The sequence below is a fragment of the Caballeronia sp. HLA56 genome (assembly GCF_054655155.1).
This window is the reverse complement of the sequence record NZ_BAAHOB010000001.1, coordinates 167,801-395,530: the sequence shown is the minus strand read 5'-3', so window position 1 is coordinate 395,530 and position 227,730 is coordinate 167,801. Positions and strand designations below refer to the sequence as shown.

Below are 227,730 nucleotides of genomic sequence, written 5' to 3'. Positions count from 1 at the left end.
TGATTGTTCTGCGCGATCTGCGCGTTGAGCGCCCCAAGCTCGGCGCGGCGGCTTACTGCTGTCAGGCGCGCCGATTCGCGCTGCGCATTCAACTGGATGCGGCGCTCGTTGTACTGCGCGTCGATGGAGCGAATCTGGTCATCGCGCATTTGCTCGTCGAATACTTGTCGGCGACGTCCGTCTGTCGTCAGCGAGAAATCCCGCTGCAGCCGAAAGAGCGGCGTGCCGGGCTGCACCTTTTCGTCCGTGCGCGCGTAGATGCCCGACACCAGTCCACTCAAGCCTTGAATCTTGACCTCGGACGGGGACATGACTTCGCCACTGACATCCTGCTTCAGTTCGACCTGATGGAAGAACGCGAAAGCGACGGCGGCGACAGTAAAAATGGACGTCGCGTAGGCTATCCATCGCCACGGGACGTCTTTGAATTCGGGAAGATCGGTCGGCTGCATGAGAATGAAGGCTGGCTTCGCTGCGTGGTCTGACCCGGTCTGCACCGGGTGCGTGACGCGCAGATTCGGTTGCGCTGATTAGCGATTGGGAGCGAACGAATACATGGCGGGATGCCCGCCCGGAGTCCACTGCTGATAGTTATCGGTCAGCGCGCTTTCGATGTAATTTGCGAGCCGCTGGGGCGCGTCGGGCGCGGCGAGCGGAATGTGGTCGAAGATATGCGCCTCGAAATGTCCGCGCTCGAAGCGCAAATAAAACGGCAGCAACAGCGCATTGAAACTCTCGCCCATGCGGAACACGCCGTTATGAACACGCGCGCTGCGTCCGAACATTCTGACCTCGGCGGTCTCCATGGGATAACGATGCATGGTGAATGGCGGCACGTCGGAGAACAGCACGACGACGCCATCGCGTTTCAGCGAACGCGCCACGCGCACGCCAAGACCATTGCGATTCGCATCACCATAGGTGTAAAGCACTTTAATGCCGGGAATGAGCTTATGATCGTCGCCATATTGATTCCTTGGCACGCCCGAAACCACCGAAAGCGACTTCAGGTCGAGCAAGGCGACAAGCCGCTCGACGATATAAATATTCGCGTATTGCGAGACATAGTGAAAGGGCGAGACAAACACGGGCTGATTCGGCACATCGCGTTTGAGTTGCCTGATTCGCGCCGCCAACTTCTCCGCGATTGCGTCTAACTCGGGCAGGGCTTCGTGCTTGCGAATATCGCGGCCGAAATAAATGCGCTGGTCGATCAATTTTTCCAGTTGCGCTGCCGCGCGTGAACGCTTTATTTGCAAGGCTGGCAAATGCAGGATATCGCGCGCGATCTCTGCGCGAATGTTTCCGTGCGCGCGGCAGACGGCATTGAATAAACCGTTGACGCGGAGCATGATATTCGCGAGCTGTTCCGCTTTGGTCATCGGAATACGTCCGATAACCGCGCGCTTTACGCGATGTCGACACACCGCGAGCCACTTTCTCAGCATTGGGCGCAACGATGCCATGGTATTTTCTGTCAGATATTGAGAAAGCGGATCTCGCACTCTTAGGCGAGATTGGATACAGCGCGGATTATCCGTTCTTTACCCTTGCGATGACCTCTCGCGGAGAGCAAACCAGGAGAGGTCAAAAGCCAAGCAATCAACCGCCAGCACTACCCTGTTGGCCACCACTTACCGCCGCCCGGGAAGTGCTAAGCGGATATTCGATTTAGCCCGTGATGTAGATGTTGATCACGGTTTGCGACTTAGCCGACGAACCCTTGTTGCAGCCGCCTGCGATGTCAGCGTGTTGGAGTGCGTTACGTTCGATTTTTTGCATGATTGCCTTGAAACTATTTTTAGATTGACGATACGCGCAAGAATTCAAGTATGAGGTTCTTGCGAATTACATTGCCTTCGATATCCGAATCTTGCTGAATATCAAAGGAAGGCGAATGATACGGCATCCCGAAACGAATTTAAACTTCGATAATTCCGAAAAATAAACAAGTCAACGGTTTAGTTATATGTCTATAGGCAATCAAATGTAGTTGTAATTGCCGAGAAGCCAGTGTTGATTGCTCCCGCTCAACTTTCATAGATATCGTGGAACGTTTTCAAGGGAGAACGACAACGGGGCCACTGGCCCCGTCGTTCAATCGCTTCTTTGGACAGACTGAAACCGTCAGCTGACCGCTACAGAGATTCTTGCCTTGTCGTTAAAGTTACCAGACGTAATGGAGATGGAAACGTTAGTATTTGAACTGGAATTGCTCGACGCCTTGGCTTCACCACCGGCGATATAGCATTCGCCCAGCGCATCTCGATCGATCTTGTGCATAAATATGGTCCTGTTTGTTGCTAAGTAGGAAGGTTTGCTTGAGCCAGTTTTAACAGGCAATCAGAGACTACATACCGACTCCGTGGAATCAAATAAGTAGTTTTGCCAGCTATGTTTAACGATGCGATTGAAACCTTAGTTATATGTGAAGTTCACCGTAGCCGATGCCGTGACCGTGCCGCCGGTCATCGTGCCGAGCCTATAGTATTGGGCGACCATCGGAACGGTCATCGAACCCGAAGCGTCCGCTGCGCCCAGCGTGAGCGCGCTATTCAACGCGAGAGGCGAACCCGTACTGTCACCCACATTCGTGGCCTTGAGCAATTGCACGCCCACTTGCGCAGCAGTACCCGTGTTTTTCAGGACGCTTGCCACCGTGTCGATGGTTCCATTGACGGTCATTCCTATATTCGTGCCGGCCGCGCAACTGACCAGCTTGACATTGAACGCCTGCGCGGAGTTGGTTGCGCCAACGGCTGCAAAGTCGGTCGTTTTAGCCTGTTGAAGCGTGATTGTCTGATTAACGGAATCCGTATCCACCGTGCATGTCGGCAAGATGATCGTTCCGGTGAAATTGAGCGTGGCATCGGCGGCAAATGACGAATGCGCGGCAACGAGTGCAAGCGCGGCCACGCCGGTTTTCAAAAGCTTCATTCGAGTTTCTCCTTTGTGTTGATGAGCGGTCAGACAGTGCGCGGCGATATCTCAGGCAAATTCGCCGCGCGTTGTCACAGATAAAGCACGGTCAAAGTCATCGTGGCGTTGGCGGGTCCCGCACTCAGCGCGCCGGTGCGGTAATAACGGGCCGTCATGGGAAGCGTGTAACTGCTATTGCGCGTGCCGTCGAATCCGCTCAACGTGCGGTTGACGCCAAAGCCGAATACCGAGCCCGTGCTGTCATACAGCTGGATGCCCACGCCGCCCGCACTCGGACTGCCATTCAGCGCGGCCACGTCGGTGAAGCCGGCAATGGTTCCGTTAGTCGGATCGATCCGGTACTGCACGCTGTGGATCAATCCAGCCGACGTATTCGGCACCGCCGCACCGGCCGGGCAATTGTTGAAGCTCAGATTGAAGCCGATGACCTTGCTAGGCGCGGCTCCGACGGATGGCAGGTCGGCTGGTCCCTGCGTTCCCATTGGCACGGTCACGTCCGGTGTCTCGCAGGTCAGAACGGTGATCACGACCGGCGTGATGTTGAAGTCGATCACCCCGGCGGACAGCACGTTGCCAGCGGGCGGTGGTGTCAAGGTCTGCCAGGAGAAAGCCTGGGCGATCGTTCCCGAGAGTGTGCCGGGTGTCACGTCTCCGATCTTCACCAAAGCCACGATCAATTGCCCGCCGTTGTAGATCGTGCCGGGGTAGTTCCATTGCGAACCCATCTTTTCGAACGAGCGAAGGTTCGTCTGTCTGCCATCGGGGACGACGTAACCGCCCATCGCGATGCCTATACCCGGCACAGTGGTCGGGTACACAGCGAACGCGACGCCGTTGTAGGTCACGGTATATGTGGTTCGACTGTCCGTCGTCACTCCCGCGGTCTCGAAGTCGGTCCCCGTGTACACGGAGCCAACCACGGTGCACGTGTAATAGTCGCTCTTCAATGGCGACAGTGACCATGCGGTCAAGATCGACCCATTTGGCAGATCGCGCGCCACGGCCACAGCGGCGGGCATCGCAAGCGTGAACGCACTGTAGTTGGACCGGCAAGTAGCGGAATCCGCATATGCATTCGCCGGTAGCAGCGCCCACGCGACGAGCCAGCACAGCAGAGCGCGCACCAGCGCCGAGGCGACCTTGTCGATCGTACCCATGTGGTTTTCTTGTTTAATCATCGCGTCTTCTCCTCACTGACACACGCCATCGCCGATGGAGATCGAATTGGGTTTGGTTGCGTCGACGGACTGCGGCAGCTGATAGCGCACCACGCAACGCTGGCTGGCTCCGTCGCCCCACTTCACGTTCAACGCGCCCGCGTCCGCCTTCAACCCGGTAGCGATGATGCGGCTGCCTTGCGCCACGGTACCGACGGTGTGGGCGTCGCCGTCGAACACCTCGGCGCCGAATGGCAGCGGCGTGCCATCGGCCTGCGTCACGCGCATGCCGGAGAAATACATATCTCCGCCGATCATGCCGCCGTAGAGCGTCACGAGATTGTTGACGCCGTGCTGCACCGTTGCCTGCGAGACGAACGGATGAATATCGATACTCGGATCGCGGTACTGACCGATGGTCGCGCTATAGCGCGTGACGCCGGGTCGCAACGCGTTCACCGCCGCCGCGTAAGGCACGGTGGAAATGTGCTGCGAGCCGTCGGCTTCCGTGACGATGACATCAAGATTGCCGCCGTAACCCGTCGGATAAAGATCGTTGATCTCGAATGCGCCGGGCGCGACGGTCGTCTCGTAGATGATGTTGCCGTTCTGCCTGACCTGCACCCGCGCGTTGCTGTTTGCAATGCCGTGCACCACGGGCGCATAGCCGCGCTGCGACTCGGGATACATGCGGTCGTCGGTGCCGAGCGTGACGCCGCGCACTCCGTAGCTGTCGAACAGCGCGCCGTCCGTGAAGGTATCGCCGGCGGTAAGCTGGCTCTTGATGTCCCTGAACGAACGCTGCACGTAAGTCTGCACGCTCTGATAGTGCTGACCGCCGATGGTGTTGTGCGTCAGGTTGCCCTGATAGCGAAAGCGCCACGGTCCCGCATTGATGCCGCCGATCAGCCCGAGATACTGCGAGTCGTTGTTGTATCCGCCGGACGAGCTGTGATAAACGTTCGCGTTGTACTGCAGCGTGCCCGCGTTGATGCCGTCGTCCCAGTACTTCGGATCGACGTAGCCGCGTGCGCGGGAATTCATCGCGATTTGCGGAACGGAGACGTCGAGACGCTGCTCGCCGTTGTCGAACGACGCGGTTGCTCCAGCAATGAGATCGGGCAACGTAAGGCAGGCATCGCCCGCGTTATCGAGCTTCGCCGATGCCTCCGGCGAGAGCTTGCGCAGATCGACACCCATGCGATCGAGCAGGTCCGCATTCACGCAAGGCTGCATGGCGACAACACCCGTGCCTGCGCCCGCCTCGCGGATATCGATATCGAACTTGCCTTTCCAGACGGCGTTCACGTAGGTATCCGCGCGATACGTGCCGGGCAGAATCTCTTGTCCCTTGTTGAAGCGCGATATGTCCAGCTTTTCGCCGCTGCCGTTTTCGAGGAATTGTTCGTTGAATTCGACTGCCGCGATCTGCTGGGTAGAATCGGCCCATGCGTGAGCACTCACGCCCATTGCGGCCAATGCCTGAAGCGTGAACAGGCTGATGGGTCTCAGGCGCATGCCGGACACATGAGCGCTTCGGTATTGCATATTCATTTAGTCTTCCGAAATTACGGCAACAGCGTGACTCGGCACGCTATGCGGCATGCTCCGAGTTCATCCTTAACGAGTGATGGCGACGTTCAGCGCAACGCTGCGCTATCGCGGGGAATCGGCCTGCTGGGCAGGCCCGCCGAAAAGCCTGCGAATGACTCAGGGCGCCAGATTGGCATCGCCGTCCTGCGGGCCGCCGTAGTCGTTGATCGCGGTATAGCGAATCTTCGTGCTGTTCGCGGGCACCTCGCCCTTGAGCGGAAAAGCCCTGCTTTCGCCCGGGCCTACCATGCCGCCGTCAGTGAACTCCGATGCACTCGCGCCGTTGCTAACCTGCACGCGGTCGAACGACACGTGATACTGCGTGGGGTTACTCGCCTCGATCGAGTTCTTGCCGCCATCGTGTTTGAGATGCCACACGATCTGTCCTGGCGCGTCCGTTGCCTGGCCTTTGAGGCCGCTCGGGCGATAGAAAAACTTGATGCGCGTGCGAAATGCAAGCTGCAGCTGGTTCGCGCTCGCTTCGTCGCCCGTGGGTTTCGGCGGCACTTCGAGCACGTTCAAATAGAAGATGCTTTCCTTGTCCGCAGGCAAAGGCTCGCCCGTCGACATGATCCGCAAGGTCTGCGATTTACTCGGATCGATACGCATGATCGGTGGCGTGATGGTGAACGGCACGTCGATGGCGTCCGGCTTGATGTTCGGATCGCCCTTGTCCATCCACACCTTGGTCAGGCCGGGAAGCTTGCCGTTGTTGGTCAGCTTCACCGTGACTTCGGAATCGCTTTGATTGAAGACGACGCGCGTGCCGGCAATCACCACCGACGCATTCGCGGAAGGAATGAACCCTTGCATCGCGACGATAAATGCCGCGGTCGTTATGAGTCTCTTTGCCACTTTCATGTTGACGTAATGCCCGAAACGGAGCGCGAGTGTAAAGATAAAGCGGGCTCGCGCCCGCATATGTACGGGTCTTCAACCGATGATCGCGCCGAAGACCCCGTTCCACTACCGCAAGATCACATGTAGTCGATGCTGTAGATCACGGACGAGTTGGCTGCGCCAGCGGTCGTCGCGCCCGTCGCGTAATACTGAACTTGATAGCTGAGCGATGCCGCGCCGCTGGAGATGTCGGCCGACTTCACGTTCTGCAGCTCACGCGAGTAGCCTGCCTTGATCATCGAACCATCGGAGTTCAGGAGTTGCAGCTTGACGTTGCCCGCGCCGCCCGTGGCCACGATCAGGCGACCATCGTTCGCATCGACCGTTGCACCGGCTTCATAGAACACGCCCGCTTCGCTCGTTGCCGTAACCGGCGCGCAACCCGTCAACGCGATGTTGTACGAAGTCGTGCCGGCCGTCTGGCCCGATGCCGTCAGGGTCGACGTGGAAACGGTCGGCAGCGTGACCGTGAAGTCCTTGCTGCTGGTGCCGTTGCCGTTGATCGTGCAGGTCGTGGCCGTCAGCGCGCCATTGAACGTGATGGTGCCGTCCGACGCGAACGCGGCGCTTGCTACGAGGCCCAGTGCTGCGGCGACCATCGCCGAGATCAAGGATTTTTTCATTTGGATGTGCTTATTAAAATTGACAGGGATGGGTCGTCAGATCAAGCTGAACGTTCGGCCGCGAAAGGCGGTCGCCCACTCCTCGAACTTGACGCCCAAATGCCGCATCTCGGCTTCCAGGTTTGCTACAGATAGACATCCGCTTGCGCGTTACGTTTATCTCGTCTGGTTGAAATGCGAAGCGCAACGATAATCGAGACCGTCGAGAAACGGCACTCGATTTTTCCTAATTTGTCAGGGAATAGTTAGTGATGCGATAAATGCTGCCTGACGCAAGCAGCAGCTATCTTCGACGTGACTTTAGTCAGCGAACATCCGACGGCATGCAAGGCGCTCGCCTGCTTCGATTGCGCTTCAGCAGTTATCTTGACCGCCCCGCCGCGGTAACGGGCGCAATGGTGCCAACGAGCCGTCATCACACCTGCATCGCCGGCGAGAGCGCCATCTCGATCGATTCGGCGAGCTTCGCAAACGCGGGCGCGATCTCATCGTTCGGCACGCACGCGTAACCGAGCATGAGACCGGGACGCGCGGCATCCGTGTTCATGTAGTAATTGGCAAGCGGACGCGTCACCACGCCCGCCGTCATTGCGTGACGCGTGATTTCGCGGTCGTCGACGTGTTCCGGCATGCCCAGGACGAAGTGCAGTCCGGCCTGATCGCCGTGCACCGCGAGCGTATTGCCGAACCGCGCGCGAATGGCGTTGATGAGCAATTCCCTTCGTTCGCCGTATAGCCCGCGCATGCGCCGCACGTGCGAGGTGAGATGCCCGTCGAGAATGAATTCGGTGAGCACGGCCTGCTGCATCAGTTGCCCTTCGCGATACAGCTCCGCGACGCCCGTGCGAAACGTATCGACGAGATTTTCCGGCACCACCATATAGCCCATGCGCAAACCGGGGAACAGCATCTTGCCGAGACTGCCGACATAGATCACCTGTCCGGCGTCGTCGAGTCCCTGCAGCGACGAAAGCGGCCGGCTGCCATAGCGAAACTCGCTGTCGTAATCGTCCTCGATGATCCACGTGCCATGTTGCCGCGCGAACTCGAGCAAAGCGCGACGCCGCGCGAGACTCATTACCATGCCGAGCGGATACTGATGCGAAGGCGTAACCAGCGCGATACGCGGCGGCGTGGCCATGTCACGCGCGTTCGGATTCAAGCCTTCGTCATCGACGGGCACGGGCACGAGCAACAGCCCGGACGACTGCAGGACGCTTCGCACGCCCCAGTAACACGGTTCTTCGACCCACGCGCGGTCGCCGAAATCGGTGAGCAGACGCACGGTCAGATCGATCGACTGATGGATGCCCGTCGTGATGATGATCTGATCGGGCGAGCACTTGACCGAGCGCGCGACACGCAAATAGTCCGACAACGCGCGCCGCAGCGGCCGATAACCGCCGCCGGGCGCATAGGTCAGCAAATCGGGATTCGCGCGCTTCCAGAGCCGCGCTTGCAAGCGGCTCCAAGTTTGCGCGGGAAACTCGCGTACATCGGGCACGCCGGGCATGAACGCGCCCCACTGTTTCGGCGATACCCCCGCCTGCGAGATCAAGCGCGCGCCGCGTTGCGAAATCGCGCAGGGCTTCTGAGCGGCGTCGGCGCTCGACTTGGCGCCCGGCTTCGCAGCGGCGCGTTCGCGCGGCGCCGTATCGGCCACATAGGTGCCGCTGCCGGTCGTCGACGTGACATAGCCTTCGGCCGTCAACTGGTCGTACACGTGCAGCACGGTATTGCGCGCGATGCCGAGATCGCTTGCCAGCATGCGCGAACTCGGCAGCTTGGTGCCGGGCGCAAGTTGACCGGTCAGGATGGCCTGCTGCATGAGTTCCAGCATCTGCCGGTACATCGGCTCCGCCTGCGAGCGTTCGACGAGTCGCGTACTCAGCCAGTCCGCGAGGATGATGGTATCCATGAATTTCCCCGAGCCCTCAGGAACCTCGCCAGAAGGCAAAGTGGTTCCAAGTTGAATATTGAAATGGCTCCACATTGTAGAACCGTCACGGGCTATAGTTATCGCAGGCAGTGGAAAAATTTCCGAGCGCCGCAAAGGCGCCGGTCAGGCGCCGTAGAGGCTTGATACAGGCCGCTCCCAGCTACAACGCATCGATTTCCGAAGGAGACACGGAAGATGAAATCCGATCAGGTGATCGTCAGTTTTCGCGGCGTTAGAAAGACTTATGACGGGGAAACCCTAGTCGTCAAATCGCTCGACCTCGACATCTATCAGGGCGAATTCCTCACGCTGCTCGGGCCATCGGGTTCGGGCAAGACCACTTGCCTGATGATGCTCGCGGGCTTCGAATTCCCTACTGGCGGCGAGATCTGGCTAGACGGCAAGTTGCTCAACAAGGTGCCGCCGCATAAGCGCGACATCGGCATGGTGTTTCAGAACTACGCCTTGTTTCCGCATCTTTCCGTGCAGCAGAACGTGGAATATCCGCTGACGGTTCGCAAGATGTCCGCCGAGGAACGCGCGCATCGCGTCGACAACGCACTCAGGATGGTGCGCATGGAGAGCTTCGCGAAACGTTACCCGGCGCAATTGTCGGGCGGTCAGCAGCAGCGCATCGCGCTCGCGCGCGCGCTCGTATTCGAGCCCAAGCTCGTGCTGATGGACGAACCGCTCGGCGCGCTCGACAAGCAACTGCGCGAGCACATGCAGTACGAACTGAAGTCGTTGCACGAGAAGCTCGGCGTGACCTTCGTATATGTCACGCACGATCAGGGCGAAGCGCTCACCATGTCGGACCGCGTCGCGGTATTCGACAAAGGCATCGTGCAGCAACTCGATACCGTGGACCATCTCTACGAAGCGCCGTGCAACGAGTTCGTCGCCAACTTCATCGGCGATAGCAACCGCTTGCGCGGCACCATCGAGCAAACACAAGGCGAGTTCTGCGATATCCGCCTGGTCGACGGCACGCGGCTTTCCGGGCTGAATGTCGCGAAGGCGAAGGCGGGTGCGTCGGCTATTGCCTGCATCCGGCCCGAGCGCATGAAGCTCGCGGCCATCCGCGAACAGAACCATGCGACACATAACGCGCTCGCTGGCGAGGCCAAGAGCCTCATCTATTTCGGCGATCACGTACGCATGCGCTGCGGCGTACGCGAACAGGACGAATGCTTCGTGAAAGTGCCACTCGGCAATGCGTTGCTCGATACCTTCACGCCCGGCGCGCCCGTCGCGCTTGAATTCGCTCCCGAGCATTTGCGCGTATTTGCCTAAAGCGGCGCGCGCTTCATCGCTTTTGCTTTGCCTACTCGCAAGTCCACTGCTAACACCAAGCCAAAAAGGAAGAGAGGAAACCACCATGAAGAAGTTCGCACTGTGCTCCATGGCGTCGGCGGCGCTCGTGTGCATGTCGGGCGCATCCGCATTCGCGGCGGAACTGACCGTCGTCAATTTCGGCGGCGCGAACGGCGATGCGCAAAAGGCCGCATTCAATCAGCCTTACGAAAAATCATCGAGTAACAAGGTCACGGCCGTCGAATACAACGGCGAGCAGGCCAAGGTCAAAGCGATGGTCGAAGCGAAGCACGTCAACTGGGATGTCGTCGAAGTCGAATCGGGCGATCTGGGACGCGGCTGCGACGAAGGTCTCTACGAAAAGCTGGACTGGTCGAAGATCGCTAAGAAGTCGGAACTCGTCACCGAATCGCCGCAAACTTGCGGAGCCGGCTTCTTCGTCTGGTCGACGGCGCTCGCCTATAACGCCGACAAGCTCAAGGGCGCGCCGGCCGGCTGGGCAGACTTCTGGGACACGAAGAAATTCCCCGGCAAACGCGGCATGCGCAAGGGTGCGCGCTACAACCTCGAATTCGCGCTGATGGCCGACGGCGTCCCGCCGAAGGATGTCTACAAGGTGCTCGGCACGAAAGCCGGCGCCGATCGTGCGTTCAAGAAGCTCGAAGAACTGAAGCCGAATATCCAGTGGTGGGAAGCGGGCGCGCAGCCGCCGCAATTCCTCGTCGCGGGCGATGTCGTGATGTCGACGGCCTATAACGGACGTATCGATGCCGCGCGCAAGGAAGGCAAGAATCTGAAGGTCGTCTGGAACGGCAGCATTTATGACCTCGATTACTGGGCCATTCCGAAGGGGTCGCCGAACAAGGATGTCGCGACGCAGTACATCGCATATTCGGTGTCGCAGCAGCCGCAGGAAACGTACGCGAAGAACATCGCCTATGGTCCGGTGAACAAGGCGGCTATCGCGGCGCTCGATCCGAAAATCCAGGCCGACATGCCGAATTCGCCCGCCAACGCGAAGAATGCCGTGCTGCAGGACATGGCGTTCTGGACCGATCACGGCGACGAGCTCGAACAGCGCTTCACGGCGTGGTCGTCGAAGTAAGCGTTTTTTGGTGAAAGCACGGCTGCGTTTCGTGCAATGCGAACCGCAGCCAACGCCAAGCCTTTGCATGGATAGGAGACAGAAAGCGTGAACACCATGACGATCGCCGCGGACGACACGCGCGAATCGAGCGCGCGACTCAAGCGCGAACTGAAGCTCGTCGATGCGAAAAAGCGCGCAATGGCGCTCGCGCTGATTGCGCCGCTCGCCATTTTTCTGTTCCTGATCTTCGTGGTGCCAATCGGTGCGCTGCTCACGCGCGCCGTGCAGAATCCCGAAGTCGCGAACGCGCTGCCGCACACGGGCGCGGCGCTCGCAAACTGGGATCGCAAAACCGCGCCGCCCGATGCCGCTTATGCCGCGCTCGCGCAAGATCTCACCGCGATACAGGACGGCGAATCGATGGGGGCGCTCGCTCGCCGACTCAACACCGAGATTCCGGGCTATCGCTCGCTGGTTGCAAAAACTGCCCGCGCGATGCCGCTCGCCGCGGACGACGGCAAGCCGCTCGCCGCGCCGCAGATTCGCGCGAAGATCGTCGAACTGGACGAGCGCTGGAACGATCCCGCGTATTGGCAGGCAATCGCGAAAAACGCCGGTCGATATTCGCCGTTTTATCTGCTCGCTTCGCTGGATCACCGGCAGGACGGTTTCGGCGACATCGAGCATGCAGGTCCGGATCAATCCATCTATTTGAATGTCTTTGGACGCACGTTCGTGATCGGCGTCGCGGTGACGTTTTTCGCGCTGCTGCTCGGTTATCCGCTCGCGTACTGGATTTCCACGCTGCCCGCGCGCCGTGCCAATCTCGTGATGGTGCTCGTGCTGATTCCGTTCTGGACCTCCGTGCTGGTGCGTGTCGCCGCGTGGATCGTGCTGTTGCAGAGCGAAGGGCTCGTCAATAAGGCGCTGCTCGCGAGCGGGCTGATTGGTTCGCCGCTCGCGCTGCTGTTCAATCGCGTGGGCGTTTATATCTCGATGACGCACATTCTTCTGCCCTTCATGATTTTGCCGCTCTATAGCGTGATGAAGTCCGTGCCGCCGACTTATCAGCGCGCGGCTGTTTCGCTCGGCAGTCATCCGTTCGCGGCGTTCTGGCGCGTGTATGTGCCGCAGACTTATCCGGGCATCGGGGCCGGTGTGCTGCTGGTGTTTATCTTGGCGATTGGTTACTACATCACGCCGGCGCTGCTCGGCGGGCCGAACGACCAGATGGTCAGCTACTACATCGCGTATTTCACGAACGTAACGATCAACTGGGGCATGGCTTGCGCGCTCGGTGCGCTGCTGCTTGCCGCGACGCTCGTGCTTTACGTCGTCTACGGTCGATTCACGCGCTCGAACGTAAGCCTGGGGTAAGACAATGAAACTCGCCAAACCGATGTTCGCGCCGCATACATCCGCTATCGAGCGCGTCTGGTATTTCGCATTGCGCGTCATTTGCGTGCTGACGTTGCTCTATTTGATTCTGCCGGTACTTGCCATCGTGCCGCTTTCGTTTTCGTCGAGCACGTTTCTCGTCTATCCCATTCCGGGCTATTCGATGCGCTGGTATCACAATCTCGTCATGTCGGACGAGTGGCGCATGGCGGCAAAGAACAGCTTTATCGTCGCGCCCTCGGCAACGCTCGTCGCGACTATTCTTGGAACGCTCGCGGCGGTTGGATTGACGAAGGCGAATTTCGTCGGCAAGAGCGTGCTCATGGCCGTGCTCATTTCGCCGATGATCGTGCCGGTGATCGTCGTCGGCGTCGGCATGTATTTGTTCTTTGCGCCGCTCGGCATCGCCAACACATATTTTGGGTTAATTCTGGCGCACGCGGCGTTGGGCGTGCCGTTCGTCGTGACCACGGTTGCGGCGACCTTGCAGAACTTCAACATGAATCTCGTGCGGGCGAGTCAGTCGCTTGGCGCAAGTCCGCTGCGGACGTTTTTTCGCGTGACGCTGCCGGTCATTGCGCCGGGCGTGATTTCGGGTGCGTTGTTCGCGTTCGCGACATCGTTCGATGAAGTGGTCGTCACGCTGTTTCTCGCGGGCGCCGATCAGACGACGCTACCGCGTCAGATGTTCACGGGCATCCGCGAGAACATCAGCCCGACGATCGCCGCGTTGGCCACGATTCTGATCGTGTTCTCGACGAGCCTATTGCTGGCGCTGGAGTGGTTGCGGGGTCGTGCGGCGGCGCGTGCGGTTGCGGAGTGATGATCTGCAAGCGGTCCGAGATGGCTCGCCAGATCGAGGCAAAGCATTACCGGCTGAGGCTTCGAGTGGGGCGTCGGCCGCGAAAAGCACGGCAATGCGATGTCGCCGAACTCCGTATTTTCAGGTTTCGGTCGGCGATAAGCGAGAGTTCGGTGTGCTTCTTTGAATGTCGACGCTTTATCCGCAATGTTTTCGCTGCTACGCCAGTCCGCAAGCGTGCCCACGGTTGGCGTGAGGCGCTTGCTGGCTGCGCCTTCGATTGGGCCCGCGACCGCCGAACGACATGCAGTTTGCTAACGCTGAAGTCGCCTTTCCACCGAGGCGCCGCTTGTAGATACTTCATTCATCGCGCGGCAACTGACGCACAGCGCGCGTGAAAATGTGACGCGATGGTCGTGCGACAGCGACAACGGCAACGTGAGACGCGGCACGCACTGCTTGCGTCCCACACCGGCTTCATTGCGCCACGCGACAGACCCAAGGATGGCCAGTTCTTGCGCGTTGACGCTTCGCCGGCCGTCAGATAAAGCCGTCGCTTTCCGGCAGATTCGCATTTAGCGTAACGCGTGGAAGCGCGTGCCCGGCGCATCGGCGCTTCCGGGTCGAAGGACGCGTAAAGCGCCCGCTTACCCGCTTGCCTCATTGCTATGTCGGCCAATTAAGCCGCCAAGGCCGCCACTTTGGAGAACGGTCGTACAATACAGGCGGTCCGCGATCACAAGCGTCCGGCGCTCAAACCCTTATCCAGCAAGCATTCGCTTCGCCTGCGCGCGATTATTCGCGGCAACGGGACAGTGTTTTCACCGATGCACTATTTATCGGAATATGCTTAATAGCGTACGTTCTAGGTCGAGTCAAAGCCTGGAACAATGCCATGACAGCTTTTTCGAAAATTGCAGACCCGTGGTCACAGACGGTTCACCTGCTCGAGGCCGCGCCGCATGACGCCGCCCACACCAGCCCCTCGCAAAAAACCGCGCGTATCGAAGATAGTTTCCTCGACCGCCTGACGCGCGACTGGAACCGCGCGCACCCGCATCCGCGCCCGTCGGATGACCGCCTGCCTTTCCCACAGGCAGTCGTGCGCGTGATCGAGCGGCCGTCCAGCGCGACGGCGCTCGTCTACTGGTCGGACCCAGGTACCTGCCACTATGGTTATCAAGGTTGGCGCGCGACGACGGCGAGCGCCGAAGGCATCTGCTCGCTCTCGGGGATGCCGATTCATCGCGGCGATCAGGTGTATCGCCCGTCACAGCGCGATCCGAAACCGCAGAATGCCTCCGCGATGATTCTCGCCGCAGCCATGCCGGCCAACAGCGAGGAAGTCGAATGCGACGTGCACGACTAAGCTGACCGCTCGGTCGCGCAGCGACGACGGCGACGAGTTCCGGCATCCGTGGGTGTCGGGATCGTCGCCGCCTTGCGTCTATTGGTTGCTGTCAGTAACCGACGGTGAAACGCTGCTTGATATGCGCTCCGCTCTCGAATTCATCGAGAAACGCGATGGCAAAGTCAGCGAAAGAGATCCAGCTTCGGCCATTGTTATCGACGAGCAATTCGTCCACGCCGATACGGAATTTGCGCGTGCGCGGACCGTCGACGAATTCCGCCGACGGCGAAACGAACGTCCATTCGAGTTCGCGCTCGCGACGCAGCGCGTCGAGAAATGCCGCGCCCGCGGCCGCTTCTGAACGGTACATTTCCGGAAAATCGGGCAGATCCAACACGCGCTGGCCCGGCCCAACATAAAGACTCGCCGCGCCGCCCACCACGAGCAAGCGCCTGACGCCCGCGCGTCGAAGCGGCTCGGTGATCGCACTCTCCGACAATGAAGCGAATAGCGCGGCGCTGAAGACGGCATCGTGACCGGCGACGGCTTCGCTTAGCGCGGCCGCATCCGATGCGTCTACATTCTTCGCGGTGACTTCAGGACGCTGGGCGATCTCCGACGTGTTGCGTGCAAGCGCCGTCACCGTGTGTCCGCGCCGCAACGCTTCCTCCAGCAACTTGCTGCCGGCATGTCCGGTTGCGCCAATGATCGCTATTTTGCTCATTGTTGGTTCTCCTTTGTGACACCGCTTTCGCCGGCGATCGAGCCTGCATTTAACTTACCCCACTTCGCAATAAATCGCTCATTCACAAGGCGTTTCGCAACGATTCTTCATCATAGTCGCGTCATACGGCGATCTCGTTTTTCGCCGCGTGTTTAGCTACATTTTTCTCGCTAAAAAGGACGCAAGTTTCGAGCCGAAAAACAGATTTGCAAGACAATTCAGAACATGCTTCGTCATAATCAGAACGCACATTCACACGAGCGCGTCGCCCTTACACTGTAGGGCCCCGTGCTCTTGGGAACATGCAACTGCAGCGGTCATCGGCGCACCGCGCGAAGCACGCTCATCGAGAGCTTCCATCGATTCGTCAATTTGTCATGTCATTGGTTTATATTGCATTTCCTCGCCGCTCCATTACCGGAAGGAGTTAATCGTGAAGAATCCGCAATTACAGGGTGCCATCGAAGGACGCGACAATCCGTCTGGCGAAACCGCCTACGAGTCGCTTCCGGTCAGTGCCGCGCCCGAAGAGTCCGCCGACGAAAACGGTTATTCCGATGCGCTAGACATTCCGCTCGACTACGGCATCGTCATGGATGCAGTTCGAGACGCAGTGCGCGCAAATCCGTGATCGTTGATTGGCCAAGAAAAAAACGCCCCGCTCGGGGCGTTTTTTTTCGCCTGTTGCGCTTTAGAGGCTTGCGTTGAGCCGCGTCGTAAACGGTCACATTGACCGAAATCAATTCAATCTACAGACATTTTTAATTGCCTCGAAACACTAATGTCAGACAAAAAGATGCATTTTGTCTCAACGCAATTAATAAGAGGATTAACCACTTCCTGTGATTGTCAATCCGTATGAATCAGGCCTGACTTTTGTCGTTTGATAATATTAACAAGATGGTACACTCTCGCGTCTGCGACCGCAGAGCCATAGCGGACGGGCCTCCGCCCGAGCTTGTCTAAATTTTGTCGATAAGGGCAGGTTTATTCGAATGCTCGAACTGAGCCGCAATCGCATGTCTATTCGCTCAATGCGATAAAAAAATGCGCTGATAGTCTTTCCACTGGCGAAAAAAAACCCAGTGGGATACCTTCAGACGTGTTTTATCGACTGGACAAACCACCGGATCGGTGCTCTCTCGCGCGGTTAGACAGTCGCAGCGTTCCAGGTAAAAAGAACCGACGAAATTGCAAGAATTCTTGCAGACTCCCTTAGGCCATTCTGAACGGCAACCATGTCAGCTACTTTCGATTACCTCTTCGACCACACGATTTCCAGGCAATGGCGTGGATTTCTTGGCGCGCTTGCGGAGGAGTTCGAAGCGCAGATCGGTCGTGCGGAACTTCGACAGTTGATGCATCGAGTCGGCAGCCGATTCGCCGATGCCCGGCCGCTTCCTCAATGCGATTCGACCGCCGAGCTCGCACACGCGCTGAATGTTTTGTGGCGCGATTCGGAATGGGGCTTCGTCGAATTAGCCGACGAGCGCGAGTATCTGAGCATCGTTCACTACTGCGCGCCGCTGCCGGCGTTCGGAGAAAGCGCGCTTGCATGGACACCGGCTTTTCTTGAAGGCGCTTATCAGCACTGGTTGAGCGGTTTGGGCGCGCAAGGGCTTGCTATTTCCCAGGCAAGCGAATTGAGCAGTGATGGTGCAGTCGAGTTCCGGCTCGCGCGCGCCGCAACGAGATAAGCGACGCAACTGAAGCGGCGCTGCAAGGATTCAATCAATTTCAACGACCGCCGTTATATATGAAGGCAACGGCGATATCGACTGTCCATGCACCGGACAGCGCCAAAAATATTGCATCAGGCCAGTTCGACGCAAGGCACGACGAGGATGCGGCAACATGAATACATCACGCGACATCGAAAAGCTGTTCGATCATTTCGGCGGCAATGCAGGCGACTACCAGGAAATCGGCCGCGAAAACGAGGCCAGGAATGCCCGCACGCGCTGGCCGCTCCTGGCCACGCTCGATTTCGCGCAACCGGCCATCCCGGAAATCGCGCCGCGTCGTGATGTGCAGGCGAGTCCGGTGCACAAGCGCGAGTTTGCGGCACAAGCGGATACCGACCGTGCCACGGCCGCGCCCACGCCAATGCCGATCAATCGCGCCAAGCCGCCGCTTTTCGCGCGTGCGCATCGCCGCACGATTCCGCCCGTCACGCCGCCCGCCGCGCTCGATTCGCTGAGCGCCTTGCGCTTTTCGGCGCTCGCCGACGCCGCGCCGGTTGCCGTCGAGGCGAAGCCTGAGAGCGCGGCACCGATTCCCGATTCCGCTCCAGCGCCTGTCTTTGCGCGTCCGAGCGCGCCGGCGCGGTTTTCGGCGTCGCCCTTCGCGTCTGAACAGGGGAACGCTGGTGCCGTGACACCTCCGGCCATTCTTGCGGCGGAAGCGAGCGGCAGCATCAAAACCGCTTCAAACTCCCTCGCTCGGGAAGGCGCCTCGACCTTCCGCGCTCGCGAAATACCCGCCGCGCTCGACCCGGCTGTGCAAACCCGCACCGGCCCGCGCGAACTGGAAAGCAACGCGCCTTCCATTCTCGGCAAGCTCTTCAAGCCACAAGAGCCACAAGCACCGCAAGCCCCCGAAGGCTCGCTCACCGCGATGTTCGACCGCCTGCGCCAACCGAGCCCGTCATCCGGCGCAACCGATTCCGCGCAGCCGAACCGCGCCCTCTTCGCTGCCCGCGTCACACGCTCATGAAAGTCATCACAGTAGTTTCCGCGAAAGGCGGCGTCGGCAAGACCACGCTCGCCGCGAATCTCGCCTCGGTGCTCGCCGCGCGCCATCGTCGCGTGATCGTCGTCGATCTCGATCCGCAAAACGCGCTGCGCTTGCACTTCGGCATTCCGCTCGACAGCATCGACGGCATTTCGCGTGCAACGCTCGCGGGCGACCCGTGGCAGACCGTGATGTTCGATGGCGTCGACGGCGTCACCGTGCTGCCCTACGGCGCGGTGCTGGAAGACGATCGCCGCCGCTTCGAGGCGCTCGTCGACCAGGACCCCGCGTGGCTCGCGCGCTCGCTCGAATCGCTTGCGCTCGATCTCAACGACATCGTTATCGTCGATACCCCTCCGGGCTCGTCGGTTTATACGCGCACCGCGTTGTGCGCCGCGAACTTCGCGCTCAACGTCGTGCTCGCGGATGCCGCCTCCTACGCCGCGATTCCCGGCATGGAGCGCATGATCGACGCCTACGCCGCGCCGCGTCAGGACTTCGGCGGACAGGGCTACGTGGTGAATCAGGTAGACCAATCGCGCCAGTTGAGCAAGGACGTGCTCAAGGTCTTGCGCAACATGCTCGGCACGAAGCTCTTTCCGGGCGTGATCCATCAGGACGAAGGCGTCTCCGAGTCGCTTGCGTGCGACACGACACTCATCCACTACGACCCGCTCTCGCAAGCCGCCGCCGATTTGCGCGCGTGCGGCGACTGGCTTCTCGCCACCGTCGATTCCATGGCCGCTTCGAGGAACGTCGCATGAGCTCCGCCAAGATTCCCTCGCAGGAAATGGAAGTCAGCGTCGCCACGTCGCGGCTGGAACGTTTCGTCGATGCGCGCATCTGGGGCAGCCGCATCCTCACGGTGTTGCTCACGCTGTTCGCGCTGTTCTCGCTCTACTTCGTGGTGACGGTGCCGCTCGCGTTCGGTCAGCAGCTCGCTTTCGCAACCGTTTGCTTTGCCTGCGCGCTCGGCTTCCGGCGTCTGCAAGGCCAGTACGCGACGCTCGTCATGATCATGTTGTCGGTCGTATCGTCGGGACGCTACATGTTCTGGCGTCTGACCGAGACGACCTACTGGGAGCGTCCGCTCGACGCCGCGTGGGGCCTGTTGCTCGTCGCAGCCGAGGTCTACGCCACGCTCGTGCTGCTGCTCGGCTACTTCCAGACCGCGTGGCCGCTCAAGCGCAAGCCGCTGCCGCTGCCCGCCGATCGCAACGACTGGCCGACCGTCGACGTCTTCATTCCGACTTATAACGAACCGCTTTCGGTGGTGAAGCCGACCATCTACGCGGCGCTCGCGCTCGACTATCCGACCGACAAGATCGCGATCCACGTGCTCGACGACGGCCGCCGTCCCGAGTTCAAGGCGTTCTGCGAGGAGGTGGGCGTCAACTGGACGATCCGCACGCATAACCGCCACGCGAAGGCCGGCAACATCAACGAAGCGCTCAAGATCACGAAGGGCGAATACCTCGCCATCTTCGATTGCGATCACATTCCGACACGCTCGTTCCTGCAAATCTGCCTCGGCTGGTTTTTGCGCGACAAGCTCATGTCGATGCTGCAGACGCCGCACCATTTCTTCTCGCCCGATCCGTTCGAGCGCAATCTCGGCACGTTCCGAAAGGTGCCGAACGAAGGCGAACTGTTCTACGGTCTCGTGCAGGACGGCAACGATCTGTGGAACGCGACGTTCTTCTGCGGCTCGTGCGCCGTGCTGCGCCGCTCGATGGTCGAAGAGATCGGCGGCATTGCGGTCGAGACCGTGACGGAAGACGCGCATACCGCGCTCAAGCTGCATCGGCTGGGCTATACCACGGCGTATCTCGCGATTCCGCAGGCAGCCGGACTCGCCACGGAAAGTCTCTCGGGCCACATCGGTCAGCGCATTCGCTGGGCGCGCGGCATGACGCAGATTTTCCGGATCGACAATCCGCTCACCGGCAAGGGCCTGAAGCTCGGCCAGCGGCTGTGTTATCTCAATGGCATGCTGCACTTTTTCTATGGCGTGCCGCGTCTCGTGTTCCTTACCGCGCCGCTCTCGTATCTGTTCTTCGGCGCGCACGTGATCGAGGCGGCGGCGGGCACCATCGCCATCTTCGCGCTGCCGCACATGATGCACGCGAGCATCACCAATTCGCGCATGCAGCGTTCTTTCCGCCATTCGTTCTGGGCCGAAGTGTATGAGTCGGTGCTGGCGTCGTACATCACGGCGCCGACGCTGCTGGCCGTCATCAACCCGAAGCTCGGCAAGTTCAACGTCACGGCCAAGGGCGGCCAGATCGCGAAGGATTACTTCGACTGGGGCATCTCGCGTCCTTATCTGTTCTTGTTGCTGCTGAACCTGCTCGGCTTTATAGCGGGCGTGGTGCATATCGTCATCAACTGGCATATCCGCAGCGAAGTGCAGACCACCGTGCTGAATCTCTGCTGGACCGTCTACAACATGCTGATTCTCGGCGCCAGCGTGGCGGCGGCTAGCGAGCGGCGTCAGGTGCGCAGCACGCATCGCGTGACGATGAAGATGCCCGTCATGCTCAAGTTCTCGACGGGGCGCACGCTGGCTTGCGAGACGATCGACTATTCGGAAGGCGGCGTCGGCGTGAAGCTGCCGAACGACATCGAAGTGCCGATGCACGAACGCGTCACCGTCTCGCTCTTTCGAGGCGACGAGGAATATGCGTTCCCGGCCACGGTCGGCTTCACGGCGAAGGGCCGCGTCGGCCTGCGCTTCTCGCAGCTCACGCGCGAGCAGGAATACGACTTCGTCAAAACCACTTTTGCGCGCGCGGACGCGTGGACCGGCTGGTCCGAAGGACGCCGCCCCGATACGCCGCTGCGCGGCCTTTCGCACGTGCTGCTGGTAGGCACGCGCGGTATCGCGGGGCTTTTCGAGCATCTCTACAGCGACCTTCGGACCTGGACGAGCAAGCGTTCAGTCGACATGAAGAAGCTGAACACCAAAGACCAATAAAGGCACCGGCATGGCGAAGTTGCGTGTTGATCACGATGCGGGCGAGCGCGCGCCGCGTTTTTGCGAACGCCCGCTGGTGCGGGCGCTGGCGTTCCTCGCGGCACTGCAGACCGCGCTTGCCGGCCCGCTCGCGTCCATCGCGGCAGCGGCGGATGCCGTCGCGGCCAACGGCGCGCCGACGCAGCAGGCCACCGGCGTCGGCAGCGTGCCCGCGCCAAGCCCGGCCGTGATCTACAACTCCGCGACGATCGTCCAGCCCGCGCTCGCCATGCCGGTTCCCGCGTTCTCCGGCAAGCCGTCCTCGCCGCTCGCCGCGCGTCTTCCGACTACCGCCGATCCGGGCACGCTCGTTCCCGGCGGCCGTCGTCAGACGCTTACTTTCGTGGACCTCGGCGCGCAGGACCCGCTGCAAATGCGCGGCACCGATGGCCAGAACGGCGTGGCGTTTTCCGTGCGCGGCGACGAAGTCGTGACGGCCGCGGTCCTGCATCTGATCTATAGCTATTCGCCGTCGCTGTTGCCGTCCATCTCGCAATTGAAGGTGCTCGTCAACGGCGAAGTCGCGGCGACCCTGCCCGTGCCGCGCGATCAGGCCGGCACGCTCGTGGCGCGCGATATCGCCATCGATCCGCGCTTCATCACCGAGTTCAATCACCTCAACGTTCAGCTGATCGGCCATTACACGCAGCAGTGCGAGGACCCGTCGAATTCGACGCTGTGGGCGACGGTCAGCAACGCGAGTTCGCTCGATCTCACCTATGCGTCGCTTGCCAGCAAGCCCGATCTCGCCGCGTTGCCCGCGCCGTTCTTCGACCGGCGCGACGTGCGCCGCCTGGAACTGCCGTTCGTCTTCGCGGGCAAGCCGAGCCTGCCCGCGCTCGAAGCTGCGGGCACCGTGGCGTCGTACTTCGGCTCGCTCGCGGGGTATCGCGGCGCGATCTTCCCGGCACAATCCGATAACGTCCCGCTCGCGGGCAACGCCGTCGTGTTCGCCACCGGCGATACGAAAATCGCGGGCGTCGATCTGCCGCCGGTTTCCGGCCCGACCATCGCGGTCGTCGAACGCGATGCCGCCGCGCGCGGGCGCTTGCTGCTCGTGATGGGCCGCGACGACAACGAGTTGAAGACCGCCGCGAAAGCGCTGGGTGTCGGTCGCAACGCGTTCTCCGGCACGAGCGCGACGATCACGCAATTCGCCGATCTGCAACCGCGCCGCCCCTACGATGCGCCGAACTGGCTGCCGTCCGACCGCGCCGTGCGTTTCGGTGAATTGGCCGAAGCGCAGGATCTGACCGCGCGCGGTTACGACGCCGACGCCGTGCGCGTGAACCTGCGTGTGCCGCCTGATCTCTTCATGTGGCAGACCAAGGGCGTGCCGGTCGATCTGAGCTATCGCTACACCGTGCGTCCGGCGCCGGACCGTTCGTCGCTCAATATCAGCGTGAACAATGGCTTCGTGCAGTCGCTGCGCATCCCGGCGGTATCGACTTCGACGTTCGATCTCGGCCAGTACTTCAGCCGCGTGATGCCGGACAAGACCGTGGCCGCGCGCCGCGAGGTTTATCTGCCGCCACTTCTGATCTCGCCGCGCGCGCAGTTGCGCATGCACTTTTACTACGACATTCCGAAGACCGGCGAATGCACCGGCCGTCTGCTCGATAACGTCGTCGGCGCCATCGACCCGAATTCGACCATCGATCTTTCGAGCTTCCCGCATTACATGGCGCTGCCCGATCTGGCCGCGTTCGCCAACGGCGGTTTCCCGTTCACGCGCATGGCCGACCTGTCGCAGACGGCGGTCGTGCTGCCGAACGATCCGAACTCGGCGGACTACAGTCTCTTTCTGCTGGAGATGGGCCGCATGGGGGCGTCGACGGGTTATCCGGTCACGGGCGTCACAGTGACGAGCGCGAACGATGTCGACCGCTTCGCCGACAAGGACTTGCTGGTCCTCGGCTCGCCGGGCCGCCAGCCGCTTCTGCAACGCTGGGCGAAGAACATGCCCTTTTCCGGCGACGGCGACGCGCGCACCTTCCAGCTGAGCGATGTCGCGTTCAAGCTGGTCGACTGGTGGCATGGCGAGCATGGCCCGGAACGTTCTCCGGCGCGCGCCGATCTGTCGCTCGTGAGCTCCAACGGCGACGCGCTTCTCACCGGCTTCGAGTCGCCGTTGAAGAGCGGGCGCAGCGCGGTGGCGCTCATCAGCGCGGCGGGACAGTCGGATGCGGATTTGTCCGCCGCCCTGCTCGACAACGACTTGTTGCCATCCATTCAAGGCGCGATGGCGGTGATCCACGGCCGCACGGTCGCGGTCACGTCCAACGGCGAAGCCTATTACGTCGGCCAGCTTTCGCCCATGCACTACATGCGCTGGGCCTTGTCCGCGCATCCGGTGCTGCTGGTGTTTTCCGCCGTGATCGCCGCGCTCATCATCGCTGCCGTCTTTTATCGTGCGCTGCGCTCGCTCGCCGCACGGCGTCTGAGGGACTGACATGCGGGGTTCAATTTCGAAGGCCGCCGTCGCGGGTGTTCTTGCCGGCGCGGCGTTGAGTTCACAAGCTGCACAGCAATGCGAATGGCCGGCGTATCGGTTGTTCGTCGAGCGCGTCGTGCAGGCTGATGGCAGAGTCGTCGACCATTCCACCGACGCGCAGCAGACCACCTCAGAAGGCCAGTCCTACGCTCTCTTCTTCGCGCTGGTCGCCAACGACCGCGCGACTTTCGACCGTCTGCTCGACTGGACGCGCGCCAATCTGGCCGGCAATCAGTTCGATGCGAACAACGTGCGTCTGCCTTCGTGGCAATGGGGCAAGAAGCCGGACGGCAGCTATGGCGTGATGGACCCGAACTCGGCATCGGATTCGGACTTGTGGATTGCATACGACTTGCTGCAAGCCGGACGGCTGTGGAAGGAGCCGGCTTATACGAAGCTCGGCCAGGCGCTCGCGGCGCAGATCGCCAAGCAGGAAGTGGTCGATCTGCCGGGCCTCGGGCCGATGCTGCTGCCCGGTCCGCAAGGCTTTCGCACGGGCGATGTCACGCGTCTGAACCCGAGCTATCTGCCGCTGCCGCTCCTGCGCGCATTGGCTCGCGACATGCCCGACGGCCCGTGGGCGAAGCTCGCGCAAAGCGCCGCGCGCATGATCAAGATCACCGCGCCGCGCGGCTATGCGCCCGACTGGGCGGCGTATCAAACGAGTCAGAACGGCCAGTTCGTGGTCGATCCAAAAAGCGGCGATACCGGCAGCTACGACGCGATCCGCGTCTATCTTTGGGCCGGCATGACGGCAGCGGGCGATCCGCTCGCGAAGCCCTGGCTCGACGCGCTCGGCGGCATGCGCCAGAGCGTGGCGCAGACGGGATTTCCGCCGGAGAAGGTTTCTTCGACGACCGGTACGGCCAGCGGCGAAGGCCCGCTCTCGTATTGGGGCGCGCTCGCGCCATACTTCAAGGCGCTGAACGACCAGCACGGCCTGGGCCTCGCGCGCACGCATCTCGAAGCACTCGTCGCGCCGCCGGGCGCGGGCCGCGAACCGGTGTATTACGACCGCGTGCTCGGTCTCTTCGGTGGCGGCTTTGTCGAAGGCCGCTATCGCTTCGACGAATCCGGCCGTCTCGTGCCGAACTGGAGAAGCGCATGCTGATGCGGGCCAGACAACGTACCTTGGCCATCCGCATCGCGGCATTGTTCGCGGCGGCGGCGCCGGCCATCGCCATCGCGCAGACGAGTGCCGATCCGCTCAACGTGTTGATCGACCAGGGCAAATACTGGCAGTCGCACAGGCGCGGCGACCTCGCGGAGCAGGCGTGGCAGAAGGTGCTGCGCCTCGACCCGAAGCAGCCCGATGCGCTCTTCGGCATGGGCATGGTGCTCGCCGATCGCAAGGACGGCAGCGGCGCGCAGCAGTATCTCGCGCAACTGCGTCAGGTCGCGCCGAACTATCCGAACATCGACGATCTGGGGCGGCGGCTCGGCGAAACCAGCGCGCGCGATCAGACCGTCAACGACGCGCGCCGTCTCGCGCAGAGCGGACAGAGCGCGTCGGCGGTGCAGGAATACAAGCGTGCCATCGGAGGCAAGCCCGCGACGCCCGAACTTCAGCTCGAGTATTACCAGGCGCTCGCCGCGACGCCGCAAGGCTGGGACGAAGCGCGACGCGGCCTCGAACAGCTCGCGCGCCAGAACGCCGACGATCCGCGCTACACCCTCGCCTATGCGCAGCATCTGACGTATCGCGATTCGACGCGGCGCGATGGCATCGCCCGGCTGGCGGCGTTGTCGAACGACAGCACGGTCGGCGCGCAGGCGAAGAAGAGCTGGCGGCAGGCGCTGCTGTGGCTCGGCGCGCGCGCATCGGACGCACCGCTGTTTCAGGCGTATCTGCAAGGTTCGCCCGACGATGCCGCCGTCAAGGCGCGTTTCGATTCGATGGTGCTGCAGGACAAGGAAGCACGCGAACGCGCGCAGGCGGGCGCAGTCGTCGATGCGCGCGGTCGCACTGTCGCAGAAGGATTCGCTGCCGTGGATCGCGGCGATCTGGTCGCGGCGCAGGCGCGTTTCTCGTCGGTGCTCGCAAGCGATCAGAACGATGCCGACGCGCTAGGCGGCCTCGGCGTCATCGCGCTGAAACAGGAGCGTTTCGCGGAAGCGCGCAGCTATCTCGAACGCGCGTCGCGGGCCGGCAATCCGGTGCGCTGGAAGGACGCGCTGACGAGCGCGACGTACTGGACCTATACGAGCGATGCCATCGGCGCACGCAGCAACGGCGAGATCGCGAAGGCCAAGGCGCTTTTCGAACGCGCCATCGCGACGAGTCCCGCCGATGTCACCGCGCAGACGCTGCTCGGCGAAATGCTGCTCGCGAATGGCGATCCGAAGGGCGCGGAAGCGGCGTACCGCATGGCGTTGCGGCGTCAGGCGGACAATCCCGATGCCATTCGCGGACTCGTCGGCGCGCTCGCGGCGCAGGGGCGCGGCGATGAAGCGCTCGAATTCGCCAACAAGCTGAACTCGGAGCAACAGGCGAAAGCCGGCGGCATCAACAAGCTGCGTGGCGATGCGCAAGCCGCGCAGGCACGCGCCGCCGAAGCACGCGGCGATCTGGGTACGGCGCGCAGTCTCTTCGAGGACGCGCTGCTCAATAGCCCCGACGATCCGTGGCTACGGCTCGACCTCGCGCGCATTTACGTGCGTCAGGGCGCGGTCGGCAATGCGCGCAGCATGATGGACGGCTTGCTCGCGGCGCACCCCGACATGACCGACGCGCTCTACGCGAGCGCCCTTCTGTCCGCCGAAACACAGGACTGGTCGACGGGTCTATCGCAACTGGACCGGATTACCGCCGCGCAGCGCACGCCGGCGATGGGCGCGTTGCAACATCGTCTGTGGGTGCATCAGCAGACCGAACTCGCGACGCGCGCCGCCGCGGCCGGTCAGCGCCAGCAGGCCTATGCCATTCTGCGTCGCGCCGAGCCGCTTGCTGCCGGCAACGCGGAACTGACGGGCGCGGTGGCGTCGGCGTATCTGAAAGCGGGCGATGCATCGCGCGCACTCTCGCTCACGCGCGGCGCGATCGCCAATTCGCCGAACGATCCCGGTCTCTTGCTGCAATACGCGGGCATTCTCTCGCAGACCCAGCAGGACGCCGAACTCGGTTCCGTGATGCGCCGACTGCAGTCGATGCCGCTCACCGCGCAGCAACGCGCCGACTTCAACAATCTGAACGTCGGAATCGTGATCGCGCGGGCGGACAACGTGCGCCAGAGCGGCAATCTCGCGGCGGCTTACGACGTGATCGCACCTTGGCTCGCCGCGATGCCCGACAACGCCGACTTGCAGGCCGCGCTCGGCCGCATGTACACCTCGGCGGGCGACGACCGCAGCGCGCTCAACTGCTATCGAACTGCGCTCGCGCGCCGTCCGGACGACGTGAATCTGCAAGCCGCCGCGATGTCGGCCGCCACCGGCGTGCGCGATTTCAAGCTGGCGGAGACGCTTGCCAAACAGGCGTACGACACCGCGCCGAACGATCCGGGCGTGCTTGCATCGATCGGGCGGATGTATCGGGCAGAAGGCAAGCTCGATCTCGCCGCGCAGTTCCTGCAGCGCTCGCTGCTTGCGGCCAATACGCCGCTCGCGCCTGCTCCCGGTCAGCCAGCGAGCAACCTGCCGCGCGACTGGCAGACCGCGATGAGCCGTATCGGCACGATGCCGTTGCCGGGCACCAATCCATTCGAAGGCAAGACCGCCGTCGATACGGCGCCGTCCGCGCTTGCCGCCGGATCGAATGCGTTTCCGGGGTATCGCCAGAACATCACACCGACTTATTCGCAGCCCGTGCCGAACTATTTGCCGCCTCCTCAGACCGTGCCTTATTCCGCGCCTTATGTGAGTCCTTATAACGGCGCGCCGGGGGCGCCTGCCAATGTGCCTCGTCCGGTTGCGGGCGGTGGGTATGGCGGTGCGGCGGATGGGTCGGGGGAGTCGGGTGGCGGGGTCGTCCCTGTCAGTGTGCCGCGTCGGGTCGAGGGCGGCTATGGTCCCGACAGTTATGGCTCGGGGCAATCCGGTGCGCCGTTGCAGCCGTACCCGGGACAGGATCAGGGCGCGGGTGGCGCGCAGCAGGCTTATTCGGGTCAGCAGACTCAGTATGCGCAGCCGGCTTCGTATCCTCAGCAAGCGCAGTACGCGCAACCCGCTTCATTTCCGCAACAAGGTCAATACGCGCAGCCCGCGCCGTATCCGCAGCAAGCGCCGATGTATCAAGGCGCGCCGTCTGCCGCTCAGGACGCGTATAACAGTTCGCCCTGGCCGATGTCGCCCGCGGCGCAAGCCGCGCAGTCGGAAGCTTATGCGCCGCAAAGCGCGAGCACTCGGGCGGGTACATCGACGGCGAAGCGCTCGGCATCGCGTAAAGCCGCCAACGCGCCGCAGCAGCAGTACGCGCAGGCGTCGTATGGTCAGCAGGCTTATGCGCAGCAGCAATATCAGCAGGCGTATCAGCAAGCTTATCCGCAGCAGGCTTATGCGCAGCAAGCTTATGCGCAGCAGCAATATCAGCAGCCCTACCCGCAGCAACAGTATCCGCAACAGCAATATCAACAACCCTATCCACCGCAATACGCCCAGCAACAGTACGTGCCGCAACCACCCGCCGGTTACGCGCAGCCGTATTATCCGCAAGCCGCGCAAACCGGGCAGCGCGCCGCGTCCGCCGCCACGATGAACACAGGCGGCATGCCCGCGCCCGTCGCGAATCCGCAGACGGCAGGCGTCGCCGATGAACTCGCGCAGATCGAGCGGGAACAGGCCAGCACGGTGTCGGGCGGGATCATCTTCCGCAATCGAAACGGCGAAGACGGTCTCTCGAACCTCACCGATATCGAAGCGCCCATCGAAGGCCGCATCAAGGCCGGCAACGGCCACGTGATCGTGCGCGCGACGCCCGTCACGCTCGACGCCGGCACCGCCAGCAGCGAGCAGAACACGCTCGCGCGCTTCGGCTCCGGCATCAACGCGATCGCTCCGGCCGCCGGCAACCAGTACGGCTCTCAGACGGCGACCGGCGTGGGACTCGCGGTCGGTTACGAGAACCGCAACTTCAAGGGCGACGTCGGCACGACGCCGCTCGGCTTTCGCGAGACCAACGTCGTCGGCGGTTTGCAGTATCAGAACGCCATCACCGATAAAGTCTCGTACTCGCTCGCCGTCGCACGACGCGCGGTCACGGACAGCCTGCTGTCCTATGCCGGCGCGCGCGATCAGCTTGCGGGCGCGACCTGGGGTGGCGTGACATCGATCGGTGCGCGCGGCGACCTCGCCTGGGACGACGGCACGAGCGGTGTCTATGTCAACGCGATGTACCAGTTCCTCGACGGCAAGAACGTCGCCACGAACAACGCGGTCAAGGGCGGCGGCGGTGTGTACACGCGAATCATCAAGGACGCGGATCAGGCGCTGACCATCGGCGCGAATACCACCTTGATGCACTACGACAAAAACCTTTCGTACTTCACCTACGGACAAGGCGGCTACTTCAGTCCGCAGCAGTACGTCATTCTCAACTTTCCGGTCGAATACATGGGCCGCACCGGGCTTTTCACATACGACCTGAAGGGCTCGATCGGCGTGCAGCATTATCGGCAGGACGCGTCGAACTACTTCCCGACGGAGCCGAATTATCAGGCGGCGTTCGCGGCGGCCAACCTTGCACCGGATGCCGGCGCGGTCTATCCGAGTCAGAGCAAGACGGGCGTGTCCTACTCGCTCAACGCGACGGGCGAATACCAGCTTGCGCCGCAACTCGCCATCGGCGCGACGGCTTCGTTCGGCAACGCGTATCAGTATCGCGAATGGCTCGCTGCCGTGTACGTTCGATACAGCTTCACGCGGCAAACCAGCGTGCAGCCGCTCTTCCCGCCGCAGGCTTTCAGCTCGCCGTATTTGTCGTTCGCGAATTGATGCGGACTCGACGCCATGCGCCTACGTTGCGGTGCATGGCGCATCGAAATTGCATGACGCTGCCTCACATCGTTGCTCCTCCTGGAACCCGCCGCGCGCTTTGCTGCACTGCGTGACAGACATGTCTGACGACGCGCGAGAGAAAGCGCACAATGTCGGGACTTCGCGCTCAAGGCCGCGAGGAGGAGGAGCAACATGACCGCCATCACCTGGGTTCTGGCCGCCGATGACAGCCGTGCCCGGATCTTCGAAACCAGAGGGCTTAAGCTTGACCTCAGGCAAATCGAGGAGCTTCGTAACCCGGCGCCCCGCGCCCCGCAGTCCAATGAACGCGACCGGCAATTCGCCCGAACCGTTGCCGAAATGCTCGAACGCAGCCGTGTGAATCATCGCTTCGATCGCTTGCGGCTGGCAGTGGAACCGCGTTTTCTCGGCACCTTGCGTGAGTATCTGAGCATCGAGATTCAAAAGCTCGTCCATGAAGATGCCAGCGAAGACTCAGCCGGCATGAGCGCGCGCCGCCCCTTCTGACGGCGCGCGCTCATGCCGACATCTGTGAACAAATGTTGAAAGTCCTTACAACGGCATACTAAGGGTCAACGAAAGACCCAAGCGCACGTTGATTCCGCATCGCGAGCCATCCGGCTTGCGGTCATGGAATCAGGAGCGCTTTAAATGAAGAAGATTTTCGCCGCGATCGTCATGGCTTCGCTGTCGCTGAGCGCGTTCGCCGCGCACGACAAGCACGACAAGCATGAAAAGCACGAGTACCGTCACGAAGAGCGTCGCGACGAACGCCGCGTCGATTCGCGTCGTCACGACGAACGCCGTCCGGACGCACGCCGTCGGGACGAGCTTCACGCCGACAACCGCGGCATGGAACAGAATCGCGACCACGAGCACGCGCCGATGCAAGCACCGGAACACGGCGCTTTCCCGCACTAAGCCGTAACGGCAAGAAGTCGCGCCTGAGTTTCCGGCGCGGCTCAATGAACCTCTGCATTGCCGGCGCCACGCTCGCCACGATCACGGCTCGCGTACCCCGCGCGTGCGCCGACCGAAGTGAAGATGCCCGCCTTGTCGGACAGACGCACCAGTTCCGCGAGCGAATGCGCTTCCATCTTTTCCATCACACGTGCGCGATGCACCTTCACGGTCTTTTCGACGGTGCCGAGTTCACTCGCCACCTGCTTGTTGAGCCAGCCGTTCACCACGAGTATCAGCACTTCGCGTTCGCGCGGCGTGAGTCGTTCGATACGGCGTTGAATTCCGGCCATTTCATCGCGGCTGGCTAGCGCCGCGGCCGAACGAAGCAGCGCGGCATCGATTGCATTGAGCAAGGCCGTATCGCCAACGGGCTTTGACAGAAAATCCGTCGCGCCCGCTTTCATGGCGCTCACCGTCATCGGAATATCGCCGTGACCGGTGATGAAGATGATCGGCAAGGTCTCGCTCGTGTTGCATAACGCGCGTTGCAAGTCGAGTCCGCTCACGCCCGGCAACTGAACATCGAGCACGAGACACGCGGGGTCCGCGCGCTTGCGCGCATGATCGAGAAACGCTTGTGCCGATGCAAACGCCTCCACGCGATAACCCGCCGCGCCCACTAGACGCTCGAGCGCGCGGCGCACGGAAGCATCGTCGTCGACGATAAAGACTTCGCTCATGGCGCGGTCCTTACGTGATCCCGAATCGGCAACCTGAAATGAAACGCCGCGCCATGTCCGCTGTTGCTCTCCGCCCAGATGCGCCCGCCGTGCATCTCCACGATAGTGCGGCTGATGGAAAGCCCAAGCCCGAGACCATCGCGCTTCGACGTATGAAACGGCTTGAAGAGTTCGTCCGTGAAAGCAGCGGGCAAGCCCTCGCCTTCATCACGCACGGTGACTTGCAGCCACGCATTGCCATCACGCGCAGCCGATACGGTCACGACGCGCTTGCCGGTGCAATCGTTCATCGCGTCGAAGGCGTTCAGCAGCAGGTTCAGCACGACCTGTTGCAGCTGAATCTTGTCGCCGTGGATCTGCGGCAAGTCGGGCGCCAATTCGAGCACGACGCGAATGCCGCGCACGATGGCGTCGCTATGCACGAGCAACGCGACATCGCCGATCACGCCAGCCATCGACAAGGGCGCGACTTCCAGCTCGCCCTTTTTCACGAGCGCGCGAATGCGTCGCAAAATCTCGCTCGCACGATTGTTGTCGGCGACGAGATCGCGCAGAATCTCGCGCATTTCGTCGAGGTCGATCGGCTCGCGGCTCATGAAGCGCTGCGCCGCCTGCGCGTTGCTGAGTATGGCTGTGAGCGGCTGATTCAATTCATGCGCGAGCGATGCTGCAAGTTCGCCGAGCATCGACACGCGCGTCATATGCGCGAGTTCCTGGCGATTGCGCTGCAGCTCGTAACGGTCCGTGCGGTCGATGACCACCGCAAGCGTGAGGCAGGCGTCGCTGCCGTGCATCGCGTTGAGGGCGACATCGGCCAGAAACTGCGTGCCGTCCTTGCGGCGTGCGAAGAGTTGCGCGACGGTCGTGCCGATATCGCCAGGCTGCTGCGGGCTCGCCATCTGCAAGCCGGGCACGACGAGCTCCGCGAGTTCGCCGATCAGCTCGCAGCGCGCATAACCGAGCAGCTTTTCGGCGCTGCCGTTCACGAACTCGATACGGCCATCGGCTTGCAGAATCAGGATCGCGAGCGGAAGGCATTCGAGCGTATCGCGCAAGGACGAATTGGGTTCGATGCTCGCGGGCACTGCAATGGCTTGCGATGCGGCACCATGCGCATGCCGCTTGAACGGCGGCACGGAGAACAGCGAGCTGAAACGAAGCGAGAGCGACGCGCGCGCCACCCGAATGTCCCGCGCCGGCGCGCGCTTGCCGAAGGGCGCGAGCGTCAGTCCCATCAACGCGGCCGCGAAGGCCGCTGTGGCGTGCACGATAGCCATGACCCCGTGCTCCTGTCAGTCCGTCGCCCGTTACAAACGCGGCGGCGTGAAATGGCATGCAGGACGTAGGCGATGCCCCGGCATTTGCCAAGCGCGTCGCTACTTTCTTCTCTTGCCGATCAAGGTCGCAGCGCCAACCCGCCATCTGCAAGGCGCAGCGCGAATGTTGCGTTCACCGAAAACCTCGATCGTCAAGGCTTCGTCCAAGCAATACCACAACCGCACCGCGCGGGCACGTCCCGTGCGTTCGAGATGCGTTAAAAACGAATCAACGAACGCAACCATCAGGCAAACGCCATGAAGAACCCTTTTCTGAGCATGTGGTTGTCCGGCGCCAATGCCGTCGCCGGATCGGTGCGCGGCCACGCAACGGCGGCCGCCAGGCGACAGACGAAAACGGCGACGCGCCGCAGCCAGAAGCAAGTAGCCGACTTCTGGACCGCCGCGCTCACGCCACCGAAAGCCACCAGGAAAAAGCGCCGCTGATTCAGGCGCGTTCGAGCACCGCCATTTCGCGCACCACGACGAGCAGCATCGACAGACTCGTGCCGCCGCTCGCGCGAAGCTCGGTGAGCAAGCGCGTGTAGCGGTCGAGCGCCGCCTCGCGTTTGGCGCGCCAACTCTCCACGATCACATCCGGATTATCGATGCCTCTCGACTGTTCGAGCGCACTCACCGTCAGCGCACGCTTGAGCCGGCCGAGCTCTTCGAGCGCGGCGGCGCGGGCCAACAAGTCCCAGTGCGTGGTGATGGGCAAAGCCATCGCGCGCTCGGCGATACCGCGATAATCCAGCAACGTGCCGATGCTGAAGTAGACGCTCGCCACGATCTCGAGACCACGCTCCGAGCAGGCGGCCACTTCCGCGCTATCGAGCACCGCCGTGGCAATCTCGCCACTCGCGACACGTGCGGCGAGACTGCTTTCCACGCCGGCGTCTTCGAGTTCACGACGGCGCGCGTACCAGGCATCGAGTTGCGTGGCCGGCAAGAGCGCGGGCAGTTGCGGCGCGAGCCGATGCGCGGCTTCACGGCAACGCGCGAGCACGCCCGCCGCATCGCTCGGACTTTGTTCGAGCGTTCGCAGAAACCAGAGTGCGGTGTCGTCGAGCAGACGCACGACATCGACGAACATGCGTGCCTGCACTTCATCCGCGACGAGATTGTCCAGTCCGTCGATATTGCGCCACAAGTCATCGAGGCTGAAGACGTCGCGCGCCATCAATGCGGCGCGCACGATATCGCTCGGCCGCGCATCGGTTTCCTCCATCAGCCGATGCACGAACGTGCAACCCGTGCGATTCACGAGCACGTTGGTCAGATGCGTGGCGAGAATTTCGCGCTTGAGCGGATGATGCTGCATGGTCGCGCTAAAACGGCGCTGCAGCGGCTTCGGAAAATACGCGGGCAGCAGATCGGCGACGAGCGGATCTTCCGGCACGTCGGATTCGAGCAATTCGTCGTAGAGCCACATCTTGCCGTAGGCAAGCAGCACGGCGCGCTCGGGCGATGTCAGTCCTGACCTTGCAGCGGCGCGCTCGGCGATTTCGTCGTCGGATGGCAGGAACTCGATCTTGCGCTTGAGCCGGCCCGCGCGTTCGAGATAACGCATCATGCGCGCCTCGGCATCGAGCGTTTCAGCGACGTGACGGTTAGCAATCGACAACGCCTGCGTCTGCGCGTAGTTGTCTTTCAACACGAGCAGGCCCACTTCGTCCGTCATTTCCGCGAGCAGCACGTTGCGCTGCTTCTCGGTCATCTCGCCGTCCGCGACCACGAGGCCGAGCAAAATCTTGATGTTGACTTCGTGATCCGAGCAGTCGACACCCGCCGAATTGTCGATGGCATCCGTATTGATGCGTCCGCCCCGCTGCGCGAACTCGATGCGCCCCAGTTGCGTGAAGCCCAAATTGCCGCCTTCGGCGACGACCTTGCAGCGCAGTTCCGCACCGTTCACGCGCACGGCGTCGTTGGTGCGATCGCCGACTTGCGCGTTGGTCTCGATACTCGATTTCACGTACGTACCGACGCCGCCGTTATAGAGCAGATCGGCTTCGGCGAGCAGAATCGCGCGGATCAGCTCGACGGGCGCAAGACTCGATGCCGTGATGCCCAGCACCTTCTGCACTTGCGGCGACACGGGAATGGTCTTCGCCGTGCGCGCATGGATGCCGCCGCCCGCCGAAATCAACGCGGTGTCGTAATCGGCCCAGCTCGAACGGGGCAACGCAAAGAGACGCCGACGTTCCTCGAAGCTCGTGGCCGCATCCGGATTAGGATCGAGGAACACATGCCGATGATCGAACGCCGCGATCAGGCGGATATGCCGCGACAGCAACATGCCGTTGCCAAACACATCGCCCGACATGTCGCCGACGCCGACCACGGTGAAGTCGGTGGTCTGCGTATCGAAGTTCATCTCGCGGAAATGCCGCTTGACCGACTCCCACGCGCCACGCGCCGTAATGCCCATCTTCTTGTGATCGTAGCCAACCGAGCCGCCCGAGGCGAAGGCATCGTCGAGCCAGAAGCCGTATTCATGCGCAATGGCGTTCGCATAATCGGAGAAGGTGGCCGTGCCTTTGTCCGCCGCGACGACGAGATAGGGATCGTCGGGATCGTGGCGCACGACATCGGGCGGCGGCACGATGCCATCGGGCTTGCGGTTGTCGGTGACATCGAGCAGGCCGCGCAGGAACATCTGATAGCACGCGACGCCTTCCGCGAGAAACGCTTCGCGGTCGGTGAGCGGCGGCGGATTCTTCACGACGAAACCGCCCTTTGAACCGACCGGCACGATCACCACGTTCTTCACCATTTGCGCCTTCATAAGGCCAAGCACCTCGGTGCGGAAGTCTTCGCGCCGGTCCGACCAGCGCAAGCCGCCGCGCGCCACGCGGCCGCCGCGCAGATGCACGCCTTCCACGCGCGGCGCGTAGACCCATATCTCGAACATCGGCTTGGGTTCGGGCAGACCCGGCACTTTCGAAGGATCGAGCTTGAACGACAGATACGGACGCGGTTCTCCGTTCGGCTCGCGGCGGAAATGATTCGTGCGCACGGTCGCCGTGATGACGCCGAGGAACTGCCGCAGAATGCGGTCTTCATCGAGATTCGGCACCTTGTCGAGGGCCGCCTCGATATCGGCGAGCACGCGCTCGACGTGCGGTTCGCGCTCTTCGGCCGAACCGCCGCGTGCGGGATCGAAACGCACCATGAAAAGTTCGAGCAGCTTCGTCGCGATCTTCGGATTGCCGGTGAGCGCGCGTTCGATATACGCGTCGCTGAAATTCGAGCCGACCTGCCGCAGATACTTCGCATACGCGCGCATGATGGTCACGTCGCGTGCGCCGAACTGCGCGCGCAGCACGAGGCGATTGAAGTCGTCGCTCTCGGTTTCGCCGGTCCAGACGCTCGCGAACGCGTTTTCGAAGAGCGGCTTCACGCGGTCGATATCGAACTCCACGTCGTCCTGCAATTCGAGACCGAAATCGTGAATCCACGCGGTAGGCGCGCCGTTCGGCTCGATCAGATACGGCCGCTCCTCGTCCACGCGCACGCCGAGATGTTCGAGCATCGGCAAGCTTGCGGACAGCGCGATCGGCTCGCCCACGCGATACACCTTGAAGCGAAACGCGCGCCGTCCCGGTTCTATGGCCGCTTCGATCGGCCGATAAAGACTCATTGCGAGACCGCCGGGGCGCGAATGCGTCGCCTCGATCAGTTCGATGTCGCGCACCGCCGTGCGTGCCGGATAATCCTCGCGATAACCGGCGGGAAACGAATCCGCATAACGGCGCAACAGCCGGTTGCCCTCTTCCTCGCCGTGACTGTCGATGAGCGCATCGGCGAGATCGTCCTGCCAGCGGCGCGCGACTTGCACGACGCGCGCTTCGAGTTCGCGCGTATCGACTTCGGGCATTGCGCCACGATCCGCGCGCACGACGATATGAATCCGCGCCAGCGGCGACTCCGACAACAGCGGCGTGAACTCGATGCTCTTGCCGTTGAACGCCTCCATCAGCACTTTGGATATGCGGCGGCGCAGGTCGGTGTTGAACTTGTCGCGCGGCACGAACACGAGACACGACACGAAGCGGTCGAAGCGATCGCGCCGAACGAACAGACGCGTGCGCTGATGTTCCTGCAGACGCAGCACGCCGAGCGCGATGTCGAAGAGCACGTCTTCATCGGCCTGGAAAAGTTCGTCGCGCGGATATTGTTCGAGCACGGAGATGAGCGACTTCGCGAGATGCCCTTTTTCGAGGAAGCCCGCGCGCCGCACGATGTTCGCGCACTTGCGCCTCACGATAGGAATCTCGGAGGTCGGCACGAGATAAGCCGTCGATGTGTAAAGCCCGAGAAAGCGCCGTTCGCCCGTGACCTTGCCGTCGGGCGAGATGCGCTTCACGCCGACGTAATCCAGATAGCCCGGCCGATGCACCGTGGCACGCGAATTCGCCTTGGTCAGAAAGATCGGCGCCGCGCCTTCGACGATCGCGGCCGCGCCCGGTGGCAGCGGCGTGAGATCGCCGCCCGCCGGCTCGCGCAGAATGCCCGCGCCCGAACCCGGCACGCCGCGCAGCGCGAGACCGTCTTCGTGCTCGACGAGGTCGTAATCGCGGCAGCCGAGGAACGTGAAGTGGTCGGCCACCATCCATTCGAGAAAGGCGCGCGCTTCGAGACCGTCGGGAGACGTATCGCGCGCTTTCAGATCGGCGATGGACGCGCGCGCCGCATCGACCACTTTCGGCCAGTCCTCGACCGCCTCGCGCACGTCCCCGAGCACCCGCGCAATGCTCTCGCGCACTTCTTCGAGCCGCTCGCCTTCGCTGCAGCGGTCCACTTCGAAATGAATGAACGATTCGAGCGACGAGCGGCCATCGCCTGCATCGGCGTGACCTTGTCCTATACGCACGATGTCGCCGGCGTGCGGCCCGGCATCCGCGCGCCACACGCGAAACACCGGATGAATGGCCGAATGCAGCGCAAGACCGAGACGGTTCAGCTCCATGGTCACGGAATCGACGAGGAAAGGCATGTCGTCGTTGACGATCTCGACCACCGTATGGTCGGAATGCCAGCCGTGCTGTTCGAGATTGGGGTTGTAGACGCGCAGGACTTCGCGCCCGCCCGCGAACTGCTGCGCCGTTTGCCAGTGCGCCATGGCCGCGCCGTAGAGATCGGCGATATCGCGGCTCGCGATGTCCTCGATATCCACCTGGTCGTAGTAATGACGCAGGAAAGGCTCGATGAGCTGGAAGGCGGCGTCAGGCAGACGCCCGTGTGCGAATTCGAGCAGATCCTTGATGAGATGTTCGACCTGCGCTTCGTTCCTGACCAGCATGGTGCCCTCCTCAGTCTTTTCGAGTCTGTCGGATGCTCTGCAGGATTATGCGCCCCGTCGTGCGGAAGCCTTGGATGGACCATGTGCGGATGCACAATGCGCGAGCGCTCGTCAGGGCACCTTATTCCGTCACGATGACGAACGCGCGACAGCCCGAAGACGGGCTGCTCAGTAACCCAACGCGCCGTTGCCGCCGGGAAAGTCGATGGTGCCGGAGTCGGAGAAACGCGTGCCGCCGAATGGACCGCCCGCGAGCTTGCCGCGCGCGACGTAGGAGACCTTGCTGACCGAGTCGCCGGATGCATAGCCGAGCGCCTGACGCGCCACCGATACCGCCGACACCGTCACCGGCACCGACACCACGACTTCGCCGAAGCGCGGCACCGTGCCGCTTTGCGGACTGACGCCGCTTGCGAAGGAACGGCCGTTGACGTCGAGATCGAGCGCGACGCCGTCGAAGTTCACGGCGGTATCGTTCGGATTCTGCACGCGCAGCTTCACGGCGAAGCGCATTTCGAGCCCCTGCCCTTCGAGCGGTTCGATGCCCGCGACGCTCACGCGCATGCTGTCGCGGTTGAGCAGACTCGCGCACCCGGAGAAGGCGAACAGCATCACGAGAGCGGTGATCAGGAAAAGGAAACGGCTTCGCGCGTGATTCGGTTGCATCGGCAAGGGCTCCTGTTGCGAGAGATTAGGCAACGGACATTCTAACGGGGTGATGCCTTCATGCCGGACCGGTCAGCACATGCACCGCGTTCAGCAGCATGCGAACATGCGCGTGATGGAACCAGAGATCGTCCACGACATAGAACGCGGCAACCCATGACAAGCCGACCACGATCAGGTCGCAGGTTCCGCTCGTCCAGAGATTGAGCGAATGACGCGGACCGATCCAGGGCACGCCGAGCGGGTTGGGCCAGTCCGCGAGCAGATGCATGATGCCGCCGCACGCGAACCCGAAGCCGACCGCCGCGGCGGGATGTTGTCTCAACAGATGCCACGAAAGCGCAAGCAAGGCGCCCCAGCCGATGCCCCAATGCGTCAGCGTGCGATGCGTGATCCAGAGCTTGCGCCTCTTGCTCCACCAGGCGACTTCGAGCCAGTCCGGCGCGGTTGCACCGGCTACCCCAGCAAGTAACGCCAGCGCAAGGTAAAGGTAATACATGCCGCCGCTGGTCTTGTCGATGCCTTGCGCGCTGCCGATGTTGCCCATATGGCCAACGATTGCCGCCGCGATGATTCCCGCAGCCCACCCGGTCGCGTGATGGGCCTTGCTCGATGCCATGACTGCCTTGTCCTGCTTGCAATGAAGAGCGCAGATGTTCGCATGGCGCGCGTCTGCCGGAGCGGGCGGATACAGAAACTTACGTAAATGCGGGACCTGCAACACCGCTCATGGTTCTTTCGGCGGCGAGATGGCGCAGCGTTGACTAGAATGAATAAAACAACGCTGCGCGTGCGCGCCTTCGTGCATCTTTATCTATCGACTTTTATCGTCATGCAACAGCTGAAATACCTGAGCGCTTATCCGAATACGCTACAGGACAAAGTGCGCCGATTGATTGCCCAGCAACAGCTCGGCAGCTATCTCGAAGCGCGTTATCCGCAGAAGCACGCGGTGCAGTCCGACCGCGCGCTCTATCAATACTGTGCGGAGCTCAAGAGCGAGTTTCTGCGCGTGGCGCCTTCCATCGACAAGGTTATCTACGACAGCAAGCTCGATGTGCTGCGTCATGCGCTCGGTCTTCATACGGCGATTTCACGTGTGCAGGGCGGCAAGCTCAAGGCGAAGAAAGAGATACGGATCGCATCGCTCTTCAAGGATACGGCTCCCGAGTTTCTTCGGATGATTGTCGTGCATGAACTCGCGCACCTGAAAGAGAACGATCACAACAAGGCGTTTTACCGGCTTTGCGAATTGATGCAGCCGGGGTATCACCAAATCGAGTTCGATCTACGGCTTTATTTGACGCATCGGGATTTGGTGCGGGGAGGATGATCAGAAAGAAGGCTAAGGGTGCGACGCCTGCTCGCTCAGTGCCCGAGCGAGGGGTCGTACTTTCAAGTACGCCCCTTCGCGATGACTCAGAGTTGGGCCGTCATCTGGAATCCAACCGTTACGCGTGAGGTTGGAAACCCTGACGGCTTGTAGATTGGCGTGCCGGCAAAAAGGTCGTAACTCAAGCCCGCATATTTCGTTGGGACGCCGCCGCGAATGCCGATCACCGCGCCCACGAGCTGCGTTCCCGCGAGGAACGCCGTGTTCGGGCCAAACACGCGTCCATAGTCGTTGCCGGCATAAAGCGCTTGCCCTGTCTTTCCGATCGGCGCTTGCAACTCGTTGCGCCAGTAGAAACCGCGCTCGGCCGCGAGCATCTGTTCACCGTCGAAGCCACGCACCGTATAGCGGCTGCCGATGGTCAGATCGTCGATGTAGTTGAGCGTGTCGTTCGTGTACTGGCCGTGGATCGTCGTCACGTAGCGAAGCGCTTGATTTGCGATGGCGAACGGCACCGAGAGGTTCGCATCGAGCACGGCCATGTGGAAGCGGTAAGTCGGGCCGCTCGGCTTGGTCGCCGGCGTCGGTGCGATATTCGGGTCGGGCGGCAAGGATGGATCGGGCGTCGCGCCAAATGCGCCGATGCCCTGGCGAAACGCGAGCGTGCCGTCGAACTGCGCGCCACCCAGGTAATGCCGATCCGTCAGACCAAGTTCCAGGAACGTGTTGTTGCGGTGCTGGAGTTCGATCTCGGTGTCGTCGATGAAGCTCGCGCCGAAGCGCTTCGACAGTTGCACGTAGGTGCCGAACACGTCGCTTTGTCCGCGATGTAAGACGCGCGCGAGTTTGACGCCGGCGGTCTGTGAGTTGCCACTCGACACGAAGGTCTGGTTGGCGCCCGCGATCTGTTGATAGTACGTGTTGGTGTTGCCGAAGACGGTCGCGGTCCAATAGCCCCATGGCATCGAATACGATCCGTTGAAGCCATGCGAGCCCAAGCCCTTGTCGCCGAACTCGAGGTCCTGATTTGCGCCGACAGTGAGGATGTCATTCAGGCCAAGGAGGTTGTCGATGCCGAGACTGAGGTTGCCTTGGAGCTTGCCCGTCGCGCGGCTGCCCGAGTTATCGACCGATGCGACGAACGAATAAGGCTTGCCGCGCTTGACCGTGAGCACGACATCGCTCTCGCCGGGGATGTCGGTCGGCTCGATCTTCATGTCCGCATCTTGACTGGCGACGCGCTTCATCTGTTCGATGCCTTGTTCAAGATCGCGCAAGTCGAGGACGTCGCCGGGTCTTGTGGGGAAAGCGGTTTTCCACGAGCCCCGTGACAAGGGTTCGGTGAACCGTATGTCACGAATGACGCCCGGGACTAGCGCGAACTTGAGCGTGCCGCTCGACAGATTGACCTGCCCCGGTAACTTGAGACCGAATTGATCTAGGATAACGGCGCATCCATACGGAGCGCGTCATGAAGAAGAGTCGATACAGCGATGAGCAGATTGTTCGGATCTTGCGGGAGGCGGACAGTGCGCCGATTGCCGAGGTGGCAAAGCGACACGGTGTCAGCGACGCGTCGATTTACGCGTGGCGCAAGCGATTTGGCGAAATGGTCAGTTACGACGTCAAGCGATTGAAGGCGTTAGAGCTCGAGAACAATCGACTGAAGAAGCTCGTGGCGGAGCGTGACCTGGAAATCGAGGTCATGAGGGAGATTTCCGCAAAAAAATGGTAAGCGCACAGGCACGCCGCGAGCAAGCCCGCTATGCCATTTCGCGCGGGCTGAGCCAACGACGTGCGTGTGCGCTGATTCACGTCAGTCGCGCCAATCTCGGTTACATCAGCCTCATGCCGGGCAAGAACGGCCCGATCGTGGAGATGATGCGACGCCTCTCGGGTGATTATCCCCGCTTCGGCTCGCGGCGCATCCGCATCATGCTGGGCCGCGAAGGGATCGTCATCGGCAAGGAGCGGTGCAGCCGGTTGTGGGCGCAAGCCGGTCTTCAAGTGCCTCGCAAACGACGCCGACGCCGCGTTGCCGGTTCGCGTCCTCGACCGCTTGCTCCGAGCGCTCGCAACGCCGTATGGAGTTACGATTTCGTCTTTGACGCGTGTGCCAACGGCCAGCAACTGAAGTGTCTGACGGTCGTCGACGAGTACACGCGTGAATGTTTGGCCATAGATGTGTCTGGCTCGATCCGATCGGCCAGAGTCATTGAGGTGCTGAGCAAGCTAATCAGCGTTCACGGCGCGCCACGCTATATGCGAAGCGACAACGGCCCCGAATTCGTCAGCGCAGCGTTGCTCAAGTGGGTGGTATCGGAGAAGATCGAATCGGCGTTAATCGATCCCGGCAAGCCATGGCAGAACGGCACGAACGAAAGCTTCAACGGTAAATTCCGTGACGAATGTCTTGCTATGGAATGGTTTCGCAATCGGATTGAAGCCAAGATCGTGATTGACGACTGGCGACGGCATTACAACGAGGTTCGACCGCATTCGAGCTTGAACTACGACACGCCGCTGGCGTATCGCCAGCGCTTAGAAACCAATTCAACCCAAGCCGTTATTGCTAGAACGCAGTGGTCTTAGAAAAACGGGCAGGTCAAGATCCTGTTCGGGCAACAACACGCGCGTGGTGATGTAGCCGCGACTCAGGATCGCTTGCTGCAGGCCCTTGGTCAGCAGGTTCACGCCTTCCTTGCCGATGCATTGCCCGATGTAGTGGCCGAGCCATTCACGCGCGAACGCAAACGGATCGAGCGGTAAGGCCGATGCGCCTTTGGCGCGTATCGCGTCGGGCAGGCTTGGTGGAACGTCGAGCGTGAACGTGTTGATGCGGAAGCACGGCGATTCGGTTGGTAGGGTTGAAAAGTCCTGAGCACCGGGAACACTTGAGCGCACGGCGGGCGTTTGAACTGACGTCTCACGTTGCTGCGCTTCGCGTTGCTGCTGGACCTGTTGTTCTTGCTGGGCGTTGGCGCGCGCTGCTGCCGCTTCATTTGCGGAGTTTGGTGCTTGCTGTGCGTGTATCCCTAGTGATGCGAAGGCTGTAAGCGGCAAAGCCGTCAGCCACTTTCTGATTCTCATAATGCTCAAATACTCACTTTTACTTCGCATGCCTTCGTCTTCGCAAGCCTTCTTCGCTCATCATTTAAGCTCGAAATCACTTCGTCGGACGATGGCTCTCGTATGTTGTGTCTTGGAGGTGGCGATCTAGCGCGCTCTAGGTTCCCGAAGACGACGCGTCTTGCTTAGGCCAAACTCAGTTAAATCGCCATGATCAAAAAAGTCGCGAAACATCCCGATGACCACATCAACATCGCGGCAAACTGTTTGGTCATTCGACTGACCACCGTTGAGTTATTCGTTCACTGGAGTGCTACCAACACTTGCGGCCCGCTGACCACCACCAACTCGACCAAGGAGTTGATATGGTTGATGCCAATCTTAAAGCAACAAACACGTTTTCCGTGCGCTCGATCAATTGCGACGCCAACGAGCATCACATGCCACGTATCCCGCTTATGGGCCGATGGCTTGAACAAGCCGGATTCAAACCCGATTCCCGTGTCTGCGTGCTTGTGCAGCACGGGCAGCTAATCATTACGCCACTGCCTGCCATGCCTTAAAACAACAAAGCCGGCTGCGGCCGGGTTTGTTGTGGGTGCCTACATCGATGCTTCTTCGTCCGCTATTGCTTTGGGCAAGAATTCGCGGCCCCGCTTCACGATTTCCTCCCACTGCTCAATAGTCAATGCAACGTTTTTATCATTTGCATAAAACGTAAATGCAAGCTGCTTTTCATCGGTAACACCTATTTCCATAAAAGCATTTCCTTCTCCCTCTACATATACACAAATGTATGGGTATAGACTATTAACGTCACCAACCTTCTCGAATATCAAACCGTAGTTCATTTCTGCAATCCTCTAAATCCGATGAACTCACCCGATGTTGTCCAGCTAGCCGCTCGACCATCAGGAAGTGTGTACGTAATCCAACCATTCGGATACCGACCTCCGGCACCTTTCGTCTGTGTGCCATTTTGCAAGATATCTTGGACCGCTTGCGATGCAAGTTCATTCAACTGAGCACCGCTTCGATAGGTCTGCCGCATATCCTGTGTAGAGTCGAAACCAAAGTACTCGGGATGCTTGGTAGCAGCACGACCAGCATTGGTTATCGCTTGCCCATCTTTAAATGGTTCATTTGCTGCATTTTCAAGGTCGCTGACATTTCCACTGTTTGCGGACGCCTGGCTATCGCTGCCGCTATTCAGTATGGCATTACTAGGCACATACCCCGATGCGGAATCTATTCGAAGACCATGGCAAAGCCGTCTCCTGATAAGTTCATACCTACGTACTGAGTGAGCAATCCTTCTATGAGGCTGGAAGCCACAGCTACCGAGCGACTGACGTCAACCCCATCAAGATGAAGCGAGAAAACACTCTGATTACCGTCTTCATTCCACGATACAAACATATCTTCACTGCGTGAAATCCAAAACTGCACGTTTTTGAGCGCCCTTGACTTAATTTCGTGTAAAAGGTTTTCCGTGGCGGTCACGATCTGCTCACCTTCATCAGACCAAGAGGTTACTCTTCCAGTCTCTGGATTTTCGATCACCAAGCCCGCCGAATTGAGGCAAGCTGCGATAAAAGTGAATGCCAAAACTAGGCGTCCTGGAATCGAAACACGCAAGATACGAGTTGCCATCATTTGGTCCCTGAGATGATTTTTACGTTCCCTTCGCCAAGAATTTTGGTCGCAAGGTTGATTGCCGATTGCGGGGTTCCTTCGGCGAAGTAGACCTGTGCCGACACGCCACGTTGATCAGCAATCGTTTGATAGATTCGAAGCTCCTGCCCCAACTTGCCAAGGTTGTTTGCCTTCGCGGGACCACCTACCGCAATAAGGTCACCGTTTGGCGCAACCACGTCGATGTCCGTCGATCCCATCGTCTCCGTGCTTGGTCGAATGGCCATAGGCATTTTCGACTGGCGTTTTATCCTTAGTGGAGGACCAGAACGAACTCTTATCGTTATCCCCACCGTCCGCACCGCTATCTCCATTTCCGCTATTCAGTATGGCAATACTCGGCACACCGCCCGAAGGAGGCCAGCGGGTGAGAATCTAGGTCGAGCGCAGCAGGCTCGTCATCACACCGGATTGAACGACTCTACAAACGACAAGCCCGGCGGCGGCCGGCGGCGGCCGAGTTTGTCGTCATCAGCGAGTAGCTTTATCCAAACTCATGAGTCGATGGGCAACAGTTCTGGTATGTAATTCATCTCCATCGAGACCAATATGCTCGACCTCAATCCACCTGAGGTGAGAGTACAGTTCGTCGACTGTCTTTTCCTCTCGAAGCATACGGCTAATATCCTGGACATATGAGTCGTATTCATCGTCCGCCTCAGGTGAAGCGCCAACACCAATTGGATCCCATTCCTTGAGCAAGATTTCTTTTACATCCAGATCCAGACCAATAAACGTTCTCTTCATTTTAAGGTGCTCCAGGGATAACCGTGACGACAAGCCCGGTTTTTGAATTCGTGACGACCCGAACGTTGTTCACCGGATCATAGTATCCCGTTGTTCCAGGACGCGTAGGGTAGTTAACGCCATTATCAATGGTGTTTTTCACCACTGAGGGTGGCACACCCCGACCCTGCATTTGGTCTATAGCATGAGCTGAGTAATCAACTCCTCCAATGGTCGCCGGGGCATTAGTACCCCGTGGCACATCCATTGGACTACCGCTGACCCCCACCGGCGTACTTGCATCCTGCGACCCAGAATTGTCGCCACTATTAAACGTCGCATTACTCGTCGTGGCGATGACATTGCCTTGCGCGTAAGTCGTGCCACTGTTCGAAATGCCATCGCGCGCCGATGCGTTGATCGAGCCGCTGGCATTGGTTGTTCCGGCAAGCACGAGTTGACCATTCGACTGCAGCGTCAGATCGCCGGCTTGCGCGGCCAGCACACCCTTGGTCGATACACCGACGCCATATTCGTTGCTCGTGAGAAAGATCCGGTTGGCGTACATGCCACCCAGCGCGCTCACGTCGATCGCAACTGCCGGTGCTGTACCATTGCCAGCGATGGGCGTCGCGGCAAGCGTGTCGTGATCAACCTGATTTGAACCTGCGATGGCGTTCAAATTGTTGGCGTACACCGCCGCATTGATTTGAATCGCGCGAGCCAGAAGATCAACTTGATCGATGTTCGTCGCATTCAGCCCCGCGCCTTGCACGGTGATGTTGCCGCCCGTGACATTGAAGCCCGCGAGACTGCCGTTCGGGCCATAATTCGGCGTGCCGGTGGTGAGAACGACGCGCGAGGTGTTGATGAAGCCCGCGCCGTCGATTACCAAGCCATTCGGATTGGCGACGACCACCTCTGCTTTAGGCCCCGCAACTTCCAAATACCCATGCAGTTGCGAAGGCGCATTGCTCATCACCTGATTGACGATGATCTTCGCTGAATTGCCGGGTGTCAGATTCCCATTACCCGAGATATATCCCGCTAGCTGGCTTTGGATATTGACTGGCGAGTTATTGAGAATCGCGCCCTTCGCAGGTACGTCGAATTGTGAAAAATTATTGACGGAAACACCGCTGCCGGACGGTCTTGCGATGTTGACCTGATTCAAACCATTCTGAGTTTGAATGACCTGCGCGCCGGAACCGGGTGCGGCGACGATCTGTGCAAACGTCAGCCCGGAAGCCGAACCGAGCAGCAGCATGGCCGCCCAGGCCATTGCGCTAAAAGCTGATTGAAACATCGAGGCGACGGGCGCGCGCCGTGCAACGCCTTCTCCCTTCGCAGTTCCGCTGCTGTGCGCCAATGCAAATTCAGCGACCGCGATCAGCATGTGTCGCACGCGACTGAAAACCAGCCGGTAGGAATGCTTATTCATTTTCTTATAGTTTTATAAAGATTTCAAAACGCAGGTAACGCCCGAAGCGGAAGGCCGCTATTTACTCGCGGATTAACCGTTCGTAACAATCAGAATGTTCCTACTTTGATGGGGCGCCGGACATTCGACAAAAGGACTTGTCGCGAACGAAAAGCAGAACAAAGTCACACGCTTGCAAGACGCGGATTGCAAACGCGGTATCGGGTCCGAAGCGTTCGGTAGCGTTCCGAAATCAGTCGAGCTAAGGGCATGCAGACATCGTCGACGAAGGTGTCGAAAACTGTCTACGTTTGTCGCGCGTGCCACGCATTACTTGCAATGGCGTTGCGTGGCTTATGGACGATCACGTTAGCAACTGGCGCGTGCACATAGCACCACCTGTTCGAATCATGCGACGCGGTCAGTCAGAAAACCCAGTGATGGAGAATCAACGGCGAATACCGATATCAACGATAAACCGGATGCCACAGCAAACAAGGCAGACCTGCAGCATCGACATAAACCACGGCGTTCTGCTCGAACTTTTGCATAAGCGCATCGGCGAATTGGCGCGTCGTGCCGAGGACGAAAAGACTTGCTTCGGCGATCCACTTTCCCTTCGGATCGATGCCGGCTCCGGGCAGCGCATGCAAGCCCGCTCGTTCGACATGGTCGATCAGCAAGCACTGCCGCTTTGCGTTATGCGCCGGTTTAAGCACGTGTCCGAATGGATTGAAGGCCGTCACGAACACCGCGCTAAAGACATGATGCCTTGAAAGAAGTGAAGCAACATCGGCATTATGCTCGCCGATTTTCATCTCCACGACCGGCTCGATATCGATGCGATAAATCGCCTCGCGGTAACTATCTCGCGTCGCGTCCGAAAGGCTCGGGCGGGGATGAAACCGTTGGTGCTCGTCGTGGTTCATGTAGGTAATCCGCGAATCGGCGGCTGAGAAAGCATGCGCTGAAGACGCACGTTGCATCTTGAACTTTACCGCGCTCGACTTGGCGGATCGATGAAACGCAGACTACCGCACGGCGAAGCGAATTCATGAAAGGCATCGCGAAGCGGAGTGCATCGAGAGAGAGAAGCAGAGAGACATCGACCCATGCGATTTGTGTCGATAACGACGCGCAGCGTGTCACGCATAACGCGGCCGAAGATAAAACGCAGAGAAGCTAGAAGACAGAGAAGCAACGAGGCCCGACGATCGTCCGTTATGTGCAACCCTGCTGCCGCTCACCGCGGCTGAAGATTTGACGCGAACGCCAGTCGTCGGAGCGAAGCACTTGCTCGCCGTCTTCGCGCGCTTCCTCTTCCGTATCGAAACCTTCGTCGCTATAAGCGGCGATTTTCATGCCGACACCCGCGGCCCGTTCGACGGTGATGGCCCAGTGCCAGCCACCTTCCTGATAAAAAACATGCAGCGTCGGCAGAGACGATAAGGTCAAGTCCATGTTTGCGGCTCCTTCAAGCTGACGTTCGTAAGGCTAACCTGCCTCCTCGACGAACGCCCTCGAAAACGGGCGCTTTGTTATTGCGTCGATGTCTGTTGATATTCTTGAGCGGCTGTGAGCCGCCCCGCTCAGAACAGCATACGCAATGGGATGCTGCATTGCAACACGGGGTTTCCCGAGGCGTGGTACCGATCCGACGAGGCCGATCATTGCGGAACCTTTTACACGAGATAGACGGAAGATCGACAGAGAAGCACCCGTATTGACTCAAGGCTATCTCACCAAAAACACCTCTATTCGATGTGGATAGGTGGCGCTTCTAACGTGTCCGCCGTGTGTCCGTCGCCTAGAATGGGAATAACCGCTCGACGCGATGCGAGGTGATCGCCATGGCATCTAAATTTCGTCTTTCCCATCTGATACTTTTTGCGACCGTCGTCTCATGTGCCGCGAGCGCGCTCGCCCAGCCGGTCGCGCCGATCGGCGACCCTTCCGCGCCGAAGACACGCGCTCAGGTCAAGCAGGAGTTTCTCGCCTGGCGCGCGGCCGGCTACGATCCGAACGACTGGCTGAACTATCCCGACAATGCCATGCGCGCGGGACAGATCGTCTCCCAGCAACGGCAAGCGCAACGCGCGACCGGTGCGAACTAGGTAGCGTTTCTGCTGCCTGAGCACGGTACTCTCGCGTTACTCCGCGCGCGGCCGCTGACCGCGCAAGATACGCCGCGCGATGCTCCAGCGATGCACTTCGGACGGACCGTCGTAAATGCGAAATGCGCGCATGTCGCTGAAAATGCGCGCGACGACCGTTTCGTGCGTGACGCCTTGTCCGCCGAGCACTTGCACCGAACGATCCACGACACGCCATAACGCCTCGGACGACACCACTTTCGCGACGCTCGATTCGTGTTTGCCGAGCACGCCCTGGTCGAGCACCCACGCGCAATGCCAGATGGCAAGGCGCGTGATGTGCAGATCCATTTCGTTATCGGCGAGCATGAAGCCGACGCCCTCGTGTTCGCCGAGCGACTTGCCGAACGCCTGACGCTGACGCGCATACGCCGTGGCGACATCGTGCGCACGCCGGGCCGCGCCGAGCCAGCGCATGCAATGCGTGAGACGCGCGGGCGACAGGCGCACTTGCGCATATCGGAACCCCTCGCCCGCTTCGCCAAGGACGTTTTGCGCGGGCACGCGCAAGCCTTCGAAACGCACCACGCCGTGGCCGCCGGGAAAGCATGTATCGAGCGAATCCATTGCGCGCTCGATCACGATGCCGGGGCTCCTCATATCGGCGAGGAACATGGTCGCGGGGCCATCCTCGAAACGCGCCATGATGATCGCGACCGACGCGCCATGTGCGCCCGTGATGAACCACTTGCCGCCGTCGATCACGTAGCCGTCGCCATCGCGCGCGGCAAGCGTTTGCAGCATGGAAGGATCGGCGCCCGCGCCCGGCGGCGGTTCGGTCATGCAAAAGCACGAACGAATCTCGCCCGCGGCGAGCGGACGCAGCCAGCGCTCCTTCTGCTCGGGCGTCGCGACGGCTTCGAGCAAATGCATGTTGCCTTCGTCCGGTGCGGCGATATTGAGCGCGACCGGACCGAGCGGCGAATAACCCGCTTCCTCGAAAAGGATCGCCTTGGCGACATGATTGAGCCCAAGGCCGCCGAATTCCGGCGATACGTGACTCGACAGAAGTCCCGCACGACGGCCCTTGGCGATCAGTTCCGCGCGCAGCGACTCGTCCGGGCCATGCGGCGTGCAGCGCGCATCGCTCTCCAGCGGCACGATCTCTTCCGCGATGAAGGCACGCGCGCGCGCCTGCAATTCGGTCAACTCGGGCGTGAGGGAGAAGTCCATCGGCAAATCCTTTGAAGGCGGTGATCCACAAGCTTAACCGCGCGCGAAACGGCGCGTCATCAGGCTTTGTACCCGGCCGCTTTGTTTTCATCCGCTTTGTTTTTATCCGCTTTGTTATCTGCGGCTTTGTACTCGGAGTATTTGCGGGCATCGCCGCGAACCATGTCCGCCGGATACTTCGCGCGATTCAACGCCATCTTCTCGATGAGCGCGCGATGCAGATCCACGTCGAGCGAATCGGCGAGCATCACGAGATACGCGAGCACGTCGGCCATTTCGTGGCGAATCGCCACGAGCTTCGTCTCGTCCAGCTCGCTCTTGTCGCCGCTGGCCAGCCATGTGAACGGTTCGAGCAATTCGCTCGCTTCGACTGAAAGCGCGCTCGCCAGATTCTTCGGTGAGTGAAAGCGGCTCCAGTCCCGCTCGCGCACGAACTCGCGCAGCATGTCGCGCATTTCCGTGAGTTCGCTTCGGCCTTCTGGCGCGTTGTGCTGATCCATCGCCATCCTTTGACGTGTCGTCATGCCGTTATGCCGTTGTGTCGTTATGCGGGATAAAGGCCCAGCGTGCGGGCATGCAGACGCGCGAGGCCGAGCAAGGCGTCGGTGAAAGGCGTGGCGACGCCGGTCATGGCGCCCAGTTCGCGTACCGACGCCACGAGCGCATCCAGTTCGACGGCCTTGCGCGCTTCCACGTCTTGCAGCATGGAGGTTTTCATTGCACCGAGCTTGAGTGTCACGGCATGTCGATCCGCCGGATTCTGCTCGATCGGAATGCCGAAGCGCGCGCCGATTTCCTTCGCTTCCAGCATGATGTTCGTGACGAAGCCGCGCACGAGATCGTCGCTCAGGATGCGGTCGGTGGTCGCGCCGGTGATCGCACTGATCGGGTTCATCGTCATGTTGCCCCAGAGCTTGAACCACACGTCACGCTGAATCTGCGGCGAGAGCGTCGCGTCGAAACCGGCCTTCGTGAAGAGCGAAACGAGCGCTTCGGCACGCGTGCCCGACTGCCCCGCCGCCTCGCCGAGAATGAGACCCTTGCCTTGATGATGCCGGATCACGCCCGGCGCTTCGACCAAGCAACTCGCGTGGACCACGCAGCCCACCGTTTGCGCGGCCGGAATGGCGGCGGCGATGGCGCCGTGCGGATCGATCGAGCTCAGCCGCTTGCCCGCGAAATCGGCGCCCAGGCCTTCGCAGAACCACCACGGCACTCCGTTCATCGCGCTCAGAACCATGGTCTTTTCGCTCAAAAGCGGCGCGATCTGCGCGGCCACGGCTTCCATCGCGGGCGCTTTCACCGCCACCACGACGAGATCCTGCGCACCGAGTTCTTCGGGCGATGCGCTTGCCGCGACCTTCACGGCATGCGTCGCATCTTTCTCGACGAGTTGCAGACCGTGCGCGCGAATGGCATTTAGTGTCGCGCCGCGTGCGACTACGCTGACATCGCAACCCGCCTGCGCGAGCTTCACGCCGATCCAGCCGCCGATCGCGCCTGCGCCATAAATGCACACCTTCATGTCTCGTCTCCTCGTCTGAACTGTCGGACTTCATTGTAAGAGCTTGGCGCATGCCGAAACGGTTCAATCTAGGCGCGCCGACGCGCATTTCAAGAGCACGAAAACGAATAAATATTCCCGTCCAAAATACGCTTTTCGATATTGAAACGATAGCCGTCGCACCTACTTTGCATGCAGAGGCAGCGAACCAGCGCGCTGTCATGGTGACATATCTCAACTTCCTGCTGCCGGCTTGACGGCCGTAACATCGGAGACCGAATCATGAGTGACTTTTATTTTGGCGGCGACTTCCTGAGCGATCTGAACCGCGTGCAACGGCAGATGTCTTCGCTTCTCGGCAATCTGCCTTCCAGCATTCGCGCCAGCCGCGCGGATGCGTTTCCCTCGCTGAACGTCGGCAGCACCGACGAAGCCATCGAAGTCGTGGCATTCGTGCCGGGCGTCGAGCCGGCATCGCTCGACGTGACGGTCGACAAAGGCCTGCTCACCATCAGCGGCGAACGGCGCGCCGAAGCATTGACCGAAGGCTCGCGCACCTACGCGAGGGAACGCTTCACGGGCGCGTTTCGCCGCGTGATCGAACTGCCGCAAAACGCGGATGCCGACAAGGTCGAAGCGCGTTATGAAAACGGCACTTTGTTTATCGTCATCGGCAAGCGCGAAGCATCCAAGCCGCGCGCCATCACCATTCAGTAAGGCACAGGGAGAAAATGATGAACGACACCACGCAAATCACCGAGCGTCAGGCAAACGAAGTTGCACGCAAGAAGGAAGACCCCGTGCGCCGCACGACGGTCACGCCTGCGGTCGATATCGTCGAGGATAGTCAGGGCATCACGCTGTGGGCCGACCTGCCCGGCGTGCCCCGCGAGAAACTCGATGTGAAAGTACATGACTCGCGTCTCACCATCGAAGCCGAGGCAATCGTCCCTGTCACGGCGTCGCTGCGTGTGCATCACGCCGAATTGCGCGTGCCGCGCTTTGCACGCGCATTCACGATAAGCGACGACTTCGACACCGCGAAGATCGATGCCAACCTGCAGAACGGCGTGCTGAAGCTGACCATTCCGCGTCGTGAAGAAGCGCGTCCGCGTCGCGTGGAAGTGCGCGCGAGTTGAGCGCTTCGATGTCTCAGCAATAACGAACGGCCGCTATCACGCGGCCGTTTTTTTGCCTGCACGAGCCTCTATAATCCCAGGGCGGTCACAAGCAATCAAACTCAAACAAGGGACTTAATCGTGAAGAAGCTGTTGACGGCGTTGCTGGGCTCCATGCTGACTGTAGCCGTCAGCGCGCATGCGAAAGACTGGTCGACCATTCGCTTCGGCACGGACGCGAGCTATCCGCCGTTCGAATCGAAAGCGCCCGATGGAACGCTCGTCGGCTTCGATATCGATGTCGGCAACGAACTCTGCCGGCGGCTCGAAGCAAAATGCGTGTGGGTCGAAAACGCCTTCGACGGCATGATTCCCGGCCTCAAGTCGCGCAAGTTCGACGGCGTGCTCTCCACCATGTCGATGACGCCCGCGCGCGTCAAGCAGATCGCCTTCTCGAGCAAGCTCTTCCACGTTCCCACGCGTCTCGTCTCGAAGCGCGATGCGAACATCCAGCCTACGGCCGAATCGCTCGCGGGTAAGTCCGTGGGCGTCGAACAAGGGTCGATGCAAGAGACATACGCAAAGGCGCATTGGGGCGCGAAGGGCGTGACCATCGTGTCGTATGCGGATCAGGATCAGGTCTATGCGGATCTGCTCACGGGCCGGCTCGACGCGTCGCTGCAAAACGCGGTGCAAGCGGAACGCGGCTTTCTCGATACCCCGCGCGGCAAGCCCTACGCATTCGCAGGCGGCGCGCTCGAAGACCCCGCGATCTTCGGACCGGGCACGGCTATCGGCTTGCGTCGCGAAGACACCGACTTGAAGGAGAAGCTCGATGGCGCCATCGCCGCGATGATCAAGGACGGCACGTACAAGCGCATCGAGCAAAAGTATTTCGATTTCGATATCTATGGCGAATGAAGGAGCTGCCATGACCAACGTTCATCAGGCCGCAAGCGTCGGCTACACGGCGAACGCGGATAGCTACGTGCGCGGACGGCCCGACTATCCGCCCGAACTCGCGGGCTGGCTCGCCGAGACGCTCGGCTTGCGGCCGGGCGCGAGCGTTGTCGACCTGGGCGCGGGTACGGGCAAGTTCACGCCGCGCCTCGTTGCAACCGGCGCGCGCGTGATTGCCGTCGAACCCGTCGCTTCGATGCGCGCGAAGCTCGCCGCCGCCCAGCCGAGTGTGGAAGTGCTCGAAGGCGCCGCGCAAGCCATTCCGCTTGACGATGCATCGGTGGATGCCGTCGTGTGCGCACAGTCGTTCCACTGGTTTGCGAACGGCGAAGCGTTAAGCGAGATTCATCGCGTGTTGAAGCCGGGCGGAAAGCTCGGCCTCGTCTGGAATCTGCGCGACTTTCGTGTGCCGTGGGTGGCGAAGCTCGACGCCATCGTGAACCGCTACGAGGGCGACGCGCCGCGCTTTTATACAGGCGAATGGCGCCACGCATTTCCGCATAAAGGTTTCGACGCGCTCGCCGAAACCCATTTTTCGATCGGCCACACCGGTTCCCCCGACGATGTGATCGTGCATCGCGTGCGCTCGACCAGTTTTATCGCGGCGTTGCCGGAAGCGGAACGCGTGCTCATCGACGATGAAGTACGCGCGTTGATCGAAGCCGAACCGGAGTTGCGCGGCAAGGATGTCGTCACCGTGCCCTACACGACTGCGGCCTTCGTTGCGGTCAGGAAATGACGCGTGCACGAAGACGGGGCGCGTACTTTGAAGCGCGCATTGTCCTTTTTGCACGCGGGCGAATGCGCCTCGAAACGCGCTCGACCATCCGACGTGCTTTGCGCATCTCGGCATGGTGCTTGCATTGCTCTCGCTCACCCAGCCGGCTAATGTCGAGGACACCATGCATCAGGCGATCGAACCGCATGAATTGACCAAGATCGATCTTGCACGTTTTCAGGTCGTGCAGGTTTCCGATGGCACGCACACCGTCGTGCTGTGGGAGGCGCCCGAGCCCGCCACCAATCGTCTCAAGCATATCGACGCTTGCACGCTCACCATTCGTCTGTGCGATCCGCTCAATCCCGTACGCAGAAAAGACGTGTGTGAGCGGCTACAGGCGCATCTGGCCGCGTCGCGCGAGACACGGCATGGTCTGCGCAATCCTTCCGACGTAAGCGCAGCGGTGACGCCGCCACGCAACGCGAACATCGCGAGGCAGCGCACGCATGAGTCCAGCGGAAGTGCTTGAGGCTGCATCGCGGTTGCCTACGTAATCGCGCCCTCCAGGAACGACCACAGCGAATCGTCCATCGAATACGGGACGTTGAAGCGGAACGACGCGCTCTCGGCGTCGCCCGGGCGAAAGTACGAGCCAGGCGCGAGCCAGATTCCATGCGATAACGCGCGCGTTGCGATGTCGCCTGCATCGGCGGGATCGATCGGCAATTCGCCCCATACGAACAGCCCCGCGCGCGGCCGGCGGAACAGCGCTATGCCGAGCGCATCCATGCGCTCCTCCACGAGCGCGTGCGCGTCCTTCAGTTTTTCCACGACGAATTCGACATGCCGCGCGTAGCGGCCTTCGGTCAGCACTTTCTCGACGATTCGTTCAGTCGTCTCCGACGATGTCAGTCCCACCGCCATCTTCGTGCGCGCGAGTTCGCGCAGCACTTCGCGCTCGGCGACGACATAACCGCATCGCAACGAAGGCGTGATGGTCTTCGCGAAACCGCCGACATACAGCACGCGATGCAACCCTTCCATCGCCGCGAGCAAGGGCGCGCCCGGCGGCGCAAGTTCACGATTGACATCGTCCTCGACGACCCACATGCCGTGGCGCTCCGCAATCTGCATCAAACGAAACGCCGACGCCATGCTGAACGTCGCGCCCATCGGGTTCTGCAGAGTCGTATTGAGAAAAACCGCTTTCGGCCGATGCTCGATTGCAATCCGCTCGAACGCTTCCGTATCGATGCCCGCCACGGTGCGCGGCACGCCATGCACGTCGAGACCCGCGAGCCGCAGAATCTGCAGCAGATTGCAGTAGCCGGGATCTTCGACGACGACCGCATCGCCCGGGCGCAGCAGCGTGCGCACGATCAGATCGAGCGCCTGCGTGGCGCCGGCCGTCAACAGTACGTTCGACGCGGCATCGACGGGCAAACCGTGCCGGTCGAGCTGCTCCGCAATGCGTTCGCGCAGAGGCGCAAAACCATAGGGCCGCCCGTAATCGGCAATGCGCGCCGCCGGCACGCGGCTCACCGCGCGCAACGCGTGCTGCAAACCGCTTTCGTTGACCCATTCGTTCGGCAGCCAGCCGCAGCCGGATTTGATCGGCACGGAATGATCCGCGAAGACATCCGAGAGCAGCCAGGTCGCCGTGAGACTAGGCGGCTGCCATTCGACAGCCCGCACGCGCTCGCTTTTCTGGCGCACCGCCACGCGATACCCCGAACCGCGCCGCGCGATGACAAGACCCATCGACACGAGCCTGCCATACGCTTCGGTCACCGTGAACGTGCTGAGCGCGTGCGACTCGGCGAGCCGGCGCACCGAGGGCAAAAGCGCGCCCGCGCGCAGCGTCTCGGCCTCGATAGCGCCCGAAAAAGCCTGCACGAGTTGTTCGACGAGCGTCGGCGCATGACGCGAGCCGCGTTCGAGCCTGAGTTCTATCATGTATATGGATAGTCGAAACACGCGGGAGTGGATGAATATGCGCCGCGCTCGCCACTACAGTTTGCATCATTTTGCCAGCACAGTTGGCAATGCAGTGAACCAACTGTCTATGCCTCGCCATTTTGTCGAGGAATAGAGTGACCGTTCCTTGAGGAGACTTGATATGAATGCCCGCCCCGTCATCGAAGACCTTTCGTCGTTCTGGATGCCCTTCACCGCCAACCGCCAGTTCAAGGCCGCACCGCGCCTGCTCGAAAGCGCGAAAGGCATGTACTACCGCTCGACGGACGGCCGCGAAATTCTCGATGGATGCGCGGGCCTTTGGTGCGTGAACGCAGGCCATTGCCGCGACGAGATCGTCGAAGCGGTGCAGAAGGCGCTCTCGACGCTCGACTTCGCGCCGACCTTCCAGATGGGCCATCCGCTTGCCTTCGAGGCGGCCAACAAGGTCGCGGGCCTGATGCCCGAAGGACTGGATCGCATCTTCTTCACGAACTCCGGTTCCGAATCCGTCGATACGGCGTTGAAGATCGCGATTGCCTACCATCGCGCGCGCGGCGAAGGTCAGCGCACGCGTCTCATCGGCCGCGAGCGCGGTTATCACGGCGTCGGCTTCGGCGGCATCTCGGTGGGCGGCATCGCGCCGAATCGCAAAACGTTCTCGGGCGCGCTGTTGCCGTCGATCGATCACTTGCCGCATACGCACGACCTCGCGCACAACGCGTTTTCCAAGGGTCAGCCCGCGTGGGGTGAGCATCTCGCGGAAGAACTGGAACGTATCGTCGCGCTGCACGATGCATCGACGATTGCCGCGGTCATCGTCGAGCCGCTCGCGGGTTCGACTGGCGTTCTGGTGCCGCCGAAGGGCTACTTGCAGAAGCTGCGCGAAATTTGCACGAAACACGGCATTCTTCTGATCTTCGACGAAGTCATCACCGGCTTCGGGCGTCTAGGCAAGGCCACGGCGAGCGAGTATTTCGGTGTGACGCCGGACCTCATCACCATGGCGAAAGCCATCAACAACGCCACCATTCCCATGGGCGCGGTCGCGGCGCATCGCAAGGTGCACGACGCAATCGTCGATGCAGGCGCGGCGAACGCGATCGAACTGTTCCACGGCTATACTTATTCGGCACACCCTGTTGCAACCGCGGCGGCTGTCGCGACACTCGATCTGTACGCGCGTGACAAGTTGTTCGAGCGCGCGGCGTCGAAGGCGGAGAAGTTCGAAAGCGCCGTGCACGCGTTGCGCGATGCGCCATATGTGAAGGACATCCGCAATCTCGGACTCGTCGCGGGCGTGGAGTTGGAATCGCGTGAAGGCGCGCCGGGTGCGCGTGCTTATGAAGTGTTCGTGAAGTGCTTCGAGGCAGGCGTGCTCGTGCGCTACACCGGCGATATCCTCGCGTTCTCGCCGCCGCTGATCGTCGAGGACGATCAGATCGATCATATCTTCGGCACGGTGCGCAAGGTATTGCAGAGCGTGAAGTAAGCGCCACTGCCCGGCATCCCGATTCGAGGATGCCGGGCCTTCTCACCGTTCGATGACCAGCAGCGTCGATGTCGCCGAAGCCAACAACCTCCCGCTCGCGTCCTTGAGCGTCGCTTCGGCAAACGCCGCGCGCCGCCCCATCGTCAGCACGCGTCCTTCGGCGCGCACCACACCGGAATCGCGCGTCACGGCCTTGTGATAGGCCACTTTCAACTCGAGCGTCGTATAGGCCTGTGTCGCGGTCAGACACGAATGCACCGCGCATCCACATGCCGAATCGAGCAAGGTGGCCGCATAGCCCCCATGCACCGTGCCGATCGGGTTATACGCATGATCGCCCGGTATGCCTTCGAACACGGCCCTGCCCGCTTCCACTTCCACGAAGTCGAGCCTGAGCGACTCGAATATGCCGGGCTTGCCGCCGCTAGCGATCAGCCGGCGCAATTGAGCGAGGCCGTCGAGGCCGGGTGCGGTTTCGTCGATCAAGCTCATTTCCTGTTCTCCTTGAGACTCGCTGTCTTGATGGGATCGTCATCGTTAGTCACGCTCCAGCCGCCGCCGAGCGACCGATACAGCGCCACCGCCGCGAGCGCGTGCTCGCGCTTCGCCTGGTTCAGCGCATCGGCGTCGCGCAGATAGGACTGTTGGGCATCGAGCACATCCAGAAAGCTTGCCGCGCCTCCCTTGTAGAGCTGCGTCGAAAGCGTGAGCGACTGTCCCGATGCACCGAGCGCGTCGGTCAATCTCGCGCTCTGCTCGGTCGTGCTGATGAGGTCGCTGCGCGTATCTTCCACGTCCTTGAGCGCTTCGAGCAGGGTCTGCCGCAAATGCAGTTCCGACTCGCGCATCCTGCTCTCGTTCTGTTCGATCTCGGCCGTGATACGCCCCGCGTTGAAAATCGGACTCGTGGCGTTGAGCGCGGCCGAAAACAGGTTGTCGGTGAGCGTCGGCAAGCCGAGATACGACGATGCAAGCAAGCCATCCGACAAGCGCAGAGAGAACTTCGGATAGCGCTCCGCGCGCGCCACGCCCACTTCCGCCGCGCGTTGCTGAAGCGTCGCGTAGGCCACCAGCACATCGGGTCGACGCAGCAGCGCTTCGGAAGGCAGCAATTGCGGCGCGCCATCGGCAGGGACGGGAATTACGGGCGATGCGCCGGGATTGGCGAGCATCAGTTGGTCGATGGACTCCGGCGTGCGGCCCGAATACACGGCAATAAGGCTCAACTGATGCTGAATGGTCGACTGCGTGCGCGGCATGCGCGATTGCAGATCACTGAGCTGATTCTGCGCGCGCGCCACGTCGAGTTTCGTCGACAAGCCGAATTGCAGGCGGCGTTGCGTGAGCTTCAGCGCGCGTTCGCGGATCGCCTCGTTGTCTTGCAGAATCTTGAGTTCGGCCTGCGCCCAACGTAAATCGACGTAAGCAGCGGCCGTATCGGCAGCGAGTGCAAGACGCAGTTGATCCGACGCGTGTTCGCGGCCGACCAGTTGCGCCTGCGCCGCCAGCAATTCGAGCCGCTCGCCGCCGAACACATCCGGCGTCCAACTCAGTGCGAGACCGACGCCCGCCTGACGCACGTAGCCAAGCGGCGGCGGCGTGTTCTGGCGCGTATCGGACGCCGTGGCGTTCGCGTCGAGTTGCGGCAGCAAGGCAGCGCGGCGTTGCGTGGTGAGCGCCTCGGCCTGCTTCACGCGCTCCACTGCGGCCTGGAGGTCGAGATTGCCGTTCAGCACCGACGCGACGAGTTCATGCATCACCGGGTCGTTGAACTGATTCCACCATGCGGCCGGATCGGCGGTATTGGCAGGCACGTCCACGTTCCAATCGACAGGAGCCGTCGTCTGAACCGTCGCCGGAAGATCGGCGTGCGTCGCGGGTTGCACGGCGCAAGCACTCAACGCGCTGAACGCGCTCAAGGCCAGTAATTCGATGAGGAGCTTCTTCATGGTCGTATTCACTCAATGCGCATCGGACGAAGGCGGCGCGCTTGCAATCGGCTTCGAAAAAATCACGCTGACGATACCGACGAGAAAGCACAGCGCGAGCAGATAGAAGCAGTCGGCGAAGGTCAGAACGAGTGCTTCGCGAAACACGAGCGCATGCAGCGAAGCGAGCCCGGCTTGCGATGCATCGAGCGCATCGCCGGCGGCGGCGGCGAGATGTGCGGAACTGCGCGAGAGCATCTGCTCGATGACGGGCCGGCCAACGGTCACGCTCTCGCTCAGCCGCAGATAGTGCAGGTTCAGCCTGTCGTTGAGCATGGTCGCACTCACTGCAATGCCGATCGCGCCGCCCAGATTACGCATCAGATTGAACAGTCCGCTCGCCGATTTGAGCCGCGACTGTGGCAACGACCCGAGCGCCATCGTCACGATGGGCGGCACCGCGAACTGTTGCCCGATGCCGCGCAACGCCTGCGGTAGAAGCAGTTCCTGCCAGCCCCAGTCATGCGTGAGCGGCGTATAGAGAAAGCATCCCGCGCCGAAGCAGATGAGCCCGAAAACCAGCAAGATGCGCATGTCGAAGAAGCGCGTGGCGAACGCGTAAGCCCCGAGCGCGATCAACTGAAAGCAGCCGACGGAAAGCAGCGCGAGACCCGTCTGCAACGAGTCGAAGCCGCGCACGCGGCTCAGGAACACGGGCGTCAGAAACACTGACACGAAGATGCCGATGCCCGTCACGAACGAGAGCAGACTGCCGATTGCGAAGTTGCGAACCGCGAGCGCGCGCAGATCGACGATCGGTTCTTTCGCGGTGAACGCATGCACGAGGAACAGGAAACCGCAGATCGCCGAAATCCAGGTGCAGGCCACGATTACGTTGTCGCCGAACCAGTTCTTGCGCGGCCCTTCTTCGAGCACGTATTCCAGACAGCCGAGGAAGCCGGACATCAGCGCGATGCCGACGTAATCGCCCTTCTTGAGCAGCGAAAGATCGGGCGAATCGATATGCACGTATTTCGGCACCAGCACCGCGACCACGATTCCCGGCACGACGTTCAGATAGAAGAGCCAGTGCCATGACCATTGATCGGTGATCCACCCGCCGATCACCGGTCCGATTGCAGGCGCGAGCGAGGCCAGCGCGCCAATAGTTGTCGATGCAATCAGTCGCTGTTTGCCGGGGAACAGCACGAAGGCGGTCGTGAACACGGTTGGGATCATCGCGGCGCCGAGCGCGCCCTGCATGCCGCGAAAGAGGATCATCGAATCGATGTCCCACGCCATGCCGCACAACATGCTCGTGATGGTGAAGCCCACCGCGGATGCCACGAACAGCCAGCGCGTGGAGAACACTTTCGAGAGCCAGCCCGACATCGGAATGACGAGAATCTCCGCGATCAGATACGACGTCTGCACCCACGAAAGCTCGTCCTGACTCGCCGATAAACCGCCGCCGATATCCTTGAGCGATGACGCGACGATCTGAATATCGAGCGTCGCCATGAAAAAACCGAGGCACATCAGCGCGAACGCGAGCACGCGCTGACGCGTGGGCTGACTTGCCGGGTCCAAGGGAGCGGTCTGTGTCATCGTCTTATCCGCGCGATTTGTCGAGATGAACCTTCACCGTCGCGGAAAGGCCGGGCCGCAACACGTGCTCCATGCCTTTCGGTACGTCCAGACGAATGCGCACCGGCACACGCTGAACGATCTTGGTGAAGTTGCCGGTGGCGTTTTCGGCGGGAAGCACGCTGAAGGTCGCGCCCGTGGCCGGCGCGAGACTTTCGATGTGACCCGTCAGCGGCACGCTCGATGCGTCGAGGTCCACATCGGCTTCATCGCCGGCGCGCATTTTCTTGAGCTGGTCTTCCTTGAAGTTGGCGTCGACCCAGAGGCCCGTGGCGGGCACCACGGTCAACAACGATGTCCCGACGTTCGCGAGCACGCCGACGCGCGCCGTGCGATTTCCCACGTAGCCATCGACGGGCGAACGGATCGTCGTGTATTCGACGTTGAGTTCGGCCACGCGCCGCGCGGCTTCGGCGGTCTGCACGCGCGCTTGCGCGTCCGCAATCTGCGCTTCGATCACCGTCAACTGGCGTTTTGCCGCGACGAGCGATGCGCCGCTGCGATCCATCGCCGCTTGCGCCTTGAGATAGTCGGCATCGGCGCGTTCGACGATCTGGTTCGACACCGCGTCGTCCTTGACGAGTTCCCGATAACGCGAACGGTCGGACGTGCTGCGCGACAATTCCGCCGACGAAGCACGCACTTCCGCCTGCTGCTGGTTGATGACCGCCGCCTGCAACGCGTCCTTGGCGCGCAGTTCATCGACCGCGGCCCGCGCGCTCGACACTTCCGCGTTCGCTTGCGCCAGGCGGGCGTCGTAGTCGCGCGCATCGAGGCGAATCAGCACCTGGCCTGCCTTCACCGGCTGATTGTCCGTGACGAGCACATTCGTCACGAAGCCGTTGACCTTCGGGGCGAGCACGGTGACATCGCCGCCGACGTAAGCGTCGTCGGTGGTCTGCACGAAGCGCAGCACGAGCGCCCAGTACGCCGCAGCCGCAATCACGATGATCGCGACAAGCCCTAGCGAGAGCAGCATCCACGGTATCCGGCGCGGCTTCGCGGCCGCTGCGGGCGAAGTGGCCGAAGGAAGATTGGTCGATGGAGTCGTCATTTGCGAGTCGTTGTGCATATGCACGAAAGTGAACGGAATAGCGCGCGTTTCGAGCCGCGCATGATGACTCGAAAGACTATATGTGCATATGCACCCGGTCAACCTGCGCGGCCGACATGAGTGAATAACGCGGAGAGAAAGAATCGGGGATCAGGCGTGCGGGCGGGCTGTTGCGCTTTGGTCCGAGCAGAAACGCACCGCATGTTCGACGAAGGCGCGCACCTTGGCGGGCAAAAGCGTACGCGTGCTGAAGGCAAGCTTGAATTCGATGGCGCCATCGACGAGTTCGTAGGCATCGAGTAACGTCACGAGCCGGCCGGCTTGCACTTCCTCGTGCACGAGCGCGACAGGCAACATGCCGATGCCGAAGCCTTCCAGCACCATCGCGCGATTGAAGACGGCGCTGTTCGACGAGGTATCGTAACGCAGCGGCACGATCACGTCCTCGCCGCCGATTCTAAACGTCAGCGCCGGTTTGCGGATGGACGCGGACATCGGCACGAAGTCGTGATCGATGAGTTCGGATGGATGACGCGGCGCCGGATGAGCCGCAAGATACGTGGGACTGGCGACGAGCGCAAGCGGAATGGTTTCGAGCAGACGCGTGACCACGGTATCGCTCGACAACATGAACGGCATGACGATACCCAGATCGTAGCCTTCGCCGACGAGATCGACGGGACGCTCGGTCAGCGTCACATCGAGCCGCACTTGCGGATGCTCGCGTCTGAAGCTCGCGATCAGCGGGACATAGCGGCTCATCATCACCGTGGTGTGCGCGACGAGCCGCAAGAGGCCTGTCGCCTCGCTCGCGCGATTGGACGCGCGTTCCTCCATTGCCTGAAGCTCGTCGAGAAGCCGCGAGCAGTCGGTGAAGAAGCGCTCGGCGGTTTCGGTCAGCGATATCTGCCGCGTCGTGCGATTGAAAAGCCTGCTGCCCAGGCGCTGCTCCAGGCCCGCGATCGCGCGCGAAACGACCGGCGGCGACAAGCCGAGAATATCCGCCGCGCGCGCGAAGCTGCGCGCCTCCACTACCGTGCGAAAGATCTTCAGGCTTGTCAGGTAGTCCATTTTTAATGTCGATGCGTCAGTCGGCGGGCCGCAGTTTCTTCACTTCGTCGTCGGATGGCTGCACGCTCGCGCCGTCGATATAACGATACGACGTCATCACGCCCTTGCCGTCCTTGAGCGCGGTGACGCCGACATACGCGCCCATCGTCGATTGATTGTCCTGCTTGCGGTAGGTGATCGGTCCGAACGGCGAATCGACGCCAAGGCCCTTGAAGGCGGCCGCGAGCTTGTCGGGATCGGCGGAACCGGCTTTCTTCAGGCCGTTGGCAAGCGACATCATCGCGGTATAACCGACCACGGAACCGAGCCGCGGATAGTCGTGATACTTCGCCTCGTAGTCCGCGACGAACTTCTTGTTGGCGGGGGTATCGATTGAATACCACGGGTAGCCCGTCACCACCCAACCGACCGGGGCTTCAGCGCCCAACGGATCGAGATAATCAGGCTCGCCCGTCAGCAACGACACCACCGCGCGATCCTTGAACAAGCCACGCGTATTGCCTTCGCGCACGAACTTGCCGAGGTCGGCGCTAAAGAGCACGTTGAAGATGGCGTCGGGCCTGGCGTCGGCGAGCGCTTGCGTCACCGCGCCCGCATCCACCTTGCCGAGCGGCGTCGCTTGTTCGGCGACGAACTCCACATCCGGCTGCGCGGCCTTGAGCAGACGCTTGAAGGTCGCCACGGCCGATTGTCCGTACTCGTAATTCGGATACACCAGCGCCCAGCGCTTTTTCTTGAGCTTCGCGGCTTCGGGCACGAGCATCGCCACTTGCATATAGGTCGATGGCCGCAGCCGATACGTGTACTTGTTGCCATCTTGCCAGACGATCTTGTCCGTCAAGGGCTCGGCGGCGAGGAAGAAAATGCGCCGCTGCTTGGCGAAGTCCGAGAGCGCGAGGCCAGTGTTGGACAAGTAGCCGCCGAAGAGCAGTTGCACCTGTTCGCGCGCGATGAGTTCCTGCGCGACGCGCACCGTATCGCCCGGATTACCGTTGTCGTCGCGCGAGACGACTTCGAGCTTGTTGCCGTTGATGCCGCCCGCCGCGTTGATCTCGTCGAGCGCCAGATTCCAGCCGTTCTTGTAAGGCATGAGGAACGCAGGCTGCGCCTTGTAGCTATTGATCTCGCCGATGCGAATGGTGTCGGCGTGCGCGCCGAGGGTCACGCTCACGGCGGCGGAAGTCAGGGTCAGGCGAATCAGCGTGCCTGCTCGGGTAATCATCAAGCGTTCTCCTTTGGTCGATTCATTCCGTCAGACGCCGAGCAAGTCGCGTCGCGCGGTGCCGTCGCGCACGAAATCGCGCATCGCGCCCGCATAGCGCACTTGCCCTTTCTCCAGCACATACGCGCGGTCGCAGACGCGTTCCGCGAAGTTCAGATTCTGCTCGGACAGCAGGATCGACAAGCCCTCGCGCTTCAGTTCGAGGATCATGTCGGCCATTTGCCGCACGATCACCGGCGCAACGCCTTCCGATGGCTCGTCGAGCAACACGAGGCGCGGATTGCCCATCAGTGTGCGCGAAACCGTGAGCATCTGCTGCTCGCCGCCGCTCATGCGGCTGCCGCGCCGCTCGCGCATCTCGCCGAGGTTCGGAAATACGCGAAAGAGCTTGTCCGGCGTCCACTGCGGCGCACCTTCGCGCGGCGGCTGGCGTCCCGTGTCGAGATTTTCCATCACCGTGAGATCGCCGAACACGCGCCGGTCTTCCGGCACGTAGCCAAGCCCCATGCGCGCGATACGGTAAGGCGCCATGCCCGCAATGTCCTCGCCCATGAAGCGAATGGTGCCCGATGTCCGCGCGAGCATGCCCATGACCGCTTTCATCGTCGTGGATTTGCCCGCGCCGTTACGGCCCATCAACGCGACGACTTCGCCGCGCCCCACTTCGAAGCCGACATCGAACAGAATCTGCGCGCGGCCATAGTATGCGTTCAAGGCCTCGACCTTGAGGAGCGCGTTCGATCGACTCATTCGCTGCCCTCCCCGAGATAGACTTCGCGCACGCGCGGATCGTCGCGTACGGTGCGCGCGTCGCCTGCCGCGATCAGCTTGCCGCGCGCCAGCACGATCAACCGGTCCGCATATTCGAACACCACGTCCATGCTGTGCTCCGTGAACAGCACGCCGATATCGCGCTCCCTTGCAAGCCGCGCCGTCAACGCCATTAGCGCGTGACGCTCTTGCGGCGCCATGCCTGCGGTGGGCTCATCCATCAACAGCAGCTTCGGTCGATTCGCAAGCGCGATCGCCAGTTCGACGCGTTTCACATCGCCATACGCCAAGACCGCGCAACTACGGTTCGCGTGCGACGTCATGCCGACGAGTTCGAGCAGTGCGAGCGCTTCATCCTCGCGCCACGCGGCCACGCGCGCAAACGGATTGAACACGCGACGCTCACGCGATAACAACGCCATTTGCACGTTTTCGAGCACCGTCATCGAATTGAACGTGGCGGCAATCTGAAACGTGCGCCCGACGCCCAGCCGCCAGATATCGCGCGGACGCTTGCCCGCGATCTCGTGACCGTCGAAACGGATCGATCCCGACGAAGGCTTCAACTGCCCGTTGATCATGTTGAAGCACGTCGACTTGCCCGCGCCATTCGGCCCGATGAGCGCAAGCAACTGGCCCGCCGCGAGATCGAACGACACGCTATCGACAGCCTTGACGCCGTCGAACGATTTCGAAAGATGCTCGATGCGCAAGAGCGTCATTGCGCCTTCCCGAAACGTTCGCGCGCAAAGCCTACGATGCCCTGCGGAAACGCGATCACGAGCAGCAGGATCACGCCGCCGAGCAGCGCCTGCCAGTAGTCGGTCTGACGCGCGACGGTGTCCTGCAGCCACGTGAAGAGCGCGGCGCCGACGACAGGCCCCGATAGCGTCTGTATGCCGCCGAGCAGGACCATGACGAGACCATCGACGGATCGGGAGACGCTGATCGCATCCGGCGAGATATTGCCTTTGGAAAAGGCATAGAGCGATCCGGCGAGACCGCATACGAGCGCCGCGACGACGAACGCCATCCATTGAACGCGCATGACGTCGATGCCGATTGCTTCCGCACGCAACGGCGAATCGCGGCCGGCGCGCATGGCGAGGCCGAGCGGCGCGAACAGCATGCGCCTCAACAGCCATACGCCGATGATCGCGAACCCGAGCGTCAAATAGTAAAACGCAACCGGCGACGCCAGCCACGCCGCTGGCCAGATACCGAGCACACCATTGCTGCCGCCGGTGACTTCATCCCATTGGTACACGACGGACCACACGATCTGCGCGAACGCGAGCGTGAGCATGGCGAGATAGACGCCAGACAAGCGCACGCAGAACCAGCCGAACACGAGCGCGCCGACGCCTGCCATGAGCGGGCCGAGCACGAGCGACACTTCCATCGGCCACGAAAAGAGCTTCAGGAAAAGCGCCGCGCCATAGGCGCCTAAGCCGAAATAAGCCGCGTGCCCGAACGAATGCATGCCGCCCGGTCCCATGATGAAATGCAGGCTCGCGGCGAACAACACGGCGATAAAGATTTCGACGAGCAACACGGGCATGTAGGGAAACGCGCCAGCGGCGAGCGGCGCAAGCGCCAGCAAGACGATGACGCCCGCTGCTGCGATTTTCAGGCGGCGCGTGGCGGGACGAAGCGGCGTATCGGCGGGCGCGGCAGTGCGCGCGATGGCTTGCGGACGGCCGAAGAGTCCCCACGGACGCAACACGAGCACCACGGCCATCACGACGAACTCCGCGACGAGCGTGAACTTCGACAGGGAAAAGTCGATACCGCCGAGCGACACATGCCCAATGCCAATGCATAGCGCCTTGATCTCCGCAATCAGCAAGGCAGCGACGAACGCGCCGGGTATCGAACCCATGCCGCCCACGACCACCACGACGAACGCGTTGCCGATAGTCTCCAGATCGAGCGAGAGATTCGCCGACATGCGCGGCACTTGCAGCGCGCCGCCCAGCCCCGCGAGAAACGCGCCCGCGAAAAAGACACCGGTGAAAAGCCACGCCTGATTCACGCCGAGCGCGCCGAGCATCTCGCGGTCGGCGCTTGCTGCGCGCACGAGCGTGCCCCAGCGCGTGCGCGTCAGCGCCCACCACAATACCGCGAGCACGAGCGGGCCGATGCACATCAGCGCGATGTCATACGAAGGCAACGCGTGACCGAGCAATTGCACGGCGCCCGCGAGATGCGGCGCGCGCGGACCGAACAGGTCTTCCGGGCCCCATAGATAGAGCGCGGCATCGCGAAAGATCAAAACCAGCGCAAAGGTTGCGAGCAGGTGGAACAACTCGGGCGCGCGATAGATGCGCCTCAACACGCCGACTTCGACCAGCGCGCCAAGCACGCCGATGACGAGCGCCGCCGCCAGCACCGACATCCAGAAGCCCGCGACGCTCTGTCCGAAGCGGCTCGTCAGGCTGTACGCGACGTACACGCCGAGCATGTAGAGCGAGCCGTGTGCGAAGTTGACGATGCGCGTCACCCCGAATATCAGCGATAAACCCGAGGCGACGAGAAAGAGCGCGGAGGCATCGGCGAGACCGTTGACGAGTTGGACGAGCAAGTTGGCGAGCATCGGGCGCGGTCGGGAGTCGGCTTGAATCGGGCTGAGTCGTGCGTTGGGCGAGCGAGCCGTCATTATCGATGAAATGCACGCTTCGGCCTTATTGCATCAAAAAGCGGCGCGCGGGAAACCGGTTCGAGCGCTGCTTTTGAAGCTCGCATGGGCGCTCGGGGCGCAAGCGTCGATCAGTCCTGCACCCGGCTCGCGAAGTGATCCGCAGACATGAGTCTGAAGGCCGTCACAGCGGGATTATCCTGATCCACGCGCCATGCCATGCTCATTTCCGCCTGCACGTGATTGTTGGCGATATGCCTGAACTCGACGTTGTCGTAATGAAAGCGCTGCGCCGACGCCGGCAGGATGCTAAGACCAAGCCCCGCGCGCACGAGCGAGAGAATGGTGGGCGTCTGGTCGATATATTGCGTGAAATGCGGGTTCACTTCTTCCCTCGCGAGCATGCCCATGATGCGGTCGCAGAAGTATTTGCCGTGCACCGGCGAGTGCATGATGAACGGCTCTTGATCGAGTTGCGGCAGGGCGATCTCGTCGTAAGCGCATAGCTCGTGACCGGCGGGCAGCGCGACGATCAGCGGCTCTTTGTCGATGAGCAGAAATTCGAGCTGTTGCCGCGAAGGCAAGGGCCGCAGAAAGCCGAGGTCGATGGTATTGGCCGCGAAGGCCTCGATCTGCGCGACGGAAACGAGTTCGAGCAGGACGACATCGATATCGGGCAGCGCGTGCTTGGCCGCGACGAGCAGTTGCGGAATCAACTCGTAGCCGGCTGCGCCCGTGAAGCCGAGCCGCACGCGTCCCGTCTTGCCCTTGCTCGCGCGCCGCACCGTGCTTTCCGCTTGCTCGGAGAGATTGAGCAGACGCGCGGCATCGGCAAGGAAGACACGCCCTTCCGGCGTCAGCTTGACCGTGCGGCCAACGCGTTCGAACAACAGGACGCCGAGATTCTCTTCAAGCAGATGAATCTGCCTGGAAAGCGGCGGCTGCGTCATGTTGAGCAGCGCAGCCGCACGCCTGAAGTTCAGTTCCGTCGCGGCGGCGACGAAGCAACGCACTTGTCCGAGATCGAGCATGCGGAATCGACTTTGACGAAATAGCCGATCATTATAGGTCGAGGCTCGCGAGTGGCTCCTGCGTTGCTTTACGGCCGTGCATGCATCAGGTCGTCAGGCTGCCTTCGGGACGCTGCCCGGCAAGCGCCTGCGCGATGCTCGACAGCACCATCTCGCCCATGGCCGTGCGCGATTCCACCGTCGCGCTCGCGCGATGCGCCTGCAACACCACGCGGTCCATGCGTAAGAGTTCGGCGGGCACGTTGGGTTCATCGACGAATACGTCGAGACCCGCGCCCGCGATCACGCCGCCCTGCAACGCTTGCACGAGATCGCTTTCCACCACGAGCTTGCCGCGCGCGATGTTGATGAGATAGCCGTCGCGGCCCAGGGCGTCCAACACGGCTGCATCGACGATGCCTTGCGCTTTATCGGCGGCTGCGGCAAGCACGAGGATGTCGCTGTCGCGCGCGAGTTGGAGCAGGTCGGGCACAAAGCGATGCGCAATGTCGTCCATGGCGCGTACATCGGTATAGGCGACAGGACAGCCGAACGCCGCGGCGCGCACGGCGATGGCGCGCCCGACCTTGCCCATGCCGACGATACCCACGCGCTTGCCGCTGAAACGGCGTGACAGCGGAATCGCAGCGGGGCTCGGGTTTTCAGGCCACTTGCCGGCCTTCACGAAGTCGTTGCCCGGACAGATTTCACGCAACACCGTGAGAATCAGGCCAATGGCGAGATCCGCGACGTCCTCGGTCAAGGCGCCGAAGGTGGCCGTGACCGGAATGCCGCGCGAACGGGCGTACGCGAGATCGACGGCATCGGTGCCAACGCCATTGACCGCGATCACCTTGAGCGCGGGCAGTTTGTCGACGAGATCGTTGGAGATGCCCGTATGGCCGCCCGTGATGACGCCTTCGATCGCAGCGCCATGCTCGCGGGTATACGCGTCCTTATCGTCCACCTGAAAGAGACGATGCATGATGTAGAGCGACTCCAGCGTCTCGTTGATCGCGGGAACGAGGATGGGGTTCAGTTGCAGAATGCTCGGCTTCGTCGGCTTCAATTGGGTGGCTCCTTTGGGTCGTGTCTCGCCTGCCATGCGCCAGGCCGCGATGTCGACGGATCATGTCGCCTTTTGCATGGCGCGTCCAATCCCAAAGCGCTATCAACTGATACCGTTATTGGCGTGCTCTCAGAGGTATCGCTCGATCGATTCAATCCGGGAATCAGGTAATAGCAATAAAAGATTGGACGCCCAAAATCACCACCCCGACAATGGGTTCACCGGCAGGAACACCATAAAAAAGCCTTGCATACAGATCGGAGACACAGCTTGAAAACACGCCGCTTCTTTTCCCCTTCTGCATCGCATTCCACCCAGTCGGTCCATCTCGGCGGCAACGCGCGCTGAAATTCATCTGTTGCAGCATCGCGCGGAAAAGGCGTCGAAGCGCTGAAGCCGTATGAACCGGAGGAAGACGAATGAACAATGCTGACAGCGTCGCGGGCGCGGCGAAAGCAGAACCGATCGCGGAGAAGCGAACCAGCCATCGCTGGGTAGTGATGGGCCTGATCTTCTGCATCTGGGCCATCGCGTGCGCGGACCGCGCCAACTTCGGCTTCGCTTTGCCGTATCTCAAGAAGGAATATCACATCTCCAATTCGGAGGCGGGGATGATCGTCAGTCTCTTTTCCTTCGCTTACGGTTTCGTGCAGATTCCGGTTGGCCTGCTCTACAAACGGCTCAGTGAACGCACCACGGGCATTCTGTTTTCCGTCTTCATGCTGCTGACATCGGTCTTCACGGGCTTGATGGGAACGACGTCCTCGGTATTGCTTCTGATGACGTATCGCGTGGGTCTGGGGCTGTCGGAAGGGCCGCTCGGCATTGGCTGCACGAACGTCATCAACCGCTGGTTCCCGACGCGCGAAAAAGGCACGGCAGCAGGACTCTGGATCGCCGCATCGAAGCTCGGACCGTTGATCGTGCCTTCGGTGTGCATCATCGTGATCCAGCTTTGGGGCTGGCGCGAAATCTTTTATGTGTTCGCCATTCCGGGCATTCTCTTTGCCGTCGCATGGATGTTTCTCGTCACAAATTCGCCGAGCGAAAACCGCTTCTGCTCGCCTGCGGAACGCCGCTATATTCTCGATGAATCCGCCACCGATGGCTCGACCGGCAAGCTCGTGCGCCGTGGCGAAATGGAGCCCATGCCCTGGCTCGACGGCATCAATCGCACGAAGCGCGTGGCGCCGCTGGAAACGGTCGGGCAAGTGTTCCGCTCGTGGAATATCTTTGGCATTGCGCTGGGCTATGGCTGCATGATCGGCATCAGCAACATCTTCATCTCGTGGATCCCCACGTATCTCGTCACCGTGAAGGGTTTTGCCTCGGTGAAGATGGGCTTTCTCGCTTCGGCGCCGTTCATCGGCGCGGTGGCGGGCAACATGCTCGGCGGCCTGATCTCCGACCGTCTGCTCGGCGGCCGCCGCAAGCCGATGATGATGCTCGGCGCGCTCGGCACCATGCTCATGATGTTCGCGCTCATCGACGCGCCGGACAGCGTGGTCTATCTCGGCGCGGCGTTGATTCTCTCGGGCCTCATGCTCGGCATCGGCTTCGCGGGATACTCGGCGTATCCCATGGGACTTGCAAGCAAGGCGACGTATCCGACTGCATTCGGTATCGTCAATTCGCTCGGGCAGATAGGCGGCGCGTGCGCACCGCTCGCGGTGGGCTTCCTGCTCGACAGCTATAGCTGGACCAGTGTGTTCCTTTACATGCTCGGGACGTCGCTGCTCTGTTTGCTGCTGTTGTTCAGCGTGGTCGAGCCTGCGTCCGGAAAGATAGAACGAGTGTAACCAGCGTTCGCTTCTGCCAAGGGCCGCGATTGTCTCGCGGCCTTTTTTCATGGCGATTACAAACCGTTCTCCACCATCGTGAGCAAGCGCTCGGCAAGCGGTTCGATGGCTTTGCCGGGCAATCCCTGCAACGGCCCTTCGATCAGCAAGAGCGCGAAGCCATGCACCGCGCTCCACGCGAGATACTCGGCTTCTGGCCGGCTTGACGGATCGAGCGCGCCGGCATCCACCATCTCATCGAGGGCGCGGCTCAACAACTGAAAGGGATCGAGCCCGCCCGGCCCCACGCCATACGAGGCTTCATGCTCGCCCCACTCGGTTGGCGGCGCGGTGAACGCGGTGCGAAAGAGACCCGTCTCGGTCCGCGCGAAACGCAGATAACCCACGCCGACCGCGCGTAGCCCCGCCTTCGCGGCATCGGCACGCTTGCGCTTTTTCGGCCGCGCGGCGAGTTCTTCCTCCATTGCTTGCGCGACCGCCGATAACGCCGCGGAACGCACGGCCGTCAACAACTCCTGTCTACTTCCGAAGTGACGATACGCGGCGTTCGGCACCACGCCCGCGCGCCGCGTGACTTCGCGCAGCACGATGGCGTCCGGCCCGCCGTCGCGTGCGAGCGCAATGCCGGCATCGATCATTGCGCGGCGCAAATCGCCATGTCGATACGTGCTGCGCGGCTTGGCTTTTGTCATTTTTATAAGCGAGGCTTTACCTATGTGGACACTGTCCATTATCTCTGCTATTTTTTGTGGACGGTGTACACAAACAAAAATATCGCCTGAAACAAAGGCTGTGTCGTTGCATTGTCACGACTCAGGTTCAACGTCATCGAGGAGAAGGTCATGGTCGTCAAGAACGAACGTGCGCAAGATGAAGCACGCATCCGTGAACTCACGGAATCGTGGCGTCAGGCCGTGCTTGCAAAAGACGCTGCTGCGCTGGTGACTCATTACGCGGCGGATGTCGTCGTGTTCGATGTCGTGCCGCCCGCATCCTTCAAAGGCGTCGAGCTGTATCGCGAGCATTGGCAGCGCTGGTTCGACAGCATCAGCGGCCCGCTCGTGTTCGAGGTGCGCGATCTGCACGTGGCGGTGAGCGGCGATCTCGCCTTCGCGCATGCGGTGAATCGCGTGGCCGCGGGTGGGCGCGACGACATCGTGCGTGCAACCGTGTGCTTCAGAAGAATCGACGGCGACTGGCGCGTTGTGCACGAACACGCGTCGGTGCCATTGACAATGGACATGGACCCCGACGAGTCCCGGTAATTCACCTGGCAACTCACGCATTACTCAAGGAGCAGACATGCAAGTGCAACCCTATTTGTTCTTCGAAGGCCGCTGCGAAGAAGCGATCACGTTTTATCGCGAGAGTCTCGGCGCACAAGTGCTGATGATGATGCGCTTTCGCGACAACCCTGACGCCGGCAAATCCGGGAGCGGCAACGAGGCCGCGAGCGGTTGCGGCATGCCGCCAGGATCGGAAGACAAGGTCATGCATGTGGCCTTCACCGTGGGCCAGTCCATGCTGATGGCGTCCGACGGCATGTGCAGCGGCAAGCCGAATTTCCAGGGCGTGTCGCTGTCCATTTCTACGGAGGACGAGCAGGAAGCCGAAAAGTTCTTCCACGCACTATCGGACGGCGGACAGGTGCAGATGCCGCTCACGCAGACGTTCTTCGCCAAGCGCTTCGGCATGGTGCAGGACAAGTTCGGCGTGTCGTGGATGGTGGTTGGCGGCGCGGAAAACAAACCCGCCTAGGTATAGCTCTTGCGCGCTTCTGGTCGTAACTTAATCGAGGAGAAGCGCCATGATCAATGCAGGCAGCAACAATTACGCGGGACGTTCGCAAGAGGAGCGCATCGAGCAGCGCAAGGGCGAGAAGCAGCCCGCGCAGGAGCAACCGGGCGGCCATCTGGCCGAACCGGGCACCGAGCCTGACAAAGACAACAGTAGCGGCACGCTCACCGAAGACGGCAAGCAAGTCTGGCGGACGGGCTCAGGCATCGACGGTGGAGGAAAGACCTGACCCCTGATAGGGTCCGAAAACATGGAACAATACAGGGGTGCTATCCGCACTTTCGATGTGAAAGGAGCTAATAATGAGCGCCCCGCGCAAAACCCATTTTTCCGATTCGGACATCCACGCTAAACCGGCCGATCGTCCGTCCCGCGAGGAAGCCGAAGCCGCCGTGCGCGTTCTCTTGCGCTGGGCGGGCGACGATCCGCGTCGCGAAGGCCTGCTCGACACCCCGGCGCGTGTCGTGCGGTCGTATGAAGAGTTCTTCGCCGGCTATCAGCAAGACCCGCATGAAATCCTTGCCCGCACTTTTTCCGAAGTGCAGGGCTACGACGAGATGATCGTCCTGAAGGACATCCGCTTCGAGAGCTATTGCGAGCATCACATGGTGCCGATCATCGGGCGGGCGCACGTCGCGTATCTGCCCCGAGAACGCGTGGTTGGCATTTCCAAGCTCGCGCGTCTGGTCGACGCCTTCGCCAAGCGCCTTCAGATTCAAGAGAAGATGACCGCGCAGATTGCCGATACGCTCAACGAAGTGCTGCAACCGCTCGGTGTCGGCGTGATTCTGGAAGCCGCGCATCAATGCATGTCGACGCGCGGCGTGCACAAGGCGGGCGTGTCGATGGTTACGTCGCGCATGCTTGGCTCGTTCCGCGACGACCCATCGACGCGGCGTGAGTTCTTGTCTATCGTCGGCACTCAAAGTGTGTTCAACGTCTCGAACACTTAGAGTTATCAGGCGCCGTAACCGTTGCCCGGTGAATCGGCGCCGCTGCCTTCGCGGATCTTGCCCTGCGAAACGCTGCTGCCCGGCGGCACGCTGTGCGTGAGCCAAACGTTGCCGCCGATTACCGAGCCCTTGCCGATGACCACGCGCCCGAGAATGGTCGCGCCCGCGTAGATCACGACATCGTCCTCGACAACCGGATGCCGCGCGTTGCCTTTCACGAGCACGCCGTCGCTGCTGGAGGGAAAGCTCTTTGCGCCCAGCGTCACGGCCTGATACACGCGCACATGCCGGCCGATCACGGCCGTTTCGCCGATCACCACGCCCGTGCCGTGATCGATGAAGAAGCTCGGCCCGATGGTCGCGCCCGGATGAATGTCGATACCCGTCAGCGAATGCGCGATCTCATTGATGAAGCGCGCGAGCAGCGGCACGCCCAACCGATGCAACGCATGCGCGAGCCGGTGATGCGTCATCGCCCAGATGCCGGGATAGCACAGCAGAATCTCGGTGATGTGCTGCGCGGCGGGGTCGCCCGTGAAGGCAGCCTGAATGTCGCTGACGAGCAGCGCGCGAATCTCCGGCAACTGCGAACCGAACTCGCGCGCAATGGCGAACGCTTGCGCCGTGACCTCCGCTTCGCCCGTCTCACGATGCTCGGGCAAGAAGCGCAGCGCGCGGCGAATCTGCTCATGCAAGAGACGCAGGGTGGTTTCCAGCGTCTGGCCGACATAGTAGTCGACGCTTTCATCGGTCAGATCGGGCGCGCCGTAGTGCGTGGGAAAGAGCGCGGAGCGCAGGCCGTTGACGATCCTCACGATCGCCTCGCGCGAAGGCAACTCACGTATGCCAAGCGGATGCCGCGTGCGATGCAGTTCCTCGCGCGATTGGCGTAAGTCAGCGACGATGCGCGATAAACCCCATTCGTGGGGCGCGTGAGTGGAAGAATCGGATGGCGCTGCCTGCTCGGGTAAGGACTTGTTCTGCATGTCTTCTGGGCTGGCGTTCGGAGGCCGCGCAGCGGCGGCGGATGAACACTAAGCGTAAACGGTTTTGCGCAAGCGTGCTGCGTGTCCGGCCCGCGGATTAGACTGTAACGTGACTTGCGTCAATCCATCGGACGGCCCAATCGCGGCCGTGCGCGATGGCTTCCCCCTCGTTGCGAAATCGCAAGTCCGCGGGGAAGAAACGGTTCGCAACGAGCTCGCCGTCGCTGGACCGCGAGATCACGACGTACGGCTGATAATTGCCATCCCCCGTCCTGGCTGGCGCACAGTTGAGTAGATAGCCTCGATGTGAAAAGGCTGCATCTTGTTGCATGAGTCACCTGTGTGAAGTGCCCTGCTCGTTCGTATGACTTGCTCAACCAGCAGCCGTATTGGACGCGCCCTCCTTGTTGCTCGCGTCCCGCATTCGCGCTTTGCTGCCAGCAGGTTCCAAATAATACTTGCAGGAAATCCGCTTGGCATTGAAAAAAAAGCCTTAAAAATTCGATGACGATTGAGTGTCCCGCCTGCAAGGGCTGGAGTTCCGTCGCCAAATTTCCGGAACGAGTCTTGCGTGAGGGAAAACGGTTTAGCTAGTTCCCAAGGAGCAGGAAATGAATAACGCCGAATCCAATGAGTCGCAAGACAAGCAAGCGGATCGCGCCGCCGACAGCCCGATCAAGACGCCGAGCGCAGAGACTGCGCGCGTGAACATGAGCGATGCGAAGAAGGCCGAGTCCGGCCGCGAGGCGCATGCAGGCGCGGGCGCGAAGCAGGAAAGCGCGGGCCAGGCCGACCGCAATATCGGACCGCTCGGCACGCCGGAATCGCGGCCGCGCGGCATCGACGTCGCCAACGACGAGACCCTCGACGACACCGTCGATGCCGATGGCAAGAACATCCAGGCGAAGCGCTATGAGCAGATGCAGGCCACCGATCCGGATGCCGTCATCAATTCGAACGCGACGCATGCCAACCATGTCGCCGAACAAGGCGACGGCTTTGGCGGATTCGACAGCCGGCCGGGTCGCAACGGGATATTGCTGGCGCTAGATCGCGGTTATCGCGTGATCGACCGCGGGATGGTGCCGCCAAGCATTCGCGCCGTCGAGGAAAATCAGGTTTATGTAAGCCGCGACGCGCATGGCAACACCTTGCGTGGCCGTAAGCATTACGCCCTGAATCACATGCGGCCTTCGCGGCTTTTCGAAATCGACAAGTCGTAACGTAGCGCGACGCCACGCTGTCGTGAAGCCACTAAAAGCCACGCGCGAAGCGTGGCTTTTTTCATGTCTTCTGATCTTTCTCTTCATCCGGCTCGATACGCGTGACGCCGCCGGTTGCTGGCGGGTCGCTTGCCGGGAAAGTATCTTCCACGGCTTTGTCGACGTCTTCCTCGTCGCGCTCGGAGTGAGGATTTTGCTCTTTCTGGTTGCTCATGTTCGGCTCCTGTCGTGGTGAAAGCTGATGTTCAGCGAGCAACGCGTGTTCCTCCGACGAACGTCAAACGCTCAGGCACGCCGTATGCTCATGTCATGCAACGAAAAAACGCCTGAGAACAGGCATGAGAACGACAGCGCGGATAACGCGTTAATCGACTGAAGCGCGACCAAGGGGAAGAACAAATGGCCACGATCGAAGCCTACGAAAGCTACGCGAGCGACACCGCCGCATCCGTCCCAACTGACCACACGCGTCCTCCTGAGCCGCGCACGGCGGCCGGACAGCGCTTCAGATCCGCGCTCGTGTGCCTTGGCGCGGCGTACGCGCTGTCATGGGCCGAGCTTGCGCTAGCTATCGCGATTGGATTTCCCGGCGATGCGTCGAGTCATCCGCTCGCTGCATCTATTGTCTCGCGCTTGCTTGTCGGCTTGCTCTATCTGTGCGTCGCCGCGCGGCTGCAGTGGGCGCGCTGGATGACTGTCGCGCTCGGCTTCGTGTCCGTCATGTTCGTGGCGCCGACCATCGCCCTGCAATGGCATGCGTTGCCGACCGGCGCGGTCATTTGCGGTGCGGCACTGGTGTGCAAGCTCGCGGCATCGCTCTATCTCGTCTCGCGGATGCCGCTGCGCGCTACAGCCTGAATTGCACAGGCCCTGCGCTCGATGCCGGAACCCGTTCAGGTTTCAAGTAAGCATCGGTTTGAACGCGCCGCGCTCACACACGGCGCATTCTGAATGGCTTAACCGCCTTTTGCGCCCTGCGTATTCACATAAAGCGCGTACAGGCCATGACTTGCCGCCATGAACAGCCGGTTGCGATGCCTTCCCCCAAAACACACGTTCGCGCACCGCTCCGGCAAATCGATATGTCCGATCGCCTCGCCTTGCGGCGTGAAGACGCGCACGCCGTCGAGTTCCGCGTCGCCCATACCCCAGCCACACCACAGATTGCCGTGGATATCCACGCGAAAACCATCCGGCGTACCGCGTGCGGCGTCGATGACGAGGCGCGGTTCGCCTAGCTTCCGGCCGTCGTCGAGCACATCGAACGCGTAAATCGTGCGTGGCGACGAACGCGATTCGACGACATACAGCACCGACTCATCGGGCGAAAAAGCCAGCCCGTTCGGCCCGATGAAGCCATCGAACACAAGCGTGACCTCGCCGCTTTGGCCGTCGACGCGATACACCGCGGGCTTCAATTGCGCCGTCTGCTTTTCGCCTTCGTAATAGCCGTCGATGCCGAAAGGCGGATCGCTGAACCAGATCGAGCCGTCCGACTTCACGACCACATCGTTCGGCGAATTGAGCGGCTTGCCCTGGTATTGATCCGCGAGCACGGTGATCGAACCGTCGTACTCGGTGCGCGTCACGCGCCGGGTGAGATGCTCGCACGTGACGAGCCGCCCTTCGCGATCGCGCGTGTTGCCGTTGGCATTATTCGACGGCTTGCGGAATTCGCCGACCTGCCCGCTTTCTTCGTCCCAGCGCAGGATGCGGTTGTTCGGAATGTCGCTCCACAGCAGATAGCGGCCATCGCCGAACCAGACCGGGCCTTCCGACCATCGCGCGCCCTGATACAGACATTCCACCGACGCCGATGCCAGCCTCAACGCATTGAAGCGCGGGTCCAGCACGCGGACGGCAGGGTCGGGATAGCGGCGCTCGTTGCTTGTCATGCTTGGGGTCTCCTCGGTTCGGCTCAAGTGGATCAATTCGGTCCCAGCTCGCCATCGCGCAGGCGCCAGAGATTGAGCGGGTTGTCATCGGCAAGCGATTCGGGCAAGAGCGCTGCCGGCAAGTCCTGATAGCAGACCGGCCGCAGGAATCGTTCGATTGCCATCGCGCCGACCGAAGTCGCACGGCTGTCGGAAGTCGCCGGGTACGGGCCGCCGTGCACCATCGCATACGACACCTCGACGCCGGTCGGAAAGCCGTTCGCCAAAATGCGGCCCACTTTGCGTTCGAGCACGGGCATGAGCCGGCGCGCGAGATCGATGTCGTCGTTGTCCATCAGCAAGGTCGCGGTCAACTGGCCTTCCAGACGACGCGCGACGTCGATCATCTCGTCCTCGCCCTGACACACGACGATGATCGACGTGGGCCCGAAAATTTCGTCGGCGAGCTGCGGCACGGTCAAGAACTGCTCCGCCGTCACGCGATACAGCGCCGGCAACGCGCCGCCCTTGCCAGCTGCGCCACCTTCCTGCTTGCCCGTTGCAATGCGTTCCGCTCCCGTCGCGTCGCGTTCCTTCACGCCGTTCGCGTAGGCGTCGGCGATGCCCGCGGTCAGCATTGTCTGCGTGTCCTTCTTTTCGAGCGCGGCCGCCGCGTGATCGATGAAATCGTCGAGATCGGAATCCGCCAGCGCGATCACAAGGCCGGGATTCGTACAAAACTGGCCGACGCCCAATGTCACCGAATCGATATAGCCCGAAGCGAGCGTATCGCCGCGCTTGGCGAGCGCGCCCGGCAAAGCGAAGACCGGATTCACGCTGCTCATTTCGGCGAAAACGGGAATCGGCTCGGGGCGCTTCGCCGCGATGTTCACGAGCGCGAGGCCGCCGCGGCGCGAGCCCGTGAAACCAACCGATTTGATCGCGGGATGCGCCACCAGCGCCTCGCCGATGGCATTGCCCGCGCCGACCACCAGCGAGAACACGCCTTCGGGCAGGCCACTGTCGGCAACGGCTTTCTGGATCGCGCGTGCCACGAGTTCGGACGTGCCGAGATGAGCCGGATGCGACTTGACGACGACAGGACAGCCCGCCGCGAGCGCCGACGCCGTGTCGCCGCCCGCGACCGAGAACGCCAGCGGAAAATTGCTAGCGCCGAACACGGCAACCGGACCGACCGGAATCTTTTGCAAACGCAGATCGGAGCGCGGCAACGGCTTTCTGTCGGGTTGGGCGGAATCGAGCGTGGCGGCAAGCCATCGGCCTTCACGCACGAGCGACGCGAAGAGCCGCAGTTGTCCGACCGTGCGCGCGCGTTCGCCTTCGATTCGCGCCTTCGGCAACGCGGATTCCGCGTGCGCACGGTCGATCAGCGTATCGCCGAGCGCGATGATGTTGTCCGCGATCGCTTCGAGAAACTGCGCGCGGGTTTCCAGCGGCGCGAGACGATACGCGTCGAATGCGGCATCCGCGAGTTCGCAGGCACGCGCGACTTCGGCGTCGCCGCCACCGCCGAAGACGGGTTCGAGTTCGATGTCGCGTGCGGGATCGAAGGCGCGCAGCGTGGCGTCGGTGCCTCTTACCGCCGATGCGCCGATCAGCATTTCGCCGGTGATCTTCATGTCAGCTCCTTGTATCGATGAGGCCGGATGCGCCTTCTTTCATTAAATCCGAGGGCGCGCGGCAATGAACGTGTCGACGAACGGGCGCAGTAAGCGTGCCGCGTGCGGCGCTGCGCGTCTTGATTTAAGTGACCGGCGACGCGAGGGAAGCGTTCCGCGAATGCATGAGCGACGCGTGTCGTAGCTGCGGTGATCGCGTCGAAAAGCTAGCACACTGGCGCCAGAAAGGTACCAAACCGTGGAAGGCGCAGCCGATCGTACTAAAGCGCGGCAGCCGTTCAGCCTGACCGCCGCGCCTTACGCCGCGTCTTTCGCCGAAGCCCCAGCCCGCCGAAAAGTGATATGCGAAATCCGCCGCACGAGCAACGCCGCCACCAGCGCGGCCACTGCGGTCAACATCACGCCGATGTGAATGGACTGCACGAGCGCGTCGCGGGCGGCATCGAAGAGCGCGGGAGCATCGAGCCCGGCCGTGCGCAGTTCGGACAGCAATGTGTCGCGCAACGCTTCATCGACGAGAATGCGCGGGTCGATAAAACGCGGCCGCCACTGCGACGCCGCGCTCGTACCCAGAACGCTGATCGTGCGTGAAACCACGCTCGCGTAATGATGCGCGACGATCGTCCCGACGATACTCGTTCCGAGCATGCCGCCGACCATGCGTGTGGACTGCAAGAGCGCCGTTGTGATGCCGAAACGCTCGCGCCCCGCGATCTCCTGCCCGAAGATGTTCATGTTGTTGAGCACGAAGCCCAAACCAATGCCGACCGCGCCCATCGGCAGCTCGATATACAAATAGGGCGTCGTTTCCTGCGCGAAGGCAAGCGCCACCGACGCCAGCATCAGCAGCGTGAAGCCGATGGTGAGGATCATCGTCGGCTTGCTCAAATGAATGACGATACGCGTGTTGATGAAGCTGCCAAGCGCAATGCACGCGGCAATCGGCGTGGCGAGCAACCCCGCCTCCTGCGGCGAAAGGCCGAAGCCGCCCTGCAGCAGAAGCGGCGCGAAGAAGATCAGCGAGAACATGACGAAGCCGGCGAGGAACGACAGCGTGAACAACGTGACGAGTTGTGGCTCACGAAAAATATCGAGCGGGATGATCGGATGCGTCGCGCGCCGCTCGCAAATCAGAAGCGCCGCCGCGCCCACGATCACCGCGCCGCCGAGCGCGAGATTGCCAGCCGACAGTCCGCCCTTCGGCAGTGCCTCGATCAACGCCTGGAAACCGCCGAGCACGAGCGCGACGAGCACGGCGCCGGGCCAGTCGATCTTCACGCCACCTTCACGCGGCCGATGCAGATTCGGCAAATGCGCCCAGATGAAGTACAGCGCCAGCGCGCCGACCGGCAAGTTCACGAGAAAGGTCGAGCGCCAGCCCCAGTGCTGACTCATCCAGCCGCCGAGCGACGGCCCCGCCGCCGTGCCTATGCCGTATGCCGCCGCCAGCACCACCTGCCAGCGCACGCGGGCACGCGGATCGGGGAAGAGATCGGGGATCGCGGCGAACGCGGTGCCGACCATCATGCCGCCGCCCACGCCCTGCAAGCCGCGCGCAAGCGCGAGAAACAGCATGTCCGGCGCGAGTCCGCACAGCACCGACGCCACGGTGAACGTGATCACCGCGGCGATCACGAAACGCTTGCGCCCGAAGTAATCGCCGAGACGTCCGAACACGGGCACCGTCACCACCGACGCCAGCAGATACGCGCTCGCGATCCACGCGTAATACTCGAAGCCGTGCAGTTCCGCGACGATAGACGGCAGCGCGGTGCTCACCACGGTCTGATCGAGCGCCACGAGCATGTTGACGAGTCCGATGCCGAGCATCGCGTAAAGCGCGGTTCTGAAGGCGAGTGCTGGCGGCTGGGTTTCGGTCATGCGGCGGGCTGGGAAAACGAGTCGGAGGAACGCCCATGGAATTTTTAAGCGGGCGCTGATGTCAGAAAGACGAATTGTACGGGTTAGCTTGCGGCAGATCGACTCAGCGCAAAATTAACCGCACGTCTTCGGACTACTCGCGCGCTATGCTGGAAGCGCCTTCTCGCCGTGCAATCCACGGTGAACATCGACCGGGAATGAGGAAAACGTCATGTTCAAACGCATTGTCGTCGCCATCGACGGAAGCCGGACTTCACAGCGCGCCTTCGAAATCGCGCTCGATCTCGCTGTCACGCATCAGGCCGTCGTGCAGCCGTATTACGTCGTCGAGAGCGGGGCCGTGTATTTCGACGTGCCCGGCTACGATCCGAGCCAGTTGCAGAAAACGCTGGCGGAGGAAGGCTCCAACCTTGCTCGACAGGCGGCGGACGCGCTCAGGCAACGCGGCATCGAAGGTCAGGTCGTGACCGTCGAGGCCACCGCGAGCGACGACATTGCGATGCTTATCACCAAGGCCGCCGTCGACTTCAACGCCGATGTGCTGATCATGGGCACGCACGGACGCAAAGGCTTTCAGCGCCTGCTTCTTGGCAGCGTTGCTGAGCGATGCCTGCGGCAAGCCACGCTGCCCGTTCTGCTGATTCCCTCGGCAGCCAGCGCGGAAGGCGACGAGAGCGCCTGACCATGGACTAGCGCAAACGGATGCGCGGCATTTTGTCGCCAGGGTTAACAATCCCGCGATGGGACAATGGTTTTTGTCATCCATCAACAAAAGCGGCCGCCATGTCCGACATTTTTCCCTCACGGCGCAATCTGGCTCAGTGCTCGACCTGCGCCATGCGCCATCTCTGCATGCCCGAAGGCCTGAACGCTCGTGACATCGCCAAGCTCGAACATGTGATCTCGGTTACGCGTTCGGTGCGGCGTGGCGAAGCGCTCTACCGTGCGGGCACTCCGTTCGATTCGCTGTTCGCGTTGCGCTCGGGGTCGATCAAGACCGTGGTCATCCGCGAAGGCGGACGCGAACAGGTCACGGGCCTCTTGCTGGCGGGCGACGCGCTCGGGCTCGACGGTATCGGCGAAGGCGAGCATGCCTGCGACGCAATCGCGCTCGAAGACAGTTCCGTGTGTGTCATTCCGTATGCGCTTTTCGAGCGCATGTGCCGCGAAACCGACACCCTGCAAAAGCGGATGCTTCGCATGCTCGGACAGGCTATCAATCGCGAGGCGGATCATGTCCTGCAACTCGGCCTGCTGCGCGCCGAAGAGCGCGTTGCACGCTTGCTGCTCGATCTATCCATGCGGCTCGCCAAGCGGGGGTATGCCACGGCGGAGTTCACGTTGCGCATGACGCGGGACGATATCGGCAGCTATCTCGGCATGACGCTTGAAACCGTGAGCCGCACGCTCTCGCGTTTCGACAAGCTCGGCCTCATCGAAGCGAAGGGCAAATCCATTCGCATCAACGATTTCGAACGCCTGCGCAGCATCTGACGCAAAGCCTTGCGCGGCGCGCCTTGCGCCGCGATTGTTAGACAAAACGCGCATAAACCGCGTGGATTTTTCAGTTGGCACGCGGTTCGCTACGCTTTAATCTTTCTGATTGGCCAAGCCACGGAGATTGGGCGACATGAATCGCGAACCTTCCCTGCGTCACCCGTTGCTCGACCGGCTCGCCGAGGCGCGTCGCGTGACCGACGAATTGTTCGATATCGTCAAGCCGGAGCATCTTTACGACCGGCCGATTGCCGAACGGCATCGCATCGTTTTCTACATCGGGCATCTCGAAGCCTTCGACCGTAATCTGCTCGACAAACGGCTCTTCGACCTGCCGGACTTCAATCCTGCCTACGACCAACTCTTTGCTTTCGGCATCGATCCGGTCGATGGCGGCTTGCCCACCGATCAGCCCGCCGACTGGCCCACGCTCGCCGAAGTGCGGGCGTATCGCGACCGCGTGCGCGCGGATATCGACGCGCAATTCGATCCGGTGACCATCGCCGCACGGCCGCTTTCCGCCGACGAATCGCCCGCGCAGTTGCTGGAGGTCGCAATCGAACATCGGCTGATGCACGCCGAAACGCTTGCCTACATGCTGCATCAATTGCCAGTCGATAGAAAAATCGCGCCGGCCAATGCGATTTCGCAGCGAAACTCCGAACGTGAACTTTCCCACGAGACGGTGAGCGTGCCGGCCGGAACGGCGACACTGGGGCTGACACGCGAAGGCGGCATGTTCGGTTGGGACAACGAGTTCGGCCAGGTTCGCGTGGACGTGCCTGCGTTCGAGATCGACCGCCACATGGTGACGAACGGCGACTATTTGCGCTTCATCGATGCCGGCGGCTATTGGAATCGTGCCTATTGGACCGATGCCGACTGGGCGTGGAAGGAGGAGCAACGCGTGGCGCATCCGGCGTTCTGGATTCCCGCCGAAAGCGACAGCTCCGATGGCTGGCGACTGCGCACGATGTTCGAGGAAATCGAGTTGCCGCTCGACTGGCCGGTGTACGTGAGTTATGCCGAGGCGAACGCCTATGCGCGCTGGGCCGGCAAGGCGCTGCCGAGCGAGGCGCAATGGCAGCGCGCGGCGGAAGGCGCGCCGCATGAAGTAGAAGGCAACTTCGACTTCCGGCGCTGGGATCCCTCACCCGTGCAGGCCTATCCGGAGAATCGCAGCGGCTTTGGCGTCGAAGGCCAGTTCGGCAATGGCTGGGAATGGACCTCGACGGTATTCGGGCCGCTCGAAGGCTTCGAGCCCTTCCCGTTCTATCTCGGCTATTCGGCTAATTTCTTCGACGGCAAGCACTTCATCATGAAGGGCGGCTCACCGCGTACCGCGGCATGCATGTTGAGACCGAGTTTTCGCAACTGGTTTCAAGGGCATTACCAGTACGTCTACGCCGGGTTTCGCTGCATAAGTGCCTGAACGCCTGATAGCCTGACGTGCATCGCGCAGACGAAAACGCCGCCGGTCCCATTGCGAACCGGCGGCGTTTTTACGTGAACATCAGAAGTCCGTCGTCACGGACAACAGCACCGTGCGCGGCGCGCCTTGCAGCAAATACCCGCCGCTCGTCGACGACCAATAAGACTTGTTCGCCACGTTGAGCACGCTTGCGCGGAAGGTCGTCGGACGGCCGAAAACCGCCGTCGAGTAGCGCGCGCCGAGGTCGAAGGTATCCCACGCCGGGATCGACAACGTGTTGTTCACGTTCAGATACTGCGAGCCCGTGTGGATCCAGCGCGCCGTTAGCGTGAGGCCGTTCAGCATCGGCACATCGTATTCCGCGTTCAGGTTGAACATCATGGTCGGCACGCCGATCGGCTTGTTGCCGTTGGTCACGGCCGTGCCCGTGTCCTGCTGCGTCGCGTTGATGTAAGTCGCGCCCGCGATCAAGCGCACGCCCTTTACCGGCTCGCCGTACACCGATGCCTCCACGCCGCGATGGCGCTCGTCACCGTCCGCGACGAAGAAGCCCGCGGTGTTGGTGTAGGTCATCGGCTTTTCGATCTGGAATAGCGCGAGCGATGCGCCGTACTTGCCGTTGTCGTACTTCGCGCCGACTTCGTATTGCTTCGACTTCTCGGGCGCGAGTTGCTGCCCGAAGTTGAGCGCGGTGTTGGGCGCCGTGTCGCCGATGGTCAGTGCTTCGCTGCGATTCGCGAACAGCGCCACGTTTTCCCACGGCTTCACGACCAGGCCGAAGACCGGCGTCGTGATCGACTGGTTATAGTTCGCCGTCTGCGCTCCGGTGTACGAGTAAGAATTCGACAGCAATTCCTGGTGCCGGGCGCCAATGGTGAAGAGCACGCGATCGTTCAGGAAGCCGAGCGTATCCGACACGGAAATGCTGCGCAGCAGATTCAGCGCGGTGGTCTGCGGATCTTGCAGATTGCCGCCCGTGAACGCGTTAGCCGGATAGCCGACTTGCGGCGTGTCATACAGACTCGTCGGGAACGAACCGGAAAGCGTGTAGGCCGACTGCGAATCCGTCCGTACGATCGACGCGCCCGCCGCCACGAAATGCGACACCGGTCCCGTGTTGAAATGACCGTGCACACCCGCTTCCGCCGACGTGTTGTCCTCCTGGTGCGGCACGCCGAGACGCGTGGCCGTCACGCCAGTCGCGCTCACCGTGGGCGACGAATACTCCCCGTGCTCGTTGGTGTGACGCGTGCCGCCCGTCACGTAAGCCGTCCAGCCAGGCAGAAAATCGTATTCCGCGCGCAGGATGCCGACGGTATCTTCGAGCGATGAATAGCTCCACGTCTGCGCATAGTTATACGTGGCCGAGGGCGGCTCGGGGATGTAATTCGCCGAGTCGTTGACGGTCGGCCGGCCGCCGTTCACGCGCTGGCGCTGATACAGAAAATCGCCGTAGAGACGCAGCTTTTCGCCGCGCCAGTCGAGCGACACGGCCGTCGTATTGTCGCGCCGATGTTCGCCGTCGATACTCGTCTCGCCGTCGTGATTCGCCTGGTTCACGCGGATACCGAACTGCCCTTCGCTGCCGAAACGGCGACCCACGTCGACATGCGCGCCGAAATCGCCCGAAGCGGTTTCCTCCACCGTCACGCGCGTAAGCGGCTTGTCGTCGGCGCGCTTCAATTGCAGATTTAAACCGCCGCCCACCGCCGAACCGCCCGGCGATGCGCCATTCAGAAACGCATTTGCGCCCTTGAAGACATCGACGCGTTCGAGCGCGTCGGTCGCGACGAGCTGGCGCGGCGTGATGCCATAGAGACCGTTGAGCGACACATCGTCGCCCTGCAACTGGAAGCCGCGAATGACGTAGGTCTCGGCGAAGTTGCCGAAGCCGTAAGACGTGCGCACGGACGGGTCGTTCATCAGCACGTCGCCGATAGTGCGCGCTTGTTGATCTTCGATCAGCTTGGACGTGTAAGTCGTCATGCTGAACGGCACGTCGAGCATCTTCTGCTGGCCGAGCACGCCAAAACTTGCGCCGCGCGCGACTTGGCCGCCTGCATAAGTCGGTTCGAGCGAACCGGGCAACGCTTCTTTCGATGCCTGAATCTTGACCGCAGGCAAAGTATTGGCGGTAGAAGCACTGTTATCGGTGCTGGATGGAGCGTCGGCAGTTTGAGCTTGGGCCGACACGGAAAACACGACGGCAATAGCGGCAACGATAGCGGCGCGATGAACAAGCGCCTTGGCAGGCAAGGCCTGCGCGGAATTCGAACGGAACACGGGCATGAATCGGAAGAACGTCGGTGATGGTCGATTACCGTCCCAGGGCAAGGGGAATCCGGGCGGGATTATTTTGGCGAACGCCGAAAGGCTCACGCACGTTCGGTCTGTTCTATTGTCGCCGGCATTATAGTGTAAATGCGATTCGTTATCATTAACCGCATGGAAAATTTGTAGCGACGCAACATTCAGACGGCTGTCCAAAGGCAAGCGCATCTAAATTCAATTTTTCGGCAGGCCCGGTGCAGGTCGTTGACGTGACATCCCGCGAAATAACTTCTGCATGGTTTTCAACGAAGTCGATCGCTAAAGTGACTTCATTCGCAACCCACTGGAACCGAGTGAAATCATGGAATTGATCGGCACAATCACGACGTACATGATGGCCATCGTGCTTGTTGCATCGATGACCGAAGCGTTCGTGCTGCATGGCAAGTACAAAGGCACCGACCGCGCGTTTGACTGGCACGAGTTCTGGATCTCGCTCGCCGATCTGATCGGCCGAAAGCTGCTCGCGTTCTTGCCGCTTTCGCTAGCAACGCCTGTGTTTCATTTCGCGTGGGAACACCGTATTCATACCGTCGCGACCAACGACATGCTGACGATCTTCCTGCTCTTCATTGGCCAGGAGTTCTGCTACTACTGGTATCACCGCATAGCGCATACGGTGCGCTTCTTCTGGGCGAGCCACGCGGTTCATCACTCGCCGAACCAGTTGACGTTGTCATCCGCTTATCGGCTCGGCTGGACCACCAAGCTCACGGGTTCGGCCATCTTCTTCACGCCGCTCTCGTGGCTCGGCGTCAAACCGGAAGTGGTGATAGCCGTCGTGTCCATCAATCTGCTCTATCAGTTCTGGTTGCACGCTACGTGGATACCCAAGCTCGGCTGGCTCGAATACGTGTTCAACACGCCTTCTTCACACCGAGTTCATCATGCTTCGAATGCCACTTACCTCGATGCCAACTTCGGCGGTGTGCTGATTATCTTCGACCGGCTGTTCGGCACTTACGTGGAGGAACGCGCCGATGAACCCTGCCGCTACGGCCTGACAACGCCGACCACTTCGCATAACCCGATTGTCGTGGAGACGGAGCACTGGGTGAGCCTTGGAAAAGACATGGCCGGTGCAAAGCGCGTTTCGGATGCCGTGTCCTTCGTGCTTCGCCCGCCGGGTTGGTTGCCGAACGGTCAAGGCGAGACGACGCAGGAACTGCAGCGCAGGCAGAAAGACAGCGTACAACCCGCGCAGGCAGGTTAAACGGCAGTTACACACTCGAACGAAGGCGGATCGTGCGATCCGCCTTTGTCGACTGTCAGCCGCAGCGTTCGTTAGAACGTGACGCTTTGACTGATGACCGTCTGACCGTTGACGATGATGACGGAACTGGCAGTGCCCGTTTGCGTCGGTGCGGCAGGCGTGCTCGGCGAGTACGGGCCAGTGCCCGTGCCCTGCTTCACAGCGCCGCCAGCGATATTCGATTGTGCCAGTGCAATGCGATCGATCTTGATCATTTCAAACCTTTTCTGGTTATGTGGGGCGACAGTCCGCTTTCAGCAAACATGCTGTCGCCAGATACTTAAGCTGTCGACAACCGGAGCCACCAGGCTCGGTCGTTCGAAAGCAAGCGGAACCCCAATCGTAACCAAGCTGCACGAAAGATACTTTATTAAACGTCCTAAATATGTCTGTCGTTTGGCAAGACGCATATACGTTGCGCTGCCAGTCGGCCGGTAACGATTTAGACCGGTTGCAAAACTCAAGCTATTCGGCCGTACATGGCGCGGACGACGCGGTACGCGCTCTGCAGCGAATAAGCCAGCGTACCCAAAGACCGCTACGGGTCGGAACGCATGCGACGCGTTAATGCAGAGAACATCTGCAAACGGCACACGTCCGTGATGCTGAAGCGGGCCGGTGACGCGCTCTTACACTAAACGCGCCACGGCAACGCTACAGAGCACGCGCCTTAAATGCCGCGCTTTTCGAACGCAGCCCGATTGGCTTCCACAAACTCCTCGACGGTCTGCGGCGCCTTCCCGGTGACCCGGCCGATGATCTCGTCGCGCCCTTCGAATACGCCGTTCTGATAGTCCACCGCCACTTCGATGAAATGCTGGATCATGAATTCGGGCAACTTGTATTGGCTCAGATGCTCGCGATAAGCGTCGAGCGTCATCGGGTCGTAGACGACTTTGCGATCGAGCACCGCGCCGATCTTCTCGGCAATTTCCTTCTGACTCAGCTCGATGGGACCGCAAAGCTCGTACGTCTTGCCGATATGACCTGCGGGTTTCGCGAGCACTGTCGCGATGAAGCGCGCCTGATCTTCGGCGGCAATCGGCGCGTGACGTCCGTTGCCGAATGGCAGCGCAATCTTGCCGTCCTGCACGATCGTATCGAGCACCCACGGAAAAACCATCCACTCGGAGAAAAACGTCGGACGGATATGCACCGTCGGCACGCCCGACCAGTCGAGCACTCTCTCGGCAATCCAATGGTCGCGCGCAGCGTGGCTCTTCGAATCTTCTCGCGCGGAGATTTGCGACATGTTGACGACGACATCGAGTCCATTGCGACGCGCTGCATCGGCGAAATAGGCGGTCGCCTGGATAAAGCCCGGACGCACGGGAAAACAGAGATACGCGGCTGAGACGCCATCCGTCGCACGAATGGCGTCGTCATGCGAGAGCAAGTCTCCGACGACGACTTCCGCCCCGGCCTGCCGAAGCGCCTCGCTGCGCGCATCCACTGTTCGCACGAGCGCGCGGACTGCATGTCCGCTGTCGAGGAGGTTCTGAACGGTATGCACGCCCGTCTTGCCCGCCGCTGCCGTAACCAAAATTCGTTGCTGTCCCATGATGCCTCTCCTGTTTCGTGGTTAAGCACGTCCGTTCCAGGTTGGCCGGCTAAAGTGCATATGCACTTTCAAGCGCGGACGAGAGCTGCAAAAACCCGAAACGAACACACCAAGTGATTGGATGTTAGCCAAAATCTATACAGAGGTCAAAGCAAGTCTGAATTGTGAATTCCGCATGGCTCGAAGATTCGCGCTGAATTGGCTGTGCCCGAAACCCACCGGACGCATCCGACGAGCGTCTTGTCATTGCCTTGCATTCCGCTTCGTTCCGACTATGCTAAGTCAGGTCATCGCCAGCGTCCCAGCGCGCGCCAAAAAGCAACCGCGCATCCGACCGTTCGGTATATTTCAGACTCCAAACGAATTCATGCTGCTCGATGGACACGAGCACGCCTCTCCTTTTGTCCGCGCAATTCAGCAAGACCAGACGCCGCACGCGACGTCGATGAAAGCCACGGCCGTACACACATGTCGCGACACAGATGCGCGATCGGACCGTGGCGCATACGAGGAACACATCAAGCTCATCCATGGAGGCGACAATGAAACCAGCTTTCCCGGTCTCAAGTGAGACACGGCACGCAAAAGCGGTATTCGCGTCGAAGATTCTTCGTTCTTTACTTTTGGGTGCGGCCGTCGCGGGCGGCATGTTCACGACGCATTGGGCGCAAGCCGATGACTCGTTCTCGCGAGGAGGCGGCAACAGAACCGAGAGCATCTTCGTCGGCGATATCGGCGACCCGAATGACACGAACGATGACACCATCAAGCAGGTCGACCTCCGTACCGGAGCCGTGCGCGTTTTCGCATCTTCTACCTTCGGTGCCGAGTTGAACGGCGTCATGGGCATCATCTTCAACGACGCCTCCTTGATCGCCAGCATTCAAAACTTCAGCATCGATCCTACGGCGAGCGGCGACGTCATCAAGCTGAATGGGCGCACGGGCATGTTCGAGCAGTACCTCGTGAATCCAAAATCGCGAAACGTACCTTATGCGCCGCAGGGCATCGTTTTCGGCGGCGGCACGCGCGACTGGCATTACGGTTATCAGCCGGACCATTACTACGTCGCGAACGTCATCAAGAGCGGGCAAACTTGCACGAAGGTGGACGAAGGCGATGTGCGGGAATACAGCGAATCGGGCGCGTTCGTTCGCACGCTGGACCGGGGCGGGTTCGCGGCGGGTTTCTATCCGCGTGGCGTCGTGTTCGGGCCGGGCGGCATGCTGTATGTCGCGGCGCGCGGCTGTCCGGCGGTGGCGCCGACGGACCCCTTATCGCTGCTCGCGTACATCCTTCGCTTCAATCCCTACACCCATAAACTGGACAAGGTAATTGCGACCAATGCATCGGTGCAAAGTCAGGGCTTGAAGTTCGGATTCCATCGGCCAGAAGGCTTGGTGTTCGACGACAAGGGCTACCTTTGGGTCACGAGTTTTCGCGATACCACCAGCAGCGCCGATCCGCTGGATAAGAACAACGTCGACCGCATTCTGAAGTTCGACGTGAGGAGCGGGAAAGTCGTCGACTCCTTGCCGCTATCCGACTTCGATAAACCGCGAGCATCCGCGCAGGCACTGATCTTCGGTCCCGAAGGAAAGCTGTACATTCCGATCTCTGGGAGCGCAGCGGAGACGACAGGCGAATTGCGCCGATGCGACACGCGCACGAAGAAATGCGACGTCGTCGTTCCGGTTGGCGGAGGCCTCGTCGATCCGTGGTTTGCGGTCTTCAGAAACAGCGATCCGGCGACGTTGTCGTACGAGCGTCGCTAACGGCACGCAAAGAGGCGCGAGGAAAGGCATTGGCGGAAGGCAGCCGGAGTCGAACCGACCTGGGAATGTCTGACATCCCCAACCGGGTTTGAAGCCCGGCCGTACCACCGGATACGAATGCCTTCCTGCGGAGAACTCAGCACGCTGGCAACACTTCGACCAGGCGCGCCGCGATTATAGCGGTGATGCGTAATTCGCATACTTGCCGGCGCACCGGCCATTAACCGCTCTTGTCGCTTGGCTGGTGCGGCGGCTTGCGGCGTAACAGACGGTACGCGAAGAAGATCAGCGCGAGCACCACCAGCAGGTCGATCACCGTCGCGCCATGCAGATGCAACTCCATCAGCGTCCATTGCAGTTGCCGCTGAAAGAGCGCGCCGCCCAGCAGCCAGAACGCAGCCCACGCGACGATCCCACCCGTATCCCAAAGAAAGAACGCGGGCACGTCGATTTGCGTCGTACCCATCAAGGGCGGCGTGACGAGTCCGAGTCCCGGTATGAACTTCGATACCGCGACGATAGGCGCGCCATGCCGCTCGAAAAGAGCGCCGGTCGTACGCATGCCGTTGTCGATCGCATAGGAGCGACGCGAAAGCGCGGCAATGAGCTTGCGCCCGTGGATGCGTCCCGCCGCAAACCACACACCGTCGCCGATGAGCGCGCCCGCCACGGCAGCCACCAGCACGGAGACGAACGAGAGCCGCCCGTTCGCGACAGCCGTTCCCGCGAACAGCAGCAACGGCGCGGAAGGCAGCGGCACACCGAGCCGCGTCAGCAGCACATTGGCGAACACCGCCGCCCCGCCCCACTGCGCAATCGCCGATGGCGGTATCTGAATCACGCGTCTTCCTCGGTTCGTTGTGGTCTGTGGTCTCGCGGCCGGACGCGCTCAATCGGCCCGCGATTCGACGAGCATCACGGGAATGCCGCCGCACCCCGCGCTATTCGCAATTTCAATGCCGCCCCACGGCGAACCCGCGCCACGGTCGAACGCCATCGGGTCGCCACGCAAGTCCGGGCGCAGCACGTTGAACGGCCAGGTCGGTCGCCTGATGCGCTCATGGACCACGGACCCGAGCCAGATCGGCATGGGCTGCGCGCGGGCGCCCATGCCTAGCGCGTAGTTCGTGGGCCAAAAACGCAGGACGTCGCGCTCCTGCGGGCCGAGATGGGATCGCGTGAACACGAGCTTCGACGGCTCGCCGTTGTTCAGACGCGGCAGCGCGGGCAAGGCGACCGCCGGTGCGTTGGGCGACACCACCGACATCACGCTCTTCACCGACACGCCCGACACCTCGGTCCAGCCGCGGCTCGTCAGTTGCGCGCGAATTTGCGCGGGCGTGGCCGCCCATTGCACGGTGATCGGCTCGCGACGGTCGCCATCCATGGCCGACCGGTAGCACGAGAACGTGCGCCAGAAGGTATCGGTCCATTGAATCGGCGTGATGACGACCGTGACGGGCGGCGCGCTGTGCGCCTCGGATGAATCGCTCAACTGCAACGCCACGCTTGCGCAGATGACGGCCAGCACCGCGAACGGCATCCACGGACGCGGCTTCGGTTTGCCGGGATTGCGCCACACCGCCGTGAGCGCGATCAGAAACACCCAGATGGCCGCGAGCGCGACGCTGCCGAGCACGGCGGAAATGGTGAAGCGGCCGAAGTACAACCCGGCGAGCGCGACGGCCGTGACGATCGCCGATGTCGCCGTCGCGATCAACACGCCCGAAATGGTGCCGACGCGCCGCAGCAGCAAGAACGCGAGAAAGCCGTAGATCACGACCGTGGCCGAGACGTGACTGCTCAGAAAAGAATGGTCGGCGGGCGCGAGCGTGACGAGCATCGGATCGCGCGCGGTGAAGCGGATCGCGAGCACCAGCAATTGCGAAAACACGACGGCGACGAGCCAGTACGTGACCGTGCGCCAGCGCCGCTCGAACACCATCCACACGACGACCGTTACGGCGAGCGCGGCGAGCGTCGGCGTGCTGCCGAGCGTGGCGGCGGCATCGAGGATGGAATCGGCCCAGGTCGAACGGAACGACTGCAACAGCCGGAAGATGGAGGTATCCACCTGCACGAGCGAACTGCCGCGCGCCACGCCCGACAGCACGTAGAAGAACGCGACCGCCGAGACGAGCAGCAGCGCGGAGATCATCACGATGAGCCCGGTCGCCGGATTGCCCGGATCGAGCGCGCGTGCGAGCATCCGCGCGGCCAGACCACGGCGTTGCTGGCAGGTCGCAAGCAACATGTCGCGCGAGGCGAACGTCCATTCCTTCGCATGCGAAATCACCACGCGCGCGAGATTGAACACGAGCCACGCAAGCGCCGCGAGGATGACGAGGATCACCACGAGCCGGATCGATACCGCGCCCGCCAGTTCGATCGAAGCTCCGAAGACCACGCCCGGCAGGATGTGCAGCGGCGCCCAGATCAGCGCGGAAATGATGTTGACCGCCAGAAAGCGCGCGGGCGTCATGCCCGCGACGCCAGCGACGACCGGCACCACCGCGCGCATCGGTCCAACGAAACGCGCGAGCACCACGCTCTTCGCGCCGTGTTTGTCGAAGTATCTTCGGCCGGCGACGAGTGCGCCGGGATGCGCCCGAAACGGCCACATCTGCGCAATGCTCGTTGCATAGCGCTTGCCGAACCAGAAGCTGACCGCGTCGCCCGCAATGGCGCCAACGACCGCGCAGACCATCACCCAGCCGAGATTCAGCGCGCCGGTTCCGACGAGCGCGCCCGCGATGAACATGGCCGTGCTGCCCGGAATGAAGGTGCCAATGAATGCGAGCGACTCCAGAAACGACGCAAGCAGCACTACCACGAGCGTCCATTCGGGATGGCTCGACAGAAGATGCAAGAGCTTGTAGTAGGAATGCTCCATCGGATTTCACGCGACAGCCTGCGCCGCGAAGGTCTCCACGTCGTAACTCGACGTTCGATAGTCAGACGGATTCGTGCCAGCGGCTGTCGGTTCGCAACAGATGAAGGTCGCGGTGAAACCGAGTGTACCCAACCCTGTCGAAGAACTCCAAAACCTGGATCGCGCGTTTGCGGCCGAGCGCGCTGGCATCGCGAAATGCGGCCGCGCCTATCGCACCGTTCGCGTTTGCATGTTCGGCAGCCAGCCGTGCAAGTGCTGCAATGGACGCGCGTCCGTAAAACAAGTCGCGCACCACCTGAAAGACATCGCCACGGCGCGAGAGCTTGCGCAACAGACGCCGCACCGCGTCTTCGGGCACGCCATGCGTGGTGGCCAAATCCCTGACCCACGGCGGGTCGAAGCGGCCTTCCTCGATCGATGAGAGCACGACGCGGGCCAGCGCGTCCTCGGCGGCATCGAGCGTAACCGTATGCGATGGCAAATGCAGCCACGGACCGCTTCGCGCAATCGTGCCTAGCGTCACGGCGTCGTCGATGAGCGCGCGCCACAGCGCTTCGGGCGCGAGCGGCGCGGCCATGCGGCGCAGGCGCGCGGTATCCGGGCCTTGCTCGTCCGCAAAGCGTTCGTGGAAGGCGGCGAGTGCATCCGTCAGACACGCGTGCAACGCGTCCCATCGCGCGACGCTGATCAAGAGCGCATCGTCGTGGATGGGTATGCTGCGCAGACCGTCGGGCTGGGTCATCGATCCAAGCGTTCGACCTGCAAGATGCTCGACGAGCGAGCGCGGCAAGCCATACGGCGACTGCGCGAAGAGTTCGTCGATGGCGCCGGTGTCGAGCATCGCGGTGAGCGCATCGAGCCACGCGTGGCGCTGCGGCGTGCGGCGCTTGCGTGCGGGCGCAAACGGGTCGAGCACACGCCCGCCGCCTACCGTTTTATCCGCCTGCGCATTGCGAACGATGAAGCGGTCGCCCGGCAGCGCGCAAACCGGCCTATCGAATACGAGTTGCACGCGCGCCGTCTGCCCGGCCGCGAGCGTTTCGCCGTCGAGCAAGGCGATGTGCGCGACGCGGTGCATCGTGCCCAGATGTACATGCAGCGGGCTCCAGTGCGTGAGCGCCGGCGAGGCATCGGCGAGAAGCGTGAGTTCGACGTCGATTCGCTCGGACGCTCGCGCGAGACGCGCATCGAGAATCCAGTCGCCGCGCGACAGCGTGTCCTTCTCGATGCCCGCGAGATTGAGCGCACAGCGCTCGCCCGCGCGCCCCGTCTCCGAAGCGCGATTCTGCGCGTGAATGCTGCGCACACGAACCGGCGCCTCGCCCTCGCGCGGCGCGAGCGCCAGCGTGTCGCCAACCTTCGTCTGCCCCGCGAACACCGTGCCGGTCGCCACCGTGCCCTGGCCCGCGAGCGTGAACACGCGGTCCACGGCCAAACGAAAGAAGCCGTCGTCGCGGCGCGCGCGCCAGTGCATGGCGACATCGTGCAGATGCGCGTTCAGCGCGGCCACGCCGGAGTCGTCATCGCGCGTGGCGTTGATGTTAAAGAGCGGTGCGTCTTGCAAAGCGGTGCCGGCCAGCAGCGCGGCGATTTCGGCATGGACTTCGTTCAGGCGCGCGGCATCGACACGATCAGATTTCGTCACCGCCACTGCGCCGTCTTTCACGCCGAGCAACTGAAGAATCGCAAGATGTTCGCGCGTTTGCGGCATAACGCCATCGTCGGCGGCGATCACGACGAGCGCGAAGTCGATGCCGCATGCGCCCGCGGCCATCGTATGCACGAGCTTTTCGTGCCCCGGCACGTCGATGAAGCCGAGCACGCCGCCATCGCCGAGCGGCACGTATGCATAACCCAGTTCGATGGAAATGCCACGCGCCTTCTCTTCCTTCAGACGATCCGTATCCACCCCCGACAGCGCGCGCACGAGCGTCGTCTTGCCGTGATCGATATGCCCCGCCGTGCCGACGATCATGCGTTGCGGCCCGTTGCCCGCATCTCCAGTTGGGCGATGAACGCGGCTTCGTCCTGTGCTTCGAGACAGCGCAGATCGAGCCACAGCGCGTTATCCGCAATGCGCCCGATGACCGGGCGCGGCAGATCGCGCAGTCTGCGCTCGATGCGATTCAACTGGCCGCCCGCCTTCTTGCCGCTCGTGAGCCGCACGACGAGGCCGTAACTCGGCAGGACATCGACCGGCAACGCGCCGCTGCCGATCTGACTGAACATCGGCTCGGTGGCGACGACGAAATCCGCACCGGTCATTGCCTGCAGAACGGGCCGAATGCGTTCGGCGGCAAGGCGCATGGCGTCCGCGGGACGCGTCAGCAGGCGCAAGGTGGTGAGACGTTCGGCGAGCGTCTCCGGCGTGCGATAAAGCCGCAACACCGCTTCGAGCGCCGCGAGCGTGAGCTTGCCGACCCGCAGCGCACGCTTGAGCGGATGCTTCTTGATCTTCGCGATCAGTTCCTTCGTACCGACGATCAGGCCCGCCTGCGGGCCGCCGAGCAGCTTGTCGCCGCTGAAGGTGACGAGTTGCGCGCCAGCCTCGACCGTCTCGCGAACCGTGGCCTCGCGCGGCAAGCCCCATTGCGCCAAATCGACGAGCGTGCCACTGCCGAGATCCACGACAACCGGCAAGCCGCGCGTCCTCGCGAGCGGCGCGAGTTCCGCGAGCGTGACTTCCTTGGTGAAGCCCGTGACGGCGTAGTTGCTGCAATGCACTTTCATCAGGAGCGCGGTCCTGGCGTTGATCGCTTCGTCGTAATCCTTCAGATGCGTGCGGTTGGTCGTGCCGACTTCGCGCAATTTCGCGCCCGCGCGGCTCATGATGTCGGGAATGCGAAACGCGCCGCCAATCTCGACCAGCTCGCCGCGCGACACGATCACTTCGCGACGCGCGGCCAGCGCGGACAGCGTCAGCAGCACGGCGGCCGCGTTGTTGTTGACGACCGTCGCGGCTTCGGCGCCCGTCAGTTCACAGATGAGTTCGTTGATGAGGTCATCGCGGTCGCCGCGCGCGCCGGTCGCCAGATCGAATTCGAGATTGGCGGGCCGCGTCAGGACTTCGGCGACGGCGCGCAGCGCTTCATCCGGCAACAGCGCGCGGCCGAGGTTCGTGTGCAGCACCGTGCCCGTGAGATTGAAGACGCTTTTCACGCTGCTTTCCGCGCGCTTGTCGAGCGTCGCGCCGACGCTTGCCGCGAGGCTCGCATCGGCCAGTGCCTCGACGGATGCGCGGCCCGCCTGCGCTTCGGCGCGCCATGCGTCGAGCGACGCGCGCAGCACGGCGAGCGTCTGCGTGCGTCCGTGCGCGGCCAAGACCGGCGCGAATGCCGCCGATGCCAGCACGCGCTCCACCGATGGCACTCGCGCCATCAGCGCGCGCAATTCGCTGTCGTTGTTGCCGGTGACATTACTCACGCCTCTATCCTCTTCCCTTCATGCTTCATCGACGTGTTCGGGCCACAGCCACGGATGCGGCGACGCACGGCGAAAACCGGCGTCGCCCATCAGAAGGTCGAGCGTGAGGCTTGCCAGATCGTCGGCGTAAGGCTCGAAGTCGTAGGCCTTGTCCTGATAGCCGATCTTTCTGTAGGTGCCGCATTCGTCGCACGACTCGGCCTTGAGCGCGGCCTGCTTCGCGCGGGCGGCGCGTTGTTCCTCGGTTTCGTCGTCCGTGGGCGTGCCCATGGCGTGATACGCAATGCCCTTGGTGGAGTCGCAATTCGAGCATTTGGCGCGCACGACATGCCATTCGGTCGAGCACAAGCCGCACTGCACGTAGCGATATCCATCATGCGTGCCGCCGACGCGCACGATGCTCGCCACCGGCATCGAGCCGCAGAGCGGGCAGACGCCGGGCGCATCGAGATAAGGCACATCCGACACGGCGATGCGCGTGGCCAGATCGGTCCACACCACTTGCAGCGCGGCGACGATGAATGGCGCCGCCGCCGGATCGATCTCCGCGAAGCGCAGCGCGATGATCGCGTCGGCCTGCGTGTCGAGCGTGGCGGCGTCGGTCGTGCGCAGACGCGCAACGAGTTGCGCGAGCGGCGGCGTGAGCGCGCCCGCAGCTTCGATACTGTCGAGCAGCATGAACAGCACGTCGCGCCACGCGGGATCGCGCTCGTCGGTGAGCGCGGGGACGATAGGCATCGAATGCTGCTGATTGCGTTCGATCGACTCGCGCGCGGGCATCAAAGCGGTGGAGGTCGAAAGGATGCGTTGCTGCGCATCGGCGAGCGCGGCCATGAGACGCAGATAGCCCGCGATCGGATTGCTCGCTTCGGCGAGTTGCAACAGACGCGCGGCGCGGGCGGCGAACACGGTGCCGCGTTCGGGCATGCGAAGACGGGGAATGGCCGAAGGATCGAGAGACTCGATCTTGGCGGCTTCGAGGATGCGTTGGACCACGGGATTCCTTGAGGAAGGTCGGGGCGGGATCAAGAATAACAGCTTATAACGGAGCGCTCAGGGATGCTCATGCTCCGCGCGGAGGTACAAAAATGAGTTCACGCCAACGGAAATTCAAAATGGAACTTTCAATACGGAAGCAGGGAAATGGCGCGGCAGTCCGGTTGCCCGCCGCGCTGCTGGAAGGCATGAAACTGACCCTTGGCGACAAATTCAATGTCGAGGTGTGCCCGGCGGGAATCATGCCGATGCCGGCTCGTCGCGAATTGTCGCTCGAGGAACTGCAGGCGCAGTGCGACCCGAAGGCGCCTATCTCCGATGAATTGGCTGACTGGAACAATCTAAAACCGGTAGGACGTGAGCGATGGTGAAAGGCAACAAATTCGACGCGGGGATATTGCGCACGTCGAGCTGAGTCCGGCAATTGGCCATGAGCAACAAGGCGACTTCAGGCGGGCTCGCGCTTTCGGCTGCGTCATTCAATGCGCTGGAGACCGCACTGGTCGCGCCTGTCATGCAGAGCGGCGGCTTCGCGCGATACGCCGGTTTCGCAGTCCCGCTCGCCGGGCTTGGCACAAGGACGCAAGGCGTCGCGCTCGTCAACATGGTCCGCACGTTAGACCTCGAAGCGCGCGGTGCGAGTCGAATGGAACGCGCGCCAATCGAAGTGACGGACGACGCGCTAGCGCGCCGTCACGCCATTCTCGACTGACGCGCATTCGGCCTACTTGCCGATGATCTCCTTGAACCACCGCGGATGGTGCTTCCTGGCCCATCCATAAGTGACCGTGCCGCGTGTCATCGCGCCGACAGAACCCTTGATCCAGATCGCCGCGTAGATATGCACGATGATCCCGACGATCAGCACGAACGCCGCCGCCGCATGCACGACCGCCGCCACGCGAATGATCTCGATGGGAAAGTAGAACGAGAAGTAGCGGCGCCAAATCACGATGCCGCTCAACAGTAGAAGCGGCAGGCAAGCGGCCATCGTGAAGAACAGCAGCTTTTGCCCGGCGTTGTACTTGCCGATCTCCGGCAGCCGGTCTTCGCGATTCGCCAGCACGTCGTCGATCTGCTTCATCCACTGCACGTCGGCTTTGTCCAGATAGTTGTGATGCCAGAAACGCAGCGCAAGAATCATGAACGAGACGAACATCACGCAGCCGACGAACGGATGCAGAATGCGCGTCCACTGGCCGCCGCCGAAGATTGCGTAGAGCCAGGCCATCGACGGATGAAACATCGCGAGACCGGAGAGCGCCAGCAAGACGAACGTGATCGCGGTAATCCAGTGATTGCTGCGCTCGTTCGGCGTGTAACGGACGATCAGGCGGTTGCCCTTCACGTCGCGCAGTTCGCTATCGTGTTTCATTCGAACGCTCCCTTTGCTGAAACGCCTCTTCGGCTTCGTGCTGTGCTTCGGCTTCTTCTTCCGCGCTCACCTCGTTCGGACCGACACGCGTGTAGTGGAAGAACCCGGCGATCGCGGCCAGCGCGATACCCGCCATTGCAAGCGGCTTGGTCACGCCTTTCCAGATCGACACCAGCGGACTGATGTGCGGGTCTTTCGCGAGCCCGTGATAAAGCTGCGGCTGATCCGCGTGATGCAGCACGTACATCACATGCGTGCCGCCCACGCCCGCCGGGTTGTAAAGACCCGCGTTTTCGAAACCGCGCTCCTTCAGGTCTTCGATGCGATCCTCCGCTTGCGTGATCATGTCCACCTTGGTGCCGAACATGATCGCGCCCGTCGGACACGTCTTCACGCACGCCGGCTCCTGCCCGACCGCGACGCGGTCCGAACAGAGCGTGCACTTGTACGCGCGATGATCTTCCTTGGAGATACGCGGAATGTTGAACGGGCAGCCCGTGACGCAGTATCCGCAGCCAATGCAGTTTTCCTCGTGAAAATCCACGATGCCATTGGTGTACTGCACGATCGCGCCCGGCGACGGACACGCCTTGAGACACCCCGGGTCCTCGCAATGCATGCAACCGTCCTTGCGGATCAGCCACTCGAGGTCGCCCTTCGGGTTCTCGTACTCCGTGAAGCGCATCACCGTCCACGAATGTTCGGTGAGATCACGCGGATTGTCGTAGACGCCGGTCGTATGACCGACGTCGTCGCGCAGGTCGTTCCACTCCATGCACGCCGTCTGACATGCCTTGCAGCCGATGCACTTCGATACGTCGATGAGCTTCGCGACCGTCCCCGTCACCGGCTCGCGAACTTGCGGCGGCGGCGTGGTGGTGGCCGAGAGGCGCTTGATGTCGAGCGATTGCAGAGCCATCTCGTCTCCTTTAAGCCTTCTCGGCTTTTTCGACCTTCACGAGGAACGACTTGAACTCCGGTGTCTGCGAGTTCCCGTCGCCCACGGAAGGCGTCAGTGTGTTGACGAGATAGCCCGGCTGCGTGAGGCCTTTGAAGCCCCAATGCAGCGGCAGGCCGACGGTATGCACCTTCTTGCCCTCCACGTTCAATGGCTTGATGCGCTTGGTGACGAGCGCCACCGCGACGATATGCCCGCGATTGCTCGATACCTTCACGCGCTCGCCCGCCACGACGCCCACTTCCTTTGCGTGTTCCTCGCCGATTTCCACGAACTGCTGCGGCTGCACGATGGCGTTGAGTCGCGCGTGCTTGGTCCAGTAGTGGAAGTGCTCGGTCAGGCGATAGGTCGTTGCCGTGTCCGGGAACTTGTCGGCGGTGCCGAGCGCCGCGCGGTCATCCGGGAAGATGCGCGCGGCTGGATTGCTCACCACGGCCTTGTTGTCCGGGAAGAACGGGTTATAGCCGAGCGGCGTCTCGAACGGTTCGTAATGCACCGGGAACGGTCCTTCGTTCATGCCGTCGCGCGCGAAGAAACGCGCCACGCCCTCCGGATTCATGATGAACGGATTCATGCCGTTCTCCGGGGGCTCGTCGGCCTTGAAATCGGGAATGTCCGGTCCGGTCCACGCCTTGCCGTTCCATGCGATCAGCTTGCGCGTCGGGTCGAAAGGCTTGCCGCTCACATCGCATGACGCGCGGTTGTAGAGCACACGGCGATTCGCCGGCCACGCCCACGCCCAGCCGAGCGTCTGACCGATGCCCGTCGGGTCCGAGTTGTCGCGCCGGCCCATCTGATTGCCAGCTTGCGTCCACGATCCGCAGAAGATCCAGCAACCGCTCGCCGTCGAGCCATCGTCACGCAAAAGCGCGAAGCTCGACAACTGCTCGCCCTTCTTCGCCAGCACCTTCGTCTTGTCGGTGGGATCGGCGACATCCGCGAGCGCGCGGCCGTTGAACTCCATCGCGATCTCTTCGGGCGTCGGACTTTCCGGGTCCGCGTAAGGCCAGGTCATGTTGAGGATAGGATCGGGATACTTGCCGCCCCTCTCCTTATAGGCCTGCCGAATGCGCAGCCACAGCCCCGACATGATCTCCAGGTCGCTCTTCGCTTCGCCCGGAGCGACCGCGCCTTGCCAGTGCCATTGCAGCACGCGGCTCGAACTCACGAGCGAGCCGCGCTCTTCCGCGAAACACGTGGTCGGCAGACGGAACACTTCAGTCTGAATCTTCGAGGCGTCGACATCGTTGAACTCGCCGTGGTTCTTCCAGAACTCGGAAGTCTCGGTGGCAAGCGGGTCCATGATGACGAGCCACTTCAGCTTCGACAGTCCAAGCCCGATCTTCGCCTTGTTCGGCGCGGCCGCGAGCGGGTTGAAACCCTGCGCGATATAGCCGTTCATCTTGCCCTGCGCCATCAGCTCGAACACCTGGAGCATGTCGTAAGACTTGTCGAGCTTCGGCAGATAGTCGAAGCCGAAGTTGTTCTCGGCGGTCGCGTTGTCGCCCCACCATGACTTCATGAAGCTCACATGGAACGCGCGATAGTTCTTCCAGTAGCTCAACTGATTCGGCCGCAAGGGCTGCGTCGCGCGCTTCTTGATGAACTCGTCGAAGTCCTGCTCGCCTTCCATCGGCAAGGTCATATAGCCGGGCAGCAGATTCGACATCAGGCCGAGATCGGTCAGGCCTTGAATGTTCGAGTGCCCGCGCAGCGCGTTCATGCCGCCGCCCGCCATGCCGATGTTGCCAAGCAGAAGTTGCACCATCGCGCCGGTGCGGATCATCTGCGCGCCAACCGAGTGATGCGTCCAGCCGAGCGCATACAGAATGGTTCCCGCGCGATTCGGCGCGGCGGTCGTGGCAAGCATCTCGCAGACCTTGAGGAACTTGTCGGTCGGCGTGCCGCAGACCTTCGTCACCATCTCGGGCGTATAGGTCGAGAAATGCTGCTTGAGCAGGTTGTAGACACAGCGCGGATGCTGCAAGGTCGGATCGACCTTGACGAAGCCATCGTCGCCGCGTTCGTAGTCCCAGCTCGACTTGTCGTAGTTGCGCTTCTCGGCGTTATAGCCCGAGAACTCGCCGTCCTTGAACGCGAAGTCCTCGCGCACGATAAAGGACATGTCCGTGTAGTTGCGGACGTACTCGTGCTGAATCTTGTCGTTGGTGAGCAGGTAATTGATGATGCCGCCCAGGAACGCGATGTCGCTTCCCGTGCGAATCGGCGCATAGAAATCCGCCACCGATGCGGTGCGCGTAAAGCGCGGATCGACCACGATGAGACGCGTCTTGCGATGCGCCTTCGCCTCGGTCACCCACTTGAAACCGCACGGATGCGCCTCGGCTGCGTTGCCGCCCATTACCAGAATCACGTCCGCGTTCTTGATGTCGACCCAATGGTTCGTCATCGCTCCACGGCCAAACGTCGGGGCAAGACCTGCCACCGTCGGGCCATGTCAGACACGCGCCTGATTGTCGAATGCGAGCATGCCCAGGCTGCGGGCAGTTTTATGCGTCAGATAGCCGACTTCGTTGCTGCCTGCCGACGCCGCGAGCATGCCCGTGGTCAGCCAGCGATTCACCTTCTTGCCGTCCGCCGTGGTCTCGACGAAATTCGCGTCGCGATCTTCCTTCATCAGTTTGGCGATACGGTCGAGCGCGTCTTCCCACGAGATGCGCTTCCATTCGTCCGATCCCGGCGCGCGATACTCGGGATGCATGAGGCGGCTGGGGCTATGAATGAAGTCGATGAGCGATGCACCCTTCGGGCACAGCGTGCCGCGATTGACGGGATGGTCGGGGTCGCCTTCGATATGGATGATGCTGGCCTTCGCATTCTTGGCGTTGTCGCCGAGGCCGTACATGAGGATGCCGCATCCGACTGAGCAGTACGGGCAGGTATTACGCGTTTCCGTGGTACGCGACAGCTTGTACTGACGAACTTCGGCGAGCGCAGGTGCCGGAGAGAAGCCTAGCGCCGCCAGGCTCGATCCGGCGAGCGTGCTCGCTGAGACCTTCAGGAACTGTCGCCGTGACATTTGCAGCATTTTAGTGCCTCGGCGTTTTGTAATGTGGGTGGCGAAATTATAGGGCGCGCTGTCTTATTTCGCTGGCGAACACGGCACTTTCGACTCGATGCGAAGCCTCGTTGTGGCGTTGCGCCGACGCGCGCTCAAGAGCCAAACGTTGCACCCAGTCCCGTCGACTTACGGTTGGACTGGAATAGTTCCTGCTCTCCTTCGTTCGAGTTTGGTCAGTCCGTTCATCGTATCCAGAGGTCCGCCATGAGTTCCGTATCCACACAGAAGATCGAAGCCGTCGTCAAAAAGGACGCCTCCTGGGTGCTCGGCGCGCTCAAGAAATTTTCGGAGGATCGCTGCGCCGCGATGGCCGCGAGTATCGCCTTCTATTCTGCGTTTTCGCTCGCGCCGACGCTCGTCATGGTGATCGCCGTGGCCGGCTGGGTGTTTGGCGCCGAAGCCGCGCGCGGCCAGCTCTTTCATCAGGTCAACGGGCTGCTCGGCGATCAGGGCGCGGCGGGCGTGCAGAGTATTGTCGAGAATGCGCATCGCAGCGGCGGGACGGGCATCGCGGCGGTCATCTCGTTCGCGCTGCTCGCGATCGGGGCGTCGGCGACGTTTTCATCCCTCAATACGGCGCTCAATCTTGTATGGCCGCTCACGGGCGATCAGCGCTCGAGCGTCTTTGCGATGGTGCGCGTGCGGCTCATCTCGTTTGGACTCGTGCTCGGCGTGGCGTTTCTCCTGATCGTCTCGCTGGTGTTGGACACCGCGATCCAGGCGGTCGGCATGTGGCTCTGGGGCGATTCGCCGTTCGTGATCATCGGCGATATCGTTCAGTTGGTCGCCGGTCTCGCCATTCTGACCGTCGCGTTCGGCGCGCTGCTCAAATTTCTCCCCGATGCCCCCGTGCAGTGGCGCGACGCGCTCGTCGGCGGGCTCGTCGCGGCGCTGCTGTTCTCGGCGGGCAAGAAACTGTTCGCGCTCTATTTGACGCACGCAGGCACGGCCAGCGCGTTCGGCGCGGCCGGATCGCTCGCGGTTCTGCTCATGTGGCTGTATTTTTCGGCGGCCGTGTTGTTGCTCGGCGCGGAGTTCTCGGCGGCGCGCGCGCGTCTGCACGATCCGCGCGGCGCGTGGGGCCAGCAAAACATGGGACGCGTGCCGCCGGGCAGCCGCGCCAAGATCGGTTCGATGCTCGCGGCTTCCACGCGCACGGGCATGCCCGCGGCGGCATCCGCATCGGCGGCGACGACGGGGGCATCGAACGCAGCGCCAGTCGTATCGCCCGCCAGCGCTCGGATCGATGCGTCCGTGCCCGCGAGCGCTCGGCGTGCCATCGGCGCGCGCGCTCAACACGCGCAGTTGTTGACGGGACAGGCGCGCAAGAAGGTATCGGCGGTGGCGAAGGCGCTAGAGATATCGCGCAAGATCGCGCGCGTCGAGAGCACCGCGACGCGCGCCACGGCGATGGCCATGCTGGGCGCGGGTCGCAAGGCATCGACCGCCAATGCCGCAGTGAAGCGGCACCCGTGGCGCTCGGTGTTTTTCGCGGCAAGCGCGGGAATGGCAGTCGCGTTGCTCACACGCCGCGGCTCCGAGCATCGGGAAAGCGACGACCTGCAAAGCTGATCCGCATTTCCCTTTTCGCCTTCCACGAACGCCGCGCCTCTAGGGCGCGGCGTTTTTTGTTGCCTCGGTGAAAGGAAAATACCCGCTCGCGGCTGCTGTTTGTTAATCGGATTGATGGTAATCGCGCGCCATTGGAATATCCTAGAATTGAGCGCGGAACTAATTTCAAGATAGCCTGTCACCCGCAACCCGTTCAAAACAAACAGAAATCCCCCTTTTTGAGACCACGTTAGAAACTGTGTCTTTTACGAGACAGTAAATTTTTTTCGTTTCTTAAGATTCGAAACGTTGCGTTATTCTCTGCGCCGGCAACAACGATATTTAACAATCGCGTGGAGAATTCGATGAAACGATTCGCACTGACGTCCCTCTCGCTGGCGCTGCTCGGCGCAGCTGGCGCGGCACAGGCACAAACGAGCGTGACGCTGTATGGCGTGATCGACGCTGGTCTCGGTTATGTGAGCAACGCCAACGCAAATGGCGACCACCTGTACGGCATGATCAACGGCAATCTGTCCGGCGATCGCTGGGGCCTGAAGGGTCAAGAAGATCTGGGCGGCGGTCTGAAGGCGATTTTCCAGTTGGAAAGCGGCTTTGACATCGGCACCGGCCGTCTCGGCCAAGGTGGCCGCGAGTTCGGTCGTCAAGCATTCGTCGGTTTGTCGGGCAATCAGTGGGGTACGGTCACCCTGGGTCGCCAATACGATCCGCTGGTTGACATGGTCCAAGGCATCACGGCCGACAACTACTGGGGCGCAATCTTCGCAACGCCGGGCGACGTCGACAACTACGACAACTCGCTGCGCGTGAGCAACGCCGTCAAGTACGTTTCGCCGAACTACGCGGGCTTCCAGGTCGAAGGCCTGTACGGCTTCTCGGGTCTGGCAGGCGCAACGGGCCAAGGTCAAACCTGGTCGGGCGCTGCAACATATAACAACGGTCCCCTGGCAGTCGCCGGCGGCTACTTCTACGCTAACAACCCGAACGCCGGCCGCATTCCGCCGACGGGCGCAAGCACGTGGAACAGCACGACGTCGGACGCACTGTTCGACGGCCCGATCAACAACGCATACGCATCGGCGCACGCAATCGGCATCGCTCGCGGCGCGGTTCAGTACACGATCGGCGCGTTCACGGTCGGCGGTTCGTACAGCAATGCACAGTTCAAGGCAGACGGTGGTTCGCGCTTCGGCTCGGAACACTTCAACGTCGGCAACGGTTTCGTGAACTTCCAGGCAACCCCGGCGCTGCTGCTCGGCGTGGGCTACACCTACACGAAGTCGGGCGGCGACACGTCGGCCAAGTACCACCAGGCCAGCCTGGGTGCGGACTACTCGCTGTCGAAGCGCACGGACTTCTACGCAGTTGCGGCTTACCAGCACGCAAGCGGCGATCAGCGCGACGGCACGACGGGCGGCATCAACTCGGCGCAAGCCTCGATCGGTTCCTACGGCTACGACAGCGGCAGCAGCCATCAGGAAATCGTCATCATCGGCGTGCGTCACAAGTTCTAAGAACAAGCGGATGGCCCGGTACGCGAGTACCGCGCCACACGATAGAGCAGCACACCTCGACAGCCACCGGTTTTCCGGTGGCTGTTTTTTCTTGTGCGAAGCCTTTGCCCCACACTCCGAGCCAGCGTGAACCGCAACAAATTGTGCCGACGGGCTTCATCGACGCGCGCGCATAAAGCACAATCGTTCGGATAACCAAGCATCCGGGGAGATTCGTTCATGCTGTCGCGCCAATTCGCCGCTGTCTCGTGTTTCGCTTGGCTTGTCTTGCTCGGCGCCTGCCGTTTCGCGCCTGTGCCAGCCGCATCCCGTAACGCTTTGCCAATGATCGTCGCGCATCGCGGCGGCGCGGCGGACGCGCCTGAAAACACCCTGCTCGCCATTGAGACCGCGCTTGCAAATCACGCGGATGCGATCTGGCTCACCGTGCAACTCACGCGCGATGGCGTCCCGGTGCTCTATCGTCCGGCCGACCTCTCCGCGAACACAAATGGCACGGGCACGGTCGCCAGCCACGAATTCGCCGCGTTACGAAGCCTGAACGCGGGCTGGAACTTCACGCAGACGGATGCGAACGGCGAGAAGCAGTATCCGTATCGCGCGCGGCCGTTGCCTATTCCCTCGCTCGCCGAGGCATTGCGGGCCATTCCATCGTCCACGACGGTCATACTCGACATGAAAGCGCTGCCCGCCGAAACGCAGGCAAGCGCTGTCGCCCGCGTGCTGAGCGAGGAAAGCGCGTGGCCGCGCGTGCTGATCTATTCGACGGATGCCGCCTACCAGGCGGCGTTTGCGCCTTATCGCGAAGCGCGTCTTTTTGAATCGCGCGATGCGACGCGTGAGCGCCTGGCGCAAGTCGCGCTGGAGCACGAGTGCCGAAAGCCGCCGCCCGAAGGCACATGGACGGCGTTCGAATACAGGAGAAAGATGGATTTGGTCGAGACGTTCACGCTTGGCGAAGCGCGCTCCGCCGTGGATGCGCGACTCTGGACGCCGCCGGCGGTCAGTTGCTTCAAGACGAACGGCAACGTGCGGATTCTGGCGATCGGGGTCGACCAGGCGGAGGATTATCGCGCCGCCGCGTGTCTTGGAATGGACGCCGTGCTGGCCGATTCGCCGCGCCGGGCATACGCGAGCAAGACAAGCCTTGCCGAGCCGCTGCAGTGCCCTGCAAACGCGCCCTGAAGGATTCTTGAAGGTCTACTGCTGCGGCGCGTTGCCGTTTGAATCCACGTCCTCGGCGAGCGTCTGCGCCGGCGCTTCACCAGAACTTGGCAGATCGCCGATGACGAGCCGCGGCACGATCGTGCGCGACTCGCGCGGACGCAGCGGCACGTTGGCCAGATCGGTCCACGAAGGGTTCGGAATCTCGCCGAAAATCTGCCGCAGGCGCTCGCCCCACGTGCGGTGGATCATCTGGTAATACGCGCTGTCGTTGTCGAGCGAGGCGAAACGCGTCACGCGCAACGCGTCTTTCTCGTAGACCAGCAAGTCGAGCGGCAAGCCCACCGAGAGATTCGAACGCAGCGTCGAATCCATGGAGATAAGCGCGCATTTCGCGACTTCGTCGAGATCCGTGGACGGCGTAATGACGCGGTCGATGATCGGCTTGCCGTATTTCGACTCGCCAATCTGAAAATAAGGCGAAACGCGCGTCGATTCTATGAAGTTACCCGCTGCATAAACCATGAAAAGGCGCGGCGGCTGACCGTGTATCTGACCGCCGAGAATGAAGCTGCAGTTGAAATCGACGCTGAATTCCGCGAGCGAAAGCGCGTCGCGCCGATGCACTTCGCGCACCGCGTCGCCGACGATGCGCGCGGCTTCCGCCATGGTGGCGACGCTATAAAGCGTGGGCGCGTCCGGGTCCGCGGGTTCGGCGAGCATGTGCGTCACCGCTTGCGTGAGCGCGAGGTTACCGGCCGCAAGCAGCACGATCACCCGGTCTCCCGGCTGTTCGAAAACAGTCATTTTGCGGGCGGCGCTTACGTGGTCCACACCGGCATTCGTGCGCGTATCGGAAAGGAACACGAGGCCCTCGTCCACACACATACCCACGCAATAAGTCATGTCGATCAATCCTGAAGCCAAACAAAACGCTATTGTACTGACGCTGCCCGCGCATCGCATTCGCGCTGCGTTTTTTCGCTGAATCGCATAAATGCGGCAGTAAAGGCATTAAACTGATTAACGGCACTTATCCGCGCTGCTTGAGAGCGTCACCAGCGCGCACTTCCAGCACCTATATTCATGCACGATCTCACGGACGACCTCGATGAATTCGCAGCGGACACGCTGCTCGCAGGCCTCGCGCGTCCCATCGTGTTCGTCGACCTGGAAACCACCGGCAGCAATCCGACGGTGGATCGCATCACCGAAATCGGCGTCATAGAAGTGAGCAAGGCGGGCATCGAGCGCTATAGCGTGCTCGTCGATCCGGGCATGCCGGTGCCTCCGTTCATCTCGCGTCTGACGGGCATCGAGGACAGCATGGTGCGCGGTCAGCCCACTTTCGAATCGCTCGCGCAGGCGCTTGCCGAGCGTCTCCAGGGCAAGCTTTTCGTCGCGCATAACGCGCGCTTCGACTACGGCTTCCTCAAGAACGAGTTCCGTCGCGCGGGCATTGCGTTTCGCGCGGATACGCTGTGCACGGTGCGCTTGTCGCGCTCGCTCTTTCCATCGGTCGAACGTCATGGGCTCGATGCGCTCATCGCGCGCTTCAATCTCGCGCCTGAAGGACGCCACCGCGCGCTCGCCGATGCCGACCTCCTCTGGCAGTTCTGGCAAAAGATTCACGCGCTCTATTCGCAAGAACTCGTCGATGCCGCCGTGAAAGCGCTCGTCAGGCGCGCGAGTCTGCCCGCCGCGTTGCCCGAGGGCGCGCTCGACGCGTTGCCTGCCACGCCCGGCGTCTATCTCTTCCACGGCGCGGACGACATTACGCTCTACGTCGGCAAGAGCGTGAATCTGAAGCAGCGTGTGAGCGCGCATTTCGCGGGGGATCATCGGTTGGCGAAGGATTTGTCGATATCGCAGGCCATCCGCAAAATCGAATACCGCGAGACCGTGGGCGAACTCGGCGCGCTGTTGCTCGAAGCGAAGCTCGTGAAGGACTTGCAGCCGCTGCATAACCGGCTGCTCAAGCGCGCGTCGGCGGCGTGCGCGTGGCAATGGCTGCCGGGCGCGCCTGCGCCCGTGCTGCTGCGCGCGAGCAAGCGCGATCTGTCGCGCGAGGCGCATCTCTTCGGCGTGTTCGAATCGCGCGCGAAGGCGCATGCGTATCTGCGCCATCTCGCCGATGAACATCGACTCTGCCACGCCACGCTCGGCCTGGAAAAAGCGGGACCGGCGCGCGGTTGCTTCGGCTATCAGGTGAAGCGCTGTCTCGGTTCATGCGCGGGCGCGGAGCCGTTCGCGGACCATGCGGCGCGTGCGCTCGAAGCGCTCGGCAATGCGCGCCTCGTGCGCTGGCCGCATGAAGGCGCCATCGCGATCAGCGAGCGCGATGCATCGACGAATCGCGAGGCGTGGCATGTCATCGATCGATGGTGCTATCTCGGCACATGCGCCGCGCGCGATGAAATTGCATCGTTGCTTGCCAGTGCGCCGGAGATACGTCCGTTCGACCCGGATGTGTACGCGCTGATCGCGAAACGCCTGTCGGCCGGTCAGTTCGAATGGATCGCATGCGATGCGCGACCTGCGTTCAGTCTCGTCGCGCAGATCGCGCAAATCGTGGCGGCGCCGATGAAGACGCCGGCGCCGACCCAAACGAAGACGAAGCGCATGAAGACGCGTTACGTCGAAGATCAATTCGCATTGGGTTTCTGACGCGAAGACGGCGCCCTAACGATACGGCGCGATCGAGCGCCTTACTCAAGCCAACCCGCCGTTCGCCCGCAATACCTGCGCGTTGACCCATCCCGCATCCTTGCCGACAAGAAACGCAACCACCGACGCGATATCTTCCGGCTGGCCGAGCCGCTCCAGCGGCGGCATTTTCGAAAAGTTCGCGATCTGTTCGTCGGTCTTGCCATCGAGAAAGAGCGAAGTCGCAACCGGCCCCGGCGCCACCGCATTCACGGTAATGCTTCGTCCGCGCAACTCCTTCGCGAAGACATGCGTGAACGCTTCGACGGCCGCTTTCGTGGCGTTGTAAATGGCGTATCCCGGCATGTTGAGCGCGAGCGTCGTGCTCGAAAAATTGACGATACGCCCGCCTTCGTTCAAACGCTTCGCCGCCTCGCGCAGCGTGTTGAACGTGCCGCGCACATTGATGTTGAAAGTCTGGTCGTAGAGCGCGTCGCTCGTGTCGGCGAGCGGCGTGGCCTTGAGCACGCCTGCGTTGTTGATGAGCGCATCGACGGGGCCGAGTTGCGCTTCGACCGCATCGAACATGCGTCGCACGTCGTCGGCGCTAGCCACGTCCGCCTTTACCGCGAGCGCGCGGCTTCCCGCGGCTTCCAGTTCCGCGACGAGCGCGTCCGCTTCCTTCGCGCTCGATGCATAGTTCACCGCCACCGCAAAACCTTCCTGCGCAAGACGTCTCGCAATCTGCGCGCCAATTCCGCGCGATGCGCCCGTGACGATGGCAACCTTGTTCGCGTGCGATTGATTCATGGTTCGCTCCTGATGTTCGTTAATCGATGAGCGCCATGATGGATCATTTCGTTTTCGCGATCATCGCTTGCGGATTAGTATCATCGTTCCAGTTGCCTCAACAATCTCAGACCTCGAACTTCAGCCGACATGGACCGCTTTCAGGAAATGCAGGTGTTCGTGCGCATTGCCGAGCGCCACAGCTTCACGCAAGCCGCCGACGACTTGCAGATGCCGCGCGCAACCGTCACCAATCTGATGAAGCGCCTGGAAGAACGGCTCGGTGCGCGCCTGCTCGAACGCACGACACGCACCGTGCGCCTCACGCCCGATGGCGACGCGCATTATCGCCGTTGCGTGCGGCTCATCGCGGACATGGAGGAAGCGGAAGGTTCGTTCAGGCATGCGGAGCCAAAGGGCTTGCTGCGCGTCAACCTGCAAGGAACGCTTGCACGCCATTTCATCGTGCCTGGGTTGCCGGCGTTTCTCGAACGCTATCCGCAGATCGAACTGCATGTAGGCGAAGACGACCGCTTCGTCGATCTCGTGCGTGAAGGCGTGGATTGCGTGTTGCGCGCGGGCACTCTGCAGGACTCGTCGATGATCGCAAAACGCGTCGCCACGCTCGAACAAGTGACGGTGGCGAGCCCCATTTATCTCGCGCGAATGGGCACGCCGGAAAATATCGATTCGCTTGCGGCGCATCGCGCGGTGAATTATGTATCGAGTGCGAGCGGGCGCAACGTTGCCCTTGAATTCGAAATAGCCGACGGCGTGCAAAGCATAGAACTGCCGGGCGCGATTTCCGTTACCGGCGTCGAGCTATATACGCAAGCTGCGCTCGCGGGACTCGGTATTGTGCAAGTGCCGCGTTATCGCATAGAAAGCGAACTCGCCGATGGCAGGCTGCAATGCGTGTTACCTGATTTGATTGTTCCGCCCATGCCGGTATCGCTGCTTTATCCGCATGCGCGGCAGCTTTCAGCGCGCGTACGGGTTTTCGTGGACTGGTTGAGCGATATCTTTGCGAAAGCCGACGTTTGAAATCAAAGCACGAGAGGCCAACGTCCTCGATTAAAAGGAACGCTGGCCTCTCGATTCCCGATCACCGAAAATCAGGCAATCAGTTCAGGTCTTTAAACCTTACGCTGCGGCATCCTTCAGCTTCTTCAACGCGCGCGCCTTGATGCGAACGCTTGCGGGCTTGGCCGGGAACCAGCGCTCCGTGCCCGTGAACGGGTCCTTGCCGAAGCGCTTCTTCTTCGCGCCAACGGTTTGCGCCGTGATCTTCAGAAGACCGGAGAGCGTGAACTCGCCTGCGCCCTTCTTATGGATGGACCCAAGGATGGTGTCTTCCAGCGCGACCAGCACGGCCTTGACCGCCTTCACATCCACGGCTGCACGCTCGGACAGATGCGTTGCAAGCGATGCCTTGGTGAAGGTGTCCTTGATCGGAGCCAGCGCGCCAGTGGTCTTCTTGGCGGCGACTGCCTTCTTGGCAACGACGGCCTTCTTGGCGGGTACTTTCTTCGCGGCAACCTTCGATGCTGCTTTCTTAGCCGGTGCGGCGGTCTTTACCGTGGCCTTTTTGGCCGTGGCTTTCTTGGCAGCGGTTTTTGCGGAAGTCGGCATGTTTCTCCTACCTGTGTTTTTGGTCAGTGATATCGGAATACGTTCGCGGTAATGCGTTCGTATCAGGCCGGATTCTACATACGCCAAGCGAGTTCGTGCGAGTCTTTTGCGTTTTTATATCGTTTTTCCAGGGCTTTTTCGTGGCGTCGCGCTGACATGCGAGTCGACGATCGAGTGATGAGCATCGAATCGATGCTTATGCGTCGAGTTGAAAGGCTCATGAAGAGCCAGTCATGAACGATGCGCGATATGCGCAATGAGCGGATAGTGATCCGATGCAACCCGCGACAAGCGCGTGCGATGCACGTTCACGCTCATCAGACGTTCACCGGGATGCACCCAGATGCGATCGAGCGCGAAGAGCGGATAGCGCGTCGGAAACGTGCGCAGTGCACTCGCGCGATGAAAGTGTGTAACGAGCCGGCGCAAGGTGCGGCCATGAACGAACCATTCGTTCAGGTCGCCGAGAAGGATCACGGGCAAGGCAGGTGTATCGAATTTTTGCAGCACTTGTTCGACCTGCATGTGACGTTCGCTCGATGCAAGCCCGAGATGCGTCGCGACCACGCGCCACACTTCACCGCCACAGTCGATGTCGGCATCGAGCGCGCCACGCGGTTCGCGGCTTCTGAACGAAAGATCGAGCGTGCGCACGGCCTGCACCGGATAGCGCGTAAGGACCGCGTTGCCATAACGGCGCGCAGGTGTATCGAGCGTCGGGCCCGCGACCGCGTGCAGACCCGTCATGCGCTGCAGCACTTCGAGTACATCGGGCGATGCACTGCCGCCGAGCGGCACTTCCTGCAGCGCGAAGATATCGGCATCGATTTCGTTGAGCACTTCGCCGATACGCTCCGGCGCGAAACGTCCGTCGATGCCAACCGCACCATGCAGGTTGTAAGTCGCGATACGCAACTCTCTCGCACGCGCCGCGTGCTTCGATTGATTGCCGATATCCATTCCCGCTTCGTGCATCATCGTCATGGGTTGACCTCGTCATGGCGTGCGGGCGCGCCCTTGTTCGCGCCGTTGCTTGCGGCATGGCCGGTTTCGCGCGGCATCGCACCGCTTTCGCGCAGACGGCTCGCGCGTTGCGCCTCGTCGCTGGCGCGCGGTTTGTCGGCATCGCTCGGTGCGCCTTCGTGGGCTTTCTCTTCTTCGCCACTTCCGAGGAAGCGTTGCAACAGCAGCGATACGCCGAGTAACGCCGCGCCGATGCCGATCAGCACCGCGAACGAGCCGACCGTCGGATGCCGGAACGACGCCACCAGTTGATGCGCGAACGCCACTGTCAGGACGATGCCCGGTCCCATGCCGAGCGCCGTGCCGATCATGAAGTCGCGCATGCGGATATGCGAGGCGCCCGCCACGAGATTGACGATGGCGAACGGCGCCACCGGCAGTAACCGCAACACGACGACCGCTACGATGCCGCGCTTCGCCACGCGTTCGGATAGCCGGTTGACGCGCGCGCCCGCGACCTTGCGCACGGCATCGCGCCCAAGCCAGTTGCCGAGCGAATAGGTGATCGCCGCCGCTGCCAGCGTGCCGGCGAACGCATAGACGCCGCCCCATAGACCGCCGAACACGATGCCCGTCGTCGCGATCAGTAACGTCACCGGCACCGAGAGCACGGCGGCCGCCACGTAGCACAGAATGATCAACAGCGGCGCGAACGGCAGTGCTTCGATGTGGCGTGTGGCGTTGGTCAACGACTTCAGATTGGCGTAGTCGCCAAGCGGCGTCCAGTGCCAAAGCGCGGCCACGCCGACCACCATCAGCACGAGCACGCCGAGAAGCGCGAAGCGGCCGATCAGCGGACGCGTCCTTTCCTTGGGCAGGAATTGTTCGACGAGCTGATCGGCGGCGATAGGCGTTTCAGGGTCGATCAGCGCATCGGGCGGAATGAGCTGATCCAGTTCCGCCGATACTTCCGGGTCGAGCGCAATCAACGTGCGATGTTCATCACGATTGCGTTGCAACGCTTCGATCGCGGCATTGAGGCCGCCACGTGCATCGCGCTCGCGCACGACATCCGCGACTTCGCAACCGAGATGTTCCGCGAGCAGCGTATCGCGCATCTTCGCAATCGCGCGGCGAATGCGCTGATCGGCGCCGGCGTCGATGGATACGTTGCATTCGCTGTCGAACACCATCGAGCGATTGTTCAGATTCGCGGAGCCGACGATCAACAATTCGTCATCGACGATCATCAGTTTGCTGTGCACGTTGACGATCTGCTCGCCGAGATTGGGCACTTCTGGGCTCAGCAGACGATATCGCCCATGCCGGTCCGCGCTTTTCAAGAGCGTGTTGAGCCGCGCGCGCAACACGCCCATCGTCACCTCCTGCAGCCAGCCGCTCTGATTGCGCGGCACCACGATAGCCACGTCCGGCCCGTCCTCGCGCGCGAGCGTCTCCGAGAGCGCCGCGCCTATGGAACCCGACGTGAAGTACTGGTTCTCGATATAGATCGAGCGGCGCGCCCTCGCGATGGCATCGAGATATTGCGTGCGAATCTGCTGCACGGGCTGACGTCCGCCGTAAGCAGGCTCGGTGAGCGAGATGGCGATTCGCACATCGTCGATATCGACCGCGCGCGCGGGCGGCCACGGATCGCTGTCGGCGGCCGCGCGATGTGCGCGTATCGCAAGCCGTCTTCCGCACGCGCGCGCCCAGCGTTCGCGCGCCAGGATACCCATTTCGCGCGCGGCATCGCCATCGAACATGGTATGGACATCGTGGAAAGGCTGATACGGCGCACCGTTCGCATCGCGGCGCAGCGCATCGTCGGGTGCATGCGCGGTCGTGTCCCAGCGCGAACGCGTGAGATCGAGACCGCCGACGAACGCGAGCTTATCGTCGATCACGACGACCTTCTGATGTTGCGATCCGCCCATCGGATGCTTGCCGTCCATCTGAAACGCGATACGCCGATGCGTGCGCCAGCCCATCTTGTAGACCGGCAGCCATTCGCGTTCGAACGCATACAGCATGGCGAAATCCCACGCGAGAATGTAGATGCGCAAACGGCGCTTGTTCGCCGCGATCTCATGCAGGAAGTCGCCGAGCGCAGCTGGGAAAACATCGTCCGCACCTTCCGGCGTGAGCTGCATGCGGCTGTCGATATCCCAACCGAGGATGAACACGGTGCGCTCCGCGCGCGTGATCGCTTCGCGCAGAACGCGAAAATAATCCGCACCGTCTATCAGCAGGCTGAAGCGATCCGCATGGCGCACGTTCGCGCAATTGCGGTCCGGCTCGAAGAAAGGGGCATCGACGTGCGTCATGCGTTATGCAGCTTCGTCAGACGTCGTGCGTTCGTGGGTGAGACTCATGCCGGTTTCTCCGTGATGGTTTCGCTCGCCGCGCCAAATTCAAGCGCGGCATTTGCATCGAGTCTAAGTTTGCAAGTGCCGTGCCCGCGATGCCGCCGCGTTCGGTGCTACGCTTGGCGCGCATCCTTCAAACGACCGAGCGCCATGACCGACTACAAGCCCGAAGCCGAAGTCGAAGCAGACTCGCCACGCGGACTCATTCCGCTCGCCGTAGCCGCGGTCATCGTCGGGGCGGCGAGTGGCGCACTCGGTGCGTTATTCCGCTTTTCGCTCGAACGCGCCGATGCGCTGCGCTACGCGCTCGTTGCATGGGCGCATTCGGGGCATGGCGCGGCAAGCATTGTCGTGGTGCTTGCGGCGGCTTTCGCCGTTGCGTTGGCGGCGTGGCTCGTCGCGCGCTTCTCGCCCGAGGCAAGCGGCAGCGGCATTCCCCATGTCGAGGCAGTCTTGCATGGCAAGGCGCCGCCCGCTTCGCTCATCCTCATCCCGGTCAAGTTCGTGGGCGGCGTGCTCGCCATCGGTGCAGGACTCGCGCTCGGACGCGAAGGACCGACGGTGCAGATGGGCGCGAGCATCGCGCATCGCATCGGCACCTTGCTTGGACGCAGCGCAACCGATCGCGGCGTCTTGCTCGCGGCCGGCGCGGGCGCGGGGCTCGCCACCGCGTTCAATGCGCCCATCGCGGGCGCGGTGTTCGTGCTCGAAGAACTGATGCGCCGCTTCGATACGCGCACCGCCGTGGCCGCGCTCGGCGCATCGGCAAGTGCGATTGCCATGGCGCGTCTCATGCACGGCGATCTGCCCGACTTCCATCTGCCCGCGCAGCCGTTTCCAGGCTTCGGCATGACGGCCGCGCATCTCGTGCTCGGCGTGGCGCTCGGCCTGTTGGGCACCGCTTATTCACGCACGATTCTCTGGACGCTCGACGCATCCGACTGGCTCACGCGTCATCCGTTGATTGCATCGCCGACGCGCAGAGCCTTCGCGCGCGCGGCTGTCATTGGCGCGGCGGTCGGTTTGCTCGCGTGGTTCGCGCCCGATCTCGCGGGCGGCGGCGATGTCCTCACGCAACGAGCGCTGGTGGGCGCGGGCAGCATCGCGGGCGTCACGGCCATTCTTGCGCTGCGCTTCGTGCTCGGCGCGGTATCGTATGCGGCCGGCACGCCGGGCGGTCTCTTCGCGCCCATGCTCGTGCTCGGCGCGCAGACGGGTTTCGTGTTCGGCCGCATCTGCTTCGACTGGTTCCCCGGCATGTCCGCATCCACCGGCGATATCGGCACCTTCGCGGCGGTCGGCATGGCCGCGTTCTTCGCGGCAGTCGTGCGTTCGCCGATGACGGGTATCGTGCTCGTCACCGAAATGACCGCAAGCTTCACGCTGCTCCTGCCGATGCTCACCGCGTGCTTCACCGCCATGCTCATGCCCATGCTGCTGCGCTGTCCGCCGATATACGATTCGCTCGGCGAGCGCGCGGCAAAACGGCGTTAGCCTCGCGAAAGCGCACGGCGGCAGTCTCAGCGCATACGTGCGCATTGCGGTAGTCTCGACGATCCCCCTTCCGCGATGCATGCGACAGGACAGACCGACAACCGAATGAGGACACGCAACAATGGAATATCGACATCTAGGCGCTTCGGGCTTCAAGGTTCCCGTGCTGAGTTTCGGCACGGGCACGTTCGGCGGCAAGGGCGAGTTCTTCCAGGCCTGGGGCGAAACCGACGTCAGCGAAGCCCAGCGGCTCGTCGACATTTGCCTCGACGCGGGCGTGACCATGTTCGACACCGCCGACATCTATTCGGGCGGCTCGTCGGAAGCCATCCTCGGCGAAGCGCTCAAGGGCCGGCGCGACAAAGTCATCGTCTCGACCAAGGCGACCTTTCGCTTCGATAAAGACGAGCCGAACAACGTGGGCTCGTCGCGCTTCCATCTCATCCATGCCGTGAACGATGCGTTGAAGCGCTTGCAGACGGACTACATCGACATCTTCCAGCTACATGGTTTCGATGCGAAAACGCCCGTCGAGGAAACGCTCTCCACGCTCGACGATCTCGTGCGCGCGGGCAAGATCCGCTATACCGGCGTGTCGAATTTCTCGGGCTGGCATCTGCAGAAGTCGCTGGATGTCGCGGACCGTTACGGCTATCCGCGCTATGTCGCCAATCAGACCTACTACTCGCTGATCGGGCGCGACTACGAATGGGAACTGATGCCGCTCGGTATCGATCAAGGCGTGGGCGCGGTGGTGTGGAGTCCGCTCGGCTGGGGGCGTCTCACGGGCAAGATCAGGCGCGGTCAGCCGCTGCCCGCGTCGAGCCGTCTGCATAAGACCGCCGACATGGGGCCGCCGGTGCCGGAAGAACATCTGTATCGCGTGATCGACGCGCTCGACGCCATCGCCGAGGAAACCGGCAAGACCATCCCGCAGATCGCGCTGAACTGGCTGCTGCAAAGACCGACGGTGGCGACCGTACTGGTCGGCGCGCGCAATGAAGAACAGTTGCGGCAGAACCTCGGTGCGGTCGGCTGGAACCTCACGGCGGAACAGGTGAAGAAGCTCGACGAAGCGAGCACGGTGAAGCCGCCGTATCCGTACTGGCATCAGCAAGGATTTGCGGAGCGCAATCCGTTTCCTGTCTGATAGCTCTCATTGAAGGCGCTCGTACCGTACCGGAAAGCCTCTGACGTTTTGTACCGGTACTGTACTGCCGTCTTTCCCTACACTTGGTGCAATAGATTTTTTGTTTGCGGACTGCACCATGCCAATCGACTTCCTGAACGCCTTGCCCGCCGCTGCCCTCTTCGTGATGGTCACGAGCATCACGCCCGGTCCCAACAACACCATGCTGCTCGCGTCGGGCGTCAACTTCGGCCTGAAGCGCACGGTGCCGCATGTACTCGGCATCAGTGCGGGCGTCGCGCTCCTGATGCTTGCAGTGGGGCTCGGGCTTGCGCAAGCCTTCGAGCGGCTGCCGTGGCTCTATACGGTGCTCGAAACCGCAAGCGTGGTCTATCTGCTTTATCTGGCGTGGAAGATTGGAACGTCGTCGTCCGTGCAGATGCGCGACGGCGAGCGCCGCCCCATGCGCTTTTACGAAGCCGTCGCGTTTCAATGGGTCAATCCCAAAGCGTGGATGATGGTCCTCACCGCCGCGACGACCATCCATCTGCATTCGAGTCTCTCGCTCAATGCCGGGCTGATGGCGCTCCTGTTCGTCGTGATCGGCATGCCGTGCATCGTGGCGTGGGCGGCTTTCGGCATGTCGCTGCGGCGCTTTCTTTCAAGACCGCGCTGGTTGCGCGCGTTCAACATCACCATGGCCGTGCTGCTCGTGTGCTCGCTGTATCCCATCGTCGCGCATTTCTTCGCCTGAGACTTGCTTTTCGAGCGCGGCGCTAAACATCCGATGATCTTTTAATTGCCTCTTTGCCGCGCCGCCGGACCGGTGCATACTGGTCCGACGCGCCGGCCGCGCAATTCTTGCCGTCCCCCTTGCAAGTTTGGGACTGCGTCTTTTCCCGGTGGTCGACATCGGTCGACATCGACCCATTGCCTTTTCGAGCGATCGCGCATTCACCCTTAAGCGATTCGTTAAGGCGGCTCTTGCCGGCGTGCACGTGCCTCGACTGGCACCGTTCACTCGCGCCACTTCCCGGCGCGGCTTCGAAATCCGTTCAAGGAGTCATGCCATGTCTGGAGCCAACCGCCCATCCGGTCCCGCCACGCGTAAATCTCTCGACCTGGCCGATCAGATCGAGCGCGACGAAATGGAGAACAACCTGCCGGATGCGCTAAACGAAGTCGACGACGAAGACGATCTCCAAGACGAAGCCGATTCCAATCGCGCGCCAGGCAGCTAGAGCGCATCGACATTTCACATATGGAAGCGCGTTACTCGACGCCGCGAGCAGTGCTCGCGGCGTTGTTGCATTTACACGCAGACATGGTCTTAGGCACATTGGTTGCTCAGGTCCTCGTGCCGCGTCGAACATTGAACAAAAGCGCGGCATGAACCGATGAGCGATGGCGGCGACGATGTCAGTCCGCATGCGAATCAAAAACCAACCAATCGTGTCCCCGTGGGAGGCTTCATGCTCCGTTACGCTGTCATTTTTTTCATCATTGCGCTCATCGCGGCCTTCTTCGGCTTCGGCGGGATCGCAACGGGCGCGGCGGAAATCGCCAAGATCCTGTTCTTCATCTTTATCGTGATCTTCCTCGCTACGCTCTTGCTCGGCGTGTTCAGGCGATGACGAAAGCGTGAGCCCAAACGAAAACGCGCGGATCTTCGGACCGCGCGTTTTTGTTTCCGGCTTTGCTTTTTACACCAGTCAACCGATGATCACGCGATTGCGTCCATCGCGCTTTGCACGATAGAGCGCGAGATCGGCCGATTCGACCAGTTGTTTTGAAGCGTTTTCATCGATCACGTCCTGCGTCGCGCCGCCGACACTCACGGTCACGAAGTCCGTGGCCGATCCCGCATGTGGCACTTGCAACGCCTCGACCGCGATGCGAATCTTCTCGCCGAGCAGCCGCAAACCCGGCGCCGATGTCGATGGCAACACCACCGCGAATTCCTCGCCGCCAAAGCGCGCGGCCAGATCCGCCGGACGATTCAGACTGGTTTCGATGGCATGCGCGATAAGCTTCAACACATCGTCGCCGGCGACGTGTCCGTAGGTATCGTTATACGACTTGAAGTTGTCGACATCGATCATGAGAAAGCCGACCGATGCGCGATCGCGCGCCGCACGACGCCATTCGGCATCGAGATAATCGTCGAGTCTTCGACGATTCGAGAGTCCCGTGAGACCGTCCGAATGCGTGAGGCGCTGCAATTCCAGATTCGTTTCCAGGAGCTTTTGCTGCGACTGTCGCAACGCGCGATACGCTTCGTCGCGCTGCAGCAGGTTCTGATACGAACGCGAGTGATATCGCACGCGCGCCACCAGTTCGATGGTATCGGGCAGCTTCACGAGATAGTCGTTCGCGCCCGCCGCGAACGCCGCGCTCTTGATACGCGGCTCTTCTTTCGTCGAAAGCACGATGATGGGAATGTCGCGCGTAGCCGGATGTTCGCGGTACTGGCGCACGAGCGTGAGTCCATCGACGCCGGGCATCACGAGATCCTGCAGGATCACCGTCGGCCGCGTTTCGCGCGCGACGGCAAGCGCGCTCGCGGGATCGGCGCAATAGTGCAGATCGACATTCGGTTCGTCGGCGAGCGCGCGGCGCAGTGCCTCGGCGATGATCGCCTGATCGTCCACGAGCAGCACCATCACCGGCAAATCGGCGGCAGGCGGCGCATTGAGCGCCACCGCGAGCAGTTCGGATACGGCGCGTTCATGGGCCAGCGAGCGCGCGCTCGCCTGCTCGATGCTCTGAGCCGCGGCGGCCGTTGCGCGCTTCACGCGTTCGGCGAGCGGATCGGGATGAGGGAGCTTCATAAACGTGTCCTCGGAAATGTCGTTATACGCGCTTCTTTTTCATTGTCGAAAGCATGCGCGAGTGCGCCCGCAATGCGCGGCAGCGGCAGGATCGCGACGGCGGCATCGAGCGCGGCGGCCGCTTTCGGCATGCCGTAGACGGCGGACGTTGCTTCGTCCTGCGCGATCGTGTGATAACCCTTGGCGCGCATCGCCTTGAGACCGATGGCGCCGTCGCGTCCCATGCCTGTCAAGAGTACGCCGACCGCGCGTCCGGTCCAGCGTTCGACCACGCTCTGAAAGAACACATCGACGGATGGCCGGTACGGCAACGCTTCGGGATGCGCGGTGTAGCCGAGATGCGTGGCATCCGTGAAATGCAGATGATCGTTGGTCGCCGCGAGCAGCACGACGCCGGGCGCGGGCACGTCGCCTTCGCGCGCGATACGCACCGGCAGCGCGGATTGACCGCTTAACCAGTCCGCCATGCCTTCGGCGAAGGCGCGGTCCACATGCTGCACGATAACGGTCGCGGCGGAGAAATCTTCAGGCAATGCGCCGAGCAATGTCGCGAGCGCCGCCGGGCCGCCCGCCGATGCGCCGATTGCAAGCAGCCGCGATTGGCTCTTGGGCGCGGCCGTCATGGCCATCGAGGGCGCGAGCCGTGCGCCGATCTGATCGATCTTCGCGATGAGCGCCGCTGCACCGCGCCGCGCATCGGCACCGGCGAGCGCGGGGGTATCGACGGCATCGAGCGCGCCCGCGCCCATCGCCTCATACACGCGCCACGTATTCGCGCCGATATCCACCGTGACGACGAGAATGGCGCACGGCGACTTCGCCATGATGTGACGCGTGGCCGCCACGCCATCCATGTTCGGCATGACGAGATCCATGAGCACGACATCCGGCGTCTGCGAAGCGCACAGGTCGACAGCCTGCCGGCCGTCGCTTGCAACCCACAGAATCTCGAGGTCGGGGCGAATGGCAAGCGCGCGCCGCAACGCTTCAACCGCGAGCTGCATGTCGTTGACGATACCGATCTTCATCGCGCGCGCTCCGTGGTCATGGCTTCGCCTCGCCGATGAGATCGCGCACCGCGTCGAGCAGCGCCTGATCGTGAAAACTGCCCTTGGCGAGATAGTAATCCGCGCCCGCATCGAGACCGCGCTGGCGATCTTCCGCGCGGTCCTTGTACGACACAATCATCACGGGCGTGCGCGCAAGTTGCGCGTCGCGTTTGATGAGCGTCACGAGCTCGATGCCGTCGAGACGCGGCATGTCGATATCCGTGATGACGAGATCGAAGTGCTCGCCGCGCACCGCGTTCCAGCCGTCCATGCCATCCACCGCGATGGCGACTTCGTAGCCGCGTGATGCAAGCAGCTTGCGTTCGAGCTCACGCACGGTGAGTGAATCGTCGACCACGAGCACACGTTTCGCGCTTGCTGTCGTCGTGTGTGACGTGCTTCTATCGACACGGCCGAGTTCGCCGCCCGCGACGAGCTTTTCGACGGAGCGCAGCCAGTCGTCGAGATCGGCGATGAGCAGCGGGTCGCCGTTTTCCATCAACGCGCCCGCCGCGATGTTGCGCACCTTGCCGAGCCGTTTGTCGAGCGGTTGCACGACGAGCATGCGTTCGCCGAGAAAGCGGTCCACGACAATGCCGTAACTCGACGCGCCCTGCCCGATCACGACGACATCGAGCGCGTCGTTCGCGGCTTCGAAGCTCGGCGTCTGCAAGATTTGATGCGCCGTCACAAGACCCAGCCGCTTGCCGTCGAAGGCGAAATGCTGCTGACCTTCGAGCGTATCGATAGCGTTCACCGGCAGCACGAGCGTGCGCACGACATGCGCGAGCGGCAAGCCATAGGGCTCGCCCGCGACTTCGACGATCAGGCTGCGAATGACCGACAGCGTGATCGGCAACTGCAGCACGAAGCGCGTGCCGGCGTGGGCGTCCTGCGTCACGCGCAGACTGCCGCGCACTTGCCTCACGACGTCTTGCACGGCGTCGAGCCCGACGCCGCGGCCGGATACATCGGTGACGGCGTCGCGCATGGTGAAGCCTGGCAGAAAGAGGAATTCGAGCAGTTCCGCCTCGGAAAGTCGCGCGGCCGTGTCTTCGCTTGCAAGGCGTTTGTGCACGACGGTGCGGCGCAATGCATCGAGGTCGATACCGCCGCCATCGTCGGATACGCTGATGAAAAGCGCGCCCGCGCTATGCCGTGCCTCGAGCGTGATAGTGCCGATTTCCGGCTTGCCGAGCGCGCGTCTCAGCGATGGCGCTTCGATGCCGTGATCGACCGCATTGCGCAGCAAATGGCCGAGCGGCGCGTCGAGCAAATCGAGGATATCGCGGTCCACTTGCGTGGTTTCGCCGGCGATCACGAGGCGTACTTCCTTGCCGAGCGAGCGTGCCACGTCGCGGACCATGCGCGCAAAGCCGCCGGTTGCATCGACGAAAGGACGCATGCGGCAAGCGAGCGCTTCGTCGTAAATCTGTTGCGCGAGATGCGTCGAGCGGCGGTCGTAGTTTTCGAGTTCGGCGAGCCGCTCGCTCAGTTGCCGATGCGCTTCGTTCGTCAGGCGCCGGGCTTCGTCGAGCGCGGCCTGTGCGCGCGCGTCGAGTGGCGCGCTGTCGGCGAAGGTGTCATGCAGGCGTTCGAGCGCGCGGCTCGCGTCATGCTGAATGCGCTTCACGCGCAGCATCGATTGCGAGAAAGGCTTGAGCCAGCGCGATTCGACGAGCGTCTCGCCGGAGTGACTCAACAGGCGGTCGAGAGTTTCGGCGCGCACGCGAAGCATGCGGGCTTCGGTTGGGCGGGATGCTTCTTGCGACGCTCGTGGACGATGCGTTTCGGCGCTTGCGCGCAGCGTGTGGGCTTCGTCAGAACGCGATGTGAGATTCGATTCATCGCTTGCGTGAAGCGCGTGAGCTTCGTTCGAACGCATTGCGGAATGCGTATGATGCGGTGCGTGCGAACGAGGCCCATCGTTTGCACGATCGCGCGACGATACATCATACGTTGCGCCTAGGCGAAGCCTGTCCGTCTCATCCGCCGTGGACGTTGCCAACGCCAACTCGTGTGACCCATCCGAATCACCCACCAAACGCGCATTCAACCCCTCGACAAACGCATTCACCTCGCTTTCCAGCGTCGTCTGCGCGTCGATTTCTTCCGCCTGACCGATCCGCACGATCATATCCACGCCGCACAAGAGCATGTCGATATAGACCGCATCGAGCGTCACGCGCGCTGCCTGCGCCGCGACGAAGCAGTCCTCCATCACATGCGCGAGCGTCACGCCGACCGGCACACCGACGATGCGCGCCGCGCCCTTAAGCGAATGCGCCGCGCGCATGCACGCTTCGAGCGTGACCGGATCGTTCGGCGCGCGTTCCAGCGCGATGAGGCCATCGGAAAGAATCTGCGCCTGCGCGCGCGCTTCCTCCTGAAACAGGTCGAGCAGCGAGCGGCGTCCGGGATCGGCACTCGTCATCCGAGACTCCCGTCGAGACTGTCGATGAGACGTTCGGCATCGAGCAAGCCGACGGTCGTATCCTTGAACGGCGCAAGCGCCTGCGTATGCGACGCATGACGTTGCGCGAGCGTCGCGGGCACCGGCTGCAAACGCGCGGCCGAAAAGCGATGCACGCCATCGACGGCATCGACGGGAAAAGCGAGCGGCCCTTCGCCATCCGCGTGCGCGTCATCCCGACGCCGCTGAACGACGAGCAGACGGCCGAGTTCGCGTGCATCGACAACTTGCGATTTCGAAACCGCTTTCGCCACGCTTTCCTCGATACCGAAGAGACGCGCCAGCGACACGCATACCAGCAAACGTCCACGCACGTTCACGACGCCGAGCACCGCGCGGTTACGCCGATGCGGCAACGTATGCACCGGCCGAAGTTGCGCGACCTGCGCACAACACGCGGTCGGCAAGCCGAGCCATTCGCCGCCGATGCGAAACACGAGATACGAAACGGCATCGGCTGCGTCGCGCGTTCGTTTTGCGTCGCCCTTGAAGCGCTCGACGACCGAAACCGCATCGACACGATCGAGCACGCGCGCCGCCGCCGACTCATGGACCGGGCAATTACGGCAATGCACGTACCGTTCGAGCTTCGGACACGAGCCGTCGCCGCGCACGCCGATGCGGTTCCAGCAGTCGTCGATGACATCGGGAATGAGCGGCGTGCGGGCGTTCATCGCGCGCTCTCGGCGCTGCGTTCGGCGCGAGCCAGCATGATGCGCGCGCGGTCCGTGTCGCCATCGAGTTGAAGCAGCGCGGCAAGATGCGTAAGCGCTTCGCGATGCGTCGGATCGAGATAAAGCGCGCGGCGATAATGCGCGCGCGATTCGTCGTGCGCGTTGCGGGCATCGGCGATCACGCCGAGCAGATAGTACGCATCCGCGCTTGCCGGGTGCTTGTGCAACCACCCGCGCGCGATGGATTCGGCTTCGATCAGCGAACCGGCATCGGCGAGAGCGTGGGCTTGCGTGAGCGTTGGCGTTGACGTTGGCGTTGGCGTCGAGGCCGGCGCCGGATTGACGCTCACCGGTGTCGAGGTTCGATGCAACGCCATCGCAGGCGCTGCAAACGCCATCGGCTTCGACACGGAACCCTTCGACGAGTCCACACGCGTAGCGCCTCGCGCCCATGCAGGCATGACGAATTCGCCGGATGCCGCGGGCTTTAGCGGAGGAGCGGCATTCACGATCTCGCGCTCGGGCCTTCTGAACGCGAAAGCCAGCGGAAGGTTCGCGGGACTCATGCCTTCGCGCATCAGGAGACCCGTTTCAGCAGGTCCGATGAAGAGCATGCCGCCGTCGGCCAGCAAGCTGTCGAGGACGCGCAACGCGGCGCTCTGCGTCTCGCGATCGAAGTAGATCAGCACGTTGCGGCACAGAATGAAGTCGAAGCGTTCGAACATGCGCGCATCGAGTTGAAACAGATTGGCTTGCGTGAAGCGCACACAGCGCGCCATGCGCTCGTCGAGCTGCCAGCCGTCTTCGGTCGCGCGAAAATGCCGGTCACGAAAACCCAGCGCGCGGCCACGAAACGCATTGCGTCCATAGTGCGCGCGGCGCGCATGCGACAACGCGCGTTCGCTTACGTCGATAGCCTCGATGACGAAGCGGTCCGCCGCGATGCCTGCATCGCTCAAGGCCATCGCCACCGAATAGGCTTCCTCGCCCGTCGAGCAGGGCAGGCTCAGCACGCGCACGGGGTTCGAAGGGCGCTCCGACAGACGAATGCGCGCAAGCCGCGCGAGCGCCGTATAGACCTCGGGATCGCGAAAGAACCACGTTTCCGGCACGACGACCGCTTCGATCAGTTCCTGCATCAGCGCGGGATCGTTCGATACGGCGTGGTAGTAGTCGTCGAGCGTCACCGCGCGCGATGCATCGAAGCGCTCGCGCACCGCGCGCATTACCGCGTTCGTGCCGATAGACTCGGCGTCGAGCCCGATCGTCCGATGCAGCAGCTCGGTAAAGCGGCGCGTGTTGTCTTCGTTCATGATGTGCTCTCGGCAAAGAGCAACGCCTGCACGTCGAGCGGCAACAAATGTTCCATGCGCACCCATTGCAGCAGGCCTGCTTCATCGCGCGCGACGGGACCGAGATAGCGTGCGTGCGGCGTGTCGATGCCCGCATCGGCGAACGCGGCGGTATCGAGCGTGACGGTGCGGGTTGCCTGTTCGAGCACGAGACCCAGTCGATGCGTCGTCGAATCGCGCGCGCCGTCGCGCTTGTATGCGACGAGCGCGAGCCGCGTCGACAAGCGTTCGCGCGACGCGCGCCCGAGCGCCAGCGCTGCGACATCGATCACGGGCACGGGCGCGTCTTCGTAATCGAACAGGCCCGCAACCCACTCCGGCGCGCCGGGCAGCGCCTTCAACGGCGCGAGCGGCAACATGCGCTCGATCTGCGCGCTGTCGAGCAGATAGCGATCGGAGCCGAGCGTGAACTGGACGAAGAGCATGGCGCGCGCCGCTTTACGCGGCCACCTTGAAGCGCGATACGCCGGTGCGCAGACCGTTGGCGACATGCGTCAGGTCGTCGATGGCCTGAGTCGATTGACGCAACGACTCCGCCGTCTGCTGCGCGGCTTCCGACAATTGCGAGAGCGCCTGAGAAATCTGGTCCGCGCCGGCTGCCTGCGTCTGCATGCCTTCGTTGACCATCGACACGCGCGGCGCAAGCGTCTGCACTTGATGGATGATCTGCGACAGTTGCCCGCCCACTTGCTGCACGTCGAGCATGCCCCGCCGCACTTCCTCCGAGAACTTGTCCATGCCCATCACGCCCGCCGCGACGGAAGACTGAATCTCCTTGACCATTTGTTCGATATCGAAGGTCGCGACCGCGGTTTGATCCGCAAGACGCCGAATCTCGGTGGCCACCACCGCGAAGCCGCGTCCGTACTCGCCGGCTTTTTCCGCTTCTATGGCCGCGTTCAGCGAAAGCAGGTTCGTCTGGTCCGCCACCTTCGTGATGGTCGCGACGACCTGATTGATGTTGCCCGCCTTCTCGTTGAGGATGGCGAGCTTGCCGTTCACCGAACCGGCCGCTTCCATCACGTGCCGCATGGTTTCCTCCATGCGCGTGAGTCCGGCGTGACCCGTGCCCGCGAGCGTCGCCGACTGTTCCGCGACGCCCGACACTTCGTTCATCGTGCGTACGAGATCGCGCGCCGTCGCGAAGATCTCGCGTGACGTCGCGCCGATTTCCGTCGTGGTTGCGGCAGTCTCGCTCGCGGTCGCTTGCTGCTCGCGCGCGGTGGCGGCGATTTCGGAGACCGATGTCGTCACTTGCAGCGCAGACTTCTGCGCCTGCCCGACGAGCCCCGTGAGTTCGTCGGTCATGCGGTTGAAACCCGCTTCGAGCGTGCCGAACTCATCGGCGCGCGCGAGGTCGAGCCGCTGCGTGAAATCGCCCGTACGCATCTTGTCGACGACATCGACGAGACGCAGCATCGGCACGGTCAGCGCGCGCATTAGCAGAAAGCCGAGCACGGCGGCCGTGGCCAACGCCACCAGCATGATGACGACGAGCGTCGTCTCCGACTTGCCCACCGAATGACGGATGCTCTTGACCGAACTCGCGTTGCTCGCCTCGTTGTAGTCGACGAGCGCGCGCGCCGCGTTTTGCCCCGCTTCCCAGACTGGCGTCAGGCGCGTGTTGAACACCGTGGCGCCGGCTTGTTTCGAATCGATGAGACCGCGCAGCGCTTCGTCCTGCAGCGGCGCGTAGAGCGCGCGCTGATGCCTGAATTCGTCGAAGATGCGGCGCTCGTCTTCTTCGTGGACGGTCGGCGCGTAGTTCTCGATGAGCTTGTCGAGCGTCGCGCGCGTTTGCGTCAGACGGTCGCTATCGCGGCGAATGAGTGCCTCGTCGCTATCGGCGAAGACCAGGCGTTGCGTCACGGCGTAGCTTTCGAGCCAGGCCGCGCGCAGATCGTTGGACAGCGAAAGACCGACCATCGAATCTTCTTCGAGGCTTTTCGCCTCGCGGTCGATACCGCCGAGCAGCGTATAGGACAGCGCGGCCATGACCAGCATCAGGAAGAGAATGACGCCGAAACTCGCCAGTATGCGATGCCGGATGGACAGATGCTTCACGCGATGAACCCTCATGTGTAATCGATCGGCGCGGACCGTATGAAACCGCGTCGGAAGGCGTCACGAGCATTGAATCGTTTGCGGCGCGCGCGTTCTGACTGCGCGCGGCGTCCCACGCACCATGCACGGTATATGCCAGTGCAGTTGACTGGGTTAACGGCTGATTGCGGCGGCGCTTGAGGGGGAGGAATCGAGACGGATCATTTCGCCGTGTTTGAGCACGGTGAAGGAATCGGCGGGCAGGCCCGCGCGGCGCACGGCATCGGCGAGCCGGCGCGGCGGCTCGTCGAGCGGCTCGTCGGTGAGTTCGAACGTGCCCCAGTGGATGCCGATCGCCTTCTTCGCCTGCACGTCCTGGAAGATGCGCACGGCTTCTTCGGGGTCGACGTGCTGGCCGTGCATGAACCAGCGCGGGTCGTACGCGCCAATGGGAATGAGCGCAAGGTCGAAGCCGCCGAAGCGCGCGCCGATATCGCGAAAGTCCGGCGAATAGCCCGTGTCGCCCGCGAAGTAAAACGAAAACGGATGCGCCGCGCCCGCCGGCGTCTTCACGACCCAGCCGCCCCACAGCGTTTCCGCGCGGTCGAAGGGCGTGCGCGCCGACCAGTGCTGGCTCGGCACGAACCAGATATCGAGGCCGGCAACATGGGTTTCGTCGCTCCAGTCGAGTTCTTCCGCGTTCTGGATGCCGTCGTCGTTCATCCACTTCTTCACGCCGAGCGGCACCAGAAAGCGCGGCGGGCCGCCCGCCTGCCGGTTGAGCGCTTCGACGCTCGCCTTATCCAGATGATCGTAGTGATTATGCGAAATCAGCACGATATCGATGTGCGGCAACTCGTTGAGTGTGAGCCCGGGCGGCGTTTTGCGCTTCGGACCCGCGAACGAGAACGGCGACGCGCGTTCGGAGAACACCGGATCGGCGAGGATGTTCACGCCGTTGATTTGCAGCAGCGCGCTCGCGTGGCCGATCCACGTGAACGTGTTCTCCGTGCGATTGGCCTTGAGCCAGGCGATGTCGGGATGCGCCATCGGAAACCGATATCCGTTCGCGGGCGGCTTGGGCAGACCCTGCCGCAAGCGCTCCCAGCGCCACTTCAGAAGCGACTCGTGCGGCAACTGGCCGTAGTCGTTCTCGAAACCGGACGCGGTGTGCTTTGCGTGATGCAACGGCTGCGGCTGGGTTTGCGCATCGGTCTTCGCGGTGCTCGCGCTCGCTGCCTCCTCGCTCTGCGCGACCGTGTTGCCGGAGCAGCCGGCCAGCATGGCGAAGGCACATACGACGGCGCGCGGGCCGTGCTGTCCTGCATTGAACAGACTCGCGAGGATACGGCGCATGAGTTGACCGGTTGAGCGCATCGGGCTTTAGGCCAGGCCATGCGCGGTTGGCGGCTTCTTAGGCTTCGCTATGAATTAAGCACGCCGGGCAATTAATTCTACGGAATGTAGAAAAACTTGTCTTTTCGCTCAGGCAGGTGCTGTCTGGATGAAGCCGCATGTTTTCGTCTGCCTTATTCGACAAGGCGGGACAACGAAATCGACAAAGTAGGCCCGCTTCTTGCAATAAACCGCTCCGAACGTCGGCACAGGCGTCACGAACAATCCAAATAGACCATCGGTGGCGCGCGCTCGTTTCTCATCTAGCAGTTCAGGACCGAGCGCGCCGTACACCGCACTTGCGAAACCGGGGGCCCGATGATGGGCAGTAAACAACGCAGTCACGCTGCACGCACGTTCAATCCGCAACTTTTCTCGATGCACGCCATGCTCGTGTCGCGCAGCGCCTCTCACGTGGCGAGCGCACTGCAGGAGCCCGGGCGCGATGCCGCGCTGGCCGAAGGCGTCGCGGATTTCATCGCCCATTGCGGCCATACGGGCCTCGGGCTCTTCCTCGCGGCAGTCTGGCATTGGCTCGATGAACGCGGCTACTACGACGCGGCCGAACGCGTGCAGCATTACATCGAAACCAGCAGCGTGCCGAAGGTGAAGGCGACGCCGCGTGCAATGCGTGGGCGCGACGCGCGGGTGTGAGGTGCCGTGTACGTTACGTTACGGGCAGACGACACATGGAACGTCCTGGCCGTAACGCTCAGGTTCCAAACCATCCCGCATCGACGAAATAATCGCGCCCCGTGCAGCGCGCCGCATCGTCGGATGCCAAAAAGAGCACCATCCGCGCGACGTGTTCCGGATCGATTCGCTCGTGCAGACACTGCTGCGCAAGAAGCGCGGCCTCGCTGTCGGGCGACTGCCACAGCTTCATCTGACGCGGCGTTCGCACGGCGCCCGGAATCACGGTATTCACGCGAATGCCGTGCGCGCCGAGATCGCGCGCCAATCCGCGCGTGAGGCCTTCGATAGCCGCCTTCGCCGTCATGTAGAGCGTGAGTTCCGGCAGCGCGAGATGCCACGAAATCGAACCCATGTTGATGATCGAGCCGCGCCGGTTCGCGCGCATGCTCTTGGCCGCCGCCTGCGCGCAAAAGAACTGATGCCGCAGATTCACGGCCATGCGCTCGTCCCAATACGCGGCGCTCACGTCGTCCCATCGATGGCGGTCGTCGTTGGCGGCGTTGTTGACGAGCGCATCGAGCGGTCCCGCCGCCGCGATCATGTCGTCGAATATGGCTTCGATGGCGGCCGTATCGCGCAGATCGCAACGGTAAAACTTCGGCGCGTGCTTCTCGTTGGCGAGCGCCTGTTCGAGTTCGCGCGCGTCGGTTTCGGCGACATCGATGAACGACACGCGCGCCCCTTGCTTCGCGAACGCCTCGACGATGGATGCGCCAATTCCGCTGCCGCCGCCCGTCACGACGACATGTCGGTCTACGAGGCTCGGATAGATTGCATAGGCCATGAGCGTCTCCTCTTCAGTGCGAATGACGCGGATTGCCGCGCGTCTCGATCACCTTCAAATACAAGGTCGCGGGCTCGAGACACCCGCCCGTCGACAACTGCCCCACCGTCTGCCGATACAACTCCTGCCACGGCGTTTGCGCGGGCGGCGTGGCGAACGCGGCATGCGTGCGGCGGCTTTCGAGTTCGCCTTCCTCGATCAGCACGTTCACCGAACGCGCATTCAGGTCCACGCGAATCCGGTCGCCCGTGCGCAAGAGCGCGAGACCGCCGCCGACGGCCGCTTCCGGCGACATGTTGAGAATGGACGGACTCGCCGACGTGCCGCTTTGCCTGCCGTCGCCGAGACAAGGCAGGGAATCGACGCCGCGCTTGATCATTTCTGCAGGCGGCGCCATGTTGACCACTTCCGCGCTGCCCGGATAACCCACCGTGCCGCAGCCGCGAATCACGAGAATGCAATGCTCGTCGATGTTCAACGCGGGATCGTTGATGCGCCGATGGTAATCCTCCGGTCCATCGAAAACGATGGCGCGCGCTTCGAACACGTTCTCTTCGCCCGGCTTGCTGAGATAGGTCTTCGTGAAGGCCTCGCCGACCACGGACATCTTCATGATCGCGCTGTCGAAGAAATTGCCCGACAGCACCATGAAGCCCGCGCCGTGCTTGAGCGGATCGTCGGCCGTGCGGATGACTTCGCGGTCGGCGGCGGGCGCGTCGTCCGCGATTTCGCCGATGCTGCGGCCCGATACCGTCCGACACGCGCGCTCGATGAGACCGGCCGCATCGAGTTGCCTGAGCACGGCCGGCACCCCGCCCGAGCGATGAAAACTCTCGCCGAGATACTCTCCAGCAGGCATGCAGTTCACGATCAGCGGCACGTCTTCGCCATAACGCTGCCAATCCTCCAGACTCAATTCGATACCGATATGACGCGCAATCGCGATCAGATGCGGCGGGCAATTGGTCGATGCACCCAGCGCCGACGCCACGACGATCGCGTTCTCGAAAGCCTCGCGCGTCATGATCTGCGATGGCCGCAAGTCCTCGCGCACCATGTCGACGATGCGCTTGCCCGTCGCATACGCCATCTGACCGCGCTCGCGATACGCGGCGGGAATGCTCGCGCAAGTCGGCAGCGACATGCCGAGCGCTTCGGCGAGGCTGTTCATGGAGAGCGCGGTGCCCATGGTGTTGCAATGGCCGATGGACGGCGACGATGCGGTCGTGAGTTGCATGAAGCCTTCGTAATCGATCTCGCCTGCCGCAAGCAGATTGCGTGCATGCCAGATGACCGTGCCCGAGCCGACGCGCTTGCCTTCGTACCAGCCGTCGAGCATCGGCCCGCCTGACAGCACGATGGCCGGCAGATCGACGGTCGCCGCTGCCATCAGACATGCGGGCGTGGTCTTGTCACAGCCGGTCGTGAGAACGACGCCATCGAGCGGGAAGCCGTGCAGCACTTCGACGAGACCGAGATAGGCCAGGTTGCGATCGAGCGCGGCGGTCGGACGGCGGCTTTGCTCCGCGAGCGGATGCACGGGGAACTCCATGGGAATGCCGCCCGCATCGCGAATACCGGCCTTCGTGCGCTCGGCAAGCTCGATATGGTGGCGATTGCATGGCGCGAGATCGCTACCCGTCTGAGCGATACCGATGATCGGCCTGCCCGATTGCAGCTCCTCGCGCGTAAGACCGTAGTTCATGAAGCGCTCGACATAGAGCGCGGTCATGTCGGCGTGCGAGGGATCGTCGAACCATTCCTGGCTACGTAGACGGCGAGTTGGATGCTGTGGCATGGGGTTGTCTCCGTGGTTTTCGATTGCGTTATGTTACCGGTAACACAAGCGAGTTGTTTATTGCAGGGTTCGAGTTACTTCGATATGCGCCTAGGCACTCTCGCGCGCCAATACCGAATAACCGACGCGTACCTTCTTGCCAATGCTCTCCATTATTCCGCGATCGCGCGCTTCGATCGCTTCGAGCAGCGTCGCGCCCGTGCGCGAACCGATGCCGTAAGCATCGACGGAAACGGTTGTGATCGACGGCGTGCAGCACATCGCGACCTCGAAGTTGCCGAAACCCGCAATGGCGATGTGCTGCGGCACGCGAAGCCCGCGCCTGTGGCATTCCATTATCGCGCCGAATGCGGACATGTCGCTCACGCACATCACGGCTTGCGTATCCGGCCATGCTTCGAGCAGCGCGGCCATCGCAGGGCCGCCGTGGCTCATCGTGATCGGCGAGTCGCCTAGCCGGATGACGCGGGTATCGTCGAGACCGAACGCCTTCATCTGCGAACGAAAGCCCTTGAGCCGGTCGAGGCCGCGCCTGTCCAACTCACTCGCGCCACCCAGAAATCCGATGCGTTGATGGCCGCGTTCCGCGAGATGGCGCACCATCGCGCGCGCGGCGCTGACGTTGGAGAAACCGACGGCGGAATCGATCGGCTCGGCGGGCGCATCCCACATTTCCACGACAGGTACGCCTGAGCGGCGCAACAAAACGCGGGCGGCGTCCGTGTGACGCGAGCCGGTCAGAGCGATGGCGCGTGGTTGGTGACGCAGCATCGAACGCACGATGCGTTCTTCGCGCTGCAAGTCGTAGTCGGTATCGCCGATCAGCAGTTGCAAGCCATGCGGTTCGAGCGACGCGGACAGACCGCGCACCGTATCGGAGAAGTTGGAGCTTGCGAGCGACGGCACGAGCACGGCAACGAATTCCGACCGCCCGGATGAAAGCGCACCGGCGGCGGCATCCGCTACATAGCCGAGTTCTTCGATGGCTTTCTGCACGCGCTCACGAGTCGCCAGGGCAACGCTGTGTCCCGCGAGCACGCGCGATACCGTCATTTTCGAGACGCCCGCGAGCGCCGCTACATCGGACATGCGGGGCGGACCCGATGACGCGTCGTGGCTCGGCCTGGCTTGCGCGAAGTTCCTCAATCCACGCGCACCCAGCCATCGGTACGCTGTTCGAGCGTGACGTGCAGCTTGGTCTCGCCCGCTTCGCGATCGGCGGCGGTCAGGTCGGGGAAAGCGCGCTTGATGTCGCGGTCGTCGACCCACGACGCGGGATTATCGAGCTTATAGGTGTAGGTGACGTCCGAACGATGCGCGGTGGGATCAGGCTCTGTCCAACTGACGACCTTGTCGAGCTTGACGTGCGCGTAGCACAGCATCCAGACACGGGAATCGCTGGTGGCGTTCGGGTCGCCAGCCGGACGCGTGGTTTCAACCGCGTACTTTTGCCCTTCGCCCGTCAGGCTATATGCAATGCCATTTTGCTTGGCATTGGCATTGGCGGGCGTCGCCGCGGAGCGCGCGATAAGTCCGCTTTTTTCGAGCGCCGCGAGTTGCTCACGCAGCGCGGCGCCGGAATATTCGTTGAGATCGCGACTCGTATAGGCCGATGGAAATGTGTACGGGCCACGTCCACTGCGATTCAGACACAGAAGCCCGCGATCTGTTTTCATATCGGCGGAAATGGCATCGCCCAGACTGGACTCGCTCGCATCGTTCTTCTTGCCGCAGGCTGCGAATAGCAGCGAGACGCTCACGGCGGCGATCAACAGACTCGTTCTCATATGCGCTCCAGAGGTCAGCCTAATCGTTCGGCATGGACAACCTTGCGTTGCCATTCTACCGACAGAATCACAGCCTTCGAAGCTTATAACGTGCCTGACGCTAATGGATGCGTTGACGTCGTGTTCTCTCGCACGCCAAACGCCGCAGAAACGCAAAAACCCCACCTGGTTTGGGGGTGGGGTTTTTGTTGCTGCATGAGGAGCCTGACGATTACCTACTTTCACACGGGAGATCCGCACTATCATCGGCGTGGAGTCGTTTCACGGTCCTGTTCGGGATGGGAAGGGGTGGTACCAACTCGCTGTGGTCATCAGGCATGACTTGTTGTCGTGCGCCGGGTGGGCACACAACCAATCCGGGAAGAAGCAGTAAATGTTGGGTGGCGATTGTCGCACACGCATAACTCGCCAGTGGTTCAAACACACTGGTTATAGGATCAAGCCTTACGGGCAATTAGTATCAGTTAGCTCAATGCATTACTGCACTTACACACCTGACCTATCAACGTCCTGGTCTGGAACGACCCTTCAAGGGGCTCGAAGCCCCGGGGATATCTCATCTTAAGGCGAGTTTCCCGCTTAGATGCTTTCAGCGGTTATCTCTTCCGAACATAGCTACCCGGCGATGCCACTGGCGTGACAACCGGTACACCAGAGGTTCGTCCACTCCGGTCCTCTCGTACTAGGAGCAGCCCCCTTCAAATATCCAACGCCCACGGCAGATAGGGACCAAACTGTCTCACGACGTTTTAAACCCAGCTCACGTACCTCTTTAAATGGCGAACAGCCATACCCTTGGGACCGGCTACAGCCCCAGGATGAGATGAGCCGACATCGAGGTGCCAAACACCGCCGTCGATATGAACTCTTGGGCGGTATCAGCCTGTTATCCCCAGAGTACCTTTTATCCGTTGAGCGATGGCCCTTCCATACAGAACCACCGGATCACTATGACCTGCTTTCGCACCTGCTCGACTTGTCGGTCTCGCAGTTAAGCACGCTTATGCCATTGCACTATCAGCACGATTTCCGACCGTACCTAGCGTACCTTCGTACTCCTCCGTTACACTTTGGGAGGAGACCGCCCCAGTCAAACTGCCTACCATGCACTGTCCCCGATCCAGATCATGGACCAAGGTTAGAACCTCAAACAAACCAGGGTGGTATTTCAAGGACGGCTCCACCGAAACTAGCGTTCCGGTTTCATAGCCTCCCACCTATCCTACACAGATCGGTTCAAAGTCCAATGCAAAGCTACAGTAAAGGTTCATGGGGTCTTTCCGTCTAGCCGCGGGGAGATTGCATCATCACAAACACTTCAACTTCGCTGAGTCTCGGGAGGAGACAGTGTGGCCATCGTTACGCCATTCGTGCAGGTCGGAACTTACCCGACAAGGAATTTCGCTACCTTAGGACCGTTATAGTTACGGCCGCCGTTTACCGGGACTTCAATCAAGAGCTTGCACCCCATCATTTAATCTTCCGGCACCGGGCAGGCGTCACACCCTATACGTCCACTTTCGTGTTTGCAGAGTGCTGTGTTTTTATTAAACAGTCGCAGCCACCAGTTTATTGCAACCTCTTCACCCTCCTGGCGCAGGCCAGTCAAGCTACAGAGGCGTACCTTATCCCGAAGTTACGGTACCAATTTGCCGAGTTCCTTCTCCCGAGTTCTCTCAAGCGCCTTAGAATACTCATCTCGCCCACCTGTGTCGGTTTGCGGTACGGTCACTATTAGACTGAAGCTTAGAGGCTTTTCTTGGAACCACTTCCAATTGCTTCGCTTCCGAGGAAGCTCGCGCCACACCCTTGAATTATGTGCCCGGATTTGCCTGAGCACCTTCTCCAATGCAGCGACCGGGACGTCCAACACCCGGACAACCTTCCGCGATCCGTCCCCCCATCGCATCTAACAATGGTGCAGGAATATTGACCTGCTTCCCATCAGCTACGCATTTCTGCCTCGCCTTAGGGGCCGACTCACCCTACGCCGATGAACGTTGCGTAGGAAACCTTGGGCTTACGGCGAGGGGGCTTTTCACCCCCTTTATCGCTACTCATGTCAGCATTCGCACTTCCGATACCTCCAGCACGCTTTTCAACGCACCTTCGCAGGCTTACGGAACGCTCTCCTACCATGCATATAAATATGCATCCGCAGCTTCGGTGACTGGCTTGAGCCCCGTTACATCTTCCGCGCAGGACGACTCGATCAGTGAGCTATTACGCTTTCTTTAAAGGGTGGCTGCTTCTAAGCCAACCTCCTGACTGTTTTTGCCTTCCCACTTCGTTTCCCACTTAGCCAATCTTTGGGACCTTAGCTGGCGGTCTGGGTTGTTTCCCTCTTGACACCGGACGTTAGCACCCGATGTCTGTCTCCCGTGATTGCACTCTTCGGTATTCGGAGTTTGCTATGGCGTAGTAATCCGCAATGGACCCCACAACCATGACAGTGCTCTACCCCCGAAGGTGATACACGAGGCACTACCTAAATAGTTTTCGGAGAGAACCAGCTATTTCCAAGTTTGTTTAGCCTTTCACCCCTATCCACAGCTCATCCCCTAACTTTTCAACGTTAGTGGGTTCGGTCCTCCAGTACGTGTTACCGCACCTTCAACCTGGCCATGGATAGATCACTTGGTTTCGGGTCTACGCCCAGCAACTGATCGCCCTATTCGGACTCGCTTTCGCTACGCCTGCCTTAATCAGTTAAGCTCGCTACTGAACGTAAGTCGCTGACCCATTATACAAAAGGTACGCCGTCACCCCTTGCGAGGCTCCGACTGTTTGTATGCATGCGGTTTCAGGATCTATTTCACTCCCCTCCCGGGGTTCTTTTCGCCTTTCCCTCACGGTACTGGTTCACTATCGGTCGATCACGAGTATTTAGCCTTGGAGGATGGTCCCCCCATCTTCAGACAGGATTTCACGTGTCCCGCCCTACTTGTCGTACCCCTAGTTCTTCCACGCTGTTTTCGCTTACAGGGCTATCACCTGCTATGGCCGCACTTTCCAGAGCGTTCAGCTAACAACACAGATAAAGAGTACAGGCTGATCCCATTTCGCTCGCCACTACTCTGGGAATCTCGGTTGATTTCTTTTCCTGCGGTTACTTAGATGTTTCAGTTCACCGCGTTCGCTTCACTAAGCCTATGGATTCAGCTTAGGATGACCCATTCGGGCCGGGTTTCCCCATTCGGATATCGGTGGATCAAAGCTCGTTTGCCAGCTCCCCACCGCTTTTCGCAGGCTACCGCGTCCTTCATCGCCTGTGATCGCCAAGGCATCCACCACATGCACTTGTTCGCTTGACCCTATAACGAGTGTGTCTGCCAGCATTGCTGCCTTTAAGCCCACCGTCATAGGTTGAGTATTCGCGTTGTGCCGTATTCCAAAGCAATCTTTCGATCACCTTTTCATACTTGATACAATCACAACCCTGATTACCCTACTCACACCCATCTCTAAGTGCTTTCGAATAATCTCTTTACTACTTCTTCCAGATTGTTAAAGAACGACAGCCGATAGCATGATCAAATTCGATCACCTACCCGCGCTGACTGGCTCAATCGCCAATGCGCAACGTTGAACCCCGCGTTCAGCGCTGTGCATTGAGGATTGGTGGAGGATGACGGGATCGAACCGACGACCCCCTGCTTGCAAAGCAGGTGCTCTCCCAGCTGAGCTAATCCCCCCGTGTGTGCCTGACTCAGTCTGCTCGCTTGGTCGTTTCAAGCACCGCTTGCCCGGGTGGTGGGTCTGGTTGGATTCGAACCAACGACCCCCGCCTTATCAAGACGGTGCTCTAACCGACTGAGCTACAGACCCTTAGCCTGTCTTTCTGACAGCCGATAAGCGTGAACACTTGAGTGGGCGAGCGTTTAAGCTCGAGAAAGGAGGTGATCCAGCCGCACCTTCCGATACGGCTACCTTGTTACGACTTCACCCCAGTCATGAATCCTACCGTGGTGACCGTCCTCCTTGCGGTTAGACTAGCCACTTCTGGTAAAACCCACTCCCATGGTGTGACGGGCGGTGTGTACAAGACCCGGGAACGTATTCACCGCGGCATGCTGATCCGCGATTACTAGCGATTCCAGCTTCACGCAGTCGAGTTGCAGACTGCGATCCGGACTACGATCGGTTTTCTGGGATTGGCTCCACCTCGCGGCTTGGCAACCCTCTGTTCCGACCATTGTATGACGTGTGAAGCCCTACCCATAAGGGCCATGAGGACTTGACGTCATCCCCACCTTCCTCCGGTTTGTCACCGGCAGTCTCCCTAGAGTGCTCTTGCGTAGCAACTAAGGACAAGGGTTGCGCTCGTTGCGGGACTTAACCCAACATCTCACGACACGAGCTGACGACAGCCATGCAGCACCTGTGCGACGATTCTCTTTCGAGCACCCCAGGCTCTCACCCGGGTTTCGTCCATGTCAAGGGTAGGTAAGGTTTTTCGCGTTGCATCGAATTAATCCACATCATCCACCGCTTGTGCGGGTCCCCGTCAATTCCTTTGAGTTTTAATCTTGCGACCGTACTCCCCAGGCGGTCAACTTCACGCGTTAGCTACGTTACTAAGGAAATGAATCCCCAACAACTAGTTGACATCGTTTAGGGCGTGGACTACCAGGGTATCTAATCCTGTTTGCTCCCCACGCTTTCGTGCATGAGCGTCAGTATTGGCCCAGGGGGCTGCCTTCGCCATCGGTATTCCTCCACATCTCTACGCATTTCACTGCTACACGTGGAATTCTACCCCCCTCTGCCATACTCTAGCCTGCCAGTCACCAATGCAGTTCCCAGGTTAAGCCCGGGGATTTCACATCGGTCTTAACAGACCGCCTGCGCACGCTTTACGCCCAGTAATTCCGATTAACGCTCGCACCCTACGTATTACCGCGGCTGCTGGCACGTAGTTAGCCGGTGCTTATTCTTCCGGTACCGTCATCCCCACCCGGTATTAACAGGCAGGTTTTCTTTCCGGACAAAAGTGCTTTACAACCCGAAGGCCTTCTTCACACACGCGGCATTGCTGGATCAGGGTTGCCCCCATTGTCCAAAATTCCCCACTGCTGCCTCCCGTAGGAGTCTGGGCCGTGTCTCAGTCCCAGTGTGGCTGGTCGTCCTCTCAGACCAGCTACAGATCGTCGCCTTGGTAGGCCTTTACCCCACCAACTAGCTAATCTGCCATCGGCCGCCCCTATAGCGCGAGGTCCCGAAGGATCCCCCGCTTTCTTCCGTAGATCGTATGCGGTATTAATCCGGCTTTCGCCGGGCTATCCCCCACTACAGGACACGTTCCGATGTATTACTCACCCGTTCGCCACTCGCCACCAGGGTTGCCCCCGTGCTGCCGTTCGACTTGCATGTGTAAGGCATGCCGCCAGCGTTCAATCTGAGCCAGGATCAAACTCTTCAGTTCAATTCCTGTTACTGTTTTCGGTTGTTTTACCAACCGGTCGCTCACTCAACGTACTGACGATGATCAATCCGTCTTTCGACAGATAAACCTTCCTCTAATACTGTGTGAGACTTGATAACTTTCGCTAAACGTCCCAACCCCAAAAGGTCGGAACCGCTCGCGCCATCAAGTGCCCACACTTATCGGCTGTTAGTTTTTAAAGAGCATTGCGCTTTGATCGCTTCGCTTGTCTGCTTGCTTTCTTGCGCGCCGTCATTCAACGGGAGGCGAATTATGACTGGCGAAAGACAGCATGGCAACCCCCTTTTCGAAAATAATTTTCGGGCAGCCGCTAAGCGATGTTTGCAGCCTTTAGCAAGTTATTCGAAAGACAAAAGCAAAGTGCATGGCTGGTCGGCTTAGAAAGTTAACTTCCAAAGAACGGAACGCAAAAGTCCGCAGGGCCGACACAAGCATTCGACGATGACGATGACGACGGCGACGACGACCCAGCCCAACGATGCACAGTCCCTGACGCCGCGCCGCTCTCATGCATGCCGCCGTATGCCTCATTCGTTTCATTGGTGTTCTGCTGCGCGGCGACCTTTGCTTCCGCAGCCTGAATGTCGGCCGGATAGTTCGTACTGTCGCCCGACCCAACTGAATAACCCGCTTGCTCGATCTGCACGAGCTCGGCTTTCACCTGCGCGCGCGTGAGCGGTTCGCTCGACCCTTGAGCAAAGGAAAGCGCAGGCGCAGCGATGACGACGAGCGACACGACAACCTTGGCGATGATGTTCATGATGCAAGACTCCGGCAAGAAAGGGTTTGGCTGGATCGATGACGACCCAGGAACCTCATCGAACACGCTCGACTCTCTTGAATCTTCGAGCGCTGAGGCTTCAATTCGTAAACCCGCCCATGCCGGAATCTATTCCCATCGTCCTGCTAAAAACTCAAGCGCGATCAACGCGTCTCTGGAACAAGGTGCACGCGCTTCTCGGTCGCGGCCTCGACGGCCTTACGCGAATAGAGCAGCGGGAAGTACTCGCCATCGAGCCACATCTGCGCGAGATCGCGGTAATGCGGGCTATCCGGATCGCCCGATTCGCCCGGCAGATTCACCGCGCGCGATGCATCCCAATTGCCGACATCGACGATCACGCGAAACGATGGTCCATTGGTCTCGCGGAAATCGCTTGCGCGATACGTCGATTGATTCGGCGTATAAGCACTGCCGCCCTTACCCATGGGCCCGACGTTGAGCTTTGCGCGCGTGTCGGCATCGACGGCATCGGCCAGTGGATGCGCGTTGAGATTGGTTTGAAGCCCGCCCCACTGCCAGCGCGTAGCGTCGTTGCCTTGCAAGCGCGACATCTCCGCATAAGCGTCGCGCAGGCTCGACAGCAACACGGCATCGCGTTTCGCTTCAGCGTTGTCACCGAAACGCGCGGCCGGATGTTCGAGCGAGTCGAGCATCACGGCCGTGTCCGGCGCACCGAATGAAGCCGCCGCGTCCTTCGGCAAGACAGCTTGCTTGAATGCGCGGCCGAGATGTCGCGAGAGCCAGACCTCTTCGAGCGCGGCCTGTGCCGAATCGGCGCGCATATGCGCATCCCAGCCCTTGAGCATGCCGAGTGCCGCGCGCGTGTCGGCATCGTCGCTGGAAAGAGGCTGCAACAACGCGACGAGACGACGTGCGGGTATCGACAGATCATCGTTTTGCAAGCGCTCGGAATCTTCGATCGATACCTTGTCCAGCGACTTCAACACTTCGTCGATACGCTGATGCCGCGAGCCGTTGGTCCATTCGAATCCGAGCTTGCGTTCGGCATAGGGATAGCCCGCCGGCAGATTCATTTCATTCGATGTAGTGAAGTAACCTTGCGACGGGTTATAGACCGAAGGCATTGCGTCGCGCGGCCAAAACCCGGACCATTCATAGCGGCCATCGCCGGGAACGGGCATGAGGCCATCCCAGTTCGGACGAACAGGCGCAAGGCCGCTTGGCACCCAAGCAATGTTGCCTTGCGTGTCCGCATAGACCTGATTCACCGTGGGCGCGCCCCAGGTCGCAAGCGACGACTTGAACTGCGCATAGTTCTTCGCGCGCATGTAGCGCATGGAATCGAAGTAAGGCGACATACCCGGCGAGAGCCATGCGGTACGCACGGCGTATGCGCGATGCTTGCTGTCTTCCGTGTAGATGACGGGACCATGACGCGTGAACAGTAGGTCCGCTTTGACGGGCGCTGCGCCGCGTACGTTGATCGTCTCGTGCACGACATGCATTGGCTCCCATGCACCTTTGTAGCGGTACTGCCGCGCATCGACGGGGTTCAACTCGTAGACGTAGAGATCTTCCTGATCGATGTTGAAGATCGTGAGACCGTACGCAATGGACCCGTTATGACCAATGGATATGCCCGGCGAGGAAGGCTCGCCGCCACCGATGATATCGAGCGTCGGCGTGCTGATCTGCTGGATATAGCGCAGGCTCGGCGCGGCATAAGCGCGATGCGGATCGTTCGCCATGATCGCGCGGCCCGTCGCCGATTTGCCCGGCGCGACGACCCAGTTATTGCTGCCCTCGGTGATTTCCTCGGGATTGTCGGCAGCGGCAATCATCGAAGTCGAGGCATCCGCGCTCTTGAGCGACTCCTTCGTCACGCGCACGCCTTGCGTCGCCAGCGTGAAGACCTTGAGAACATCGTCGGGCAGGCATGGATCGAGCCCCGCGGGCATCTGCGGCTTCCACTGTGGCTGCAAACCGAAGCGCACCGAATCGGCATCGAGCGAACTCTTGCATGCGACGCGCGCACGCGCCACTTCGCTCGTCAAATTACGCGTCAGGCCATGACTGCGGATACGCACGACATCGTCCGCGCCCCACTTCGCGGGCCAGTAACCGACTTTGCGAAACTCATAAGGCATGCGGTCCGGGTGCTCGGCAAGCCAGTCGATATACGCGTTGACGCCTGCTGCAAAGCGCGTCGCGGCCGGCTTGGCATCGGGTCCATAGCGCTTCCATTCGGTCTCCATGTCGCCGCGATAGAGAAAGAGCCGCGTGGCCTTGTCTTGCTCGACATACGCGGGCCCGAAGACTTCGGCGAGTTCGCCAAGCCCGCGACGACGCCATAGATCGATCTGGAACAGACGATCGCGCGCGGCGTTGAAGCCTTGCACGAAGAACGCGTCGCTGTCGTTGGCCGCGTAGATATGCGGCACGCCCCAGCGATCCACCAGGATGTCCGAAGGCTCGGAAAGTCCTGCCACGGTAATCGTTTCGGTGGGGGTATCGTCCGCGAGGGCGGATTGAATGGGAAGTGAGGCGAGCAATGCAGCGCTGAGCAGCGCGGAAATAAGGCGTCTTGCTGGCATGTAACCGTCTCCTGTCGACAAGAGCCGGCAATACACGCCTCCGACTCAAGTCTCATGCGAAGCTATTGTTGGATTTTGCGCACGACGCGTGACCATACGTCGATTCCGCGATCGCTCGAACGTCGTATGAGACGTGACGATGAATCGCGCACGCAACCCGAAGCCTATCGCAAAGGAGGAACTCATGCCCGACGCAACTCTCGACCCGGTTGAAGTCGCGCGACGTGTCTATGAAGCGTATGTGACGAAGGATCGTGCCGCTATTGAAGCGCTCATCGCGAAAGACTTCCATTTCACGAGTCCTCGCGATAACCGTCTCGACCGCGCGACTTACTTCGCGCGTTGCTGGCCGAACGCGAACGCAATCGCCACCTTCGACTTCGTTCACATGAGGCAGGACGGCGAACATGTGTTCGTCACGTACGATGCGCGCATGCTCGACGGCAAGGCCTTTCGCAACACGGAGATTCTCTCGATACGAGCCGGCAAGCTGCACGACGCGCAGGTATTCTTCGGCTGGTCGCTGCCGCACGAAGCGCCCGAAGGCGATTCAATTACGACGTGATGCATCGTTCATTGCCGCATCTCGCCGAGCGCGGCCGCGATCTGCCGGCTCATCTGCGCGAGCGCGCGGCTATGCGCCGCGGCGATGGCGGCGAAACCATCGCCTTTCGTGTTTTCGTGCACGAGCGTGTGCCCGTCGAAATGCGATACACCATCGGGGGCGCGAAGGCTCCAGAGTGCATCGAGCGTGACGGAATCGTCGATGACGGATTCGAAATGCATCACATCGACGCGTAGCTGATAGGTCTTGATATCCGCACTCGGCGGATAAATCGACACATTATCCACGCCAAGCACGCGCGACAAATCCGCCGCCAACGTACGCGCGATATTCTCTTTCAACGGCTCGCCCCAGCGCGCGTACTCGTTCACGGTCACTTCGTTCGGCATGGTTCGCGTGATCATTTGCGGCTTGTCGACAAGGTCGGGAACCGTCACGGGCCCCACGGTCACGCGAACGGGCCTGACATTCGCGGCAGGTTGCAGTGTAGCTTCGGGACTTAACGTATAGAACGCGGCCTTGGGCGATGCACCACACGCGCCGACCATGACGATGAGCGCTGGAACGAAGAAACGGTATATCACCTTTTATCCTCCGGCTTGCCGCGCAGAATCGCTTCCGGATGCTGTTCGAGATACTCCGCGAGATTGCGGAATGCAGCGGCCGTGCGCGACAACTCACGCATGGTTTCGGCGGTGCTGGTCTGCAACGGCGAGTCGCTCTGCAACGCGCGGCTCGTCGCGCCGAGCGCATCGCGTGCAGCCGCGAGCGTTGCTTTCGCTTGTGGCGCGACGTCGGTGTCGAGCGTTTTGATAAGCACCTGCGCCTGTTTGAGCGTATCGCGCAGGTCGTTGCTGATCCCTTCGATCGGAATCTTGTTGAACTTCGCCACGAGTGCCTGCACGGAGTCCTGCAATGACTGCAAGCCGCCCGGCACGGTCGGAATTTCCGGCGGATCGCCGCTTGTGTCCATCTTTTCTTTCGGCGTGTTCGGGAAGAAATCGACCGCGATATAGCGCTGCCCCGTCAGGATGCTACCGGTACGCAATTGCCCGCGAAAGCCGTGCTCGACCATGTATTGCAAGAGCTGATGCCGGTCGGGCACGAGACGTCCCGTCTTGTCGCCTGCCCGTATGCGCATGGTGAAGCGTTCCGGATAGAAGTTCACGCGTACGGGGATGCTGAATTCCCGCCGCACTGGATCGTATTGCGTATTGATCGCCGTCACTTCGCCGAGCACGATACCGCGAAAATCCACTTCCGCGCCGACCGACAGACCGCGCACCGATTCCTTGAAATTGAACACGTAGGTATCGACGATACGATCATGCCGCTTCATCGCTTCGGGGCGTGTTCCGAAGAGCTGGAACACGCTGCTCGCAGGCGCTTCCGCCAGATCCTGATCATCCGAGCTATCGGCAAGCTCTTTCAAGGACGCCGGCGTTTCGAATGCGAGCCCGCCCACGAGTATCGCGACGAGCGATTCCGTGTCCATCTTCACACCGGTCGAATCGAGCTTGACGTCCACGCCGCTCGCTTGCCAGAAGCGCGTATCGAGCTTGACGTACTTGTCGTAAGGGGCGTTGACGAAGATGTGGATGGTCACGCCCATGCCGTCCGCATCGAGCTCATAGGCGGTCACCTGTCCCACCTGAAGACGCCTGAAGTAGATCGGTGCACCGGCATCGAGCGAACCCATGGTCGGGCTCTTCAACACGAACTCGCGCCCCGGCACGTCCGCCGTGATGACAGGCGGCGATTCGAGCCCGGTATAGTCGTGACGCTTCGCGCTCTTCACGCCCACATCCACGCCGATGAACGCGCCTCCGATCAACGTGCCGAGGCCCGACACCGTGCCGCCTGAAATGCGCGGGCGCACGACCCAGAAGCTTGTGTCGTCGACGAGCATGTGTTCCGCATCCTTCGCCATTTCCGCCGATGCGATCACGCGCTTGTGATCCGGCGCGAGCACCACGCTCTTGACCGTGCCGATATCCACGTTCTTGTACTTGAGCTTGGTCTTGCCCGCTTCGAGCCCCTCGCCCGTGTTGAAAGTAATGGTGATCGTCGGACCCTTCTCGAGGATGGCCTGCACCGCGAGCCATCCGCCGATAAGCACCGCGATGAGCGGCACGAGCCAGATCAGCGAAATGCCGAAGCGCGGGCGGCGGGCGGGCAAGGCTTCGGGAAATTCATCCGGAGGCGCTCGCTTGATGTCGGGAGGTTCAGCCATGTCCTTGGTCCGCGGCGTCCCAGATGAGACGCGGGTCGAATGCCATTGCCGCGAACATCGTCAGCACGACGACTCCACCGAAAGCAATGGCGGCGGCGCCCGCGCGTATCGTCGCCAGCGCATTAAACTGCACGAGCGCGACGAGCACGGTGATCACATAAATATCGAGCATCGACCAGCGACCGACGAACTCGACGATGCGATAGATCTTCGTGCGCCGCGCGGGCAGCCAGCGCGAGCGCATCTGCGTGCTGACGACGAGCATGAGCAGCGCGAGTATCTTGAGCATGGGCACGGCAATGCTCGCGATGAACACCAGCACCGCGAGCGGCCATGAACCCGAAGTCCACAGATACGCGACACCGCTCATGATGGTGTCCTTCTGCGCGCCGAAGAGCGAACTCGTATCCATCACGGGCAGCACGTTGGCGGGAACGTAGAGCACCATCGCGGCGATCAGCAGCGCCCACGTTCGCTCGATGCTGTCGGGCTTGCGAAAGTGCAGCCGTGCATGACAACGCGGACAGTTTCCGTCGTGCGCATGCGGCGGCGCCTTGGAGACGAGCGCGCAATCGTGACAGACGAAGAAGCCCGCTTGTTTCGCGGTGCGCGCGTGGCCGCGATAAGCAGGGGCATCGGCGAGGCTGCTTTTGTAGATCAATGCCCATGCCTCGCGCGGATCGAACGATGCCGAAGCGCCCGAGATCAGCAGCATGACGCCGCCGAATGCAAAGAGCGCAAGGCCAGGCACGACACTCGCGATATGCGCAAGTTTCACGAGCGCCACGAGAAAGCCGAGGATCAGCACCTCGGTCATGCCCCACGGCCGCACCGTATGCAACGCGCGAAAGGCGGCACGTCCGGCACGCGGCGCGTAACCCCTGCTCAGTGGAACGAGCAGCCACGCCATGGCGCACATCTCGGCAAGCGGCATGATGAACGTGGTCGCGAGCACGAGCCCCGCGATGGGCCACATGCCATCGGCGTAAAGCACACGCACCGCGCCGAGCAGGGTGGTTTGAACCACCGTGCCGCTCACTTCGAGTCCCACGATAGGAAACGCATTGGCGATGCAGAACATCGTGAGGGCGGCGAGCGTGCAGGCAAGCGCGCGATTCAGTCCATCGGGACGATTGCGATACAGCGGCGCGCCGCAACGTGCACAGCGCGCGACGCCGCCTCTTTGCAGCACGGTTTCATGTTGCAGGAGATCGCATTCGTGACAGGCGATCAAACGCATGTTGGCGCGCGCGTTCATGGCGATGGCTCGTCCTTCGCATCGCGTTTGACCACCGCGCCGCGCGTGTCGTAGACCACTGCCGTGCGTTGCTCGGCTTCCGCGACCCAGCCGCCGCCCATCGCCTTGTAGAGCGAAACCATGGCATTGAGCGCGGCGGCCTGCGTCTGCGTATAGCTCAACTGCGACTGGAAGAGGCTGCGTTCCGCATCAAGCACTTCGATATAGCTCGTGTAGCCACCCTCGTAACGCAGCCGCGCGAGATTGGCATAGGTACGCAAGGCATCGACCTGACGGCCCTGCACATCGCGTGCTTCGCGGCTCTTGGTTAGCGTGATGAGACTGTCGTCGACATCCTGAAACGCCACTTGAATCGCTTTTTCATAGGAGAAAAGCGCTTGTTGCTGCTGCGCCTCCGCCGCCTTTACTTGTCCGCTGATCGCTCCGCCCGTGAAGATGGGCTGCGTCACGGCACCCGCGAACGACCACACGCGCGCCGCTCCCGTGAAGAGTTGCGAGAATTGCGTGCTTGCAGTGCCGAAGAGGCCCGTGAGCGATATCGACGGAAAATACAGCGCCCGCGCCGCGCCAATCTGCGCATTCGCCGCGATCAGGTTCTGCTCCGCCTGACGCAGATCCGGCCGCTGCGTGAGCAACTCCGAGGGCAGACCTTCTGGGACTTGCGGCGTGGCCAGATCGTCGAGTTCGCGGTCGCGTGCGATGCCTTGCGGATTACGGCCCAGCAGAATGGACAACGCGTTTTCTTGCGTGGCGATCTGCTGTTCGAGTTGCGGAATCGTCGCGAGCGCGGCCTGATACTCCGACTGCGACTGCGCCAGTTCCATCTGCGAGACTTCGCCGTATTGAAAGCGCAGGCCGAACACGATCACGGACTCCTGCCGGCTCTTGACCGTGGCTCGCGCAATATCGAGTTGCCGGTCGAGCGAAACGAGCGTGATGTAGGTCGATGCCACCGAAGCCACCAACGACAAAATAGTCGCTCGGCGGCCTTCCTCACTTGCAAGCAGACTAGCGCGTGCGCTTTCCGTCTGACGCCGCAAGCGCCCGAACACGTCTATTTCCCACGAAGCATTCAACGCGAGCTGATACTGATTGATGACCGTGCCTACGCCCGGCGGCAATTGCGCGGACCCGATGGGTAAGCGCTCGCGCTCGGCATTCGCGCCCAATCCCACTTGCGGAAACAGCTGCGAACGCGTGACTTGAAATTGCCCGAGGAATTCATCGACGCGCGCCGCCGCGATCTTCACATCCTTGTTCTCCTGCAACGCAATGGCGATCAACTGATTCAACGCGGGGTCCTGAAATTGCTCCCACCATGCCGTGTTGGCGATCTCGTTCGATTGCTGTGCGGCGAAGCGAAAGCTATCGGGCGTTTCGATGGCGGGACGCTCGTAAATCGGCCCGAGCAGACAACCGCCGAGCATCGACGACACGATCAGCACGATCACACGCGATGACGGTTTCATGGCTATGTTTGAGCGCATGTCATTCGCCTCCGTGCGTCGCGGGCCCGTCATGGTCCGCCGCGGGCGATGAACCCGGTTCGCCCTTACCTTCGCCTTTCTTCTTCGACCCGAACCTGGCGCTCATGGTCTCGATGACGTAATAGAACATCGGGATGAAGAACACGGCGATGAGTGTGGCGCCCAGCATCCCGCCGATCACACCCGTGCCGATGGAATGCCTGCTATTCGCCGATGCCCCCGTCGCAATCGCAAGCGGCACGCAGCCGAGAATGAACGCGAGCGATGTCATCACGATCGGGCGCAGGCGCTCGGATGCGGCGGTCATCGCGGACTCGTAGATGGACTTGCCCGCTTCGCGGTTGAGCACCGCGAACTCGAAGATCAGAATGGCGTTCTTCGCCGCGAGCGCAACGAGCATGGTGAGGCCGATCTGAAAGTACACGTTGTTGTCGAGCCCGCGAAGCAGAATGGCGAGCAGTGCGCCGAACAAGGCGAAGGGCACGGCGAGCAAGACGCCCATCGGCAACGACCACTTCTCGTATTGCGCGGCGAGAATCAGGAACACCATGACGAGGCCGAAGACGAACACCATCGCCGATGAACTGCCCGAGCTCTGTTCCTCGTATGCCTGACCGCTCCACGCAATACCGTAGTCCTGCGGCAACGTGCTCGTCGCAATGTCCTGCAGCGCGGCCATGGCCTGCCCCGTGCTGTAACCGGGCGCGGCGTTGGCCGTGATCTTCACCGCGGGAAAATTGTTGAAGCGCGTGATCAGATCGGGACCGGTCACGTACTTGTACGTGACCACGGATTTCAACGGCACCATTTCGCCTGAACTGCCGCGCACGAAGATGCGATTCAAGTCCTCGGGCGTGCGACGCTCCGACGATTCCGCCTGCAGGATCACTTGCCACAGACGGCTGTCCTTGTTGAACTGCGAGACGTAGAGCGAACCGAACATGGTCTGCATCGCGCTGTAGACATCCTGCACCGGAACGCCGAGCGTTTCGGACTTGGCACGATCCACTTCGACCTGAAGCTGTTGCGCGTTGGCGTTGAACGTGGATGTCACGCCCTGCAATTCGGGCCGTTGCTTCGCTTTCGCCAGATAATCCTGCACCCTGGCCGATATCTGCGCGCTGCCCGCATCGCCCTTGCTTTGTATCCACATCTCCAAACCGCCCGTCGTGCCAAGGCCCGGAATGGAAGGCGGATTGACGGGCAGCACGATACCCTGACTCACCGTGGACAAATTCTTGTACGCGCCGAGCAGCACGGCGCGCGCATTTTGCTTGCGAATGTTCGCGGACGAGTAGCGCTCATCGAAACTCTTGAAGCCGACGAAGAACGTACCCGCGTTGTTCTTCGTCTGACTGTCGAGCAGGCTGAAGCCATCCACCGTGGTGATACTGTCCACGCCTGGCTGCTTCATGAAGTAATCGGTTACGCGTTCCGAGACTTCTCCGGTGCGGTCGAGGCTCGCGGCATCGGGCATGATCACCGCGCCGAGCAGATACCCCTGGTCCTCGGGCGGCAAAAAGCTCGTGGGTATCGACTTCACCATCCAGATCGAAAGGCCGATCATGCCCGCGAAGATCAGCAACATGAGGACCGAGCGCTTGATGACGAACGCCACCGAGCGCGAATAACCGCGCGTCATCTTCGCGAAGCCATTGTCGAACCACACGAAAAAGCGCGCCTTCTTGCCATGCTCGGGCTTGAGCAACAGTGCCGCGAGCGCGGGCGACAAGGTCAACGCAACGATCCCGGAGAACACCACGGATATGGCGATCGTGATGGCGAACTGCTTGTACAACTGCCCGGTGATGCCACCGAGAAACGCCACGGGCACGAACACCGCGCATAGCACGAGCACGATAGCGACGACCGGTCCCGAGACTTCGTCCATTGCGCGCTTCGCGGCTTCTTTCGGCGGCAGCTTGAAGACCGTCATGTTGCGCTCGACGTTCTCGATCACGACGATGGCATCGTCCACCACGATCCCTATCGCCAGCACCATCCCGAACAACGTGAGCATGTTGATGGAAAAGCCGAGCAGCGACATGCCCACGAACGTGCCGACGATCGACACCGGCACCGCCAGCACCGGAATGAGCGTCGCGCGTATGCTCTGCAGGAACAGATACACGACGATAACCACGAGCACGAGTGCTTCGAAGAAGGTGTGGATCACATCGGCGATCGAAGCGCGCGTGAACTCGGTGGTATCCATCGAAACGCGATAGTCGATCCCTTCCGGAAATGACTTCTTCATCTGTTCGAGCGTGGCGCGCACTTGCTTCGATACATCGAGCGCGTTCGCGCCCGGCTGCTGATACACGGCGATCACCGTTGCGGGCTTGCCCTGAAAGCGGCTGCGGATCGAATAATCCTTCTGTCCGAGTTCGACGCGCGCCACGTCTTTCAAGCGCACGATAGCGGCGCCTCCGTTCTGCGCGCGAATGATGATGTTCTCGAACTCGGCAGGCGTGGCGAGCCGTCCCGTGGTGGTGACGGCGAACGACTGCTGCACGGGCGTGCCCGTCGGCGATTGTCCGATACTGCCCACCGCAAACTGCTGGTTCTGATTGGACACCGCGCTCTGCACTTGAGAAGGCGTCACGCCGAGCTGTGCCATGCGTTCGGGCTTGAGCCAGATGCGCATCGCGTAATCCGGAAAGCCGAAGATGCTCGCCTGATTGGCGCCGGGAATGCGCTTCAGTGCATCGAGCACGTAGATGTTCGCGTAGTTGGCGATATACGTCGCGTCGTAGCGGTTGCTCGGAGAATAGATGGCGATCACCATCATGAACGCCGACGACTTCTTCTGTACCTGCACCCCTTGCGCCTGCACCGATTGCGGCAACTGCGGCAACGCAAGGTTCACGCGATTCTGCACGTCCACTTGCGCGAGTTGCGGGTTGGTGCCGATATCGAAAAACACGTTGAGCGTCATTTGTCCCGTCGATGAGCTCGACGAGTTCATGTAGATCATGTTGTCCGCGCCGTTCACCTGCTGCTCGATCGGCGCGGCCACGTTGTTGGTGACGACATCCGCGCTTGCGCCGGGATACTGAGCCGTCACCGTGACCTGCGCGGGCGTGATGTCCGGATACTGCGCGATCGGCAACGCGAGCATGGCAATGACGCCCGCAAGCGTGATGACGATCGACACGACCATCGCGAAGATAGGCCGGTCGATGAAGAAGTGAGAGAATTTCATGGCGGCCTTCGCTCACTTCGCCTGTTGGGCTGGCTCGACCTTGATGGTCGCTTCGCCTGGCGGCGCAACGGGCGCGGCATCGCCCTTCACGTTGACGGGCGCGCCCGCGGACACGCGTATCGCGCCATCGACGATCACGCGGTCGCCTGCGCGCAGACCATCCGATATGAACCAGTTGTCGCCGAGCCAGTCGCCCACCTCCACCACTTGCTCGCGCGGCGTCTTGCCGTCCTTGTCGAGCAACCATACGTAGTGGCTTTTCGCGCCCTGCAACACGGCGCGTTGCGGCACGAGAATGGCGTTCGGCCGCGTGAGGCCATGCACCAGCGCGCGCACGAACTGGCCGGGGCGCAACTGCCCGGCCTTGTTCGGCAGCACCGCGCGCACGAGGAACGTGCCCGTGTCCTTGTTATACGAAGGCGCGAAGAAATCGACCGGGCCGGTATCCGGATAGCGCGAGCCATCGGCGAGAATGACTTCGACGATATAACGCTTGTCAGCGGGCGCGGTCAGGCGTCCTTTCGCGATCTGATCGCGATAGCTCAAGACCTCGTTTTCCGAGAGACTGAAGTTGATCCACATGGGATCGAGTTGCGCGACCGAAGTCAGCAGGCTCGAATTGCCTGCCGAGAGATAGCTGCCTTCCTGCATGCGCGCATAGCTCGACAATCCGGTGAGCGGACTCTTGATGGTGGTATAGCCCAGATTGAGTTCGGCGTTCTGTACTTCGCCTTGCGCGGCGATCACCGAAGCCTGTGCGGATTTCTCGTTGCCGATGGCGTCGTCGAGATCCTTCTTGCTGACCGCGTTCAGCGCTTCGAGCGGACGCACCCGCGCGAGATTCGCCTTGGTCACGGTGAGCCGCGCCTGCTGTTGCGCGAGCTGGCCGCGCGCGGTTTGCAGCGAAGCCTCGAACGGCTTGCGATCCATCTGAAACATCACCTGCCCTGCTTTCACGAGCGCGCCTTCGGTGTAGAGGCGCTTTTCGAGGAAGCCTTCCACGCGTGCGCGGATCTCCACTTCGCGCGAGCTCTGCGTCTGCGCGACGAATTCGAACGTGACGGGCGTGTCGTGGCCTTCGACGGTCATCACGGTAACTTCGGGCGCGGCGGGCTTGGGCGCGCTCGCTTGCTTCTCGCATGCCGCGATGGCGAACATCAACGAGACGCCGACGAAGCGCATGCCCGCGCGCCGCCAGCGCACGAACGCCGACGAAGCCGGAGCGGGGGCTTTGAAGATCCGCAAAGGTGAAGTCGGCATAAGTGTCTCCGCTCGCGTGGCTCGCGTCTATTGCACGGTGTAGCCGCGTCCCGTCATGCAGGCGGACACGGCCCGGTTGAAGGTCGTCATCTCCTGCGAGACCTGTTGCTGATTGGCCTGCTGCTGCGACGCGGCCGCACGCCGCTGCTGCCGTTGATGCACCCCGCCCATCACTGCACCGCCCGCCGCACCCGCTGCCGCGCCCTTGCCTGCGTCGCCGGCTATCGCACCCATCGCGGCGCCCGCTGCCGCCCCGCCCGCCGCGCCACGCACGCGTCCGCCCTGTTGCTGCGTTGGCGGTGGCTGGTTAGCCTGCTGCGCGAGTGCCATCGGATCGATACCGGTGTTCTGCTTCGCCCATTGCTGGCATTGCGATACGTCACTGCCCTGCTGGCTCTGGCTTTGACCGCGCGCGGGGTAATAGATCGCCTGCTGCGCGGCTGCTTCGAGCGTTACCGCGGTCGCAAGCATGAGCGCCAAGCTCGATGACAGGCGCACGCGCCGGCTCCGCGCGGTTTGAAACGTGCTGTTCATTTCGGTACTCCCTCTCAGTGTTTTCGTCGATGCCTGACCGTCTGCGCACGCAACCGGCCCTCGTTCCATGTGTCGTCGTTTTATGCGGTGCCGGGAAGGACGTCATGGCGCCTCGCGCACGCGTGCAATGGCCGCGCGCACCGCGCCGATGAACACTTCGTCGTCGAATGGTTTATGCAGATAGGCCGCGGCTCCCGCAGCGAGCGCCGTATCGCGCACGGCGGGATCGTCGTGAGCCGTGACGAAGACGATCGGCATGTCGGTGCCCGCCAGACGCCGTTGCACTTCCAGCCCGTTGATGCCTGGCATCTGCACGTCGAGCACGATGCAGTCGGGCCGCCATGCGGCGTCGTTTTCGTCGAGTGCGGCGAGCAACGCGTCGCCCGTGCCGAAGCTCGCCGACGCCATGCCGGCCGCACGCAGCAGCCGCTTGAGTGCCCGGCAGACCGATTCGTCGTCATCGACCACGGCCACGGTTGGCGTCGCATCGCTCATTGGATCAGGCGTGAAGTTCGGCAGCACCACGAGGCGCTGTGTCCACGCCCCGGCTCTTGATTTCTCGCTGGAGAATAGGCGCGCGGCTCTTGAACCGGTATTGGACTTTAGTCCCATGAGCGCGGTGAGGGATAAACCGGGGACCCGGTCCGGGAAGAAAACCGGGACCGACCGCTAAATTCGAGATACGAATTCCGCTATAGTCTGCGGCTTCACGCGCCGGAGGGGTCGGCGATGTGTCGTTGAAGGTATGTCGTTGAAGAGGAGAATCCGATGAAAACCATCCATCACCTATGTCAGGGCGGCTCGGCCGCGGCCATGTTGCGCACGGCGTTGCGCGATCCCGTCATCGATATCCTCGACGATGGCTCGATCGGCCCGCTTGTCGATGTCGACACCGGCTCGCCCGATGCGCGCGTCGGCTTCATGAAGGCGCTCTACGCGTGCGGCGGCTTCGATCCGCAAGACGAAGCGTCGATGGACTGGTATGGCGAGTTACGCGACATGAACCGGCGCCTCGCCGACCTGACGACTCAGGCGTCCGAGGTGGTGATCTGGGCCGAGGCAGGCGATGTGGAGCAAGCGCTGCGTCGACGCGCGCACTGGTGGCTGCGCGACGCGGACGTGCTCGTGAGCGAAATCGATGCGAGCCTGCGCGCCGTGGCTCGCGCGATTCCCAAGGGACAAGCGCTGGCGCTGGATGTCGGCGCGGCCGCCGCGCTCGTCGCGGCACGCAAGCCCGCAAGCGCCGGCCTGCGCGCGCAACTCGCGAACGAATGGGCCGCGCTCAAGGAAGATGGCGAAGCCGTGCGTGTGTGGGAAGACGGCAAGCTCGCTTCGCATCCCATCGATCATTACGACGCGGACTTCATCGCGCTCGCGTCGGGCGCCCCGGCCAAGCTCGCAAGCAGCGAGATGCTTGGCGCGGCCATGCATCGTTCGGGACGCAGCGATCTCTTCTGCAAGTGGCGCTTTGCCTGCCTCGTCGAAGCAGGCAAGTTGACGGTAACGGAAGGCGACGCCCACGATCTCAACTCGGTGTGGATCGTAAAGAGTTAAGCGTCGGGCGTTCGAATCTCACCCCGCAAAACGCGGCTCTGGAAGGCCTGTCACGCCGAGTCCCGTCACCGCGAAAAGACCACCCTTGTCGCGCTCTTTCTGCGGAATGCCCCACATCGGGCGGCCCATTGTCGTGACGTAAAGAATGTCGAGATTCGGGCCGCCGAACATCACGCTCGTCAGATTGCGAACCGGAAACGGCACGACACGGTCGAGCGAGCCATCGGGCGCGAAGCGCAGGATGCGCCCGCCGAACACCAGCGCGGACCATACGTAGCCTTCGGAATCGACCGTCGCGCCATCGAATGTGCCGGCCATGTCGCGCGCGGAAGCAAACAGCCGCTTGTTCGATATGGCGCCCGTTTCGATGTCGTAGTCGTACGCGTACATCTCCTTGCTATACGTGTCGGTGAAGTAGAAAGTGCGGTTGTCCGGGCTCCAGCATGGACCGTTCGAACAACTGATGCCGCTGTCCAGATGCGCGATCTTGCCGTCCGTATCGAGCCGATAAAGTCCGCCGCTTTTGGTGGAACGCTGGCCGCGATCCGCAAAGTAGCGATCGAAGTCGTAAGACATGGTGCCCGCAATGAACCGCCCTTGCCGATCCACCTTGCCGTCGTTGAAGCGCGTTTCGGGATCGTCGCTTTCCGGGTCGCCGATAAACTGCACCGTCTGCGCGTCGAAATCGTAGAAATGCAGCCCGTTCGCGAGCGCGACCACCGCGCCGCCTTGTTCACGCAGCGCCATGGAACCGATATGACGCGGCACGAAGTAGCGTTCGACCTCGCTGCCATCGGCGCGGCAGCTATAGATTTCGGCGGCGGTACTGTCGATCCAGTAGAGCTTCTCCTCCTTCACGTCCCAAAGCGGTCCTTCACCCAGATGATTGTTGGCATCGACCAGCAAGCGGGTTTCGGGCATCGTCGTCTCCTTCCTGGTTGTGGCGTGGCTACGCCTTGTCCTTGTCCGCGAGGCGGTGAGCGATCAACGCCATCAGCCTGCGATCGCGCCAGCTACTGCGGTTTTCGATCTGATCGCGCGGCAGAACGGCGCGGCGTTCGGCGTCGAGCTTAGTCAATATCTCTTCGGGCCAGTCGAAAGGCACGCGCGTCGCTGTAATGTTGCGATACGTGCCGCTATAGCGCGCCGCGTAATCCGCGACGCCGCCTGGCGCGTTCAGATCGATCGTTTCGAACGGACCCATGAACGACCAGCGCATGGCGAGACCATCGCGCATGACCGTATCGAGGTCGGCCGCCGTGGCGTAACCCTGCGCATAGAGACTGAGCGCTTCGTCGAGCACCGCGCCTTGCAGGCGGTTGAGGAGAAAGCCCGAAATTTCACGATTCACGGTCACGGGCTTCTGTCCCGCCGCTTCGTAGATGGCGCGCGCTCGTTCGATCGCTTCGGGCGCGGTCCACGGCGCGCCGCATAGCTCGACGAGCGGCACGAGCGAAGGCGGATTCACCGGATGCGCGACGAGGCAGCGCGCGCCGCCCTTCAAGCCTTGCGTAAAGGTCGATGCAGGCAGGCCCGAGGTCGAACTGGCAAGCAGGGCTTCGGGATGAGTCAGGCGGTCGAGTTGCGCGAATAGTTCGCGCTTGGGCTCGACCATTTCCGCGATGTTCTCCTGCACGAGAGCCGCGTCGGACACGGCTTCTTCGAGCGACTCGCAAGTCTTGATGCGCGCGATGATGGCATCGGTCGACTCGTCGGTCAGCTTGAACGACGCGAGGTCGTCCACGCTTTCCCGTATCGAAGCGATCGAGCCGTTCAGCATGTCCTTCGACGCATCATGCAGATTCACGCTGAAGCCCGCGCGCGCAAACACGATGGCCCACGCCCTGCCGATGCGTCCTGTACCGATGATCGCTATTTGCCTTGGGTTCATTTCTTGTGTCTCCTCCGGTTTTTTATGAGCGGCTGGTCAACCTCGCTTGTCGCGCAACGTGATCACCGCGGCCAGAACGACGAGGCCATTGATGATGTCGCGGACCGCTGGCGGCACCGTCGTGCCCGCGAGCAAAGTGCCGAGCGCGGTAAGCAGAAGCGCTCCGCCGAACACGCCGAGATAGTGACCGCGTCCGCCCGTGATGAGCGCGCCGCCGACCACGACCACGGCAATGGAAGGCAAGAGATAAGGATCGCCCATGCCGAGAAACGCCTGCGAACTGAAGCCCGCGAGCAGCAAGCCGACGAGCGCGGAACACAGACCCGAAAGACAATACACCGCGATCAACGTGGAGCCGACGCGCACGCCGGAAAGACGCGCGGCAATCGGCGAATTGCCGACCGCATAGACGCGCCTGCCGAACGGCGTCCGATGCAACAGCAACAAGGCAATCGCGAGAAACAGCGGCACGCTCCAGGCGGCTAGCGACAGCGGACCGAGACGAGCATTGACGAACTCGCTGATCACGGACGGCGTCCAGCCTTGCGGCGAGCCATTGCAATAGATGAGCGTGAGACCTTGCAGCAGGCCGTTCGCCGCCAGCGTCACGACAATCGGCGGCAAGCCGAGCATGACGACGCCCACGCCGTTGAAGATGCCCACGAGCAGGCCCACGCCGAGCACGACCGGCACCGCCCAGACCGCGGCGCCGTTCAAGCCATGCGTGAGACCCGTCAACAGTACGCCCGATAGCGTGATGAGCCACGGCATCGATAGATCGAGACCGCCGGTGAGAATGACCGCGCCTTGACCGAGACCGAGGACCGCGAGAAACAAGGTCAGCGTGAGCAGGCTGCTATAGAAGTTCGCGCTGATCAGCACGCCCGGACCATAGACGAAGCCCGTGATGACGACCACGCCGAAGAACAGCAGGTACGCGGGAATCACGTACTTGACCCATTCGCGATTGCGCTCGATCCAGTCCGGGATCGCGCGGCCCTTCAACTCCTTGTTCTCGATGGGACGATAATCGCCGACTTCGAACGCCACGTGCCGCGCATGGCCGTCATCGCGTGCACGCGTGCCCGTTCGCACAGCCTTGAGCCATTGCGAAGCCTGCCGCGCGCACTCGTGCGCCGCCGACTGCTTGCCGATGGAAGAACCGAGCACCGCGAGAATCAGGATCACGGCTTCGGCAATCGTCGTGAAGAACGCCGATACGTTCAAGACGAGCAGAATGTTCACCGTGATCATCAGCGTCATTGCGGCGAACACGCTTCCAACGCAACCGCCACGACCGCCACCAAGCAACGTGCCGCCGAGCACGACCGCCGTGAACATGGAAAGCAGGAGCGGGCGGCCGACGAGCGGATCGGCCGAGCCCGTCTGCGCCGACACGTATAGGCCCGCTGCCGCGTAGAACATGCCTGCGAGCGCATAGGTCGCGATGCGATAACGCGTGACCGGCATGCCGTTGGCATACGCGCCATCGGGGTCGCTGCCAAGCGCATAGAGACCGACGCCAAAGCGCGTGCGCTTGATGAACGACCACACGAGCAAAGCCACGACGAGCAGGACAGCCGACATCGGTATCTTGTCGGGAATCAGGTCGGCCGTGAGAAAGCCGCCGAATTGTTCGCCGATGCTGCCGCCCGGCTTGTTCTGGATGAGCAGCGTGACGCCTTGCACCATGAACATCGTCGCGAGCGTAACGACAATGGATTGCAAGCGGAACCACGCGATTAGCGCGCCGTTGACGAGGCCGATGCCGCCGCCTATGGCGATGATGAGCGCGACGCCCGCCCACTGCTCGACGGGCGAGCCTTGCACGAAGCGCACCGCGAGCACGTTGGCCAGCGACACGACCGCCGACGCCGACAAATCGAACCCGCCCGACAGCACGACGATGGTCTGCCCGATGGCCGCGAGCGCGAGCGTCGTGCTGCTCGATATGACCGAACCGATGTCGTACATGCCGACCGGCGTGGCGGATAGCGCGACCCACGCAATGAGCATGGCGAGCAACGCACCGATCGCGATGATGAGCCCGCGATGATGGTCGATGCGTGCGCCGATTCCCACGCGCGCGCCGGGCCTCACGATCTCGCTTTCTGGCGACGCTATGGCTATTTTCATATGCAACTCCTCAACTGGATAGCATCTTGCGCATCACGTTCTCTTCGGTAAGCGCCTCGCCTTCGAGCTCGCCCGCATTGCGGCCGCGATACATCACCGACACGCAGTCGCACACGTTGACGAGTTCGGGCACGTCCGTCGAATAGAACAGCACGGAGCCGCCCGCCGCCGCGAACGCACGCATCAAAACGAATATCTGATGCTTGGTGCCTACGTCGATACCGCGCGTCGGGTCGAACATGAGCCACACGCGGCTTTGCGTGAGCAGCCATTTGGCCATCGCGATCTTTTGCTGATTGCCGCCCGAGAAAGAAAGACACGGCTTGTAGAGCGCACGCGGATTCACTTCCATCTGCGCAAGCGAGCGACGTATGGCCGCCTGTTCGCGTTTGCGGTCGATCAAGCCGAAACGCGAGTAGCGTCCGATCACCGGCAGCGATACGTTCTCGCCGCCCGGCAAGCGCAGGAACAAGCCTTCGGTCTTGCGGTCTTCGGGCAGGAAGCTCGTCGCGACGCCGGCCTTGAGCGAATCCGCCGTGGACGTCAACGTAACCGGCTTGCCGTCGATACGAATCTCGCCATCGTCGATGAAGCTCGCGCCGAAGAGCGCCTCGAACATCTCGCGCTGGCCCATGCCCTGCAACGCCGCGATGCCATGCACTTCGCCCACTTTCAGCTTGAGGTCGAAGTCGCTCACGACGCCATCGACACGTATGCCGCGTGCTTCGATTGCAGGCGCGCCGTGGTTCTCCGTCAGCACAGGCGGCGTGACCTTCGGCGGATACTTCGCTTCCATCGAGCGGCCGATCACGAGACGAATGACTTCGTCATCGGAGATATCGGCGGTATCGAAAGCACCGACGTCCTTGCCATTCCGATACACCGTGAGGCTGTCGCAGAACTCGCGCACTTCCTGCATCCGGTGCGAGATGAACACGAAGGTCACGCCCTGCGTCTTCATCTCGTCGATACGGCGCGAAAGCCACGCCACGTCGCGGCCCGATAAAGCGGACGTCGGTTCATCGAGCAGCAACACTTGCGGCGCGCGCACGATGGCCTTGGCGATCTCGATCTTCTGCCGCACCGGCAAGGAAAGGTCGCGTATATAAGCGCCAGGACGCACGTCCGACAGTTCCAGCTTGTCGAGCCATTCGGCCGCCTGGCGTTGCGCCTCGCGCTTCCTGATGCGCCCGAGAAAGCCGGTCGGCTCGTACGACATCAACAGATTCTGCGCGACGGTGAGATCGCGCACGAGGGTCATCTCCTGAAACGCGGTCTGCACGCCCGCCCGATGCGCGTCCTTCGGGCCTTTCATCGCCACGTCCCGACCCATCACGCGAATGCTGCCGGCGTCGGGCTGCATGAGACCCGACAGCAGCTTCACCGTGGTGGACTTGCCCGCGCCGTTCTCGCCGAGCAGCGCATGCACCGCGCCGCGTTTGACGGAGAACGACGCCCCGTCGAGCGCGACAGTGGCGCCGAAGCGCTTCGTCACGTTCGACAGGTCGATCGCAAGGGATGTCATCGCTTGCCTCCCTTAACCTTTAGATGTCGCTCAGTCCTGATTGCCGGTGAGCGCCGCGTTGAAGCCCACTTCCTTCGTGTCTTCCGAATAGATGTCGGCGAACCAGCCCGGCGGCACCTTGTCCGGCATGAAGGCCGTGCAACCCGCCTTCAGTTCCTCGATACTGCCCGTCTTGCACAGCTTCGAATCCTGCGTGAGCACGAGCGGCAGCTTGAGCGTCACGCGCGGCGGAAAGTCCTTGCCGTCGAGCTTCTGCACGGCCATCTTGAGCGCCATGGCGCCCGAGTACGGCGGCGCGCCATACGAGATCGAGCGATACCCGATCGAGCGATACGTGCCCTCGCCCTTGACCGTTCCCGGCGGCAGCATCTGCACACGATGCCCGTTCGACGATTCGCCCGCGCACGGCTTGATCTTGTCATCGGCGATACCGGCTTCGAGCTGCATCGACGCCGCCGTGAAGCAGCCGACCTGCATCCACAGGCCGTCGATCTTGTCCCAGCTATTCGTCGCGAGAATCTTCGAGAGTTCGGTGCGCGCCGTCGCCTGGCTCCACATGCCGGTGCCTTCGGCGACTATCTTGATGCCGGGGAACTTCGCGAACACGGCCTTTGCCGCTTCGGTGCGCGCGCGGTCCACCGACGTGCCCGGCACGCCGTTGACGACCACGATATTGCCTTTGCCGTTGATGGTCTTCGCGAGCCATTCCGCGGTGACGGTGCCTGCCTGATGCTGATCGATGGTCACGTTATGCGCGCACGGCTCGGTCACTTCGCCGTCGTACGCCGCGACCACCACGCCCTTGGAACACGCGTTCTTGATCGCGCGATTGAGCGCCGTCGGCGAGATCGGGTAGATCACGATGGCTTTCGCGCCTGCCTGCACCATCGAGTTGATCTGCTGAATCTGCTTCTGTGCGTCGGTGCCCGCGACCTGCACTTCGAGATCGACTTTGTCCTTGAGCGCTGGCGTGTTGGCCATTGCCTTCACCATGTTCGCAGCTTCGGTCTGCCAGTCGTTGCCGACATAGCTCATCGACAGAAACACCTTGTACTTGTCCGCCGCTGCGGCCTGCCCTGTCATCGCGATACCGAGCGTCGTCGCGAGCGCCAAACCGAACGCCGTGCGTTTCGCACGACGAATTGTCTGCGTCAATGCTTTCATGTCTTCCTCCGGGTCTTCGTATGGTTTTTACCGCTTCTGCTATTGCGCGCTTTTACTTCGGAACATGCGGCAAGCGAGCGCTCGCCGGCAGTGCAATACCCGCGCTGCCGGGCACGACGTTGGGATCGTGTCCGGGTATGACGAAATCCGCGATCTGGCGAATCCGCGAAAGCGAGCTGAACTCCGCCAGCGTTTCATGCACGATGCCAACGGGCACCAGATCCACGATGTTCTCCATGCAGTTCGCACAGTCGCCCGCGATCAGCACGACGCCGTCTTCGGTGTCCACCGCGACGGACTGATGCCCCGGCGTATGTCCCGGCGTCGGCACCACGCGCACGCCCGGCACGATGTCGGCCACGCCATGCACGAACTGCCACCGAAAATACGCCAGCGGCTCGCGGCCGATCAGAAACTCCTGGTAATACGTGGCCTGCGTCGGCAATGGATGCCCCGCGTATTCCCATTCGCTTGCCTGCACGATGAAGCGTGCGTTGCGAAAGAGCGTGTTGCCGCCCGAGTGGTCGTAATGCAGATGCGTGTTGATGACGATATCGACGTCATCCGCGCTCCATCCCACGTACTCCTTGAGCGCGCGTTCGAGCTTCTCTTCGGGCGCCTGCTCGCACGGACACACGAAGTTCGAAACCCAGCCCGGATCATGAATGCCGGTATCGACGACGATCTTCTTGCCGGCCCCGACGATTGCCGTGGACCACACCGGCACCTTGATCTGCTGGCCGAAATAGCGGCCATACACTTGCGACGAGCGATCGACGGTCAGCCAGCCCGTCGGCATCGCGACTACTTTCAGCTTTGCCCTGTCGTTCACGATGCCCTCTGGCTCAGAAGTTGGTTTCGCTTGCGCCCTTCAGCTTCAGCATCTCACGCGCTTCGTCAGGCGTGGCGATGTCGAGCGACAGTCCTTCGATAACCTGACGAATCTTGCGCACTTGCGCCGCGCTCGATTCGGCGAGCTTGCCCGGTTCTATCCACAACGAATCTTCCAGGCCCACGCGCACGTTCGAGCCTTGCGAGAGACCAATGGAGCCGAGCGTGATCTGGTTACGGCCCGCGCCGAGAATCGACCAGACATAGTCCTTGCCGAAGAGACGGTCGGCGGTACGGCGCATGTGCGCGAGGTCTTCCGGATGCGGCCCGATACCGCCGAGCAGACCGAACACGCTTTGCACGAAGAAAGGCGGCTTGGCGAGCCCGCGATCGACGAAATGCGCGAGGTTATAGAGATGCGAGATGTCGTAGCATTCGTATTCGAAGCGCGTGCCGTTCGCACCGCACGACGTGAGGATGTATTCGATATCCGCGAACGTGTTCTTGAACACGAGATCGCGGCTGTTCTCCAGATGCTTGCGCTCCCACTCGTGCTTCAGATCCTTGAAGCGGTCCAGCATCGGGTAGAGACCGAAGTTCATCGAACCCATGTTGAGCGACGCCACTTCGGGCTTGAAGTGATGCGCGGGCTTCAGACGCTCGGCCACCGTCATGTGCGGACTGCCGCCCGTCGTCAGATTGATGACGGCGTTCGTTTCGGCCTTGATGCGCGGCAGAAATTCCTGGAACACGGCGGGGTCTTGCGTGGGATGACCATCGTTCGGATCGCGTGCGTGCAGATGCAGAATCGCGGCGCCTTCCTTGGCGGCGGCGAGCGCCGCATCGCCGATCTCTTGCGGCGTGACCGGAAGATACGGCGACATCGACGGCGTATGAATTGCGCCCGTGGGCGCGCACGTGATGATGACCTTGCGTCTCGTTGCCATGTCGTCTCCTTGGTTTAGAGCACTTCGACGTTGCCGCACACCGAAATGGCCTGCCCCGAGATGCCGCTGCCGCCCGGCGAACACAGGAACAAGGCGGTGGCTGCGACTTCCTCGGGCGTCGTCATGCGGCGCAGCGAAATCTTCGCGAGATATTGCTTCTCCATCTCTTCGTAAGGCAGATTCAGTTGCTTCGCACGCGCCGCGATCACGCGCTCGATACGCGGCCCTTTCACGATGCCCGGCTGAATTGCATTGACGCGAATGTTCGACGGTCCGAGTTCAATGGCAAGACTCTTGGTCATGCCGACCACCGCCCACTTGGTTGCGGCATACGGCGTGCGAAAGGCGTAGCCGAGCCTGCCCGCAACCGACGACAGCGCGATGATCGCGCCGCCATCGCGCGCCTGCTTCAGAAGCGGCACCGCGCGACGCGCGAAATAGAACTGCGCGTTGAGGTTGATATCGACCGTGTCTTCCCAATCCTTCTCATCGAGCTCGTCGATACCGCCTGTCGGTCCCGCGATTCCCGCGTTATTCAGAAGCACGTCGAGACCGCCGAGCTCGCGCTCGACATCGGCGAAGACGCGCTCCACGGCCGCTTTATCCGACACATCCGCGAGCGTCGAAGTGATCGCGTTGAGTTCCGTGCTGGCTTCGGCTTCGGCGAGTGCGTCGATGGCTTCCTGACTCGCATCGCACACGTGCACGCGCGCGCCGGCATCGACGAAGGCCCGCGCAATCACGAGCCCGATGCCCGATGCGCCGCCTGTCACGAGCACGCGCAAACCCGCGTGCGGTTTCAGCATCTGAAGAACCGTCATCATGTCTCCGTCATTGTTATCGTTGAATACAAACTCAGGCGCTTGCCTTTTGCTCGCCGTTGCCGCTTTCCGAATGAGCGGCCGGAAGCCGTTCCTGTAGATCGGCCGCCGCATCGCCGATATCTTCCTCGATGCCCGCGCGCGCGCCTTCGCCATCCCCGCGCCAAAGCGCATCGACGATATGCCGATGCGCGGCCATCGACTTGCGCATGTGCGGAATGTCCGGCGCGACGAGGTTCAGAAACGGGCCGATGCGCATCCACAAGTTTTGAATGGTCGCGAGCGTGAGATCGCTTGCGCCGTGCGTGTAGATCGCGATATGGAATTCGAAGTTGCTGCGCAGATAAGCGGATGCATCGCCAGCTTCGACGTAGGCATCCATCTCGTCGAACACTTCCTGCAATTGCGTGAGATGCGCGCGGCTCATGCGCGATGCCGCGCGTTTCGCGACCGCGCCTTCCAGCGCGATGCGCACGTCGCGCAATTCCTCGAGCAATTCGAGCGTCATGGGCGGGACCATCAGCGCGCGTCCGGCGCCGTCGATCAGCGCGCCTTCCGCTTGCAGGCGCGTGAGCGCGGCGCGTACCGGCATGGTGGATGACCCGACCGCTTCCGCGACGCTGCGCAGACTCAGCAACTGGCCGGGCGCGAAGCGACCGGTCATGATTGCCTCGCGCAACTGCGCATAGACGCGCCCGGCCATGGTTTCGCGCGCCACGACTTCGAGCGCGGGAAGGTCTGTCGTCGTGCGAGTCGCCAACACAGCCTCCGGTTTGGTTTCGTATGGTTTGTGTGACCTGTGATCACACTTGCTTGGAGTGAAGTGTGGGACGTGATGGGCGTGGAGTCAACGAGGGATTGATAGGTGAAAACGCGCATCACACGTCAAAGCATCGTGCATATGTTGCTGGTAATCAGGCAATTCATGCGCGTCTAACTTCATGTATCTAAATCGTTTTTATCGTTTTATAATGACTACCTTGTCGACGAACCGAGGTGCTTCATGAACCTGGATAGCAAGCTGTCGATCTCATTGAAGAAACGCGCAGGCAATGTCGTGCTTCGCCGTGACTTGAGTAGTCTTGCGAGTGCCTCCCACCTCAGTACGGCAATACAGCATCAAATCGACGATGGCCGGCTGGTTAGACTAGGATCCGGAATTTTTGCAAAGGCGGTTCCAGATTCGGCGGGCAAAGCGCAACTCGCCGTGCGGCTGGAAATATTGCTTCTCGAAGTGTTCGACAAACTAGGCGTGCATGTCATCGGCTTGACCATTCGACGCGAACGCGATCGCGCTGTTTGCTTGGTCGATATTGGAACCAACCGGACTCAGCGCAAGCTCGGGTGGGACGGCATTCAGGTGCAATACGTGGTCCGTCCGCGCGCCGAGACAGACGTTACCAAAACGCCCGGGCTGCCCGCGAATATCGATGAGCTGCCCACTCAAGGCGTTGCGAGTTTCGTAGAGCGCCTTGCGAAGTCGCATGGCATCGAATACCGGCGCTCCGGGCTCGATGACTTCGCGGAAGCTGTGACACGCGCCGCTGGAGACGACGTCGACTTCGACTTGACAGGGAAGTTGCTCGTGTTGCTGAAGAAGAACGACATTGTCAACGCGCGTCAGTTCGCACGCTTGATGACCAATCATTTGAAAGAGGTGAGGCGTGTTCGACCCGTTCGGGGACTACGAGACGGCAGGCTATCTGCGTAACATTGAACGCATCAAGGATCTCGACGAGCTGAAGTATCAGGAGCACGGCTTCTTCGAAGCAAACCTCGAAAAGGCACTGACATTTTTGCGCTCGGTGCGAGGCGACATTGCTTATGAGCATTTCCTCGAGGTCCACGGAATTCTGTTCGACGAGTTCTATCCCTGGGCGGGAAAAGATCGTTACTCGCTAGGCGTGGCAAGACTCGTCGGCAAGGGGCAACGCATTCAGTTCGAAGCGTCGGAACAATGTCAGCGCGCGGTCGAATGGGGTCTTGACATCGGCAACCATCCGCTGAAGATGCGAGAAGCGCCTGGAACCGTGATGGGCGCATTCGCCTGGGCGCATCCGCCTGGGCGCATCCGTTTCTCGACGGAAACGGCCGCACCATGCTGCTCGTTCATGCCGAGCTTTGTTACCGGGCCAATTTCGCGATCAACTGGAGCGCATCGCGTAAAGAAGCCTATCTGGAAGCGCTCACAAAGGAAATCGAGAGCCCGGCGAACAAGCATCTCGATAGCTATTTCGCGCCGTTGATTGTCGATGCCGTCTCTCACGCCGGCCTGCTTGCGCATCTCACCGCGTTACCCGGTCTCGATGGCCAAACGGAAAGCAGCGGCGAAGACGTTGCATACATGGCGAACGATCCAGTGGCGAATCGGTTATACCTCGAGATGAAACGCGCACGCCGCGAACGCTAGCCGGCAGGCGTTCAAGCCCCAAACCGCCCCGCCACCGCCTTCTGAATTTCCTCGAACGCCACCGGCTTCACGAGATGATGATCGAACCCGGCTTCCTTCGACCGTTGCCGGTCATGCGCCTGTCCATAACCCGTCACCGCGATCAAGAGCGCATCCGCGGTCGCCGGACGCTTGCGCATCTCGCAGGCGAGGCGAAATCCATCCATCCCCGGTAAGCCGATATCCAGCAGCACGATCTGCGGCGCGAATGTCTCGCTGATTTCGAGCGCAGCCGTCGCATCGTGGACGACGCGCACATCGTAGCCATCGGCTTCGAGCAGAAGACCCATGGCGGTTGCCGCGTCCACGCTGTCATCCACGAGCAGCACGCGTCTGCCGCCGCTCGATCCCGGTGCGATCTCGACACGCGGAACCGGCACCGCCTGCGGTCCACACGCAAGCGGCAGCCACACGACGAACTCGCTGCCCTGTTGCAGCCCCGCTGAATACGCTTCGATACGTCCGCCCTGCAACTCAACGAGCGTCCTCGCAAGCGGCAAGCCGATGCCGAGCCCGCCTTCCGAACGCTCCAGCGATGTCTCCGACTGCACGAACAAATCGAAGATATGCGGCAGCATGTCGGCGGCAATTCCGATACCCTTGTCGCGCACGCTGATGCGCGCCTGGTCGCCGACCCGCGCCGTCTCGATCTCGATCTCGCCTTCCTCGACGCTGTACTTCGATGCATTCGACAGCAAGTTGCCGAACACCTGCGCAATCCGCACGCTATCGCCCACGATGAATAACGGCAAATCGCCGAGCTTGGTCGTGAGCGTATGGCGTTTTCTCTGCAGCGCGGGCTGCGCGGTTTCGATGGCCGCCTCGATCGCCATTGCCACATCCACCGCTTCCTGACGCAGCGTGATCTTGCCTTGCGTGATGCGCGCGACATCGAGCAGATCGTCGACAAGACGGCTCAAATGCCGCACCTGACGGTCGATGATCGTACGCACCGTTTCAAAGTGCTGCGGCGAAGGCTTGCGCTTCGGATCGAGCAAATCGACGGCGTTTTGTATTGGCGCGAGCGGATTGCGCAACTCGTGCGCGAGCATCGCAAGGAATTCGTCCTTGCGGCGATCGGCGTCGCGCAGCAGCATTTCCGCGGCCTTGCGCTCGGAAATATCGTTGACAATGCCCGCGATGCGATCCGGCCGTCCGCCCACGCCGCGTATCGGGAACGCGCGCTCGGCCATCCAGCGCGGACCGCCCTCGGCACCCGTGACGCGAAACTCTTCCTGATAAGGCGTGCCGTGCGCCGCCAGTTCCCGGTACGCCGCGCCCACATGTTCGCGGTCGAGCGGATGCACTTCGTTGGACCAGTGATCCACGCCCGGCGTCGGCAGCGGCGCGCCCTGGCGCGTATCCCACAGGCGCGCGTAAGCGGGGCTCACGTAGAGCAACTGATTGGTCGCGGGATCGAGCATCCAGAAAATGTCGTCGATATTCTCGGCAAGCTGACGAAACCGCTCCTCGCTTTCCCGCAACGCGCTTTCCGCAAGCCGCACGCGCAACAACGCACGCACATGCGCGATCAATTCGGCGGGCTCGACGGGTTCAGTGAGGTAGCTGTCCGCGCCACCTTCCAGACCGCGAATGCGATCGAGGCTATGCACGGCCGCCGCCGATGTCTGCAGCACGAGCGTGCCCGCCGTCTCCGGCGAAGCCTTGATGAGCCTGCACACTTCGAGCCCGTTGATATCGGGCAGTTTCACGTCGAGCAAAACGAGGTCGGGCGATTCGGCGCGCACGCGTTCGAGCGCCGTCGTGCCGGTAGCGGCTTCGATGACATTGAACCCCGCGCGCGACAGAATGCGCGTTTTCGCATAGCGCGCGCCGTCGTTGTCGTCGACGTTGAGGATCAGCACCTCGCTCCAGTCGCTCGTCATGACTCTGTTCCGTAAGCGCGGTGCGCGTCCGTCACCGCCGCGAGCACACTCGCGAGTTCACTGCCCGCCACCGGTTTGCCGATGAACGCCGCCGCGCCCAACGCTTCCGCCTCGCCACGGTCCTCGGCCTCGCCGAGCACGACGATCGGCAGGTTGCGCATGGCCGCCTGCGCGCGCAACGCGGCGAGCCACGTCCACGCTTCGACCGGCGCGGGCCGCACGGTCAACAAAAGCGCGGCGGGCGGTGTGCGAGTAAGCGCGCGGGTCGCTTCGTCGAGCGTCGCGGCCGTCATAGCGCGATACGGCGACTGCCGCAAGGCCGCTTCGCAATCGAGTCGCTCGATCGGATTGCTCGCGACGACGAGCACCATCGGACGAGGGTCGTCGGCGGCGGAATGTTCGGTATGCGCGATGTCGTGTTCGTCGCCGTAATAAGCGGGCATGGTCGCGCTGAAGGTCGAGCCGCGCCCCGGTTCGCTCGTGAGCGACACATCGCCGCCAAGCAGCTTGCAGAGCTTGCGGCACAGCGGCAAACCGAGCCCCGTGCCTTTGACGTATTGCTGCAGCCGGTTCTCGACCTGGCCGAATTCCTCGAACACCACGTGCTGATGTTCGGCCGCGATGCCGATGCCCGTGTCCGCGACCGCAAACGTAATCAGCCGCCGCGCTTCGTCGTAACTCGCGCTTACGCGCACTTCGCCGCGCTCCGTGAACTTGAGCGCGTTCGACACGAAGTTTCGCAGCACTTGCGCGACCTTCGCTTCGTCGGTGCGAATGGGCGGCAGGCCCACGCACGAATCGAAAATCAAGTCGACCGCGCCGCCCGGTGAAAGCGGCCGCAGCATGCCGCGCAGCGCGGAAAAAAGCGTATCGACTTCGAATTCGACGGGGCGCACGTCGATCTTGCCCGCTTCGATCTTGGCGAGGTCGAGCAGGTCATCGACCGTTTCGGACAAGTCTTCCGCCGCCCGGCGAATGAAGCGCACCTGCTTTTCCTGCTCCTCGGTCAGCTCGCCGTCGATACGTTCGAGCAAGAGCTTGGACAACGCACGGATCGACGAAAGCGGCGTGCGGAACTCGTGACTCATGTTCGACAAAAAGCGCGATTTGGACTCGTCCGCGCGACGCAGATGATCGGCGCGTGCATCCAGTTCGGCATAAAGCGCCACCACGCCGCGATTCGTATCTTCGAGTTCGCGCGTGAGATGCGTGAGTTCTTCCTGACGCTCGCGCAAGTCGGCCAGCGCGCCGATCAATTCGCGGTTCTGACGCTGCAATTCAGCGGTGGAATCGACGTCCGTGGAAGCGGAGAGCGTGTCGGCGACCGAGCGGGCCGACGTTGCATCGAAGGGCGCGTTGTCCGGCAGCGCCTTCGCGAGCGAGATAGACGTGCCGCCGTCGGCTTCCTCGGCGATGGCGCATTCGTCCATCAATCGCTGTGCCGCGAGCAGGCCGAGCGCGGCTTGCGAATCGTCGGTTCTGACCGCGCGCAGACGCTCGCCCGCACCGGCGCTTGCAAAAAAGCGCACGACGAAGCGGGCCGGCCGCGTGTCCGTATCGACGAGAAAATCGGCGCGTGCGGCCGTGCCCGCGAGCAGCACCGTGCGCGCCGCTTCCAGCACCGAAGTTGCGATGCGCGTCTGATCCTGCGACGAGAAACCGAGTCCCGCGCTCGCATCGCGCGACTTGCGCCGCGCCGCGACGATATCGTGCTCGCTTTCGAGCCGCATCGAATAGAGGCGCGTCGTCATGGCGCACGCACGCCCATGCGCGCGACAAAAACCGTGACGTCGTCGCGGCCGCGCGTGAAATCGCGATACAAAAGCGCCGCAACTAGCGAAGGATGGCGCAGATTCAAACCCGGATAACGCGCGAGATCCCAGCGCGACGTAAGCCCGTCCGAATGCAGCACGATGAGCGCGTGCGCGGGATAAGGCGTCGCGAATTGCTGCGCACGCCGCGCCGCGTGCCCGACGATGCCGCTGTGCGAGACCAGATGCTTGTGCGTGTCGAGCGACCACACACTCGCCGAAATATTGCCGATGCCCGCGAACGCGACTGCCGCCGAGTCACTGGCAAACGGCACGCGCGCAATGCCCACTGCCGCGCCGCGAGTGGTGCGCAGCGCGCCGTTGGCCAGTTCCATGATGCGTTCGAGCGATGCGTCGCCGTCCGTGCCCAGAATCTTCGCCGCTTCGATTGCCGCGAGATTGGCAAGCGGACCGTGCCCCAGGCCATCGGCGACGAGCACGGTGAAGTCGTTCTCGCCCATGTGGCAGGACCAGGCATCGCCGGAAACGGTTTCGGTTTCGAGCGGCAGATTGACTACGCCATACGTCACGCGCGCCGGTGCCGCATGGTTGGCTTCGCCGCTCCAGAACACCGTGCGCAACACCGTGCCTTGTCCCGGCTGGCTCCAGATGTCGAGTTCGTCGGACAGACGTTTGATCGCGCCCATGCCGTTGCCCGGGCTGCCGGCGGTCGTGTAACCGTCCTCGAAGCACCGGTAAAGATCCGCGATTCCCGGTCCGCTGTCGATGCACAGTACTTCGATGCCGTAACGCCCGCTATCTTCGAGCGGCCGCACCAGCAACTCGCCGCGCTCGGCATGCTTCAGCAGATTGGTGCTGCATTCGGTCACGACGATCGCCAGTTTTCCCGCGACCGTCTCGTTGAAACCGAGGCCGCGCGCGAGTTCGCCGATAGCGCGCCGGGCGAAGGCGATCTGACTCGCCTCCGCGATTTCGAAGCGCTGCTGCGCGGCCATCGATTCCTTCAAAACGGTTTCCATTTGGTGATCGAAACGTAAGTACCCTCGCCCGGCGCCGAGCGAATCTCAAACTCGTCGCACAGGCGCTTTGCGCCGCCCAGACCAAGCCCGAGACCATGACCCGAGGTGAAGCCGTCGGACAGCGCGCGGGCGATATCCGGAATACCGGGCCCCTGATCGACGAATTCGAGTTTGAGGCCACGGCGCCCATTGCGCTCGACGAGTAAGCAATGCACGTCGCCGCCGCCACCGTAGATGAGCGTGTTGCGTGCCAGCTCGCTTGCGGCCGTCACGAACTTGGTCTGATCGATAAGCGACAAGCCCTGCGCGACGGCTTTTTCGCGCACGAGCTGACGCAAGCGCACGATCTGCTCGTCGGAGCGGATCGGCAGCGTGATGGGCGACGTCGAGGCGGCTTGCGCGGCTGATGAAATGAAGGTCGTCATGGAAGGCGTCACAGCGGCCGTCAGTAAATGCTCTGATTGAGCAGCGCCATGCCCTTCTCGACGTTCAGCGCGGTGCGCACGCCCGGCAGCGCGAGCCCGAGTTCCACGAGCGTGATCGCAACCGATGGCTGCATGCCGACGACCACCGTCTGCGCATCGAGCACGCGCGCCATGGCCGCCGTGTTGCCGATCATGCGGCCGATGAACGAATCGACCACGTCGAGTGAAGAAATGTCGATCAGCACGCCGCGCGCGCCATCTTTCACGATACGGCTCGTCAGATCGTCCTGCAGCGTGAGCGCAAGACGGTCGTGCATGTCCACTTGAATGGTGACGAGCAGCAGCTTGCCCATCGTGAGAATCGGAATGCGTTCCATCGCTGGCCCCGTTCGGTCTTTCTAATCGCGTTGTGCGTGGCGGTTGTCGACGCGCGCCGTCATTCGGCTTGCAGCGCGTCGTACGAACCCGCCGGGCCTGCTGTGCCGGATGCGCCGCTCTTGCCCCCGCGCTGCGTGTTTTCGACGGAGAGCGACTTGCCGGTGCGCTGCAGCGCGACGACGAACGCCGCCGCGAGCGTCGCCTTCGTCGTGACGTTGGACAGGTTCACGCCCAGATGCACGATGGTCTGCGCAATCTGCGGCCGAATCCCGCTGATGATGCAGTCCGCGCCCATCAAACGCGCCGCCGCCACGGTCTTCAGCAGATGCTGCGCGACGAGCGTATCGACGGTCGGCACGCCCGTGATGTCGATGATCGAGATGGCGGCGCCCGTCTCGACGATCTTCTGCAGCAGGTTTTCCATGACCACCTGCGTGCGCGCCGAATCCAGCGTGCCGATGAGCGGCAACGCGAGGATGCCGTCCCACAGTTGCACGACAGGCGTGGACAGTTCGAGCAACTCTTGTTGCTGACGTACGATCACTTGCTCACGGCTCGCCTGGAACACTTCGGTGGTGTAGAGCCCGAGCGCGTCGAAGAGTGTGCTGATGGTCCAGGTGAGATCGGCAAGCGTCGCGGGCTCGCCTTCGAGCGATGCGCGCAGGCGCGCGAACAGCGGCTGCTTCAGCGAGAACACGAACATCGCGGTCTCGACCGGCGAGAAACCCTGACGCGCGCGTTGGCCGGACATATCGGCGAGAAATGCGCGCACTTCCTGCCACGCGCTCGATTCGAAGTCGACCGTGTCGCTTGCGCCGAGCGCGGCCACCATGAGTTCGACGAACTGCCCGAACTGATTGCGCAACTCCGCTTCGCCGACCAGTCCGCGCCGCGATGCGATTGCATGCTGCTGCGTGATCCACTCGGCGAGCAGTCCCGCCTGGTTGCTGTTGAACAATTGGGCTAGCCGAGTTCCGCCGACCATATCCATGCCGAGATTCCTGTGCGAATGTTTTTATGCGCGCGTCCGTAGGATGACTGGCGAGCCGCGCCGGGCGAAAGCGCTTTTGCGCTGCAACGATTGGCCACGCAGAACTGCGAATGACCGAAAGCAACGCAAAGGCGCTCGGAATGTAGCACGTCGTCTCAAAAATCGACAGTCTGCGAAGCCTTTTGGCGCGTGCCTTCCGCGCATTTTCGCTGGCTCGGTAAAGCGATTCGCAAGCGATCGGCAATTGCTTCCGGTCGTTCGATCCACGATGGACAGAAGTCGGTCAAAACTATCCCATGCAATCAAACCAAGTCAGCGCGTCAGCAGGAACAGTTCCAGCGCCTGGAGGCTGATGGGCTTGAGGAGATAACCGTCGAATTCCGTTTCGCCGCTGCCATCGACGAAATCGGAGTGACCCGTCATTGCGATGATGCGGGCGTCGCGCGAAAGACCGGCGGCGCGAATCCGGCTGCAGATGTCGCGGCCGTCGGCGTCGGGCAGGGAAATGTCGAGAAAGATGCGGTCGAAACGCGTGTGACTCGTGAGCGCCAGACAACCGGCGCCGTCGTACGCAATGGCAGCGGTGTGCCCGAGACTCGTCGCGATATCGGCGAGAGTCTCGATGCAGGCTTCATTATCGTCGACGAGCAACAGGTTCATCGTGACTGGCTCCGGTACGACCGAAACGATGCGCCAGCGGCAAGCAAAAAACTCCAAGCAACCCATGACGCCGCGCGCGAGAAAGAGTGTAGTCCATCCACTCTGGCGCCAGCACATTCGTACCGAAAGCGGCGAAGGTTTGGCCGTTCGCCGCTTGAGTCGGCGCGTCGATGCGCCATTGCATGCCATCTATAGCGGCGCGAATATTTTTCCAGGAGCGTGCCGGTGCAATACTCGCCCGGAGCAGGACAACCATGAAACTTGCGGAGCACACATGGCCCACACGATCCATCCCGTCGATGAAGTGCTGCCCTTGCCCGCCATGCTTGCAGTGGGCATACAGCACGTGCTCGTGATGTATGCGGGCGCGATTGCAGTGCCGCTCATCATTGGCGCGGCGCTCAAGCTGCCGAAGGATCAAGTCGCGTTTCTCATCAGCTCGGACCTCTTTGCGTGCGGGATCGTGACGTTGGTGCAGTGCATCGGCGTATGGAAATTCGGCATTCGCTTGCCGGTCATCATGGGCGTGAGTTTCGCGCCGGTCGGGCCGATGGTCGCCATGGCTTCGTCGGGCGCGGGGCTCACCGCCATCTTCGGCGCGACCATCGCGGCGGGCGTGTTCGCCATACTCATCGCGCCATTTTTCGGGCGGCTGATGCGCTTCTTTCCGCCTATCGTCACGGGCACGATCATCCTGACCATAGGCATGACGCTCTTTCCGGTGGCGATCAACTGGGCGGGCGGCGGGCGCGGCGCGCCTAATTTCGGCGATCCGAAGAACTTGATGATCGCGGGCATCGTGCTGCTGGCGATTCTCGTCATCAACAAGTATCTGCGCGGCTTTCTCGCGAATATCTCCGTGCTGCTCGGCATGGCGATTGGCTTCGCGGTCGCGTTGGCGCTCGGACTCGTCGATGTCTCGGGCACTGCTCAAGCGGCATGGTTTTCTCCGGTGCGGCCGTTCGCTTTCGGCTGGCCGACTTTCGATATCGCGGCGATTGCGTCGCTGTGTCTCGTGATGGTCGTCATCATGGTGGAATCGCTCGGCATGTTTCTCGCGCTGGGCGATCTCGCGGGGCGGCCGGTATCGCGCGGCGACGCGACGCGTGGCTTACGCACCGATGGCCTCGGCACGGTGATTGGCGGCATTTTCAATACGTTTCCGCATAGCTCGTTTTCGCAGAACATCGGACTCGTCGGGATTACGGGCGTGAAGAGCCGCTGGGTGGTCGCGGTATCGGGCGTGATCCTGATATTGCTCGGGCTCTTGCCGAAGCTGTCGAATTTGATCGCATCGATTCCCGTGGTCGTGTTGGGCGGCGCGGGAATCGCGATGTTCGGCATGGTCGCGGCCACGGGCGTGAAGATACTCGGCAAGGTCGATTACGAGAGCAAGAACAACTTGCTGATCATCGCGATCAGTCTGGGCGTGGGCGTGATTCCGCTCGTCGCGCCGACGTTCTTTGCGCACATGCCGGCGTGGGCCGGGCCGTTGACGCACAGCGGCATCACGCTTGCTGCCGTGTTTGCGATCCTGCTCAATGCGTTCTTCAATCGCGGCAGAGCGGCGGCGGATGTCGAGCGCGAGATTGCGGGGGAGATGCCGTTGAGTTTGAGGCAGGGGGAGGAGTGACGGTTCAGCGACACTTCTTCGCGTTGTCGCATAAGCACGAGTGTCAGCAAAATTTCGCGCGGGATCGAGGGAACCGGCGCTACACCGTCACGTCACATTGATCGCATGCGGCACGAGCGCCGCGAACATAACCAATCCTGCAAGGAGCGCCAAATGTTCCAATACCCCGGTCAATTCGCCTACCAGATGCCATCGCTTGCTCGCGCCAATCTACAGGCGTTTCTCACTATCAGCGGCCGATTCGCGAGCACCATGCAGGCGCTCGCCGAACTCAACGTGCAGACCGTCAATAAAATGGTCGAGGAAAGCAACGCGCTTCTGAAAGCGGGCGATGAAGCCAGCGCCGGCGATGTCTTCGGCTGGCAGTCGATCATGCTCGCGCAGTTCCCGCAGAAAGCGGCATCGTACGGACAGCATGTGTTGTCGATCATCACGTCAACGGAAGCTGACGTCGTCGGCGAAGTGCGCAGTCAGTATGAGCAAAACGGCATCAAACTAAAGGGTCTCTTCGATACCGCCACGACCGACGCCACCGAAGCCGCGCAGTCCACGGGCGCCGTCATCACCGATCTCGCCGACACCGCGACTACAACCGCGGAGCAAACCAGCGGCGTCATTCTCGATGCGAGCGGCGAGATCACACAGAGCGCGCAGACCGCTGTCACGAAGGCAACACGCGCGGCATCGAAAAGATCGAGCTGACGCGCCTCAAGCGTCCGCCGCCTTCTTCTTCGGGCGCGCGCCGCCGCGCCCTTCCTTCAGCACGATCCACGTTGGCGCATGATCGCTTGCATGCGGCTCGCCACGCACCCACGTGTCGACGCCCGCATCTTTCAGCTTCGGCGCGAGGTCCTTGCTCAGCAAGAGATGATCAATGCGCAAACCCGAGTTCGTCTGCCAATGCTGCCGAAAATAATCCCAGAACGTATAGATACGCTCATTCGGATAATGCTTGCGCAATGCATCGGTCCAACCTTGCGCCAGCAGCTTCTCGTAAGCCGCGCGGCTCTCGGGCTGCAACAGCGCATCCTTTTTCCATGAGCGCGTGTTGTAGATATCCTCGTCGGTGGGAATGACGTTGTAATCGCCCGCGAGCACGACAGGATGGCCACTCTTGAGCAAAGCGGCCGCGTGCGCGTTGAGGCGCTCGAACCAAGCGAGCTTGTAGTCGAACTTCGGGCCGGGCTGCGGGTTGCCGTTCGGAAGATAAAGACATCCGATCAGCAAACCATTGACTGCGGCCTCGATGTAGCGGCTATGTGTGTCGTCTTCGCCACCTGGCAATCCGCGCCGGCTAAGGATCGGTTCCGCGCCCTTGGCAAGAATGGCGACGCCGTTCCACGATGCCTGACCGTGCCACAGCGCGCCGTAGCCCGCTTTCTCGATATCGGCGGCGGGAAACTGCGCATCGGTTGCTTTCAGCTCCTGCAGACAGACGATATCCGGCTCCTCGCGTTCGAGCCACCCGAGCAGGGCGGACAGGCGCGGGCGGATGCCGTTGATGTTGAAAGTCGCGATCTTCACTCGGCGTTCTCCATCGGTCGTGGACTCGTGGCGCGTTCATCGTAACGCGCCCAGGGCCGTTGCACGATGCATGCCGCGTCGTCGTGGCCAAGCGCATCGCCATGAAATCTGCGACATTCACGGGAACTCGACTTCACTCTCCTGTCCGCATCCACATGTCCGCTACTGTTCCGCCGCACGCCGATAGCTCGCTGCACTGGCAACGCAATCTCTATGTCTGCGTGTTCGGTTCGTTCACCACCATCATGGCGATGACGCTCCTCCTGCCCTTTTTGCCGCTTTACGTGCAGCAGTTAGGCGCGGCCTCCGTGGAGAGCGCGGTGCAATGGTCGGGCGTCGCGTTCGGCGCGACCTTTCTGGCAGCGGGTCTCGTCGCGCCTTTGTGGGGGCGTCTTGCCGACCGATATGGCCGCAAGCCGATTTTGATCCGCGCGAGTCTCGGCATGGCGATCACCATGTCGCTGCTCGGTGTCGTGCAGACGGTCTGGCAACTGGTGGCGATCCGCTTTCTCGCGGGACTCGTCGGCGGCTATGCGAGCGGCGCCATCGTGATGATCGCGACGCAGACGCCACGGCACCGCACCGCGTGGGCGCTCGGCACGCACGCGTCGGGAATGATGGCGGGCAATCTCGTCGGCCCGCTCGTGGGCGGGCTGCTGCCTGGGCTGATCGGCATCCGTTCGACCTTCTTTCTTGCAGGCGGCCTTATTTTCTGCTCGTTCATCATGACGACGCTCTTCGTGAAGGAAGAGCGCCGTGTGCCCGATGGCGCGAAGGGTTCGCCGGCCCGCGCGCGCAGCAGCGGCTGGCGCGACGTGCCGAAGCTTACGCCCGTCATCGCGATGCTCGCGAGCGCCATGCTGCTGATGTTCGCCAACATGTCGATCGAACCGATCATCACCGTGTACGTGTCGCAACTGGTGCAGGACCAGAAGAACGTGACGCTGGTCGCGGGCCTCGTGATGTCCGCCGCCGCGCTGGGTAGCGTGCTCGCCGCGCCTCGCGTCGGGCGGCTGGCGGACCGCATCGGCGCGACGAAGGTGATCGTCGCGTGTCTCGGGTTATGCGGCGTGCTGCTGATTCCACAGATCTTCGTCACGACCGGCACGCAGCTCGTCGTGCTGCGCTTTCTAATGGGGCTTGCGCTCGGCGGTCTTTTGCCCGCCATCACTAGCGTGGTGCGTCATAGCGTGCCGGACAGCGCGGCGGGTTATATCCTCGGCTATGCGACTTCGGCGCAATACATCGGACAGGTGACGGGGCCGCTCGCGGGCGGCTTCATCGCGGCGCACGTGGGCATGCATTCGGTGTTCGCGATGACGAGCGTGTTGATGTTCATGGGGGCGGGGTTTAATGCGTGGGTGTTTTTGCGCAGGAACGGCAGCACGAGCTCGGATGCCGCGCCGTGATAGTCATGCGGCACCTCCTTTTACACCGCCTCTGACAAACGCTCCCATAACCCTTACCATGCAAGCCACGCCGCGCGTGTGCGCGAACCACTCTCCCCACATCATGGCCGATTCCAAACCCCACGACAGCATGCATATCTGGCTGATCCGGCATGGCGAAACCGAATGGAGCAAGTCGGGCCAGCACACCGGTTCGACCGATATCCCCTTGACCGACGAAGGCCGCAAGCAGGCATCGGCGCTCGCACCCGTGCTCGCCGCCCAGTCGTTCGATCTCGTGCTCACGAGTCCGATGAGCCGCGCGCGGGAGACCTGCAAGCTCGCGGGTCTCGGCGATCAAGCGGAGGTCGAGCCGTCGCTGCACGAATGGGACTACGGCATCTACGAAGGCAGGAAGACCGTGGATATCCGCCAGGAGATTCCCGACTGGTCGGTCTGGACTTCCCCCATGCCCCAAGGCGAGATTGCCGCCGATATCGGACGCCGCGCGCAATCCGTGATCGACCGGCTGACTGGCTCCGGCAAGACGCATATCGCCATCTTTTCGCACGCGCACTTTCTGCGCGTGCTCGCGGCGCAGTGGGTCACCGGCACGGCCACGTTCGGCGCGCATCTCGTGCTCGATACCGCGTCGATGAGCGTGCTCGGCTTCGAGCGCGACACCCGCGCGATCATCAAGTGGAATCTGCGCGCCTGAACCGTCCGCTCAAGCGTCGAGCCAGCTGCTCGCCGTCTCCCGCGCAAAGTCGCGATACGACCGCGGCGGCCTCTGCAACAGCGCGCTCAGGCGCTCGATCTGCGCGGCCGTTGCCACCGCGCCTTCCCGCTGATAGCGCCGCATCATGAGTTGCATGTCGTACGCGAGCCATTCGGGCGCCGCCTTGAGGCTTGCCTGCAAAGGAGCGAGGTCGTCGCCGGCGTAACGGATGGGGCGCTGCAAGGCTTCGGTCCAGATAGCCGCGACGCTCCTCCCAGTGATCGCCTCCGGTCCGACGAGGTCGTACGTTTCGGCGGGCAGCGCGTCGGTTGCGTGTTCGCGTCGGAGCAATTCGCGCGCGGCCGCCTCGCCGATATCGCGCACATCGACCATCGAAATCCCTTTATCGCCGATAGGCATGCCGAAGATTCCCGCGTTCAGCAGCGGCTCTTTCTGGCGCACGTCGTTCTGCATGAAATACGCCGGACGCAGCACGGTGACGGGCAGCGCCTCACGCTCGATCATGCGCTCCACGGTGTGCTTGCTCGTGAAGTGCGGCACATCCGCATATTCGTCGCCCTTGAATACCGACAAATAGACGATGCCCTTCACGCCCGCCTCGCGCGCAAGGCTCAAAGCCTGCAGGGCCTGCGTGAGTTCGTCGGCAGCGTTCGGCGCGAGCAGGAACAGCGTGTCGATATCGGCGAGCGCCGCTGCAAACGAAGAGAGGCCGCTCAGATCGCCCTGCACTGGCTTGACGTGCGCCGGAAACTTCGCGTCTGCGGGCTTGCGCGTCAGCGCCCTCACCTCGACGCCGCCATCCAGCCGCGCGAGTTGTTCGATGACCTGCGTGCCGATCACGCCCGTGCTTCCTGTAACGAGAATAGCCATGTTGATTCTCCAGTTTTCGAGTTGATCGGGCCGTCAAAAGGCCCGGTGTTGATACGATAGGCGTTCCGCTTTCGAGTCGGAAGCCCTGAAAACAAGACGCCCCGTCTCACGGATGGAACGCTATGAATCTGATCGCTCTCGCCGATTTCAACGCCGTCGCCCAACATGGCGGTTTCGCGGCCGCCGCGCGCAAGCTCGACCGGCCGAAAGCCACGCTTTCGCGACGCGTCGCCGAACTCGAACAGGAGCTCGGCGTGCGGCTGATCGAGCGCGGCTCGGGCACGTTGCGGCTCACGGAGGACGGTCAGGCGCTGCATCAGGGAACGCACGGACTGCTCGCGGATATCGCCGATCTCGGCGAATCGATCGCCTCGCGCGCACCCGTGCCACGCGGCAAGCTGCGCGTAAGCGGGCCCGTCGTGTTCACACATGCGGTGCTTGCGCGTGTGGCTGCCCGGTTCGCGCTTGCTTATCCCGAAGTCGAACTGGAGCTCGTCGCCGAGGACCGTCTGGTCGATCCCGTGCAAGACGCTTATGACCTCGTGATACGCGTGAATCCGGCGGCCGACGTGCTACTCATGGGCCGTCAGATCGCGACCGACCGGCGCGTGCTGGTTGCTGCGCCTTCGCTTATCGACAGCGATGAACTTCCCACGTTGCTGCCTGCGATCACGCTTTCCACCGCAAACGACACGCCTTGGCAAATTCGTACCGCCAATGGCAAGTCACGTACCATCGAAGCACGGACGGTGTTGCGTATGTCGTCGCTCTTATTGATACGCGAAGCCGTGCTGGATGGTGCGGGCGCCGCGCTTCTGCCTGGGTTGCTCGTTGCGCCGGATGTGGCTGCGGGCAGGCTGGTCGCGTTGGGGGAGGATGCGGGTCCGGCCGTCGCGATCTGGGCGCTGTATAGCTCACGTCGTTTGTTGAGTGCGAAGGTGCGGGCTTTTCTGGATGTGCTCGGAAAGCCGGAGTGATGAACGTAGGCTGTTTGAGCGTCATGTGTTCAATAAACCGATGTATGTCTGCGGTATTTCACTCCGTCGCGTCGACGGCTGCGAGTGGGCGGGCGATCGAGATTAGCATCGACAACTACCCTTCGAGCCTAACTGTACGATGGTTCGCTCACCATGACGTACGAGTCTGTCGGAAGCAGGCTTGCTTTATGCGTCCTTGTCCGACGGCCGGTGAAGAAATGACAGGCTTCATCGCAAAACACCAATGAAACCAACGGAGGAACCATGAGCATCTTTTCAAGCATCCTGAACAAGATTTTCCCGCACGATCATCCGGCCGCGAGCGCATCCGGCGCCGCTACTCCGCCCGCTTCACCGGGCGCAGCTCCGGCGACACCGACGGCATCGGGCACGCCGACGAGCACGCCCGCAGGCACGGCAAGCGCCGAACCCGCGCGCCCGCCGGTCACGCCGATGCCCGAAGTGGATGTCGAAGCAATCCTCACGCAGAAGCAGCAGCAAAGCGGTGCGACCCTGAACTGGCGTACTTCGATTGTCGACTTGCTTAAGTTGCTCGATCTCGACAGCAGCCTGGATGCGCGCAAGTCGCTAGCCGCCGAGTTGCACTACACCGGCAACACCGACGATTCCGCGTCCATGAACATCTGGCTTCATAAGCAAGTCATGAAGAAGCTGGCGGAAAACGGAGGCAAGGTGCCGGCGGATTTGCAAGACTGACCACGCTGTAAATCGTCGCGGCGTTGCCCTGGCGTCGCGACTCATTTGGTATGACGCATCACGGACCGCACCTCACATCCTTTAGCGCGATCGCCCCATGCGCGCCAACGCCACCATGGCAAACCCCGCACCCAGTGCCACGTAAGTCGATGCCAAGGCGCGCTTGCTCAAACGCGCTTCGTATCCCGGCGTGAAGCGTTTAGGGACGACATGGTAATCCACGACATAAGCAGTGACTGACGTTGCAATCGCGGCAGCAACGACATCACGCGGACGCGCACGCGAAGTGCACAGCGTTTCGAATAGCACGCCCCAAAAAACCGCGCTGCCCAGATGGATGCCAGAACCGACGGCGGTAAATCGAACGCTGGGCGCCTCCTCCTTTGGCGCCTGTTCGGGCCAGATGCAATGCGCGACAGCGTTCATCGCCGAATAAGGACGATGCCCGGATTTCGACGCGCCCGCCGCTGCGACAAGCGCCGACGCCACACCCGCGCTTGCGCCGGAGAACATCGCGCGCGACAAGGTTTCGATTAATCTGGAATGCATACTTTCCGTTGAGCTTTGAGAGTCGTTAGCCAAGAGCAAAGGCTATTCCGCGTGCCGTGAGTTCTGATCACGACGGGGTCGCGGCACACCGATTGCGAACGTCCAGATACTTCTCGAGCGATCGGTGCTTCTCGCTGAACGCTGAAGGAATAAGCTGCATGACGGATTCAATGGCACGGCGGTTGCTGTAGTACTCACAAGCCGACGCCATGCCAGTCCACGCGGCTGCATGAACTTGGTTCCCCATTCAACACTCAATTCGGCCCTGTCCCCGGCCGTTCAGCCAGCGCGAACCATGCGCTGAGGCTCGCAGCAAGATGACCGCAAGTGACGCAACAACGTCCTCTCGGTCGCCGCGAGATCAACAACTCATCTAAAACTGAATGCGTGCGCTCGTCCGCTGCAGGACGGCGCTCGCTGTTACAAAGGAGTGGCTGATATGTTCGTTCACAATAAGCGTCTGCAATACACCGTCCGCGTAGCTGCGCCGAATCCTGGTCTTGCCAATCTTTTGCTAGAGCAGTTTGGCGGGCCGCAAGGCGAACTGGCGGCGGCATGCCGTTACTTCACGCAAGCTGTATCGGAAGACGATCCGGGCCGCAAGGACCTGCTGTTCGATATCGCCACCGAAGAACTGAGCCATCTGGAAATCATCGGCTCGATCGTGGCCATGCTCAACAAGGGCGCAAAGGGCCAACTCGCCGAAGCCGTGCAGACCGAAGCCGAGCTGTATCGCTCGATGACCGGTCACGGTAACGACTCGCACACGACCGCTCTGCTCTATGGCGGCGGACCGGCGCTTACGAACTCGGCCGGTGTGCCTTGGACCGCAGCTTATATCGATACGATCGGCGAACCGACTGCCGACCTGCGCTCGAATATCGCGGCGGAAGCACGTGCGAAGATCGTCTATGAACGCCTTATCAACGTGACCGACGATCCGGGCATCAAGGAAGCGCTCGGCTTTTTGATGACGCGTGAAATCGCGCATCAGAAGTCCTTCGAAAAGGCGCTGCATTCCATTCAGCCGAATTTCCCGCAAGGCAAGCTGCCCGGTCAGCCGGAATTCACGAGCGTGTACTTCAATATGTCGAAGGGCGATGACGCGCGCGGTTCGTGGAATGAAGGCGGCGACTGGAAGTTCGTCGAAGATCCGCAACCCGCAGTCGATGGCGGCGATGGCACGGCTACCGTCGGCGTGTCGAAAGAAGAAGTGGATGCGTTGCAGGCAATGGCTACGCGTACCGCATCGGACCCATCGAGCGACCCGACCACCGGCGCCGATCTCGGCTCCGGCATGGCAACGGCCGCAACCTCGAACTAAGCTGCATTAAGTAGTAACCGCCGGTTCTGCGGCTAATGCGGTGCGGAACCGGAACGAAAAGAGCCGCTCGATTGCGGCTCTTTTTTCCCTCGTAATTCATTAGGATCACCAAAAATGTCTACTGTTTCATCGAAAGGAACCGTTCGCGTTCATCGTAGCCCGATCGATTGGGTCGCTGGCGCGCTTGTCATCATCGGTGCGTTGAATTGGGGGCTGGTGGGACTGCTGCAGCTCGATCTCGTGGCGGCGATCTTCGGCGTGGCCTCGCCGCTATCGCGGATCGTCTATGTGCTGGTTGGCATCGCCGGAATTTACATGCTGGTGCGCGCCTTCGTGCCGGCACGCGAGCATGGATTGGCCAAGCTTTAAAGACAAATCGGCCCCGCTGGCTGCGCCATGCGGGGCCGACTTTCAAATGCACGAATCCGATTAATTTTGCACACCCCAGCGGCGCACGGTGACACGCTCGACCGTATCGAACACGAGATGCTCGACAGCAAGACCGATCACGATCACCGCTGCAAGTCCCGCGAACACGCGATCCGTGTAAAGCTCGTTGCGGTTCTGAAAGATGTACCATCCAAGGCCGCCCTTTCCTGAACTCGCGCCGAAGACAAGCTCCGCTGCAATCAAGGTCCGCCACGCGAATGCCCAGCCCACTCGCAAGCCGGCAAGAATCGACGGCAACGCGGCAGGCACGAGAATCAGCACCACGTGACGCAAGCCCGTCAGCCCGTAATTGCGGCCTGTCATGCGCAAAGTCGAAGGCACCGCCTGAAAACCCGAATAGGTGTTGAGCGCAAGCGGCCACAAGACCGAATGCACCAGCACGAACAACAAGCTGCCCGTGCCAAGGCCGAACCACAACAACGCCAGCGGTAACAGCGCGATGGACGGCAACGGATTGAACATTGCCGTGAGCATCGACAAGATATCCCGGCCGATGCGCGTCGAGACCGCAAGCGACGTCAAGACGAACGCGAGCGCCGCGCCGAGCAAATAACCGCGCAACAGCACCGACATTGAAATGGCAACCTTGTCGATGAGCTCGCCCGAGATGATCCCCTGCACGAACGCAACGGCCGTTGCGCTGAACGTCGGCAGTAACAGATCGTTATCGACGAAGCGCGCGGCGATTTCCCAAATGCCGATGAGCACCAGCGCAATCAGCGTCTTGCGCAGCCACGACGTGTCCGCGATCCGCCGCGCGAGCGGCAGTTTGACTTCGCTTTGATACTGAATGTCCGCGGGCGCGGCGGGCTCCACTTCATATTCCGGGCGTACCGGCGGTGCGGCGAGATGCGGCGTGCTCATTGCACGGCCTCCTCTTCGAACAGCAAGCGATGAATGCGCGCGACGCTCTGCTGAAACTCCCCGCGACCCAGACTCTCCTGCGTATATTGATGGCTATTCAGTTCGGCGCGCACGCGTCCCGGATGCGGCGTCAGTAACAAGATGCGATTGCCGACGATCAACGCCTCTTCGATCGAATGCGTGACGAACATGAGTGTGAAGCGCTCATCGCTCCACAGACGCAGCAACTCTTCCTGCATGCGGCGGCGCGTGAGTGCATCGAGTGCGGCGAAGGGCTCGTCCATCAGCAGAATGCGCGGCTGCATGGCAAGCGCGCGTGCAATCGCCACACGTTGCTTCATGCCGCCCGAGAGCGTATGGGGATAGGCATCCGCGAAACGCGCCAAACCTACCTTGTCGAGATAATGGAGCGCGCGTTCCCGCGCCTCGGCGCGACTGAGCTTGCGCGCAACACGCAGCGGAAACGCGACGTTTTGCAGCACCGTCTTCCACGGCGGCAACTGATCGAATTCCTGGAACACGACGATACGATCCGCGCCCGGCCCCTTCACGCGCTCACCGGCTATTTCGATACTGCCCGACACCGGTTCGATAAAGCCCGCGACGGCCTTCAGCAAGGTGGATTTGCCGCAGCCCGAAGGACCGAGCAGCACGAAGCGGTCGGCGCCGTAGACGTCGAAGCTGACATCGTGCGTGGCCCGCACGAGCCTTTCGGGCGTGCGGTATTCGAGAGAAACGTTTCTGGCCGACAGCAGCTTGCCGCTCGTCCCGGCTTCGGGCTGGGGTTCGCGCGGATAAATGGCTTGGGGATTCGCCGCCATGATCTTATGCCTGAATGCAATCCTCAAGCATAGTCAGGGCGGCACGTTCGCCTAACCAATCTTTGCGAATATGGAAAGCAGTCAGCGCGATATCAACTCGATATCAACTGCCGCCGCGCGTCACGGGATCGTCGAAAAAGTAGTCTTGCCACGATTTGGGATCGTTCTTGATCGCGCCCACGCGATGCATGAACTGCGCAAGCGGAAAGGTGTTCTGCGGCTGGACCTTGAACTGCACCGCAGGGTCCTTGATGACCTTGAGGAGCAGATCACGGTCGAGCTTCGCGTTGTTCACGCGCAAATAGATGTCGGCCGCCTTCTCGGGATTGGCGGTGACGAAGCGCGCCGCATCGTTGAGGCCATCGACGAAAGCGCGATACGTCTTCGGGTTCTCATTGCGGAACTTCTCCGTTGCATAAAGCACGGTGGCCGAACTCGGCCCACCCAGCACGTCATACGAGTTCAGCACGATATGCGCTTTCGGATTGCCCGCGAGTTCCTGCTGCTGGAACGGCGGATTGCCAAAGTGCGCGTTGATTTCCGTGCCGCCCGCGATGATGGCCGCCGCCGCGTCCGGATGCGGCACCGCTTGCGTGAGCTTGTCGAGGCGATCGTACTGCTTGTCGCCCCATTGCTTGGCCGACGCGAATTGCAGAATGCGCGACTGCACCGAGACGCCCACGGCCGGCACCGCTATTCGATCTTTATCGCTGAAATCGGCGATGGTCTTCACGCGCGGATCGTTCGATACGAGGTAATACGGCAGATTGCCAAGCGACGCCACGCCCTTCACGTTCTGCTTGCCGTGCGTGCGATCCCAGATCGTGAGCAACGGACCGACGCCTGCCGCCGCGATATCCACAGAGCCGGACAACAACGCGTCGTTGATGCTCGCGCCACCCGAGAGCTTGGCCCAATCGACCTTGATATCGACGCCTTGCTTCTTGCCTTCCTGCTCGATGAATTTCTGATCGCGCGCCACGTTGAGCAGCAGATAAACCACGCCGAATTGCTCGGCCACGCGCAACGTGCCTTCCGCCTGCGCGGTCGCCGAACAGCCCAACGAGACGACGAGCGCGGCGGCGAGCGCGCGCAACGAACGCTTCCCGAAACGAGAATGCATGTGAGAAAACCCCGTGAAATAAGCGCTCAGAACGGCGCGTCGCCTTCAATGGTCGTGCGATACAGCTTGCGGCGTTCGTCGTCGGGCGTGCCGGCGGCCAAGTGCATGACCGAGCGGTTGTCCCAGAACACCATGTCGTGATCGCGCCACTCGTGGCGGTAAAGAAACTCCGGCTTCACGCTATGCGCGAAGATTTCGTCGAGGAGCGCGCGGCTCTCGTCTTCCGGCATGTCGATGATGCGCGTGGTGAAGTGCTCGCTCACGAAAAGCGCGCGACGCCCGTTCTCCGGATGCGTCCGCACAATGGGATGCACCACCGGTTTGACCTGCGCGATTTGCTCGGGCGTCAGGTTCGGGCGCCACGGACTGCGTTTCTGCAACTCGGCGTATTTGGCAAGATAGGTATGCTCCGCGCGGCGTCCTTCGACTGCGCGACGCAGATGCTCGGGCAACGTATCCCACGCAAGATGCTGATTCGAAAACAGCGTATCGCCGCCAACTTTCGGCAACTCCTGCGCATGCAGCAGTGAGCCGAGACTCGGCGTTTCCTTGTACGAGAGGTCCGAGTGCCAGAAGTGCCCGGCATCGCCGAGACCGATCGGCTTGCCGTTTTCGAGCACGTTGGAAACGATCAGCACTTCCGGATGCCCGGCGAGCGCGAACTGCTTGAGCACGTGAATTTGCAGCGGCCCGAAGCGCTTGCTGAACGTGACCTGCTGTTCCGGCGTGATGCGCTGGTCGCGAAACACGAGCACGTGATGATCGAGATGCGCGCGATGAATGCGCGCGAAATCGGCTTGCGAGAGCGGCTTGCTCAGATCGAGCCCGATGACCTCGGCGCCGAGCGGCGCGTCGAAGGCGCGAATTTGAATGGATTCGTCGATGGATCGATCGGCGGTTTGGGGCGAACTTTCGAGGGTCGGTGCGAGGGTCGTCACGATGTTCTTGAACGGCGCAAAGACAGCCAATCTACTTCGTCGCGGCCGTGCCGCCAACGAACGATCCGCGATTTGCTTATTCCCTTTGGCGCTTAACGCCTCAGTCGAACGGCAGTTCCACTTGAATCGGTTCGATGAAGCCGCCGTCCTCCCCGCGCACGCTCAACGCGCTCACGCGCACGCCGAGCAACCGCAGCCGTCGATCCAGCGTGATGCGCTTTACGCATTCGGTAGCGGCGCGGCGAATCTCGACGGGGTCGTCGGTGGAAACGGGAATGGTCAGATCACGCGTGAGCGTCCGGAAGTCGTCGAAACGCAGCTTGATGCCGACCGTCCGGCCTACGTAACCTTTGCGCTGCAGGTCGTCGGCGACTTTCTTGCACAGCCCCGTGAACGCCTCGGAGAGCTTCGCGCGGTCGTTCTTCGGATGCAGATCGCGCTCGAACGTGGTCTCACGGCTCATCGACTTCGGCTGCGAACTCACGGCCACGGGCCGATCGTCCTGCCCCTGCGCGATACGCGCGAGCCATGCGGCGTAAGTGCCGCCAAAATGCGTCTGCAGAAATCCCAGGTCGGCGGCGGCAATGTCACCCACCGTCTCGATACCGAGCGCCGCCAGCCTTTCGCTCGCCTTGGGCCCGATGCCATTCACCTTGCGCGCCGCGAGCGGCCAGATGCGTGTGGGGAGATCGTCCATCGTCAGGATGGTCAGGCCGTCGGGCTTGTCGAGCTCCGAGCCGATCTTCGCCAGCAGCTTGTTCGGCGCGATGCAGATCGAGCACGTAAGCCCGGTGGCTTCGTGCACCGCGTCCTTCATGCGCCGGCCGATGCTCGCGGAATCGCCCGGCATGTCGGTCACGTCGATATAAATCTCGTCGATGCCGCGATTCTCTATCTGCGACGTGAACGCCGCGACGGCTGTCTTGAAGAGCCGCGAGTAATGGCGATACGACTCGAAATCCGTGGGCAGAAGAATGGCGTCGGGCGCGAGTTGCGCGGCCTTCATCATGCCCATGGCCGAGAACACGCCGAACTTGCGCGCTTCGTAAGTGGAGGTGGTGACGACACCGCGCCCCGCGTAATCACGCAGTTTTCTGAAGCGGCGCGTGCCGTCGGCCAGCGTCTCGGGAATGGCATTGCGTCCGCCGCCGACCACCACCGGCTGACCGCGCAGTTCGGGATAGCGCAGCAATTCGACGGAGGCAAAGAACGCATCCATGTCCAGATGCGCGATACGGCGAGGCGTGGGCGTGGCGGGCGTGTCCATTGCCTAGAACGGACGCGTGCCGACAAGGCCGGAAGACGACGACGTGCGAAGGACGTGGCTAAACATGCGCGGGCGCGAAGAACGCGGAAAATGCGCATACTGTACATTCATACAGTGATTCGCGCTAGTCTGCCTTATGTCCCTAGCGGCGCTCGGCGCAAATCCGCAGCCCGGTCAGCCAAGAATGCTTAAATTGCGAATCAGGTAGTCATTGAACATCGGCACGGTGAACGCGATATCACCATGGGACGGACTGTAGATCATGCCTTTGTTGATGATCTGCGCGCGGCGAGGACCGAGACTCTGCGGGGTTTCGCCGAGCGCGTCCGCAACGTCGGACGAACGATAAGGGCCACTGCCTAATTTCGCCATGGCAATGACGTATTCGCGTTCCTTGGGCGTTAGGCGATCGAAGCGAACTTTGAAGAACCCTTCGTCCAGACGCTTGAGCGTTGTCGACTCGGCGCGCCTTGCGTCGCTTACGGTAATCGTGTCGCCGACGGCGAGATTCCAGGACTGATGGCCCCACTCCTGCAGAAAGTAGGGATAGCCTCTCGTCTTGAGGAAAATCTCTTTCAGAGCAGCATCGTCGATACCGGCGCCTTCGTCGTTCACTGGTTGACGGATCGCTGCCTTGGCATCGTCCTCAGGCAGAGCACCGACCTCCGGGTAGTGAAATAGCCGCTCCGCATACGATTTGGCTTGTCCCGACAGGGCCGCGACCTGTGGCAAGCCGGCGCCGAAAAACAGCACGGGCAAGCGCGCCTGGTTGATCTTGTGCAATGACACGATGAGAGCGGCTAAGTCTTTTTCGCTTAGGTACTGGACTTCATCGATCAGGAGCGTCCAGGCTTAACCGGCAGCTTTAGCGGCCTCGCCGATACGCACGAACAGTTCTGGAAGATCATTCTCGAGGTCGCCGCTGTCCGCGACTCCAACTTCGGGATCCACCGCGATCGAGACATCGCCATATTCCAACTTGAATGCGGAGGCAAACGACCTCAACGCTCGCAGCGCGTCGTAAGTCTTCGTCTTGGCATTCGCGGCGACGGACAGTTTTCGAAGCACTTGATGCATGCGTGGCAGCAGTTGCTCACCCAACGATTTGTTCTCGGGCGCCTCGATCATGGAAGTGACGTGGCCACGCTGAATAGCGAGCGCTTCGACTGCGTTGAGCAGCACGGTCTTGCCTACGCCGCGTAAGCCCAGGAACATTTGCGAACGGCTAGGCTTACAGAGCACCGCGCGTTCAATGGCGATACGTGCGTCCTCGATGATTGCTTCGCGCCCAGCGAGTTCGGGCGGCTGGCTACCGGCGCCGGGCGCAAATGGGTTCCGAACCGGATCCATGACTATGACTCTATAACAATATATAACGTAGTATATCTCGACTACCTTATACTTTCCTATATTTCGCTAGATAGAGCACGTGGCGCTAGCGGCCTGCGGTTGGAGGCGCGACCGCCCTCACGACTCGCGTACGTTAATCGTCTACTCCGGAACCCGCTTCTCCGCCAACGCCCGGCGGCAATCCTCCAGAATGGGCCGCACCACGCCCGAATTGAAGTTGAGGTCTTCGCTGTCCAAAATCTCTTCGACCGCTTCGCGCGCCCAGTCGGATTCGAGGATGGCGCAATGTCGCGCGGCAAGATCGCGTGCAATGGCAGAGAGTTTGGCGATAGCAAGCCAGTCGGCTTCGCGCTGATGCCGGTCGAGCCACTTGCGCGCGGCTTCGACATGAAATGACGGCGCGGGCCAGTCGCCGTTGAGATAGTACGCACCGAGGCTGCCGCACGTCAGCCAGCAAAGCAGTTCGACACGGTCGCGGGCACTGAGAGTACGAGGCACTTCGTTCATGGCGGCGTTCACGAGAGACGTTCGACTGAAAGGGCAAACGCGCTGCTGTACATCCATCCTTGTGTGAAACCTGTGTGAAAGAAGATACCACGCGATGGTGCGACGCGGCAGCCCATTCGCGTGCGCTGGCGTACATGTTTCGCAGGCTCAACTCTGTGCTGGCGACTGCATGTGCGAGCCATCATTCAACGCTAATTCGCGCGCCTTATTCTGGTTTCCATCGACGAGCCATACTGAATACCGAACGCAGGCCGTCGCCAACCGTCCGCCTAAGGAGCGCATCATGTTCGAACGTCTTTCCAGATTCTTTTCCGCCACCGACGACCATTCGCACGACGACTACTTTGCCTCGTCGGGCGATCACGCCGAACTCGAACGCCGCATGCGTCAGGTCGAGGAAAGCGACCACGCGTACAGCATGACCTTCTGCGGATCGATCCCCCGTCGCCCCGACGACCCTTACGCGTGACACGCCCTCACTTCGCTTCGTCGCGTCCCGCCTGCCCCAGCATCACGGTCCAGCCGAGGCCGCGCACGTTGCGGATCACCGCTGCGCCGAACTTTTTGCGCACCGAATGGATGATCACGTCGACAGCGTTGCTTTCGACTTCCTTGCCCCAGCCGTAAAGCCGGTCTTCGAGTTGATCGCGCGAAAAGATGGTGCCGGGCCGCTCCATGAGTGCGTGCATCAGCGCGAACTCCTTCGCCGACAGCACGCCGGATGTCTCGCCGCACGTAAGCGTGCGCTGGTCGAGGTTGAGATTGATCGATTCGTCGCCGAGACGCGAGGTGGCATAACCCGCCTTTCTGCGCAGCACCGCGCGGATGCGGGCCAGCAGTTCGGGCGTGTCGAAGGGCTTGAGGAGGTAGTCGTCCGCGCCGAGGTCGAGCCCTTGCACGCGCGTGTCGAGGTCGTCGCGAGCCGTGAGGATCAGCACCGGCGTCGCGTTGCCCGCCGTGCGCGCACCACGCAACACTTCGAGGCCAGACATGCCGGGCAAGCCGAGATCGAGCAGTACTACCGTGTATTCAGCGGCGTCCATGGCCTCGCGGCCCGCCTGGCCGTCGCGCACCCAGTCCACGGCGTAATCGACGTCCTTGAGGGCGCGCATCAGGCTGGTGCCGATCTGTACGTCGTCTTCGATCAGTAGGATTCGCATGTTGAGTCCGCACACCGCATTGACGCGACCAAGCTGACGCGGTCATCACCCACGCGCAGCACGCGATCCCATTGTAATAGGCACAAAACAGCGCGGCCATTCCTTTTAAGCGGTGGCTGTCGCGGCGTTTGCCTCGGTAGCCACGCCGCTTTCCTCGACCGGAAAGCCAATCGAAGCGACGATGCCCGACCGCCCGTCATCGCGATTCCGAAGTGACACATCGCCACCGTAGCGCTGCGCGATCGCCTTCACGATAGACAAGCCGAGCCCGCTACCCTCGATATCAGGGTTAGCCCTGAAGAAGCGGTCGAATACGCGCGGCAATAGTGTTTCCGCAATGCCCGGCCCCGTATCGACGACATCGACCCATACCATGTCGCGCTCGCACCGCATACGCAAGTCGATGGTGCCGCCATCCGGCGTATAGCGCACCGCGTTCGAAACGAGATTCTTCACCGCCATGCCGATATCCGTTTCCACCGCGCGCACGTGGGCCTCGACCATCTCTTCGGCGCCGATATCGAGGCCGCGTTGCAGCGCAATCGGCAGGACATCGGCCACGGCGCTCGTTACGACCGTGGCGATATTCACCCGCGTGAGCGGCGTCGCGCCCATCGGGGCATCGGCGCGCGCCATGCGCAGAAGTTGCGTGATGAGGCTGCCCGCGCGTCCAATGCCGCGTCGCAACTCGCGAAAACGCTCCTGATTGCCCGGCGCGATGTGCGGCGCGAGATTATCGGCCTGCAATTGCAGGGCCGTGAGCGGCGTGCGCAGTTCATGCGCGGCATCGGCGATGAACTTGCGTTCCGACTCGATGGATTGCGCGAGGCGCTCGATCATCGTGTTGATCGAATGGATGAAGGGCGCGATTTCGGCGGGCACGCCGGAGGTGGGCAACGGTTCGAGATTGGCGGTATCGATGCCCTGCACTTTCGCGCCAAGGCGTTTGAGCCTGCGCAGCGAGCGGCTCACGACGAGCGCGACCGCGATCCACACGAGCGGCAACAGCACGACAATGGGCCAGAGCGTCTGCGTCGCGGCTTCCCGCGTGAGTTCGCGGCGCACGGCGTTGCGCTGCGCCACTTGAATGGTCATGGTCGGGTCCTGACGCGTGAAGACGCGCCACGATTCGTCGTTGACCTGATAGCTGCCGAAGCCCGCGGTTGCATCGCGCGGAAAGCGCAGAGAAGGATCGGTCGTGCGAAACGGCGTGGCTTCGTCCGGCTTCCACACGACGACCACGACATCGCGATCGTCCTGCGTGCCGCGCGCGGGATTCTGCGGAATGCCTTCGGCGAAACCGTCGCGCATGCGGGTCGCCACTTGTTCGAGGCGCATGTCGAGCAGTGCGTCCATGCCGGTCCGGCAAAGATGATACGAGCTGATGCCCTGCAGCAAGCCTACCGCGCTGACGAGCAGCCCGAGCGCGACGACCAGTTGATTTCTCAGCGATTTGATCATGTGAAGACGCATCGAGATGAAAAGACGCGGACCGGCTGGCGTCTCGATTCTACTAGCGGCTTTCGGCGGCTTCGGACTTTTCGATCTTTCGGCGCGGGGTTCTGGCATCGACGTGCTAAAAAAGAAGCGCCGGTCCGGGTCGGAGCCGACGCTCGAAGCTGAGGAGAACGAGGATGTGAACCAACCTTCTGTCCACGAACCCAGCGTATACCCCGATAGTTAGAGAAAAATGAGGACGAAGAGTCGGGCGAAGCGAGCAGGCTTTTTCAGCAGGCGCTACCATTGCAGTCGACCGCTTCATCATCGACTTCATCGGCGATGCCGCCCCGCCGCACAACGGCTGATGCAGCTTCGCCTTGGCCGTATCGCCTTCTTCGTGTAAGCCCGCCTGTTACCGCGCGCCGTATCCGCCTCGCGTGGCGGCGCCATTCCTTTCATGGAAACGCATGCCACAAGCCAGACAAACCGTTCGTCCGCTCGTCATTGCCGCCGTGATGGCGTCGATGGCAATGGTCGCGATCGAGGCCACCATCGTCTCCACCGCGATGCCGCAAATCGCCACGCAACTCGGCGGTCTCGATCTCTACAGCTGGGTTTTCTCGTCGTTTCTGCTCACGCAGACCGCGCTCACCGTGGTGTTCGGCAAGCTCGCCGACCTTTATGGACGCAAGCCCGCGGTGCTCGTGGGCATCGCCATCTTTTTGATCGGCTCGGTGCTCGCGGGCTTTGCCTGGTCGATGCCCGCAATGATCGTGTTTCGCTTGCTGCAAGGCGTGGGCGCGGGCGCCATTTTGCCGGTGGTGCTGACTATCGTCGGCGACCTTTACCCGGCGCATGAACGCGGCAAGGTGCAGGGCTATTTGGCAAGCGTGTGGGCGGTATCGGCCGTGCTCGGACCCATGGTCGGTGGTCTGCTCATCCGGCAGTTCTCGTGGTCGTGGATCTTCTGGATCAACGTACCGATCGGCTTTCTCGCCGCGCTGCTGTTCGTCATGTTCCTGCACGAAGAGAAACGCCACGGCCGCCCGTCGATCGACTTCGCTGGCGCGTTCTTTTTCACCGCCGCCGTCGCCGCGCTGATGATGGCTCTGACCGATGCCGGCCACGCCAGCAACACGCGGGTAGCCGTGGAAGTGGCGGTGCTGATTGCGAGCGCGTGCCTCTTCGTTTGGCAGGAACGCCGCGCCGCCGACCCGATGATCAACTTCGGCCTCTGGGCACATCGCCCGATTGCAGCGGGCAACGCGGCGACCCTGCTCGCCGGCATGGCGATGATGGGCCTCACCACTTTCCTGCCGATGTACGTGCAGGGCGTGATGCATCGCTCACCGGTCGAAGCCGGCTTCACGCTCACCATGATGATGGTCGGCTGGCCAAGCGGCGCCACGTTCACCTCGCGGACGTTCGCGCGCATCGGCCTGAGGCGGCTTCTGATCGGCGGCGCGTTCTTCATTCCGCTTGGCTCGCTGCCGTTCGTGTTCCTCAACCCGGACATGAGCCCGGTGTGGGCGGGAATCGGCTCGGCGGTCGTCGGCTTCGGCATGGGCGTGACGAGCGTCTCGTGCCTCATCCTGATTCAGGAGATCGTGAAGCCGCACGAACGCGGCAGCGCGACGGCATCCAATCTCTTTGCGCGCAATCTCGGCAACACGCTCGGCGCGGCGGTGTTCGGCGCGGTGCAGAACTACGGTCTAACGCATGTGACCGGCATGCCCGCCGTCCACGCGGATCAGTTGAAGCGTTTGTTGACGAGCGTGCCGGGCGGCTTCGCAAGCAATAACGAGATCCGTCTTGCACTGCACCATGCGCTGCATCTGACTTTCACCGCGATGTTCTTCGTCGCGCTCGGCGCGGTCGTCTCCATGCTCTTCATGCCCGCCGTGAAGATCAGCCCACGGCGCGAGACCGTGCTCAGTCCTGTGCACGAGTGAGCGGACTGTCCTCCTTGTCCTTGGGCGATGTACCCGCGCTATTGCCGTTGTCCGCGGGTGCGTCGTCCGATGCGATCATCTGCACGGTAACGCATTGCCGCGAAGCCGTGCCGAATCCCCTGGCGAGCGCATAAGAAGCGGCAAGCGACGCCGCGATGAGAAAGATGATGCCGAGTTTGCGAGTCATGTGAATGCTCCATGAAGGGTTACCGAAATCACTTCACGGGCCTTCTCTCACTGCCTGACGGTCGCGCGGCCTCCTGAAATGTGCCTGCAGTCTAAGCGCGCACGCCCGTGCTGAAATCCCCTCCAAAGCGCGGATAATATTGGGTGGACGAAATCCCGACAAGAAGCGGAAGCAGCACACGAAGGGTTAAACTGCTGGCGCGCACGCGGCGTTTTCATGTGTCGAAAACACCGCTGCATGACGAACGCGGATTTTCGAACACATCGCGGTCGTTGCGTTTGCAACTTCTCAACCTGAGCGCCGCCCATCAGAACCATGACTACCTTGCGCACTGCCAGGCCAGCGGAACCGGCGTCCGACAAGCCGAATGACTCGACTATCGAAGACGAGCGCTATCACACGCTTGTCGATGCCATCGAAGATTGCGCGATCTTCATGCTCGACCTCAATGGCTGCATTACCACCTGGAACACGGGCGCGCGCAAGATCAAGGGCTACGAGGCGCACGAGATTATCGGTCAGCATCTGTCGCGTTTCTATACGGCGGATTCCGTGGCGCGGGGCTGGCCCGAATACGAGCTGAAGGAGGCGTATGCCACCGGCCGTTTCGAGGACGAAGGCTGGCGTGTTCGCAAGGACGGCACGCGTTTCTGGGCCAATGTCGTCATCACGGCGGCGCGCGACACGCGTGGCGAGATCATCGGCTATGCAAAGTACACGCGCGATCTCACCGCGAAGCGCGCCGAGGAAACCAAGCTGCGGCTTTCCGAAGAACGCTTCCGCCTGCTCGTCGAAAGCGTGAGCGACTACGCCATTTGCATGCTGAGCCCGGAAGGCGAGATCGAAAGCTGGAACATGGGCGCGGTGCGTATCAAGGGATATCTGCCGGCGGAGATTCTCGGCAAGCACTTCTCCCTCTTCTATTCGCCCGAGGACATCGCCGCGAACGTGCCCGCGTTGCAATTGCAGACCACCATTCGCATGGGGCGCATCGAGACCGAGGGCTGGCGCGTGCGCAAGGACGGGTCGCTGTTTTGGGCGAACGTGGTAATCACGGCGGTGTATGACGAGCATCGGACGCTGCGTGGCTTCTCCCAGGTCACGCGCGACATGAGCGAAAGAAAGCGACTGGAGCAACTCGAAGTATCGTCGCGACGCATCAGCGAGTTTCTCGCCACGCTCGCGCACGAGTTGCGCAATCCGCTCGCGCCCGTGCGCAATGCCGTCGGCGTCATGCAGATGGAAGCGGATATCTCGCCGAGACTCGCTTCGTGCCGCGACATCATCGACAGACAGACTTCGCATCTCGGCCGACTGGTTGACGATCTGCTGGACATGGGCCGTATCACCACCGGCAAGATCGAACTGCGCATGGCGCGCGTGGGCGTGACCGAAATCGTCGAACGCAGCATGGAACTCGTGCGCCCTTTCACCGACGACCGCGCGCAGAGCATCACCACCGAATTGCCGCACGAGCCTATCTTCGTCTTGGGCGATGGCACGCGGCTCGTTCAGGTCGTGCAGAATCTGCTCAACAACGCATCGAAGTTTTCGCCGCACGGCAGCAGCATCCACATCTGCGTGGAACGCGAGCGCAACGCCTTGCTGCTGAAAGTGTCCGACCGCGGCCGTGGCATTTCGCAGAAGGGTTTGACGGCTATCTTCGATCTCTTCGTACAAGAAGATCATTACCTGAATCCAGGCGAAGCCGGGCTTGGCATTGGTCTCACGTTGTGCCGTTCGATCGTCGAAATGCACGGCGGCACCATCTCCGCCGCGAGCGACGGCACCGGTCGCGGCAGCACGTTCACCGTGCGATTGCCCTACGCGCCCGCCGACGATGTGCCCATTGCCGGTTTGCTGGCAGCGCCGGCCGCATCGGGGACATTGCGTATCGTCGTGATCGATGACAACGTCGATTCCGCCGACAGTCTCGCCATGCTGCTGCAGATGAAGGGGCACGAGGTGCGCATTGCATATCACGGCACGGAAGGTATCGACGTCATCCGGCATTTTCCGCCCGCGCTGATCCTGCTCGATCTGGCTTTGCCGGATATCGACGGCTTCGCGGTGCTGCGCTCGCTACGCTCGCACCGGCTCGTCGGCCGCGCGATGATCGTCGCAATGACGGGCTTCGGTCAGGAAGGCGACAAGGAACGTTCGGCGCAGGCGGGCTTCGACGGGCATCTGGTGAAGCCCGTGGACCTGCAATTGCTCGACGAGGTGGTGGCGAAGGCGAGTAAGCGCTGACGGGTTCATGCTTTGCCTTGCTTGCCGCTTTGCGGTGCTTTACCGCTTTGCGTGCGAGGCCCGTGCCATGCCGCTTCGTCGCTGCGTTCTGCCACCGCGCGTGGTTAGCCGACCTCGCGCAACGGGAAGATCAACTTCGCCGCAATGAGCCCAAGAGCGCCGCCCAGCAACGTCTCCCACGCGCGCGCGGCGAGCAGCGGTATCGAGTGAATGCCGCTCGCGGCCATCGTCACGATGAGCGTAAAGGCGAAAGCGCCGCACGCAATGTCATAGCGCTCGGGCAGCGCCATGGCGTAGACGATCATCGCGAGGGCAGCCATCGCCCAGATGAAGAGCGGCGCGTGTTCCGCAAGCGGCAGGCAAATGAGCCCGACCGGCACGCCCACGAGCGTGCCGTAGATGCGCCGCCGCACGCGCTGTGCCGTGCCGACAGCCGAAGTCGCGACCACGTATACGCAGGCCGTGATCGCCCACGCCGATTCCGCCATACCGAACGCCGCGTTCAACAACGCCACGACGAGCGCGCCGCTCGCCGCCTGCAGACCCATGGCAAGCGCGGGAGAAACCTGCTGCCGCCAGTAAGCCGGCTCGGACGCGAGCGCGGGCAACACCACCGGATGCTCCGCCGGCCCGCTCAGCACACGCGGCACGATGGCCGCGATCATGCCGATGACGAGCGCGAGCGTAATCGCCCATGAATCGCCCGGTGTCAGGTTCATCGAGTAAGCGACCAGTTGACCGATGTAGAACTGTGAGCCGACGCCCGCACCGAGCAGGCCGAAACGCTTGAGATAGCCCGCGAGGAACGCGCCCGTGACGAGCACGAACTCCGCGCCGCCGCGCCCCATTTCGTGCAGCCACGGCCCGAAGAGCGCGAAGCTGAGTGCGCCAAGCGCGGCCGCGATGCACAACACGGCGAGATCGCGGCTCGAATCGGCGCGCGCGCTGCGCGCTTCTGAAACGCTTGCCCAAAGCGCGAAGGCGGCGGCCAGCATGCCGACGGAGACGCTGGCAGGCACGTCGCGCGTCACGTCGTGCAAGCCGCCGAGCGCGGCCGCGAGCCCATACGCGGTCACGAGCCGCAATCCCTTGATACGCCGATGCGTGCCCGGGTCCACGCGATCCAGCCAGGCAAGCCCCGCGCGCAAGAAGCCGAGCGGCGGTGCGGCGTCAGTGGTGCCAGTGTGTTGCTCGTCGCTCATGGACATCCGCCACGAAAGGACAAAGGAAAAGCGTGCGCGGACAACGAAGGAGACGACTCGAGGGCCGCGCCTGCAACGCATTCTAGGCGCTGTTTTTTACACGCGCGCGCTTGCGCGCCGGAAGCGGCGTTTCCGGCTTGCGACTGGCCGCATCGGCGATGCAATCCGCGAGTTGTGCCGCCGCGTCCTGCCGTCCCTTGCGCGAACGCTCGACCAGCCCGATCTCGCGATGGAACGTGTCGTCGCCCAGACCGAGCGCGACGACGCCGGCAGGCCACGGGCCGATGCCATCGGATACGGGCAAGAGCGCAACGCCCAAGCCGCGCGCGACCATTTGCGCGATGCCTTGCAACTCGTCCACTTCGATGGCGTCGCGCACCGCTATGCGTTGCTTGCGCAAGAAAGTTTCCACTTGCCGTCCGCCGAACGAACGCCGGTCGTAGCGGATGAACGGCGCCGTCTCGATTACTTCGCGCCAGGCGGCGCGCTTCATGGCGGCGGGCGCAAGCAACACGAACGGTTCGGCGACGAGCGTGCGCCAGCGCAATTCGGAAGGTATCGCGAACGGCGGACGAATGATGACGGCCATGTCCGTTTCGCCGGCATCGACCTGTGCGAGCAGCGACAGCGACACGCCCGGCACGAGCCGGATGCGCCACGCGGGCAGCACGCGTCTGAACGCGCCGATGGCGTCGGGCAACAGCGCCGCATGCGCCGATGCAATCGCGCCGACCGACAACGCGCCGCCACGCCCGTCGACGCCCTCGGGTTCGGCGAGGCGCGTATAGAGCGCCATGAGTTCATCCGCGAGTTCCAGCGTGCGGCGGCCCGCCTTGTTGAGCGCGGCGGAGCGTCCGGTGCGGTCGAACAAGGCGAAGCCCAGATGCGCTTCGAGACGCTGCATCTGCGCGCTCACCGCCGACTGCGTAAGCCCGATGTGCGCGCCCGCGCCGGCAAAGGTGCCGTGGCGCGCGACCGCAATGAAAGTAGTGAGTTCGCGCAGCATATTCATTCATCGATAATTTTGGGGCTGACTCCCGCAATATATCGTTTTTCAGCACTTTTATTTGTGAATAGAATTTGGGTCAAACGCTGTCGAACCCCACAAAAAGGAGTTGCACCATGAGCACGACTCAGGCCACCATGCCGCCTTTCCATCTGGCTTTCCCCGTTCACAGCCTTGCGTCCGCGCGCGAGTTTTATGGTGATCTACTCGGTTGTCCCGAAGGCCGCAGTTCACCGGACTGGGTCGATTTCGACTTTTACGGACATCAGATCGTCGCGCATTTGGCGCCCGAGGAAGTGGGGCATCGCACGACGAGCGCTGTAGATGGCGATGCCGTGCCGGTGCGTCACTTCGGCGTCGTGCTGTCGATCCCGCAGTGGGAAGCGTTGGCCGAGAAGCTGCGTGCGGCGAACACGCGTTTTATCATCGAACCGCATGTTCGTTTCAAGGGCGAAGTGGGCGAGCAGGCGACCATGTTTTTCCTCGACCCGTCGGGCAATGCGGTCGAGATCAAGGCGTTTGCCAATATGGCGTCGTTGTTTGCTAAGTAAGATACGGCTTTGATTTGTGTGCTGAAGCGCGCAGCATGATGGCCAGTTTTGCATTGTCATAGCGCGTTCATACGCGCTCTTCTCGATGGCGGATTCCTCTTCGAATTGAATCGCCATGTAAAACGGGACGCTCTTGAGCGTCCCGTTCACGTTTGCAGCGGCTGTTCCGCCGATTATTTCAGACCTCAGTTACCCGAGCCGCTCGCGCTGACCGGTGCGCCTGCGGTGCCGGGCGTGGCCGTGCCGCCAGGCGTGGTCGACGGACCGGGCTTCATCGACGACTGGCTGCTGTGCGTGGCCTTCGAATGAGTCTTGTGCGCATGCGTCGTGGTCGTTTGGGCGTTGTCGCCTGCTTGCAGGCCCGTATTCGAGCTGGGAGGATTGTCCTGTGCGAATGCAGATGCGCAAACCAGGGCAAGTGCGCCAGCGGCGCATGAAATGGCGATACGCTTCATATCGAAAAACTCCTTTTTGCGGTTGCAAGATGCGATGTTGTGCGGCTTGTGGTGCCTCCTTGCTGCTGCGGTGTTGACACGCAGCGGCAAGTCGCATGTTCTTCATCAGCACACGACATGCCACGGTCTGACGATTGGCAAACAGGAGTGCGATGAGTGAAAGACTGGTGGCCATGGCCTCTCGGCAAAGCCCCACATCCAAAACAATTCGCCCCGCGCGACCAACGTCCACGCAGGGCGATTCGACATCATCCAGACACAACCCATCCTCAATGCCCGACCGGCTCCGTAGCCTTCAAATCGCTCGGCAACGCGGCCTGCGGATGCGCGGCCTGCTTGATCAGCAACGCCACCGCCGAGATCAATCCCGCGACGCCGATCACCGCGAAGATGCCGCCGAAGCTGAAGTGCAATCGCGTCAGTTCAGCCACGAGAAACGACCCCGCGATACCGCCGAAGCGCCCGATGCCCAGCATCCACGCCACGCCGGTGCCGCGTCCCTGAGTCGGATAAAACGATGCCGCGAGCGCGGGCATCGACGATTGCGCCGTGTTCATCAACACGCCAGCAAGAAACACGATCAGCACGAGCAGTCCCACGTTGCCCACCGCCTGCCCGATGAAGTACACGCTCACCGCGGTCAACGCATAGCACGCGGCAATGATGCGGTTCGGGTTAAAGCGGTCCATCAACACGCCGCACAAGACAGCGCCCACACCGCCGAGCGGGAACAAAGCGGAGATCAGCGTCGCGCGTTGCGGACTCAGGCCAGATTCCTTGAGGAGAATCGGCATCCAGTTGATCGATGCATAGAAGATCACGAGGCCCATGAAGTATGCGAGCCACAACATGATCGAACCGACGATATACGAGCGCGACAACACCACGCTCACGCCGCCCTGCCCCTGCACCGCGGGCGCCGTCTCCGTCATGAAGAACGATCCTGCGTTGGCCGCCGCCGATGAAATGCGTGCAAGCGTCGCACGAATCTTCTCGGCCGGCTTGTTCTTCGCGACCATGTAGCGCACCGATTCCGGCAGGCTGATGAAGAGCAGCACGACGAGCACGAGCGGCGCCACGCCACCGAGCAGCAGCACGCTGCGCCAGCCGAAATGCGGAATCATCCATGCCGCGAGAAAGCCGCCGAATGCCGCGCCCAGCGGAAAGCCGCAGAACATCAGGTTGATGAGCGTCGCGCGGCGCTTGTCCGGGCAGAACTCGCTCATCATGGTGACGGCATTGGGCATGGCGGCGCCGAGGCCGAGGCCCGTAACGAAGCGCAACGCCGTGAGTTGCGTGAGGCTTGCCGAATACGCCGATGCAAAGCACGCCACGCCGAACAGCAGTACCGAGGACAACAGCATCAGCCGTCGTCCGAGCCGGTCCGACAACGGCCCGGAAAGCAGCGCGCCCGCCGCGAGCCCGAACAACGCAGCGCTCAGAACAGGCGCGAGCGCGGGCCGGCTGATCTGCCATTCGGATACGAGCGATGGCGCGATGAATCCGATGGCCGCCGTATCGAAACCATCCAGCAGCACGATGACGAAGCACATCACGAAGATCAGCCACTGGAAGGGCGAAAACGGGTGCTCGTTGATGAACGTCTGCACGTTCACAGCAGGACTTCGGCTCACTTCATTCCCTCGTCGATAATTGGCAATCGTCGTTCGACTAATGTTCGTCAGGCGAACAGCGATTCACATAGCGAACTAATTCATGCGCGAGAGTACTGAAGTCTGCATGCCTTCGCAACGCGGGCTTACCCGTGTATGTCGGTTGCCTTGCGCGGGGCTGTCGGCGTTTCAAGAAACGCGCTGCCCGTTGCGATAAGTCTCGCGCGGCACAGGCAGACCGTCCGCCAGCGCGACGCGCACGAAGTCGGCGCGCAAGCCCGTCACGATGGCCCCACGGTCGGCGAGTCCGGCCGCGTGCGCGGGTGCCCAAGAAACCGTGGCCACCGCGCGCGGCAAGGTCCATCCCGCCTTCTCGACGAGATCGAACACCGCGATGAGCAGGCTCGAAGGCACGTAATCGGACGAGAGGATGTCGAGCAACCCTTCGCGAGCGAGTTCGAGCGCCGACACGTTGCCCGAGTGCGAGCCGCCACGCACGACGTTCGGCGCGCCCATGATCGTGGCGATGCCATGTTCGCGCGCGGCACGGGCTGCGTCGAGCGTGGTCGGGAATTCCGCGAGCGCAATGCCATCGCGCGCGGCTTCTTCCACATGCTCGATGAGCGTGTCGTCGTGGCTTGCAAGCGAGATGCCCAAGCGCTGACAACGCGCGACGATGTCCGCACGATGCGCCGCCGCGTAACGCGCCTGATGCTCGGCCAGTTGCGCGAGCACGTCATTCGCGTGTTCGTCGCTCCACTTGCCGTGACGTTCCTGATACTTGCGCCACTTTTCATGGTCCTGCCACTGGCGCTGACCCGGCGTATGGTCCATCACCGATGCGAGCCTGAAGAGCGGATGCGCGCTCAGTGAATCGAATACCTCGACCACGTCCGTCGTGCCGACTTCGCAACGCAAGTGCAGGAAGTGATCGGCGCGCAAGAGCCCGCGTTCGACGAACTTGCCGATGGACTGCGCGCAACGCACTTGAAGTTCGCGGCCACGCACGCCGTCTTCGGGACGCGAGCCCACACCGAGCGCATCGAACACGGTCGTGATGCCGGCCGAAGCCACTTGCGCGTCATGCACGATGATCGCCGCTTCGTGATTCCACAGCACGCCGGGACGCGGCGCGAGATGCTTTTCGATGTTATCCGTATGCAGTTCGACGAAGCCCGGCAGCAGATAGTCGCCGTCCCAGTTCAACGCGTCGCGCGTCGCCGTATTTCCCGGCGATACATCCGCGATACAGCCCTCCTCGATGCGCACCGTGCCCGTGAATTCCTCGTTGCGCGTGACGATGCGCGCATTCGTAATCAGCATGTCTGCAATGCTCCGTCTTCGGATGAGTTGACCACTACCGGTGTTGCAAGGCGCACGATGCGGGTTGCCACGCGCTCACGCGTATCTTCGTCGTGAAAGATACCGACGATGGCCGCGCCCCGTTCGCGCGCTTCGACGATGAGATCGGCCACGACGTCGCGGTTCTGTGCGTCGAGCGACGCCGTGGGCTCATCGAGCAATAAGACAGGATGCGCCGCGATCAGCCCGCGCGCAATGTTCACACGCTGTTGCTCGCCGCCGGAAAACGTCGCGGGCGCGAGCGACCATAAGCGTCGCGGTACGTTCAGCCTTGCGAGCAGGACGCACGCGCGCTCACGTGCTTCGTCTGCATCGACGCCGCGCGAGACCAGCGGTTCCGCGACGAGATCGAGCGAAGAGACACGCGGGATGGCGCGGAGAAACTGGCTCACGTAACCGAGCGTGCTTTTGCGCAAGCGGATGATGTCGTGCGGCTCGGCGTCGGTCAGCACGAGATGTCGTGAAGCGCGGCTTTCGTCGCGAATGGCGATACTGCCGCGCGTCGCGAGATAATTGCCGTACATGCAACGCAGAAACGTGCTTTTGCCGGCGCCTGAAGCGCCCGCGAGCACCACGCATTCGCCGCGTTCCACATCGAGCGATACACCCGCGAGCGCTACGATGCGCACACCGCCCTGCTGATGCAGCGTGAAGGTCTTTTCTATGTCGCGTGCGCGCAGCATTAGCTCCGTGCGCGTGGCGAACGCTTCTTCGTCTGTCATAGTCATCTGTTGCACCTCAAACCGGCAGCACGGACGCCACCAGCGTCTGCGTATAAGGATGTTGCGGATCATCCAATACCTGATCCGTGAGACCGCTCTCCACCACGCGCCCGTCCTTCATCACCATCAACCGATGCGCGAGCAAGCGTGCCACGCCGATATCGTGCGTGACGATTACAGCGGCGAGATGCAGCTGGTTCGTCAAGGTACGCAGCAAGTCGAGCAGACGCGCCTGCACGGATACGTCGAGACCGGCGGTCGGTTCGTCCATGAAGACAAGTCGCGGCCCGGTCACGAGATTGCGCGCGATCTGCAAGCGCTGCTGCATCCCGCCCGAAAAAGCCGAAGGCAATTCGTCGATGCGCGTCGCATCGAGCTCGACACGGCCCATCCAGTCCGAAGCCGTCTCGCGCAAACGGCCATAGTGGCGCGCGCCGATGGCCATTAACGGCTCGCCGATGTTCGCGCCCGCCGACACGTTGCGCCGCAATCCATCGCGTGCATTCTGATGCACGAAGCCCCATTCCGTGCGTGACAAAAGTCGCTTGCGTGGCTCGCTGAGCGTGAGCAGATCCAGCGTTTCGCCTTCACGCGTGGTGTAGTCGAGCGCACCTTCATCGATGCTGCTTCTGAGCGCAAGCGCGTTCAATAGAGTCGACTTGCCCGAACCCGACTCGCCCACGATGCACAACACCTCGCCCGGATAGACCGCGAGGTCCACATCGACGCAACCGCCGCGTCCATCGTAGCGTTTGGTGAGTCCGCGCGCATTCAAGAGCGTCTTCATTGCGCCGCCTCCTTTGCCTCTTGCTCGTCGCGGCGGCTGTGACAATAGTCGCTATCGGAGCATACGAACATGCGCGCGCCTTCGTCGTCGACGATCATTTCATCGAGAAAGCTCTCACGCGACCCGCACAGCGCGCACGCATGGTCCCACTTCTGCACGCTGAATGGATGATCTTCGAAATCCAAACTCTTCACCTTCGTATAAGGCGGAATGGCGTAGATGCGCCGCTCGCGTCCCGCGCCGAAGAGTTGCAGCGCCGCGTTCATGTGCATCTTCGGATTGTCGAACTTCGGAATAGGCGAAGGCGCCGCGAGGTAGCGATCGTTCACCAGCACTGGATAATCGTAGGTCGTCGCAATGCTGCCGTGCTGCACGATATCCTCGTAATATTTCACGTTGATGAGACCGTAGTCCGCGAGCGCATGCAGTTTCCTGCACTCCGTCACGCGCGGCTCCAGCCTGTAGAGCGGTTCGGGCATCGGCACCTGGTACACGAGAATCTGCGCTTCCGTGAGCGGCGTTTCAGGAATGCGGTGACGTGTTTGCACGATAGTGGCGTCCGCGGTGCGCGTGGTCGTTGCCACGCCCGCCGTGCGCGCGAAGAAGCGGCGAATGTTGACCGCGTTGGTGGTTTCGTCGGAGCCCTGATCGATCACCTTGAGCGTATCGTCCGCGCCGATGATCGCCGACGTCACCTGCAAACCGCCCGTGCCCCAACCATACGGCAGCGGCATTTCACGCGAGGCGAACGGCACCTGATGCCCCGGCACCGCAACGGCCTTGAGCAAGGCGCGACGAATCATGCGCTTGGTCTGCTCGTCCAGATAAGCGAAGTTATAGCCTTCAATCAGCGCGTTATTCATGCCGTCTTCTCCTTGCCGTGCGATGCACGAAGTCGCCGCAGCAATTCCAGCTCCGACTGAAAGTCCACGTAATGCGGCAGTTTCAAGTGCTGCACGAAGCCCGATGCCTCCACGTTGTCGCTATGCGAGAGCACGAACTCGACATCCTGCGTGGGTGAGCCGATGGTCTCGCCCAACTCTTCCGCTCGCAAGGCACGATCGACGAGCGCCATGGCCATGGCCTTGCGCTCCGAATGCCCAAACGCGAGACCATAGCCTTGCGTGAACTTCGGTGGCACTTCGCCGCTGCCCGAGAACTGGTTGATCATCTGGCATTCGGAGATGTCGATATCGCCGATCTCCACCGCAAAACCGAGCTCATCGATATGCATTTCCACGGCCACTTCACCGTGACGAATCTCGCCTGCGAATGGATGGCTGTGTGCGTAGCCGCGTTGCGTGGCGTATCCCATTGCCAGCAGAAAGCCTTCGTCGCCGCGTGCAAGGTTTTGCAGACGCGTTGCACGATCAGCGGGAAACGCAAGCGGTTCGCGCGAGAGGTCGCCCGGCTCCGGTGAATCTTCCTGCGCGCGTTCCTGCTCGATTAGCCCTTCGTTGTTGAGCATCGACAACACGCGCGGCATATCGTTCGTGGCTTCGGCGTGGTCGCTGGAAGTCGTTGCATCGCTAATCACTTCCCCTTCGGCCAGCAAGCTGAAGTCGATCAGACGCTGGGTGTAATCGTAGGTGCCGCCCAGTATCTGCCCGCCCGGAATATCCTTGAACGCAGCGGAGATGCGCCGTTCCACGCACATCGCTGCCGTGTCCACGGGCAAGGTGTAGCCAAAGCGCGGCAACGTCGTGCGATACGCACGCAGCAGAAAGATCGCCTCGACCAGATCGCCCGCCGCCTGCTTGATGGCGAGCGCCGCGAGTTCTTCATCGTAGACCGAGCCTTCGGTCATCACGCGCGCCACCGCGAGACGCAACTGCTCGCGAATCTGCGCGACGCTCAGCTCGGGCACCTGCAAGTCGCCGCGCCGATGCTTGGCGAGCACATCCCATGAACGTTCGATGGCTCTTTCGCCACCCTTCACCGCGACGTACATCAGTTCACCTCCACTTGCGTCGTGCGCGGCAAGCCGACGAGCGCGCCGCCCGCCACGAAATAACAATCCATGCCGCACGGAAACTGCGCGGTTAGCGCCGCGCGCTGTTGCCAGAAATCGCGCGTGAGTCCCGCAATGGCGACACTGCGCTCGTCTTCGATCCCCGGACCGCGCCACGCGAGCGGCTCGCCCTCGGTCAACGAAGGCACGCGAATGAAAAGCGTCGCCGCATCTTCCGGCGTTTCCGGTTCGCCCGACGAGAAGGCATCGAGCGCGGGCAACGCGGCTGCATCGCCGAGATAGGCGAACGCGGCTTCGCTGTGATTCGGCGTGAGCGGCGCGCTTGCATGAAAGCGCAAGGCATCGCCGAATGCGGCGTTCCCGCCTTCGATGAATACAGGCGTCGAATAATCGGCGAGCGCGAGCAGCGACGCGAAAGCTGCAAGCGGCACGCGGTGTGCAAGCGCATCGCGCATGGCGTGATTGTTCGGCAACGCGGCATCGATCGCGACGATGCTGCCCGGACGCGACAACGCTTCCAGCAAAGCGCGAAAGACGCGTTGGGCATCGTGCACCGGGTCGTTGAAGCCGGGCACAAGAGCGGCCATGTCGATCTGCATCATTCCCCTCTCACCATCGTAAAGAATTCGACCTTGGTCGTAGCCGCTTCCGCTTCCTTGCGGCGCCGTTCGTCGGCGAGACGCGCGGCCAACGGTGCGATCACTTCCGTCTGCAAGCGCTGCGCATGCGCGGGCGTCTGCAGCAACGCGTCGATCAGCGCTGCGAGCTTCGCGCGCTCCTTGTCGCGGCCCATATGCACCGCGACACCGACCGGCGCGCTGCCGTCTTCCATATGCAAACGCAGCGTGGCACGCGTGACGGTAGTCTCGCCGAGATTGAAGGCATCTCCCGAGCCGCCGATGCGCGCCCGCACCATTGCCAGGCCGATATCCGGCGCGCGCAACCAGTCGAAGCGCGGCACACTCATGCCTTCGAGCGCCGCCTGCAAACTCACGCGCGGCGTGCGCGCCAGCACCGCCATCCATTCGCGGCGGTCGAACGAACGAGCCTCGTCGCGCGGCTCCTCTCTCTGACTCATGGCTTTCCCTGATGATTTGTACGTTGCGGGCATCTTAAGCTACGCGGCTTTCGTCTGGTCGTCTAGACGTCTGGATAAGTGGGCTTTCATATTTCCATCACCATTTGCGCACTACAATGCCCAACAGCGATATTCAAACCGACGGGAATGACACCTACATGACATCGAACGAAAACGCGGCGCCGGGACACGCCGTCGAACGCGGCGCGGGGGTCGCGGTCTGGCGGCAGATCGAGCAGATACTCTCGGCGGAGATCGCCTCGAAGAGCTTCGGCGAGGAAGGCCGTCTGCCGAGCGAAGCGGAACTGGCGCGGCGCTTCGACGTGAATCGTCATACCGTGCGCCGCGCCATGCTGCGTCTTGCCGCAACGGGTCTCGTAAGCGTCGAACAGGGACGCGGCACCTTCGTGCAGCCTGGAGCGATCGACTATCAAATCGGCAGGCGCACGCGCTTCACGGAAAACATTCGCCGTCAGAAGCAGACGTCCACGGGCGTCGTGCTCTCTTCCGAACGCGTGAAGGCCGACCCTACCGTCGCGAAGGCGCTCGCTCTGCGTGCGGGCACGCTCGTCTATCAGCTCGAAACGCGTCATGACTCCGACGCCGTGCCGCTGACCTACGCACGCAACTGGTATCCCGCCGCGCGTTTTCCCGAGCTTCCCACGGTGATCGAAGCGACAGGCGGCATCACTGCGGCGCTCGCGGAGTTCGGCGTCAAGGACTATATGCGCAAGTGGAGCCGTATCGGCAGCGTGTTGCCTTCGTCGGATGTCGCGCGGCGCTTGCAGATCAACCGGCAGCAGCCGGTGCTGTGGGTCGAGAATGTGGATGTCGATGAACGCGGCGTGCCCGTCAAGTACGGCGTGACTCACTTCGCGGCAGATCGCGTGCAGTTGATGGTCGAGCACGATCTATGAGCGCTGCATGGAGTGACGAAGCGCGCATCGCACTGTATTACGCGCCGCCCGCCGCATCCGCATGGTGGCGTGCTGGTTGCGAATGGCTCGGGCGCGACGCGGAAAGCGGACTCTCGATGGAAACGGCAGCGCACGACATCACACGCGCGCCGCGCCGCTATGGTTGGCATGCGACCATCGTGCCGCCGTTCCATTGCGCGAGCGGCGTGCAACCCGCCGATGTGCTCGCGGCCGCGCGTGCCTGGGCGTCGTCGGTCACGCGCTTTGAGATGCCGGTGCGCGTAGCGGAAATGGGCCGCTTCGTGGCGTTGCGCGCATCGGAGGAAAACGACGACGAACGCTTGCGCGAAATGGCCGCAAGCGCGCTGCAAGCGCTCGCAGCAGTTCGCGCGATGCCATCGGCAGGGGACATCGAGCGGCGCATTGTCGACGGCATGAGCGAGCGGCAAATCGCGCTCGTACGTGAATGGGGCTATCCCTATGTCTTCGATGAATACCGCTTCCACATGACCCTCTGCGATTCGCTCGATGACACCCACGCGCGCGGTTCGGTCGTATCGGCATGGACGCGCAAGATCGACACGCTCGGCGCGCTGCCTGTGCATGGTGCGGCGCTTTTCGTGGAAAGCGCACCGGGCGAGCCGTTCACCTTGTGGCAGCGGCTGCCGTTCAACAACGTACGGGAAGGGGCATGAGCCAGAACGACACACTCGATAGCGCACGACTCATCTATGTCATGGGCCCGTCGGGCGCGGGCAAGGACTCGCTGCTCGGCTTTGCGCGCGAACGCGTCGGCGCACGCGTGATGTTCGCGCATCGGTACATCACGCGTGCAGTCGGCGACGGCGAGAACCACATTGCGTTGACGCATGAAGAATTCAAGGCGCGTCTTTCGTATGGACTTTTCTCGATGCATTGGGAAAGTCACGGCCTGTGCTATGGCATTGGCATCGAAGTGGATGCATGGCTCGAACGCGGCAGACCGGTGGTCGTGAACGGTTCGCGTCAACACGCGGATGCCGCCCTCTCCCGCTATCCGCATGCATGCTTCGTTTATATCGATGCCGCGCCCGCAGTGCTGGCCGCGCGGTTAGCAAGGCGCGGACGTGAAGACGCGCGGCAGATCGAAGCGCGTCTTGCGCGCCGTCCTTCCCTCGAACTGCCCAGGCATGCGCGCGTGGTGAACATCGACAACTCCGGGCTTCTGGCCGACGCGGGCACGCAATTTCTCCGCGCCATAGACGAGACCGGCTCATAATCGCCGGAACGTTTCTTGCGAACGCCCACGACATTCCTTCGATAAAAGATTACCTATGAAATCCGGACGATCGAAAGACACGTTGTCAGGCGTCACCGCCGAATCGCAGTTTCGCACCTATGCCTCACCGCTCGTTGAAGAAGCGCTGCAGCACGCGCATGAACTGGAACAGAGCGATGATGCCGAAACACTGCACAAGCTCAGGATAGCGCTACGGCGTCTGCGCAGTCTCTTTTGGGCGTATCGCCCGATCCTCGACGATGCGTTCGACGACAAGCAGCGCGCCCTCTTGCGTTATCTCGCGCAGGCAGCCGGCAGCACGCGCGATTGGGACATCCTGATCGAATTGATGAGCGAGCATGAAGACACGGATCTCGCGCAGGCATTGCGCGGCCATCGCGATGCAGCATTGAGGACCAGTAAAGCGACACTCAATAACGCGGATATCAAGGGCGTCTTGCGCGAAGCCGTGGCGGAAGCCAACCGCGAACTCAACACCGCAAGAAAGCGCGTGGCTATCGAGCAATTCGCTTCTGACAGAGTTCGTAATGCGCGAAGACAATTGAAGAAACGCATCAAGCGCGTGCGGCAAGTGAAGCGCCCGGAATATGCCGCGCTGCACGAAGTGCGCAAAGCGGGTAAGAAAGTGCGCTACCTGATGGAGTTCTTCATGCCCCTGCTTGCCGAGAAGGAACGCGGTGGACTAAAGCAGCTGAAGCGTCTGCAAAAGCATCTGGGCGCATTGAACGATGTCGTTGCGAGCCGCGATCTCCTCGACAAGAGCGACGCCTTGCCCAATGCCGCCGCCGCGAAGCCAGCCTTGCGTACTTTGAAGAAGCAACAAAAGCGCCGCATGAAGCAGGCGCTCAAGTCGCTTCGATAACGCCTTCTAGATCACGCGCTCGCGCACCCATCCCGACGCCAGATCGATCAGCGATACGATCACCACGACGATCAGCATGACCGCTGCGGTCTGCGCATAGTTGAACGAGCGGATGGCCTCGTAAAGCACTACGCCGATGCCACCCGCGCCAACCATGCCGACGACCATCGCCGAGCGCACGTTCGACTCGAATCGATACAGCGCGAACGAAATCCACAGCGGCAGCACTTGAGGCAACACGCCATACACGATCTCGTCGAGACTACTCGCTCCCGTGGCGCGCACGCCCTCGGCGGGACGCGCATCCACCGCTTCGACCGCTTCCGCGAAGAGCTTCGCCAGCACGCCCGTGGTATGCACCCACAGCGCGAGCACACCTGCAAACGGCCCGAGCCCGACCGCGACGATGAACAGCATCGCGAAGACCATCTCGTTGATCGCGCGGCACGCGTCCATGAGCCGCCGCACTGGTTGCGCGATCCACACCGGCGCGATGTTCTGCGCCGACAGCAAGCCGCAAGGCACCGCGCAAATGAGCGCGAGCGCCGTGCCCCAGACAGCGACGGCGAGCGTCACGATCATCTCGTGCGCGTACGTGCGCCATTCCGTGAAGTCGGGCGGAAAGAAGTCGCGCGCGAACTGACTCATGTTGCCGGATGCGCCGAGCAGATCGAGCGGACGCATGTCCGCGCTTTGCCACGACGCGCCGAGTACGGCGATAAGCACGATCCAGCCGAGCATCGACACCCAGCTACGCTTGCCGCGCGGCGCTTGCACAGGCGCTTCCTCGGGCTTGCTCACACCCGCGGCAAAGGTCGAGATATCGAGCGGCTTCATCACTTCGCCGCCAAGCCATCGAGCGCGGACAACTGCTGATCGAGCGATGCGATTTGCGCTTTCTTGTCGGCGTCATCCAGATGAGCGTTGTTCTGCACCTGTTCCTTCTTGTGAAAGAGCGCCATCTGACGAATGGGCACGAGCTGCGCATTGGACGATGCCGCGAAGCCCGAATAGCCGGAGATAGCCGTCATCACGGACTGTTCGCGCGGGTCCTTTTCGCCGTAGTGAACGAAGAAGTTCAGCAGCTTGTCCTTCGTTGTCTGCGGCAGATCGCGACGCCACACGAGCGGGTCTGACGCGATGAGCGGCGACTTCCACAGCACACGCACCTTCGGATATAGCTCGGGATGCTGCGTCTTGATGGTGTCGAGCATGTCGGTGTTGTTGGTCGCGACATCGATCTTGTCGTTGACGACCGCGAGCATGTTGGCTTCATGGCTCGAAGGCAACACGCTCTTGAACGAGGTCTTCGCCGAAAGCCCGTTCTTCGCGAAGAGATAATATGAAGGCACCAGCGTGCCGGAAGTGGAGTTCGGATCGCCGAAGCCCAAATTGATATCGTGGCTGTTCTTCAGCACCTGATCGACGCTCTTCCACTTGCTGTTGGCGTTCGTGATAAGCACGGAGTAGTAGCCCGCCTCGCCGCTCTTGTACTTGACCTTCGCAAAGACTTCGCCGTTGGAGCGGTCCACCGCTTCGATGGCGGACGCGTTGCCGAAGAAGCCGATCTGCACCTTGTTGAAGCGCATTGCTTCGATAATGCCCGCATAGTCCGTGGCGAAATACGCCTTCACATCGAGACCGGTCTGTTTGTTCAGATCGTCGATGAGCGGTTGCCAGCGTTGCTTGAGCGCCGACGAAGAATCCGTCGAGATGATGCCGAAGCTGAGCGTATCGGCAAAGGCCACCGAGTTCAGGAAGCATGACGCGAGTGCCGCGCCGGCCAGGAAGGTACGGGCTGATTTCATGGAGATGCGGTCCGTAGTTTGATTGCGATTCAGGATGTGGCGACAGAGGCAAAAATCGCGGAGAGATGTTCACGCTCGTCGTGATCGGCCAGCAATTCAGCGGCGGCCGCGCCGTACAGTTCGCGCAACAGCATGGGCGTGAGCTTCGCGGATGCGCCGTCGTAGACCACGCGGCCATCGCGCAAGGCAACCGTGCGCGTGCAGTACTTCATCGCTATGTCGATCTGATGCAGCGACACGATCACCGTGAGTCTGTGATCGCGATTTAGCGACTGCATGAGCTCCATCACGCGCCGCGCAGATTCAGGATCTAGCGAGGCAATTGGTTCATCCGCGAGCACGATGCGCGCACGCTGCACGAGTGCACGCGCGAGCGCCGCACGTTGCTGCTGTCCGCCCGACAGGTTGCTCGCGCGTTCGAGCGCATGTTCGCCAATACCCATCGCGGTAAGCGAGTCCATCGCCAGCGCGCGTTCGTCGCGCGGAAAACGCCCTGAGAGACGCCGCCATAGCGACACACGCGTAAGCGCGCCGATGAGTACGTTGGTGATTACCGAAAGACGTCCCACCAGATTGAACTGCTGAAACACGAAGGCGACATCGCGACGAATGGCGCGCACTTCACGCACGATCTTGCCGTTCTGCTGAATCGGCCTGCCGAGCAGCGTCACATGCGAGGGCGCCGCATCCGATGCGATAAAGCCCGCGATATGGCGCAAGAGCGTCGATTTGCCCGAGCCCGACGCACCGATGAGCGCGACCATTTCGCCCTCTTCCACGCGCAGATCGACGGCATCAAGCGCCTTGCGGCCATTGCGAAACGTCTTGGTGAGACGCTCGATACGAATTGCGTCCATGGCTTTCCTCGTCTGCCGCTGTAACGTTGGGCAAATTCTAGAAAGGCAACATGACGAGAAAGTGACGCTGATGAGACGTCTAGATGAATACATCACCTGGCGCGTGCGGCCGGGAGTTTATTCTTCGAGAAACCACGTGCCTTGGCACTCGGTGCGAATGAAATCCGCAAGCAGTTTGACGCGTGCGACATCGCGCGTTTCGGCAAGCGTCACGAGCCAGTAAGAACGACTCAGCGCAATTTGATCCGCAAAAAGCCGCACCAGGTTCGGTTCCCTGCGCGCCATGAAACACGGCAGCACGCCGAGACCCACGCCGCCCGCGACGGCGGCCGTCTGACTGATCACGTTGGAGATGCGAATGGTCGGCGTGAGCGTGCTCGATACCTGCGGCAGATAGTTCAGTTCAGCGGACCACATCTGATCCTCGACATAGCCGACCCACGGATGCGTGAGCAGATCGCGACGCGTGACGATTGCCGCATGTGTCGCGAGATATTCGCGCGCGGCATAGACGCCCAACGCATAGTCCGTGAGCTTGTGCGCATAGACGCGCCCTTGCGCTGGCCGCGTCATGCTGACAGCGAGATCGGCTTCGCGCTTCGAAAGACTGAACATGCGCGGATTCGCGATCAATTCGATCTCGAGTTGCGGATGCATGGCCGAGAGCTTGGAAATACGCGGCGCGAGAAAGTAAGTACCGAAGCCTTCCGGCGTGCCGATGCGCACGCTTCCCGTCAGACCAATGGACGCATCTTCGAGACGATGCCGCATGTGCAATGCAAGGCTCTCCATGCCTTCCGCATCGCTTAGTACGCGTTCGCCTTCGGGGGTCAGCACAAACCCTAGGGAACTGCGGTCGAACAGTCGCACACCGAGTGCGGTTTCAAGCGCGGCCACACGCCGGCTCAGGGTCGAATGATCCACGCCCATTTGCTGCGCGGCCACGGTGAGCCTGCCCGCGCGCGAAATGGCGAGAAATGCCTGAATGTCGTCCCAGTCGAAACCACGCATGAGGATTTCTGCACAGAGCGATTGCCGATTTGCCCATTCTATTGCAAGAAACACGCTGCTATCTTTTCTTCAACTCTGCGAATGCGGAGCAGACGATGCGGCTCGATCGTCACGACACTAAAGCCTGAATGGAGACAAACAGCATGTCGCTCATTGCGAAACTCAAGGCGCGCGCGCAGGAAGGCAAGCCGGTCAAGGTCGGTCTGATCGGTGCGGGCAAATTCGGTTCGATGTATCTCTCGCAAGCGCCGCGCACGCCCGGCATTCATCTCACCGGCGTGGCCGATCTCTCGCCCGAGCGCGCGCGTGCCGCGCTCAAACGTGTGGGCTGGGATGAGGCGCGTTATTCGGCAGCATCGTGGAACGAAGCCATCGGCAACGGCTCGACCTATATCACCGACGACGCCGATGCCATGATCGCAAGCGACCATGTCGATATCGTGATCGATGCAACGGGCAGCCCTGCCGCGGGCATTCATCACGCGCTGCTGTGCTGCAAGCATCGCAAGCACATCGTCATGGTGAACGTGGAAGCCGATGTGCTCGCAGGCCCGCTGCTCGCACGCCGCGCACGAGAGGCGGGCATCATCTATTCGATGGCTTCGGGCGATCAACCCGCGCTCATCGCGGAACTCGTGGACTGGGCACGCACCATCGGCTTCGATGTAATCTGCGCGGGCAAGGGCACGAAGTATCTGCCGATCTACCATCAGTCGACGCCCGATACCGTGTGGGGCCATTACGGCTTCACCGAGGAACAGGTCGGCTCCGGCGACTTCAACGCGCAGATGTTCAACTCGTTTCTCGACGGCACCAAGTCCGCGCTCGAGATGGCCGCTGTTTCCAACGGATGCGATCTGCGTCCGCCCGCCGACGGCCTCGCGTTCCCCGCATGCGGCGTGGACGATCTGCCAAGCGTGCTGCGTCCCGCATCGGAAGGCGGGATCCTGCCGCATCGCGGTAGCGTGGAAGTAGTGTCGTCGCTGGAACGCGATGGGCGCCCCGTGTTCCGCGATCTGCGCTGGGGCGTCTACGTCGTCATCGAAGCCCCCACGGACTACGTGCGCGACTGCTTCTCGCAGTACGGTCTCAAGACCGACAGCACGGGTCGCTTCGCCGCCATGTACAAGCCGTATCACCTGATCGGCCTGGAACTGGGCCAGTCGATCGCGAGCATCGCCGTGCGTGGCGAAGCAACCGGCGCGACAACTGGCTTTCATGGCGATGTCGCCGCCACCGCGAAGCGCGATCTGCGCGCGGGCGAGCGGCTCGACGGCGAAGGCGGCCACACCGTGTACGGCAAACTGATGCCCGCTGCGGACTCGTTGCTGCTCGGTGCGTTGCCTATCGGCCTTGCGCACAACATGGTGCTGCAACGCGCCGTGCCTGCGGGACAACCCGTGCGCTGGAGCGATGTGGCATTCGACGCAAGCAAGGAAGCCGTGCGGGTACGACGCGAGATGGAAGAATTCTTTCGCGCCGAGATGAAGCTTGAACTACCGTCGCAAAAGCTCGCGAGCTAGTTCATCGATGAAGACATTTTGATCCGCGGCACGCCCGGTCCATCTCATGGTCCGGGCGTTCGCCATCTCTAAACGCCCGGCAAAGGGCGACGGAGGAGACATGAGCCAAATCAGCGAAACTCTCGGCGTTACGCAAGCAGGCAGTGCGGACGTCTACCGCAAGATCACGTGGCGCATCATGCCGTTCATCGTGCTCTGCTATCTCTGCAACTATCTGGACCGCGTCAACGTGGGCTTCGCGAAGCTGCAGATGCTTTCCGATCTCGGCTTTTCGGATGCGGTGTATGGCCTCGGTGCCGGTATCTTCTTTATCGGCTACTTCATCTTCGAGGTGCCCAGCAATCTCATCCTGCATCGCGTGGGCGCGCGGCGCTGGATTGCGCGCATCATGATCACGTGGGCGATCGTTTCGGCGCTCACGCTCGTGGTCAAGACGCCGTTTCAGTTCTATCTCGTGCGCTTCTTTCTCGGCATCGCGGAAGCGGGTTTCTCACCGGGCATCATGCTGTATCTGACGTACTGGTTCCCGGCGAGAAAACGCGGCTTCGCCTATGGTGTGTACTACATCGCCATTCCGCTTGCCGGCATCGTGGGGGGTCCGTTGTCGGGCTGGATACTGACCGCGTTCAAGCATTCGGCCGTGATGTCGGCGTGGCAATGGCTGTTCCTCATCGAAGCAATTCCAGCGTTTATCGTGGGTTTCGCCGTGCTCTTCATGATGGTCGACAAGCCAAGCAAGGCACGCTGGCTCACCGACGACGAGAAGCGTCTCGTGACGCAAGCAGTCGAGCGCGAGGAAGGCGACAAGACCGCGCACCACGACGCCCGCGCGTTCCTTTCCGACCGCAACATCTGGAAGCTTGCCGGCGTTTACTTCTGCCAGATCATCGGCCTCTATGGCATCAGCTTCTGGCTGCCGTCGATCATCAAGGACACAGGGCTCAAGAACGTCGAAGTGATCGGCTGGCTCTCGGCGATTCCGTATATCGTCGCGATTCCCGCGATCATTCTCACGGGCATCAGCGCCGACAAGTTCCGCTCCCGGCGCATGCACTTCTCCATTGCGCTCGTGATCGGTGCAATAGGCTTTGCGGCAAGCGGATACGTGGGACAGCAACCCGTGCTTGCGGTCATTGCGTTGAGTGTGGCGGCCGCTGGAATCTTGTCCGCGCTGTCGCTGTTCTGGGGCATTCCGGCTGCGTTTCTTGCGGGAACCTCGGCGGCGGCGGGCATTGCAGGAATCAATTGCGTAGGCAATCTCGCGGGTTTCGTGTCGCCGTATATGGTCGGGTGGCTCAATGTCACGACGCATAACAACAGCATCGGACTTTATGCGGTTGCAGTGTTCATGGTGATCGGCGCATTCGCGGTGCGTTCGATTTCCGGGAAGCTAGCGGATCATTGAAATCGAGCGACGAACGAGCCGCCTGCCGTTTTCAACGAACATGGCAGGCGGCCGTGCTTTTTGCAACGCTGCAAGGGCCGACGCGCGTCGATAAAATGGGTGCATGACCGACTCGTCTTCACAATCCTCGAGCACGCCGTCGCGCGCACCCGAACACGACTTGCCGCTGCACACGCCCAGCACCGCATCGCTCGGCGTGGCGGCCGCCATCGCCATGATTGCGTGGCTCGCGCTGGCCGCGCAGACGGATATCACCATCGCGCGCATGGTCGGACGCGGCTTTACCGTGATCGACGGCATTGCGCGTACCACCAGTTATCTCACCAACCTCACGGTGTTCTTGACGGCGTTATGCTTCACCTGCGTGGCCATACGCGCGAACGCGCCCATTGCGCGCTTCTTTCGTCAACCGACGGTGGTAACGGCGGTGGTCGTGTATATCGTGTTCGTGGGCATTGCCTATAACGCGTTGTTGCGATGGCTATGGACGCCATCGGGTTATCGTGCGCTCGTCAATGAATCGCTGCATACGGTCGTGCCCGCGCTCGCCGCGCTTTACTGGGTGCTCTTCGTGCCGCGCTTTCATCTGTCATTGCGGCGCTGCGCCTTATGGCTCGTCTATCCGCTCTGCTATCTCTTCATTACGTTATGGCGCGGCAGTGCATCCGACTTCTATCCCTACTGGTTCATCAACGTGGCGGAACTCGGTTACGAGCGCGTGTTCTTCAACTCGGCCATGCTAGTCGCCAGCTTTCTGATTCTGATGAGCGTATTCATCGTCATCAATCACAGACGCCAGGACTTGCGCATTTCCGACCCCGGCATGGAATCGGACGACACGGGCCCATCGCGTTAGTCACGATTCACGAACAGATCGGCGACGAATGCGGCAGTCAACGCCAGCGCGCCGCATGCGAAGATCAGCGCGTAGTTGTTATGCGTATGCGAGAAAAGAAATGAGTAGCCATAGCCGCCGACCGCCTGAAAGAGCGCGAACGCCGAAGTCGCGCGACTCCATGAGGCGCGCTGCTCCGCGTGATCGTGCGGCAGCAATTCATGCACGCGGCCCAGTGCAAGCGGCACGATACCGGGCGTGAAGAGCCCGAGAATCACGGTCGCAAGGCCGATCACATAGGGATGGCCCGACATCGCGAGCAGCGCGGCTGCAGCCGCCTGCACGATCAACGCGTAGCGGTACGCGCGGCCAAAGCCGATCCGGTCGCCCAAATTTCCGCAGATGAGCGGCCCGAAGATAGCCGCCACGCCATACAGCACCCAATAGCTCGCACCGACGCCGGCGCCGCGTCCGATCCCTCGCGCGATGTAGTCGACGAGCAGAATCATCGCGGGCACGAGACCCAGTGCGTTCGCCGCGTATTGCGCGTAAAGCAGGCGCAGACGCGTGCCGTCATGACGCGCGCCATGCGCCTCCTTGGTCACGGCAGGCACGGGAGGATTCGTCGATGGCCAGCCGAACCAAGCGACAGCCGTCAACACAAGCGAGAACACGCCGAGTCCGATCCACGTCGCCTGCAAGCCGTAATGCAGCAGCCGCGGAATGAGCGTGCCCGATGCCGCGATGCCGAAGCCCAGCCCGAAGAAGATCATGCCGCTTGCAAAGCCGCGCCGTGCGGGCGCGATATGCGGAAGGATCGTGGTTGCGACGAGCACCATGATCGCGCCGCCCGAAAGTCCCGAAAGAAAGCGCCAGCCGAAGAACCAGGCAATCGACAACGGAAACGCGCATGCGAAAAACGCGGCCGTGGCAATGGCCATCAAGAGGCGCAACGCGAGCCGGTTGCCGAGCGTCGATGCCATGGCCCTGCCGAACAACGCGCCCGCGAGATAGCCCGCGAAATTGGCTGCACCCAACGTCACCGCTTGCGACGACGTGAACCAATGCGCTTCGATAAGCGGTGGAATGAGCGGCGTATAAGCGAAGCGCGCGAGACCTATCGCGACGAGACTCGCGCAGAAGCCCGCGAGCATGGCGTAGATGGAACGCATGTCGAGTGAATCCGATTGACCGGCGCGTAAGGCCGACGCTTGATCCTGCATGATGTTGACTCCCGGAGCGAATGGCGTGACGTGTGTTCTAACGCGTGGCGAACTTCGCACGCATTGGCGGAAGTTTCAGCAGCATGAGCGTGGGAGCGACAGCCGCCACGAGCAGCTTCGGCTGAGGATCGATACGCGCCAGCACGCGCACGCCGAGAAGCACGGCGAGCAGACTCGTGGCGGCATCGGTTGCGGACATCATGCGTTCGATCTCGCCGCTTTTGAACGCGGCGGAAAGACAGCGCTCGAAGAAGCCGCGTAACAACTCGACTTCCTTCGCGATGAGTTCGTGAAACGCCTCGTCCTCGAGCGGCGCCGCGAGCGCGGCATTGACCAGCATGCAGCCGCGCCGGTGTTCGTCCGATACCGAGCGCTCGACGATCTCGCGAAAGAAGCCCGCAACGGCGTGCGCAGGCGTGCAAGTGGCTTCGAGACGCTCGATACGCTCGCGCAACGTATGTTCGAGATAGTGATCGAGCGCGCGCAAAAAGAGCGCGCGCTTGTCGCCGAACGCGTTGTAAAGGCTCGGTTGCGTGAGACCCGTCAGTTGCACGAGGTCACGTGTGGACGTACCTTCATAGCCGTGCGTCCAGAACGCTTCGGCTATGGTGTTCAGCACATCGTCTTCGTCGAAATTGCGCGGTCGCGCCATGATGCAGGCTCCATCCCATGGTTGCGTCACGTTTTATATCGGACGCCACAGAACAAATTATATATCGATGGATACAAAACCTGCTTGAACCGTCGTCCAACGAAAAAGCCGGCGAAGCGCCGGCTTTTTCGTATGCGGAAAAACAACCGTGCTGTCAGGCGTCTTTCGTGTCGAACATCAGCAGCTCGACGCCCGCCTGCGCGAAATTCGCCAAGTCGCCGGCGGTCTTCTGGCCTTCAGGCGACCCGAGCGCGGACTCGATCGCTTCGAGCGATTCGAATTCGAGCAGCGCGACGAGGTAATACGGCGACTCGCCTTGCGCGGTAGCAACCGGCCCCGTGCTGATCTGGTAACTCTTTAGCCCCGGCAACGTCTTCGCAAGCGGCGCGTGCGTGGAGGCGTAGTAGTCGTCGAATGCCTTCGTATCGGACGGATTCTTGTAAAGCGCAACGAGCTGGGCCATCGTCTTGTCTCCTGAGTGTTTGTCTTGAACAACAATGCGTTACTGCTTCTCCAACTGTAGATAGATACGTTGCACGTTCTGCGGCTGCGCTATGCCATAGAGCTTGTAGCCGTGAAAGGCGGGCAAGTCGACGGTATGCATGGCCTCGGTCAGTCCCATGCCGCTCCGATATGCGCGTCTGACCGCGCTGTCGAGTTCGCGCAGATAAAGGCCTGTCTGCATGATGTCGTCGTTGCTCAACGGCGGTCCGAACGCCGGAACGATAGTCTTCGATTCGAGTCCGCGCAGATTCTCCAGCGCCGCGAGCCAGCCATGAATGTCCTCGTTGCGCAGTTCGGGGATGCGCCCGTTCGAGATCAGACTACCCGCGAACAACACGCCGCTTTGCGTATCGAGCACGGCCAGATCGCCTGGCGTGCTTGCCGGTCCGAAGTGCAGCAATTGCAGCTTGCGATCGCCATTCACGACTTCCGTGGTGCCTTCCACCGTTCGGTCGGGAACCGTGACGCGCGAGCCTGCCATCTCGTCTTCACCGAGGGTCTTTCGCAGGTTCGCGAGACAGATTGGGCAACGTTCCCGGATCAACTGAGCCGTGCGGTAATGCGCGAGAATCGGCACGCCCTGATCGCGGAACGCCGCCGCGCCAAAAACGAACTCCGGTCCTTGATGCGTGATGATCACGAGCGTGACGGGTAGCGGCGTGACTTTGCGAATGGCTTCGATCATCGCGCGTCCGTAGCGGTACGAAGCTCCCGTATCGATTACCGTCACGCCGCTCGGTCCCACGATAAAGCCGTTGTTCGCGACCATGCCGTGATTCGCGGGCGCGACAGCATCGCCGTCACCGATAAACGCATACACGCCCGGCGCCACTGCGACGGGCGCGGGCATGCCGCTCATCGCCGCATGAACGACGGCGCAAAATGCGAGGAACAACGCACCGATGAGCGCACGCAAGCCGCGCCCCATCATTTCATGGCCGAGGTTTGCGTGCCCGATTGCGTCGTGATCGCAACCTCGCCGTCGAACCGCTTGTTCTTCGTGTCTTCAATAGCGACCTTCAATTCACCGTTTTCCGTCGGCAGAAAATAGAAGCGGAAGTTGGGGTTCTCGCTGATCGAGAAATTCACGTTGGCGGTCATCACGGGCTTGCCGCCATAAGTCACGGCAACCTTGCGCACGAAGTACGCGGTCGCATAGTTGCGCGTGACCTGATCCATCGCCATGCCGGTGCGATTAGGATGGCGCACCATCAATTGCGCGAGTTCGGGCTTGCCCGCAATAGGGGCGCCTTCCGCCTGCAAACGTACCTGACCCGCCGCGCGTTCGGCCGCGTCTTCGTCCTTGCCCGCAGGCGCGGAGCAACCACCCGATGCCTTGATGAAACGCACCGCGCTATACAGATGTCCATCGTTCGTTTCGGCGATGGCACGCATGAACGTGTAATCCTCTACCCGCACCCGTGTCTCGATGCTGGCAAGTCCGGAGTCTGGCGTGAACTCGAAAGAACCGGCGTAGGGCTCGGGATTTTCGTCGATGAAAAGATAAATCTTCTTGATGTAATGCGTGCTCGTCTGCGGAAACTGCGCGCTGATCGCAATGGGTACGACGGCGGCATCGGCGGCGCGTTTGGGTGCATCGAACTTGATGACGGCATCGCCTTTCGTGTCGATCGGCCGCCCCTTGAACGCGCCTTCCTTGAAGTCGAGCCAGCGCGCCACCTTGTCTGGATCGTCGTCGGGTTGCGCCGCATGCGAAGCGTAAGGCGCAAACATGGTGAGCGCCGCGACAAACCCTAAGCCTGCGCGTGCGCCAAGCCTGATCGTCTTCATGGTGTCCTCCTTTGCTGCAACGCGGCGTGCGCCGCTACTGCTCCCACTCCAGTTCAGCATAGACAGCGGTGACGTTGCGCGCGTGATAGGCATCGTAGAGCCGCCACTTGTCGCGCTCGCCGAGACCGATGGTATCCACGGCCTGCTGAATCGTTTCGCCGCGCTTGATGGCCGCACGCACATCGCGCGCCAGATTCGCGAGGTACTGTTGCTCGTCGTCGAGCGAGCGCGGATACGGCGCGTCCAGGTCGCCATGACCGGGTACGACATGCCGCGGATTCATCTGCTTAATGCGGGCGATATTGTCAAGCCAACCGGTCACGCTGCCATCCACCACGGGAATGCAATGCACGAAAAGCAGGTCGCCTAGCCACAGCGTGCCGCTCTTCTCATCGTATACCGTCATGTCGTTGTTGGTGTGCGCTGTTTTCCAAGTTTGCAGCGTGAGCGTGCGCCCGCCGAGATCGAGCGTGGACGTGCCGTCTATCGTCATCGTCGGTGCAATGATTTCGCTGCCGCTCGCTTCATCGCCCAGTTCGCGTTTCAGCGCACGCAGGTAGTTCTCCGCGCGCAATGCCTCCGCCTGCGCAAGCTTGGCGCTGCCCACGTATTGCGGATGGTCGTCCTTGAAGGCCGCATTCCCGAAGATATGATCCGGGTGCATGTGCGTATTGATCACGTAGCAGACGGGCAAGGGCGTCACCCTGCGCACCGCCGCGCGCAATGCGCGCCCTTCCGCGAGCGTGCCGCCGGTATCGACCACAGCGACACAGCGCTCGCCGACGATGAAGCCGACGTTCGCAATATCGCCGCCGTTCGCAGGCGTGGCAAGCTCGTCGTGTCCGCGATGCACGTAGTTCCCCGGCGCGAGTTCCTTCACCGTAAACGAGGCCTCTGCAAACGCATGTGCCGATGCCGCGCACAGCACCAGGAACGCGGCGAAG

The 227,730-nt window shown here is 61.7% G+C and carries 208 protein-coding genes, 3 tRNA genes, 3 rRNA genes and 4 pseudogenes (2 of these 218 only partly in view); 74 read left to right on the top strand and 144 right to left on the bottom strand.

The features are described 5' to 3' along the window. The 9 genes from ACYQ47_RS01900 to pdxR all read right to left on the bottom strand — a co-directional run. Positions 1 to 452: the beginning of an HlyD family efflux transporter periplasmic adaptor subunit gene (locus tag ACYQ47_RS01900; RefSeq protein WP_244828543.1), read on the bottom strand. 778 nt of this gene lie to the left of the window's left edge; the window shows 452 of its 1,230 coding nt (coding positions 1-452); its start codon is at positions 450 to 452; its stop codon lies beyond the left edge, outside the window. 78 nt (positions 453 to 530) lie between these two features. Continuing rightward, a complete protein-coding gene (locus tag ACYQ47_RS01895) occupies positions 531 to 1,382 on the bottom strand; it encodes a lysophospholipid acyltransferase family protein (protein ID WP_459904312.1) in 852 nt (283 codons plus the stop codon). A 745-nt stretch (positions 1,383 to 2,127) separates the two neighbouring features. After that, positions 2,128 to 2,283: a hypothetical protein gene (locus tag ACYQ47_RS01890; RefSeq protein WP_459904311.1), complete on the bottom strand. Its 156-nt coding sequence runs from the start codon at positions 2,281 to 2,283 to the stop codon at positions 2,128 to 2,130. Positions 2,284 to 2,418: 135 nt separating this feature from the next. Next, positions 2,419 to 2,937, bottom strand: a complete 519-nt coding sequence (locus tag ACYQ47_RS01885; RefSeq protein ID WP_244828555.1) for a fimbrial protein — start codon at positions 2,935 to 2,937, stop codon at positions 2,419 to 2,421. Positions 2,938 to 3,011: 74 nt separating this feature from the next. Further along, the gene (locus ACYQ47_RS01880; RefSeq protein ID WP_459904310.1) at positions 3,012 to 4,118 is read right to left on the bottom strand and encodes a fimbrial protein; all 1,107 of its coding nucleotides are present in this window, start codon (positions 4,116 to 4,118) and stop codon (positions 3,012 to 3,014) included. A 12-nt stretch (positions 4,119 to 4,130) separates the two neighbouring features. Beyond that, positions 4,131 to 5,651, bottom strand: a complete 1,521-nt coding sequence (locus ACYQ47_RS01875; RefSeq protein WP_459904309.1) for a fimbria/pilus outer membrane usher protein — start codon at positions 5,649 to 5,651, stop codon at positions 4,131 to 4,133. Between the two features lie 156 nt (positions 5,652 to 5,807). Continuing rightward, the gene (locus tag ACYQ47_RS01870) at positions 5,808 to 6,551 is read right to left on the bottom strand and encodes a fimbria/pilus periplasmic chaperone (RefSeq protein ID WP_250526592.1); all 744 of its coding nucleotides are present in this window, start codon (positions 6,549 to 6,551) and stop codon (positions 5,808 to 5,810) included. 116 nt (positions 6,552 to 6,667) lie between these two features. Beyond that, a complete protein-coding gene (locus tag ACYQ47_RS01865) occupies positions 6,668 to 7,213 on the bottom strand; it encodes a fimbrial protein (protein ID WP_244828565.1) in 546 nt (181 codons plus the stop codon). Between the two features lie 415 nt (positions 7,214 to 7,628). Beyond that, positions 7,629 to 9,131, bottom strand: a complete 1,503-nt coding sequence (gene pdxR, locus ACYQ47_RS01860; RefSeq protein WP_250493223.1) for a MocR-like pyridoxine biosynthesis transcription factor PdxR — start codon at positions 9,129 to 9,131, stop codon at positions 7,629 to 7,631. A gap of 216 nt (positions 9,132 to 9,347) precedes the next feature. Here pdxR and ACYQ47_RS01855 point away from each other — a divergent pair, with 216 nt between their 5' ends. The 4 genes from ACYQ47_RS01855 (at position 9,348) to ACYQ47_RS01840 (ending at position 13,774) form a co-directional block, all read left to right on the top strand. After that, complete coding sequence (locus ACYQ47_RS01855; protein WP_459904308.1) at positions 9,348 to 10,445, top strand: ABC transporter ATP-binding protein; 1,098 nt, start codon at positions 9,348 to 9,350, stop codon at positions 10,443 to 10,445. Positions 10,446 to 10,530: 85 nt separating this feature from the next. Further along, positions 10,531 to 11,571 (top strand): ABC transporter substrate-binding protein, encoded by a 1,041-nt coding sequence (locus tag ACYQ47_RS01850; RefSeq protein WP_250466692.1) that lies wholly within the window; start codon positions 10,531 to 10,533, stop codon positions 11,569 to 11,571. Between the two features lie 96 nt (positions 11,572 to 11,667). Then, positions 11,668 to 12,930, top strand: a complete 1,263-nt coding sequence (locus ACYQ47_RS01845) for an ABC transporter permease (RefSeq protein ID WP_250510277.1) — start codon at positions 11,668 to 11,670, stop codon at positions 12,928 to 12,930. A 4-nt stretch (positions 12,931 to 12,934) separates the two neighbouring features. Further along, positions 12,935 to 13,774: an ABC transporter permease gene (locus ACYQ47_RS01840; RefSeq protein ID WP_250493220.1), complete on the top strand. Its 840-nt coding sequence runs from the start codon at positions 12,935 to 12,937 to the stop codon at positions 13,772 to 13,774. 383 nt (positions 13,775 to 14,157) lie between these two features. Here ACYQ47_RS01840 and ACYQ47_RS01835 read toward each other — a convergent pair. After that, a pseudogene (locus ACYQ47_RS01835) lies at positions 14,158 to 14,280 on the bottom strand (2-oxo acid dehydrogenase subunit E2); the annotation flags it as partial. A gap of 368 nt (positions 14,281 to 14,648) precedes the next feature. Here ACYQ47_RS01835 and ACYQ47_RS01830 point away from each other — a divergent pair. Beyond that, entirely contained in the window at positions 14,649 to 15,122 is a 474-nt protein-coding gene (locus ACYQ47_RS01830; protein WP_250466687.1) for a DUF3331 domain-containing protein, read from the top strand. 91 nt (positions 15,123 to 15,213) lie between these two features. Here ACYQ47_RS01830 and ACYQ47_RS01825 read toward each other — a convergent pair whose 3' ends face one another. Next, positions 15,214 to 15,828, bottom strand: a complete 615-nt coding sequence (locus ACYQ47_RS01825; protein WP_250493219.1) for an NAD(P)-dependent oxidoreductase — start codon at positions 15,826 to 15,828, stop codon at positions 15,214 to 15,216. 433 nt (positions 15,829 to 16,261) lie between these two features. Between ACYQ47_RS01825 and ACYQ47_RS01820 the strand changes: the two genes are divergently transcribed. The 10 genes from ACYQ47_RS01820 (at position 16,262) to ACYQ47_RS01775 (ending at position 30,944) form a co-directional block, all read left to right on the top strand. Beyond that, on the top strand, positions 16,262 to 16,459 hold the full coding sequence (locus tag ACYQ47_RS01820) for a hypothetical protein (protein ID WP_244828575.1): 198 nt from the start codon (positions 16,262 to 16,264) through the stop codon (positions 16,457 to 16,459). Positions 16,460 to 17,066: 607 nt separating this feature from the next. After that, complete coding sequence (bcsD, locus tag ACYQ47_RS01815) at positions 17,067 to 17,525, top strand: cellulose biosynthesis protein BcsD (protein WP_459904307.1); 459 nt, start codon at positions 17,067 to 17,069, stop codon at positions 17,523 to 17,525. 157 nt (positions 17,526 to 17,682) lie between these two features. Beyond that, complete coding sequence (gene bcsP, locus ACYQ47_RS01810) at positions 17,683 to 18,543, top strand: cellulose biosynthesis protein BcsP (protein ID WP_459904306.1); 861 nt, start codon at positions 17,683 to 17,685, stop codon at positions 18,541 to 18,543. Continuing rightward, entirely contained in the window at positions 18,540 to 19,325 is a 786-nt protein-coding gene (gene bcsQ, locus ACYQ47_RS01805; protein ID WP_250466681.1) for a cellulose biosynthesis protein BcsQ, read from the top strand. The genes bcsP and bcsQ overlap by 4 nt, the downstream gene beginning before the upstream one ends. Then, positions 19,322 to 21,538 (top strand): UDP-forming cellulose synthase catalytic subunit, encoded by a 2,217-nt coding sequence (gene bcsA, locus ACYQ47_RS01800; protein ID WP_459904305.1) that lies wholly within the window; start codon positions 19,322 to 19,324, stop codon positions 21,536 to 21,538. Before bcsQ ends, bcsA begins: the two co-directional genes overlap by 4 nt. A 10-nt stretch (positions 21,539 to 21,548) precedes the next feature. Continuing rightward, on the top strand, positions 21,549 to 24,029 hold the full coding sequence (gene bcsB, locus ACYQ47_RS01795) for a cellulose biosynthesis cyclic di-GMP-binding regulatory protein BcsB (RefSeq protein WP_250509904.1): 2,481 nt from the start codon (positions 21,549 to 21,551) through the stop codon (positions 24,027 to 24,029). A 1-nt stretch (position 24,030) separates the two neighbouring features. Next, complete coding sequence (gene bcsZ, locus ACYQ47_RS01790; RefSeq protein WP_244828587.1) at positions 24,031 to 25,182, top strand: cellulose synthase complex periplasmic endoglucanase BcsZ; 1,152 nt, start codon at positions 24,031 to 24,033, stop codon at positions 25,180 to 25,182. Continuing rightward, positions 25,182 to 29,999 carry a cellulose synthase subunit BcsC-related outer membrane protein gene (locus tag ACYQ47_RS01785; protein WP_459904814.1) on the top strand — a complete coding sequence of 1,606 codons (4,818 nt, stop codon included), beginning with the start codon at positions 25,182 to 25,184 and terminating at the stop codon, positions 29,997 to 29,999. Before bcsZ ends, ACYQ47_RS01785 begins: the two co-directional genes overlap by 1 nt. A 195-nt stretch (positions 30,000 to 30,194) precedes the next feature. Next, positions 30,195 to 30,530, top strand: a complete 336-nt coding sequence (locus tag ACYQ47_RS01780) for a host attachment protein (RefSeq protein ID WP_244828591.1) — start codon at positions 30,195 to 30,197, stop codon at positions 30,528 to 30,530. Between the two features lie 144 nt (positions 30,531 to 30,674). Continuing rightward, positions 30,675 to 30,944 carry a hypothetical protein gene (locus ACYQ47_RS01775; RefSeq protein ID WP_250466672.1) on the top strand — a complete coding sequence of 90 codons (270 nt, stop codon included), beginning with the start codon at positions 30,675 to 30,677 and terminating at the stop codon, positions 30,942 to 30,944. A 41-nt stretch (positions 30,945 to 30,985) separates the two neighbouring features. Here the strand turns inward: ACYQ47_RS01775 and ACYQ47_RS01770 are convergent, their stop codons facing one another. Continuing rightward, the gene (locus ACYQ47_RS01770; RefSeq protein ID WP_459904303.1) at positions 30,986 to 31,666 is read right to left on the bottom strand and encodes a response regulator transcription factor; all 681 of its coding nucleotides are present in this window, start codon (positions 31,664 to 31,666) and stop codon (positions 30,986 to 30,988) included. Further along, positions 31,663 to 32,943: a sensor histidine kinase gene (locus tag ACYQ47_RS01765; protein ID WP_459904302.1), complete on the bottom strand. Its 1,281-nt coding sequence runs from the start codon at positions 32,941 to 32,943 to the stop codon at positions 31,663 to 31,665. Before ACYQ47_RS01765 ends, ACYQ47_RS01770 begins: the two co-directional genes overlap by 4 nt. A 297-nt stretch (positions 32,944 to 33,240) precedes the next feature. Here ACYQ47_RS01765 and ACYQ47_RS01760 point away from each other — a divergent pair, with 297 nt between their 5' ends. Continuing rightward, positions 33,241 to 33,429, top strand: a complete 189-nt coding sequence (locus ACYQ47_RS01760) for a hypothetical protein (protein ID WP_244828599.1) — start codon at positions 33,241 to 33,243, stop codon at positions 33,427 to 33,429. Between the two features lies 1 nt (position 33,430). Here the strand turns inward: ACYQ47_RS01760 and ACYQ47_RS01755 are convergent, their stop codons facing one another. From ACYQ47_RS01755 to ACYQ47_RS01745, 3 genes are all read right to left on the bottom strand, one after another. Further along, positions 33,431 to 38,287 (bottom strand): NAD-glutamate dehydrogenase, encoded by a 4,857-nt coding sequence (locus tag ACYQ47_RS01755; protein ID WP_459904300.1) that lies wholly within the window; start codon positions 38,285 to 38,287, stop codon positions 33,431 to 33,433. A gap of 168 nt (positions 38,288 to 38,455) precedes the next feature. After that, on the bottom strand, positions 38,456 to 38,953 hold the full coding sequence (locus ACYQ47_RS01750; RefSeq protein WP_250509897.1) for an LEA/WHy family protein: 498 nt from the start codon (positions 38,951 to 38,953) through the stop codon (positions 38,456 to 38,458). Positions 38,954 to 39,011: 58 nt separating this feature from the next. After that, positions 39,012 to 39,572, bottom strand: coding sequence for a metal-dependent hydrolase (locus tag ACYQ47_RS01745; protein ID WP_244828604.1), 561 nt, complete (start codon positions 39,570 to 39,572; stop codon positions 39,012 to 39,014). A gap of 213 nt (positions 39,573 to 39,785) precedes the next feature. Here ACYQ47_RS01745 and ACYQ47_RS01740 point away from each other — a divergent pair, with 213 nt between their 5' ends. Next, entirely contained in the window at positions 39,786 to 40,286 is a 501-nt protein-coding gene (locus tag ACYQ47_RS01740) for a M48 metallopeptidase family protein (protein WP_244829716.1), read from the top strand. Positions 40,287 to 40,372: 86 nt separating this feature from the next. Here the strand turns inward: ACYQ47_RS01740 and ACYQ47_RS01735 are convergent. Continuing rightward, positions 40,373 to 41,698 (bottom strand): annotated as a pseudogene (locus ACYQ47_RS01735) (ShlB/FhaC/HecB family hemolysin secretion/activation protein); the annotation flags it as partial. A 59-nt stretch (positions 41,699 to 41,757) separates the two neighbouring features. On the opposite strand from ACYQ47_RS01735, the gene ACYQ47_RS01730 reads away from it, so the two are divergent. Then, positions 41,758 to 42,878, top strand: a protein-coding gene (locus ACYQ47_RS01730) for an IS3 family transposase (RefSeq protein ID WP_459904298.1) whose coding sequence is annotated in 2 segments (ribosomal slippage) — positions 41,758 to 42,016 and positions 42,016 to 42,878 — 1,122 coding nt in all. Because the reading frame shifts where the segments join, the coding sequence is not laid out codon by codon here. A gap of 15 nt (positions 42,879 to 42,893) precedes the next feature. Here the strand turns inward: ACYQ47_RS01730 and ACYQ47_RS01725 are convergent. After that, positions 42,894 to 43,376, bottom strand: a pseudogene (locus tag ACYQ47_RS01725) (POTRA domain-containing protein); the annotation flags it as partial. Positions 43,377 to 43,720: 344 nt separating this feature from the next. Between ACYQ47_RS01725 and ACYQ47_RS01720 the strand changes: the two are divergent. Then, a complete protein-coding gene (locus ACYQ47_RS01720) occupies positions 43,721 to 43,918 on the top strand; it encodes a SymE family type I addiction module toxin (protein WP_459904297.1) in 198 nt (65 codons plus the stop codon). A 39-nt stretch (positions 43,919 to 43,957) separates the two neighbouring features. On the opposite strand, the gene ACYQ47_RS01715 is transcribed toward ACYQ47_RS01720, so the two are convergent. From ACYQ47_RS01715 to ACYQ47_RS01680, 8 genes are all read right to left on the bottom strand, one after another. Then, on the bottom strand, positions 43,958 to 44,206 hold the full coding sequence (locus ACYQ47_RS01715) for a hypothetical protein (RefSeq protein ID WP_250466660.1): 249 nt from the start codon (positions 44,204 to 44,206) through the stop codon (positions 43,958 to 43,960). Further along, positions 44,203 to 44,586, bottom strand: coding sequence for a hypothetical protein (locus tag ACYQ47_RS01710; RefSeq protein WP_250466659.1), 384 nt, complete (start codon positions 44,584 to 44,586; stop codon positions 44,203 to 44,205). Before ACYQ47_RS01710 ends, ACYQ47_RS01715 begins: the two co-directional genes overlap by 4 nt. 17 nt (positions 44,587 to 44,603) lie before the next feature. After that, positions 44,604 to 45,011 carry a hypothetical protein gene (locus ACYQ47_RS01705; protein ID WP_459904296.1) on the bottom strand — a complete coding sequence of 136 codons (408 nt, stop codon included), beginning with the start codon at positions 45,009 to 45,011 and terminating at the stop codon, positions 44,604 to 44,606. Then, entirely contained in the window at positions 45,008 to 45,250 is a 243-nt protein-coding gene (locus tag ACYQ47_RS01700; RefSeq protein WP_250466657.1) for a hypothetical protein, read from the bottom strand. Before ACYQ47_RS01700 ends, ACYQ47_RS01705 begins: the two co-directional genes overlap by 4 nt. A 271-nt stretch (positions 45,251 to 45,521) precedes the next feature. Then, complete coding sequence (locus tag ACYQ47_RS01695; RefSeq protein WP_250528589.1) at positions 45,522 to 45,797, bottom strand: hypothetical protein; 276 nt, start codon at positions 45,795 to 45,797, stop codon at positions 45,522 to 45,524. A 1-nt stretch (position 45,798) separates the two neighbouring features. Beyond that, complete coding sequence (locus ACYQ47_RS01690; protein WP_459904294.1) at positions 45,799 to 47,217, bottom strand: two-partner secretion domain-containing protein; 1,419 nt, start codon at positions 47,215 to 47,217, stop codon at positions 45,799 to 45,801. A 446-nt stretch (positions 47,218 to 47,663) separates the two neighbouring features. Next, positions 47,664 to 48,125 (bottom strand): DUF3293 domain-containing protein, encoded by a 462-nt coding sequence (locus ACYQ47_RS01685; protein ID WP_459904293.1) that lies wholly within the window; start codon positions 48,123 to 48,125, stop codon positions 47,664 to 47,666. Between the two features lie 292 nt (positions 48,126 to 48,417). Continuing rightward, complete coding sequence (locus ACYQ47_RS01680; RefSeq protein ID WP_244828611.1) at positions 48,418 to 48,657, bottom strand: hypothetical protein; 240 nt, start codon at positions 48,655 to 48,657, stop codon at positions 48,418 to 48,420. Positions 48,658 to 49,046: 389 nt separating this feature from the next. Between ACYQ47_RS01680 and ACYQ47_RS01675 the strand changes: the two genes are divergently transcribed. Continuing rightward, entirely contained in the window at positions 49,047 to 49,310 is a 264-nt protein-coding gene (locus ACYQ47_RS01675) for a DUF4148 domain-containing protein (RefSeq protein ID WP_309960874.1), read from the top strand. 36 nt (positions 49,311 to 49,346) lie between these two features. Here the strand turns inward: ACYQ47_RS01675 and ACYQ47_RS01670 are convergent, their stop codons facing one another. The 3 genes from ACYQ47_RS01670 to ACYQ47_RS01660 are packed head-to-tail and all read right to left on the bottom strand — an operon-like array spanning position 49,347 to position 52,047. Further along, positions 49,347 to 50,522 (bottom strand): acyl-CoA dehydrogenase family protein, encoded by a 1,176-nt coding sequence (locus tag ACYQ47_RS01670; RefSeq protein WP_459904292.1) that lies wholly within the window; start codon positions 50,520 to 50,522, stop codon positions 49,347 to 49,349. Positions 50,523 to 50,581: 59 nt separating this feature from the next. After that, positions 50,582 to 51,022 carry a nucleotide pyrophosphohydrolase gene (locus ACYQ47_RS01665; RefSeq protein WP_244829719.1) on the bottom strand — a complete coding sequence of 147 codons (441 nt, stop codon included), beginning with the start codon at positions 51,020 to 51,022 and terminating at the stop codon, positions 50,582 to 50,584. A 44-nt stretch (positions 51,023 to 51,066) separates the two neighbouring features. Continuing rightward, a complete protein-coding gene (locus tag ACYQ47_RS01660; protein WP_459904291.1) occupies positions 51,067 to 52,047 on the bottom strand; it encodes a 2-dehydropantoate 2-reductase in 981 nt (326 codons plus the stop codon). 261 nt (positions 52,048 to 52,308) lie between these two features. On the opposite strand from ACYQ47_RS01660, the gene ACYQ47_RS01655 reads away from it, so the two are divergent. From ACYQ47_RS01655 to ACYQ47_RS01635, 5 genes are all read left to right on the top strand, one after another. Continuing rightward, positions 52,309 to 52,743, top strand: coding sequence for an Hsp20/alpha crystallin family protein (locus ACYQ47_RS01655; RefSeq protein WP_250466646.1), 435 nt, complete (start codon positions 52,309 to 52,311; stop codon positions 52,741 to 52,743). A 17-nt stretch (positions 52,744 to 52,760) separates the two neighbouring features. After that, positions 52,761 to 53,165, top strand: a complete 405-nt coding sequence (locus ACYQ47_RS01650) for an Hsp20/alpha crystallin family protein (protein WP_459904813.1) — start codon at positions 52,761 to 52,763, stop codon at positions 53,163 to 53,165. A 120-nt stretch (positions 53,166 to 53,285) separates the two neighbouring features. Continuing rightward, a complete protein-coding gene (locus ACYQ47_RS01645) occupies positions 53,286 to 54,065 on the top strand; it encodes an ABC transporter substrate-binding protein (protein ID WP_459904290.1) in 780 nt (259 codons plus the stop codon). Positions 54,066 to 54,075: 10 nt separating this feature from the next. Continuing rightward, complete coding sequence (locus tag ACYQ47_RS01640; protein ID WP_244828623.1) at positions 54,076 to 54,843, top strand: class I SAM-dependent methyltransferase; 768 nt, start codon at positions 54,076 to 54,078, stop codon at positions 54,841 to 54,843. 112 nt (positions 54,844 to 54,955) lie between these two features. Further along, complete coding sequence (locus tag ACYQ47_RS01635; protein ID WP_244828624.1) at positions 54,956 to 55,354, top strand: hypothetical protein; 399 nt, start codon at positions 54,956 to 54,958, stop codon at positions 55,352 to 55,354. A gap of 17 nt (positions 55,355 to 55,371) precedes the next feature. Here ACYQ47_RS01635 and ACYQ47_RS01630 read toward each other — a convergent pair whose 3' ends face one another. Then, positions 55,372 to 56,781 (bottom strand): aminotransferase-like domain-containing protein, encoded by a 1,410-nt coding sequence (locus ACYQ47_RS01630; RefSeq protein WP_459904289.1) that lies wholly within the window; start codon positions 56,779 to 56,781, stop codon positions 55,372 to 55,374. Positions 56,782 to 56,944: 163 nt separating this feature from the next. On the opposite strand from ACYQ47_RS01630, the gene aptA reads away from it, so the two are divergent. Continuing rightward, positions 56,945 to 58,273: an omega-aminotransferase AptA gene (aptA, locus tag ACYQ47_RS01625; protein ID WP_250526938.1), complete on the top strand. Its 1,329-nt coding sequence runs from the start codon at positions 56,945 to 56,947 to the stop codon at positions 58,271 to 58,273. Between the two features lie 42 nt (positions 58,274 to 58,315). On the opposite strand, the gene ACYQ47_RS01620 is transcribed toward aptA, so the two are convergent. From ACYQ47_RS01620 to ACYQ47_RS01570, 11 genes are all read right to left on the bottom strand, one after another. After that, positions 58,316 to 58,765, bottom strand: a complete 450-nt coding sequence (locus ACYQ47_RS01620) for a PaaI family thioesterase (protein WP_459904287.1) — start codon at positions 58,763 to 58,765, stop codon at positions 58,316 to 58,318. After that, a complete protein-coding gene (locus ACYQ47_RS01615) occupies positions 58,762 to 60,222 on the bottom strand; it encodes an efflux transporter outer membrane subunit (protein ID WP_459904286.1) in 1,461 nt (486 codons plus the stop codon). The genes ACYQ47_RS01620 and ACYQ47_RS01615 overlap by 4 nt, the downstream gene beginning before the upstream one ends. A 12-nt stretch (positions 60,223 to 60,234) precedes the next feature. After that, positions 60,235 to 61,809, bottom strand: a complete 1,575-nt coding sequence (locus ACYQ47_RS01610; protein ID WP_459904285.1) for a DHA2 family efflux MFS transporter permease subunit — start codon at positions 61,807 to 61,809, stop codon at positions 60,235 to 60,237. A 4-nt stretch (positions 61,810 to 61,813) separates the two neighbouring features. Then, a complete protein-coding gene (locus ACYQ47_RS01605; RefSeq protein ID WP_459904283.1) occupies positions 61,814 to 62,902 on the bottom strand; it encodes an HlyD family secretion protein in 1,089 nt (362 codons plus the stop codon). A gap of 150 nt (positions 62,903 to 63,052) precedes the next feature. After that, positions 63,053 to 63,973, bottom strand: a complete 921-nt coding sequence (locus tag ACYQ47_RS01600) for a LysR family transcriptional regulator (protein ID WP_244828644.1) — start codon at positions 63,971 to 63,973, stop codon at positions 63,053 to 63,055. Positions 63,974 to 63,989: 16 nt separating this feature from the next. Then, positions 63,990 to 65,195: an ABC transporter substrate-binding protein gene (locus tag ACYQ47_RS01595; protein WP_309960888.1), complete on the bottom strand. Its 1,206-nt coding sequence runs from the start codon at positions 65,193 to 65,195 to the stop codon at positions 63,990 to 63,992. Between the two features lie 30 nt (positions 65,196 to 65,225). Beyond that, positions 65,226 to 65,945: an ABC transporter ATP-binding protein gene (locus ACYQ47_RS01590; protein ID WP_244828646.1), complete on the bottom strand. Its 720-nt coding sequence runs from the start codon at positions 65,943 to 65,945 to the stop codon at positions 65,226 to 65,228. Continuing rightward, the gene (locus ACYQ47_RS01585) at positions 65,942 to 66,688 is read right to left on the bottom strand and encodes an ABC transporter ATP-binding protein (RefSeq protein ID WP_244828647.1); all 747 of its coding nucleotides are present in this window, start codon (positions 66,686 to 66,688) and stop codon (positions 65,942 to 65,944) included. The genes ACYQ47_RS01590 and ACYQ47_RS01585 overlap by 4 nt, the downstream gene beginning before the upstream one ends. Next, on the bottom strand, positions 66,685 to 68,562 hold the full coding sequence (locus ACYQ47_RS01580) for an ABC transporter permease (protein ID WP_459904282.1): 1,878 nt from the start codon (positions 68,560 to 68,562) through the stop codon (positions 66,685 to 66,687). Before ACYQ47_RS01580 ends, ACYQ47_RS01585 begins: the two co-directional genes overlap by 4 nt. Positions 68,563 to 68,735: 173 nt before the next feature. Beyond that, positions 68,736 to 69,635, bottom strand: a complete 900-nt coding sequence (locus ACYQ47_RS01575) for a LysR substrate-binding domain-containing protein (RefSeq protein ID WP_459904281.1) — start codon at positions 69,633 to 69,635, stop codon at positions 68,736 to 68,738. Positions 69,636 to 69,720: 85 nt separating this feature from the next. Then, positions 69,721 to 70,683, bottom strand: a complete 963-nt coding sequence (locus ACYQ47_RS01570) for a 2-hydroxyacid dehydrogenase (protein WP_459904280.1) — start codon at positions 70,681 to 70,683, stop codon at positions 69,721 to 69,723. 419 nt (positions 70,684 to 71,102) lie between these two features. Here ACYQ47_RS01570 and ACYQ47_RS01565 point away from each other — a divergent pair, with 419 nt between their 5' ends. Then, positions 71,103 to 72,482 (top strand): MFS transporter, encoded by a 1,380-nt coding sequence (locus ACYQ47_RS01565; protein ID WP_244828654.1) that lies wholly within the window; start codon positions 71,103 to 71,105, stop codon positions 72,480 to 72,482. 56 nt (positions 72,483 to 72,538) lie between these two features. On the opposite strand, the gene ACYQ47_RS01560 is transcribed toward ACYQ47_RS01565, so the two are convergent. Continuing rightward, positions 72,539 to 73,174 (bottom strand): TetR/AcrR family transcriptional regulator, encoded by a 636-nt coding sequence (locus ACYQ47_RS01560; protein WP_310392916.1) that lies wholly within the window; start codon positions 73,172 to 73,174, stop codon positions 72,539 to 72,541. Between the two features lie 150 nt (positions 73,175 to 73,324). On the opposite strand from ACYQ47_RS01560, the gene ACYQ47_RS01555 reads away from it, so the two are divergent. From ACYQ47_RS01555 to folE, 4 genes are all read left to right on the top strand, one after another. Continuing rightward, positions 73,325 to 73,747: a YybH family protein gene (locus ACYQ47_RS01555; RefSeq protein WP_459904278.1), complete on the top strand. Its 423-nt coding sequence runs from the start codon at positions 73,325 to 73,327 to the stop codon at positions 73,745 to 73,747. Positions 73,748 to 73,784: 37 nt separating this feature from the next. Next, a complete protein-coding gene (locus ACYQ47_RS01550; RefSeq protein ID WP_244828659.1) occupies positions 73,785 to 74,240 on the top strand; it encodes a VOC family protein in 456 nt (151 codons plus the stop codon). A gap of 49 nt (positions 74,241 to 74,289) precedes the next feature. Then, the gene (locus tag ACYQ47_RS01545) at positions 74,290 to 74,508 is read left to right on the top strand and encodes a hypothetical protein (RefSeq protein WP_459904277.1); all 219 of its coding nucleotides are present in this window, start codon (positions 74,290 to 74,292) and stop codon (positions 74,506 to 74,508) included. 73 nt (positions 74,509 to 74,581) lie between these two features. After that, positions 74,582 to 75,232, top strand: a complete 651-nt coding sequence (gene folE, locus ACYQ47_RS01540; RefSeq protein WP_244828667.1) for a GTP cyclohydrolase I FolE — start codon at positions 74,582 to 74,584, stop codon at positions 75,230 to 75,232. Between the two features lie 5 nt (positions 75,233 to 75,237). Here the strand turns inward: folE and epsC are convergent, their stop codons facing one another. After that, entirely contained in the window at positions 75,238 to 76,218 is a 981-nt protein-coding gene (epsC, locus tag ACYQ47_RS01535; RefSeq protein WP_250466620.1) for a serine O-acetyltransferase EpsC, read from the bottom strand. A 97-nt stretch (positions 76,219 to 76,315) separates the two neighbouring features. Then, positions 76,316 to 76,549: a hypothetical protein gene (locus ACYQ47_RS01530; RefSeq protein WP_244828671.1), complete on the bottom strand. Its 234-nt coding sequence runs from the start codon at positions 76,547 to 76,549 to the stop codon at positions 76,316 to 76,318. Between the two features lie 280 nt (positions 76,550 to 76,829). On the opposite strand from ACYQ47_RS01530, the gene ACYQ47_RS01525 reads away from it, so the two are divergent. Then, the gene (locus ACYQ47_RS01525) at positions 76,830 to 77,441 is read left to right on the top strand and encodes a DUF3005 domain-containing protein (RefSeq protein WP_459904276.1); all 612 of its coding nucleotides are present in this window, start codon (positions 76,830 to 76,832) and stop codon (positions 77,439 to 77,441) included. A gap of 61 nt (positions 77,442 to 77,502) precedes the next feature. Here ACYQ47_RS01525 and ACYQ47_RS01520 read toward each other — a convergent pair whose 3' ends face one another. Further along, positions 77,503 to 77,655 carry a hypothetical protein gene (locus ACYQ47_RS01520; protein ID WP_459904275.1) on the bottom strand — a complete coding sequence of 51 codons (153 nt, stop codon included), beginning with the start codon at positions 77,653 to 77,655 and terminating at the stop codon, positions 77,503 to 77,505. A gap of 185 nt (positions 77,656 to 77,840) precedes the next feature. Between ACYQ47_RS01520 and ACYQ47_RS01515 the strand changes: the two genes are divergently transcribed. Beyond that, entirely contained in the window at positions 77,841 to 78,299 is a 459-nt protein-coding gene (locus ACYQ47_RS01515) for a hypothetical protein (protein ID WP_459904274.1), read from the top strand. Between the two features lie 98 nt (positions 78,300 to 78,397). Here ACYQ47_RS01515 and ACYQ47_RS01510 read toward each other — a convergent pair whose 3' ends face one another. From ACYQ47_RS01510 to ACYQ47_RS01500, 3 genes are all read right to left on the bottom strand, one after another. Continuing rightward, entirely contained in the window at positions 78,398 to 79,336 is a 939-nt protein-coding gene (locus ACYQ47_RS01510) for an SMP-30/gluconolactonase/LRE family protein (RefSeq protein WP_250526949.1), read from the bottom strand. Between the two features lie 32 nt (positions 79,337 to 79,368). Further along, on the bottom strand, positions 79,369 to 80,955 hold the full coding sequence (locus ACYQ47_RS01505; protein ID WP_459904273.1) for an aldehyde dehydrogenase (NADP(+)): 1,587 nt from the start codon (positions 80,953 to 80,955) through the stop codon (positions 79,369 to 79,371). A gap of 297 nt (positions 80,956 to 81,252) precedes the next feature. Beyond that, positions 81,253 to 82,836: an MFS transporter gene (locus ACYQ47_RS01500; RefSeq protein ID WP_459904271.1), complete on the bottom strand. Its 1,584-nt coding sequence runs from the start codon at positions 82,834 to 82,836 to the stop codon at positions 81,253 to 81,255. Between the two features lie 211 nt (positions 82,837 to 83,047). On the opposite strand from ACYQ47_RS01500, the gene ACYQ47_RS01495 reads away from it, so the two are divergent. The 3 genes from ACYQ47_RS01495 to ACYQ47_RS01485 all read left to right on the top strand — a co-directional run bounded on the left by ACYQ47_RS01495 (position 83,048) and on the right by ACYQ47_RS01485 (position 85,765). Beyond that, entirely contained in the window at positions 83,048 to 83,518 is a 471-nt protein-coding gene (locus tag ACYQ47_RS01495) for a universal stress protein (RefSeq protein WP_459904270.1), read from the top strand. A gap of 101 nt (positions 83,519 to 83,619) precedes the next feature. Next, positions 83,620 to 84,330, top strand: a complete 711-nt coding sequence (locus ACYQ47_RS01490) for a helix-turn-helix domain-containing protein (protein WP_244828680.1) — start codon at positions 83,620 to 83,622, stop codon at positions 84,328 to 84,330. A gap of 136 nt (positions 84,331 to 84,466) precedes the next feature. Then, positions 84,467 to 85,765: an SUMF1/EgtB/PvdO family nonheme iron enzyme gene (locus ACYQ47_RS01485; protein ID WP_459904269.1), complete on the top strand. Its 1,299-nt coding sequence runs from the start codon at positions 84,467 to 84,469 to the stop codon at positions 85,763 to 85,765. 81 nt (positions 85,766 to 85,846) lie between these two features. Here ACYQ47_RS01485 and ACYQ47_RS01480 read toward each other — a convergent pair whose 3' ends face one another. Further along, positions 85,847 to 88,054: a TonB-dependent receptor gene (locus ACYQ47_RS01480; RefSeq protein ID WP_309960906.1), complete on the bottom strand. Its 2,208-nt coding sequence runs from the start codon at positions 88,052 to 88,054 to the stop codon at positions 85,847 to 85,849. A 343-nt stretch (positions 88,055 to 88,397) separates the two neighbouring features. Between ACYQ47_RS01480 and ACYQ47_RS01475 the strand changes: the two genes are divergently transcribed. Continuing rightward, positions 88,398 to 89,309, top strand: coding sequence for a sterol desaturase family protein (locus tag ACYQ47_RS01475; RefSeq protein WP_459904268.1), 912 nt, complete (start codon positions 88,398 to 88,400; stop codon positions 89,307 to 89,309). 71 nt (positions 89,310 to 89,380) lie between these two features. Here the strand turns inward: ACYQ47_RS01475 and ACYQ47_RS01470 are convergent, their stop codons facing one another. Beyond that, complete coding sequence (locus tag ACYQ47_RS01470; protein ID WP_250466609.1) at positions 89,381 to 89,563, bottom strand: hypothetical protein; 183 nt, start codon at positions 89,561 to 89,563, stop codon at positions 89,381 to 89,383. 455 nt (positions 89,564 to 90,018) lie between these two features. After that, positions 90,019 to 90,909 carry an NmrA family NAD(P)-binding protein gene (locus ACYQ47_RS01465; protein WP_459904267.1) on the bottom strand — a complete coding sequence of 297 codons (891 nt, stop codon included), beginning with the start codon at positions 90,907 to 90,909 and terminating at the stop codon, positions 90,019 to 90,021. Positions 90,910 to 91,451: 542 nt separating this feature from the next. On the opposite strand from ACYQ47_RS01465, the gene ACYQ47_RS01460 reads away from it, so the two are divergent. Next, positions 91,452 to 92,684 (top strand): hypothetical protein, encoded by a 1,233-nt coding sequence (locus ACYQ47_RS01460; protein ID WP_459904266.1) that lies wholly within the window; start codon positions 91,452 to 91,454, stop codon positions 92,682 to 92,684. 30 nt (positions 92,685 to 92,714) lie between these two features. Here ACYQ47_RS01460 and ACYQ47_RS01455 read toward each other — a convergent pair. The 6 genes from ACYQ47_RS01455 to fdhE form a co-directional block, all read right to left on the bottom strand. Further along, positions 92,715 to 92,810: transfer RNA gene (locus ACYQ47_RS01455), tRNA-Sec, on the bottom strand. A 94-nt stretch (positions 92,811 to 92,904) separates the two neighbouring features. Then, entirely contained in the window at positions 92,905 to 93,525 is a 621-nt protein-coding gene (locus ACYQ47_RS01450) for a DedA family protein (RefSeq protein WP_459904264.1), read from the bottom strand. A 48-nt stretch (positions 93,526 to 93,573) separates the two neighbouring features. Continuing rightward, a complete protein-coding gene (locus tag ACYQ47_RS01445; protein WP_459904263.1) occupies positions 93,574 to 95,577 on the bottom strand; it encodes a bifunctional DedA family/phosphatase PAP2 family protein in 2,004 nt (667 codons plus the stop codon). 61 nt (positions 95,578 to 95,638) lie between these two features. Next, positions 95,639 to 97,552: a selenocysteine-specific translation elongation factor gene (gene selB / locus ACYQ47_RS01440; protein WP_459904261.1), complete on the bottom strand. Its 1,914-nt coding sequence runs from the start codon at positions 97,550 to 97,552 to the stop codon at positions 95,639 to 95,641. Further along, positions 97,549 to 99,000, bottom strand: a complete 1,452-nt coding sequence (gene selA / locus ACYQ47_RS01435; protein WP_459904260.1) for an L-seryl-tRNA(Sec) selenium transferase — start codon at positions 98,998 to 99,000, stop codon at positions 97,549 to 97,551. The genes selB and selA overlap by 4 nt, the downstream gene beginning before the upstream one ends. Before the next feature lie 18 nt (positions 99,001 to 99,018). Continuing rightward, a complete protein-coding gene (gene fdhE / locus ACYQ47_RS01430) occupies positions 99,019 to 99,996 on the bottom strand; it encodes a formate dehydrogenase accessory protein FdhE (RefSeq protein WP_250509868.1) in 978 nt (325 codons plus the stop codon). 92 nt (positions 99,997 to 100,088) lie between these two features. Between fdhE and ACYQ47_RS01425 the strand changes: the two genes are divergently transcribed. Together ACYQ47_RS01425 and ACYQ47_RS01420 are read left to right on the top strand one after the other, a co-directional pair. Beyond that, on the top strand, positions 100,089 to 100,367 hold the full coding sequence (locus ACYQ47_RS01425) for an AbrB/MazE/SpoVT family DNA-binding domain-containing protein (protein WP_459904258.1): 279 nt from the start codon (positions 100,089 to 100,091) through the stop codon (positions 100,365 to 100,367). Next, a pseudogene (locus tag ACYQ47_RS01420) lies at positions 100,354 to 100,708 on the top strand (type II toxin-antitoxin system ChpB family toxin). Before ACYQ47_RS01425 ends, ACYQ47_RS01420 begins: the two are co-directional and overlap by 14 nt. Positions 100,709 to 100,720: 12 nt before the next feature. On the opposite strand, the gene ACYQ47_RS01415 reads toward ACYQ47_RS01420, so the two are convergent. The 3 genes from ACYQ47_RS01415 to fdnG are packed head-to-tail and all read right to left on the bottom strand — an operon-like array spanning position 100,721 to position 105,378. Then, positions 100,721 to 101,371, bottom strand: a complete 651-nt coding sequence (locus ACYQ47_RS01415; protein ID WP_244828692.1) for a formate dehydrogenase subunit gamma — start codon at positions 101,369 to 101,371, stop codon at positions 100,721 to 100,723. Then, positions 101,358 to 102,290: a formate dehydrogenase subunit beta gene (gene fdxH / locus ACYQ47_RS01410; protein WP_244828693.1), complete on the bottom strand. Its 933-nt coding sequence runs from the start codon at positions 102,288 to 102,290 to the stop codon at positions 101,358 to 101,360. Before fdxH ends, ACYQ47_RS01415 begins: the two co-directional genes overlap by 14 nt. Before the next feature lie 10 nt (positions 102,291 to 102,300). Continuing rightward, entirely contained in the window at positions 102,301 to 105,378 is a 3,078-nt protein-coding gene (gene fdnG, locus ACYQ47_RS01405) for a formate dehydrogenase-N subunit alpha (RefSeq protein ID WP_459904256.1), read from the bottom strand. Between the two features lie 237 nt (positions 105,379 to 105,615). Between fdnG and ACYQ47_RS01400 the strand changes: the two genes are divergently transcribed. The 3 genes from ACYQ47_RS01400 (at position 105,616) to ACYQ47_RS01390 (ending at position 109,682) form a co-directional block, all read left to right on the top strand. Beyond that, positions 105,616 to 106,983, top strand: a complete 1,368-nt coding sequence (locus ACYQ47_RS01400; RefSeq protein WP_459904254.1) for a YhjD/YihY/BrkB family envelope integrity protein — start codon at positions 105,616 to 105,618, stop codon at positions 106,981 to 106,983. Between the two features lie 344 nt (positions 106,984 to 107,327). After that, positions 107,328 to 108,497, top strand: coding sequence for a porin (locus tag ACYQ47_RS01395; RefSeq protein WP_244828696.1), 1,170 nt, complete (start codon positions 107,328 to 107,330; stop codon positions 108,495 to 108,497). A 219-nt stretch (positions 108,498 to 108,716) separates the two neighbouring features. Beyond that, positions 108,717 to 109,682 (top strand): glycerophosphodiester phosphodiesterase family protein, encoded by a 966-nt coding sequence (locus tag ACYQ47_RS01390; RefSeq protein ID WP_459904253.1) that lies wholly within the window; start codon positions 108,717 to 108,719, stop codon positions 109,680 to 109,682. Between the two features lie 15 nt (positions 109,683 to 109,697). Here the strand turns inward: ACYQ47_RS01390 and ACYQ47_RS01385 are convergent, their stop codons facing one another. Next, a complete protein-coding gene (locus ACYQ47_RS01385; protein ID WP_244828698.1) occupies positions 109,698 to 110,567 on the bottom strand; it encodes a proteasome-type protease in 870 nt (289 codons plus the stop codon). 180 nt (positions 110,568 to 110,747) lie between these two features. Between ACYQ47_RS01385 and ACYQ47_RS01380 the strand changes: the two genes are divergently transcribed. Continuing rightward, positions 110,748 to 112,328 (top strand): exonuclease domain-containing protein, encoded by a 1,581-nt coding sequence (locus ACYQ47_RS01380; protein WP_459904252.1) that lies wholly within the window; start codon positions 110,748 to 110,750, stop codon positions 112,326 to 112,328. 45 nt (positions 112,329 to 112,373) lie between these two features. Here the strand turns inward: ACYQ47_RS01380 and ACYQ47_RS01375 are convergent, their stop codons facing one another. After that, positions 112,374 to 113,117 (bottom strand): SDR family oxidoreductase, encoded by a 744-nt coding sequence (locus ACYQ47_RS01375; protein ID WP_250493170.1) that lies wholly within the window; start codon positions 113,115 to 113,117, stop codon positions 112,374 to 112,376. A 129-nt stretch (positions 113,118 to 113,246) separates the two neighbouring features. Here ACYQ47_RS01375 and ACYQ47_RS01370 point away from each other — a divergent pair, with 129 nt between their 5' ends. After that, positions 113,247 to 114,140, top strand: coding sequence for a LysR family transcriptional regulator (locus ACYQ47_RS01370; protein WP_309849957.1), 894 nt, complete (start codon positions 113,247 to 113,249; stop codon positions 114,138 to 114,140). A gap of 99 nt (positions 114,141 to 114,239) precedes the next feature. Here the strand turns inward: ACYQ47_RS01370 and ACYQ47_RS01365 are convergent, their stop codons facing one another. The 3 genes from ACYQ47_RS01365 to ACYQ47_RS01355 form a co-directional block, all read right to left on the bottom strand. Then, positions 114,240 to 114,728, bottom strand: a complete 489-nt coding sequence (locus ACYQ47_RS01365; protein ID WP_459904251.1) for an HU family DNA-binding protein — start codon at positions 114,726 to 114,728, stop codon at positions 114,240 to 114,242. A 231-nt stretch (positions 114,729 to 114,959) separates the two neighbouring features. Then, positions 114,960 to 115,712 (bottom strand): endonuclease/exonuclease/phosphatase family protein, encoded by a 753-nt coding sequence (locus ACYQ47_RS01360; protein ID WP_459904250.1) that lies wholly within the window; start codon positions 115,710 to 115,712, stop codon positions 114,960 to 114,962. Beyond that, positions 115,709 to 118,018 carry a VTT domain-containing protein gene (locus ACYQ47_RS01355; RefSeq protein ID WP_459904248.1) on the bottom strand — a complete coding sequence of 770 codons (2,310 nt, stop codon included), beginning with the start codon at positions 118,016 to 118,018 and terminating at the stop codon, positions 115,709 to 115,711. The genes ACYQ47_RS01360 and ACYQ47_RS01355 overlap by 4 nt, the downstream gene beginning before the upstream one ends. A gap of 192 nt (positions 118,019 to 118,210) precedes the next feature. Here ACYQ47_RS01355 and clcA point away from each other — a divergent pair, with 192 nt between their 5' ends. The 5 genes from clcA (at position 118,211) to ACYQ47_RS01330 (ending at position 122,317) form a co-directional block, all read left to right on the top strand. Further along, positions 118,211 to 119,554, top strand: a complete 1,344-nt coding sequence (clcA, locus tag ACYQ47_RS01350) for a H(+)/Cl(-) exchange transporter ClcA (protein ID WP_459904247.1) — start codon at positions 118,211 to 118,213, stop codon at positions 119,552 to 119,554. 121 nt (positions 119,555 to 119,675) lie between these two features. Next, on the top strand, positions 119,676 to 120,704 hold the full coding sequence (locus tag ACYQ47_RS01345) for an aldo/keto reductase (RefSeq protein ID WP_244828706.1): 1,029 nt from the start codon (positions 119,676 to 119,678) through the stop codon (positions 120,702 to 120,704). A 118-nt stretch (positions 120,705 to 120,822) separates the two neighbouring features. Beyond that, positions 120,823 to 121,437 (top strand): LysE family translocator, encoded by a 615-nt coding sequence (locus ACYQ47_RS01340; RefSeq protein WP_250466581.1) that lies wholly within the window; start codon positions 120,823 to 120,825, stop codon positions 121,435 to 121,437. A 316-nt stretch (positions 121,438 to 121,753) separates the two neighbouring features. Further along, complete coding sequence (locus ACYQ47_RS01335; protein ID WP_244828708.1) at positions 121,754 to 121,924, top strand: hypothetical protein; 171 nt, start codon at positions 121,754 to 121,756, stop codon at positions 121,922 to 121,924. Between the two features lie 231 nt (positions 121,925 to 122,155). Further along, positions 122,156 to 122,317 carry a DUF1328 domain-containing protein gene (locus ACYQ47_RS01330; RefSeq protein ID WP_035967564.1) on the top strand — a complete coding sequence of 54 codons (162 nt, stop codon included), beginning with the start codon at positions 122,156 to 122,158 and terminating at the stop codon, positions 122,315 to 122,317. A 78-nt stretch (positions 122,318 to 122,395) separates the two neighbouring features. On the opposite strand, the gene ACYQ47_RS01325 is transcribed toward ACYQ47_RS01330, so the two are convergent. From ACYQ47_RS01325 to ACYQ47_RS01290, 8 genes are all read right to left on the bottom strand, one after another. After that, positions 122,396 to 123,514, bottom strand: coding sequence for a diguanylate cyclase (locus ACYQ47_RS01325; protein ID WP_284503312.1), 1,119 nt, complete (start codon positions 123,512 to 123,514; stop codon positions 122,396 to 122,398). Next, positions 123,511 to 124,542 (bottom strand): chemotaxis-specific protein-glutamate methyltransferase CheB, encoded by a 1,032-nt coding sequence (gene cheB / locus ACYQ47_RS01320; protein ID WP_459904245.1) that lies wholly within the window; start codon positions 124,540 to 124,542, stop codon positions 123,511 to 123,513. The genes ACYQ47_RS01325 and cheB overlap by 4 nt, the downstream gene beginning before the upstream one ends. 16 nt (positions 124,543 to 124,558) lie before the next feature. Next, entirely contained in the window at positions 124,559 to 126,997 is a 2,439-nt protein-coding gene (locus tag ACYQ47_RS01315; protein ID WP_459904244.1) for a hybrid sensor histidine kinase/response regulator, read from the bottom strand. Further along, entirely contained in the window at positions 126,994 to 127,710 is a 717-nt protein-coding gene (locus tag ACYQ47_RS01310; protein ID WP_244828711.1) for a chemotaxis protein CheW, read from the bottom strand. Before ACYQ47_RS01310 ends, ACYQ47_RS01315 begins: the two co-directional genes overlap by 4 nt. After that, positions 127,707 to 129,023: a CheR family methyltransferase gene (locus ACYQ47_RS01305; protein WP_459904242.1), complete on the bottom strand. Its 1,317-nt coding sequence runs from the start codon at positions 129,021 to 129,023 to the stop codon at positions 127,707 to 127,709. The genes ACYQ47_RS01310 and ACYQ47_RS01305 overlap by 4 nt, the downstream gene beginning before the upstream one ends. Continuing rightward, positions 129,020 to 129,487, bottom strand: coding sequence for a chemotaxis protein CheW (locus ACYQ47_RS01300; RefSeq protein ID WP_250493162.1), 468 nt, complete (start codon positions 129,485 to 129,487; stop codon positions 129,020 to 129,022). Before ACYQ47_RS01300 ends, ACYQ47_RS01305 begins: the two co-directional genes overlap by 4 nt. A 13-nt stretch (positions 129,488 to 129,500) precedes the next feature. Further along, entirely contained in the window at positions 129,501 to 131,141 is a 1,641-nt protein-coding gene (locus ACYQ47_RS01295; protein WP_244828714.1) for a methyl-accepting chemotaxis protein, read from the bottom strand. Positions 131,142 to 131,279: 138 nt separating this feature from the next. Continuing rightward, positions 131,280 to 132,389 carry an MBL fold metallo-hydrolase gene (locus tag ACYQ47_RS01290; RefSeq protein WP_459904812.1) on the bottom strand — a complete coding sequence of 370 codons (1,110 nt, stop codon included), beginning with the start codon at positions 132,387 to 132,389 and terminating at the stop codon, positions 131,280 to 131,282. Between the two features lie 429 nt (positions 132,390 to 132,818). On the opposite strand from ACYQ47_RS01290, the gene ACYQ47_RS01285 reads away from it, so the two are divergent. Continuing rightward, the gene (locus ACYQ47_RS01285; protein WP_244828716.1) at positions 132,819 to 133,154 is read left to right on the top strand and encodes a hypothetical protein; all 336 of its coding nucleotides are present in this window, start codon (positions 132,819 to 132,821) and stop codon (positions 133,152 to 133,154) included. A gap of 58 nt (positions 133,155 to 133,212) precedes the next feature. Here the strand turns inward: ACYQ47_RS01285 and ACYQ47_RS01280 are convergent, their stop codons facing one another. The 11 genes from ACYQ47_RS01280 to ACYQ47_RS01230 form a co-directional block, all read right to left on the bottom strand. Next, positions 133,213 to 133,980, bottom strand: a complete 768-nt coding sequence (locus ACYQ47_RS01280) for an SDR family NAD(P)-dependent oxidoreductase (RefSeq protein WP_250466569.1) — start codon at positions 133,978 to 133,980, stop codon at positions 133,213 to 133,215. 13 nt (positions 133,981 to 133,993) lie between these two features. Beyond that, positions 133,994 to 135,778 carry an IlvD/Edd family dehydratase gene (locus tag ACYQ47_RS01275; RefSeq protein WP_250466567.1) on the bottom strand — a complete coding sequence of 595 codons (1,785 nt, stop codon included), beginning with the start codon at positions 135,776 to 135,778 and terminating at the stop codon, positions 133,994 to 133,996. A 90-nt stretch (positions 135,779 to 135,868) separates the two neighbouring features. Then, the gene (locus ACYQ47_RS01270) at positions 135,869 to 136,867 is read right to left on the bottom strand and encodes a LacI family DNA-binding transcriptional regulator (RefSeq protein ID WP_459904241.1); all 999 of its coding nucleotides are present in this window, start codon (positions 136,865 to 136,867) and stop codon (positions 135,869 to 135,871) included. 53 nt (positions 136,868 to 136,920) lie between these two features. After that, the gene (locus ACYQ47_RS01265; RefSeq protein WP_250466566.1) at positions 136,921 to 137,565 is read right to left on the bottom strand and encodes a hypothetical protein; all 645 of its coding nucleotides are present in this window, start codon (positions 137,563 to 137,565) and stop codon (positions 136,921 to 136,923) included. A gap of 202 nt (positions 137,566 to 137,767) precedes the next feature. After that, positions 137,768 to 137,881: ribosomal RNA gene (gene rrf / locus ACYQ47_RS01260) — 5S ribosomal RNA — on the bottom strand. 117 nt (positions 137,882 to 137,998) lie between these two features. Continuing rightward, a 23S ribosomal RNA gene (locus ACYQ47_RS01255) occupies positions 137,999 to 140,879 on the bottom strand. 305 nt (positions 140,880 to 141,184) lie between these two features. Beyond that, positions 141,185 to 141,260 (bottom strand) — tRNA-Ala (locus tag ACYQ47_RS01250). 56 nt (positions 141,261 to 141,316) lie between these two features. Next, positions 141,317 to 141,393: transfer RNA gene (locus ACYQ47_RS01245), tRNA-Ile, on the bottom strand. 64 nt (positions 141,394 to 141,457) lie between these two features. Continuing rightward, positions 141,458 to 142,990, bottom strand: a 16S ribosomal RNA gene (locus ACYQ47_RS01240). Together the 16S, 23S and 5S rRNA genes with 2 tRNA genes alongside form the textbook arrangement of a ribosomal RNA operon. 406 nt (positions 142,991 to 143,396) lie before the next feature. Further along, positions 143,397 to 143,771, bottom strand: coding sequence for a DUF4148 domain-containing protein (locus ACYQ47_RS01235; protein WP_459904240.1), 375 nt, complete (start codon positions 143,769 to 143,771; stop codon positions 143,397 to 143,399). Between the two features lie 164 nt (positions 143,772 to 143,935). Next, on the bottom strand, positions 143,936 to 146,350 hold the full coding sequence (locus ACYQ47_RS01230) for a penicillin acylase family protein (RefSeq protein ID WP_459904239.1): 2,415 nt from the start codon (positions 146,348 to 146,350) through the stop codon (positions 143,936 to 143,938). Positions 146,351 to 146,534: 184 nt separating this feature from the next. On the opposite strand from ACYQ47_RS01230, the gene ACYQ47_RS01225 reads away from it, so the two are divergent. Continuing rightward, positions 146,535 to 146,915, top strand: a complete 381-nt coding sequence (locus ACYQ47_RS01225) for a nuclear transport factor 2 family protein (protein ID WP_459904238.1) — start codon at positions 146,535 to 146,537, stop codon at positions 146,913 to 146,915. 8 nt (positions 146,916 to 146,923) lie between these two features. Here ACYQ47_RS01225 and ACYQ47_RS01220 read toward each other — a convergent pair whose 3' ends face one another. The 8 genes from ACYQ47_RS01220 to ACYQ47_RS01185 form a co-directional block, all read right to left on the bottom strand. Next, the gene (locus tag ACYQ47_RS01220) at positions 146,924 to 147,499 is read right to left on the bottom strand and encodes a PqiC family protein (RefSeq protein ID WP_250467476.1); all 576 of its coding nucleotides are present in this window, start codon (positions 147,497 to 147,499) and stop codon (positions 146,924 to 146,926) included. Further along, positions 147,496 to 149,148 carry a PqiB family protein gene (locus ACYQ47_RS01215; RefSeq protein ID WP_459904237.1) on the bottom strand — a complete coding sequence of 551 codons (1,653 nt, stop codon included), beginning with the start codon at positions 149,146 to 149,148 and terminating at the stop codon, positions 147,496 to 147,498. Before ACYQ47_RS01215 ends, ACYQ47_RS01220 begins: the two co-directional genes overlap by 4 nt. After that, positions 149,141 to 150,406, bottom strand: a complete 1,266-nt coding sequence (locus ACYQ47_RS01210) for a paraquat-inducible protein A (protein ID WP_250526980.1) — start codon at positions 150,404 to 150,406, stop codon at positions 149,141 to 149,143. The genes ACYQ47_RS01215 and ACYQ47_RS01210 overlap by 8 nt, the downstream gene beginning before the upstream one ends. Continuing rightward, positions 150,403 to 151,875 carry an efflux transporter outer membrane subunit gene (locus ACYQ47_RS01205; RefSeq protein ID WP_459904811.1) on the bottom strand — a complete coding sequence of 491 codons (1,473 nt, stop codon included), beginning with the start codon at positions 151,873 to 151,875 and terminating at the stop codon, positions 150,403 to 150,405. Before ACYQ47_RS01205 ends, ACYQ47_RS01210 begins: the two co-directional genes overlap by 4 nt. 19 nt (positions 151,876 to 151,894) lie before the next feature. Beyond that, entirely contained in the window at positions 151,895 to 155,098 is a 3,204-nt protein-coding gene (locus ACYQ47_RS01200; protein ID WP_459904236.1) for an efflux RND transporter permease subunit, read from the bottom strand. Positions 155,099 to 155,110: 12 nt separating this feature from the next. Further along, on the bottom strand, positions 155,111 to 156,280 hold the full coding sequence (locus ACYQ47_RS01195) for an efflux RND transporter periplasmic adaptor subunit (protein ID WP_370652218.1): 1,170 nt from the start codon (positions 156,278 to 156,280) through the stop codon (positions 155,111 to 155,113). Between the two features lie 105 nt (positions 156,281 to 156,385). Beyond that, on the bottom strand, positions 156,386 to 156,892 hold the full coding sequence (locus ACYQ47_RS01190) for a glycine zipper domain-containing protein (RefSeq protein WP_459904235.1): 507 nt from the start codon (positions 156,890 to 156,892) through the stop codon (positions 156,386 to 156,388). A 102-nt stretch (positions 156,893 to 156,994) separates the two neighbouring features. Next, positions 156,995 to 157,387, bottom strand: a complete 393-nt coding sequence (locus ACYQ47_RS01185; RefSeq protein WP_250467481.1) for a response regulator transcription factor — start codon at positions 157,385 to 157,387, stop codon at positions 156,995 to 156,997. A 273-nt stretch (positions 157,388 to 157,660) separates the two neighbouring features. On the opposite strand from ACYQ47_RS01185, the gene ACYQ47_RS01180 reads away from it, so the two are divergent. Continuing rightward, on the top strand, positions 157,661 to 158,446 hold the full coding sequence (locus ACYQ47_RS01180; protein WP_459904234.1) for a DUF3658 domain-containing protein: 786 nt from the start codon (positions 157,661 to 157,663) through the stop codon (positions 158,444 to 158,446). An 18-nt stretch (positions 158,447 to 158,464) separates the two neighbouring features. Here ACYQ47_RS01180 and ACYQ47_RS01175 read toward each other — a convergent pair whose 3' ends face one another. Genes ACYQ47_RS01175 through ACYQ47_RS01135 form a run of 9 tightly spaced genes read right to left on the bottom strand, consistent with a single transcriptional unit; the run spans position 158,465 to position 168,464 of the window. Next, positions 158,465 to 159,367, bottom strand: coding sequence for an SMP-30/gluconolactonase/LRE family protein (locus ACYQ47_RS01175; protein ID WP_309848461.1), 903 nt, complete (start codon positions 159,365 to 159,367; stop codon positions 158,465 to 158,467). Between the two features lie 28 nt (positions 159,368 to 159,395). Then, positions 159,396 to 160,337 carry a 3-hydroxyacyl-CoA dehydrogenase gene (locus tag ACYQ47_RS01170; RefSeq protein WP_459904233.1) on the bottom strand — a complete coding sequence of 314 codons (942 nt, stop codon included), beginning with the start codon at positions 160,335 to 160,337 and terminating at the stop codon, positions 159,396 to 159,398. A gap of 36 nt (positions 160,338 to 160,373) precedes the next feature. Next, on the bottom strand, positions 160,374 to 162,473 hold the full coding sequence (locus ACYQ47_RS01165; protein WP_250467485.1) for an ABC transporter permease subunit: 2,100 nt from the start codon (positions 162,471 to 162,473) through the stop codon (positions 160,374 to 160,376). A gap of 10 nt (positions 162,474 to 162,483) precedes the next feature. Next, positions 162,484 to 163,998 carry a sugar ABC transporter ATP-binding protein gene (locus ACYQ47_RS01160; RefSeq protein WP_250467486.1) on the bottom strand — a complete coding sequence of 505 codons (1,515 nt, stop codon included), beginning with the start codon at positions 163,996 to 163,998 and terminating at the stop codon, positions 162,484 to 162,486. 30 nt (positions 163,999 to 164,028) lie between these two features. Further along, positions 164,029 to 165,162 (bottom strand): sugar ABC transporter substrate-binding protein, encoded by a 1,134-nt coding sequence (locus tag ACYQ47_RS01155; protein ID WP_244828735.1) that lies wholly within the window; start codon positions 165,160 to 165,162, stop codon positions 164,029 to 164,031. A gap of 52 nt (positions 165,163 to 165,214) precedes the next feature. After that, positions 165,215 to 165,961, bottom strand: a complete 747-nt coding sequence (locus ACYQ47_RS01150) for an N-acyl homoserine lactonase family protein (protein WP_284503887.1) — start codon at positions 165,959 to 165,961, stop codon at positions 165,215 to 165,217. Between the two features lie 46 nt (positions 165,962 to 166,007). Continuing rightward, positions 166,008 to 166,940: a beta-keto acid cleavage family enzyme gene (locus ACYQ47_RS01145; protein ID WP_250467488.1), complete on the bottom strand. Its 933-nt coding sequence runs from the start codon at positions 166,938 to 166,940 to the stop codon at positions 166,008 to 166,010. A 14-nt stretch (positions 166,941 to 166,954) separates the two neighbouring features. Further along, positions 166,955 to 167,761 (bottom strand): SDR family oxidoreductase, encoded by an 807-nt coding sequence (locus ACYQ47_RS01140; RefSeq protein WP_244829725.1) that lies wholly within the window; start codon positions 167,759 to 167,761, stop codon positions 166,955 to 166,957. A 34-nt stretch (positions 167,762 to 167,795) separates the two neighbouring features. Further along, positions 167,796 to 168,464: a GntR family transcriptional regulator gene (locus ACYQ47_RS01135; RefSeq protein WP_284503398.1), complete on the bottom strand. Its 669-nt coding sequence runs from the start codon at positions 168,462 to 168,464 to the stop codon at positions 167,796 to 167,798. A 300-nt stretch (positions 168,465 to 168,764) separates the two neighbouring features. On the opposite strand from ACYQ47_RS01135, the gene ACYQ47_RS01130 reads away from it, so the two are divergent. After that, positions 168,765 to 169,472, top strand: a complete 708-nt coding sequence (locus ACYQ47_RS01130) for a hypothetical protein (RefSeq protein ID WP_459904232.1) — start codon at positions 168,765 to 168,767, stop codon at positions 169,470 to 169,472. Further along, positions 169,426 to 170,007, top strand: coding sequence for a hypothetical protein (locus tag ACYQ47_RS01125; protein WP_459904231.1), 582 nt, complete (start codon positions 169,426 to 169,428; stop codon positions 170,005 to 170,007). The genes ACYQ47_RS01130 and ACYQ47_RS01125 overlap by 47 nt, the downstream gene beginning before the upstream one ends. Before the next feature lie 175 nt (positions 170,008 to 170,182). Here the strand turns inward: ACYQ47_RS01125 and ACYQ47_RS01120 are convergent, their stop codons facing one another. The 8 genes from ACYQ47_RS01120 to ACYQ47_RS01085 all read right to left on the bottom strand — a co-directional run bounded on the left by ACYQ47_RS01120 (position 170,183) and on the right by ACYQ47_RS01085 (position 177,597). Then, positions 170,183 to 172,096 carry a hybrid sensor histidine kinase/response regulator gene (locus ACYQ47_RS01120; RefSeq protein WP_250467492.1) on the bottom strand — a complete coding sequence of 638 codons (1,914 nt, stop codon included), beginning with the start codon at positions 172,094 to 172,096 and terminating at the stop codon, positions 170,183 to 170,185. Continuing rightward, complete coding sequence (locus tag ACYQ47_RS01115; protein WP_459904230.1) at positions 172,093 to 173,847, bottom strand: ATP-binding response regulator; 1,755 nt, start codon at positions 173,845 to 173,847, stop codon at positions 172,093 to 172,095. Before ACYQ47_RS01115 ends, ACYQ47_RS01120 begins: the two co-directional genes overlap by 4 nt. Then, positions 173,844 to 174,887: an ATP-binding SpoIIE family protein phosphatase gene (locus ACYQ47_RS01110; RefSeq protein WP_250467494.1), complete on the bottom strand. Its 1,044-nt coding sequence runs from the start codon at positions 174,885 to 174,887 to the stop codon at positions 173,844 to 173,846. Before ACYQ47_RS01110 ends, ACYQ47_RS01115 begins: the two co-directional genes overlap by 4 nt. Then, positions 174,872 to 175,312 carry an anti-sigma regulatory factor gene (locus ACYQ47_RS01105; protein ID WP_459904229.1) on the bottom strand — a complete coding sequence of 147 codons (441 nt, stop codon included), beginning with the start codon at positions 175,310 to 175,312 and terminating at the stop codon, positions 174,872 to 174,874. The genes ACYQ47_RS01110 and ACYQ47_RS01105 overlap by 16 nt, the downstream gene beginning before the upstream one ends. A gap of 20 nt (positions 175,313 to 175,332) precedes the next feature. Then, entirely contained in the window at positions 175,333 to 175,689 is a 357-nt protein-coding gene (locus tag ACYQ47_RS01100) for an STAS domain-containing protein (protein WP_244828743.1), read from the bottom strand. Positions 175,690 to 175,748: 59 nt separating this feature from the next. After that, complete coding sequence (locus ACYQ47_RS01095; RefSeq protein WP_244828744.1) at positions 175,749 to 176,681, bottom strand: STAS domain-containing protein; 933 nt, start codon at positions 176,679 to 176,681, stop codon at positions 175,749 to 175,751. Positions 176,682 to 176,993: 312 nt separating this feature from the next. Continuing rightward, entirely contained in the window at positions 176,994 to 177,341 is a 348-nt protein-coding gene (locus ACYQ47_RS01090; protein ID WP_244828745.1) for a response regulator, read from the bottom strand. Then, positions 177,316 to 177,597 carry a hypothetical protein gene (locus ACYQ47_RS01085; RefSeq protein WP_459904228.1) on the bottom strand — a complete coding sequence of 94 codons (282 nt, stop codon included), beginning with the start codon at positions 177,595 to 177,597 and terminating at the stop codon, positions 177,316 to 177,318. The genes ACYQ47_RS01090 and ACYQ47_RS01085 overlap by 26 nt, the downstream gene beginning before the upstream one ends. Before the next feature lie 18 nt (positions 177,598 to 177,615). Here ACYQ47_RS01085 and ACYQ47_RS01080 point away from each other — a divergent pair, with 18 nt between their 5' ends. Beyond that, entirely contained in the window at positions 177,616 to 178,974 is a 1,359-nt protein-coding gene (locus ACYQ47_RS01080; RefSeq protein WP_244828746.1) for a nucleobase:cation symporter-2 family protein, read from the top strand. Between the two features lie 153 nt (positions 178,975 to 179,127). Next, positions 179,128 to 179,676 (top strand): phasin family protein, encoded by a 549-nt coding sequence (locus tag ACYQ47_RS01075; RefSeq protein WP_250467495.1) that lies wholly within the window; start codon positions 179,128 to 179,130, stop codon positions 179,674 to 179,676. A gap of 6 nt (positions 179,677 to 179,682) precedes the next feature. Here the strand turns inward: ACYQ47_RS01075 and ACYQ47_RS01070 are convergent, their stop codons facing one another. Further along, a complete protein-coding gene (locus ACYQ47_RS01070) occupies positions 179,683 to 180,498 on the bottom strand; it encodes an exodeoxyribonuclease III (RefSeq protein WP_244828748.1) in 816 nt (271 codons plus the stop codon). Between the two features lie 155 nt (positions 180,499 to 180,653). Between ACYQ47_RS01070 and ACYQ47_RS01065 the strand changes: the two genes are divergently transcribed. Beyond that, a complete protein-coding gene (locus ACYQ47_RS01065; protein ID WP_459904227.1) occupies positions 180,654 to 181,907 on the top strand; it encodes an MFS transporter in 1,254 nt (417 codons plus the stop codon). A 103-nt stretch (positions 181,908 to 182,010) separates the two neighbouring features. Continuing rightward, positions 182,011 to 182,604: a histidine phosphatase family protein gene (locus ACYQ47_RS01060; protein WP_250467498.1), complete on the top strand. Its 594-nt coding sequence runs from the start codon at positions 182,011 to 182,013 to the stop codon at positions 182,602 to 182,604. A gap of 9 nt (positions 182,605 to 182,613) precedes the next feature. On the opposite strand, the gene ACYQ47_RS01055 is transcribed toward ACYQ47_RS01060, so the two are convergent. Then, the gene (locus tag ACYQ47_RS01055; protein ID WP_459904226.1) at positions 182,614 to 183,495 is read right to left on the bottom strand and encodes an SDR family oxidoreductase; all 882 of its coding nucleotides are present in this window, start codon (positions 183,493 to 183,495) and stop codon (positions 182,614 to 182,616) included. Positions 183,496 to 183,617: 122 nt separating this feature from the next. Between ACYQ47_RS01055 and ACYQ47_RS01050 the strand changes: the two genes are divergently transcribed. Beyond that, positions 183,618 to 184,472, top strand: a complete 855-nt coding sequence (locus ACYQ47_RS01050) for a LysR family transcriptional regulator (protein WP_459904225.1) — start codon at positions 183,618 to 183,620, stop codon at positions 184,470 to 184,472. Between the two features lie 264 nt (positions 184,473 to 184,736). Further along, positions 184,737 to 185,189 (top strand): DUF3597 domain-containing protein, encoded by a 453-nt coding sequence (locus ACYQ47_RS01045; protein ID WP_250526994.1) that lies wholly within the window; start codon positions 184,737 to 184,739, stop codon positions 185,187 to 185,189. Positions 185,190 to 185,270: 81 nt separating this feature from the next. Here the strand turns inward: ACYQ47_RS01045 and ACYQ47_RS01040 are convergent, their stop codons facing one another. After that, entirely contained in the window at positions 185,271 to 185,738 is a 468-nt protein-coding gene (locus ACYQ47_RS01040; RefSeq protein ID WP_250493708.1) for a hypothetical protein, read from the bottom strand. 439 nt (positions 185,739 to 186,177) lie between these two features. Here ACYQ47_RS01040 and ACYQ47_RS01035 point away from each other — a divergent pair, with 439 nt between their 5' ends. Continuing rightward, positions 186,178 to 187,062 carry a manganese catalase family protein gene (locus tag ACYQ47_RS01035; protein WP_244828755.1) on the top strand — a complete coding sequence of 295 codons (885 nt, stop codon included), beginning with the start codon at positions 186,178 to 186,180 and terminating at the stop codon, positions 187,060 to 187,062. 114 nt (positions 187,063 to 187,176) lie between these two features. Further along, entirely contained in the window at positions 187,177 to 187,431 is a 255-nt protein-coding gene (locus tag ACYQ47_RS01030; protein ID WP_459904224.1) for a DUF378 domain-containing protein, read from the top strand. Between the two features lie 60 nt (positions 187,432 to 187,491). Here ACYQ47_RS01030 and ACYQ47_RS01025 read toward each other — a convergent pair whose 3' ends face one another. The 8 genes from ACYQ47_RS01025 to ACYQ47_RS00990 form a co-directional block, all read right to left on the bottom strand. Continuing rightward, positions 187,492 to 188,376, bottom strand: a complete 885-nt coding sequence (locus ACYQ47_RS01025) for an ABC transporter permease (RefSeq protein ID WP_250510376.1) — start codon at positions 188,374 to 188,376, stop codon at positions 187,492 to 187,494. After that, the gene (locus ACYQ47_RS01020; protein ID WP_459904223.1) at positions 188,373 to 189,197 is read right to left on the bottom strand and encodes an ABC transporter ATP-binding protein; all 825 of its coding nucleotides are present in this window, start codon (positions 189,195 to 189,197) and stop codon (positions 188,373 to 188,375) included. Before ACYQ47_RS01020 ends, ACYQ47_RS01025 begins: the two co-directional genes overlap by 4 nt. Positions 189,198 to 189,300: 103 nt before the next feature. Continuing rightward, positions 189,301 to 190,320: an ABC transporter substrate-binding protein gene (locus ACYQ47_RS01015; RefSeq protein WP_250467506.1), complete on the bottom strand. Its 1,020-nt coding sequence runs from the start codon at positions 190,318 to 190,320 to the stop codon at positions 189,301 to 189,303. 26 nt (positions 190,321 to 190,346) lie between these two features. Then, positions 190,347 to 191,204, bottom strand: a complete 858-nt coding sequence (locus tag ACYQ47_RS01010) for a TauD/TfdA dioxygenase family protein (protein ID WP_250493801.1) — start codon at positions 191,202 to 191,204, stop codon at positions 190,347 to 190,349. A gap of 154 nt (positions 191,205 to 191,358) precedes the next feature. Continuing rightward, on the bottom strand, positions 191,359 to 192,525 hold the full coding sequence (gene dinB, locus ACYQ47_RS01005) for a DNA polymerase IV (protein ID WP_459904222.1): 1,167 nt from the start codon (positions 192,523 to 192,525) through the stop codon (positions 191,359 to 191,361). 174 nt (positions 192,526 to 192,699) lie between these two features. Next, positions 192,700 to 193,308, bottom strand: a complete 609-nt coding sequence (locus tag ACYQ47_RS01000) for a hypothetical protein (protein WP_459904221.1) — start codon at positions 193,306 to 193,308, stop codon at positions 192,700 to 192,702. A 69-nt stretch (positions 193,309 to 193,377) separates the two neighbouring features. Next, positions 193,378 to 193,707 (bottom strand): hypothetical protein, encoded by a 330-nt coding sequence (locus ACYQ47_RS00995; protein ID WP_459904220.1) that lies wholly within the window; start codon positions 193,705 to 193,707, stop codon positions 193,378 to 193,380. Positions 193,708 to 194,016: 309 nt separating this feature from the next. Continuing rightward, positions 194,017 to 194,382: a hypothetical protein gene (locus ACYQ47_RS00990; RefSeq protein ID WP_250467509.1), complete on the bottom strand. Its 366-nt coding sequence runs from the start codon at positions 194,380 to 194,382 to the stop codon at positions 194,017 to 194,019. Positions 194,383 to 194,665: 283 nt separating this feature from the next. Between ACYQ47_RS00990 and ACYQ47_RS00985 the strand changes: the two genes are divergently transcribed. Next, entirely contained in the window at positions 194,666 to 194,851 is a 186-nt protein-coding gene (locus ACYQ47_RS00985; RefSeq protein ID WP_244828762.1) for a transcriptional regulator, read from the top strand. Between the two features lie 7 nt (positions 194,852 to 194,858). Here the strand turns inward: ACYQ47_RS00985 and ACYQ47_RS00980 are convergent, their stop codons facing one another. Then, on the bottom strand, positions 194,859 to 195,542 hold the full coding sequence (locus tag ACYQ47_RS00980; protein ID WP_244828763.1) for a response regulator transcription factor: 684 nt from the start codon (positions 195,540 to 195,542) through the stop codon (positions 194,859 to 194,861). Between the two features lie 105 nt (positions 195,543 to 195,647). After that, complete coding sequence (locus tag ACYQ47_RS00975) at positions 195,648 to 197,003, bottom strand: sensor histidine kinase (RefSeq protein ID WP_250510381.1); 1,356 nt, start codon at positions 197,001 to 197,003, stop codon at positions 195,648 to 195,650. Positions 197,004 to 197,449: 446 nt separating this feature from the next. On the opposite strand from ACYQ47_RS00975, the gene ACYQ47_RS00970 reads away from it, so the two are divergent. Then, positions 197,450 to 198,934 carry an MDR family MFS transporter gene (locus ACYQ47_RS00970; protein WP_459904219.1) on the top strand — a complete coding sequence of 495 codons (1,485 nt, stop codon included), beginning with the start codon at positions 197,450 to 197,452 and terminating at the stop codon, positions 198,932 to 198,934. On the opposite strand, the gene ACYQ47_RS00965 is transcribed toward ACYQ47_RS00970, so the two are convergent. Further along, on the bottom strand, positions 198,915 to 199,121 hold the full coding sequence (locus tag ACYQ47_RS00965; protein ID WP_244828766.1) for a hypothetical protein: 207 nt from the start codon (positions 199,119 to 199,121) through the stop codon (positions 198,915 to 198,917). The genes ACYQ47_RS00970 and ACYQ47_RS00965 overlap by 20 nt on opposite strands. A 315-nt stretch (positions 199,122 to 199,436) precedes the next feature. On the opposite strand from ACYQ47_RS00965, the gene ACYQ47_RS00960 reads away from it, so the two are divergent. Continuing rightward, a complete protein-coding gene (locus tag ACYQ47_RS00960) occupies positions 199,437 to 201,371 on the top strand; it encodes a PAS domain-containing hybrid sensor histidine kinase/response regulator (protein ID WP_459904218.1) in 1,935 nt (644 codons plus the stop codon). A gap of 104 nt (positions 201,372 to 201,475) precedes the next feature. Here the strand turns inward: ACYQ47_RS00960 and ACYQ47_RS00955 are convergent, their stop codons facing one another. Both ACYQ47_RS00955 and ACYQ47_RS00950 read right to left on the bottom strand, forming a co-directional pair. Further along, entirely contained in the window at positions 201,476 to 202,573 is a 1,098-nt protein-coding gene (locus tag ACYQ47_RS00955) for an FUSC family protein (RefSeq protein ID WP_459904217.1), read from the bottom strand. Positions 202,574 to 202,655: 82 nt separating this feature from the next. After that, positions 202,656 to 203,579, bottom strand: coding sequence for a LysR family transcriptional regulator (locus ACYQ47_RS00950; RefSeq protein ID WP_459904216.1), 924 nt, complete (start codon positions 203,577 to 203,579; stop codon positions 202,656 to 202,658). A gap of 116 nt (positions 203,580 to 203,695) precedes the next feature. Here ACYQ47_RS00950 and ACYQ47_RS00945 point away from each other — a divergent pair, with 116 nt between their 5' ends. Beyond that, positions 203,696 to 204,130, top strand: coding sequence for a VOC family protein (locus ACYQ47_RS00945; RefSeq protein WP_459904215.1), 435 nt, complete (start codon positions 203,696 to 203,698; stop codon positions 204,128 to 204,130). 185 nt (positions 204,131 to 204,315) lie between these two features. Here ACYQ47_RS00945 and ACYQ47_RS00940 read toward each other — a convergent pair whose 3' ends face one another. From ACYQ47_RS00940 to phnG, 9 genes are all read right to left on the bottom strand, one after another. Continuing rightward, positions 204,316 to 204,585 (bottom strand): hypothetical protein, encoded by a 270-nt coding sequence (locus tag ACYQ47_RS00940; protein ID WP_244828771.1) that lies wholly within the window; start codon positions 204,583 to 204,585, stop codon positions 204,316 to 204,318. A gap of 269 nt (positions 204,586 to 204,854) precedes the next feature. Then, complete coding sequence (locus ACYQ47_RS00935; RefSeq protein ID WP_244828773.1) at positions 204,855 to 206,219, bottom strand: MFS transporter; 1,365 nt, start codon at positions 206,217 to 206,219, stop codon at positions 204,855 to 204,857. 168 nt (positions 206,220 to 206,387) lie between these two features. Beyond that, a complete protein-coding gene (locus ACYQ47_RS00930; protein WP_244828774.1) occupies positions 206,388 to 207,521 on the bottom strand; it encodes an alpha-D-ribose 1-methylphosphonate 5-triphosphate diphosphatase in 1,134 nt (377 codons plus the stop codon). Further along, on the bottom strand, positions 207,515 to 208,288 hold the full coding sequence (phnL, locus tag ACYQ47_RS00925; protein WP_459904214.1) for a phosphonate C-P lyase system protein PhnL: 774 nt from the start codon (positions 208,286 to 208,288) through the stop codon (positions 207,515 to 207,517). Before phnL ends, ACYQ47_RS00930 begins: the two co-directional genes overlap by 7 nt. A gap of 10 nt (positions 208,289 to 208,298) precedes the next feature. Further along, positions 208,299 to 209,069, bottom strand: coding sequence for a phosphonate C-P lyase system protein PhnK (phnK, locus tag ACYQ47_RS00920; RefSeq protein ID WP_244828775.1), 771 nt, complete (start codon positions 209,067 to 209,069; stop codon positions 208,299 to 208,301). Continuing rightward, positions 209,066 to 209,932, bottom strand: coding sequence for an alpha-D-ribose 1-methylphosphonate 5-phosphate C-P-lyase PhnJ (locus ACYQ47_RS00915; protein ID WP_459904213.1), 867 nt, complete (start codon positions 209,930 to 209,932; stop codon positions 209,066 to 209,068). The genes phnK and ACYQ47_RS00915 overlap by 4 nt, the downstream gene beginning before the upstream one ends. Further along, positions 209,929 to 211,020: a carbon-phosphorus lyase complex subunit gene (locus tag ACYQ47_RS00910; RefSeq protein WP_459904212.1), complete on the bottom strand. Its 1,092-nt coding sequence runs from the start codon at positions 211,018 to 211,020 to the stop codon at positions 209,929 to 209,931. Before ACYQ47_RS00910 ends, ACYQ47_RS00915 begins: the two co-directional genes overlap by 4 nt. Further along, entirely contained in the window at positions 211,020 to 211,643 is a 624-nt protein-coding gene (gene phnH, locus ACYQ47_RS00905) for a phosphonate C-P lyase system protein PhnH (RefSeq protein WP_459904211.1), read from the bottom strand. Before phnH ends, ACYQ47_RS00910 begins: the two co-directional genes overlap by 1 nt. Continuing rightward, positions 211,640 to 212,119, bottom strand: coding sequence for a phosphonate C-P lyase system protein PhnG (gene phnG, locus ACYQ47_RS00900; protein ID WP_459904210.1), 480 nt, complete (start codon positions 212,117 to 212,119; stop codon positions 211,640 to 211,642). Before phnG ends, phnH begins: the two co-directional genes overlap by 4 nt. A gap of 158 nt (positions 212,120 to 212,277) precedes the next feature. Here phnG and phnF point away from each other — a divergent pair, with 158 nt between their 5' ends. The 4 genes from phnF to ACYQ47_RS00880 are packed head-to-tail and all read left to right on the top strand — an operon-like array spanning position 212,278 to position 215,177. Next, positions 212,278 to 213,036 carry a phosphonate metabolism transcriptional regulator PhnF gene (gene phnF, locus ACYQ47_RS00895; protein WP_250467518.1) on the top strand — a complete coding sequence of 253 codons (759 nt, stop codon included), beginning with the start codon at positions 212,278 to 212,280 and terminating at the stop codon, positions 213,034 to 213,036. Further along, positions 213,033 to 213,731 (top strand): DUF1045 domain-containing protein, encoded by a 699-nt coding sequence (locus ACYQ47_RS00890; protein WP_459904209.1) that lies wholly within the window; start codon positions 213,033 to 213,035, stop codon positions 213,729 to 213,731. Before phnF ends, ACYQ47_RS00890 begins: the two co-directional genes overlap by 4 nt. Next, complete coding sequence (gene phnN, locus ACYQ47_RS00885) at positions 213,728 to 214,294, top strand: phosphonate metabolism protein/1,5-bisphosphokinase (PRPP-forming) PhnN (RefSeq protein ID WP_459904208.1); 567 nt, start codon at positions 213,728 to 213,730, stop codon at positions 214,292 to 214,294. The genes ACYQ47_RS00890 and phnN overlap by 4 nt, the downstream gene beginning before the upstream one ends. Before the next feature lie 55 nt (positions 214,295 to 214,349). Continuing rightward, positions 214,350 to 215,177 carry a CHAD domain-containing protein gene (locus ACYQ47_RS00880; RefSeq protein ID WP_459904207.1) on the top strand — a complete coding sequence of 276 codons (828 nt, stop codon included), beginning with the start codon at positions 214,350 to 214,352 and terminating at the stop codon, positions 215,175 to 215,177. A gap of 6 nt (positions 215,178 to 215,183) precedes the next feature. Here the strand turns inward: ACYQ47_RS00880 and phnE are convergent, their stop codons facing one another. The 4 genes from phnE to ACYQ47_RS00860 all read right to left on the bottom strand — a co-directional run bounded on the left by phnE (position 215,184) and on the right by ACYQ47_RS00860 (position 218,853). Then, the gene (gene phnE, locus ACYQ47_RS00875) at positions 215,184 to 215,918 is read right to left on the bottom strand and encodes a phosphonate ABC transporter, permease protein PhnE (protein WP_370652221.1); all 735 of its coding nucleotides are present in this window, start codon (positions 215,916 to 215,918) and stop codon (positions 215,184 to 215,186) included. 95 nt (positions 215,919 to 216,013) lie between these two features. Beyond that, the gene (phnD, locus tag ACYQ47_RS00870) at positions 216,014 to 216,985 is read right to left on the bottom strand and encodes a phosphonate ABC transporter substrate-binding protein (RefSeq protein WP_459904206.1); all 972 of its coding nucleotides are present in this window, start codon (positions 216,983 to 216,985) and stop codon (positions 216,014 to 216,016) included. A 29-nt stretch (positions 216,986 to 217,014) separates the two neighbouring features. Further along, positions 217,015 to 217,842 carry a phosphonate ABC transporter ATP-binding protein gene (gene phnC, locus ACYQ47_RS00865; protein WP_310394083.1) on the bottom strand — a complete coding sequence of 276 codons (828 nt, stop codon included), beginning with the start codon at positions 217,840 to 217,842 and terminating at the stop codon, positions 217,015 to 217,017. Positions 217,843 to 217,959: 117 nt separating this feature from the next. Next, positions 217,960 to 218,853 (bottom strand): LysR family transcriptional regulator, encoded by an 894-nt coding sequence (locus tag ACYQ47_RS00860; RefSeq protein ID WP_250467523.1) that lies wholly within the window; start codon positions 218,851 to 218,853, stop codon positions 217,960 to 217,962. 143 nt (positions 218,854 to 218,996) lie between these two features. Between ACYQ47_RS00860 and ACYQ47_RS00855 the strand changes: the two genes are divergently transcribed. From ACYQ47_RS00855 to ACYQ47_RS00845, 3 genes are all read left to right on the top strand, one after another. Continuing rightward, a complete protein-coding gene (locus ACYQ47_RS00855; protein ID WP_250527013.1) occupies positions 218,997 to 220,376 on the top strand; it encodes an NAD(P)H-dependent oxidoreductase in 1,380 nt (459 codons plus the stop codon). 100 nt (positions 220,377 to 220,476) lie between these two features. Next, the gene (locus tag ACYQ47_RS00850) at positions 220,477 to 221,781 is read left to right on the top strand and encodes an MFS transporter (protein WP_244828789.1); all 1,305 of its coding nucleotides are present in this window, start codon (positions 220,477 to 220,479) and stop codon (positions 221,779 to 221,781) included. A gap of 103 nt (positions 221,782 to 221,884) precedes the next feature. Beyond that, complete coding sequence (locus ACYQ47_RS00845; protein WP_459904205.1) at positions 221,885 to 222,637, top strand: Pr6Pr family membrane protein; 753 nt, start codon at positions 221,885 to 221,887, stop codon at positions 222,635 to 222,637. Here the strand turns inward: ACYQ47_RS00845 and ACYQ47_RS00840 are convergent. From ACYQ47_RS00840 to ACYQ47_RS00815, 6 genes are all read right to left on the bottom strand, one after another. Next, positions 222,634 to 223,839 (bottom strand): YbfB/YjiJ family MFS transporter, encoded by a 1,206-nt coding sequence (locus ACYQ47_RS00840; protein ID WP_250510398.1) that lies wholly within the window; start codon positions 223,837 to 223,839, stop codon positions 222,634 to 222,636. The genes ACYQ47_RS00845 and ACYQ47_RS00840 overlap by 4 nt on opposite strands. Positions 223,840 to 223,876: 37 nt before the next feature. Further along, a complete protein-coding gene (locus tag ACYQ47_RS00835; protein WP_250510399.1) occupies positions 223,877 to 224,491 on the bottom strand; it encodes a TetR/AcrR family transcriptional regulator in 615 nt (204 codons plus the stop codon). A 154-nt stretch (positions 224,492 to 224,645) separates the two neighbouring features. Continuing rightward, positions 224,646 to 224,954 carry an EthD family reductase gene (locus ACYQ47_RS00830; protein ID WP_244828793.1) on the bottom strand — a complete coding sequence of 103 codons (309 nt, stop codon included), beginning with the start codon at positions 224,952 to 224,954 and terminating at the stop codon, positions 224,646 to 224,648. 39 nt (positions 224,955 to 224,993) lie between these two features. Then, positions 224,994 to 225,911, bottom strand: coding sequence for an MBL fold metallo-hydrolase (locus ACYQ47_RS00825; protein WP_250510400.1), 918 nt, complete (start codon positions 225,909 to 225,911; stop codon positions 224,994 to 224,996). An 11-nt stretch (positions 225,912 to 225,922) separates the two neighbouring features. Beyond that, positions 225,923 to 226,786, bottom strand: coding sequence for a quinoprotein dehydrogenase-associated SoxYZ-like carrier (locus ACYQ47_RS00820; protein ID WP_250467528.1), 864 nt, complete (start codon positions 226,784 to 226,786; stop codon positions 225,923 to 225,925). 34 nt (positions 226,787 to 226,820) lie between these two features. Beyond that, positions 226,821 to 227,730, bottom strand: partial view of a quinoprotein relay system zinc metallohydrolase 2 gene (locus tag ACYQ47_RS00815; protein WP_309848382.1) — the 3' portion only. It continues 17 nt past the right edge of the window; the window shows 910 of its 927 coding nt (coding positions 18-927); its start codon lies off the right edge, out of view; the stop codon is at positions 226,821 to 226,823.

Coding starts and splice junctions, on each gene's coding strand:
- ACYQ47_RS01050 (WP_459904225.1), top strand. CDS start 183,618: ATGAATCTGATCGCTCTCGCCGATTTCAACGCCGTCGCCCAACATGGC.
- ACYQ47_RS01720 (WP_459904297.1), top strand. CDS start 43,721: ATGGTTGATGCCAATCTTAAAGCAACAAACACGTTTTCCGTGCGCTCG.
- phnE (WP_370652221.1), bottom strand. CDS start 215,918: ATGCTCGGCTGGATCGTGCTTATCGCCGTACTCGGCGCGTCGTGGCAA.
- ACYQ47_RS01055 (WP_459904226.1), bottom strand. CDS start 183,495: ATGGCTATTCTCGTTACAGGAAGCACGGGCGTGATCGGCACGCAGGTC.
- ACYQ47_RS01705 (WP_459904296.1), bottom strand. CDS start 45,011: ATGATGGCAACTCGTATCTTGCGTGTTTCGATTCCAGGACGCCTAGTT.
- ACYQ47_RS00890 (WP_459904209.1), top strand. CDS start 213,033: ATGAGCGCTGCATGGAGTGACGAAGCGCGCATCGCACTGTATTACGCG.
- ACYQ47_RS01595 (WP_309960888.1), bottom strand. CDS start 65,195: ATGATTACCCGAGCAGGCACGCTGATTCGCCTGACCCTGACTTCCGCC.
- ACYQ47_RS01425 (WP_459904258.1), top strand. CDS start 100,089: ATGAGTTCACGCCAACGGAAATTCAAAATGGAACTTTCAATACGGAAG.
- ACYQ47_RS01660 (WP_459904291.1), bottom strand. CDS start 52,047: ATGAAGGTGTGCATTTATGGCGCAGGCGCGATCGGCGGCTGGATCGGC.
- ACYQ47_RS00850 (WP_244828789.1), top strand. CDS start 220,477: ATGAGCCAAATCAGCGAAACTCTCGGCGTTACGCAAGCAGGCAGTGCG.
- ACYQ47_RS01680 (WP_244828611.1), bottom strand. CDS start 48,657: ATGGACTTGACCTTATCGTCTCTGCCGACGCTGCATGTTTTTTATCAG.
- ACYQ47_RS01200 (WP_459904236.1), bottom strand. CDS start 155,098: ATGAAATTCTCTCACTTCTTCATCGACCGGCCTATCTTCGCGATGGTC.
- ACYQ47_RS01145 (WP_250467488.1), bottom strand. CDS start 166,940: ATGGCAACGAGACGCAAGGTCATCATCACGTGCGCGCCCACGGGCGCA.
- ACYQ47_RS01205 (WP_459904811.1), bottom strand. CDS start 151,875: ATGAAACCGTCATCGCGTGTGATCGTGCTGATCGTGTCGTCGATGCTC.
- bcsZ (WP_244828587.1), top strand. CDS start 24,031: ATGCGGGGTTCAATTTCGAAGGCCGCCGTCGCGGGTGTTCTTGCCGGC.
- ACYQ47_RS01780 (WP_244828591.1), top strand. CDS start 30,195: ATGACCGCCATCACCTGGGTTCTGGCCGCCGATGACAGCCGTGCCCGG.
- ACYQ47_RS01130 (WP_459904232.1), top strand. CDS start 168,765: ATGAACCTGGATAGCAAGCTGTCGATCTCATTGAAGAAACGCGCAGGC.
- ACYQ47_RS01520 (WP_459904275.1), bottom strand. CDS start 77,655: ATGAGCAACCAGAAAGAGCAAAATCCTCACTCCGAGCGCGACGAGGAA.
- fdxH (WP_244828693.1), bottom strand. CDS start 102,290: ATGGCTCTGCAATCGCTCGACATCAAGCGCCTCTCGGCCACCACCACG.
- ACYQ47_RS01210 (WP_250526980.1), bottom strand. CDS start 150,406: ATGAACGCGCGCGCCAACATGCGTTTGATCGCCTGTCACGAATGCGAT.
- ACYQ47_RS01465 (WP_459904267.1), bottom strand. CDS start 90,909: ATGGGACAGCAACGAATTTTGGTTACGGCAGCGGCGGGCAAGACGGGC.
- ACYQ47_RS01870 (WP_250526592.1), bottom strand. CDS start 6,551: ATGAAAGTGGCAAAGAGACTCATAACGACCGCGGCATTTATCGTCGCG.
- ACYQ47_RS01845 (WP_250510277.1), top strand. CDS start 11,668: ATGACGATCGCCGCGGACGACACGCGCGAATCGAGCGCGCGACTCAAG.
- ACYQ47_RS01715 (WP_250466660.1), bottom strand. CDS start 44,206: ATGAACTACGGTTTGATATTCGAGAAGGTTGGTGACGTTAATAGTCTA.
- ACYQ47_RS01505 (WP_459904273.1), bottom strand. CDS start 80,955: ATGAAGATCACCGGCGAAATGCTGATCGGCGCATCGGCGGTAAGAGGC.
- ACYQ47_RS00990 (WP_250467509.1), bottom strand. CDS start 194,382: ATGAACGAAGTGCCTCGTACTCTCAGTGCCCGCGACCGTGTCGAACTG.
- ACYQ47_RS01550 (WP_244828659.1), top strand. CDS start 73,785: ATGCAAGTGCAACCCTATTTGTTCTTCGAAGGCCGCTGCGAAGAAGCG.
- ACYQ47_RS01160 (WP_250467486.1), bottom strand. CDS start 163,998: ATGACATCCCTTGCGATCGACCTGTCGAACGTGACGAAGCGCTTCGGC.
- ACYQ47_RS00830 (WP_244828793.1), bottom strand. CDS start 224,954: ATGGCCCAGCTCGTTGCGCTTTACAAGAATCCGTCCGATACGAAGGCA.
- ACYQ47_RS00930 (WP_244828774.1), bottom strand. CDS start 207,521: ATGCTGATTACGAATGCGCGCATCGTCACGCGCAACGAGGAATTCACG.
- ACYQ47_RS01230 (WP_459904239.1), bottom strand. CDS start 146,350: ATGCCAGCAAGACGCCTTATTTCCGCGCTGCTCAGCGCTGCATTGCTC.
- ACYQ47_RS01110 (WP_250467494.1), bottom strand. CDS start 174,887: ATGGAAACCGTTTTGAAGGAATCGATGGCCGCGCAGCAGCGCTTCGAA.
- ACYQ47_RS01370 (WP_309849957.1), top strand. CDS start 113,247: ATGGACCGCTTTCAGGAAATGCAGGTGTTCGTGCGCATTGCCGAGCGC.
- ACYQ47_RS01105 (WP_459904229.1), bottom strand. CDS start 175,312: ATGACGACCTTCATTTCATCAGCCGCGCAAGCCGCCTCGACGTCGCCC.
- ACYQ47_RS00835 (WP_250510399.1), bottom strand. CDS start 224,491: ATGGCGCGACCGCGCAATTTCGACGAAGACGATGTGCTGAACACCATA.
- ACYQ47_RS00960 (WP_459904218.1), top strand. CDS start 199,437: ATGACTACCTTGCGCACTGCCAGGCCAGCGGAACCGGCGTCCGACAAG.
- ACYQ47_RS01880 (WP_459904310.1), bottom strand. CDS start 4,118: ATGATTAAACAAGAAAACCACATGGGTACGATCGACAAGGTCGCCTCG.
- ACYQ47_RS01745 (WP_244828604.1), bottom strand. CDS start 39,572: ATGGCATCGAGCAAGGCCCATCACGCGACCGGGTGGGCTGCGGGAATC.
- ACYQ47_RS01670 (WP_459904292.1), bottom strand. CDS start 50,522: ATGGACTTCTCCCTCACGCCCGAGTTGACCGAATTGCAGGCGCGCGCG.
- ACYQ47_RS01700 (WP_250466657.1), bottom strand. CDS start 45,250: ATGGGATCGACGGACATCGACGTGGTTGCGCCAAACGGTGACCTTATT.
- ACYQ47_RS01035 (WP_244828755.1), top strand. CDS start 186,178: ATGTTCGTTCACAATAAGCGTCTGCAATACACCGTCCGCGTAGCTGCG.
- ACYQ47_RS01155 (WP_244828735.1), bottom strand. CDS start 165,162: ATGAAAGCATTGACGCAGACAATTCGTCGTGCGAAACGCACGGCGTTC.
- bcsQ (WP_250466681.1), top strand. CDS start 18,540: ATGAAAGTCATCACAGTAGTTTCCGCGAAAGGCGGCGTCGGCAAGACC.
- ACYQ47_RS01365 (WP_459904251.1), bottom strand. CDS start 114,728: ATGCCGACTTCCGCAAAAACCGCTGCCAAGAAAGCCACGGCCAAAAAG.
- ACYQ47_RS01825 (WP_250493219.1), bottom strand. CDS start 15,828: ATGAGCAAAATAGCGATCATTGGCGCAACCGGACATGCCGGCAGCAAG.
- ACYQ47_RS01100 (WP_244828743.1), bottom strand. CDS start 175,689: ATGGAACGCATTCCGATTCTCACGATGGGCAAGCTGCTGCTCGTCACC.
- ACYQ47_RS01460 (WP_459904266.1), top strand. CDS start 91,452: ATGAAACCAGCTTTCCCGGTCTCAAGTGAGACACGGCACGCAAAAGCG.
- ACYQ47_RS01500 (WP_459904271.1), bottom strand. CDS start 82,836: ATGACCGAAACCCAGCCGCCAGCACTCGCCTTCAGAACCGCGCTTTAC.
- ACYQ47_RS01750 (WP_250509897.1), bottom strand. CDS start 38,953: ATGCAACCGAATCACGCGCGAAGCCGTTTCCTTTTCCTGATCACCGCT.
- phnL (WP_459904214.1), bottom strand. CDS start 208,288: ATGACTATGACAGACGAAGAAGCGTTCGCCACGCGCACGGAGCTAATG.
- ACYQ47_RS01575 (WP_459904281.1), bottom strand. CDS start 69,635: ATGCTCGATCTCGGACAAGTGCGTTGCTTCGTCGCCGCCGCGACGGAA.
- ACYQ47_RS01190 (WP_459904235.1), bottom strand. CDS start 156,892: ATGAACAGCACGTTTCAAACCGCGCGGAGCCGGCGCGTGCGCCTGTCA.
- ACYQ47_RS01560 (WP_310392916.1), bottom strand. CDS start 73,174: ATGACAAAAGCCAAGCCGCGCAGCACGTATCGACATGGCGATTTGCGC.
- ACYQ47_RS01120 (WP_250467492.1), bottom strand. CDS start 172,096: ATGACGAGCGACTGGAGCGAGGTGCTGATCCTCAACGTCGACGACAAC.
- ACYQ47_RS01135 (WP_284503398.1), bottom strand. CDS start 168,464: ATGGCCGGGCGCGTCTATGCGCAGTTGCGCGAGGCAATCATGACCGGT.
- aptA (WP_250526938.1), top strand. CDS start 56,945: ATGAATGCCCGCCCCGTCATCGAAGACCTTTCGTCGTTCTGGATGCCC.
- ACYQ47_RS01290 (WP_459904812.1), bottom strand. CDS start 132,389: ATGCTGGCCGGCTGCTCCGGCAACACGGTCGCGCAGAGCGAGGAGGCA.
- ACYQ47_RS00845 (WP_459904205.1), top strand. CDS start 221,885: ATGACCGACTCGTCTTCACAATCCTCGAGCACGCCGTCGCGCGCACCC.
- ACYQ47_RS01330 (WP_035967564.1), top strand. CDS start 122,156: ATGCTCCGTTACGCTGTCATTTTTTTCATCATTGCGCTCATCGCGGCC.
- ACYQ47_RS01075 (WP_250467495.1), top strand. CDS start 179,128: ATGTTCCAATACCCCGGTCAATTCGCCTACCAGATGCCATCGCTTGCT.
- ACYQ47_RS00910 (WP_459904212.1), bottom strand. CDS start 211,020: ATGTACGTCGCGGTGAAGGGTGGCGAAAGAGCCATCGAACGTTCATGG.
- ACYQ47_RS00950 (WP_459904216.1), bottom strand. CDS start 203,579: ATGCTGCGCGAACTCACTACTTTCATTGCGGTCGCGCGCCACGGCACC.
- ACYQ47_RS01770 (WP_459904303.1), bottom strand. CDS start 31,666: ATGAGCGAAGTCTTTATCGTCGACGACGATGCTTCCGTGCGCCGCGCG.
- ACYQ47_RS01530 (WP_244828671.1), bottom strand. CDS start 76,549: ATGCAACAAGATGCAGCCTTTTCACATCGAGGCTATCTACTCAACTGT.
- ACYQ47_RS01485 (WP_459904269.1), top strand. CDS start 84,467: ATGAATCGCGAACCTTCCCTGCGTCACCCGTTGCTCGACCGGCTCGCC.
- ACYQ47_RS01090 (WP_244828745.1), bottom strand. CDS start 177,341: ATGAACCTGTTGCTCGTCGACGATAATGAAGCCTGCATCGAGACTCTC.
- ACYQ47_RS01175 (WP_309848461.1), bottom strand. CDS start 159,367: ATGCCCGAAACCCGCTTGCTGGTCGATGCCAACAATCATCTGGGTGAA.
- ACYQ47_RS01020 (WP_459904223.1), bottom strand. CDS start 189,197: ATGGCGGCGAATCCCCAAGCCATTTATCCGCGCGAACCCCAGCCCGAA.
- pdxR (WP_250493223.1), bottom strand. CDS start 9,131: ATGGATACCATCATCCTCGCGGACTGGCTGAGTACGCGACTCGTCGAA.
- ACYQ47_RS01335 (WP_244828708.1), top strand. CDS start 121,754: ATGTCTGGAGCCAACCGCCCATCCGGTCCCGCCACGCGTAAATCTCTC.
- ACYQ47_RS01665 (WP_244829719.1), bottom strand. CDS start 51,022: ATGGATCAGCACAACGCGCCAGAAGGCCGAAGCGAACTCACGGAAATG.
- ACYQ47_RS01360 (WP_459904250.1), bottom strand. CDS start 115,712: ATGACGATGATGCACGAAGCGGGAATGGATATCGGCAATCAATCGAAG.
- ACYQ47_RS01170 (WP_459904233.1), bottom strand. CDS start 160,337: ATGAACCCAAGGCAAATAGCGATCATCGGTACAGGACGCATCGGCAGG.
- ACYQ47_RS00985 (WP_244828762.1), top strand. CDS start 194,666: ATGTTCGAACGTCTTTCCAGATTCTTTTCCGCCACCGACGACCATTCG.
- ACYQ47_RS01580 (WP_459904282.1), bottom strand. CDS start 68,562: ATGCTCGCCAACTTGCTCGTCCAACTCGTCAACGGTCTCGCCGATGCC.
- ACYQ47_RS01740 (WP_244829716.1), top strand. CDS start 39,786: ATGCAACAGCTGAAATACCTGAGCGCTTATCCGAATACGCTACAGGAC.
- ACYQ47_RS01385 (WP_244828698.1), bottom strand. CDS start 110,567: ATGACTTATTGCGTGGGTATGTGTGTGGACGAGGGCCTCGTGTTCCTT.
- ACYQ47_RS01345 (WP_244828706.1), top strand. CDS start 119,676: ATGGAATATCGACATCTAGGCGCTTCGGGCTTCAAGGTTCCCGTGCTG.
- ACYQ47_RS01195 (WP_370652218.1), bottom strand. CDS start 156,280: ATGCGCTTCGTCGGCGTCTCGTTGATGTTCGCCATCGCGGCATGCGAG.
- ACYQ47_RS01025 (WP_250510376.1), bottom strand. CDS start 188,376: ATGAGCACGCCGCATCTCGCCGCACCGCCGGTACGCCCGGAATATGAA.
- phnH (WP_459904211.1), bottom strand. CDS start 211,643: ATGATGCAGATCGACATGGCCGCTCTTGTGCCCGGCTTCAACGACCCG.
- ACYQ47_RS01390 (WP_459904253.1), top strand. CDS start 108,717: ATGCTGTCGCGCCAATTCGCCGCTGTCTCGTGTTTCGCTTGGCTTGTC.
- ACYQ47_RS01265 (WP_250466566.1), bottom strand. CDS start 137,565: ATGAGAACGAGTCTGTTGATCGCCGCCGTGAGCGTCTCGCTGCTATTC.
- ACYQ47_RS01655 (WP_250466646.1), top strand. CDS start 52,309: ATGAGTGACTTTTATTTTGGCGGCGACTTCCTGAGCGATCTGAACCGC.
- ACYQ47_RS01340 (WP_250466581.1), top strand. CDS start 120,823: ATGCCAATCGACTTCCTGAACGCCTTGCCCGCCGCTGCCCTCTTCGTG.
- ACYQ47_RS01615 (WP_459904286.1), bottom strand. CDS start 60,222: ATGAAGAAGCTCCTCATCGAATTACTGGCCTTGAGCGCGTTCAGCGCG.
- ACYQ47_RS01605 (WP_459904283.1), bottom strand. CDS start 62,902: ATGACGACTCCATCGACCAATCTTCCTTCGGCCACTTCGCCCGCAGCG.
- ACYQ47_RS01085 (WP_459904228.1), bottom strand. CDS start 177,597: ATGGTTGTCCTGCTCCGGGCGAGTATTGCACCGGCACGCTCCTGGAAA.
- ACYQ47_RS01470 (WP_250466609.1), bottom strand. CDS start 89,563: ATGATCAAGATCGATCGCATTGCACTGGCACAATCGAATATCGCTGGC.
- ACYQ47_RS01675 (WP_309960874.1), top strand. CDS start 49,047: ATGGCATCTAAATTTCGTCTTTCCCATCTGATACTTTTTGCGACCGTC.
- ACYQ47_RS01525 (WP_459904276.1), top strand. CDS start 76,830: ATGAATAACGCCGAATCCAATGAGTCGCAAGACAAGCAAGCGGATCGC.
- ACYQ47_RS01895 (WP_459904312.1), bottom strand. CDS start 1,382: ATGACCAAAGCGGAACAGCTCGCGAATATCATGCTCCGCGTCAACGGT.
- ACYQ47_RS00880 (WP_459904207.1), top strand. CDS start 214,350: ATGAAATCCGGACGATCGAAAGACACGTTGTCAGGCGTCACCGCCGAA.
- bcsB (WP_250509904.1), top strand. CDS start 21,549: ATGGCGAAGTTGCGTGTTGATCACGATGCGGGCGAGCGCGCGCCGCGT.
- phnK (WP_244828775.1), bottom strand. CDS start 209,069: ATGAAGACGCTCTTGAATGCGCGCGGACTCACCAAACGCTACGATGGA.
- ACYQ47_RS00980 (WP_244828763.1), bottom strand. CDS start 195,542: ATGCGAATCCTACTGATCGAAGACGACGTACAGATCGGCACCAGCCTG.
- ACYQ47_RS01765 (WP_459904302.1), bottom strand. CDS start 32,943: ATGGCTATCGTGCACGCCACAGCGGCCTTCGCGGCCGCGTTGATGGGA.
- ACYQ47_RS01850 (WP_250466692.1), top strand. CDS start 10,531: ATGAAGAAGTTCGCACTGTGCTCCATGGCGTCGGCGGCGCTCGTGTGC.
- clcA (WP_459904247.1), top strand. CDS start 118,211: ATGACCGACTACAAGCCCGAAGCCGAAGTCGAAGCAGACTCGCCACGC.
- bcsP (WP_459904306.1), top strand. CDS start 17,683: ATGAATACATCACGCGACATCGAAAAGCTGTTCGATCATTTCGGCGGC.
- ACYQ47_RS01755 (WP_459904300.1), bottom strand. CDS start 38,287: ATGCTGGTCAGGAACGAAGCGCAGGTCGAACATCTCATCAAGGATCTG.
- ACYQ47_RS01890 (WP_459904311.1), bottom strand. CDS start 2,283: ATGCACAAGATCGATCGAGATGCGCTGGGCGAATGCTATATCGCCGGT.
- selB (WP_459904261.1), bottom strand. CDS start 97,552: ATGATCGTCGGCACGGCGGGGCATATCGATCACGGCAAGACGACGCTC.
- ACYQ47_RS01180 (WP_459904234.1), top strand. CDS start 157,661: ATGAAAACCATCCATCACCTATGTCAGGGCGGCTCGGCCGCGGCCATG.
- ACYQ47_RS01775 (WP_250466672.1), top strand. CDS start 30,675: ATGAAGAAGATTTTCGCCGCGATCGTCATGGCTTCGCTGTCGCTGAGC.
- ACYQ47_RS01115 (WP_459904230.1), bottom strand. CDS start 173,847: ATGACGACGCGCCTCTATTCGATGCGGCTCGAAAGCGAGCACGATATC.
- ACYQ47_RS01885 (WP_244828555.1), bottom strand. CDS start 2,937: ATGAAGCTTTTGAAAACCGGCGTGGCCGCGCTTGCACTCGTTGCCGCG.
- ACYQ47_RS01140 (WP_244829725.1), bottom strand. CDS start 167,761: ATGACGGTTCTTCAGATGCTGAAACCGCACGCGGGTTTGCGCGTGCTC.
- ACYQ47_RS00855 (WP_250527013.1), top strand. CDS start 218,997: ATGTCGCTCATTGCGAAACTCAAGGCGCGCGCGCAGGAAGGCAAGCCG.
- ACYQ47_RS01380 (WP_459904252.1), top strand. CDS start 110,748: ATGCACGATCTCACGGACGACCTCGATGAATTCGCAGCGGACACGCTG.
- ACYQ47_RS01840 (WP_250493220.1), top strand. CDS start 12,935: ATGAAACTCGCCAAACCGATGTTCGCGCCGCATACATCCGCTATCGAG.
- ACYQ47_RS01065 (WP_459904227.1), top strand. CDS start 180,654: ATGTCCGCTACTGTTCCGCCGCACGCCGATAGCTCGCTGCACTGGCAA.
- ACYQ47_RS00970 (WP_459904219.1), top strand. CDS start 197,450: ATGCCACAAGCCAGACAAACCGTTCGTCCGCTCGTCATTGCCGCCGTG.
- ACYQ47_RS01695 (WP_250528589.1), bottom strand. CDS start 45,797: ATGAAGAGAACGTTTATTGGTCTGGATCTGGATGTAAAAGAAATCTTG.
- ACYQ47_RS01225 (WP_459904238.1), top strand. CDS start 146,535: ATGCCCGACGCAACTCTCGACCCGGTTGAAGTCGCGCGACGTGTCTAT.
- ACYQ47_RS01630 (WP_459904289.1), bottom strand. CDS start 56,781: ATGATAGAACTCAGGCTCGAACGCGGCTCGCGTCATGCGCCGACGCTC.
- ACYQ47_RS01510 (WP_250526949.1), bottom strand. CDS start 79,336: ATGACAAGCAACGAGCGCCGCTATCCCGACCCTGCCGTCCGCGTGCTG.
- ACYQ47_RS01415 (WP_244828692.1), bottom strand. CDS start 101,371: ATGAAACACGATAGCGAACTGCGCGACGTGAAGGGCAACCGCCTGATC.
- phnG (WP_459904210.1), bottom strand. CDS start 212,119: ATGAGTCAGAGAGAGGAGCCGCGCGACGAGGCTCGTTCGTTCGACCGC.
- ACYQ47_RS01375 (WP_250493170.1), bottom strand. CDS start 113,117: ATGAATCAATCGCACGCGAACAAGGTTGCCATCGTCACGGGCGCATCG.
- ACYQ47_RS01030 (WP_459904224.1), top strand. CDS start 187,177: ATGTCTACTGTTTCATCGAAAGGAACCGTTCGCGTTCATCGTAGCCCG.
- ACYQ47_RS00965 (WP_244828766.1), bottom strand. CDS start 199,121: ATGACTCGCAAACTCGGCATCATCTTTCTCATCGCGGCGTCGCTTGCC.
- ACYQ47_RS00820 (WP_250467528.1), bottom strand. CDS start 226,786: ATGAAGACGATCAGGCTTGGCGCACGCGCAGGCTTAGGGTTTGTCGCG.
- phnF (WP_250467518.1), top strand. CDS start 212,278: ATGACATCGAACGAAAACGCGGCGCCGGGACACGCCGTCGAACGCGGC.
- ACYQ47_RS00915 (WP_459904213.1), bottom strand. CDS start 209,932: ATGAATAACGCGCTGATTGAAGGCTATAACTTCGCTTATCTGGACGAG.
- ACYQ47_RS00840 (WP_250510398.1), bottom strand. CDS start 223,839: ATGCAGGATCAAGCGTCGGCCTTACGCGCCGGTCAATCGGATTCACTC.
- ACYQ47_RS01445 (WP_459904263.1), bottom strand. CDS start 95,577: ATGGAGCATTCCTACTACAAGCTCTTGCATCTTCTGTCGAGCCATCCC.
- ACYQ47_RS01585 (WP_244828647.1), bottom strand. CDS start 66,688: ATGACGCTCTTGCGCATCGAGCATCTTTCGAAATCGTTCGACGGCGTC.
- ACYQ47_RS01060 (WP_250467498.1), top strand. CDS start 182,011: ATGGCCGATTCCAAACCCCACGACAGCATGCATATCTGGCTGATCCGG.
- ACYQ47_RS01355 (WP_459904248.1), bottom strand. CDS start 118,018: ATGACGCACGTCGATGCCCCTTTCTTCGAGCCGGACCGCAATTGCGCG.
- ACYQ47_RS01650 (WP_459904813.1), top strand. CDS start 52,761: ATGAACGACACCACGCAAATCACCGAGCGTCAGGCAAACGAAGTTGCA.
- ACYQ47_RS01565 (WP_244828654.1), top strand. CDS start 71,103: ATGAACAATGCTGACAGCGTCGCGGGCGCGGCGAAAGCAGAACCGATC.
- ACYQ47_RS01235 (WP_459904240.1), bottom strand. CDS start 143,771: ATGAACATCATCGCCAAGGTTGTCGTGTCGCTCGTCGTCATCGCTGCG.
- ACYQ47_RS01150 (WP_284503887.1), bottom strand. CDS start 165,961: ATGCCGACGGGCTGGCTGACCGTCGATCGCTCGTCGCAAGTGTATGGC.
- ACYQ47_RS01685 (WP_459904293.1), bottom strand. CDS start 48,125: ATGAACCACGACGAGCACCAACGGTTTCATCCCCGCCCGAGCCTTTCG.
- ACYQ47_RS01315 (WP_459904244.1), bottom strand. CDS start 126,997: ATGACGAGTGCCGATCCCGGACGCCGCTCGCTGCTCGACCTGTTTCAG.
- ACYQ47_RS01285 (WP_244828716.1), top strand. CDS start 132,819: ATGATGGGCAGTAAACAACGCAGTCACGCTGCACGCACGTTCAATCCG.
- phnN (WP_459904208.1), top strand. CDS start 213,728: ATGAGCCAGAACGACACACTCGATAGCGCACGACTCATCTATGTCATG.
- ACYQ47_RS01830 (WP_250466687.1), top strand. CDS start 14,649: ATGACAGCTTTTTCGAAAATTGCAGACCCGTGGTCACAGACGGTTCAC.
- ACYQ47_RS01475 (WP_459904268.1), top strand. CDS start 88,398: ATGGAATTGATCGGCACAATCACGACGTACATGATGGCCATCGTGCTT.
- ACYQ47_RS01080 (WP_244828746.1), top strand. CDS start 177,616: ATGGCCCACACGATCCATCCCGTCGATGAAGTGCTGCCCTTGCCCGCC.
- ACYQ47_RS01635 (WP_244828624.1), top strand. CDS start 54,956: ATGGTGCTTGCATTGCTCTCGCTCACCCAGCCGGCTAATGTCGAGGAC.
- epsC (WP_250466620.1), bottom strand. CDS start 76,218: ATGCAGAACAAGTCCTTACCCGAGCAGGCAGCGCCATCCGATTCTTCC.
- ACYQ47_RS00975 (WP_250510381.1), bottom strand. CDS start 197,003: ATGATCAAATCGCTGAGAAATCAACTGGTCGTCGCGCTCGGGCTGCTC.
- ACYQ47_RS00860 (WP_250467523.1), bottom strand. CDS start 218,853: ATGCGTGGTTTCGACTGGGACGACATTCAGGCATTTCTCGCCATTTCG.
- ACYQ47_RS01690 (WP_459904294.1), bottom strand. CDS start 47,217: ATGAATAAGCATTCCTACCGGCTGGTTTTCAGTCGCGTGCGACACATG.
- ACYQ47_RS01305 (WP_459904242.1), bottom strand. CDS start 129,023: ATGAACGAAGACAACACGCGCCGCTTTACCGAGCTGCTGCATCGGACG.
- dinB (WP_459904222.1), bottom strand. CDS start 192,525: ATGGACACGCCCGCCACGCCCACGCCTCGCCGTATCGCGCATCTGGAC.
- ACYQ47_RS01040 (WP_250493708.1), bottom strand. CDS start 185,738: ATGCATTCCAGATTAATCGAAACCTTGTCGCGCGCGATGTTCTCCGGC.
- ACYQ47_RS01185 (WP_250467481.1), bottom strand. CDS start 157,387: ATGAGCGATGCGACGCCAACCGTGGCCGTGGTCGATGACGACGAATCG.
- ACYQ47_RS01215 (WP_459904237.1), bottom strand. CDS start 149,148: ATGGCTGAACCTCCCGACATCAAGCGAGCGCCTCCGGATGAATTTCCC.
- ACYQ47_RS01785 (WP_459904814.1), top strand. CDS start 25,182: ATGCGGGCCAGACAACGTACCTTGGCCATCCGCATCGCGGCATTGTTC.
- ACYQ47_RS01165 (WP_250467485.1), bottom strand. CDS start 162,473: ATGAAAATAGCCATAGCGTCGCCAGAAAGCGAGATCGTGAGGCCCGGC.
- ACYQ47_RS01480 (WP_309960906.1), bottom strand. CDS start 88,054: ATGCCCGTGTTCCGTTCGAATTCCGCGCAGGCCTTGCCTGCCAAGGCG.
- ACYQ47_RS01325 (WP_284503312.1), bottom strand. CDS start 123,514: ATGAAGCTCCCTCATCCCGATCCGCTCGCCGAACGCGTGAAGCGCGCA.
- ACYQ47_RS01555 (WP_459904278.1), top strand. CDS start 73,325: ATGGTCGTCAAGAACGAACGTGCGCAAGATGAAGCACGCATCCGTGAA.
- ACYQ47_RS01300 (WP_250493162.1), bottom strand. CDS start 129,487: ATGCTCTTCGTCCAGTTCACGCTCGGCTCCGATCGCTATCTGCTCGAC.
- phnC (WP_310394083.1), bottom strand. CDS start 217,842: ATGGACGCAATTCGTATCGAGCGTCTCACCAAGACGTTTCGCAATGGC.
- ACYQ47_RS01310 (WP_244828711.1), bottom strand. CDS start 127,710: ATGAACGCCCGCACGCCGCTCATTCCCGATGTCATCGACGACTGCTGG.
- bcsD (WP_459904307.1), top strand. CDS start 17,067: ATGTCAGCTACTTTCGATTACCTCTTCGACCACACGATTTCCAGGCAA.
- ACYQ47_RS01515 (WP_459904274.1), top strand. CDS start 77,841: ATGGCCACGATCGAAGCCTACGAAAGCTACGCGAGCGACACCGCCGCA.
- ACYQ47_RS01015 (WP_250467506.1), bottom strand. CDS start 190,320: ATGCATTCTCGTTTCGGGAAGCGTTCGTTGCGCGCGCTCGCCGCCGCG.
- ACYQ47_RS01280 (WP_250466569.1), bottom strand. CDS start 133,980: ATGGCCTATGCAATCTATCCGAGCCTCGTAGACCGACATGTCGTCGTG.
- ACYQ47_RS00955 (WP_459904217.1), bottom strand. CDS start 202,573: ATGAGCGACGAGCAACACACTGGCACCACTGACGCCGCACCGCCGCTC.
- ACYQ47_RS00940 (WP_244828771.1), bottom strand. CDS start 204,585: ATGAAGCGTATCGCCATTTCATGCGCCGCTGGCGCACTTGCCCTGGTT.
- ACYQ47_RS01620 (WP_459904287.1), bottom strand. CDS start 58,765: ATGAGCTTGATCGACGAAACCGCACCCGGCCTCGACGGCCTCGCTCAA.
- ACYQ47_RS01270 (WP_459904241.1), bottom strand. CDS start 136,867: ATGTCCGATGTAGCGGCGCTCGCGGGCGTCTCGAAAATGACGGTATCG.
- ACYQ47_RS01095 (WP_244828744.1), bottom strand. CDS start 176,681: ATGGATATGGTCGGCGGAACTCGGCTAGCCCAATTGTTCAACAGCAAC.
- ACYQ47_RS01045 (WP_250526994.1), top strand. CDS start 184,737: ATGAGCATCTTTTCAAGCATCCTGAACAAGATTTTCCCGCACGATCAT.
- ACYQ47_RS01400 (WP_459904254.1), top strand. CDS start 105,616: ATGAGTTCCGTATCCACACAGAAGATCGAAGCCGTCGTCAAAAAGGAC.
- ACYQ47_RS00945 (WP_459904215.1), top strand. CDS start 203,696: ATGAGCACGACTCAGGCCACCATGCCGCCTTTCCATCTGGCTTTCCCC.
- ACYQ47_RS01855 (WP_459904308.1), top strand. CDS start 9,348: ATGAAATCCGATCAGGTGATCGTCAGTTTTCGCGGCGTTAGAAAGACT.
- ACYQ47_RS01875 (WP_459904309.1), bottom strand. CDS start 5,651: ATGAATATGCAATACCGAAGCGCTCATGTGTCCGGCATGCGCCTGAGA.
- cheB (WP_459904245.1), bottom strand. CDS start 124,542: ATGAAGATCGGTATCGTCAACGACATGCAGCTCGCGGTTGAAGCGTTG.
- ACYQ47_RS01490 (WP_244828680.1), top strand. CDS start 83,620: ATGTCCGACATTTTTCCCTCACGGCGCAATCTGGCTCAGTGCTCGACC.
- phnD (WP_459904206.1), bottom strand. CDS start 216,985: ATGAAATCAGCCCGTACCTTCCTGGCCGGCGCGGCACTCGCGTCATGC.
- folE (WP_244828667.1), top strand. CDS start 74,582: ATGAGCGCCCCGCGCAAAACCCATTTTTCCGATTCGGACATCCACGCT.
- ACYQ47_RS01610 (WP_459904285.1), bottom strand. CDS start 61,809: ATGACACAGACCGCTCCCTTGGACCCGGCAAGTCAGCCCACGCGTCAG.
- ACYQ47_RS01600 (WP_244828644.1), bottom strand. CDS start 63,973: ATGGACTACCTGACAAGCCTGAAGATCTTTCGCACGGTAGTGGAGGCG.
- bcsA (WP_459904305.1), top strand. CDS start 19,322: ATGAGCTCCGCCAAGATTCCCTCGCAGGAAATGGAAGTCAGCGTCGCC.
- ACYQ47_RS01395 (WP_244828696.1), top strand. CDS start 107,328: ATGAAACGATTCGCACTGACGTCCCTCTCGCTGGCGCTGCTCGGCGCA.
- ACYQ47_RS01495 (WP_459904270.1), top strand. CDS start 83,048: ATGTTCAAACGCATTGTCGTCGCCATCGACGGAAGCCGGACTTCACAG.
- ACYQ47_RS01640 (WP_244828623.1), top strand. CDS start 54,076: ATGACCAACGTTCATCAGGCCGCAAGCGTCGGCTACACGGCGAACGCG.
- ACYQ47_RS01545 (WP_459904277.1), top strand. CDS start 74,290: ATGATCAATGCAGGCAGCAACAATTACGCGGGACGTTCGCAAGAGGAG.
- ACYQ47_RS01295 (WP_244828714.1), bottom strand. CDS start 131,141: ATGAGGGTTCATCGCGTGAAGCATCTGTCCATCCGGCATCGCATACTG.
- ACYQ47_RS01590 (WP_244828646.1), bottom strand. CDS start 65,945: ATGAGTCGATCGAACGCGCTCCTCAAGGTCGAGGCCTTGAACGCATAC.
- ACYQ47_RS01760 (WP_244828599.1), top strand. CDS start 33,241: ATGAAGAACCCTTTTCTGAGCATGTGGTTGTCCGGCGCCAATGCCGTC.
- ACYQ47_RS01275 (WP_250466567.1), bottom strand. CDS start 135,778: ATGCCACAGCATCCAACTCGCCGTCTACGTAGCCAGGAATGGTTCGAC.
- ACYQ47_RS01865 (WP_244828565.1), bottom strand. CDS start 7,213: ATGAAAAAATCCTTGATCTCGGCGATGGTCGCCGCAGCACTGGGCCTC.